Source organism: Mesorhizobium sp. WSM4887 (assembly GCF_029625865.1).
Classification (GTDB): domain Bacteria; phylum Pseudomonadota; class Alphaproteobacteria; order Rhizobiales; family Rhizobiaceae; genus Mesorhizobium.
On sequence record NZ_JARTVP010000003.1, the window covers coordinates 212,512 to 409,313 of the forward strand.

The following is a 196,802-nucleotide window of genomic DNA, read 5'->3' on the forward strand; positions in this document are numbered from 1 at the left end:
TACCGACTCCGGGGTCCCGGAAAGGGATGCTCATGTCTACGCCGAAGGTGTGCGCCGCGGCGGGACGTTGGTCACGGCCAAGGTTAGCGACGCGTTGGCCGGCGAAGCCGAGAGCATCCTCGGTCAATCAAGATCGGTGAACTTGGAAGATCGCCGCAGTGCCTACGAAGCGGACGGTTGGACGAGTTTTGACGCTGGCGCCGAAAACTACACCGCCGACGAGATCGAACGCGATCGGGCGCGCTACGCAAATCGCGTTTGACCATATCGCCCCCACGCGAAGGGCTTGGGGGCTTCACGCTCTGGCGCGTAGACAGCGCCTCCATGCCCGGAGCAACTATCCGCTCAATAAAGTTCTCTGCGGCCTCGACGCGCGAGCCAGCTGTGATGCGGGGAGTGAAAAGTGATTTTGCGGCGCGCAACGCGCGGGTTACGCTATGTCACTTGCCAAAAGGAGGATGATGATGAAAGCCTTCCTCGGAACGATCTTAGCGCTGGGCCTGTCCGTCTCTGCAGCATCAGCCAATTGCCCGGCACACGCGAAGGATCAAGCCTCAGTCGACGCGCAGCAGACGGCGAGTGTTGACAAGTCCGACACGTCAACATCGACGGAAATCAAGAAACAAACCCCGGCGAAGTCGGAGTAGTGCTTCTTCTTCGAAGGTAGATTGAGAGAGTGTCCGCGCTGCGGGTAGTAACACCCGAGAGCGGGCTACCATGAGGAGCCATGCGGCGCGAGGACGGCGTGAGTGTCGCCGCTATCGCTGAGAAGCTTCGCTGATCGGCGACGTGAAAGCGTAGCGGTGGCGCCATTTCGGGCGCCCTCAAGGACGGTCCACAAATAAGGCTTCCGCAGGCTGCCGACACTGAACCAAGCGGCCAAGTCTAAAATGCCGGCTCGGGTCCGTTCACGAGACGCCCTCTCCAACAACAGCGACAGCTGATTCAGGTGGATCGATTGGGCGTCTTCAAGCAACTGCAGAAAGCTGGACGCCTTGCCTCGCGGCCACCGACGGCGCTTTAGCGCAGCGATGCGCGCGCGCTGGCGCTTGATGTGCTGCTCGGCCTGCAGAGCATGGCGTTCCGCCATTTGGATGTCGTCGGCCAAGGCCATGGTTGTAAACGGCGGTGTCGGGCAGGCGGTTCCGCTGGCCCGGCCGGCCCTCGATCATGGTGCAGCAGAGCCTTGCGCATCCTCCTTGCGGCCGGCGATGACGTGCTGGTGCGATGCTGCGCGCCGCTTCTGGCGCAACGCCTCGGATTGAATTAGCATCCGATAATCAAAGTTTCGGCCGCGATCCAGCAGGATGCGGATTGCGGAACCAAGGGGAAGCCGTGCGGCGGTCGCCTGCCGGGCGCCGATTTAAAGGCTGCCTGACCACATCGTCCGGCGGCAGGCGCGGCGGCGCCGGGAGGAGCCGATGCAAAAACTGCAGTCGCAAGGCGTCCATCACATCACGCTGGTCGGCGCCGATCGCCAGACCTCCATCGATTTCTGGGAAGGCGTGCTCGGCATGCCATTCATCTTCGAGCAGCCCAATCTCGACAAAGCGAGCGAAAGCCACCTCTATTTCGACCCGGGCGATGGCCGGCTGATCACGGTCTTCACCGACGAGAGCCGCAGCCCGGTCAAGCGGCGCACGCCGACCGATACCGGCTGTGTCCACCACATCGCGTTCTCGGTGTCGCGCGTGACGTTCCTGCAGGCAGTCGGCCGGCTCGACGAGCGCGCCATCAAGCACAGCGGCGTCAAGGATCGCGGCTTCATGGATTCGATCTATTTCGAGGATCCGCTTGGGCTGCTGATCGAGCTTGCCTCCTACCGGTTCGAGCCGCCCGCGGGCTTCAGCCATGCCGACGTGCTGATGGCGGCGCACAAGATCCGCGTTGCGCGCGGCGACTACAATATCGCCGAGGCGCACCTTGCCGACGCCATCCAGGCGCTGGTCGAGCGATCGCGCGAAACATTGTCCGAGAACCGGGCGGCGAAAAATCCATACTGAACAGGTCAGAGGGAGGACCAGATGGCAAAGGCTGCAACGAAGGGAACGAAGAAAGCCGCCGCCAAGCCGGCAGCGAAGATGGCAAAGCCGGCGGCAAAGGTGACTGCCGCCAAGATGTCGGCCAAAGCAGTCAGGCCGGCCGCAAAAGCCGCGCCTAAAGCGACGGCAAAAGCCGCGCCTAAAGCAACAGCAAAGGCAGCGCTTAAAGCCAAGGCGCAGCCGGCGAAGAAGCCCGCGGTCAAGCTCAGCATGCTAAGGCCCAGCGTCAACAACATGACGGTCCGGGTGTTCACGCGAGCGGCCGGGCTCGACCATGCCGAGACCGACGCCTGGGGCCTGACGCGCACGCCGGAATTCCTGGCGCGGAACCCGGCGCATCTGACTCCGATGATCGAGGACAAAGGACTTCCCAGAGGCGTGCTTTGGGAAAGCTGCGCAATCATGCAGTACCTCGCCAACAAGCACGGGCTGGACAAGTTCTATCCGAAGGCGCCGGCCAAGCGGGCGATGGTCGACAGCGCCATGTTCTACCTGGTCGGAACGCTCTATCCCTATGTGGCCAGGGCCACTTATCCGGCACTTGGCTTTCCGCAATATGCCGGCGAGGTCGGCCACAGCGATGCCCATCCCGACAAGAAATCGGAGGCGCAAAAGGCTGCCATCGCCGCAATCGCCGAGCCGCTGGAGGTCTTTCATAGCTTCTTCAGGGACGGCAAGCCTTTCATCGGCGGCAACAACCCGTCGATCGCCGACATCCGTCTGGCGGCGACACTGGAGTTCCTGGCGGTCATCGACTATGCGCTGCCGAGCTGGGCGAAGGACTATATGGCTGCGATCGAGAAGAAGCTCGGCAAGGCCTATGCTGAGCCGGCCGGCGACGTGCGCGGCTACATCGCCCATGTGAAGGCCCAGGCCACGGCTTAAGAAATGCGCGAGGTTTAGGGTTTCGTTAACCAAACCCTTGTCTAGTGTCTCGGTCCTCGCTGCGACCACGGATGTACTGGCGCGATTGCCGAGGAGAAGGAAAGGTCGGCTCAGCGCCGGCCTTTTTGCTTTTCCGCCGGCGCGCCAGCGTCACGGCAGCATGATTTTATCGGGTGCCGGCGCGGTTGAAATTCTATTGTCATCCGCGTCGTTGATCGTACCATGCGAACGGGCGAAAGCGGCGAGGACAAAGCCATGAGAAGCACGGCTAGACTTTCAGCGATCGCAGGCGCGCTGCTGGCGATGCCTTTTCCGGCAGATGCCGCATCGCTCAACACGATGAACGAGGTCGGCGCGGCGCTGCAGGCGTGCTGGACGCCGCCGGCCGAAGCCGGAACTGCCTCGGTCACCTTGAGCTTCAGCTTCAAGCGCGACGGCACGCTGATCGGCCCGCCGAAGCCAACGGCCATCAAGGTCAACGGGGATGACAAGGCGCGTCAGGCCTATGTCGACGCGGCGACCGCCGCCCTGCGAAATTGCCTGCCGCTCAGCTTTTCGCCGGACCTCGCAAAAGGAATTCCCGGGAAGATCTTTACGCTTCAATTCAATTCGCCGAAGGACAACGCCAAAGCAATACAGCAGTAGAACTGCCAAGTTGCTCAGTTTCGCCTTCGCCGATTTCCAACAGAAAACGGCTATGCTTTCTAGGTGGCGCTTTGTTGCTGGACAGCGCTACGCCGGATTGCGCCTGCGGCGGGCATTGGCGTGTTTTTCCAGTTGCGGCATTTCGAAGACGTAGTCGCTCCAGGCCGATTCCGGAATTTGGCCGGCCAGATAGCATTCCAACAATAGATTTTGCTCGGGTGTCAGACGCCTCGGGGCCCGCTCGTGATCCAGTCCAAGCGAATGGATCAGGTTTCTGGTCAGGCCTGAGACGGTGAAATGAACAGACATCTTCGCTCCCCTTCGTGCTGCGCCGATAACGCCAGACGCCACACAAAGGTTTCACGCGCAGTGAGGAAACACGCGATCTTATCGTAGCTGCTACGCTACTCGCAGACGACGCGATAGCGCTTGCCGGGTTCGCTGACATTCCGGCAGGCGAGCGCCTTCTGTGGCTGGGAGGACGCATCAGCCAAATCCGGCTGAAAGGAAGGGGCCGTCGAAACACGTCTTCGACTGGGGGAACTCACCGGGGCGATCGGCGGCTGAGGAAACACGTCCGTCGCGATCTGCCTCGAGGCTGTTGTTCCTGGCGGGGCCTTGTCCCAAATGCGCCTGACGTCCATCCGGCTTGGAATGATGACGGTTCCGTCGTCGCTGCGCGTGCAGCCGCTTGCCGCGAGCAGCGCCGGACAGAGAACAAAAGTCAGCATTCGACCAAGCATCAGCTATACCCCCACCGATTTTATAGCCCGGCAGCGGTGGGTTCGCCAACGGACGGATTACCGCAGCGAGGTCGGACCGGCGTCCGCCTAAAACCCGTTAACGGCAACGGGCGTGTTCGGTTGCGAATCGTTAAGGTTAGCCGATCGTTAATGCTTGTCGGGCACATTCCGCCGACGAACCGGGAGGGTTCGGCCTGGGGGTAGGGATGGCGGATAGGGACGGTACTTTCGAGATGGGCGCCGCCCGTTCTTTCGAAGGCGCGGTCGAGCGCGGCGAGGCGGCGGTCCCCCGCGCCCCCGATCAGCATGCGGCCGCGACCTCGGAAGCGCTTGCCAATCTTCGCCTGATGGTCGATTCGATGCCGATCGGCGTCATTGTCCTCGATGCCGACCTCAGGGCGGAGATCATCAACCGCGCCTTCTACGACTTCTGGAAGATCGATCCGCTTCGCGCCACTGCCGGCTGCGGCTTCCGCGAGCTGATGGAGGCCAGCCGCGACGCCGACCCCTATGGTGCCGACGAGGTGGGCTGGCAACGCCACATCGCCGAGCGCGAGGCCGAAATCCGGGCAGGCGTTGCCGGTTCCAGGCAGTTGCCGCGCAATGACGGCCGCGTGCTGATCGCCTCGCTGGCACCGCTTGCCGGCGGCAAGCGTCTGATCTCCTATGTCGACATCACCGACATGAAGCATCGCGAGACCGAGGCAGAGGATGCGCGCAAGAATCTCGCCACGGTGCTGGAGTCGCTGCCGGCCGGCGTCATCATCTATGACCGCCACGATGAATTCGTCTTCGCCAACCGCAAGCTGCATGACAGTTTGCCGGCGCTGAAGCCGGCCTGGCAGCCGGGCCGCACCTTACGCGAGGCGCTCGCTCTCGGTCATTCCGCCGGCTATTTCCGGTCGAGCGGCGACGTCGAGATCGACAATCTCTATGGTGTCGACAAAGAACGCTGGCTCGACGCCATGCTGAAGCGTTACCACCTGCCCAATTCGTCCTATGAACGGCTCAATCCCGACGGTCGTTGGTTCCAGGTCTACGACATGAGAGCGGACGACGGCACGTTCATAGGGGTGCGCGTCGACATTTCCGACATCAAGGCCCGCGAGAAGGCGCTGCGCGACTCGATGCGGCAGATCGACCTTTACCGGCATGTCATGGACGAATTGCCGGTGGCGGCGTTCATCAAGGCCGAGGATCTTACAATCGAGTTCGTCAACAAGGCCTGGTGCGCGCTGACCGGCATTGCCAAGGAAGACGTCATCGGCAAGACGGACCGGCAGCTTTTCGGCGCCGAGGACGCCGAAAGCTACAGCCATGACGATGCCGAGGTCATCGCGACCGGCAAGGGGCGCGAAGTCGAGGAGCCTGTCACCCATCGCGACGGCACGGTGCGGCAGCTGATGACGCGCAAGAGCCGCCTCATCGCGACCGACGGATCGGTGCATCTGGTCGGTTCCAGCACCGACATCACCGAGGTCAAGGCGCGCGAGCGGGCGCTCAAGGAAAGCATGAGCGAGAACGAGGTGTTCCGCAACCTGATCGACAACGTGCCGGTGTCGATCTACGCGAAGCGTTCGGATCTAAGGCAATTCTACGTCAACAAGGGCTGGTGCGATCTCACCGGCTTCAGCAAGGAAGAGGCGATCGGCAAGACCGACGTCGAGATCTTCGGCGCGGACGGCGAAGCTTTCGTCGCCGGCGACCTGGCGGTGCTGCGCACCGGCGAGACGCAGGAGATCGAAGAACAGGTGACGCTGCCGGACGGCAGCGTGCGTCACCAGTTCGCGCGCAAGGGCGCGATGATCGCGTCCGACGGTTCGCTCTATCTGATCGGGTCGACCACGGACATTACGGAACTGAAACAGCGCGAGGCCGAGCTCAGCGAGGCGCGCCGGCGTGCCGTGCTTGCCGACCGCGCCAAGTCGGAGTTCCTCGCCAATATGAGCCACGAGATCCGTACGCCGATGAACGGCGTGCTCGGCATGGCCGAGTTGCTCGCAAAGTCGGACCTCGACCCAAAGCAGAGGACGTTCACCGACATCATCGTCAAATCGGGCAACGCGTTGCTCACCATCATCAACGACATCCTCGACTTCTCCAAGATCGACGCCGGCCAGCTCGTGCTCGACCCGGCGCCCTTCAACCTTGCCGAAGCGATCGAGGATGTGGCGACGCTGGTGTCGACCCGCGCCAAGGAAAAGGACCTCGAGCTCATCGTTCGCGTCCAGCCCGGGCTCGACGGGCAGTTCGTCGGCGACGTCGGCCGGATCCGGCAGATCGTCACCAACCTGCTCGGCAATGCGGTGAAGTTCACCGACAAGGGCCATGTGCTGGTCGACGTGACCGGCGAGCGGGTTCCGTCGGGGACGAAGCTCGCCATTTCGGTCACCGATACCGGCATCGGCATTCCCGAAGACAAGCTGAAGCTGGTGTTCGAGAAATTCAGCCAGGTCGACACCTCCTCGACAAGACGGCACGAGGGCACCGGGCTCGGCCTTGCCATCACCTCGCGGCTGGTCGAGCTGATGGGCGGCGAGATCGGCGTCGACAGCGCCGAGGGCAAGGGCTCGACCTTCTGGTTCACCGTCACGCTGCCGCGGGCCGAGCGAGGCGGGCAGCGGATCATGCCGGTCGACGTGACCGGCGCGCGCGTGCTGATCGTCGACGACAATGCCGTCAACCGCGCGATCCTCAGCGAGCAGATGGCTTCGTGGACCTTCGATTCCTGCGCGGCCGAAAGCGGCGCCGAGGGACTGAAGGTGCTGATTGCGGCTGCCGCCTACGGCGTGCCTGTCGACTGCGTCGTGCTCGACTACCAGATGCCGGGCATGACCGGCGCCGAAATGGCGCGCATCGTGCGCAACACCGCTGGCCTCGCGCACACGCCGATCATCATGCTGACCTCGGTCGACCAGTCGCTAGCCAGCGCCGCCTACCGCGATCTCGGCATCGATGCGCAGCTGATCAAGCCGGCGCGCTCCTCGATCTTGCTGGAGACGGTGGTCGCCACCATCCAGCGTCATCGCCACAGCACGGCGGCCATCCATCCGGCCTTGACCGGCGACGTCGAGACCGGGGCCGGCGCGCCGCAGGCGTCCACGGCGCAGGCGACCGCGGCGGATCGCGTCCTGCTGCAGCCGCCGCCGGCGCGTGCCCGTGCACGCCTGGCCGGCGCGGAGGCCGGGCTCGACATTCTCGTCGCCGAGGACAACGAGGTGAACCAGATGGTGTTCACGCAAATCCTGGGCGAGACCGGATACCAGTTCGAAATCGTCGGCAACGGCCGCAAGGCGCTGGACGCCTTCGGCAGGCTTAACCCGCGCATGATCCTGATGGATGTGTCGATGCCCGAGATGAGCGGCCTGGAGGCGACCGCGGCCATCCGCCGGCTCGAAGCCGAGATGGGCACGCATGTGCCGATCGTCGGCGTCACCGCGCATGCACTGAAGGGCGACCGCGAGCGCTGCCTGGAAGCCGGCATGGACGATTACCTGCCGAAGCCGATCAGCCCGAAGGCGCTGCTCGAGAAGCTTGAAAGATGGCTCGGGTCGGACGCGGAAGTCCGCCGCAGCGCCGGATAACAGCCTTTCTGCGCGGCCGTTCACGGCGTCATCGACGAGGTCCGTCATCTGCGTCCAACGCAGACGTATGGTGTGATCGCACCATACAAAATGAAGGCCAGGTCAGGACAATGGCTGCTGTCGATTCCGCCCTTCGGTTACGGGCGGGAGCAGCGACCGCCGGCAAGGAACAGCGTCGACTCTACCCCAACGGACCTGTTTTCGGCGATGGCCAGGCCATGATCCGCTCTGGCGCACAGGCAACGCGCTCTCGTCCGGATTTTATTTCCCGGCGGCCGGAGATCCGGCCGCCGGGATAATTTTTGATTCAAAAGTCGGACAAGCTACTGATTCCCGCGGCAAACTTCGGCTGGGTCCGCAAATGGCGGCCGCAGGCCCCCCCAAGGCATCCCCGTTCAGGCGTTACCGGGCTGACACGAAACTGTCATGCGACTGTAATAATCGACGTCTATTGCGCTCGTCAGGCGCCGACAGAAAAGGGTTGCCGAAAGACCATATTCCGAACAGGAGCAGGCCACATGAGACATTTCATCCGCTCGGCGGCCGTTGCGATTGCAATGGCTGCGGCATCCACGCTTTCCCTCTCCGCCGCTATGGCGGCCGACATCTCCGGTGCCGGCGCTACCTTCCCCTATCCGATCTACGCCAAGTGGGCCGACGTCTACAAAAAGGAGACCGGCATCGGTCTCAACTATCAGTCGATCGGCTCCGGTGGCGGCATCAAGCAGATCAAGGCCAAGACCGTGACCTTCGGCGCCTCGGACGCGCCGCTCAAGGGCGAGGATCTCAAGTCGACCGGGCTCGCGCAGTTCCCGATGGTGATGGGCGGCATCGTTCCGGTCGTCAACCTCGAAGGTGTCAAGCCGGGCGAACTGGTGCTCGACGGCCCGACGCTGGCCGACATCTTCGTCGGCAAGATCACCAACTGGAATGACGAGGCGATCAAGAAGCTCAACCCCGACGTCAAGCTGCCCGACCAGGCGATCGCGGTCGTGCACCGTTCCGACGGCTCGGGCACCACGTTCAACTTCAGCTACTATCTGGCCGAAGTCAGCGCCGACTGGAAGTCGAAGGTCGGCGTCAATACCGCGCTCGAGTGGCCGGTGGGCATCGGCGCCAAGGGCAACGAGGGCGTCGCCAACAACGTCGCGCAGACCGGTGGCGCGATCGGTTATGTCGAGTATGCCTATGCTAAGCAGAACAAGCTCACCTATACCGACCTGATCAATAAGGATGGCAAGAAGGTAGAGCCGACCGCTGCCGCGTTCTCGGCCGCTGCAGCCAATGCCGACTGGAGCTCCAAGCCTGGCTACGGCGTCATCCTGGCCAACCAGGCTGGTGCTGAAAGCTGGCCGATGACCTCCGCGACCTGGATCCTCGTCTACCAGAAGCCCGACGATGCGTCGGCCACCACCGAAGCGCTCAAGTTCTTCGCCTGGTCCTACGCCAAGGGCGACGACATGGCCGCCGAGCTGGACTATGTTCCGATGCCCGACGCGGTCGTGAAGAGCGTCGAGGAAATGTGGAGCAAGGACATCGTCGACAGCAACGGCAAGCCGCTCTACTCCGGCATGTAATTCCTCCGGAATAAGGAGGGCGCCTCGGGCGCCCTCCTGTCTCTTTCGAAATGCGAGGGCAAATGACAGCCGTTTCCGAAGCCGTGACATCGTCCGCCATACGGACCAGGGAAGCGACGGTGCGCCGCTTCGCCCTGACCGACACGATCTTCCGAACGGTCACGCGCCTCTCCGCCATACTCGTGCTGCTTCTTCTCGGCGGCGTCGCGGTCTCGCTGATCGCCGGCTCGTGGGAGGCGCTGTCGAAGTTCGGCTTCTCCTTCCTGACGACTGAATCCTGGAATCCGGTCACCGAGAATTTCGGCGCGCTCGCGCCCATCTACGGCACCGTCGTCACCTCGGCCATCGCCATCCTCCTTGCCGTGCCGATCGGCATCGGCATCGCCGTCTTCCTGACCGAGCTCTGCCCGCGCCCGCTCAGGCGCCCGATCGGCATCGCGGTCGAGCTGCTCGCCGGCATTCCCTCGATCATTTACGGCATCTGGGGCCTGTTCGTCTTCGCGCCATTCCTGCAGACGACGGTACAGCCATTCATCATCAATCTTTTCCACGGCATACCGGGTCTCGCCAGCCTGTTTGCCGGTCCGCCCTACGGCATCGGCCTCCTGACGTCGTCGCTGATCCTCGCCATCATGGTGCTGCCCTTCATCACCTCGATCACCAAGGACGTGTTCGACACGGTGCCAGCGGTGCTGAAGGAATCGGCCTACGGCATCGGCTGCACGACCTGGGAAGTGACCCGGCGTGTGGTCATCCCCTATACGCGGGTCGGCATCATGGGCGGCGTCATGCTCGGTCTTGGCCGCGCGCTCGGCGAGACGATGGCCGTCACCTTCGTCATCGGCAATGCGCACCGCATCAGCGCCTCGCTGTTTGCGCCCGGTACGACGATCTCGGCGACCATCGCCAACGAATTCACCGAAGCCGACGGCGAGCTTTACACGTCCTCACTGGTGGCGCTCGGACTGATCCTGTTCATCATCACCTTCATCATCCTCGCGCTCGCACGCTACATGCTGTTGCGCATCGATAGCCGCACGGGAGCCTGACCGATGTCGACAGCCGCATCGCTCCACCGAAGCCGGAAGCGCAAGAACGCCGTGATGATGGCACTGTGCACCATAGCGGCGGGCATCGGCCTCGTCTGGCTGGCGCTGATCCTCGGCGCCCTTCTCTATAAGGGGCTCTCGGGTGTCTCGCTTTCGGTGTTCACGGAAATGACACCGCCGCCCGGCGACGCCGGCGGCCTGCTCAACGCCATCTACGGCAGCATCGTGATGACCGTGATCGGCATCGTCGTCGGCACGCCGATCGGCGTGCTCGCCGGCACCTATATGGCCGAGTACGGGCGCTTCTCGCGCCTCACGACGGTGGTGCGCTTCATCAACGACATCCTGTTGTCGGCGCCATCGATCATTGTCGGCCTGTTCGTCTACGAGCTGATGGTGCGGCCGATGGGTCATTTCTCGGCGATCGCCGGCGCGGTGGCGCTGTCGATCCTGGTGATCCCCGTCGTCGTGCGCACCACCGAGGACATGCTGAACCTTGTGCCCAACGCGCTGCGCGAGGCCGGCACCGCCATCGGCGCGCCGCGCTGGGTGGTGATCCGCTCGGTCGCCTATCGCGCCGCACTGTCCGGCATCGTCACCGGTATATTGCTGGCGATCGCCCGGATTTCGGGCGAGACGGCGCCGCTGCTCTTCACCGCGCTCAACAACCAGTTCTGGTCGAGCAATCTCAACGCGCCGATGGCCAGCCTGCCGGTGACCATCTTCCAGTTTGCGCTGAGCCCTTATGAGGAATGGCAGCAACTGGCCTGGACGGGCGCACTGATAATCACCCTGACGGTTCTCGGGCTGAGCATCTTCGCCCGCAGCCTTACCGGACGCAGAGAGGACAGATGAAACCGATGTTGTCCACCGACCTGAACGTAGGCGAGACGACCGCCGAGAAGGCCAAGATCGAGGTCAAGAACCTCAACTTCTACTATGGCCAGTCGAAGGCGCTGAAGGACATCAACCTGTCGCTGCCCGAGCGCAGCGTCACCGCCTTCATCGGACCTTCGGGCTGCGGAAAGTCGACGCTGCTGCGCGTGCTCAACCGCATCTACGAGCTCTACCCGAAGCAGAGCGCCGAAGGCCAGGTGCTGCTCGACGGCAAGAACATCCTCGACCGCTCGCAGGACCTCAACCTGCTCAGGACCAAGATCGGCATGGTGTTCCAGAAGCCGACGCCGTTCCCGATGTCGATCTACGAGAACATTGCCTTCGGCGTCAGGTTATATGAGAAGATCAGCAAGGCCGAGATGGACAATCGCGTCGAACAGGCGCTGAAGCGCGCCGCGCTGTGGAACGAGGTCAAGGACAAGCTCAACGCCAGCGGCCAGAGCCTTTCGGGCGGCCAGCAGCAGCGGCTCTGCATCGCCCGCACGGTGGCGGTGAAGCCGGAGGTCATCCTGCTGGACGAGCCGGCATCGGCGCTCGATCCGCTCTCGACCGCCAAGATCGAGGAGTTGATCGACGAGCTGCAGGCCGACTACACGATCGTGATCGTCACCCACAACATGCAGCAGGCGGCGCGCGTCTCGCGGCAGACGGCGTTCATGTATCTCGGCGAGCTGATCGAATTCGACCGGACCGAAAAGATTTTCACCTCGCCCCGCGAGAAGCGCACGCAGGACTACATCACCGGCCGCTTCGGCTGAGTTCATACGAGGACATAACCATGGCCCATACGGTCGCTTCCTTCGACGAGGATCTGAGGCAGATCAGCCAGCTCATCCGCGACATGGGCGATCTTGCCGGCTCGATGGTCGGCGCGTCGACCAAGGCTCTGCTGAATTCCGACAACGCGCTGGCGCAGCGCGTGGTCTCCGACGATGCCATCATGGACGCGCGCCAACGCGAGCTCGACCATCGCGCCATCACGCTGATTGCCAAACGCCAGCCGATGGCCGACGACCTGCGCAGCGTCGTTGGCGCCATCCGGATGGCCGGCGATCTCGAGCGCATCGGCGACCTTGCCAAGAACATCGCTAAGCGCGTCGGCTCGGTCGGCATCAGCGCCGCGCCGCGCGACCTTTCGCACTCCATCGATTCGATGGCGCAGCTGGTGCTGATCCAAGTGCAGGGCGTGATCGAGGAATACACGGCCGGCGACGCCACGGCGCTCGCCAAGCTCCGCAACGACGACGAGCGCATCGACGTCAAATACACCTCCGTCTTCCGCGAGCTCCTGACCTACATGATGGAGGATCCGCGCAACATCACGGCTTGCACGCATCTGTTGTTCTGCGCCAAGAATCTGGAGCGCATCGGCGACCACGTCACCAACATCGCCGAGAACGCCTACTATGTGCTGACCGGCACGCAATTGCCCGCGAATCGTCCTAAGCAGGACGAGACGACGATGTCGGCGCCGGCGGCCTGACAGCGAAGGTGCCTGCTATATGATCGCGCCACGCATCATGGTGGTGGAGGACGAGGAACCGCTGGGGGTGCTGCTCCGCTACAACCTCGAATCCGAGGGCTATCAGGTCGAGGTGGTGACCCGCGGCGACGAGGCCGAGATCCGCCTGCAGGAGAATGTGCCCGACCTTCTGGTGCTCGACTGGATGGTGCCGGCGGTGTCCGGCATCGAGCTTTGCCGGCGCCTCAGGATGCGGCCCGAGACCGAACGCCTGCCGATCATCATGCTGACCGCGCGCGGCGAGGAAAGCGACAGGGTGCGCGGCCTCTCGACCGGCGCCGACGACTATCTGGTCAAGCCGTTCTCGACGCCGGAATTCATGGCCAGGGTCAAGGCGCTGCTGCGCCGCGCCAAGCCGGAGGTGCTGTCCAGCGTGCTCAAGGTCGGCGACATCGTGCTCGATCGCGAATCGCATCGCGTCTACCGCAAGAAGAGCGAGATCCGGCTCGGCCCGACCGAGTTCAGGCTGCTGGAATTCATGATGCGGCATCCCGGCCGGGTGTTCTCGCGCAGCCAGCTGCTCGACAATGTATGGGGCGAGACGATCTATATCGACGAGCGCACCGTGGACGTGCATGTCGGACGCCTGCGCAAGGCGGTCAACAACGGCCGGATGCCGGACGTCATACGTACCATCCGTGGGGCGGGCTACGCGATCAGGGAAGATTAGATCCAGGGCACCGAAGGTCTGACGGGTTCTATCTGCGCTGGCGGGTTATCGAGACGCTGGTGCTTCGCCGTCCACGGGCGGAGCACGAAGCGTCGCGACGCGGCGCAGACCCGACGATCCACGCGACTTCCACGCGCCGCGGCGGTGCAGAAATTCTGCTCCGCTCATCCGACGATTGAGGTAATGGCATGGATTCCAGGGTCTCCGCGACGGAGCTTCGCTCCTGCTCCGCCCTGGAATGACGAAGCTGCGGGGCCTTCGCTAATCTCCGGCGTCTGCAGGACGCACAGAAGCCAACGATCGCTATCGAAGCTGCTCAGGCCACGTTCTTGCCCGCTCTTGCCTGCACGCCCGGGGCGAAAATCTCCTGGTCGACGAAGGTCAGCGCGCGCACGGCGCAGCCTTCGCGGATCAGCGGCAATTCGTTCGGCTCGGTATCGAAGGAGATCGAGTTTGAATGCTGGCCTCCGGCGGTCTGGCCGATCGCCTCGCGCAGCGCCGGCTCGATCAGGTCAAAGGCGGCGGCGCTGACGCCGACCATGGCGACCGGCGCCGGGTCGATCAGCGCGAACAGGCTGCCAAGGCCGAAGCCCAGCGCCTCGCCGGCCCGGCGATAGGCCTCGCGCTCCGGGCCATCCGTCTCGCGCGCCTTGGCGGCGAGCGCCCGCATGTCGGCGTCGCCGACATCGACCGGCTCGGCGTCCTCGCTCATCTTCATGGCGCTGCGCCAGATGGCGTAGTTGCCGGCATAGGCCTCGACGCAGCCGCGGCGTCCGCAACGGCAGAGCGCGCCGCCCGGACGATGGATCATGTGGCCGAACTCGCCGCCGGAAGAATGCGTGCCGGTGAACAGCTCGCCCTTCAGCACCAGGCCCATGCCGATGCCGTGCGAGAGCAGGATGGCGATGAAATTGTCGCGATAGCGGTGGGGATCGCGCCACTGCAGCGCCACCGCCATCATGTTGCAGTCGTTTTCCATGGTGGCCGGAATGCCGAATTCCTTTTCCAGGATGTCGGCGAAGGGAATGTCGGTCAGCGGCGTGATCGGCGACCATAGCATGGCGCGGGCATGGGAATCGGTGATGCCCTGGATGCCCATGGCGATGCGGGCGACGCTGCCGACGTCGAGGTCCGGATCGTCCAACCGGCGCCGCACGATCGCCAAGCATTCGCCGATCAGCTCGTTGCGCGGCATGGTGAGGGTATCGAGGCGGCGCTGCTCCTCGGCGATGACCTGGCCCGCATAATCGATAACGGCGACCGAGAGGAAATTGAGCGACAGCACCACCGTCACCACCGCCGCCGCCTCAGGCTTGAGCGCGAGGCCCACCTGTGGCCGGCCGCGCTTCAGAGACGCGGTCTCGCTCGGCTTGCTCTCGGCCAAGACGCCTTCCTGGATCAGGTCGGAAGAGATCGCCGAAATGGTCGAATGGCTGAGCCCGGTGGTCGCGGCGATTTCCGTGCGCGACGGCTGGCCGGCCCGGCGCACGGCCGAGAGCACCATGGCGCGGTTGCGCCGGCGCAGATCGTCGTGGCGGATTCCGACCGACATTTTTGTCTCCTCCCAGTCAGCGCGGCCTCTCGATCATGCACAGGACTCGGCGACGCGCCAGATCGGTTCAGTCCCGCACGCCGGCACCCGAACCGTCCTGGTCTTACAAGTTTCGGTGGACCGGGCTGCGCCTCCTCCCGAACTGTTCCGCGATAGTGGCAGAAGCGGTCGGCACTGTCATTATTTATTGCGGGTCTCGAAAAAAGTACGTGACCACCTCAAAAACCGTCAGAATTGCAGTTGACAGCGCCTTAGCCTTGGATCAGTATTTTTTCGAGGCTCGAAAAAAAGCCTCATCGCCTTCGGGCCAGTCTGGGTCGCGCCGCGAGGGGCGCAGGGAGGATATCATGAAGAGATTCGCAGCCGCCATTCTGGCGGGCGTCGCCATGTCGTTGACGTTGGCGTCGGTCGCGCAGGCGAAGGACAAGGTGATCGGCGTTTCGTGGTCCAATTTCCAGGAAGAGCGCTGGAAGACCGACGAAGCGGCGATGAAGAAGGCGATCGAGGCCGCCGGCGACAAGTACATATCCGCCGACGCACAGTCCAATCCAGGCAAGCAGCTGACCGACGTCGAAAGCCTGATCTCGCAGGGCGCCAATGCGTTGATCATCCTGGCGCAGGACGCCTCGGCGATCGGGCCGGCGGTGCAGAAGGCACTCGACGAAGGCATTCCGGTCGTCGGCTACGACCGCCTGATTGAGAACAAGGACGTGTTTTATCTGACCTTCGACAACAAGGAAGTCGGCCGCATGCAGGCCCGCGAGGTGTTCAAGGCCAAGCCCGAGGGCAATTACGTCTTCATCAAGGGCTCGGGCGCCGACCCGAACGCCGATTTCCTGTTCTCCGGCTCGATGGAAGTGCTGAAGGAAGCCATCGACAGCGGCAAGATCAAGAATGTCGGCGAGGCCTATACCGATGGCTGGCTTCCCGCCAATGCGCAGAAGAACATGGAGCAGTTCCTGACCGCCAACGACAACAAGGTCGACGCGGTGGTGGCGGCCAATGACGGCACCGCCGGCGGCGTCGTCGCGGCTCTGACGGCGCAAGGGCTGGCCGGCACCGTTCCGGTCTCGGGCCAGGACGGCGACCATGCCGCGCTCAACCGCATCGCGCTCGGCACCCAGACGGTGTCGGTGTGGAAGGACGCGCGCGAGCTCGGCAAGCACGCCGCCGAGATCGCCTCGCAGCTCGCCGACGGCAAGAAGATGACCGACATCGCGGGCGCCAAGGACTTCACGACGCCTGGCGGCAACACCGTCAAGTCGCTGTTCCTGACCCCGGTCGCAATCACCAAGGATAATCTCAACCTCGTCATCGACGCGGGTTGGATCAAGAAGGATGAAGTCTGCGCGGGCGTTGCCGCCGGCAGCGTCGCGGTCTGCAACTAAGCTGGCCGTCAGGTTCAAACGCAGCGCCGCGGCCCGACAGCCGCGGCGTTTCTCCAAAGGCTTTCGGGCGTACTGAAGCCGGAGACCATTGGGGCAGTTCACTGTCCGGCAGGATCGCCGAACTGCTCCAGCCGTTTGTTTCCGCGCAATTCCAGGCGGCCACGCACTTTTCCTGGAATTGCTCTAGCATCGTGGTCCGGCATCGCGCCAGACGGCAAGCCGGTGGGAGGAGATCATGACCGATACGACCTCTGATACGCCGGCCAACCCGGCGGCGGATCGCGCGCGGGCTTCCGAACTCAGCGCCGTCGGGCGCTTCCTCAAGGCGACCGAGCTCGACACCCGCATGCTCGGCATGGTCGGCGCGCTGCTGATCATCTGGATTGGCCTGCATGTCATCTCGAGCCTGCGGCTCGGCGTCAATCCGCTCGATTTCGATAGCCGAACGTTCCTGACGCCGCGCAACCTGTGGAACCTGTCGGTGCAGACCTCGGCCGTGGCCATCATGGCTTCCGGCATGGTGCTGGTCATCGTCATGCGCAACATCGACCTCTCCGTCGGATCCGCCGAGGGTTTGATCGGCATGGTCATGGGCTTTGCCCAAGTGCATTTCCTGGTGCGAATGGTTGGGCTCGAGCTTGGCAATCCCTGGATCTGGGTGCTGGCGCTGTTGATCGGCCTGGCGCTCGGCCTGCTGATCGGCGCCTTCCAGGGCTTCGTCATCGCCTATCTCGAAGTGCCGGCCTTCATCGTGACGCTTGGCGGGCTGCTGGTCTGGCGCGGTGCTGCCTGGTGGGTCACCAGCGGCCAGACGGTGGCGCCGCTCGACGCCACCTTCCAGCTGATGGGCGGCGGACCGGCCGGCTCGATCGGCGCCAGATGGAGCTGGATCGTCGGCGCCGTCGCCTGTGTTGCCGTGGTGTTTGCGCTGTTCAACGGCAGGGTGCAGCGCAAGCGATTCCGTTTCCCGCTGCGTCCGATCTGGGCCGAGACGCTGCTCGGCGCGGTCACCTGCGCCGTCATCATGGGCGCGGTGTGGCTGGCCAATTCCTATCCCTGGCCGGTCGGCATCGTGAACCGCTACGCCGCCGCCAACAACATCACGGTCCCCCAAGGCGGCCTGTTCATCGCCCACGGCATCGCCATTCCGGTGCTGATGGCGATCGCCGTCGGCCTCGTCATGACCTTCATCACCAAGCGCACTCGCTTCGGCCGCTATGTCTTTGCCATCGGCGGCAATCCGGAAGCGGCCAACCTTGCCGGCATCAACACGCGCTGGATCACCATGAAGGTGTTCATGATCATGGGCGTGCTGGCGACGATGGCCGCGGCGATATCGTCGGCGCGGCAGAATTCATCGACCAATGCGCTCGGCACGCTGGACGAGCTCCTGGTCATCGCCGCGGCGGTCATCGGAGGCACCTCGCTCGCCGGCGGCTCGGGAACCGTGCTCGGCGCTATGCTTGGGGCGCTGCTGATGCAGTCACTGCAGTCCGGCATGGTGCTCCTCGGCGTCGATTCGCCGCTGCAAAGCATCGTCGTCGGCGCCGTGCTAGTCATCGCGGTCTGGCTCGACACCATCTACCGCAAGCGGGTGTGAAGGAGGCAGCATCATGGCAGACAAGAACGCTCCCGCCGGCGCCCCGCTGGTCGACATGCGCAACATCTCGATCGCCTTCGGCGGCATTCGCGCCGTCGACGATGCCTCCATCGATCTCTTCCCCGGCGAAGTGGTGGCGCTGCTCGGCCACAACGGCGCCGGCAAGTCGACGCTGATCAAGATACTGTCCGGCGCCTACAAGCGCGATGCCGGGCAGATCTTCGTCAACGGCGAGGAGGCAGCAATCTCCAACCCGCGCGACGCCAAGAAATACGGCATCGAGACGATCTATCAGACGCTGGCGCTTGCCGACAATGTCGACGCCGCCGCCAATCTTTTCCTCGGCCGCGAGCTGATGACCGCCTGGGGCACGCTGGACGACGTCGCCATGGAGGCCGAAGCGCGCAAGGTGATGGGCCGGCTCAATCCGCGCTTCCAGCGCTTCAAGGAGCCGGTGATCAAGCTGTCCGGCGGACAGAGGCAGTCGGTGGCGATCGCGCGCGCGATCCTGTTCAACGCGCGAATCCTGATCATGGACGAGCCGACGGCAGCGCTCGGCCCCCAGGAGACGGCCCAGGTCGGCGAACTGGTGCGGCAACTCAAGGCCGACGGCATCGGCATCTTCCTGATCAGCCACGACATCCATGACGTGTTCGAGCTGGCGGACAGGGTCTGCGTCATGAAGAACGGCCAGGTCGTCGGTACGGCGCGCACCAGCGACGTGACCCAGGACGAGGTGCTCGGCATGATCATTCTGGGCAAGTGCCCGCCAGGCGCCATGCCAGGCCCGGGAGCGCTGAAAATCGCGGCCTAAGACTATAAATTGGTTGGCTAATTTGCGACTTGTTTGATGAGCCAATCGCGGCGTTAGGTTGGCCTTGCCATTGTATTGGCGCGGAGACTTGCCCATAAAGGTGGCCAACCATCCATGGGCCGCACCCTGCATTGAAAAAGCTTTTCCCGATCGTCGCCTTCATCGCCGTCGCGCTGATCAGCCTGACGATGGCGGGGTTCGCCTATTTCGCGACCCAGGAGGCGGCACGCATCAAGTTCGAGGGAACCGCCGACGATGCGCTCAACCGCATCGAGAGCCGCATCGACCTGCATCTGTCGCTGCTGCGCTCGACCCAGGCGCTGTTCGATGCTCGTAACGGCGATATTACGCGCGGCGAGTTCAAGGCCTTCCTCACCGCGCTCGACATCGACGACAATTTCGCCGGACTGCGCGGCATCGGCTTCCTGAGGCTGGCCAAGGCCGGCGACGAGGCCACGCTCGAGCGCGACATCCTGCGCGCTCGCGGTTCGGCCCACCCGGTCTATCCGGCCATCACGCAGCAGCAATGGCGCACGCCCATCGTGCTTTTCGAGCCGCTCGATACCTCCAACCAGTCGATCATCGGCTTCGACATGTTCAGCGACCCGGCACGGCGGGCGGCAATCGAGAAGGCCATGGCCGACGACCAGCAGCATGCCAGCGGGCTCGTTCAACTTGGCCAGGGACAAGGGCTGGAGCAGACATTCCCCGGATTCCTGGTCTTCGTGCGGCTGAACGTGGAAACGGCTCCGGATGTCATTAATGCCAGCCGCTCCTCGACCGCCGGGTTCCTCTACGCCTCCTTCCGCGCACGCGATCTGTTCCAGGTGGCGCTCAGCAAGGCTCCGCTGCTGCCGGTCAACGTCGAAATCTTCGACGGCCAGCCGGGAGCCGACAATCTCCTGTTCCGGTCGGAGGCGCCGCCGGCCGAATCGCTCGGCGGAAAGCTGCTGGCGCGCCGGGATATCGTCGTGGCCGGCCGACCCTGGACTGTCCTGTTTCGGCCGACGAGCGCTTTCGCGCTGCCTTCCTCGCGCGCCATCCCGGTGATGCTCGGGCTGTTCGGTCTGCTGCTCGCCGGGGCGATTGCCTTGGTGGCCCGCTATCAGGAGCGCGCCTACGAGGCGAAGTCGCTGCTGCATGAGGCGACGGAGAAGAGCCTGCTGGAAAAGGAGTTGATCCTGCAGGAGATGAAGCACCGCATCAAGAACTCGATCACCAGGGTGCTGGCGATCGCGCGGCAGACTGCTTCGCAGGCCACGGACGTGAAGGAGTTCTCGGCATCATTCTCGGCGCGGTTGCAGGCGATGGCCGCGTCGCAGGACATGCTGACACGCTCGCGCTGGCAGAAAGCGGACCTCGGCGACCTGCTGCGCACCGAGCTTGGGCAGGTGTTCGGCAAAGAGCTTTCCGAAGGCATATTGTCGGGGCCGGAAGTGCTGCTTGACGAGACGACGACGCAGGCGCTTGGCCTGACCTTCCACGAGCTTGCCACCAACGCGCTGAAATATGGCGAGGCCGGCAACTCGGTGGGCGCCCTGAAGGTCGATTGGCGGGTCGAAGGACGTGGCCGGGAGCGGACGCTGGTGCTCGATTGGCGCGAGGCCGGGCAAAAGAAACTGGAGCCGCCGGCAAAGACCGGTTTCGGCACCAAGCTGATCGATCTCAATGTCACGCGCGAATTGCGCGGTAGGATCAAGCGCGACTACCGGGCCGACGGGCTTAAGGTGGAAATCCGAATACCCCTGCCAGGCTGAGCGCCTGTCAGTCAGGGTCTAACAAGGATCTACCCGGGGACCGCTGGTCGGCCCCCGGGTAGATGACTGTGTCTCGCGGAAAATCAGTTGCAGCGGGCCTTGTATCTCGTGCCGTCAGCGTGGCGATATATGCAATAGCCATTGCGCAGGTTGCGAACCAACAGGCCGGACCCGGCGCCCACAGCCGCGCCGATCAGCGCGCCCCTGCCGCCGCCGACCAGGCCGCCGACGCCGGCGCCGATCAAGCCGCCCCCGACGACATCCTGCTCGGTCGTGGTGCAGCCGCTGACGGCGACCACGGCAACCATGGCAATGATCATTTTCCGCATAAATAGCTCCTCGCTTTTGTCCTCACTTTTGGCAGTGCCAACCGCCGTTTAGCACGAAAAAACGGGCTTTGCCTGCCCGATCTTGTTATTGCTGAAGAGAGTGTCTTACGGGCGTGCGCCGTTTGACGCGACAAGCGCGCCGGAAGTTTCCAGCGACGCGACGAGCCTGCCGTCGGGACGCACGGTCCACAGCAGTTGATCGTAGTCGTCTTCAAGTGCCGGATCGGCGGCAAGGCACTCGCCCATGACACGCGGCGTGCGCCCCTGCAGGTCGCCCAGCGCAAACGGCCGTTCGGCGATGCAGGCCTCGAAAGTCTCGAAGACGCTGACCGGCACCGACAATTCGCGGCAATCGGTCATGGTGTCCGAGCAGCCAATGACGAGGAGCAAGGCGGCGATGTGTTCCACGGGTCGAATCCTCCCGCCGCAAAGAACGATTGTTGCCGCTCAAAAGTTCCTGCTCGGCGGAGTCGGCGCGCAATGGCGCGTGCCCTTGGCGCCGGCCGGCTGCTCGATTGGAAAGATCAGGCCAGTTGCCAGGCCACCGCCAGCACGAGAGCAGCAACAAGCGCGACGGCGCCGAGGCGAAGCGATGGATGGGAGGAACGGGGCGAGGGCCGTGCTTCGGTCCTGGAAGCCGCTCATCGAGACGCGGGCGGCCCGCTCCAGCCTGTCCATATCGGCAATCATCATTCGCTTCCTCCCAAATCGCGGTGTGATTGCGCGGCTGGGTTTGATGCGTCGCGAGCGGTTCAGCGCCTCACGGGATCGCCGATCCACTCCACGGTTTTACGCAACTCGGAAGGGCATTGCGCGCTATCCTGGAGTTGCTTCTGCCGGGGAAAAACAATCGGATTTTATGGTGAATGGCAGGTTAACGCCTCTCCGGCGGCTGTCTGTTGCCCAAGACGTGGTTGTTCATTCTATCTCGAAATTGCCGCGCGGGATGGTCAGGCGATATTCGAGACGATCGTCGTCGATATCGAGACTGGCGGAGCCATTCAGCGACGTCGGCACGACGCGTTCGAGGGCGACGCTGCCAAAACGATTTTCGGTGCGCCGACCGGCGCCGATCCTTTCTGTCCAAATCAGCAAAAGGCCAGGCGAAGTCTCGCTGCCGGCCGCGATCCTGGCGCTTACCCTGATCCGCCCGTCAGGCTGCGACAGGGCGCCGTAGCTTACCGAATTCACGGCCAGCTCGTGCATGGCCAGTCCGATATGAAGGGCAGCGTTCGGATTGAGGTAAGGGTTCTCCCCATCGAAACGCAGGCTGCGACTTGGATCGGCGCTATAGCGGCCGACCTGGCCGGACACGAGCTCACGAAGCGCCGCTCCCCGCCAGTTGGAGGATGTCACCAGATCCTGAGACGAGGCGAGCGACTGGATACGGCCGCGAAAGCGCGTCAGAAAATCGCCGAGCGTCTCCGAGTAGCGTCCGGTCTGGGTGGCTATGCTCTGGATGATGGCCAGAAGATTCTTCGAGCGATGGCTGACCTCTCGCAGCAGCGTTTTCAGCGTCTGCTCGCGGCGCTTCTGCTCCGTCGTCTCGACCATGGTGGTGACGACGCCCTGAACCTCGCCGGAGTCGCTGCGATCGGCATCGATCCAGACATGGAACCAGCGCACGCCGTCACTGTCGGAAATGCCGAGCTCGAGGCGATCCGGGTTGCCGGTTTCAATCACCTTGCGCTTGGCTGCGCCTATGCGCTCGGACTGCGCGGGGGAAAGCGCATCCTTGCCCTCGGCCGTCTCGCAGGCCCACGGGGCGCGCATGTTGCGCGCCCAGACGGTCTTCATTTCACGATCCTGGTAGAGGACCGAAATTCCAGCATTGTGGAGCGCGTGGAGTAGCGCGCGACCCACCTGCATCCCGCTTTCCGCCGGATGCATCGCGATCACTTCGTCGCTGCGCTCTTGCGTATAGTCCTTCTCTGAGGCCTTGGAACGCATTCGATACTTCCCGCATCCAGGCGCGAACGGCTTACGAGGATTGCTGCCCCGGTCTTGACCTACTGATGCTTATGCTGCCCAAAAGCGGTCCGCCGGACGACATCCTTTTGGGGACATCGCCCGGCGGTGGCTGGAAACCGTTTGAGGGGTGCGGCTTCCAGTGTTCGGCACTCCCCCTGGTCAGGTTCTCCTGACGAGGCCGGCGATGAGTGAGATCACCAGGAAAGCAAGGAAGACGAAGAACAATATCTGCGCGATGCCAGCCGACGTGCCGGCGATGCCGCCGAACCCAAGCGCGCCGGCGATGATCGCGACCACAAGAAAAACGAGCGCCCAGTACAGCATGATATCTCTCCTTCTAACGTCCTGGAAAAAACGTGGCTGGATGGCGTTTGTTCCACCATTTCCGGAAAAAGACGATCCCCTGAAAACGCTTCACGGATGGGACTCCGCGCCGCATCGTGCGAGGCGCGGGCGCCTCGCATGAGACCTCAATGATCGGACATGCGGTCAGGCCGCGGCTTTCGCCTGCCGGTCGAAGAAAAGCGCCTGACTGATCAGGGCCTTCACCATGTCTGGATTGAAGGGCTTGGTCACCAGAAACGCCGGTTCGGGACGCTCGCCGGTCAACAGGCGCTCAGGGAAAGCGGTGATGAAGATCACCGGCACCGGCGTCGAGGACAAGATCTCGTTGACCGCCTCTATGCCCGAGCTGCCATCGGCGAGCTGGATGTCGGCCAGCACCATTTTCGGACGCGTCTTGCCGAAAACGGCGACCGCCTCGGCGTGCGTGCGGGCGGTGCCGACAACGCGATGGCCGAGGCTTTCGACCATCTCCTCGATGTCCATGGCGATCAGCGGCTCGTCCTCGATGATCAGCACGTCGGTGGCGACCTGGCGGGAAATCTCGCTGCTTGCCTGGGCAAGCAATTCGGAGAACTCCTGTTCGTCCGCATCGAGGATTTCCGCCGCTTCATCCTCGCTGAAACCCTCTACGGCGACCAGCAGGAAAGCTTGCCTCGGCCGCGGCGCGATTGCGTTCAGATTGGCGGCCGCCCGCTGCTCCCAAGCTGTCTGCGCATGCTCTTGCGGCACGCGGATCGCAATCGAAGTGAAAAGCCTGGCAAAGACCTTGTACAGCGCAATGCGATCGCTCGATGCCTTGGGGAAAACTTCGGTGTCGGCGATGATGGCCTCCAGCATCGCAGCAACCAGGGCGTCGCCGCTTTCCTGCGATCCCGACACGGCGCGCGAGAAACGGCGGAGGAAAGGCAGGTGAGGAGCGATGGTTGCGGACAGGCTCATATTTGACGTCTCCCTCAGATGACGTTGTTGCAAAGGCTAGACTCACTGGAAGTCCCGGCAAAACCAACGTCGGCTTTCTGAAAAAGTTCCGCCGGGCAGGGAACTAAATTAGGAAGCGGGCGTTTCCGGCTTTGGGATGGGCAACCAGACAAGGGTGCCGCTTGCGTCGTGATCTATGGTTTTAAAGCGGTTTCAGGTGCTGGGACTTAGGGCAAACATGAAAGAAATGTCAAAGAATGCAGTAACTGGCGCCCCGAGCAGGCACCGGAACGGGGGTAGCAGTCCGCTCGGACCGAACTCCGAAATCGCCCGCAAACTCAAGCAATATTACGACGAGCTGGTCTCCGATCAGGTGCCGGATCGATTCGCTCAGTTGCTCAGCCAGCTGGAAAAGGCCGAACCCGCCGAGAAAAAGGACTGAGACATGGCGGCGGTCTCCCAGAGCTTCAAGACCGAGCTGCTCGGCGCGATCCCAAGCCTGCGCGCCTTTGCGGTGTCGCTGACGCAGAATGCCGACAAGGCGGACGACCTCGTCCAGGAAACCTTGGTCAAGGCGTGGGACAAACATGAGAGTTTCCAGCCGGGCACCAACCTCAAGGCCTGGCTGTTCACCATCCTGCGCAACGAATTCTATTCGCAGATGCGCAAGCGCGGCCGCGAGGTGCAGGACAGCGACGGCATCATGACCGCCAGGCTCGCCGTCCACCCGGCCCAGCATGGCCAGCTCGATCTCAAGGATTTTCGCGGCGCGCTGGAGCAGCTGCCGGAGGATCAGCGCGAAGCGATCATCCTGATCGGCGCGTCCGGCTTTTCCTACGAAGAGGCGGCGGAGATCTGCGGCTGCGCGGTGGGCACGATCAAGAGCCGGGTCAGCCGCGCGCGCGCCCGGCTGCAGGACATCCTGAAGATTTCTGGCGAGGACGAATACGGCCCCGACGCGATCTCGGCGCAGGTGACAGGATCAAACGCCGCCTGACACCGACCTCCGGCTCTTCGACGCTACGTCGTCACGCCGCTTTCGCGCGCCTGCAGGCGAGCGCCAGGGCCTGGATCAGATCGTCTCCCGAGTAGGGCTTGGTGACCAGCTTAATCTCGGGAAAAGAGCCTTCGAGATCCTCGGCGTCGGAGTAGCCGGACGCGAAGACGAATGGAATGCCTGCGCTGCGCAGCCGCCCGGCGAAGTCGAGTGTCGAGGTGCCGCCGAGCATCAGGTCGACGATAGCGGCGTCGAACCAGGAAAACCCATCCCGCAGGTCGATTTCAGCCAGGTCGCCAACAATCGTGACCTCGGCGGCCCCTTGGTCGCGGCATAGTTGCTCGACATCCATCGCTATCAGGAATTCGTCTTCCAAGACCAGGATACGCAATCCGTCTAGCAATGGGGGCACGTGGCGGCGACTCCTATAAGGCTGCAGTCATGCGCGGTATTCGACGCTCTGTCATTTAAAAAAGACATGACCGGCGATGCATTGCGTGAGCGGCGGAACCTCGGTCCGGGTGAAGCGTTTGTATTCGCCCGATCGGGGCAGGGGTTTCGAAGAGGGGTCGAAATGTCCGGCCAGAGCGCATATTCCCTTGCCACCCGCCAATATCCTTGCGGCAAATGCCCGCTGCGGCCGCTGCCAGTCTTTCGCGAATTCGAGAGCCAGGAGCTGTTGTTCGTCAGCGGCTTCAAGAAAGGAGAGCTTGCGGTCGACAAGGGGGCGACCGTGCTGGTCGAAGGCAGCCACAGCGCGCATCTCTACACCATACTTTCAGGCTGGGCATTCCGCTACAAGCTGTTGCCCGACGGGCGGCGGCAAATCCTCAACTATTCCATGCCCGGCGATCTCATCGGCCTGCAAGGCAGCCTAATGGGCGAGATGCAGCATTCCGTCGAGGCCTTGTCGCCGATGCTGCTGTGCGTCTTCGAGCGCGACCAATTGCACGAGCTTTACCGTAACTACCCGGGCCTGGCCTATGACATCACCTGGATGGCGTCGCGCGAGGAGCGCATGCTCGATGAAAACCTGCTGAGCATCGGTCGCCGTTCCGCGCTGGAGCGCACCGCCTATCTTGTCGCCTTCATCTCCAGCCGTGCCCGGGGCGCGGGCCTGAACGGCAAGCGGCCGGTGCAGATCCCGATCACGCAGCAGCATATCGCCGATACGCTCGGCCTTTCGCTGGTGCATACCAACAAGACGATCCGCAAGCTGATGGACCGTAAGCTGATCATTTGGCGTGACGGTGGTTGCGAGGTTCTCAGCCATGAGGGGCTGACGGAGCTGGCCGGCTGGCAAGGTTTGGGTGAGGAGCGCAGACCGCTCATCTGACGACGAGCCGGACCGGCAGAACGGAACCCCGGTCTCGGCCAAGCGTTGAAATGGAAGCAAACTTAAGGAGTTACGCAATGGCGACCGCCGCAGGCAGATCCGCAACAGATACTCCCCCCAGCGCCGACCTCGAAGCCGACATCCGGCAGTTGAAGGCCGATATCGAAGAGCTCACCAGGCAATTGGCCAAGACCCGGGACGACAGTTACGGGGCAGCGCGCCGCGCGGCCGCCGAAGGCGTCGAGCAGCTGCGCGCGCACGGCGAGGCAGCGTTCGAAAGCATGCGCGGAAGTGCTCAGGATTTGGAAGCGCAGTTGATAGCCAGCGTTCGCGAAAAGCCGGTGACGTCGCTGGCGATTGCGGCGGGAGTAGGCTTCCTGTTCGCGCTGCTGTCGCGCCGCTAGCAGCCCTCATATGGGGACGCTGGTTTCGCTTATTTCCGGCCTTGCTTCCGGCGAGGCGGTGGCGGCCTTGCAAAGAGCGCGGCTGACCGCAATCCTCTACGGGCTTGCCGGTGTTTTTGCCCTGTGCGGCGTCGGTTTCCTCATCGGCGCGGCGTATATCTGGCTGGCGGCGCGCTACGGGCCGTTAGCGACCAGCCTCGGCTTCGGCATCGGCTTCCTGGTGATCGCCGGGCTGATTGTCGTGATCCACAAGTTGACAACCAGCATGCGGGCGCGGCGGCGCGCGCGAAGGCGAAAGGCCGACATGACGGCGGTTGGCGTAACCGCGGCGCTCGCGTTGCTCCCGGCGCTCGCGAAAAGCAAGGGCGGCCTGGGCACGCTTCTCGCGCCCGCGATCGCGCTCGCCGCCTTCGCCATCTACCGCGAGAACGTGAAGGCTGGGCCTCGAGAAAAGGATCGCAGCGAAACGCCATAGGCGCGGCAAGCCGGTCGGGGCGGCCGACCGTGCCGGATATAGCTGTCGGATTGGGAACTTTCGCGGAAAGGGTCCGTTACCCGACCATCCCGTGCTCGGCGTGCGCGCCCCCACACCTGGAGACCGACAATGCCCAAGACCGTTCCTGAAAACGAAGCCCGCCAGGGGCACTGGGGCTGGCATGCGCTCAGGATTCTCGTCGCCGGGCTGCTGCTGGTATTCATCGCCTGGGGCGTAGCCGAGATTTATGGCGTGCTGATCAAAGAGCCGAGCACCGAACAGCAGCACGTCCCACAACCTCCAGGGACCGAGCAGGCGCCTGCTCCCAGCGGTCAAACACAGTAGTTTTGAGTCTTGGCTCCATTCAGGCTGCCTTTGCCTGCGCGCTGCTTCTAGGGACCAGCACGTTAAGGGTCGCTGGATGGATCTCGACCGTGGTTTCGCGTTCCAGCTTGACCAACTCTCCGTCCATCACCGCCTTGAACTTTGTCGGCGAGGAATGAATTTTCAGCACGGCCTTGTCAGCCTGGTGGATCTCGACATGTTCGCTTTGGCGCCACCGGCCGCGCAGCATGGCAAGCAGCAATTTTACCAAGTCACGGCGCCGGCGCGCAACGCTGACATAGATGCCAAGCACGCCGCCGGCCGGATTGTCCGCATAAGGCAGATGACCCTCGCCGAACAGGTTGTTGCTGATGCCAATTCCGGTCGCGCGGGTGATGATGTCGGTCTTGCCGATGGTCAAGGTCACCTTCAGGGTGCGCGGGTTCTTGATCGTTGCCCATGCGGCGCGAACCGACGCCCGCATCTTTCCCAGCCGCGAGCCAAAATCCATCTTCTCGCGGAGCTGGACCATTCTGGCATGCATGCCGATTGAAAATTGATGCACGAAGGGACGGCCATTCGCGGTCGCCATATCGACCGCCTTGACCTCGCCGTCGGTAAAGGCCTTCAAGGCGGCTTCCAGTGTCTGGGGGATGCCAAGGCTGCGCGCGAAAAGGTTCATCGTACCAGCCGGCAATATGGCCAACGCCTTCTTCTTGTTCATCAGAAGCGAGGCGGCGGTGGACACCGTTCCGTCGCCGCCTCCGGCCAGCACGACATCGACGGTGCGCCTGGCTATGGCCTTTTCCAAAGCCGTGGCGATTTCGCCGCCCGCAACGATGTCGATCTGAACCGAATGGCCGGCCGCTTCCAGAAGCTCGCGGACCCGGTCGGCAAAGGCTGCAACATCGGTCGTGCGCAGGGTGCCCCCGTCCTTGTTCAGCACCGCAGCAAACCGCATGCCCCTCTCCGTCCTGCTATTGTTAGGCCAAAAACGAGTTCTCAGCCGCAGGCTGAAACGGAAAGGGGCCGCCGAAGGTTCCGCGTCAGCGAGCAAGTCAAGCGCCGTGGACGGGCGCCGTTTGGAACAAGGCTCCCCTCACGACGTTGTGAAATTGTGGAATATTGCCGCGCTCGCCCTTGCCTTGTGCGAGGCCGCGAACGCGGCGCGTAGGAAATCAGGCACGAGGAGAGACGATCATGATCCGCACTCTTTTTGCAACGACCGCGCTTGCAACCCTCCTAGCAACCGGGGCCTTTGCGCAGAACACAACGCCTGCACCGGCGCAGGCGCCCGCCACCGAAACCCCCGCGCCCGCCGCCGAGACCCAAGCTCCAGTAGTACGTGCAGACGGGGCGCTGATGACCAATATCATCGGTGAATCGGTCTATAATGGGACCGGCGACGATGCCGAAGACATCGGCAAGGTCGACGACGTCGTTTTCGATGCAAGCGGCAACGTAAAATCCGTCATCATCGGCGTCGGCGGATTTCTTGGCGTCGGCACCAAGGATGTCGCCTTCGATTACAACAAGCTGGAATGGGCCGAGAAGAACGGCGACCGCTGGCTCGTAGCGAAGACGACCAAAGACGAGCTGAACGCACAGGCGGCCTTCGATCGCAAGGCCTATGATCCGGCCCCGGCGCAAACGACCGATGCCACGCAGCCTGCGACCACCGACACCGGAACGGCGCAAGCGCCCGCGCAGCCGGCCCAGCCGGTAGAGAAGGCTGAAGGCAATCTCGCCACCAACATCATGGGCGAGTCGGTCTATAACGGAACCGCCGACGACGCCCAAAAGATCGGTGACGTCAACGACATCGTTCTTGCCAAGGACGGCAAGGCCGAATCCCTCGTGATCGGCGTCGGCGGCTTCCTGGGCATTGGCGAGAAGAACGTTACCTTCGACTTCGCCAAGGCCAAATGGGCAGAGAAGAATGGCGATCGCTGGTTGATCGCCGAGACGACGAAGGAAGAGCTGGAGGCTCAGCCGGACTTCAACCGCAAGGCCTATGATCCGGCGCCGGCCGCAGCCACCACGGCTTCGAACACTGCTCCGGCAACGACCACCCCTGCCGTGACCTCGTCCGACACCACGGCCGACAAGGAGGCCAAACCGGCTCAGCCGGCCCAGACGACGGCTGAGACCAAGCCCGCGGCGCCGGCTGCGAATACGACGGCTGAGAACAAGCCGGCCGATACCGGCACAGCCGCCACCGACACGACCAAGACAGCCTCGATCGACAAATCGACGTTGAACGAAATGCCGATGGGCAACATCAGAGTCGACGATCTGAAGGGCACCACGGTATACGGCGCCAACGATGTCGAGATCGGCGAGATTGGCGACGTCGTGCTGACGCCCGACAACAAGCCGGATGCGGTGGTTATCGATGTCGGCGGTTTCCTCGGCATCGGCGAGAAGGAAGTCGCCCTCGGCATGGATAAGCTGAAGTTCATGACCGACAAGGACGGCAACAAGTATCTCTACACCAACTTCACCAAGGAGCAGTTGGAGGCGCAGGCAGCCTACGACAAGAGCTCCTATGCCGCAAACCGCGACAAGCAGAGGATGGTCCTGCAGTAAGGGACCAGGCAGCAGCAGCAGGCAGCAGGGAATACGCGTTTCGCTATTCCCTGCTGCCTGCTGTCTTGCTCACGTGGCCGACCACTCCGTCCTTTGTCAGCTCCGCCAGCGCGAGTGATTGGTCGAGATGGTTGGCGCGCCAGGTGAGCATCTTCTCGGCGAGTTCCACGCGCACCGGCAGATAGGCGGGGTCGTGCGCGACGTTGCTCAACTCGTCCGGATCCTTAGACAGGTCGAAGAGAAGCGGCGGCAGGCCGCCGCCGAAATGGACATATTTGAAAGCCTCGGTGCGAAGGACGGCAAGGTTGCAGTCGCGTGAGCCGATGCCGAAATGCCGCTCGGCTTCGCCGTCGGCGACCGAGCGGAAATCGAATTCCCAGTGCGCCGCGTCGCGCCAGTCGGCCGGCTCCTCGCCGTCGAGCCAGGACGCCAGCGACCTGCCGTCGAGGTGCGGTTCGGGTGCTGCGCCGATCAGGTCGAGCAAGGTCGGGAAGACGTCCACCGCCTCGGTGAAACGATCGATGGAAGCGCCGGCCGCTTCTGTCCGGCGCGGATCGCGCACGATCAGCGGAATGTGGTAGCTGGCGTCGAAGAAGCCGCCTTTGCCAAGCATGAAGTGGTCGCCCATCATCTCGGCATGGTCGGAGGTGAGCACAACCACAGTGTCATCCCAACTGCCGGCCGCCTTCAGCGCTTCCCAGATGCGGCCGAGCTGCGCGTCGAGCTCGGAGATCATGCCGTAGTAAAGCACACGGATCCGGCGGAAATTCTCCTCGCTCCAATCCCGCACCTTGCCCTCGGCGCCGGGAACGAACTTCGTCCGCTTCTGCAGGCCAAGATCGTATGCGAGGTAGGGGTGGCTTTGCGCCTCGGCCTGCCAGTTCGCCGCGCGCCGGAAAGCGGGGCCGTCGGCCGGGTCGTACATGGTGTTGTAGGGCTGCGGCACGATGAAAGGCGGGTGCGGGCTGATGAAGGAGATGTGCCCGAACCACGGCGCCGCCTGCTCCTGTTCGCCAAGCCAGCGGATGAATTCGCCGGCCAGGAAAGCCGCCGGCGTCTGGTCCTTCGAATAGACCGGCGGCGCGTTGCTTACATCATCGCCGACCTTGCCCTGCTTGCCAGCCGGACGATGGATGCCCGGTATCCCGGTGCTCGTGTCGATGCCTTGCGTCCGCAGCCAGGACAGCCACTGCTTCTGATGTTCGGGCAGCAACTGCCGGACGCTGAAGCCGGGCAGCACGCCTTCATAACTCCTCAGCCGCGGATCGCCGGCCGCAAGCCGGCGCGGATCCGGCGCAACATCGGTATAACCGAACAGCGTGGGGTCATAACCCACCGCGCGTGCGGAAAGCGCGATGTTACCGTGGCGGGCGTCGAGCGGCGAGCCGTTGCGGCAGACCCGGTTGTTCATCTGATAGAGGCCGGTGTAGAGGCAGGCGCGCGCCGGCGAGCAGGGCGCCGCTCCACCGTAGTGGCGCTGGAACAGCACGCCCTCGGCCGCGAGCGCATCCACATGCGGCGTTTTCACCACCGGATGTCCCGCCGCCGACAGACAATCGCCGCGCCACTGGTCGCAGGTGATGAGAAGAACATTCGGGCGGCTCACTCGGTTGTCCAAACTCTTCTCCTCAAGACGGTGCGCCCGCTCATGGAGCCGAAATTTCCCGATCGGCGCAAGGAGGCAGTTTCATCAATTGGTGAACATAGGTCTTATGGCCGTTCACTTTTGTGATACAGTCCATTCTGAGTTTGGTCGCTTTGCCGGGCCCGGCGCTATCCTCATATTGCGTGGACAGCGGCAAGGGCCGCAGCAAGGATAGGGAAGGAGCAAGACCATGCTCAATCAGATCAAGGGCCTGCATCACGTTACCTCGATGGCAAGCGATGCGCGCCGCAACAACGAATTCTTTACCAAGAAGCTCGGCCTGCGCCGGGTGAAGAAGACCGTCAATTTCGACGCACCGGACGTCTATCACCTCTACTATGCCGACGAGTTCGGCACGCCGGGCTCGGTGATGACCTATTTCCCGTTCCCCGACATCGGCAAGGGCCGGCATGGGGTGGGTGAGGTCGGCACCACCGTCTTCTCGGTGCCGGAAGGCACGCTCGGCTATTGGGAAAAGCGCTTCGCCGACGAGGGCGTCAGCGGTGTTGGCCGCAGCGAAAGCTTCGGCGAGAAGCGGCTTGCCTTCACCGGCCCCGACGGCGACAGTTTTGCGCTGGTCGAAGACAAGGCCGACGGCAGAGCGCCCTGGGTGAAGGGCGGCGTCCCCGCCGATGAGGCGATTCGCGGCTTCCACTCGGTCGCGCTGAGACTGAAGGACGGCGGCGCCACCGAGGAGCTGCTGAAGTTCATGGGCTATGAAGAGGTCGACAAGTCCGGCAACATCCGCCGGATGGCGATCAAGAACGGCAACGGCGCCGACGTCGTCGACATCGAATCGCTGCCGGGCGCAGGCTTTGCCAATCTCGGCGCCGGCTCGGTGCACCATGTCGCCTTCGCGGTCGAGGATCGCGCTAGGCAGCTCGAAGTGCGCAAGGCGCTTGTCGACACGGGCTACGGCGTGACGCCGGTCATTGATCGGGACTATTTCTGGGCGATCTATTTCCGCACGCCGGGCGGCGTGCTGTTCGAGGTGTCGACCAACGAGCCGGGCTTCAACCGCGACGAGGACACCGCGCATCTCGGCGAGGCGCTGAAGCTGCCGACGCAGCATCAGCATCTGAGACCCTATCTCGAACAGCATCTGCAGAAGCTGGAAGACTGACGCCATGAGCAAGAACGCCTACATCCACAAAGTGCTGCCCGGTTCGCCGGGCAGCGCGCTGCTGTTCGTCTTCCACGGCACCGGAGCCGACGAGAACCAGCTTCTGTCCTTCGGTCGCGAGCTCGCGCCTTCGGCGACGATAGTCTCGCCGCGCGGCGATGTGTCGGAGCAAGGTGCCGCCCGTTTCTTCCGCCGCACCGGCGAAGGCGTCTACGACATGGACGACCTCGCGCGGGCGACGGCCAAGATGGCCGGCTTCGTCAAGGCGCATGTCGAGGCGGCAAAGCCCTCGGCGGTGTTCGGCCTCGGCTATTCCAACGGCGCCAACATCCTGGCCTCGGCGGTGTTCGCCGAGCCAGGACTGTTCGATGCCGCGGCGCTGATGCATCCGCTGATCCCGTTCGAGCCGCAGGTGCAGGGCAGCCTTGCCGGGCGCCGCATCCTGATCACGGCCGGCAGGCGCGACCCGATCTGCCCGCCGAACCTGACAACGCGGCTGGAGGCCTATTTGCGCGCCGACGGGGCCGATGTCACAGTGGAATGGCACGACGGCGGGCACGAGGTGCGGCCGAATGAAATCGAAGCGGCGCGGCGGCTCTTTGCCCTCTCGCTCGTCGGCGCAGGAGGCAAGAAAAATGGCTGACCAGCTGCCTGAGATCGAACTGGAAGATCGCGGCTCCAAGGGTCGCTACCTGCTGCGCGGACCAGGCGGCGCCGAGGCCGAAATGACCTTCACCAAGGTCGGCGAGCACCAGCTCATCATCGATCACACCGAGGTGCCGGATGTCTTTCGCGGCCAGGGCGCCGGGGTTCGCCTGGTAGCCCGCGCCGTCGAGGACGCGCGCGCGGCGGGCAAGAAGATAATCCCGCTCTGCCCCTTCGCCAACGCCCAGTTCCGCCGCCATCCGGAATGGGCCGACGTGCTGAAATAGTAGCACTTGTCTTCCCCTTCTCCCCCGGGGAGAAGGGGGCCGCGAAGCGGCCGGCTGAGGGGAGTTCCAGGGAAAACCGACGTCTCACTCCGCTGCAGCGCCCCGAACCGTCTCGGCGCTGCGCGCCGATCCATCGCCGCCAGGGGCGAGCGACGCGTCTCGCCCAGCCATAAATGCGAACACGCGTCTGGCATTTGCGCAGTTCGGCCATCTTGCCTAATTAGACAGATCACCTGGGATTCTCCCGCCCCGATCCGCCACCTCAAAAAAGCGAATGGCCTGATGACCGAATCCGACCTCATTCCCGTTTTCGATGGCCACAACGACACGCTGCTCAGGCTCTACCAGTCGAACGAAGCCGATGTCGAAAAGCTGTTCATCGAGGGCACGCCGGGCGGTCACATCGACAAGCCGCGCGCCAAAAAGGGCGGTTTTGCCGGCGGCATGTTCGCCATCTTTCCGCCGCCGATCGAAAAGACCAAGCGCAGCGCCGTGCCGCCGGCGCCGAGCGACAACGAACCACTGCCGCCGGAACTGCCGCGCGCCGAGGCGGTCACGTCGACCATCGGCATGGCCTCGATCCTGTTCAGGCTCGAGCGCGCCGGCGCGCTCACCGTCTGCCGCAGCGCCGGCGATGTGCGCGAGGCGATGGCGAATGGCTCGATCGCCGCGGTGTTCCATATCGAAGGCGTCGAGGCGATCGATCCCGAGCTTGCCATGCTCGACGTGCTCCATGCCGCCGGGCTCCGCTCGCTGGGGATCGTCTGGAGCCGGCCGAACGCCTTCGGCAGCGGCGTCCCGTTCCGCTTTCCCTCATCGCCCGATACCGGGCCGGGCCTGACCGACGCCGGCAAGGCGCTGGTCAAGGCGTGCAACCGGCTCAGGATCATGATCGACCTCTCGCATCTCAACGAGAAGGGTTTTCGCGATGTCGCCGCGCTCAGCGATGCGCCGCTGGTCGCGACCCACTCCAACGTGCATGCGATCTGCGGCCATTCGCGCAACCTCACCGACTGGCAGCTCGGCGCGATCCGCGAAACGGGCGGCATGGTGGGCCTGAACTTCGCCACCGGCTTCCTGCGCGTGGACGGCCGCATGAATGCCGACACCAGCCTCGACATCATGCTGCGCCACATCGAGTCGCTGTTGCAGGCGCTGGGCGAGGACGGTGTGGGTCTCGGATCCGATTTCGACGGTGCCATGATCCCGGCGGTGATCGGCGACGTGGCAGGCCTGCCGAAGCTCCTCGACGCGCTCGCCGCTCGCGGCTTCGGGCGCGCGCTGATCGAGAAGATCGCTTTTCGGAACTGGCTGCGTGTCCTTGAAAGGACGATCGGATAAAGTGACAATCTTGGACGTTCGGAATTGGGCCAGAACGCTCCCCCAACGTCGTCATCTTAGGGCGAAGCAGGAGCGCAGCTCCGTCGCGCTGCGGGCTTACGCACCCAAGCGCTTTAGCCATTCCTTGCCGACACCGCGGTCGCGGATGATCGGCAAGGGGTCTTCATGGTCGAGCCGGGCGCAGATGCGGTAGACTTCCAGCGTCTCGGCATCCATCTCGCCGCGCTTGAAGAAGAACATCGCCGCCGCATAGCGGGTGCGGCCGGACCACATCTCGCCGAGCGGCGTGTTGACCAGCTGCCACTGCTCGGCCGCTTCCGCCTCCGCGTCCAGCCTGTCCGCATCCCCTTCCACGTCAAAAGTCCGCCGGCGGGTTGGCGGTGCGGCGATCGAGCTTGATGAACGGCCGCGGCACTACTTTCGCCCGCTTCATCAGCTTCTGGTATCGCAGCTCGCGCAAGGCGTAGATCTCGACCCAGAGGTCGTCGACGACCGTATCACCATAAGGCCGTTGCAAGGAGGCGATGGCGATGTTGCGCTTGGCCATGGGCGACCACATCGCCGCGCTGACGAGCCCGACCTCCCGGCTCTTCTTCCAGTAGACGATGGCGTGCACGGCCGGGATGTTGCCTTCGATCTCCAGCCCGACCAGCACATGGCGCAGCTGCTTCTTCGCCCGCGCTTCGAAGATGGGGCGGCGGCCGTTGAAGTGGCCTTTGTCCGGATCGACCATGAAGCCGAGGCCGATCTCGTCCGGCATGCGCAGGCGGTCGGCACGGATGGCGTGCTGGGCAGTGGTGAAGTCGGCATTGGCGACGATCAGCCCGGCTTCTAGCCGGGCGCGATTGAGCGCCGTGTAGCCGATGGCGCGGATGCCGCGCAGCCCGCCCGCCGCCATCAGCCGGTCCCATAGGCTCAACGCCTTGTCCGCCGGCACGAACAGCTCGTAGCCGAGATCGCCGGTGAAGCCGGTGCGCGAGATGGTGATGGCAGCGCCGTCATGCGCGAAGTCGGCGAGGTCGAAAACCTTCAGCCGCTCGATGCCGGCAAAGCCGGCGTCGCGCAGGATGGCGAAGGAGGTTGGGCCTTGCAGCGCGAGCCCGGCGATCGCTTCGGTTTCTTCCTCGACGCTGACCTCGTAGCCGATGGCGCTGTCAAGCAGCCAGGGCAGATGCCGCTCCTGCGAGCACAGCCGAAAGCGCGTCGGCGACAGCCGGAACAGCGTGCCGTCATCGAGGACGAAACCTTCGTCGTCGCACCAGGCGGTGTAGTGGACGCGGCCCGGCTTCAACCTAGTCACGTCGCGCAGCGTGACACGGTCGAGATAGGCTTCAGCGTCCGGACCCTCGATCCGGTATTTCGTCATCGGCGAGATGTCGAGGAGTGCCGCCTGGCTGCGAATGGCAAAATATTCCAGCTCCTCGTCCCAGAGCGAATGCGGCGCGCGGTAGCCGGCCCAATTGTACCAGTCGTTTGTCAGCGCCAGCGCGTCGATGCGCGGCTGGAAAGGTGTGCCGAGCCGAAGCGTGCGGAAGTGGGATTGCGCAAGGGTGCGGGCGGAATTGATTTTCACATGACGATTCATGTTGGCGTCGTAGAGCGCTGCGTTTGTGAATGGCGAAATCATCTCATGCCCTTATCGCGATGATGCGGCGTGCGGCGTTGAGGCCGGGGGCGCCGGAGATGCCGCCGCCGGGATGCGAACCGGCGCCGGCAAGGAACAGCCCTTCGAGCGGCGTGTCGTAGCCCGACCAACCGGAGACCGGCCGCGACATCAGCATCTGGTCGGCCTGCAACTCGCCGTGGTGCCAGTGACCGCCGGGCATGCGGTAGCGCCCCTCGATGTCGGCCGGAGTCAGCAACTCGGCATGACGCACCGTGGCGCCGATGCCAGGCGCATAGGCTTCGAGCTGCGCCATGATCGCCTTGAGGAATTGCGGCTTGCCGGCGGTCCAGCCCTGTTTCAATGCATAAGGTGCGTATTGCACCACCGCGGAGAGCACGCAGGCGCCGGAGGGTGCCAGCGAAGGATCGACCAGGCTGGGCAGCGTGATCTCCATCACCGGCTCGGGCGAGAACTCGCCATATTTCGACGGGTTGAAGGCGCCCTCGACATGGTCCGGCGAAGGCGCGATGACGAGTCGGCCCTTGTGGCCAGCGGCGTCGACGCCGGCAAATTGCGGCGGCCGGTCGAGCGCGAGATGAAGCTTCGCCGCATCGCCCTTCATGCGGATGTTCTTCATCTTGCGCACGAAACCGGTGTCGACCTCGCGCGGCCCGGCCAGATCGAGGATCGTGGTTGCGGGATTGATTGCCGAGACGACGGCTTTTGCGCGCAGCGCTTCGCCGCCCTGCGTGACGACACCGACGGCGCGGCCCTTCTCGACGACGACCTTGGCGACCGGCGAAGCCAGACGGATCGAAACCCCCGCTTGCTCGGCCGCCGAGCGGATAGCGGCAACGACCGCGCCCATGCCACCCTTGGGCTGTATCTGCGCGCCGGCGAGCCCGCCGATCTCGCCAGCGAGCCGATAGTAGAGGCCGAGCAGCGATGTCGGCGAGCGCGGACCGAGATGGCTGCCCAGTGTCGCGTCGAAAGCGAGCAGGCCTTTCAGCCTGTCGTCGGAAAGCTGCTCGTCGAGCAAGTCGTAGACGTTCATCAAGAGCACGCGCAGGAAGTCGCGCATGTCCTCCTTGCCGAGCTTCTTCAGCGCCAGCGCCGTCTGGCCGAGCCCGGTCATTTCGGCGAGCGACATGCCGGCAAGGTCCGGCGGACGGCGCGACAGGAAGGGTTTCAGCACGCCGGCGTAGCGCAACAGCTGCGCGCGCAGGTCGCGCCAAGCCGACTGCTCCGACGGGCTGGCGCCCGTCAGCGCCTCGCCATAGGCGCCGTGCAGCACCAGCGGGCCGTCTTTCGACAATGCGATCGACGGCACCAAATCGCCGCGCTCGATCTTCAGCCCGTGGCGCTCGAGCTCCAGCGTCTTCACCACATCGGGATGCAGGCGGTTGAGCAGATGAGCGACCGAGGAGACGCGAAACCCCGGCGCGAATTCCTCGGTGCGCGCCGCGCCGCCGACCTCCTTGCCGGCCTCGAGCAGCAGCACCTTGCGTCCCGATTTCGCCAGCGTGGCGGCGGCGACCAGGCCGTTGTGCCCGCCGCCGATGACGATCGCGTCCCAATTCGTTTCAGATGACGTCATGGGCCGGGCTCATATGCAGGGTTGGTTTGGCGAGATCGCGCAGGATCTCGGCGGCGGCGTTGCGTCCGGGCGCGCCCATGACGCCGCCGCCCGGATGCGTGGAGGAACCGCACATATAGAGCCCGCCGACCGGCGAACGGTATTGCGCATAGCCCGGCACCGGGCGATTGAACAGCAGCTGGTCGAAGGTCAGTTCGCCTTGGAAGATGTTGCCTTCGGTGAGGCCGACCTCGGCCTCGATCTCGCGCGGCGTGCGCACCTCCATATGGACGATGCGGTCGCGGAAGCCGGGCGAATATTCGGCGATCTGCGCAACCACGCTCTCGGCGAAGCCGTCGCGGTCGGCGTCCGTCCAGTCTCGGCCGCCAATTTTGGGCGGCGCGTATTGCACGAAGCAGCTCATGAAATGTTTTCCCGGCGGCGCCATGGTCGGGTCGAGTGTGGTCGGGATCACCATGTCGAGGAAGGGATCGGCCGACCAGCGCCCGGCCTTCCAGTCGTCATAGGCGCGCTCCATGCGCTCGATTGAATCGGTGAAGTGCATGTCGGCGTGATAGACCGGCGAATCCTTCGGCAGAGCCGGGAATTGGGGAAGTGAATCCAGCGCGATGTTGACCTTGCCGGACGAGCCGCGGATCTTGAAGTTCCTGACCCGCCGAAGGAAGATGTCGGGCAGCTCCTTCTCCTCGACCAGCTTCAGGAAGGTGCGCTTCACGTCGGCGTTTGAGACGACGAGCTTGCCATAGACCTCTTCGCCGCCGGCCAGTACGACGCCCTTGGCCCTGCCGTTCCTAATCAGCACGCGCTCGACCTCGGCGCCGGTGCGGATCGTGCCGCCGGAGGCCTTGAACGAGGCGGCGAGCGCCTTGGTCACGGCACCCATACCGCCACGCGCATAGCCCCAGGCGCCCACCGAGCCATCGACCTCACCCATATAGTGGTGGAGCAGGACATAGGCCGTGCCGGGCGACATGGGCCCAAGCGCCGTGCCTATGATGCCGGAGAGCGCAAAGTTCGCCTTGATGACGTCGGTCTCGAAATACTCGTCGAGGAAGTCGGAGATCGACATCGTCCAGAAGCGCAAGGTCAGCGCCATTTCCTCAGCGGTGAGACCGGCGAATTTCTTGCCGAGATAGAGCAGCTCGCCAAGATCGCGCGGCTTGAAGCTGGTGGGATCGGGCGCGGTGCGCATCAACAGCGGCTGGATGAAGCGGCACTGCCTTGTGACGTCGCGCGAATAGCGGTCGTAGGCCTCGGCGTCGCGCTTGGAGAAGCGGGCGAATTCGCGGCGATGCGCATCGTGGTCGCGGTAGTTGGCGAGATAGTCGCCGTCGCGCGTGAACACCGCGCCGCCTTCATAGGAGATCACCTGCAGGCCGAAGCGCGGCAGCTCCAGATCGCGCATGATCTCGGGCCGGAACAGCGAGCAGACATAGGAGCAGTTGGAGTAGAGAAAGCCCGGCGTCAGCTCGCGGCTGGTGGCCGCACCGCCGACCCAGTCGTTCTTCTCGACCACCAGCACGTCGAGCCCGGCGCGCTGCAGATAGCCGGCGTTGACCAGCCCGTTGTGGCCGCCGCCGATGACGATCGCGTCCCATGCCTTCATGTGCGCTCAACCTCCGGCCGCCCGTTTTTGGGTGCGATTTGTTCCCCGATCAGCCGAATTTGGCACGGGTCACGGTTTTTTGTCCAGCCATTTTGAATGAATGTTCAACAAATGGTGTTGCGTTTCTGCGTTGATGCGCTAGGCTTTGCCCCGCATTTCTGGTGTCCACTAGCGCGAAGGCGACTTCGGCATTTGAGGCCTCAGTCCGATGATCGAAACGGCTAACGCCAAGCCGGAATATGACGACGCGGCCATTCGCTTCCTCGAGGCGCTCTGGGGCGATGGCTACCTCTCCCCGGGCGGCCCGGACGAAGTGGACCGCGTGGTCGAAGGCCTCTCGCTCAAGGGCAAGACGATCCTCGATCTCGGCTGCGGCGCCGGCGGCGTCACGCTGGATCTGGTCGCGCGCCATGGTGCGGCGCATGCGACCGGTTTCGATGTCGAGAGGCCGGTGATCGAGACGGCAAAGCGAAACGCGGCTGCGCAGGGTCTCCAGCACCGCGTCAGCTTCGTCCAGGCGCCGCCGGGACTGCTGCCTTTCACCGATGCTTCCTTCGACGTCGTCTTCTCGAAGGACGCACTGTTGCATGTCCGGGACAAGGATGCCCTGTTCGCCGAGATCTTCCGCGTGCTGAAGCCCGGCGGCGTCTTCGCCGCGTCGAACTGGATGATCTCGCACGACGGCGAGCCGTCTGCGGACATGAAGGCCTATCTCGCGGCGGAAGGCTTGTCCTTTGCCATGGCTTCGCCGGCGCGCTACGCCGAGGCGATGCGTCGTGCTGGCTTCCGCGACATCAGCGTCCGCGACCGCAACGCATGGTACAGCGAGGTGGCGCGGGAGGAACTGGCGCGCCTGAAGGGGCCACTCTATCAAGCGCTCGCCGCCGCGGTCGGCGGGGCCTATGTCGACAAGAACATCCGGACCTGGGAGGCGATGCAGAAGGTGCTTGACAGTGGTGAGCACCGCCCCACTCATCTGCGCGGTTGGAAGCCGGTCGGATAGCCGGCAATGCTGGAGACCGTCACGCTCATGAAGAATGCAGAGGCCAGGGATGCCTTGCCCGAACCGGCACGAAAAGGAGACGCCGAGAAGCGCGGCCGCAAGGCTTCGAAAGAAGTCAGGCAACTCCAGTTGATCGAGGCGACGATCGATTCACTGGCCAAGCGCGGCTATGCGGAAACGACGATGGCCGATGTGGCCGACGGCGCGGGCCTGTCCCGCGGCATCGTCAACTTCCATTTCGAAAGCAAGGAGAAGCTGCTCGTCGCCACGCTGCAATATATGTATGACGAGTATTCGGCGCATTGGCGCGCGGCCTTGCAGAAGGCAGGCGACGATCCGGCGCGGCAGCTGCAGGCGCTGGTGTGGGCCGACTTCGATCGCTCGATCTGCAACAAGCGCAAGCTCGCCGCCTGGTGCGCCTTCTGGGGCGAGGCCAAATCGCGGCCGACCTACCAGGCGCTGAGCAGCTCGCGCGACGCTTACTACCAGCAGGTGTTCATCGATCTCTGCGCGACGCTCAAGCAAAGCGGCGGCTATGCCTATGAGCCGCAGGTCATGGCGCTGGCGCTATCGGCCATGCTCGAGGGCCTGTGGCTGCGGTTGATGATGGGCACCCAGGACACCACGCGCGAGACCGCGCTGCAGGCGGCCAACGCGTTCCTGGCCGCCGCCTTTCCGAAACACTACGATTAACGTCAGCCCGGGGTTAGCAACAGCCGGCCAGCAAGACCGGCAAGACCAAAGAGGATGGAACAGCATGAAGAAACTCAGCCGACGCCTGACACTTACTTTGGCGCTCGCCGGTGCGCTGGCGTCTTCGGCGGCAGCGTTCGCCGTTGCCGCCGACAAGGACCTCATCGTGTTCGACTGGTCCGGCTATGAGGACCCCAGCTTCCACGGCAAATATGTCGAGAAGGACGGCGACTCGCCGACCTTCGCCTTCTTCGGCGATGAGGACGAGGCATTTGAGAAGATCCGCTCCGGCTTCAAGGCCGACCTCGGCCATCCGTGTTCGCAAAGCGTGGTGAAGTGGCGCGAGGCGGGGCTGTTGCAGCCGCTCGACACTTCCAAGATCGCCGGCTGGAAGGATCTCAACCCCGGCATCATGGCGATGAAGGACCTTGCCACCACCCCCGACGGCAAAGCCTGGTTCATGCCTTGGGACTGGGGTGACACGCAGCTCACCTTCAACTCCGACAAGATCGCCGAGAAGGACGTGCAGTCGCTGAAGGCCTTCGCCGATCCCAAGTATAAGGGACGCGTCTCGATCGGCGACAATGTCGACGACGCCTATGCGCTGGCCAGCCTCGCCATCGGGCTGAAGGACTGGACAAAGATGACGGACGAGCAGTTCAAGCAGGCGTCCGATTTCCTGCGCCAGGTGCACAAGAACGTGCGCTCCTACTGGACCGACACCACCGACATCGTGCAGCTGCTCTCAGGCGGCGAGGTCGATCTCGCCTGGGCCTGGAACGACGCGGCGGTGCAATCACAGGCCGCCGGCGTGCCGATCAAGTCCAAGAAGGATACCGACGAGGGCATCTCGACCTGGGTGTGCGGCTATGTGCTGTTCAAGGACGCGCCCGGCAACATTGACAAGGCCTATGACTATCTCAATGCCGTCAACGATCCGGAAGTCGCCAAGGTGCTGGTCAAGGACTGGGGCTACGGCCAAGCCAACGCCAAGGGCATGGCCGGTGTCGACCAGGCGGTGCTCAAGGAAAAGGGCTACGACAACGTGGAAAAATGGGTCGACAAGACGCTGTTCCAGCAGCCGCTGCCTTCCGAGCTCAAGCTGAAGATGATCGCCGAGTTCGAGAAGATCAAGGCCGGCTATTGAACAGCAAGACCGAAAGCACCGACGTTGCAATCGTCGGCGCCGGCTTCACCGGCCTGTCGGCCGCGCTCGAATTGAAGCGCGCCGGCATCGATTTCCTTGTCCTGGAAGCGCGCGGCCGCGTCGGCGGTCGTGTGGAAGGTGTGCGAAACGGGCTCGGCGAGCTGATCGACAGCGGCGGCCAGTTCCTGTGCGAAGACATGCCGGAGCTGATGGCGCTGGCCAGGGCGCGCGGCAAGACCTTCGTCAAAACCTTTGTCGATGGCGATTTCATCACCCATCCACCGATGTCGGTCGACCAGGCCGGACAGACCTATGTGACCGCGATGGCGATCCGCGACCGCATGAACTGGATCGAGCCTGACGATCCCGCGATCGTCGGGCTGACCGTCGCCTCCTGGCTCGAACGCCAGACCGATCCGGTAGATGCCAAAGCCGCCTTCCGCTCGATGATCGAAGGACTGTGGTGCCTGGCGCTGGAAAAGGTGCCGCTCTGGTACCTGATCGACAATGATCGCCGCATCACCAACGAAGTGCCGGAACTGCAATATTCTCTGCGCGAGACCATGCAGTCGCTGGCCGCGGACCTGGCGGGCGATCTCGGTGACCGGCTGCGGCTGAACGAGCCGGTCATTCGCGTCGAGCGCGGGCCGTCCGGCGTTCGTGTCGTTGCAGGCGGCGGCGCCGTCGAGGCGCGCGAGGTCCTGCTCGCCCTGCCGCCTGCGACGGCCAACAGGCTCGACTTTCGGCCTGCCTTGTCGACGGCCTTAAAGAAGGCGCTCGGCGTCTGGGAAAGTGGCGCGGTGGTCAAGATCCTCGTCCGCTATGCCAAGCCGTTCTGGCGCGAGCGCGATCTAAGCGGAATGGTGATGTGGCGCGACATGCCGGGCCTGTTTGCCTGCGATGCCAGCAAGGATGCCGAGCATGCAGCGCTCGTCGTCTTCATCGGTGGACCGCTGGCGCTGCGCTGCCGCAAGCTGGGTGCTGCGGCGTTGCGCGCCGAGGTCATTGCGAAGCTCGCGGATGCGCTCGGTCCGGACGCGGCCGATATTCTCGATTTCAGCCAGCGCGACTGGACGGATGACCGCTGGAGCGGCGGCGCCTATAGCGATCTCATCGTCGACGTGACGGCAACGGATGCCGAGCGCACGATCCTTGCCGGCGCGCCGCCGATCCACTTTGCGTCGTCGGAAGTGTCGCCGTCCTTCCCCGCCTATGTCGAGGGCGCGATCTTGGCCGGACGCATCGCCGCCGGGAAGATTTTGGCGCGGCTTCAGTCCGCCATCGCCACCAGGGCCTCTGGGTCGTAGGCGAGACGGATCGGCGCGCCGACCGGAATGTCGTCGGCGCCGAAATCATTGGTCTCGGTCACCGAGAGCGGCTTTTCCAGCCCCGGGATCTCGACGATCAGATGCGTGATCTCGCCGAAATAGTGGCGCTCGACCACCTTGCCGGCGAGCTCGAACTTGGCCGTCGAATTGTCCCAGAGCACGCGCAGCCGCTCCGGCCGGATACCGAGCGTCGCCGCGCCGCCGTTGCGGACGAAGGCCTTCGGCTTGTCGGTCCTCACACGCCCGAAGCCAAGCGTGTCGACAACCAAGGACGCGCCGTTCTCCTCGACGATCTCGGCCTTGACGAAATTCATGCCGCCGAGGAAGTCGGCGACCTGGCGGTTGACCGGGCGCTGGTAGATTTCCTTGGGCGAGGCGACCTGCGCGATACGGCCGCCGAACATGACGGCGATGCGGTCCGACATGGCCAAAGCCTCGTACTGGTCGTGCGTGACCAGCACGAAGGTGATGCCGACCGCCTGCTGCAGCCGGCGCAACTCGACCTGCATCTGCTCGCGCAGCTTCTTGTCGAGAGCCGATAGCGGCTCGTCGAGCAGCAGCACCTTGGGACGCATGACCAGCGCGCGGGCCAGCGCCACGCGCTGACGCTGGCCGCCGGAGAGTTCGGTGGCGCGGCGCTTGCCAAGGCCGGTCAGCGACACCTGCGCCAGCGCCTCCTCGACGCGGCGCTTTTCTTCGCCGCCCTGCAGTTTCAGCCGCTTCAGCCCGTAGGCGACGTTCTGCTCGACATTGAGATGCGGAAAGATCGCGTAGCTCTGGAAGACCATGTTGGTCGGACGCCGGTTGGCGGGAATGCCGTCCATCGGCTGGCCGTCGACCGCGATCGAGCCGCTGGTCGGCGTGTCGAAGCCGGCGATCATGCGCAAGAGCGTGGTCTTGCCGCAGCCGGACGGCCCGAGCAGCGAGAAGAACTCGCCCTCCCTGATCGCGAGCGATGCATTATTCAACGCCTTGAACGCGCCGTAGCTGCGCGTGACGTCGCGGATCTCGATCATGGTGCGATCGGACATCGTTCGCTCGGATTGGACCCGCTCAAGCATAGAGGCCTCCCTCGTTCTGGGTGCGTCTCGCCGCGCGGCGGCGCAGGATCTCGGCAACGGTCATCAGCACGAAGGACGCCGCCAACAACAAGGTACCGAGCGCCAGCACGCCGGGGAGCTTGGCCGCGAAGCGCAGCTGTCCCCAGATGTAGATCGGCAGCGTCGCCTCGGTGCCGGTGAGGAAGAAGGCGATGATGAACTCGTCGAGCGAGATGGTGAAGCAGACCAGCAGGCTGGAGATGATCGCCGGCGCCACCATCGGCAGCGTCACGCGCCGGAAGGTGCCGAAGGCGCTTTCGCCGAGATCGGCGGAGGCTTCCTCGAGGCTGCGGTCGAAGCCTTCGAAGCCGGAGGTCAGCACCGTCATCGAATAGGGAATGCAGACCAGCACATGCCCAAGCACGACCGTGAACAGCGACAGGCTCAAGCCCAGTTGCAGCATCACCAGCAGCATCGAGATGGCAACGATGACCTCGGGCAGCACCAGCGGGGCCATGATCAGCCCGTTGACGGTGCGTCGGCCGGGATAGCGGTAGCGGGTGATCGAACGGGCGGCGAGAATGCCGAACACGGTCGACAGGATAGCGGCCGAGGCGCCGACAACCAAGCTGTTCCAGGTGGCGTCGATCAGTGCCGGCGTGCGCGGCAGGTCCTGGTACCAATGCAGCGTGACGCCTGAGAGCGGGAATTTCGGCGTCGCCGCGGTGTTGATCGAGAAGATCGGCAGGAAGATCACCGGCAGATAGAGGAAGAGAATGTAGAGCGCGGCGTAGCTCGACAGCCAGCTTGGCAGGTAACGCCTGATCGCCGTCATCGCGCCAGCCTCTGCAGCGCGCGGATGACCAGCACCGCGGCGCCTGCCATCAGCGAGACGATGACCATGGTGGTGACGGAGAGTGCGGCGCCGAGCGGCCAGTTCGACGCCTTGCCGAATTGCGCCTGGATGGCGTTGGCAATCATCACGCCGTCTTTGCCGCCGACCAGCTTCGGCGTGACGTAGTCGCCGACGGTCGGGATCATGACGATCAGCGCCGCCGAGATGACGCCTGGCGCCGACAGCGGCAAGGTCACGCGCAGAAAGGAGCGCAGCGGCCCGTCGCCGAGATCGGTCGCCGCTTCGACCAGGGTGCGGTCGACCTTCTCCAGCGAAACGAAGATCGGCAGGATGGCGAAGGTCGCCCAGGCGTGGGTCAGCGTGATGATGACGGCGCTGGAATTATAGAGCAGCGCAGTCGACGGCTCGTCGATGAGCCCGAGGCCCATCAGGCCGGAATTGAGCACGCCGTTGTAGCCGAGGATCACCTTCCACGACATCACGCGCAGCAGGTAGCTGGTCCAGAACGGGATGGTGATGAGGAACAGCCAGAGGCTCTTCTGGCGGCCGCCATGGAAGGAAATGAAATAGGCGATCGGATAGGCGAGCAGCACGGTGAGCAGGCTAACCGTCAGCGAGATGTAGAGCGAGCGCCAGAGCAGGTCGCGGTAGATCGGCTCGGTCAGCGCGATCCGATAATTCTCCAGCGTGAATGTGTGGTCGATGGTCAGGTAGTCCTGCGTCCAGAAGGAATGGGCTATAACAACCAGGATCGGCAGGACGAGAAGGATGAGCGCGTAAACGAAGGTCGGGCTGATCAGCGCAATGCCCTGGACGGCTTCCGACTGCAGAAGGGGACTTCGTCTGGCTCTCGCCATGCGCAGCGGGGGCGACCCTTCCGCGGCGGCCGTCATTGCAGCGCTCCGGGCGTGATTGCAGTTGCCGGCTCGGACTGTCCCGCCATACGGCCTTCCCATTGATCAGCGCCGACTGCCTGGTCCCAATTTATGTGCCCGGAGCGATCACTCCAGACTTGCCGGCTTTCTTTCATCATGAGCGCATCCGCCGATTGAAATCAAGCGCTATTTCTGCAATATTGATTGAATGGACATTCAAAATGAAGTGACGAAAAGCCGAATTTCCATGGCTTCCCGCTTCGTTTCATGTCTCTGGAAATCACCGCAACGGACCATGCGAGGCTAAGATGGCGGCTGCACGAGAGATCAAGGCGAGGGAAGTTGTCGAGCCCGGGGACGACGATGCGGTCGAGCTGGCCAAGCGCCATCTGGTCCAGCCCTGGCCCTATGCCGGTTCGGTCGGCGCCGAGGCACGGGCGCTGATCGGCGAGGGCGAGGGCATCTACATCACCGACGCATCCGGCAAGCGGCTGATCGACGGTCCGGCCGGCATGTGGTGCATCAATGTCGGGCATCGCCGCGAGGAACTGGCAAGGGTGATGTACGACCAGGCGATGGCGCTGTCCTACAACACGCCTTGGTATACGATGAATGCGCCCTCAGCCGAGCTTGCGAGACGCATCGCCGATGCCGCTCCCGGCGATCTCAGTCACACCTTCTTCACCACCGGCGGCTCGTCGGCGGTGGAGACGGCGCTGCGCTTCATGCAGTTCTACAACAATGTGCGCGGCAGGCCGGAGAAGAAGCTGATCCTCAGCCGCGGCGGCGCCTATCACGGCTCGACCTACCTGTCGGCCTCGCTCAACGGCCGCCCGCGCGACCGGCACTGGATGGATGGTGCCGACGAGCTGGTAATCAAGCTCTCCTCGCCCGATCCGTTCCGACGGCCGAAGGAGATGAGCATCGACGCCTTCACCGATTTCCTCGTCGACCAGTTCCGCGACACGGTCGCGCGCGTCGGCGCCGGTCGCATTGGCGCCTTTGTCGGCGAACCGGTGCAAGCTTCGGGCGGCGTCGTCGTGCCGCCGGACGGATACCTGAAGCGCATCCGTGAGATCTGCCGCGAGAACGAGATACTCTATGTCTCGGACGAGGTGGTGACCGGCTTCGGACGGCTCGGCCATCTTTTTGCCTCAGGCGACGTGTTCGGCCTCGATCCGGACATGATCACCTTCGCCAAGGGGGTGACCTCGGGCTATTTCCCGCTTGGCGGCGTGATCATCTCGGAGCGGCTGCTGGAGGAACTGCGCCGCTCCAACCATCCCGATGCGCTGTTTGGCCATGGCCTCACCTACACCAGCCATCCGATCGGCTGCGCCGTCGCGCTGAAGAACCTCGATCTTTTGGAAGAGGGCGTGCTTCAGCATGCGCGCGAGATCGCGCCCTATTTCCAGGCGCGCCTGAAAACGCTCGAGGAACTGCCGCTGGTCGGCGAGGTACGCGGCGCCGGCCTGATGGCTTGCGTCGAATGCGTCGCCGACCGCGAGAGCAAGGATCCGCTGCAGCTCGACAAGGATGTGGGAAAGCGTATCGACGCGCATTGCCATGAGCTCGGTCTCTTGGTGCGGCCGCTGATCAACATGTGCGTGATGTCGCCGCCGCTCATCATCAGCCGCGAGCAGATCGACGACATGGTCGCGATCCTGCGCGAAGGCATCTCGCGCACGATGGATGATCTGAGGAAGGAAGGCGTCTGGCGGGGGTGAGAGAGCGCCCCTCTCCCCGTTCTACGGGGAGTGTAGCCGGCGGGTGAGGGGCAGCGCCAGCTTGCGAGATTTAGTTCAGACGCTCCCTGAGGTTCGGGAGCCAGAGCCAATTGTGAGGCGCTTGCCCTGCCCCGCCCTTCGGGCACCTTCTCCCCGTGTAACAGGGAGAAGGGAAGACGCTCACCCCTTCGACCGCAGCGCGTCGTTCAATCCCCACATGTCCTTTTCCTCCGGTGCGGTCTCCAAGTTCAGCACCGGCACCTGCCTGCGCAGATGGTCGTGGTGGGTGCGCACGCCATATTCGAGGTCGGAGAGGTAGAAGCCCCCGAACGCCTCGGAGAGCATGGATTCGTTCGACCAGACGGAGAGCTGGACATCCTCGTTCATGGTGTCGCGGTCGATGCGGTAGGCAAGGTAGCGCGCCGCCGCCTGCTCCCGCGTCTCGTCCTTGTAGCGATAGATCGCGCCGCGCAGCAGCGTCTCGCCGGTGGACAGCGGGAACTCCTGATAGAACTGCACCGATTCCGGCATGATCGACAGCGCGTTGTTGGGGAAGATGCCGTAATAGATCCAGGCTTTGCGCAGATGCTCCGGCAGGTGCGTCGGCTCGGGCGCTATTTTGATGTACTGGTTGACGCTCCAGCGCCGCCCGGCATGCGGGTTGTAGGTGGCGAAGGACCGCGACACGCCGTTGACGAAGGGTTCGTCGAAATAGGTCGCGCCGTAGAGGTCCTGCAGCGCCGGATGCGCCATGGCGACGTGATAGCCCTCATTGTCGACGTCGCGCACCGATTTCCAGTTGACCGGTGATTTCTGGGTCCAGATGCCCAAGCACGGCACCATGTCGGCAACATTGTAATGGGCGATCTCCGCCTCGATCGGCTTCAAGAGTTCAGCCACGGAAGGCTGCGGGCCACCGTTGCGGAAGCGGATGAAGATGAAGCCCATCCAGACTTCGAGATCGAGCGGCATCAGCCCGAACTCGGTCTTGTCGAGTTCCGGGAAGGAGCGCGGACGGGCAGCCCCCCGCAGCGTGCCGTCGAGATTGTAGACCCAGCCGTGGAACGGGCAGATCAGCGCGTTCTTGCAGGTGCCCTGGCTGTCGGCGACGACGCGGCTGCCCCGATGACGGCACATGTTGTTGAAGGCACGCACGACGCCGTCCTTGCCGCGCACGATCAGCGCCCGCTCGCCGATGACGTCCATCGTCAGATAGTCGCCCGGATTTGGCACGTCGGAGACATGGCCGGCGATCTGCCAGTGATTGCGGAAGACGTATTCCTTCTCAAGCTCGAGAAGGGCGTTGGAGTGGTAACTCCACCCCGGCAAACCCCGCCGGTCCCAATCGTTGGGGATCGCCACGTCACGCAGGTGCGGGTTCATGAAAATGCTCTCGTTTTGTTGAATGCTCGTTCAATAAAAACACATTTTCCGTTAAAATGCAATGGCTTGTGAAAGTATGGAAATTTCATGCCGACCGGCTTGCAGTCACCCGAGCCGAGAAAATCCCGGAAAATCCGAGCCTTAACCAGGAGTGCAAAACGGCGGTTCCAGCTTCGGATCCGCAGTTTGTGAGGGCACCGTTTCGACGCGCTTCGCGCATCGGACGATCGCGACAGCCATGCCAATTCTGCGCCTGTGTGAGGTCGCTTACAGTCCGCCGCATCCGACAGGAGCAAAAGGAACAGAAGCGATCCCCGTTTCAGTCCTGTTACATGGGCCATCCCGCCCTATCATCCGGCTGTTACGTGGTGCGGTTAAGTTCGTTTCAAGGAAAAAAGAAAGATAACGAAGGGAACAGCCGATGTTTGCCAAAGTCCGGATCGCCGATGCCAGCCGCCGCTCTTACGGTCCCGAGCGCAATGATCGCCGTCCGAAGCTGGCGTTGCGCCAGCGCGCCAGCGACCATCCGATGACGATGTTCATGCTGCTGAGCGTTGCCGCCTTCGCCAGCATGGTGCTTGCGCCAGCCGCGGGTCCCGCTTTCGCCTCGATCAATCCTCCGGCCAATGTCGTGGAGGGCGCGCCGACGACGCTCAAAACCGCGCGCCTGCCGCAGTCGCAAGTCGAATTCGCCTGCAAAGGGCAGAGCTGGGGCGCCGAGAACGCCGAATGCCTGCGTGCCATTGCCGAGCAGTCCGGTCAGCACCGGGCCCGAGCTGTCCGTATGATCGCCAATGCCGCGCCGCTGACCGACACCCCGAACGTGTTTTAAGGCTCCCCTGAGCGCACCCTCCGCGCTCCAGTCAGGCTCCCGCCGCAAAGTCGTCGGGAGCCTCTTTTTTCGACTCCGACGATATCCAGGTGAAGCCGCAGAGGGAGCAATTTCAGATGTCGGCGCCGTTGTCGGCCGCCGGGACATCGGCAACGGTCGCAAGGATGCCGCGGACGTCGAGCGTCGAGAAGGGCTTCTCCAGGATCTGCGGCCGCTGCTGCGGCGGCAGTGCCTCAATCTCGGCCTTGGCGCCGATGAGGTCGCCGGTGACCAGCACGAAACGCTGCGCCAGCCCCGGCCGTTCGGCCAGCAATTCACGGTAGATCAATATGCCGCTGGTGCCCGGCATGCGCAGGTCGGAAAACACGATGTCCGGCGGCATGTGCCCGCTCAGAACCTCGCCGGCGGACGTCCAGCTTGGCACGAGACGCGACTTGAGCCCCATGAGCTCCAATATGTCGGACAGCGAAGCGGCGACGTCGGGCTCGTCGTCGATGATCAGCGCATGGCGCAACCCGCTCGACCGCGCCGGACCCTCGCCGGCCTTTGCCGCATTGCCGGCAATCGCCGGCAACTGGACGACGAAGCGCGCGCCGTGCGGCTGCACCTCTTCGAACCAGATGTTGCCGTTGTGGCGCTCGACGATCGATTTCGAGATCGACAGGCCGATGCCGGTACCGACGCCGACCGGCTTGGTGGTGAAGTAGGATTCGAAGATGCGTGAGCGGATCGCATCGGGAATGCCGGGTCCGTTGTCCTCGACCGAGAAGCCCGGATTGCCGCGCTCGCTGCGAAAGGTCCGCACCTTGATGCGCCGCTCGCCGGTGAAGCCGGCAAGCGCATGCTGGCTGTTGATGAGGAAGTTGGCCGCGACCTGCGTGACATGGTCGGCGTCGGCCATGGCGAGCAGCGGGCCGTTGGCGAAGTCGGTGTCGATGATGATGCCGCTGGAGCGCGCACCATAGGCGGTCACTTCGAGCGCCGAGCGCATCACCTGGTTGAGGTCGGTTTCGGCCTGCTCGGTCGGATGCAGGCGCACCATCGACAGGAAGCTCTTGACGATGCGCCCGCAGCGTTCGGCGGCCGCGCGCACCTTTTCGGCGCGCACCTTGGTCTGCGGGTCGGCCGCGAATTCATGCAGCAGCGTCGATTGTGCGACCACAACCGCCAGCGGGTTGTTGAGCTCATGCGAGACGCCGGCGAGCAGCGAGCCCATTGCCGCCATCTTCTCATTCTGGTGCAGCTTCTCGCGCTGGCGGTTGATCTCTTCTTCGGCGTGCAGCTTCTCGCGCAGGTCGCGGATCGAGCCGAAGATGAGCCGGCGGTCGGCAACCCTCATCTCCGTCGCGGTCAGCTCGATCGGAAAGATCTCGCCGGCCGCGTTCTGGGTCACTGTCTCCAGCCGCTGGCCAACCATCGGCGCGCCCCGTCCGGCCATGTACTCGGCGCCCGACGAATAACCCTTGCGGTAATAATGCGGCACGATAGTGTCGATCAGATCCTTGCCGAGGATGTCGCTGCGCTTGAAGCCGAACATCTTCTCGGCGGCCGGATTGAATTCGATGATGGAGCCGGCCTCGTCGATGACGATGATGGCGTCGAGCGAAGCCTGCAGCATGGTGCGGCGGATAACCTCGCTGGCATGCGCCTCTGAGGGCGAGCGCTCGATGGCGTCGCCGATGGCGAGCGCGATGATGTGAAGCGTCGCCTCCTCTTCATCCGTCCATTCGCGTTCGGCCGCGCAGTCATTGACCGCCAGAGTGCCCCAGAGATGGCCGTGGGCGAAGACCGACACCGAAATGAAGGATTTTATGTTCTGCTTCTCGAAGTCGGCCCGCAGGAAACCATCGAGGTCGCGCGTGTGGCCGGCGAAGACCTTGCCCTGGCGCTCATCCTCCTGCAACTGCTCCAGGAGCGGATCGGAGTTGATGATCGACTGCATGATCACGGTAGGCGATGCGAGCTCGCCGCCAAAAGCAGGGTCGATCCAATAGGAGGCCACGGACTGGGCGAAGCCCTCGCCCGGCAACTCGCGCAAACGGAAGAGAATGCCGCGCTGGCAGTCCAACGAACGGCACAGTGCCTCCAGTATGCTGTCCATCTCGCGCTGCCAGTCGCCTGCTTCGCGCAAGCGGCGAACGACATGGACGGCCGCCATCGCGGCGCCCTGGCGGGAGCCGTGCATCTCTGTCCGTGCGGCCTCAGCTGTCATCGTCGAACGTCATCTCCGGGCCATACCGGTAAACCATGAAATCCAGCACACAAGCCCGAAAATCGACAACGGTTTTCTGGGGGCATGCCGCCGGACCGGAATGCTACAGCGTCGATTGCGTATCCGGAAGGTGCGCGGCGCCGGAGTCAGTTGCCGTCGCCAGCCGGCAGCGAGAAGATGTAGCCTTCCCCGCGCACCGTGCGCAGGAATTTCGGATTGGCGGGGTCCGCCTCGATCTTCTTCCTCAGACGCATGATGCGGATGTCGACAGCGCGCGACGATTCCGGGTCTTCCACGAAGCCGATCGCCTCCGAGATCGCCGCCCGCGTCAGAAGCCGGTTGGCGCGGGTGAGGAAAACTTCCAGCACGTCGAACTCGCTCTTGGCCATCTCGATGACCGCGCCATTGGCGCCGGTCACCAGCCTGCCGTCGAAATCGGCCTGGAAGCTGCCGAAATTCATGAAGCGGCGCGTGCCGGCCTCGGTCTTCGCGGCCTGCGGGGCGACCGGCTGCGGCACGCGGCGCAGCACACTGCGGACCCTCGCCAGCACTTCGCGCAACTCATAGGGCTTCACGATGTAGTCGTCGGCGCCGAGCTCCAGGCCGACGATGCGGTCGAGCGCGGTGCCGGCGGCGGTGGCGTAGATGATGCCGATCTGCGTCTTGGAACGCAGCCAGCGGCCGAGCGACAGGCCGTCCTCGCCGGGCATGGCGATGTCGAGGATGGCGAGGTGGAAGGGTTGCGCCTCGAGCAGGCTGCGCGCCGCCGCGGCATTCTCGGCCGTGGCAACGTCATAGCCGCTGGCGCCGAGATACTCGGCGACCGCTTCCCTCAGATCCGGCTCGTCCTCGACGACAATGATGCGCGCCTTCACAATGGTCTCGCTCCCGCTTTCAGCGGAAAGTAGATTGGGTATAAACATGATGTCCAGCGCTCATCTCGAGTTGTCCGTGGCGGAGTGGAGAAAATGGCAGCACGATCCGTCGTCGCGCTTGTGTCCGTTGCCGAAGTGGTGGCCGGCGACCTGGCCGACCATCTCGAGCGGCGCGGGCACGATGTGCGTCAGGCGCGCCAGCCCTGGGAGGCGGAGTCGCTGCTTTCGGCAGGCGGCATCGACGTCGTGGTCGTCGGTGACGACGTGACCCAGGCGGAGGGGCGCGAACTGCTCAAGCGCTATAGTAGCCAAGGCGGGGGCGGCGAGGGTGGCTGCGACTTCATCCTGATCTGCCGGCCCGCCGATCTCGTCGACAAGGTGCTGGCGCTGGAACTCGGCGCTGCCGACGTGATCGAAAGCCCGCTCAATGTGCGCGAGCTGGCGGCGCGCATCGGCCGCCTGCTGACGCGGCGCGGCCGCAACCCCCAGGAACTGATCGTGCTGGAGAATGCGACCGTCGACTTGAGGTCGGCCATGGTCATGCATCGTTCCGGCGCCGAGGATCAGCTGTCGCCGGGGCAGGTGGCGCTGTTGAGATTGTTTCTGGCGAGCCCGCGAAAGGTGCTGACGCGCGACGACATCATTGCCGCCGCGCCCGCCGAGAATGCCGACGCTTTCGACCGCTCGATCGATTCGCGCATCGTGAGGCTGCGCCGTAAGCTCGATACGGAGACCATCACCACGATCAGGGGTGCCGGTTACCGGTTCGATCCGCCGACGCCGCGCACCGACTGAGGCGAGGGCCGCCAGGTCTTTTGCTCGATCTTGCATCGGATTTCCAAAACCGCTTCGCACTTTTGGATCCGACGCCGGCGCCTAGCGCACCACCAGGACCGAGGGGCCGGACGGCAATTCGGCGCTGGCGGCGATCTCGGCGTGGGCGCGCTCCTTGAGCAGTACCGTTGCAAGCGCGGCAAAGCCAAGCAGCCCTTGGGCATAAAGCAGTGCGGATAGCACCGAAGCGGCAAATTTCGTCTTCATAACTCAATCCCCAATTCGATAGTCGTCGATGCTTCAGGAAACTCCCGAAGCGCCCGCGCCGCTTACGGAGCCCCCCGCTGCGGCGCGGGCCTTCGGTCCTCTCGGCAGCAAGTAGCCGGAGGGGCCGCGCATCCCTATCAGCCGAAGACCGACCCGCCAGAGGGCCCTCAGCCGGTTGACGCGCAGGCTGGAGATGATCCAGACCGTGGCGATGAACAGTGCAGTGTGCAGTGTCGAAACCTCGCCGGAATTCATGGCGCCAAGCGCCGTCACAGGGTTGCCGGCGACAGAGCCGACAGCACCGAGGATGACTGCCGAGACGCCGATCCTGAGAAACCAAGTGCGAACTTTCGATTTCCTGCCCATTTTCGTTTGCTGATGTCTGTTCCCGTGACCTCGACATTGCTGCGGGCCTGTATCCGCATCATGCCGCGCAAGTCGCGCTTTGTTGCAATTCGGTTTCGAGATTAGGAGAAAGGCTTTCATATCAGAGCCATATACGCTTTGTCCGCCGGTTTCGGCCTGCTTGGTATTTGCCGGCAGCCGGTCTAAGGGAGCGTGTTCTCTGGAATTAGGCCGTTAACTTAGAGAAACGAATTCGAAACACTAACGCATATTAAGCGAAATAGGCCTGAAACAGGCGATCCCGATAAGACGATCCATCGAAATTGCAGCCGGCCCGACCGGCATAAGAGAGAGGGATCGTCATGCATACCGCCATTTCAGCCAAGCTCATCCACGTCACCGCCGCCGCGCTCACCGGCGCGGCTTTGCTCTTCGGCAGCAACGCCGCTCATGCCAACCAGCTCGTCGCCCGGGTTTCGCTATCGCAGCAGATCATGGAAGTCACGGTCGACGGCCGGCCGACGTTCACCTGGAAAGTGTCGACGGGCGACAGGGGGCACATCACGCCGACAGGGTCATTCAAGCCGACCCGCATGCATGAGATGTGGTATTCGAAGAAATACGACAATGCGCCGATGCCGCATTCGGTCTTCTTCAGCGGCGGCTATGCGGTGCATGCGACCTATGCCATCAAGCATCTTGGCCGGCCAGCCTCGCATGGCTGCGTGCGTTTGCATCCCGATGCCGCGGCCGACTTCTATCAGCTCGTCGAGGCCTTCGGCCCGGGCAACACCAGCATCCTCATCGTAAAGTAACGGGTCAAGTAGCGGGCGGATTGCCGCCTTCAAGCCAGGTTCGACGCAATTCCGGATGGAAGGCCACGGCGAAGTCGCCGAACAACCGTTCCACACTTTTCCTGGAATTGCTCTGGCGCCGAAGCCGTGGGGCGACCGCCTAAAAAAGAGGCCGGGATTTTCCGGCCTCTTTTTGTTTTTGGAGCAGTCCTGGATTGCTTCAGGTGGGCAGCGCCGGCATCAGCTTCGGATCGGGCTTCTCGGCGAGATGCGGCAGATCCTTGCTGGCGATGAAGGTGTAGAACATGGGCACGACGAACAGCGTGAACATCGTGCCGACCAGAATGCCGGTGAAGATGACGAGGCCCATCGAGTAGCGCGCCGCGGCGCCGGCGCCGCTGGAGATGATCAGCGGCACGACGCCGAGCGCCATCGCGGCCGTCGTCATCAGGATCGGCCGCAGGCGCACCTTGGCCGAGGCGATGATGGCATCGCGGCGCCGCATGCCATGGATTTCGCGCTGCTGGTTGGCGAATTCCACCAAAAGGATGCCGTGCTTGGTGATGAGGCCGATCAGGGTGATCAGTCCGACCTGCGTGTAGATGTTGAGCGTTCCGAGGCCGATATTGAGCGGCACGATGGCACCGAAGATCGAAAGCGGCACCGCCATCATGATGATCAGCGGATCGCGGAAGCTCTCGAACTGAGCGGCCAGAACCAAGTAGATCACGATCACGGCGGCCGCGAAGGCGATCAGGATGGTGTTGCCCTGCTCCTTTTCCTGCCGCGATTGGCCGGAATAGTCGATGAAGAAGGTGTCGGGCAGCGTTTCCCTGGCGAGATCCTCCAGCACTTTCAATCCGTCGCCGGTGGTCACGCCGGGCAAGGGCAGGGCGGAGATCGTGGCCGAGTTCAGCTGGTTGAACTGCTCGATCGCTGCCGGCGAGGCGTTGGTCGAGATATGCACAACCGCCGACAGCGGCACCATCTTGCCGTCGACGCTGCGCACGAAATACTCGCCGAGCTTCGCCGGATTGTCGCGGAACTCCTGCGGCACCTGTGGGATGATGTCATAGCTGTTGGAGTCGCGATCGAACTGCGCCACTTCGGCGCCGCCGACCAGCAGCGTCAGCGTGTTGCCGATGTCGGCGATGGGCAGGTTCAGCGCCGCTGCGCGCTCGCGGTCGATGGTGACGGTGACCTGCGGGGCGTCATAGGACATCGAGTTCTGCACGACGATGAAGCGGCCTGAAGCCTGCGCCTTGTTCTTGATCTTCTCGGCCTGGTCGAAGACTTCCGAGGGATCGCCGGTCGAGCGAACCACCATCGAGATCGGCAGGCCGCCGCCCGAGCCGGGCAGCGTCGGCGGCGCGAAGACGAAAGCCTCGACGCCGGCGACCTTGGCCAAGCGACCGGTGATGTCGGCCTGGATCTCCTTCGAGCTGCGCTGCCGTTCGGCCCAGTCCTTGAAGGCAAAGCCGACAAAGGCGCCGTTGGTGGCGCCGCCGAAGGCGACCGCCGAGAACTGCGCCCGCGTTTCCGGAATGTCCTTAACAAGACCGAGGATCTGGTTGACGTAGGTCTCGGTGTAGTCCGAGGTCGCGTAGCGCGGGGCGGTTACGATGGAAAGCAGGAAGCCCTGGTCTTCCTCCGGCGCCAGTTCGGTCGAGGTCTTGGTGAACATGAAGCCGGTGAGCGCGACCAGCGCGACGACGATGATAAAGGTAACCGGCCTGTTTCTGAGCGAAGCGGTCACGGCCCGCTCGTAGACGCGCTCGACACGGCTGAAGGTGCCGTCGACGATGCGCTGGAAGCGGCCGTGCGCGCCGGCCTTCAAGAGGCGAGCCGACATCATCGGCGTGATGGTCACCGCAATCAGGCCGGACAGCACCACGGAGCCGGCCAACGTGACCGCGAACTCGCGGAACAGCGCGCCGGTCAGACCGCCGGTGAAGGCAAGCGGCGCAAACACGGCGGCCAGCGTAATGGTCATGGCGACGATTGCCGAGAAGATCTCGCGCATGCCGTTGAAAGCCGCCTGCATCGGCGACATGCCGTCTTCCTCCATATGGCGGTGGATGTTCTCCACCACGACAATGGCGTCGTCGACGACAAGGCCGATCGCCAGCACCATGGCAAGCAGCGACAGAAGGTTGATCGAATAGCCTACCGCAAACAGAATGAAACAGACGCCGATCAGCGACAGAGGGATGGTCACGATCGGCATCATCACCGAGCGGAAGGATCCGAGGAAGAGCAGGATGACGAGAATGACGATGGCGACAGCCTCACCGATGGTCTTGAACACCTCCTCGATCGAGGCGCTGATCTGCTCGGTGGAATCGTAGACGATCTCGATCGTCATGCCCTTCGGCAACGTATCCTGGATCACCGGCACGATCTTGTGGATCGCCTCGGCAGTCGTCAGCGGATTGGCGGCAGGCGTCGGGAAGATGGCCAGGAAGGTGCCCGGCTTGCCGTTGAAGCTCACCCTTGTGTCGGTGCTGGCGGCGCCAAGCTCGACCCGCGCCACATCGCGCAGCCGCACCACCTGGCCGTCGGTCGAGCGGATGGGGAGCTGCGCGAAGGCTTCCGGCGTCTGCAGGGTCGAGTGAACCGCGATCGAGGAAACCACATACTCGTTCTGTGTGTTGCCGGGCGCGGACAGGAAATTGGAATTGTTGATCGCAGTCAGCACGTCGGCGGCCGTGGCGCCGCGGGCGGCGAGCCTGACCGGGTCGATCCAGACCCGCATCGAATATTCCTCGGCGCCGAAGATCTGGACGTCGGCGACGCCTTCCACCGTCGAGATGCGCGGCCGCACGACGCGCTCGATGTACTCGGTCAACTGCTCCTTGGTCATGTTCGGATTCTGCATCGAGATATACATCATCGCGAACTGCTGGCCGGTGCCCTTGACGATCACCGGATCCTTGGCGGCATCCGGCAAGGTGCCGCGCACGCCTTGAACCTTGGACAGCACCTCGGTCAACGCAACATCGGGGTTGGAGCCGAGCTTCATCTGCACGGTCACCGTGCTCGAAGACGGGCGGCTCGACGAGGTGACGTAGTCGATGTTCTCCGTCGAGGCGACGGCGCGCGCGATCGGCGCAGAGATGAAGCCCTGAATCAGGTCGGCGCTGGCTCCGGGATAGGCCGTGGTGATGGTGATCGCCGTCTCGTCAACCTTCGGATACTGGCGGATCGACAGGTTGAAGATGGCCTGGAAACCCAGGAGCAGGATCATGCAGGCCAGCACCGTCGAGAGGACGGGGCGGCGAATGAAGATATCGGAAAAGCTCATTGCTGAACCTGCTTGTTTGCCGATTTGCTGGGATCAACGGTGTTGTCGACCGCAACGGACATGCCGTTGAAGAGCCGGTTCTGACCGGCGGTCACGACCTGGTCGCCGGCCTTCAGGCCTTCGACGATCTCGACCATGCCGTTGTTGCGGCGGCCGAGCTTGACGAAGACCTGCGATAGAACGAGCGCCGGTTGCTGCCCGGTTTCGGCCGGCTTTTGAGCGTTCTCAGGCGGCTTCGCGGCGCTGTCGGCGGCGTTTGCCGTATCGGAGGCCGGCTTCGAGGCATCGGCTTGCGGCTTGGCTGCATCGCCGGCAGGCTTCTCCGCCCCGGCCTTCTGGTCTTCCGGTTTTGCTGGCGCGGCAGCGCCGGCCTCAGCGGGCTTGGGCGGCACCACCACGAAGACATAGTCGCCGTAGAGGCTCGAGGTCACCGCCGTCTGCGGCACCGAGATGACGTTGCTTTCCTCTGGCAACTCGACGCGGATCTGCACGAACTGGCCCGGGGTCAGCTTGCCCTCCGGGTTGGCGACCTCGCCGCGGATCGACACCAGCCGGCTTGCCGGGTCGATCTTGGGATCGATGCCGCGGATCGAGCCGGCAAAGGACATGTCGGCAGCATTGCTGCCGATCCGCACCGTCTGGCCGATCTTCAGCAGCGGCAGCTGCTGTTCGGGCACGGTGAAGTCGACCCGCATCGTGTCCAGATCCTGGATCGTGACGACTGAGTTGCCGGGCGCCAGATACTGGCCAATGTCGATCTTTGGAATGCCGACCGTCCCGGTGAAGGGAGCTGCGAGTTGCTTTTGGTCGAGCACGGCTTGCAGCTTGTTCACTTGCGCGGCCGATGCGGTCGCCGCCGCGCGCGCGGCATCAAGCGTAGCGTCGGTGCCGACGCCACGCCGCTGCAATTCCAGCGCGCGGGTCAGCGCCGCCTGGTCGGATGCGGCCTGAGCCTTCTGCGCCACCAGATCGGCCTTCTCGACGGCATCGTCGAGCTGCAGAAGCACAGCGTCGGCCGCGACCTTCTGGTTGGCGTGGAAGAGAATGTCCTTGACGATGCCGGCCGTCTCGACGGTCAGGTCGACACCGCGCACGGCGTTGACGGTGCCGATCGCCTCGACGCCGGGCGTCCAGTTCGAAGGCTTCGCCACGATGGTCGACACTGTCGCCGCCGGCGGTTTCATGGTGGCGAAAAACTGCTTGATCGCATTGTCGCGAAACAGGTTGAAGCCGACGATGCCGGCGCACACCACGGCGAGCAGCAGCAGAATTCCGGTGATGATGAAGAAGCGCTTCACGGATAGTTCCCCTCGAGCCGGCAACCGGCAACGTCAATTGCCGGGACACATATCGACGATAAATCCCGATTTCAAATTGCGGGCGCCTTACTGTACCGTCTGGACGGTCTTGTCAATTCCACAAGGCCTAATGTAAGGGAAGGCGTGATGAAAGCTCGCAGGGCAAACTCGCGCGACAGGATACTTGCAGCGGCAGCCGACGTGGCGCGCGAGGCGGGCCCGGGAAGCCTGTCGCTCGACGCCATCGCGAATCGGGCCGGCGTGTCGAAGGGCGGTCTGCTCTACAATTTCCCGACCAAGGCCAAGCTGATGCAGGGGCTGGTCGAGAATTACCTCAATGCTTTCGAGCAGGCGCTCGAAGAACGCACGGCCGAGGCAAGCGATGAAAGCGCGCTCGCGGCCTACATACGGCTCTCGGCCGATGATTGCGAGAAGCCGAAACCTTCGGCCTCCTGGATGTTCTCCGCGATCGCCGAGGATCCGGAATTCCTGACGCCGATCAAAGCCTTCAAGCGGCAGCTGTTCGAACGGCTGAAGGGGGAAACGGACGACCTCGGCTCGCTGCTGGTTTGTTTCCTCGCCATCGAGGGGCTGCGCAGCATGAATCTTTTCGATTCAGACGTGCTGTCGCAGCAGGAGCACAAGCTCCTCGTTTCCTCGCTGCTCAAGATAGCCGGATAGGTCGCAGGCCTCACATCAGCGGCGGCAAAGACCGCCCTAGGACCGCCAGCTTCCTGTCGCTGCGAACTGCATCACAACATTGTATCGCACCGAAATACGGGCATGGCATTGTTATGTTGCGACGCACAAACTATGTGCTTCAACAGTCCCTCCCTCCACGTGCGAGATCTGCCATGGGTTCCCTGTCTTCCAAGAATGCGCTCGTCACTGGCTCGACCAGCGGCATCGGCCTTGCAATCGCCCGCGCCTTTGCCGCCGAGGGCGCCAACGTCACCATCAACGGCCTGGGCGATGCCGCGGCGATCGAAAGGGAGCGCGCCGGCATCGAGAGGGATTTCGGCGTCAAGTGCCGCTACTCCGGCGCCAACATGATGGACGGCGCGGCGGTCACCGCCATGATCCGCGAGGCCGAGGAGGCGTTCGGCAGCCTCGACATCCTGGTCAACAATGCCGGTATCCAGCATGTCGCGCCGATCGACGAGTTCCCCGACGACAAGTGGGAGGCGATCATCCGCATCAACCTGCTTGCCGCCTTCTATGCCATCAAGGCGGCGCTGCCGGGCATGAAAAGCCGCAAATGGGGCCGCATCATCAACACGGCTTCGGCCCATGCGTTGGTCGCCTCGCCGTTCAAGTCGGCCTATGTCTCTGCCAAGCACGGGATTGCAGGTCTGACCAAGACGGTGGCGCTGGAAGTCGCGCAGGATGGCATCACCGTCAATGCGATCGCGCCCGGTTATGTCTGGACGCCGCTGGTCGAGAAGCAGATCCCCGACACGATGAAGGCGCGTGGCATGACCGAGGAACAGGTCAAGCACGATGTGCTGCTTGCCGCGCAGCCGACCAAAGAGTTCGTCAGCGTTGAGGAATTGGCGGCACTGGCGCTGTTCCTGTGCTCGGATGCGGCCAAGCAGATGACCGGCACAACCCTGCCGATGGATGGCGGTTGGACGGCGCAGTAAGTGCAGCCTCCAAAGAAGGTGCGGGCCGCGCCTTCCTCGACAAGAATTCTTGACAATCGCAGGGGAGCGTTCCAGCATCCTGGCTAAGGGGTTCCCCGCGACGACCCCGTGAGGCGTCAGCCCAACGATCGCGTCCAAACTCTCTTCGTTCAGGAGGTGGACGCCATGCCGTCAACAACTCAGATCACAGTGCCGCAGCTTGCCCGACTGGTCGGCCTGCCGGATGCACCTCGTCTCGTCGACGTACGCATCGACGACGACTTTCAAGCCGATCCGCAGCTGCTGCCGGCTTCTTACCGACGCGACTTCAGAACCGTCTCGACCTGGGCGGCCGACTTCTCCGGATCCAAGGTCGTGGTCATCTGCCAGCGCGGAGAGAAGCTCTCGCAAGGCGTTGCCGCGTGGCTGCGCCACGAGGGCATTCCGGCGGAATCGTTGGAAGGCGGTTTCGCGGCCTGGGCCGCCGTCAAGGCGCCGTTAGTCGCGGCCGACGCAATTCCGCCTCGCGATGGGAAGGGTCGCACCGTATGGGTCACGCGTTCCCGGCCGAAGGTCGATCGCATCGCCTGCCCCTGGCTGATCCGACGATTTGTCGATCCTGGCGCCGTGTTCCTGTTCGTCGACCCGGCCGAGGTGCCCCTGGTGGCGGATCGCTTCGCCGCGGTGCCCTTCGACATCGAAGGCGTGTTCTGGAGCCATCGCGGCGATCATTGCACCTTCGACACGATGATTGAGGAGTTCGGCCTGCGCACCGAGGCGCTCGATCGTCTGGCGCTGATCGTGCGCGGCGCGGATACAGCGCGTCTCGACCTGGTGCCGCAGGCTGCCGGGTTCCTCGCCGCGTCGCTCGGCCTGTCGCGCATGTTCCGCGACGACCTGGAACAGCTCGAAGCCGGCATGCTGCTCTATGACGCTTTCTTCCGCTGGTGCCGCGACGCCACGGACGAGACGCATAACTGGCCGGCCGGGGGTAAGCAACAATGACCGTGCTTGCCAAGGACAGCGCCGAGCAGCCGGCCGATGTCCCGGCTGTGCCGACCTTCAGTGATGCGACGCGGCTGTGGGCCAAGATCGGCCTGCTCTCTTTCGGCGGGCCGGCTGGGCAGATCGCCCTGATGCACAAGGAACTGGTCGAGGAGCGCCGCTGGATCGGCGAGGAGCGGTTCCTGCATGCTCTGAACTACTGCATGCTTCTTCCGGGTCCCGAGGCGCAGCAGCTTGCCGTCTATATCGGCTGGCTGCTGCACCGGACGGCCGGCGGCCTTGTCGCCGGGACATTGTTCGTGCTCCCGGGCGCACTGGTCATGCTTGCCCTGAGCAGTTTCTACATGCTCTACAACGACGCGCCGGTCATCGAGGCGCTGTTCTTCGGCATCAAGGCGGCGGTGCTGGCGGTCGTCGTCGAAGCGGTGATCCGCATCGGCAAGAGGGCGCTGAAGAACCGGGTCATGGTGGCCATCGCGGTGGCGGCCTTTCTTGCCATCTATGTCCTCAAGCTGCCGTTTCCACTGATCGTGCTTGCGGCGGGACTCATTGGCTGGGTCGGCAATCACTTTGCACCCGGGCTGTTTTCGGGTTCGGCGCATGGCAAGGGCAACGCCGCCGCCGACAGAGGCGGCGTGGTCGACCTGATGTTCGAGCGCGGCGAGCTCGGCCACACCGTGCCGACCAAATGGCACGCAGCCCGGACCATCGCCATCTGGCTGCCGATCTGGCTCGGACCGGTGGCGCTGATCGCCGTGCTGGCAGGGCCGGGGAGCGTATGGGCGCAGATCGGCGGCTTCTTCAGCCTGATGGCGGTCGTCACCTTTGGCGGCGCCTATGCGGTTCTTGCCTATGTCGCGCAAGCCGCGGTGACCTCGTTCGGCTGGCTTTCGCCCGGAGAAATGGTCGACGGGCTCGGACTTGCCGAGACGACGCCCGGACCGCTGATCCTGGTGCTGCAATTCGTCGGCTTCGCCGCCGCCTATCGCCATGCGGGTACGCTCAGCCCTCTGCTTGCAGGGTCGCTGGGGGCGGCGCTGACGCTCTGGGCTACCTTTGCGCCCTGCTTCTTCTGGATATTCCTCGGCGCGCCCTACATCGAGCAGCTGCGGCAGAACAAGGCGTTGTCGGCGGCGCTCGGTGCGATAACGGCAGCGGTCGTCGGCGTGGTGATGAACCTTGCGCTGTGGTTCGCGCTGCATGTCGTCTTCGGCAAAGTCGAGAGCGTCGGCTGGGGCGTCGAGGTTCCGGTCGTTTCCTCGCTCGACTGGCGCGCGGCGCTGCTGTCGGCGGCGGCGATGGTCGCCATGCTCAGGCTGAAGGCCGGCATGCTGCCGACGCTCGCGGCATCCGCGCTGGCGGGACTGGCTCTACAGGCATTGTGAATTGTTTCCAGCCGCAGCCAAGCGTGATCGGAGCTATGTTTACAACTAACATGTCAGTATGCTACGCCTGCTCGCGGATTGATGAATGGAGAATTGCAGGTGGGTTCGCGCTTTGGTCTGTCGGTTGCGCTCACAACGCCCTTTGATGCAGCCGGGCGGATCGCCGTTCCGCTGATGACCGAGCATGCTAAGGCCTGTCTCGATGCTGGCTGCAGCAGCGTAACGCTGTTCGGCACCACCGGCGAAGGCGCTTCCGTCGGTACGGCGGAGCGGCAGGCGGTCATCGATGCCATGCTTGCGGCGGGCATATCCGCCGACCAACTTGTTGCAGGCGTGCTGGTCGATGCGGCGGAGGACGCTGCCGAGCAGTGCCGCCAGGCGTTGCAGCGCGGCGCCCGCAACATCCTTCTGGCGCCGCCGAGCTATTTCAAGAATGTCGGTGACGACGGGTTGTTCGGCTGGTTCGGCGCCGTGTTCGCCGCGCTCGGTCCGCTGGCCCGCGGCATGCTGCTCTACAACATCCCCTCGGTCACGACGGTGCAGCTGTCGCTCGACCTGATCGGCCGGCTTCGCAAGGCGTATCCGGGCGTGGTCGCCGGGGTCAAGGATTCCGGTGGAGACTGGGGCTACAGCGAAGCGCTGCTCAAGACGCATGGCGACCTGATCATCCTCATCGGCGACGAACGGCATCTGGCGCCGGCGGTGCGGATCGGCGGCCAGGGCGCGATTTCCGGCATGGCCAATTTCGTCGCCGGCGAACTGCGCGCCATGATCGAGAGCAGACGCGACGACTCCCGCGTGGAAAGCTTCGTCCTCGAACTGCTCCGGCATCCGGTCATCCCGGCGGTGAAGGCCATGGTGGCGCGCCAGACCGGCGACGAACGCTGGCTGACGGTTCGGCCGCCGCTCGAGCCGGTAGCCTTGCATGAACGGCAGCAGCTTGGCGCCGCTTACGACAGGCTGTTTGCGACACAGGCAGCCTGAACCGGGGAGGGCGCTGATCGGCATGGACGACACGAGCGAACCGGCAACCCTCAGGGAGAAGGCCTATGCCAGCTTCACGCGGCATCTGCTGGCCCGCGACCTCAGGCCCGGCCAGTTCGTTTCGCAGCGCGAGCTGGTCGCCTTCACCGGCCTGCCGCTCGGAGCCATCCGCGAGATCGTGCCGCGGCTCGAGGCCGAGGGACTGCTGACCACCATACCGCAACGCGGCATGCAGATCGCGCATATCGACATCAGCCTGATCCGAGAGGCTTTCCAGTTCCGCCTGTTCATGGAGCGCGAGGCGGTCGCGCTGTTTGCCGTCAACGCGCCCGACGCCGAGATTGCGGGTCTGAGGCGCGAGCACGAGGACATGCTCGCCCAAGCGCTGGCGCAGACCCCGACCCCCGAAATGGAAGCCAAGGCCCAGAACATCGACTGGGCTATGCATGACACCTTCATCAGCGCGTTGGGCAACGAGATCATCGCCAAGGCCTATCTGGTAAATTCGGTGAAGATCCGGCTCATCCATCAGGAGCGGTTCCGCATCGACGGTCGCGTCGTGCCGGTCATGCGCGAGCATCTTGCGGTGATCGAGGCCCTGGAGAAACGCGATCCGCAGATGGCGGTCGAGGCGATCAGCCAGCACATCGACAATGCGCGCCGGCTGGCGCTGCAGATTTGAGGAAGCAGAACCGCGCCGCAATCGTCGTGGCGTAATCGACAACGACAACCGGGAGGAAGAAATGTCGTCCAATCCATTCAGTCCAACTAGAAGGCAGCTGCTCCAGGGAACCGCGGCTCTCGCCGCCACCGGCCTCGTCGGTCTTCGTCCGAGCTTCGCCGCGGGCGTCGACTGGAAGCGCTTTGCCGGCACGACGCTCGACGTCAACCTAGTCAAGAGCCCGCGCAGCGACACCATCCTGAAGAATCTCGCGGAGTTCGAGGAGCTGACCGGCATCAAGGTCAATGCCGAGGCGACACCCGAACAGCAGCAGCGCCAGAAGACGGTGATCGAGCTCAGCTCCGGCAAGCCGAGCTTCGACGTCGTGCATCTGAGCTACCATGTGCAGAAGCGCCAGTTCGAGAAGGGCGGCTGGCTGGCCGACATTTCCGGCTTCGTTGCCGATCCGGGCCTCACCGATCCCGGGCTGACCGAAAGCGACTTCGCCGAGGCGGGCATCCAGTTCGCCAAGGACGGCCAGGGTGTGCTGCGCTCGCTGCCGTTCTCGGTCGACTACTGGATCCTCTACTGGAACAAGGAGCTGTTCGACGCCAAAGGTATAAAATATCCCGAGAGCTTCGAGCAGCTGGTGGCCGCCGCTGAAGCGCTGACGGATCCCTCAAGCAACACCTTCGGTTTCGTCGCACGCGGTCTCAAGAACGCCAACACGCCGGTGTGGACGTCTCTGATGCTCGGCTACGACATGACGCCGCTCGGCAGCGACGGCAAGCTGCGCACCACCTCGCCGGAGGCGATCGAGGCTGCCGCCCTCTACCAGCGGCTGATGACCAAGGCCGCGCCTACCGGCGTCACCGGCTTCAACTGGGCCGAGGCGCAATCCGCCTTCCTGCAGGGCAAGATCGGCATGTGGTTCGATGGCGTGGGCTTCGCACCGCCGATGGAAAATCCGGAGAAGTCGCGGGTGGTCGGCAAGGTCGGCTATGGCGTCATGCCGAAGGGACCCAAGGCGCATGCCGCAGGCACGTTCGGCGACGGCATCGGTGTCACGTCCGCCAGCGCGAAGAAGGAAGCGGCCTATCTGTTCTGCCAGTGGGCGGTCTCTCCGGCCATGGGCGCGCGCCTGCTGCAGGCCGGCGCCGGCGTGCCGTTCCGCAAGTCGGTGCTGGAAGACCCCAAGGTGCGCGAAGGCGTCACCATGCCGCCGAGCTGGCTGGATGCCGTGGTCGGCTCAGGCAATATCAGCCGGCTGGCGCTGCCGGTCATCATCCCGGTCACCGAGTTCCGGGACATCTATGGCGTGGCGCTGACCAACATGATCGCCGGCGCCGATCCCGCCGACGAACTGAAGAAGGCCACCGATCAGTTCCAGCCGGTTCTCGACAGGAGCGAGCAAGGCTGATGTCCGCCATCGCCCCGGAACGCGCAGGGGTGACGACGCAAGCCGTCGAAGAGAGCCAGCCGATCCGGCTGGCTCCAAACTACTGGCCTTTCGTCATTCCTGCGCTCGTCGTCGTCGGCGCCGTGATCGTCTTTCCCTGGGCCTTCACGTTGTGGATGAGCGTCAACAGCTGGACGCTCGGCCAGTCGCGAAGCTTTGCCAGGATGGAAAATTATCTGCGCCTGGCGAGCGATCCGCGGTTCTGGGAATCGCTTTGGCATACCTTGATCTATACTTTCCTGTCGGTGGTCGCGCCGATGTTTTTCGGTACCGTCGCCGCGCTCATCTTCGACGCCAGGTTTGCCTTGCGCGGTCTGCTGCGCGGCGTCTTCGTGATGCCGATGATGGCCACACCCGTCGCCGTGGCATTGGTCTGGACCATGATGTTCCATCCGCAGCTCGGCGTGCTCAACTATCTCCTGTCGCTGGTCGGCATTCCGGCGCAGGAGTGGATCTTCAACGCCAACACCGTCATTCCTTCGCTGGTCGCGGTGGAGACCTGGCAGTGGACGCCGCTGGTGATGCTGATCGTGCTGGGTGGGCTGGCATCCGTGCCGCGCGAGCCGTTCGAAAGCGCCGAGATCGACGGCGCCAATGCCTGGCAGCAGTTCCGCTACCTCACCTTGCCGATGATCGCGCCGTTTCTGATGATCGCGGTCATCATCCGCACGATCGATGCGCTCAAGAGCTTCGATATCATCTACGCGATGACCCAAGGTGGGCCGGGCACGGCATCGGAAACAATCAACATCTATCTCTACAACACCGCCTTCTCCTATTACGACATGGGCTACGGCTCGGCCATGGCGGTGGTGTTCTTCATCGTCATCGTGGCCCTGTCCTTCATCCTCCTGATGCTGCGCCAGCGCTCGCAATGGGTCGACACGGAGGGCAAATAGGTGAGCTCGCGGCTGCTCAACAAGATAGGCCTGTTCTTCGCGGCGCTGGTGCTGGTCTCGCCGGCGATCCTGTTCTTCCTCTGGATGATCTCGCTGTCGCTGAAGTTCGAGATCGACAACGGCGCTTATCCGCCGATCCTGATCCCGGAGCGCTTCGCTTGGTCGAACTACGCAAAGGTGTTCGAGGAGAACAATTTCCTGCTCTATCTGTGGAACTCGGTGCTGGTGACCGGCACGGCGACGCTGCTGGCGCTGCTGATCGGAGTGCCGGCCGGCTATGGCATCGCCAGGCTCAAGGCGGAACGCTCGGCGATCGTCATCATGATCGCCCGCATGACGCCCGGGCTTTCCTATCTCATCCCGCTGTTCCTCCTGTTTCAGTGGCTGGGCATCCTCGGCACGCTCTGGCCGCAGATCATCATCCATCTGGTGGTGACGGTGCCGATCGTGGTCTGGGTGATGATCGGCTATTTCGAGACGACGCCGATGGAATTGGAGGAGGCCGCCAACATCGACGGCGCCAGTTCGTGGCAGGTGTTTCGCCTGGTCGCGCTGCCGATCGCCAAGCCCGGCATCGTCGTCGCCTTCATCCTGTCGATCATCTTCTCGTGGAACAACTTCGTCTTCGGCGTGGTGCTCGCCAGCCGCGAGACGCGGACATTGCCGGTCGCGGTCTACAACATGCTGTCCTACGAGCAGGTGAGCTGGGGGCCGCTCGCCGCCGCCGCGCTGGTGGTGACGCTGCCGGTGCTGGTGCTGACCATGTTCGCGCAACGGCAGATCGTCGCCGGGCTGACCGCCGGCGCGGTCAAGGGTGGCTGAGCGCCTGATCCGCCCTCATTCTTTCGGAGATACGCAATGGCATCGGTAAGCATCAACAACGTGCAGAAGGCTTTCGGAGCCACTCGGATCATCCACGATGTCAGCGTCGATATCGCCGATGGCGAGTTCGTCATCCTGGTCGGACCGTCGGGCTGCGGAAAGTCGACGCTGCTGCGCATGATCGCGGGGCTGGAAACGATCTCGGCCGGAAAGATCGCAATCGGCGAGCGCACCGTGAACAACCTCAGGGCACGGGACCGCAACATCGCGATGGTGTTCCAGAACTACGCGCTCTACCCGCACATGACGGTGGCGGACAATATGGGCTTCGCGCTCAAGATCAAGAAAGCCGATCCGGCCGATACCGCGAGCCGGGTGAAGCGGGCAGCCGGCATTCTCGGCCTGGAAAAGCTGCTCGACCGCTATCCGCGCCAGCTTTCCGGCGGCCAGCGCCAGCGCGTCGCCATGGGCCGCGCCATCGTGCGCGACCCGCAGGTGTTTCTGTTCGACGAGCCGCTCTCCAATCTCGACGCCAAATTGCGCGTGCAGATGCGCGGCGAGATCAAGGCGCTGCATCAGCGGCTCGGCACCACCACCATCTATGTCACGCACGACCAGATCGAGGCGATGACCATGGCCGACAAGATCGTCGTGCTGCACGACGGTCTGGTCGAGCAAATCGGCGCGCCGCTCGATCTCTACGACCGGCCGGCCAATCTGTTCGTTGCCGGCTTCATCGGCTCGCCGGCCATGAACTTCATCCACGGCCACATCGAGGAGGGCATCTTCCGCAGTGCCGGTGGGCTGACGTTGCCGCTACCGCAAGGCATCCGGCCGAGCGAAGCCGCGGGAAGGGAACTGGTCTACGGCATTCGTCCCGAGCATATCCGGGCGACCGGCCAGGGTCTCTCCGGCACAGTCACGCTCATGGAGGCGACCGGCTCGGAAATCTTCGCCACGGTCGACTGCGGCGGAGAGGTGATCTCCTGCCTTTTCCGCGAGCGGCTAGCGCTGAAGCAAGGCGAGAGCGTGCGGATCGAGATCGACCGCGCCTCGGCGCACCTGTTCGACGCCAAAACCGGCCGGCGCATCTGATTGCCCTGCCCGCGCTCTCACCGCGGCGGCCAGGGAGTGCTTGAGATTCGAGCGAACGGAAAGCAACGGGAGCCCAGTTGCAAGAAAATGCAACATGGGAGCATTGCAAAAGTCAGCCAACCCTTTGATTTAGTTGGTGATCCCGACAGGAATCGAACCTGTGACCTACAGATTAGGAATCTGCCGCTCTATCCTACTGAGCTACGGGACCACGCGGCCCGACACATAAACGCTTCGGGCCGGTTCGCCAAGAGGCGTTACCGGCCGATCGGCGGCAATCGGCCGGGAAGGTCGCCTCCGTGCAAAGCGGTCAGGCGGCCAGCGCCGTCTCCACCAACCTCACCCAATAGCTCATGCCGTGCGGGATGACCTCGTCGTTGAAGTCATAGGCCGGATGGTGAAGGCCGGCGGTGTCGCCGTTGCCGATGAAGATGAAGGCGCCGGGGCGCGCTTCCAGCATGTAGGAAAAATCCTCACCGCCCATCACCGGCTGGATGGCGCGGTGGACATTCGCGTCGCCGGCGACGCCGGCGGCAATATCGCTGGCGAAGGCCGTCTCTTCCGGATGGTTGAAAGTGACGGGATAGTTGGGGTCGTAGTCGACCTCGATCGTCGCGCCGAAGGCTGATGCCAGGCCAGCGCAAATGGCGCGGATTTTCTCCTCCGCTTTCCTGGCCACTTCCTTTTTCAGCGTGCGCACCGTGCCCGCGATCTCGGCTTTTTCCGGTATGACGTTGTAGGCATCGCCGGCATGGAATTTGGTCACCGACACGACGACGGCCTCGACCGGATCGGTGCTGCGTGAAGCAATGGTTTGCAAAGCGCTCACCAAGTGGCTGGTAATTACGATCGGGTCGATCGTGGCATGCGGCATCGCCGCATGGCCGCCATGCCCCTTGACGGTGATGGTGAATTCGGCGGTCGCCGCCATGATCGGGCCGGGCTTGATGGCGAACTCGCCGACGGGCAGGCCGGGCATGTTATGCATGCCGAACACCTTCGAGATGCCGAAGCGTTCCATCATGCCGTCCTTGACCATTTCGTTGCCGCCGCCGCCGCCTTCCTCGGCGGGCTGGAAGATCACCGCCACGGAGCCGACGAAATTGCGCGTTTCGGCGAGGTATTTGGCTGCGCCGAGCAGCATGGCGGTGTGGCCGTCATGGCCGCAGGCATGCATTTTGCCGGGAACGCTCGACGCGTAAGGCTTGCCGGTGATCTCGTTGATCGGCAAAGCGTCCATGTCGGCGCGCAGGCCGATGGCCGGACCCTCGCCCTTACGGCCGCGGATGATGCCGACGACGCCGGTTTTGCCGAGGCCGGTCACAACCTCGTCGCAACCGAAAGCCTGCAGCTTGTCGGTGACGAAGGCGGCGGTCTGGAAAACGTCGAAGTTCAGTTCCGGCGTCTGGTGCAGATGGCGCCGCCAGCCCGCGACTTCTTCCTGCATTTCCGCGGCACGGTTGAGAATTGGCATAATCGTTCCATTTCTTTGTTGGGGCAGGCAATTCAGGGCCGCTGCCCGGCAAGTGTGATCGTCTGGCGCTTTGCCATTTTGACGTCACATAGGGTAAATAGCACCGCATAATGCGGCCCGGAGTCGAGGGTCGGTCCGCAGTATGCTGGCCATCGCGCAGCGAAATCTTACGGAGCCAGCGGCAACTACGGCAAGAGGCGATTTCGGAATTGATCATGCGGCAAAGGCATTTCCTCAACCTATTGCTTGCGGGGGCGCTGGCGCTGCCGATGCTTTCCGGCACTGCGCGCGCCAATCCGGTGGTGCTGTTCGACCTGAAGAGCGGCAAGGTGCTGGAGCATCAGGACGCCTTCAAGCGCTGGTACCCGGCCTCGCTGAGCAAGCTGATGACGGCCTATGTGACGTTCCGGGCGATCGCCGCCGGCGAGGTGGCGCTCGATTCGCCGATCAAGGTGACGAAACATTCGGCCGGCGAGCCGCCGAGCAAGATGGGCTTCAAGCCCGGATCGGTCATGCGGCTCGACAATGCGCTGAAGATGATGCTGGTCAAGTCGGCCAACGACATCGCCATGGCCGTCGGCGAGAACATCGGCGGATCGCAGGCCGCCTTCGCCGACCGCATGAATGCCGAGGCCGCCAGGCTCGGCATGGTCGGAACGCATTTCGTCAACCCGAATGGGCTGTTCTCGCCGGACCAGTACACGACCGCGCGCGACCTTGCCGTCCTGGTGACGGCGCTTCGCAACGACTTCCCGCAATATGCGCCGTGGTTCTCCATCGAGGGCCTTGCCGTCGGTAAGAAGGCGATCCCGAACTACAATCTGCTGATCGGGCGCTATCCCGGCGCCGACGGGATGAAAACCGGCTTCGTCTGCTCCTCGGGCTTCAACATGATCGGCTCGGCGACGCGCGATGGCCGCACACTGGTTGCCGTGGTGCTCGGCGAAAAATCCGCCATCAGCCGCGCCGAAGCGGCGGCGAAGCTGCTCGACCAGGGTTTTGACGCTCCGGCGGCCGGGTCGACGACGCTCGCGGCGCTCAAGCCCTATGGCGACACGCTGTCGCCCAACGACCTGCAGGACGACATCTGCAAGAAGAAGCCGAAGGAACAGCAGTCGGAGGCAGCGCCTGCCGTCGCCGCCAAGGACAAGGCCAAATCGCCCTATCAGGTGAAACTCGATCACCCGACGCTGATCGCGGTCGGCCTTGGCGGGGCCACCGGGCCGGCGCCCAAGGCTTTCGTCGACCAGACCGATCAGAACTATGCCGATGTGCCGCTGCCCAGTTGGCGGCCCGACAAGCCTCTGCCGGCCGGCGCCACACCCGCCGCAACCGCTGCCGCTGCAGCGCAGGGGGATCAGCCGGCCAAGGCGGCAAACTCGCCGTGACCGGGCGCAGCGGCTTTCCCATACCCGTCTCGGTGCTCACCGGCTTTCTCGGGGCCGGCAAGACGACGCTGCTCAACCGGTTGCTCAAGGATCCGGCGCTTGCCGACACTGCCGTCATCATCAACGAGTTCGGCGAGGTGGCGATCGACCATCTGCTCGTCGAGCAAGCCTCAGACGGCATCATCCAGCTTTCCGACGGCTGCCTTTGCTGCACGGTGCGCGGCGAACTCGTCGATACGCTGGCCGACCTCGTCGACCGGCTGCAGACCGGACGCATCGCCAGGCTGGCGCGCGTCGTGGTCGAAACCACCGGCCTTGCCGATCCTGCACCGGTGCTGCAGTCGATCATGGCGCATCCGGCGCTGGTGCAGGCTTTCCGGCTCGACGGCGTCATCACGCTGGTCGACGGCGTCAACGGGGCGGCCACGCTCGATAACCATGTCGAAGCGGTGAAGCAGGCGGCCGTCGCCGACCGCATCGTGCTGACCAAGACCGATCTCGCCGAGGCAAGCGACGTCGAGGCCCTGCGGGCGCGACTTCATCAGATAAATCCGAGCGCGGTCCTGCTCGACCTCAATGGTCCCGCTACCGGGGCAGCGTCGCTTTTCGATTGCGGCCTCTACAATCCCGAGACCAAGAGCGCCGACGTGCGGCGCTGGCTCGGAGAGGAGGCGGCGCATCATCATCATCACCATGATGACGGTCATGAACACGGCTCCCATCATCATGATCACCGCCACGACGGCCGCGTGCGCTCCCACTCGCTCGTCCATGACGGGCCGGTGCCGTTCTCGGCGATCGAGATGTTCCTCGATTTGTTGCGCTCGACGCATGGCGAGAAACTGCTGCGCATGAAGGGCGTCATCGAACTTCAGGAGGATCCGTCGCGGCCGCTGGTGATCCACGGCGTGCAGAAGATCCTGCATCCGCCGGCCAGGCTGCCGTCGTGGCCCGACGGACAGCGCGGCACGCGGCTGGTGCTGATCACGCTCGACATGCCGGAAGATTATCTCCAGCGGCTGTTTTCCGCCTTCACCAACAAGCCGTCGATCGACACGCCCGACCGGGCGGCGCTCGAGGCCAATCCGCTGGCGATCGCCGGGCTGTAGCTGCAGAGGTCCGATTGGCCTATGCCGCGCCGCCGCGCTCAACCAGGAAGCGATGGCCGCCGTCGATCGCCGCCGTCTCGATCAATTGGTGGCCGGCATCGGCGCAGAAGGCCGGAATGTCGATCACGGCCAGCGGGTCGGTGGTTTCCAGCCACAGACGGCTGCCAGGCCGCATCGCGGCCAGACGCTTGCGCGCCTTCAGCACCGGCAGCGGGCAGTTCAGCCCCTTCAGATCGTAGGTAGCGGCGGATCCGGCCAAGATCGAGAAATCTCAGCCGCCGAACATGCCGAGCAGTTTCTTCTTCAGCTTCGAGACCGTGCCTTCGTCGGCACTTGCCGCCTGCTGCGTTTCCGGCGCCGGTTGCGCGGAAGCCGCCTCGACGCCCGCGGTGACCACCGGCTGCTGAGCCGCCTGCTTGGCGGCTTCCTTTTCGGCCAGAGCCTGCGCCTTGGCGGCTGCCTTTTCAGCCTGCGCTTGCGCCTTCGCGGCCTTGGCCGCCTCGATCGCCGCAAGCCGCTGCTCCTCGGCCTTGCGCTTGGCCTCCTTCTCCGCGTCGAGCGCGGCCATCTTGCGGCCGAGCGGGGAATCGATGCGGCCCATGCGCGTCGTCTCGGTTACCGAGCCGTCGGCATTCATCGACGGCGGGTCGATCGGCACGCGCTCGCCGCGGGCGCGGCGCTTGGACCAGTCGGAAACGATGCTGGCTTCCTTGATGCCGGCGATGGCCGGCTTAGGCGGTAGTATGCTTCCCTTGACCGCGGCGTTGAACGCGGCGTCGTAGCGCTTTTCGTAGTCGGCGTAGGCCGTTTTCAACGAATCAGGCTGCGTCATTGCCGGGCAGGGGCCTGTCGGGTCGAAAGTGGCGCCTTCGGGCGCTGCCTGATTGAAGACGTAGCGCTTCTCGCAGACGTCGACTTTCGGCGGCACCTTGGTGATCTCGAAATTGTCGTAGCCGACCTTCAGCATCTTCCAGAACTCGTAGTTCGGGTCGTTGCGGTAGCGCGCCATGTTGGCGGCGGTCATGCGGAACGGGAAGGCCTGGATCTGGAACTCGGTCTGGCCGCCCTGGAAGGCATCGCGGCCGAAAGCATAGATCTGCTCGATCTGGGCATCGGTCATCGAATAGCAGCCGGACGAGGAGCAGGCGCCGTGCACCATCAAATTGGAGCCGGTGCGGCCGTTGGCCCTGTCATAGGCGTTGGGATAGCCGATGTTGAAGGACAGATGGTAGTTCGAGCGCGGGTTCATCTGCGACGGACGCACCGTGTAGAAGCCTTCCGGCGCCTGGCGGTCGCCCTCGGTGTATTTGGGGCCGAGCTTGCCCGACCATTTGCAGATGTCGTAGCTGGCGACGAGATCGTAGCGGCCGTTGGTCTTGGCCTTCCAGATCTCCAGCTTGCCTTCTTCCTTGAAGATGCGCGCCATCACCGAGGAGGTGCGCACCATACCCTTGGCCTTCATGTCGGCGAGGATCTTATCCGGCAGGGGCTTGTTGGCCTCCGGCGCAAAATCCTTCATCGACGAATCATTGCAGCCGGCGATGCCTATCGCGGCGACAAGGACTCCGGTGCGGGCAAGCTTGGCAAACATCGATACGGCTTTGTCTTTTCTCTCAGGCCAACGGCCTCGGCATGGCCGGCCCGCAGGCTCAACACCAATGGACCGTAAGCCCGTTAACCTTGAAAATTCCTTACCGCAAGCAATAGCCAACCCCTCGCGGATATTTTCATTGAGCCGAATGCGGCGGCATTTTTGTGGCGAAATTGTTAATCGCCGCCATAGTTGCGGCGAACGGCCGAATTAAACGGGTGGCGCTGGGGCAGACTCACGTGCTTTGTTTTCATGCATGTCGTTTTCGCAAAACCACTGCACAGTTTTGCGCGACATGCATCAAAGGCTGCGGCCCATCGCTAAATATTTCTCGCGGCGCTGCTCGCGGAAATCGGTGTTGGCGCCGGCGAAGTCCTTCATCGTCTTGGCGATCAGATCGCCGGTGGCGGCAATCACCGTTTCCGGCGCACGCTGGGCGCCGCCCATCGGCTCGGGAACGATGGCATCGATGATCTTCATTTCGAGAAGATCCTGGGCGGTGATCTTCATGTTGGTCGCCGCGTCCTTGGAACGGGTGGTGTCGCGCCAAAGAATAGAGGCCGCGCCCTCGGGCGAGATCACCGAATAGATGGCATGCTCAAGCATGTAGACGCGGTTGGCGGTGGCGATCGCGATGGCGCCGCCGGAGCCGCCTTCGCCGATGACCACCGAGATCGACGGCACTTTGAGCGCTAGGCAGGCTGAGGTCGAGCGCGCAATGGCCTCGGCCTGACCGCGTTCCTCGGCGCCGACGCCGGGATAGGCGCCGGCGGTGTCGACCAGCGTCAAAAGCGGGATCTTGAAGCGGTCGGCAAGCTCCATCAGCCGAACCGCCTTGCGGTATCCCTCGGGCCGTACCGAACCAAAATTGTGCTTGATGCGGCTTGCCGTGTCGGAGCCCTTCTCCTGGCCGATCACCGCCACCGGCTCGCCGCGGAAACGGGCAAAACCGCCGACGATCGCCTGGTCGTCGCCGAAATTGCGGTCACCGGCCAACGGCGTGAAATCGCTGAACAAGCCCTTGATGTAGTCGAGGCAGTGCGGCCGGTCCGGATGGCGGGCCACCTGGACCTTCTGCCAAGGGGTGAGCGCCTTGTAGAGATCGCGCAGCGCATCGCGCGAACGCTTCTCCAGCCTGCCGATCTCGTCGGCGACATCGACCGCCTCGCCGTTCTCCGCGAGCTTCTTCAGCTCAAGGATCTTGAGTTCCAGATCCTGCACCGGCTTTTCGAAATCGAGGTAATTATACATGCTGGGGCGGACCGATCCGTCGGAAGGCAATGGCTGGCGGAACCCTGGAAATGCTGGCTCCGGGCGGTGGAACGTCGCCCTCACATAGCGGTATGAAGCCTAGTCGGCAAGCGGATGATGATCGTTGACCAGCCGCACCAGCCGCTCCTCCAGCACATGAGTGTAGATCTGCGTGGTGGAGATATCGGCGTGGCCAAGCAGTTGCTGCACGGCCCTGAGATCCGCACCGTTCTGCAGGAGGTGGCTGGCGAAGGCGTGGCGCAGGACATGCGGCGAGATCTTGGTCGAGGCGATGCCGGCCCGCGCCGCCAAGCCTTTGAGATCGCGTGCGAAAACCTGCCGGGAGAGATGACCGCTGTCGGAAGAGGCTGGGAACAGGAACGGGCTGTCGGCGTAGGCCGGCACCCCCGCCCTGGCGGCAAGCCACGCCCGCATCGCGGCGCGCGCCTTGGCCGACAGCGGCACCATGCGCTCCTTGTCGCCCTTGCCGCGCACCATGAAGAAACGGTCGTCGCGCAGCGCCACCGTCACCGGCAGACCGACAAGCTCGGAAACGCGCAGGCCCGTGGCATAGAGCACCTCGACCAGCGCGTGCAGGCGCAGCGCCGCCAACCGGTCGCCGTCGGGCGCGGCCCCGCCCGCCTCCTCGGCCGCGCGGTCGACCAGGCGGCCCGTCTCAGCCTCGGTCATGGTCTTCGGCAGCGGCCGGCCCTTCTTCGGGCTGTCCAGCGTGCCGGTCGGGTCGTCGCCGCGCAGGCCCTCGGCATAGAGGAATTTGAAGAATTGGCGGATCGCCGACAATTTGCGCGCCTGCGAGGTCGGCGCGAAGCCACGCGCCGCGATGTCGTCCAGATAGGCGCGGATGTCGGCGGCTGCCGCTCCGGCCAGGCCGCCACCGATAGCTTCGGAGGCGTCTTCGAGGTCGCGTCGGTAGGAGGAAAGCGTGTTCTCGGCCGCACCCCGCTCGGCGCTCATCATCTCCAGAAAGGCTTCGATGCGGGCCGCGCTGTTCATTTGGCCGGGTCAGTTCTTCTTCGGATTGAGCTTTTCCGCGGGAATGCGCACGCTCATTTCGGCCTTTTTCGGCTCCACGAACATCGCCAGCGCGAACATCGCGCCATAAGCGACGCCTGCAAGAACCGCCAGCGTCACGACAAAGCGAAACAATGTCGGCATTCAGTCTTCGCCCGTCTTCTTGTTCTGCGATTCCAAACCCTGTGCCCTTATGGGACGCCATTCCGGCCAATTCAAGGACGAAGGGCTCGGGCAGAGGATTTGTCGAGGAAGCTTCTCGACGGAAGAGGGGCGATCTGGCCCGCCTGCGGCGGCCTGCTTGACGCAAACGGGCTTTTGATGTCGATACGGCGCAAAGAGGGTTCCGCATGAACGCGCTGCCAGCAAATCCGCCGGACGAAGGCCGTGTCGCGCTGCTCGAGCGGCTCGGCAGCCGCTCGATCGTCTTCGTCGGCCTGATGGGCGCCGGCAAGACCGCAATCGGCCGCAAGGTGGCGACAATGCTTTCCCTGCCCTTCATCGACAGCGACCAGGAGATCGAGAGCGTATCGCGCATGACCGTGCCGGAGCTGTTCGAGCGTTACGGCGAACCTGAGTTCCGGGCGCTGGAGCAGCGGGTCATCTTGCGTCTGCTCGAAAACGGCCCGCAGGTGCTTTCGACCGGCGGCGGCGCCTTCATGAACGCGCAGACGCGCGAGGCGATCGATGCGCATGGCGTCTCGGTCTGGCTGAAGGCCGATCTCGATCTCCTGATGGAGCGGGTTTCGAAGAAGCAGAACCGGCCGCTGTTGAAGAATCCGGATCCGCGCGGCGTGCTGGAGAAGCTGATGGGCGAGCGCTACCCGGTCTATGCCACCGCCGACCTCACGGTTTCGACCCGCGACGACCGCAAGGAAGTCATCGCCAGCGAGGTGGTATGCGCGCTTTGCGCTTACCTTGGGATCGCGCCAATCGCCACCAGTGACGACGAGGTGGAGCCTTGAGCCATAGCGAACCGGTGAAGGTCGAGGTCGGACTCGGCGACCGTGCCTATGACATACTTATCGGGCCCGGCCTGCTTTCCGGCTCAGGAACCGAAATCGCAGGCCGCCTTCCCGGCACGCGTGCGGCCATCGTCACCGACGAGAACGTCGCCGCAGCGCATCTCGAAACGCTGCAGGCCGGCCTGGAAAAAGGCGGCATCGAGGCCGCCGTCATCACCCTGCCGGCCGGTGAAAAGACCAAGAGCTTCACCCACCTCGAAGAGGTCGTCGACGGCGTGCTCGCCGCCAAGCTCGAACGGCGCGATGTCGTCGTGGCACTTGGCGGCGGCGTCATCGGCGATCTTGCCGGCTTCGCCGCCGGCATCGTGCGGCGCGGGATGAACTTCGTGCAGGTGCCGACATCGCTGCTGGCGCAGGTCGATTCTTCCGTCGGCGGCAAGACGGGCATCAACAGCGCGCGCGGCAAGAACCTGGTCGGGGTCTTCAACCAGCCAAAACTGGTGCTTGCCGACACCGGTGTGCTCGACACTTTGCCGATCCGCGAATTCCGCGCCGGCTATGCCGAACTCGCCAAATACGGGCTAATCGACCGTCCCGGCTTCTTCGCCTGGCTGGAGGAGAACTGGCAAAAGGTGTTCGCCGGCGGCCCGGAGCGGACCGAAGCCATCGCCGAGGCTTGCCGCGCCAAGGCCGATGTGGTCGCCCGCGACGAGTTCGAGACCGGCGACCGCGCGCTGCTCAATCTCGGCCACACATTCGGCCATGCGCTCGAAGCCGCCACGAATTATGACGGTGCCCGTCTCGTCCATGGGGAGGGGGTCGCCATCGGCATGGCGCTGGCGCACCGCTTCTCGGCGCGTCTCAATCTAGCGAGCCCGGACGACGCGGAGCGCGTCGAGGCGCACCTTCGCGCCGTCGGCCTGCCCTGGCGGATGGCCGACATAGCGGGCCAACTGCCGGATGCCGAGACGCTGCTTGGCTTCATCACCCAGGACAAGAAGGTGTCGCGCGGCGCGCTTACCTTCATCCTGACGCGCGGCGTCGGCCAGGCCTTTATCGCCAAGGACGTGCCGCCCTCCGAAGTGCTGTCCTTCCTCAAGGCGAGCCATCCCGGATGATCGACTTCGGCTGGATCGCCGCAGCCGTCCTTGCCGCCGTGATCGTGCTGGCGTTTCTCTTGCGCACGCGGCTCTTCGCGGCGCTCGGCTACAGTCTGCGGCCGATCGAACCGACGGAGCCCGAGCAGGATGAGCCGGACGAGAACGGCGACGAGACCCGCCGCAGCGGGCAGGCGCGCGAGGATCGCAACCGGCTGGGCGCGCTTTTCGAACTCGAGGAGCTCGAGGTTTCGGACGTGATGGTCCACCGCACCAACATGCGCTCGGTCAACGCCGACGATCCGCCGGAAATGGTGGTGCGCGAGATTCTGCAGAGCCCGCATACCCGCATGCCGCTCTGGAAAGGCTCGCTCGACAACATCGTCGGCGTGCTGCATGCCAAGGATCTGCTGCGGGCGCTCAACGAGGTCGGCAACGACTTTTCCAAGATCGACGTAACAAAGATCGCGTCGAAGCCATGGTTCGTGCCCGACACCACCACCTTGCAGGATCAGCTCAACGCCTTCCTGCGGCGCAAGGCGCATTTCGCCATCGTCGTCGACGAGTATGGCGAGATGGAAGGGCTGGTGACGCTGGAAGACATCATCGAGGAGATCGTCGGCGAGATCGCGGACGAGCACGATGTCGACATGCAAGGCGTCAAGCAGGAGGCCGACGGCTCGGTCGTCGTCGACGGCACGGTGGCGATTCGCGACCTCAATCGGGCGCTCGACTGGGATCTGCCGGACGAGGAGGCGACGACGATCGCCGGCCTAGTCATCCACGAGACGCAGACGATCCCAGATGAGAAGCAGGCCTTCACCTTCCACGGCAAGCGTTTCGTGGTGATGAAGCGCGACAAGAACCGCATAGCAAGGTTGAGGATCCGGCCCGCCGGCGAAGGTTAGGGTGTGCCGATCTTCAGGTGAGACCGGCCTGCAAAGGGCGGCTTCCTGCGTCTCCGGTGCTCAAAGTTCCTTGGTCGAGCGCTCGCTGAGCACGGCGCCGGTTTCGGCATCCATTGCCGCCAGGCTGACGTCATAACCCCAAAGGCTCCGGATGTGGCGCAAGGTCGCGTCGCGGCTTTCGTCCTCTAGCTGGATGCCGTCCTTGACCTTGTGCTGCAGTCGCAAATGCCGGTCTCCCAGAAGATCCACGTCGACCACCTGGATGTCGGGCCGGCTCGCCCCCACATCGTAGCTTCGGGCCAGCGCGGACCGTATCTTGCTGTAGCCGCGCTCATTATGGATCGAGGCGACCTCGTAATGCGGCTCGTCGGCGCCGTCGGCCAGCACGAAGAGCCGCCATTTCCGGATCAAAGCGGGGCTCAGATACTGGCGGATGAAGGATTCGTCACGGTGATTGGCCCAGGCATCGAGCAAGGTGTCGCGCCAGTCGCCACGGCCGGCGATGTCCGGAAACCAGTCGCGGTCCTCCGCGGTCGGCTCGGTCGAGATGCGCTGGATGTCCTGCATCATGCCGAGGCCCAGCGCATAGGGATTGATCCCGGAATAACGCGGATCGTCATAGGCCGGCTGGAAAACCACGTTCGAATGGTTTCGCAATATCTCGAGCATGGCGCCTTCGCTAATGCGGCCGCGATCGAAAAGCATGTTCATCAGGGTGTAGTGGACGAAGGTGGCACAGCCTTCGTTCATCACCTGGGTTTGCCGCTGCGGGTAAAAATATTGCGCAATCACCCGCACGATCCTGATGATCTCGCGCTGCCAGGGCTCAAGCACCAGGCTGTTCTTCTCGAGGAAGTAGAGCAGGTTTTCCTCGGGCAGATTGAGCGACTTCTTCCGCTCGGCCAAGCTTTCGTCCCCTACTTCCGGCTTGTTCTTGTCCTGCGCGGTCGGCAGCGTGCGCCACAGATCATTGTAGGAACGCTCCTCATATTCGAGGCGCTCGCGAAGGCCTTCGCGCTGCTGTTCCGACGACAGCTTCGGCGGCCGATGGTAGCGGAACACGCCTTGCTCCATCAGCGCGTGGGCGGCATCGAGCACCGCCTCGACGGCCTGCAGTCCGTGCCGTTCCTCGCATCGGGCGATGTAGCCCTTGGCGAAGTCCAGATAGCTCAGGATGCCTCCGGCGTCCGTCCATTGCCGGAAGAGATGATTGTTTTTGAAGAAATGGTTGTGGCCAAGCGCGGCATGGGCGGTCACCAGGGCCTGCAAGGCCATGGTGTTTTCTTCCATGAGGTAGACGATGCAAGGGTTGGAGTTGATGACCAGTTCATAGGCCAGACCGCGCGCGCCCTTGCGGTAGAGAAGCTCGTTGTAGAGGAAATGCTTGCCGAACGACCAATGCCGATACATCAGCGGCATGCCGACCGAGGAATAAGCGTCGAGCATCTGCTCGGAGGAAATGACCTCCATCTGCACCGGATAGATGTCGAGGTGAAGCTCTTCGACCCCGATCGCCTCGATCTCGTCGTAAACCCGAGAGAGTTTCGCAAAATCCCAGTCCGACCCGGAAAATAACAGTTCGGATTTGCGCGCCTGATTGACCATCGGCCTATGTCCCATCCGCCCGCGTTCTCACGCGCTCTTGCGCAGACTAGGCTGCCTTGCGAAGAGCTCGCGAAAGACCGGATAGATATCGGCGGGAGCCGCGATGCGCCTCATCTGGAAATTCGGCCACTTTCCGTCGACCGCGTTGTAGGCGCGCCAGAGCGACGTTCCGTTCTCGGTGGAGCCGAAAATGTGGCTTTCGCGTTCGTCGATGATTTCCACATAGGCGAAATACTGGCAGAGGCGCATGAGCTTGCGGTCGAGGAGTTCTATGCAGCGCTCGGAATCGGTGGCGAAGTTGTCACCGTCGGAAGCCTGAGCGGCATAGATATTCCATTCCGCGACCGGATAGCGCTGCTCTATGATGCGATGCATTTCCTCGAGCGCCGTCGAGACGACGGTACCGCCGCTCTCGGTGTGGTAGAAGAAGGTGTGCTCATCCACCTCCTTGGCCTCATGGGTGTGGCGGATGAAAACGATGTCCGTCCTTTCGTAGCGCCGCGTCAGGAACAGATGCAGCAGCACGAAAAACCGTTTGGCCAGATCCTTCTCGCGCTCTCCCATCGATCCCGACACGTCCATCAGGCAAAACATGACGGCGCTGGCATTCGGCACCGGCTGGGGGTCGAAGCGGTTGAACCGAATGTCGACCGGATCGACATAGGCGATCCGCCTGCGCCGGCGTTCAAGCCGATCAACTTCCTCGCGCAGAGCAGCGATGCGTTCGCGCGTTGCCTCGGTTGGCGGCTTCGCTTCCAACTCGGCGATCTGCGTTGAGATGGCGTCCAGCTCCGCCTGCTTGGGACGCCTGAGCGCGATGCGGCGGCCGTGGCTGTTTCGCATGGTGCGTCCGACATTGACGTTGGTCGGCGCCCCGCTTGCCGTGAAGCCCGCCCGTCTTGGCTTGAAGCTCAGTATCTGCTTGAGATTGAGCTTGACCAGATCGGGCAGTTCGAGATCTTCGAAGAAGAGGTCGAGCACTTCCTCGCGCGACAGCACGAAGCGAAAGTCGTCCTCGGATTGCTTGGTTCCCGGCGCCGAAGAGCCAGTGCCGCCGCCGCCAGGCTTGGGTATCAGATCACCGGGACTGAACGATTTGTTGCCGGGCAGTATGTGCTGGCGCTGCCCACTGTCCCTGGCGTCGCTGAAGGTCGGTTCGCTGGTGCCTTTCCGGGGCATCGGCACGGCATGCTCGCGGTCGACCTCGGCGATACGGCCTGTCCGGACATGGTCGCGGATGCTGCGCTTGAGCTCTTCCCGAGCGCGCTTGAGGAAGCGCTGGCGATTGCTCAGGCTCTTGTCCTTCGGATTCAGGCGGCGGTCGATGAAGATCGGCATGCGAACCCTTCGGGCTTTGCTCAGCCAGCCTTGTTCACGCGCATGTACCAGTCGACCAGCCGGCGCACCTGCCGCTGAGTGTAGCCGCGCTCCACCATCCGCTGCACGAATTCGTTGTGCCGCTTCTCGGTGACGCTGTCCTGCTTGGAGCCGAAGCTGATCACCGGCAGCAAATCCTCGACCTGACCGAACATGCGCTTCTCGATCACTTCGCGAAGCTTTTCATAGCTCGTCCAGGACGGATTGCGGCCATGGTTGCGCGCCCGGGCGCGCAAGGTGAACTTGACCACCTCGTTGCGGAAGTCCTTGGGATTGGCGATGCCGGCCGGCTTTTCGACCTGCGACAATTCCTTGTCCAGGACCTCGCGATTGAGGATCTGGCCGGTATCGGGATCCTTGTAGTCCTGATCCTCGATCCAGGCATCGGCATAGGCGATGTAGCGATCGAAAAGGTTCTGGCCGTACTCGCTATACGATTCCAGGTAAGCCTTCTGGATCTCGTGGCCGATGAACTCGGCGTAGCGCGCTGCAAGTTCCGATTTGATGAACTCAAGGTACGCGGCTTCGGTTTCCTTCGGGAATTGCTCGCGTTTGATCGCCTCCTCGAGGATGTACATCAAGTGCACGGGATCGGCTGCGACCTCCTTGGTGTCGTAGTTGAAAGTCTGCGACAGAATCTTGAAGGCGAAGCGCGTGCTGACCCCGGTCATGCCTTCGTCGACGCCGGCGGCATCGCGATATTCCTGGACCGACTTCGCCTTCGGGTCGATCTCCTTGAGGTTCTCGCCGTCATAGGCGCGCATCTTGGTGTAGAGCGGCGAGTTCTCGTGCTCGGCAAGCCGGGTCGAGACGGTGAAACGGCTGAGGATGTCCAGCACTTCGGGCGCGCAGGGACTGTTCGCCAGATCGCTCTCGCGCAAAAGTTTCTCGTAAATCTGTCTCTCTTCGGTGATGCGAAGGCAATACGGAACCTTGACCACAAGGATGCGGTCGAGGAAGGCCTCATTGTTCTTGTTGTTCTTGAATTGCTGCCATTCCGATTCGTTGGAATGGGCAACGACGATGCCCTGATAGGGGAAGGAGCCGAAATTCTCGGTGCCGTTGTAGCTGCCTTCCTGGGTTGCCGTCAGCAACGGGTGCAGGACCTTGATGGGCGCCTTGAACATCTCGACGAACTCGAGCAGGCCCTGCGTCGTCCGGTTCAAGCCGCCGCTGTAGGAGTAGGCATCCGGATCGGATTGGCTGAAATGTTCCAACTGCCTGATGTCGACCTTGCCGACCAGAGCCGAGACATCCTGGTTGTTCTCGTCGCCGGGCTCGGTCTTGGCGATGGCGATCTGACGCAGACGCGATGGCGACAGCTTGACCACGCTGAATTTGGAAATGTCGCCGGACAGTTCGTCGAGCCGTTTGGCAGCCCAAGGCGAGATGAGCCCATTCAGGCGGCGGCGGGCTATCCCGTATTTGTCTTCCAGCAGATCGCCCATCCGATCGGGATGGAAAAGGCCAAGCGGCGATTCGAATATAGGGCTGATCTGGTTGCCGACCTTCAGCGTGTAGATCGGGCGCTGTTCCATAAGCTTCTTCAGCCGTTCGGCAAGCGAGGACTTGCCGCCGCCGACCGGCCCGAGCAGGTAAAGGATCTGCTTGCGCTCCTCGAGACCCTGCGAGGCATAACGGAAATATCCGGCGATGCGCTCGATCGTATCCTCCATTCCGTAGAAATCGGAGAAGGAGGGGTACACCTTGATGGTCCGGTTCGAGAAGATGCGCCCGAGCCGCTCATCCTTGCTGGTGTCGACCAGATTGGGCTCGCCGATGGCCTCGACCATTCGTTCGGGCGCCGAGGCATACATGGATTTGTCTTCGCGGCAGCCAAGCAGATACTGCTGGAGGCTCATCTCTTCCTGGGCCGCGTTGGAATATATCTCCGAAAACAGATCGAAGACGTCGGATTGGTTCTCTCGCATGATATTCTGCCCTCAGAGCCGCTCTGGTTGCCAGTCGGCCAGTCGGCTCGTCTCGTATTCAACTGCCGGAAAGCATTGTGGTTCCCTCATATGAGAGAGAGCGCCTGCAATCGGGCATTGACGACTCACAGCACCCGATGCGGACGGAATGCTCACCCATGATGATTAGGTGGTGATGGCCGGGAGAGCTTCAAGGAAAATCTTAGGTTTTCCACTCACATGTCGTGGTCGGGAACGTAGAGGCAGAAGGAATGCTGAGAATTCGCGTCGCCTCCGGGCTTACACTCGTGAAAGAACTCGTCACGCGAACGCCTGATCCGACGATCGGAGTAGGGAATGAGCTCTCCGGTGGAGAGCTGGTACCCATATTTCGTTTCCTTCACGTCGGCCGCGGGTGCTTGGTAGCAGTCCATTCCCGAGCAGCATGAGCTGTCATACTGCCAGCCCGTGGGCGCCTGATGGGCAGCCGCCGGAGCCGAAAGGAGTACCGCCAGCGCAATTGCCGGAAACAGGCGCAGAGGTTCCGAACGGCTTGTGCGCCGATTGGGCGGCGCGGATGGAGGTCGATACGTCTTCCTCATTGGTGGTCACCGTTCGGAAGCGTCGGCCGAGGGCATCGGTCCTTCGGTCCGACTAGCAATCCGCCCAGCATGGACGAGGCCAGGGCCGGGCCTGCATCAAACCGCCAGATCAGGCAAATGTTCCATGGTGCTTCCCCGGGCGGCGGAGCGCGCCGGCCCATGCAACCGCGGCCCACGATCGCGCGGCCCGGCTACGGGCAGGGGAACCAAAGTCGCCCTATTCGACGGCGGCGCCTATTGGCATATGGCGATTCAACCACCGCTTCGGGGAGAACGGCGATGCGCTGACTGCCGCCGTCATGGCTTTCCTGAAGGCGAGGGTCGCCTGAACGCGCCGGCACTCCTGAAACTGGATCACTTCAAAGTCGTTGACCGGACATTGCGGCATGAACACTTGTCGGCTCAATTGTCCGGGGACAATCGGACGAGAGGGAACGCGATGAATGGCGCCGATGTGCTTTGCGATGTGCTGCTGGCGAATGGCGTGAATGTCTGCTTTGCCAATCCCGGTACCTCGGAAATGCACTTCGTCGCCGCGCTCGACCGCAAGCCGGAGATGCGCTGCGTGCTCGGTCTTGCCGAGGGTGTGGTGACGGGTGCCGCCGACGGCTACGCCAGGATGACCGACCGCCCGGCCGCGACGCTGCTCCACACCGGCCCCGGATTGGCCAATGGCCTGGCCAACATCCACAATGCCCGGCGCGCCCGCGTGCCGATGATCAACATCGTCGGCGACCATGCCTCCTATCACCTGCCGCTCGACGCGCCGCTCACCAGCGACATTGAAGGTCTCGCCGCGCCGATGTCGAACTGGGTCCGCCGCATCGCCGGTCCGGCCGACGTCGCGCCGGCCGCGCAGGCGGCTTTTCGCGCTTCGCTGACGCCTCCCGGCATCGCTACGCTGATCCTGCCGGCGGATGCGGCGTGGGGAGAGGCCAGTCCGCTCCTGTCGGCCAAGGTAGAGCTTGCGGCGCCGCCTTCGGTCGATGCAGCTATCGTGCGCAAGATTGCCGGAGCCATTCGCGTCGCGCCCGGTCGCGTCGGCATGATCCTGCGTGGGCCGGCCGCGCGTGAGGATGCCTTGGAAATCGCCGGACAGATATCGGCGGTTTCGGATGTCCGGCTGTTCAGCGACGTTCTGATCGCCCGGATGCAGCGCGGCCGGGGCCGCGTTGCGCCTACCCGCGTTCCATATCCGATCGACGCCGCGCGCACCCTCCTTGCCGACATCGATCTCCTGATCCTCGTCGGAGCCAGGGAACCGGTGGCGTTCTTTGCCTATCCCGGAAAGCCGGGCCGGCTTGTGAGCGAAGACTGTGAAGTGATGTCGTTGGCCGAGCATGGCGAGAATTTGAAGGCGGCACTCGCTGCGCTTCGCGACGAACTGGGCATCAAACCGTCGCAGCCGGTGCCCGTCGCCACGGCCTTTCCCAATGAGCCGGCCCCGCGCGGCAAGCTGACGGACGACGCGGTTGCACTTTCGGTAGCCCGGAAGCTGCCGGAGAATGCGATCGTCTGCGACGAGGCCGTCACCTCGGCGCGGCGCTATTTTGTGCTCTCGGCCTTTGCCGCCCCGCACGATTACATGATGGGCACAGGCGGATCGATCGGCGGCGGCATTCCAATGGCGACTGGCGCGGCCATCGCCTGTCCTGGCCGCAAGGTGCTGAATCTGGAGGCGGACGGCAGCGGCATGTACACGGTGCAGGGATTATGGACCCAGTCGCGGGAAAAGCTCGACGTGGTGACGATCGTCTTTTCCAACCGGACCTACGCCATCCTGCACGGCGAGATGCGCAATGTCGGGGTGAACGCGATCGGCGAGAATGCCAGGCGAATGCTCGACCTTGATCAGCCGGCTCTGGACTGGGTTTCGCTGGCAGCCGGCATGGGGGTGGAAGCAGCCCGCGCTGACACATGCGAGCGCTTCGACGCGCTGCTCGACAGCGCGCTGTCGCGTCCGGGGCCGTTCCTCATCGAAGCGGTGATCTGAGCGGCCCCCCGGCCCGCCGAGCTTACCAGCGTGTCTTCTCACCAGGTGCTGCAGGCTCAATCGCCAGCGCGTGCACGCCGGCCTTCAATTCGTCGGCAAGGAGGCGATTGACGGCGCGGTGGCGCTCGATGCGGTTCATGCCGGCAAAATCCTGCGAGACGATACGGACGCGGAAATGGGTCTCGCCGGTGCCGTCGAAGACGGCCTCGTGGCCGTGCTTGACGTGGTGATGGCCGGCGTGAAGATGGCTTTCGTTGATGACGGTGAGCCTTTCCGGCGAAAATGCCGCCTTCAGCTTGTTTTCCATCGTCGACTGTATGGACATCGGGGCTTCCCTTCACCACATCTGCGGTACCGCCGCAAAATCTGTGCTTTCGACCGCTTTAGGCCGCGATTCAGCGGTTAGGGCGATCATCGGCGAAATGTCAATTCTTGTTTCGCGGTAGCGAACAGCCCATAAATGGGTGAGGATGAAACCGTATCCCAAATATTTCGAGAAAATTCGCATCCGGCCGGAAAAGGACGCGGAGCTGAAGTCGCGCGCGCCGATCTGCCAGTGGGACGGTTGCAGCGAGGCCGGTACGCATCGCGCGCCGGTCGGGCGCCTGAAGGAGGGCGAGTATTTCCGCTTCTGCTTTGAGCATGTGCGCGAATACAACAAGAGCTTCAACTACTTCTCGGGCGTGTCGGACAGCGAGATCGCCCGCTTCCAGAAAGAGGCGCTGACCGGACACCGGCCGACCTGGCGCATGGGCGCCAATGGCGGCGGCATGCGTTCGGCACCCGACTTCGCGCAGCAGCGCTCCGGGCGTGCAGGCTACTACAACCGCATGCGCGATCCCTTCAATCTGTTCGGCGGCGGAACGCGCGAAGTGCGCGAGCGCAAGGCAAAGCCGCTTGAGGCCAAGGCGCTGGAAACGCTTGGCCTTGATACAAAGGCGACTGGCAAGGATATCAAGGCGCGCTATAAGGAACTCGTGAAGCGCCACCATCCGGATGCGAATGGCGGCGACAGAGGTTCGGAAGACCGGTTCCGCGATGTGCTGCAGGCCTATCGCGTGCTCAAGCAAGCAGGATTGTGCTGAGCGACCCTACGGTCCATGTCGTTTTCCAACTTTCATAAGGTTGGAAAAGGCTCTAAGACCGCCCCCGAACAAAATCGATTGCCGGCGAAACGCGGCGTTTCGCCCGTGGAGACGTTGATAGAGATGAACAAGGTCGATCGCGACATCGCCAACCTGCCCGATACGACGGTGCCGGTGAAGGAGAAATTCGGCTTCGACTCCAAGATGGTGGTTCCGGCCTATTCGGCGGCGACCGAGCACGTGCCCGACATCGACCCGGACTATCTGTTCGACAAGGCAACGACCTTGGCGATCCTCGCCGGCTTCGCCTACAACCGCCGCGTCATGGTGTCGGGCTATCACGGCACCGGCAAGTCCACCCATGTCGAGCAGGTCGCCGCGCGCCTGAACTGGCCCTGCGTGCGCGTCAATCTCGACAGCCATGTCAGCCGCATCGATCTCGTCGGCAAGGACGCCATCGTCGTCAAGGAAGGCCTGCAGGTCACGGAATTTCGCGACGGCATCCTGCCCTGGGCCTATCAGCACAACGTCGCGCTCTGCTTCGACGAGTACGATGCCGGACGCCCGGACGTGATGTTCGTCATCCAGCGCGTGCTGGAATCGTCGGGCCGGCTGACGCTGCTCGACCAGAGCCGCGTCATACGCCCGCATCCGGCCTTCCGGCTGTTCGCCACCGCCAACACGGTGGGTCTCGGCGACACCACCGGCCTCTATCACGGCACGCAGCAGATCAACCAGGCGCAGATGGACCGCTGGTCGATCGTCACCACGCTCAACTACCTGCCGCACGACAACGAGGTGTCGATCGTGCTGGCCAAGGCCAAGCACTATCGCGACAGCAAGGGCAAAGAGATCGTCAACAAGATGGTGCGCGTCGCCGACATGACGCGCTCGGCCTTCATCAATGGCGACCTGTCGACGGTGATGAGCCCGCGCACGGTCATCACCTGGGCCGAGAACGCCGAGATCTTCGGCGATATCGGCATGGCGTTTCGGCTCACCTTCCTGAACAAATGCGACGAGCTGGAGCGTTCGGTGGTCGCCGAATTCTACCAGCGCGCCTTCGGCGAGGATCTGCCGGAGAGCGCCGCCAACGTGGTGCTGGGGTAAGGCGCGTGCCGGAAGGCTTGGCCTTTCGGACCACAACGCGCAGGGAATGATCGATGGCGGGTCCGGGCGACAACACGCGCAACAAGGCGAAGAACGGGTCTGAAGCGGACAGCTTCAAGCGCGCCGTCACCGTCTGCATGCGCGCCGTCGCCGGCGACAAGGATCTCGAGGTCGGCTTCGCCAAGGACCGGCCGGCGCTGGCCGGCAACCGCGCCAGGCTGCCCGAGCTGCCGAAGAAGGCCTCCCGCACCGACATCGCGATCACCCGCGGCATCGGCGATTCCATGGCGCTGAAGCGCGCCTGCCACGATCAGCGTATCCACAGCAAGCTGGCGCCGGAAGGCAAGCTCGCGCGGGCTATTTTCGATGCCGTCGAGCAGGCCCGCGTCGAGGCGATCGGCAGCCGCGCCATGCAGGGCGTGGCCGACAATATCGGCTCGATGCTCGAGGACAAATACGCCAGGGCAAACCTCGTCGACGTCAAGGACAAGGCCGACGCCCCGCTCGAGGAGGCGGTGGCGCTGATGGTGCGCGAAAAGCTTACCGGCCGCACCGTGCCGAAGAGCGGCGAGCGACTGGTCGATCTCTGGCGGCCCTGGGTCGAGGAAAAGGCCAGCAGCGACCTCGACGGCCTGTCGTCCAGGCTCGATGACCAGCAAGCCTTCGCCCGCATCGTGCGCGACATGCTCGTCTCCATGGAGATGGCCGAGGAACTCGGCGACGACCAGGAGACGGAAGACTCGGAGGACAACGAGGAAAACGAGCAGCAGGGCGAGGAGCAGAGCGAGGAAGGCGGCGAGGACGATTCCGGCTCCGAACAGTCGCAGTCCGAGGACGCGGAGGCTTCGGCCGACGAGGAAGAGTCGGCCGAAACGGAGGCGACCGACGCCACATCGGACGATCTTTCCGACGAGGATGATTCCGACGCCGAGACGCCAGGCGAGGCGCGCCGCAACGACAATCCCTTCCTCAACCTGCCTAAGGAAATCGACTACAAGGTCTTCACCACCGCCTTCGACGAGACGGTCGGGGCCGAGGACCTTTGCGAGGAAGAGGAGCTCGACCGGCTGCGCGCCTTCCTCGACAAGCAGCTCGCCAATCTCTCCGGCGTCGTCGGCCGCCTGGCAAACCGGCTGCAGCGGCGGCTGATGGCGCAGCAGAACCGCTCCTGGGATTTCGATCTGGAGGAGGGTTATCTCGATCCATCCAGGCTGGTGCGCGTCGTTATCGATCCGATGCAGCCGCTGTCCTTCAAGCAGGAGCGCGACACCAAGTTCCGCGACACGGTGGTGTCGCTGGTGCTCGACAATTCGGGCTCGATGCGCGGGCGGCCGATCACGGTTGCCGCGACTTGCGCCGACATCCTGGCGCGCACCCTGGAGCGCTGCGGGGTTTCGGTGGAAATCCTCGGCTTCACCACACGCGCGTGGAAAGGCGGGCAGGCACGCGAGAAGTGGCTGAAGGACGGCAAGCCGTCGAATCCGGGCCGGCTCAACGATCTGCGCCACATCATCTACAAGTCCGCCGACCATCCGTGGCGGCGCGCGCGCCGCAATCTCGGCCTGATGATGCGCGAGGGCCTGCTCAAGGAAAACATCGACGGCGAGGCGCTGCTTTGGGCGCACAACCGGCTGATCGGCCGGCCGGAACAGCGCAAGATCCTGATGATGATCTCGGACGGCGCGCCGGTCGACGATTCCACGCTCTCGGTCAACCCCGGCAACTATCTGGAGCGCCATTTGCGCGCGGTGATCGATCTCATCGAGACGCGCTCGCCGGTGGAGCTTCTAGCCATCGGCATCGGCCACGACGTCACGCGCTACTATCGCCGCGCCGTCACCATCGTCGATGCCGAAGAGCTGGCCGGCGCCATGACGGAGCAATTGGCATCGCTGTTCGGCGAGGAGAGCGCGCGCGACACGCGGCGCGGTGGTTTGAGGCGCGCCGGATGATCCTTTCGCGGGGCGGATTCCGGCGGACGGCTTTTGTTTGCGCGCTGGTCTGTTCGGCCGCCTCTCCGGTCTTCGCCGAGGGAGGCGCTGCGGTCGAGACGATCGAAGTTTCAGCGCGGCCGATCACCGAGTTCCATATCGGCCGCGACCGGAAACAGTTCGGGTCGCTCGAGTTCGTCGGCGGGCTGGAGATGACCTCGCCGTCGCGCGATTTCGGCGCACTTTCGGCTTTCCGCTTCCTCAAATCAGGCAGCGATTTCATTGGCGTCACCGATACCGGCTTGTGGTTCTTCGGCACCATCACCCACGATGCCGACAAGCGCCCCTCGGGCGTGTCGAATTTCCGCATGCAGCAGATGGTCGACGCCTCGGGCCAGCCGATCGAGAAGAAGTGGGAGGTCGACGCCGAAGGCCTCGCGGTCAAGGACGGTATCGCCACCGTCGGTTTCGAGCGCGACCAGCGCGTCGTCCAGTTCAAGGTCGAGCCGGACAATATGAAGGCGCCGTTCAAGACGCTCGACTATCTGGTCCCGGCGCGGGAGCTGCGCCAGAACCGCGGCTTCGAGACGGTCACACACGCCAACCCTTACGGCCAGCACGAGGGCGGCCTGGTCGTGGTGTCGGAAAAGAGCCTCGACAAGGCCGGCAACATCTATGCCGCCATCATAGAGGGACCGAGGAAGGGCGTCTTCACCGTCAAGCGCAACGGCAATTTCGACATCACCGACGGCGCCTTCCTGCCCGATGGCGACCTGCTGCTACTCGAACGCAGCTTCTCGATGACGCGCGGGGTGAAGATGCGGCTGAGGCGTATCTATGGCGAGAGCATCGAGAAGGGCGCGGTCGCCGACGGCCCGGTGCTGATCGACGCCGATATGGGTTACCAGATCGACAATATGGAAGGGCTCGACGTCTGGACCCGCGACGACGGCGCGCTGATGGTGTCGCTGGTGTCGGACGACAATCAATCGATCCTGCAGCGGAACCTCTACCTGGAATTCATCCTGCACCAGGACTGAGCGGCGCTTGGTTTCGTTCAATTCGCAACGGAAATCCGCTGCGCATTTGTCCCGAAGTTGCCCACCCTCAGCGGACTCTGTAGATCTCGACCGGCTTGCTCGCCGTCGCGTCGTCCAGTTCCAGCCAATCGGGAACGTCCCGCTTCAGCAGCCGCGCGGCCAGGCCCGTGGGAGCTTGGGCGGCGAGCGAAAGCTCTTCCGAATTGCCGCGGCATATGGCGACCAGCCCGACATGCTCGCGCTCAACGATGGCGCGGGCGGCATCCGGCGCTCCCATGAAGGCGTCGAGCATGGCGAGATTGCCGCCGACATTGCGATGATAGGGGCCGGCCAACGCCCTATGGCCGGTAAACATCAAGATGGGGGAGCCGAGATTGGAGGACGCAAGCACCGTCGTTGCCGGCATGCCGGCCAGGTCGCCGAAGTCCGAGGCCTTGCCGCAGGTCAGCGCATGATCGGCATCGGAATTGATCTTTGCGGGTGCCTTTTGGACCACGGACTGCGCGGCGACGGCGACGCCGGCCCAGGTCGCATTGAGCGACACCAGCCATGCCGCCGCGATGCGGATGGAGACGCGCCACGAGTGCGCGGCGCTTGCCTGCAGGCGAACCCCGGCGATCCAGGTCGAGAGCGGCAGCACCGCGAAGGCAACCGAGAAGGTCGAGCCGCGCACCTGCCATAGGCTGACGGCGAAAGCGACGATCAGCAGCACGGCGGTAAGGGCTTCCTCGCGGCGCAGGCGGCGGCTGCGCAGCTGAAGGCCAATCAACAGGATTGCGATGAAGGGCGTCACATAACGCGCCGCCATCAGCTTCGGCTCGTTGACGGCTACGCTGAGGAAGGGCTGCGCCTCAACGACGTCGTTCAGCCAATAGGTGCGAATGCGCTCATCCATGCCGGCATAGGGCGATGCCAGGCATTGCGGGAAGAACAGGAGCGCAACGGCCGCAATTGCAACGGCCAACGCGGACATTGAGAGGAACCGCCTCTTAGCCGTCGACTGTCCGGGTAGACCCGCAATCGCCGCGAGTCCAAAGCCCGACAGCGCCGCGATGACGAATTGGAAAGCCGAGAAGGCGTCGCACTCGGCCACGCCCCAGGCCGACGGCGGTATGGTGGCAACGAGAACCACCAAAGCTATCGCGGCAAATCCGATGCCGAAGCCGCGCGCGGTCTGGCGCTCCCTTTCATCAACGATGAAGAGCACGGCGGCGCAGGCGCCAAGTGTGGCCACATAAGGCGCCGTCTCCATGCCGACGGCAAGGGTGAGGCCTGCGCACAGGCCGGACAGAAGGGCGGCTGACCGCCGGAAGGGAGCCTCCGTCAGAAGCCAGAGACTGGCTGCCGTCAGCAGGAGCTGGACGTTGTGGTGGTCAAGCGTGCCAGGGTGGAAAATGCCGATAAAGAACAGCGCCGCAGTGGACAGCACCAGCGCAGGCATCGCCACGTCCGTACCGGCGAAACGCCGGGAAGCGCGCAGGATGACGAATATGGTGAGCCCATATAGGGAAAGCGGCCAGATTATCTGCGCTGCCTTTTCAGCGGCAGCCGTGCTGGCGCCCAGGGCCTGGAAGGTGAAGATGATCAGCGCGATCGGGGTGTCGACCAGCCGCGACCAGTGCATGACGAAGCCGCCGGTCAGGCCCATCCTGTATTGATGAAGATCGAACCAGCCCTGTCCAGCCAAGAGGTCGCGAACTTCGACCAGCCTCAGCATGCTGTCATTGTCGGCGCCAAGGTCCGCGATCGTTGGGAAGCCGGAGATCGCATTGATCCCCAGCACGAGCAGCGTCGCGCAGAGCGCAAGCAGAAGGTCATGTTTCCAACCGGTGCCCTGGATGGTCATGTTGATGGCAATGTCCTGGATCGTTTTGGCGATCCTGCACCAATGGCCGTAACAAAGCGTAAAGCCGCGAAGGGCCGCTTCAAGGGTCAGGCGATGGCCGGCTGGCTCCAGCGGGCGGCAAGCAGCCGGTAGGGGATCAGCGCCACCACCGCGATGATCAGTTTGACCGAGAGATCGCCCAGCGCCCAGGACACCCAGCGCATGGTTTCGACAGGCATCACGCCCATCAGCGGTGCCGTCTCCAGCGCGAAGCCGTCGTTCGGCCCGACAAAGGCGAAGGCGGCGGAGAAGCCGACGCCGAAGAACACCACCGTGTCGAAGACAGAGCCGACCAGCGTGCCGACGATCGGCGCGCGCCACCAGCTTTGCCGGCGCAGACGATTGAACACCGTTACGTCGAGCAGTTGTGCGGCGAGGAAGGCGGCGCCGGACGCGGCCGCGATTCGCACCAGCCGGTCAGCGGCGGTCTCGAACGCGATCAGACCGTGGCGGAACAGGAAGGGCGGAACAAGGATCGAGCAGACGACCGCCGTCATGAAGCCGACGAAGACCACTTTGCGCGCCACCGCGGGGCCGTAGCGACGATTGGCAAGATCGGTGACCAGGAAGGAGAAAGGATAGGTGAAGGCGCCCCAGGTGAGCAGGTCGGCCAGCGACAGGCCGCCGATCTGGCCCTGCATCGGGAACTGGACAAGGATGTTGGACGCCACGACGACAAGCGCCATGGCGGCCACGAAAGGCAGGTATCGTGAAAGGAAGTTCATTTTTTTATCCTGGGTAATGGAACCAGCCGAGCGTCATGACGGCGCTCAGGTCCGAGCACCAGTTTGGAGCCGGTGCTCGAGGCGGTCGTCCCCCGCCTGAAAAGAGCTTTAGGCGGCCGACTGCTCGGCGAGCTTTTTCGCGATCTGCTTCTTCAGCAGGCGAGCGCGCTGCGACAGCTCCTTGGCGTCGGCCTTGGCCAGGAACGCGTCGAGGCCGCCGCGATGCTCGACCGAACGCAGCGCGTTGGCCGAAATGCGCAGGCGAACGTTTTGGTTCAGCACTTCGGAAATCAGCGTCACATTGACCAAGTTGGGCAGGAAGCGACGCTTGGTCTTGTTGTTGGCATGGCTCACATTGTGGCCGGTCTGGACTGCCTTGGCAGTGAGCTCGCAGGTGCGGGACATCTTGTCTAACCTTCAGTTCTAAACCTGCCAAACCATTCTGCCCGCGCCAGGCGGCGCGCGGTCTCGGTCAGGCGGCCTTTGGAAAAGTTGGCGTTCCATAGTTGCATTTCGCCACTACGTCAAGCTCCGGCACCTACGCGGCGGCCAAGCTCGCTCCATATAAAGGCCGGAATTCGTCGTATAAGCCCTGCGCGAAGGGATTGCCAGGTTGGAACCGTTGCGTTTCCGCCAGTATCAAGGACCTGCCGCCGCCATGCTTCGCCCATCCCACGCCCTTGCCGCGCTGCTCGCCGTCGCTGTGCCTTCAACCGCCTTCGCTGCTGCCTCGCCGCAGTCCTTCAAGGGCGAATACACCGTGTCGTTCCTGGGCCTTTCGGTCGCCAGGGCGACATTTTCCAGCCGTTACGACGGCGACACCTATGCCATCAACGGCACCGTCTCGGCCGCCGGCATCGCCAAGCTGTTCGACGATACGAAAGGCACGATCTCGTCGAAGGGTACGATTTCGGGCCAGCAGATGCGGCCGCGGGCCTTCCGGGCCGACTATACTTCCGGCAAGAAGGCATCGGTGGTCGACATACGCTTCGCCGATGGCGACGTCTCCTCGACGAAGGTCGTTCCGGAGCCCGGCAAGCGCGATCCCAAGAATTGGGTGCCGGTCGGCTCCGGCGACCTGAAATCGGTGGTCGATCCGATGGCCGCGACCGTCGTCCATGCCGACAGCCTGGACAAGGTCTGCGGGCGGACCGTCAAATTCTACGATGGCGAGATGCGCGCCAACCTGTCGCTGACCTATGCCTCGAAAGGCTCGATCTCGGTGCCGGGCTACAAGGGCGACACCGTGACCTGCAAGATGGGCTTCGAGCCGGTGGCGGGCTATCGCAAGGGCCGCAAGGCGCTGGACTTCCTGAAGAACAAAAGCCGCATGATGGTGACATTTGCACCCGTCGGCCAATCCGGCGTATATGCGCCGATCCGCGCCACGGTCGGGACCCAGATCGGCCCGCTGACCATCAGCGCAAGACGGTTCGAAGCAGCCGAATAGTTAGGCGCCACGGCGCGCCGCCGGGGATGGGGCATGGGGCGCGCAACACTGATCGGTTTCTCGGCGGACGCCCTGTGGGCGCTGTTTGCACTGCTCACCAAAGCCTCGGGGCTGCGCAAGCCGGCGACCGGCGGAGCGCGCGCATGATGCCGTTTCCGGGCGGCATCGACGCCAATCCCAATGCGACGCTTTTGTTCTCGATCGCCGCCGCCGCGATTTACGTCCTTGCGCTCGAGCTGCCGCCACGCCTCGCCCGTTCCGCCGCCAAGACGCTGGCCGTGGCCTTGTTGGCGGCGCTCGCCGTCATGCAGGGCAGTCCGCCGCTGCTCGTCGCAGCGCTGGCGCTCAGCGCCGCCGGCGACGCGTTCCTCTCCCAAGACGGTGAAAAAGCCTTTCTTGCAGGGCTGGCGAGCTTTCTTGCCGCACATGTCGCCTATGTCGCCTTGTTCCTGAACGCCGGTGGCGGAATCGGCCTGCTCACCGCCGAGTCCTGGCGCGGCGCCATTGCGCTGGCGCTGGCGGTTTTCGTTATCACGATGCTCGCCGCGCTTTGGCGGCGCGTCGGAGCTGCCCTGCGCGTTCCGGTCGCCGTCTATGCCGGGGCGATCCTCGCCATGGGTGTTTCGGCGCTCACGACCTTTCATCCCTGGGTCATCGCCGGAGCCGTGCTGTTCATCATATCGGACGGGCTGCTGGCGGCAGAGCGCTTCCTGCTGGCCGCGAGCTCGCCGCATCGCGTCTGGATGCGCTACGCGGTCTGGGTGCTCTATTATGCGGCCCAGTTGGCGATCACGCTTGGTTTCCTGCTGGCCTAGGCTGTTTTCGGCTGCCAGTCCGGCTCGGCCAGCTCGAAGGCGGCGAAATCGAAGCCCGGTGCCACCGTGCAGCCGACCAGCGTCCATCCGCCGAGGCTGCGCGCCGACTGCCAACAGCCGGCCGGGACCACGATCTGCGGCCGCTCGCCGGCGGAAAGTGCCGCGCCCAATAGATGTTCGACGACGGTGCCGGAGCCTTCTTCGTGCGTGGCGAGAGCCAGCGGCGCGCCGGCATAGAAATGCCAGACCTCGGCCGCGTCCTTGACCCGGTGCCAGGCCGAACGCTGGCCTTGCTCCAAAAGGAAATAGATCGCGGTCGAATGGCCGCGCGTGCCACCCTCCGCGTCGCGAAACGTCTCGGCATACCAGCCGCCCTCGGGGTGCGGCTCGAGGCCGAGCGCGGCGATGATTTCGGCGGCGCTGGTCATGCAGGAGCGCTCAGAAATTATCCTTGCGCTTGCGGATCTCGGCGAACACGTCCGTATCGCTCGCCCTCTCCATGCCGAGATGTTTGCGGATCGCCGGGTCGTGCCAGCGCAGGAACGGATTGGTCGACAGTTCCTCGCCGATCGTCGTCGGCAGGGTCGGCTTGTTTTCGGCGCGCAGCTTCTCGATCCTGGCGGCGCGCTCTTTCAAAGCTGAATTGCTGGGGTCGACGGTCAGCGCGAAACGCGCGTTGGCCAATGTGTATTCGTGGCCGCAATAGATGACGGTCTCGGCCGGAAGGGCGGCAAGCTTCTTCAGCGATTCGTGCATAACCGGCGGCTTGCATTCGAAGAGCCGGCCGCAGCCCAGCGCAAACAGCGTGTCGGCGGTGAAGGCCACCTTCGAGGCCGGCAAATGGTAAGAGACATGGCCGGCGGTATGGCCGGGCGTCTCGATGACCTCGATCTCTTCCTCGCCGAGGCGGATGACGGAACCCTGGCTGACCGTTTCGTCGATGCCGGGGATCTTCGCCTGTTCCGCTTCCGGTCCGACGATGGTGAGCTTGAAGCGCTCCTTCAGGGCCAGGTTGGCCTCGACATGGTCGCCATGATGATGCGTGGTCAGGATCATCGTCGGGGTCCAGCCGGTGCGCTTGATCGCGGCGAGGATCGGCGCTTCTTCCGGGGCATCGATGATCGCCGTCTGCCCGCTTCTGGGGTCATGCACCAGAACGCCGAAATTGTCGGTACGGCACATGAACTGTTCGATTTCGACCGGCATCACGTCGCTCTCCGTTATGGCCGCAGACATAGGGCGCCCGGCCGCCGATGTCATCCGCCTTTGTTGAACTCGCCGGATATCGCGGCTACCGTCCGGCGCATGCATTCCGATATCGTCGATCTCCGGTCCTTCTATTCGACCACGCTCGGGCGCCTCGCCGAGCGCGCGATCACCATGTCGCTGTCGTCGATATGGGCGCCCGTTCCGAACGAGCGCCTGGTCGGTCTCGGCTACACGCTGCCGTGGCTGGAGCGGTTCGGCGCCGATGCCGAGCGCGTCTTTGCCTTCATGCCGGCGACGCAAGGGGCGGTGGTCTGGCCGGCGACGGGGCCGACGGCGACGGCGCTGGTCTTCGACGAGGAGCTGCCGCTGGTCGATTCCTGCATCGACCGCATGCTGCTCGTCCACTCGCTCGAACATGTCGAAAATCCGCGCGAGACGCTGAACGAGATCTGGCGCGTGCTGTCGCCGGCGGGCAGGGTCGTCATCGTCGTGCCCAACCGGCGCGGCGTCTGGGCGCGTTTCGAGCACACGCCCTTCGGCAACGGCCGGCCGTTCTCGCGCGGCCAGCTCACCGAATTGCTGCGCGAGGCCAATTTCACGCCGGCCGCATGGTCGGACGCGCTGTTCTTTCCGCCATCGCCGCGGCGCTCCATGATGCAGTTCCACAACGTGCTGGAGCGCGCCGGCCGGCGGCTCTGGCCGATCTTTTCCGGGGTCATCGTCGTCGAGGCACAGAAGCGGCTCTACCAGGGCGTGCCTGTCGCGCAGCGCGCGTCGCGCCGCGTCTTCGTGCCGGTGTTCTCGCCGCAGGGCGCAACGACGCTCGGGCGTCGGGCCGGCGGCCCGGTGCCGCGGGCAGGCGGATGACGCGTTCGTGATCGGGACCAAGCCTTGCGTCATACGGCAATCGTCACCCTATCTCAGAGGCGGGTTCGGGGTGCGGCATCGCCGCCAATGACCGTTCCTGGCAGCAGGGATCTCGCATATGGACGACACGCCCAGTATCGAACAGGCCGCGTTCTCAGTCGAGACGAGCCGCCTCTCAGACCAGCTGGCGGCGATCAGGCTGGCGCTGAAGGCATCGCCGGTGCGCAGGCGGCTCCTGTGGGCCTCGATCGGCATTGTCGGCGTCATCGTCGCGACCTCGATCGGGCAAGTGCTGCTCAACCGCTGGAACCAGCCTTTCTACGATGCCCTGGCGCGGCGCGACCTGCCGGGCTTCCTGCATCAGCTGATGGTGTTTGCCGCAATCGCCGGCAGCCTCCTGGTGCTCAATGTCGGCCAGACCTGGCTTAACCAGACGATCCGGCTGAAGTTGCGAGAGGCGCTGACGCTCGACCTGATCGATGAATGGATGCGGCCGGCGCGTGCGTTCCGGCTCACCCATGCGGGCGCGATCGGCGTCAATCCCGATCAGCGCATGCAGCAGGACGCGGGGCATCTCTCCGACCTGTCGACCGATCTTGGCGTCGGCCTGCTGCAATCCTTCATCCTGCTTGTATCCTTCATCGGCGTGCTGTGGGAGCTCTCTTCCGGCTTCGTCTTCCATGTCGGCGGCCATTCGCTGGAAATACCGGGCTACATGGTCTGGGCGGCGATCCTTTATGCCGGCATCGCTTCCTGGCTGAGCTGGCTGGTAGGCCGGCCGCTGATCCGCTTCAACAGCGATCGCTACACGCGCGAGGCCGTGCTGCGCTCCTCCGTGGTCCGCGTCAACGAGAATGTCGACGCCATCGCGCTCGCCCATGGCGAGGCGGACGCCAGGCGGCAGCTCGAGCTCGACCTCGGCGGCGTGCTCGACGCCATGCGGCGCATCTACAGCGCCCAGATCAACCTGTCCTGGGTTACCGACGCCTATGGCTGGATCACCGTGGTGGCGCCGATTCTGGTCGCCGCACCGGTCTATTTCGCGGGCGACATCAGCTTCGGCGGTTTGATGATGGCCGTCGGCGCCTTCAACCAGGTGAATTCCTCGCTGCGCTGGTTCATCAACAACATCGGCGCCATCGCCGATTGGCGGGCAACGCTGATGCGCGTTGCCGACTTTCGCATCGCGCTCGGCGAAACGGACATCCTGCATGCCAAGCAAAAGCGCATCGCGTTCGGCGAAAACGCAAATGGCACGCTGACATTCGACAGGCTCGAAGTCGCCTCGCCCGACGGCTGCACCAGGCTTGCGGAGACGGAGGTCGAGATAAAGGCCGGCGAGCGCGTCATGATCACCGGCGATCCGCGCGCCGGCAAGACGCTGTTCTTCCGCGCGATCGCCGGCCTCTGGCCCTGGGGCGGCGGCCGCATCGGTATGCCGGCCGGAGAGACACCGTTCTTCGTGCCGCGCGCGCCCTATTTCCCGCTCGGCACGCTGCGCGACGTGCTCAACCATGCCGAAGGCGCCAAGATCGACGACGCCGAGATTTCCGCTGTGCTCGGTGAAGTCGGCCTGGAGCGCCTCTCGTTCCAGCTCGACCGCTCGGCGCGCTGGGAGCATGAGCTGGCCGACGATGAGCAGCGGCTACTCGCCTTCGCCCGGCTGGCGCTGAGGAAGCCGAAATGGGTGATCATCGACGAAGCGCTGGATACGTTCGACGGCGCCACGCTTCGGCGCGTGCTGACGATGCTGCAGGCCAGACTGCCGCACGCCGCTATCCTCAATATCGGGCGCGGTCTGCACAACAACCAGTTCTTCCCGCGCGCGCTCACCATCGTCAAGGACAGCAGCGGATCGGCGCTGAAGCCGGCCCGTCTCCGCGCCGGGGCGATCGAACCCCCGCCTGTTGCCGCGCGCGCCAAGAAATAGCTTTATTTCGCCGCGATCGCCGGGAAGAATCCCGGCGTGGTGGAGCCTGCCATGCTCAAGCTGTTCAGCCTGCTTGCATGCCTTGCCTGCGCCGAGGCAGCCCCAATGCCTGCCATCGGAGGCACTGCCGTCGATGTGGAACTCGTGCTGGCCGTCGACATCTCGCAATCTATGGACGAAGAAGAGTTCGCCCTGCAGCGCGCCGGCTATGTCGAGGCGCTGCGCCATCCCGACTTCATCAGCGCCGCGCGCTCGGGCCCGAGGGGCCGCATCGCGCTCGCCTATTTCGAATGGGCGGGCGTCGTGCGCGACGACGGCGTGATCGGCTGGCAAGTGATCGACGGCGCGGACAGCGCCAACGCCTTCGCCGACACCATCGCGGGTCGTCCGTTCCGGAGCTTTCGCGGCACGTCGATTTCAGGCGCTCTCGGATTCGGCGCCGGACTTCTGGAGAAAAACAGCTACTCGGCGCCGCGCCGGGTCATCGACATATCGGGGGACGGGCCCAACAATGCCGGGCTGCCCGTCGCGATGATCCGTGATGCGGCTTTGGCCAAAGGCATCGTGGTCAACGGCCTGCCGATCCTGATCAATCCGTCGCCGAGCGTCATTCGTCTCGACCGCTACTATGCCGATTGCGTCACCGGCGGCCCCGGTTCGTTCGTGTTGCCGATCTATGCGGCGTCGGAATTCTCGACGGCTATCCGCCGCAAGCTGATCCAGGAGGTGAGCGGGATCGGCGACGCCGGAAGCATCCGCGTCGACGCGGAGGCGCCGACCGACTGCCTGCTTGGCGAACGGCTGCGGCAGCGGTTTTCCGATCCGTATTTTCCGGAGCTGGATCGGTGAGGTCCCAATTTGCACTGTTTCGGCCAGAGCGCCGCGCTGTGCCTCAGGCCGCTCTGGCGCCGTATTTGGCGCGGAACTCGTCATAGCAATCGCGGCGCCAGCGCCGGCCGACGACATAGCCGCGCAGCAGTTCGGTCGGCGAGTAGCCGAGCGCCTTTGACGACCGATTGGCGAGATAGCCCGAAAAGGCCTGTGGCAGCCTCCCCTTCAATATGTCGGCGATGATCTGCCGCGCGATCATATAGGGCGGCACGTCGGGATAGCGGTCGGCAATATAAGGATGTTTGCCGATCAGGTTGGCGTAGGCCTCGACATAGCCGTCGCGCCGGCCGGAGATCGAATTTTCCGAATTGTATTTCTTCCAGTCGATATCATCCGACAGCAAGGCGCCGCTGCGGTTGGCAAAACGCAGCAGCAATTCGCGGTCCTGCATGCGCGTGATATCGCTGTCAAAGCCGCCGATCGCAAGCAGCGATTCGTGCCGGGCGGTGATCGCCGAGCCAGCGATGAAGATCGTCTGCGAGACCAGGGCGCGCTGCAGCCTGCTCTTGTCGAGCAAGGCCTGACGATTGATGCATTTGGTGCTGCGGCCGCCCTTGACCGAGATGAAGGAACTGATCAGCACTTCGAGCGAGGGGTTCCTGTCGAAGTGCGACAGCGTCCGGTCGAGGCGGTCCGGCAGATAGACATCGTCCGAATCAAGAAAGGTCACGATCGGCGCCCGCGCGCGCTCGATGCCCGCGTTGCGCGCGGCATTGGCGCCGCGCCATTTCGCGCCGACATAGATCAGTCTGGGATCGCGAATCTCGGCCAGCGCCAAGGCCGTTCCGTCGGTCGAACCGTCGTCGACAACAATGTGCTCGAAGCGGGTAAGTGTCTGGGCAAGAACACTTTCCACCGCGCGCACGACCTGGCTTCGCCGGTTGTGCGTCGGCGTGATCACGGTGATCAGCGGAGCTGGGTCGAAGGCAGTCGGCATCTAACTTTCGTTATGGGCAGATAAACGATGACCGTAAGATACTCGCACAACCTGCCTCCATATCCGCCCCCGGATGGATTCGGCAAACGCTACAGAAAAGAGCCGCCTATGTCACCTGAGGTGTCGCATCGGGGTCAAGTTCAGAGCGTGTTTCCTCAAAGTTATGCGGTTTGAAAGCAACACTTCGCGGCGGTTTATCCTTCAACTATGCCCGACATAGTCAGGCACGGTTTCGATTTCGTCGCTTACGAGACCGGCAGCGAGGCTGAAATGACCAAGAAATGCCAGGGTATAAAAAGCCAGGCCTACCACCAGTGAAAACGGGATCTGCCAAAGAGGCATACCCGTTTGCGGCGCGTGGCTGAGCACGCGTCGCGTCGTGCGCCACGACATGGTCCACCAGCGACTGAACGACTTGACGATCCGCTGGCTGCGACTGGGGGCATGAAGCGCGACGAACTTGCGGTCGGCGTCCCTGCCGGTCACCAACGCGCGCCAATAGAAGAACCGCCAGCCACGCGGAGAGTAGTGGTAAACGCGCGCATCGACGTTAACGATCTTGTGGCCCTCGCGCCGAAGCTGGTGCATCAGCAGCGTGCAGGACACCTTGAAGCCGTTATGTGCCGGGAAAGGGTGGTTGACGATCCAATGGCGCCGGAAGGCGACATTGTTGGCATTGATCGCCCGCTTGGAGGCGAATCTTTCATCTCCGCGGGCCATCGGGAAGAACCAGATCAAGGCGAAGGTTCTCGAGAAGAAGTCGTCATAGGACAGATAGGTATGGCCGTTCACGCAGACGGTTTGCGGCTGTTGAAACGGCTGCAGCAGATTTGAAAGCCAACCTGACTGAGGGACCGTGTCCGAATCCAGGAAAACGACGATGTCTCCTTCGGTCAAAAGCACGCCGTTGTTCTTGAGTTCGTAATACCGACCGTCGGGGCAAGCTGTGATTGTCAGGTCGGCAACCTGCATCAATTCAGGCGCTTCAGCTTCAATGCTCGCTTGCAGCAAGCTGCCGTCCGAATCGGGCCCGCCATACGACACGACAACTTTTGGCCTTGCAAAACCCGTAGCGGAAACAGCCGCGATTTCGCGCGCCAGTGACTTCAGCCCCAGGCCGATCTCGTTCCAGTCGATGGATTTGGCGTTCTCCATCTCCATGACGATCGAATAGATCGGGTGTTCAGCCATAGATAATCACCACCAGTTTTGCCGGTACAGTCGCTATAGCCCTGCGGGGTATGCCGTCAAACGATTCTCGGTGCCATTCTATTTGCAAGTTTGCGCTTCAATCGCATGATTCTTTGTAGATCTTCAGGAACCCGCGCTTTTTTCTGTGCGGGAAGCTCGACGGGTCGGCATATTCAGACAGGAAACGTTTTCTCCATTCGTCATTGGTCGCGTCGCGCTGGATTTCGAGACCTGATCCGAGATTCGTTCCCCAGACAGGCTCGACCCCGGCCAACTGGGCAATTTTCTCGAGGCTTCCTCTCGGGTTTTGCTGGACCTGCTCGTAAGTTAGCGCAAGAAAGGACAGCCCGTTTTTCGCGAACCACCCGTCCCAGGCTAGATTTTCCATCAGAATCTTTTCGAGCGATTCGGCGATAGCCTCGCCGTCATAGCGTGGGGATGCGCGATTGACCTCGCTAGAGCGGAATCTGCGGGTTTGGCGCGCACGCGCCCATGAGATCGCCTGACCCAGCAAATCGCTGCGCGTCAGGCGCACATAGTGAAGGTTGGGAAGACTGGCGGGGAGGTTCACCTTCTTGGCAACTTGAGCGAATTGACTCGCAAAAAGCTTGATCGCGTAGATTCCGGAAGAGGACCGTCCTTCCGTCAGCGCCCTCAGAAGCTGCCCTCTGGCATCGCGCGGATAGCCTGGCTGTTCGAGCAGCCGGCGCCCGCCAAACCACTCCAGTGGATTGCCCAGCCCGGCGAAAGCCATCAGTCCTGCAAGATGATTGCTGCCGGTACGCGGCGAAGTGCACACAAGAATCCCTGTGCTTATCTCCGACAGAATTTCCGACGGGATTTGAACCACGGCCGGCCGGCGTCGAAAGAGATCGAGCGAGATCATCGTTTCAGCAAGAACACCGCCTGCTGGCCGAAGAAGTTCCAGAACCACCAGGGCATCGACAGGCCGATCTTCTGGCCGTTGGCGTCGAGCGCGGTCGCCTTCTCGACCGTCGCGCCGAGCTCTTCGCACAGATTGACGAAGTCGCGAATGGTGCAGAAGTGGATGTTCGGCGTGTCGTACCAGGAATAGGGCAGGTCCTTGGTGACCGGCATCCTGCCCTTGATCAGCAGCGAGAAGCGCACGCGCCAATGGCCGAAATTGGGGAAGGAGACGATCGCGCGGTTGCCGATCCGAAGCAGCTCGTCGAGCACAAGTTTCGGGTTGCGGGTCGCCTGCAGCGTTTGCGACAGGACGACGAAATCAAAACCTTTGTCGGGGTAGAATTCGAGGTCCTTGTCGGCATCGCCCTGGACGACGGAAAGGCCGCGCGCCACACATTCGTTGACGCCGCGCTGCGACAGCTCCAGGCCGCGGCCATCGACCCGCTTGGTCGCCTGCAGAACCTCCAGAAGCACGCCGTCGCCGGAGCCGACATCGAGCACGCGCGAATGCGGCGGGATGAGATCGGTGACGACTTCGAGGTCGACACGCTGGGCGCGATTGACGCTCATGGGCACACCTCCGGCCTTTGAGCATTTCCAGCCAGTCGGAATCTCGGCGCCTCAGAAATGCGCCCAGGACACAGAGATCGCGCGCCACTCATAGGCTGAGCCCCCTTGCGCGCGCGGCCGAGGCTATGAAGCCGTTGATGGCCGCGAACAATTCCGGTTCGTCGAGCAGGAAAGCGTCATGGCCGCGATCGGTCTCGATCTCGACGAAGGAGACGGACGCGCCGGCGGCGTTCAGCGCATGCACGATCGAGCGGCTTTCCTCGGTCGGGAACAGCCAGTCGCTTGTGAACGACACGAGGCAGAAGCGTGTCTTGGTGCCGGCGAAGGCATCCGCCAGCCGTCCGCCGTGGTCGGCGGCGAGGTCGAAATAGTCCATAGCGCGGGTCAGATAGAGGTAGGAGTTGGCGTCGAAGCGGTCGACGAAGGTCATGCCTTGATGGCGCAGATAGCTTTCGATCTGGAAATCGGCGTCGAAGCCGAAGGTCAGCGCCTCGCGATCCTGCAGGTTGCGGCCGAACTTGCGGTGCAGCGCTGCTTCCGAGAGGTAAGTGATGTGCGCGGCCATGCGCGCCACGGCGAGGCCCTTTTCCGGCCGCCTGCCGAAATCGAGATATTTGCCGCCGTGCCAGTCCGGATCGGCCATGACGGCCTGCCGCCCGACCTCGTGGAAGGCGATGTTCTGCGAGGAATGGCGGGCGCCGGTGGCGATTGGCAACGCGGAGAAGACGCGTTCCGGGTAGCTTGCGGCCCATTGCAGCACCTGCATGCCGCCCATCGAGCCGCCGAGCACGCAGAACAGCTTCTCGATGCCGAAATGATCGACCAGCATCAGCTGCGCCCGCACCATGTCGCGGATGGTGATGATCGGCAGGTCGAGCCCATAGGGCCTGCCTGTCGCCGGATCGGTCGAGGCCGGGCCGGTGGAGCCGAGGCAGCCGCCGATGACGTTGGCGCAAATGACAAAAAAGCGGCTGGTGTCGATGATCCTGCCGGGGCCGATCAGCACCTCCCACCAGCCCGGCTTGCCGGTCACGGGATTGGTGCTGGCGACATGCTGGTCGCCGGTCAGCGCGTGGCAGACGAGGATGGCGTTGGAGCGGGCGTCGTTGAGGGCGCCGTAGGTCTGGTAAGCGACCTGGAACGGCGACAGCACGGTGCCCGCATCGAGTTTTAGCGGCTTGTCGGGACCGAACTGCAACACCGGGCTCGACGGTTGGTCGGCCTCGTGGTTGGTCCTTGGAGCGCGCTGAGCGGCCATTGCATTCCCCATCCAGTCGCATCGATCTCGCGATACGGCGTCCGGCCGGCAACGGACAACAAAAAACCGGCCTGCCTTCGCAAAGCCGGTTACAGGTTGCAAACGGCCCTTTAGCGAATTGTTTAACGTGGCTGCAAGCCGACCGGCCAAATCACCACGGGAGATCCGGCTGTTCTTCTAGGGCCAGCGCCGCGCTTCGTCAACGGTCTGCCTACGAGCGAGCGCGCCGGCACTCGACATTCGGGGCCACGGCCTGTATTTCCGCTGCGGCCTCGAACCAAGGCCTCTCGACGGATTTGTGACATGAAGCAGGATCAGCCACGTCCGACGCCCCGCGCGGGCATCATGGACATCGAGGCCTATGTGCCGGGAAAAAGTACCGCGCCGGCCGGCGTGACGAAGGTCTACAAGCTGTCGTCCAATGAGAATCCGCTCGGGCCCTCGCCGAAGGCGATCGAGGCCGCCCGGGAGGTGGCTGCCAAATTGGACGTTTATCCCGACGGCTCCGCCCGCCGGCTGCGCGAGGCGATCGCCGATGTGCACGGCCTCAATCCGGCAAACATCGTCTGCTCCAATGGCTCCGACGAGATCCTGGGGCTGCTGGCGCAGACCTATCTCGCGCCGGGAGACGAGGCCGTGTTCACCGAACACGCCTTCATGGTTTACAAGATCTATATCCAAGCCGCCGGCGCCAAGCCGGTGGCGGTCAAGGAGACGGACGAGCGCGCCGACATCGACGCAATCCTCGCCGCGGTGACGCCGGCGACGCGGATCGTGTTCCTCGCCAACCCCAACAATCCGACCGGCACTTATGTGCCGTTCCAGGAGGTGCGCCGGCTGCATGCCGGACTGCCCAAGAGCGTGCTCCTGGTGCTCGACGCGGCCTATGCCGAATATGTGCGGCGCAACGACTATGAAGCCGGCATCGAGCTGGCCGGGAGCTCGGAGAACGTGGTCATGACCCGCACCTTCTCCAAGCTCGGCCTCGGCGGCGCACGCATCGGCTGGATGTACGGACCGGCGCATATCGTCGATGCCATCAACCGGGTGCGCGGGCCCTTCAACGTCAATGCAACCGCGATCGAGGCTGGCATCGCGGCCATCCGCGACCGCGCCCATGTCGAGCGCAGCGTTGCGCATAACGAGAAGTGGCTTGCCTGGGTCAGCGAGGAGCTGACCGGGCTCGGGCTGCGCGTGACGCCCAGCGTCGGCAATTTCCTGCTGATCCACTTCCCCGACAACAAAAAGCATTCGGCAGCGGCCGCGGACGACTATCTCAGCGCGCGCGGCTACATCCTGCGGCGCGTCACCGGCTACGGCTTTCCCAACGCGCTGCGCATGAGCATCGGCATCGAGGAGGCCAATAGCGGCGTCGTCGAGGCGCTCAAGACATTTCTGAAAAGCTGAAGCACCATGACAGCACCGATGTTCGGAAGAATAGCGCTGGTCGGCATCGGCCTGATCGGTTCGTCGCTGGCCCGCGTCATCCGCCGGGAAGGCCTGGCGCGCCACATCGCTGTCGCGACGCGCAGCCAATCGACGCTCAAGCGCGCCGAGGAACTGGGTCTCGGCGATTCCTACACGACCGAGGCCGAAGACGCGGTGCGCGACGCGGATCTCGTCATCGTCTCGGTTCCGGTCGGCTCGTCCGGCGAGGTCGCGGCCGAGATCGCGCCGGCGCTGAAGAAAGGCGCGATCCTCACCGATGTCGGCTCAACCAAAGCTTCGGTGATCGCGCAAATGCAGCCGCATGTGCCCGTCGGTGTGCATTTCATCCCCGGGCACCCGCTGGCGGGCACGGAAAAGTCCGGGCCGGATGCCGGCTTCGCCGATCTCTTCGACAACCGCTGGTGCATCTTCACGCCGCTGCCGGGCACGGATCCGGAGGCGCTGGAAAAGCTCTCCGAATTCTGGCGGCGCTGCGGCTCCAACATCGACACGATGGACCCGCAGCATCACGACATGACCTTGGCCATCGTCTCGCATCTGCCGCATATCATCGCCTACAACATCGTCGGCACCGCCGACGACCTGGAATCGGTGACCAAGACGGAAGTCATCAAATACTCCGCTTCCGGTTTTCGCGACTTTACCCGACTGGCCGCTTCCGACCCGACCATGTGGCGGGACGTGTGCCTGCACAACAAGGACGCGATCCTGGAAATGCTGGCGCGCTTCTCGGAGGATCTGGCCTCGTTGCAGCGAGCGATCCGCTGGGGCGACGGCGAAAAGCTGTTCGACCTGTTCACGCGCACGCGCGCCATCCGCCGCTCGATCATTGAGGCCGGCCAGGATATCGATGTGCCGGATTTCGGCCGTCAGGCCGTGGAGCACCCGGGGGCCAAGCCCTAGGCCTTCTGCTCGATCTGTCCCGATGGGGGCCAGTGCGCCGCCATCATGGCCATTGTCTCGGCTCTGTCCGGAGCGCCGAGCCGGCCGCCGAAGCGCAGGCATTTAAGCGCGGCGGCGGCGCTGGCAAAGCGCAGCGCCTGCTCGGGCGGCATGGCTTCGGCAAGGCCGACGGCGAAGGCGCCGTGGAAGACGTCGCCGGCGGCGAGCGTGTCGACCGCCTTGACCTTCGGCGCCTCGACATGCCGGACGCGACCGGTTCCCCGATCATGCCACCAGGTTCCGGCAGCGCCGCCCGTCACCGCGACGAAGGCGTCGGTGCGCGAGGCGAGATCGGCGCATGCGCTTTCCGGATCGAGCGCATGGCCGCAGACGATCCGCGCCGCCGGCTCCGAGGCGACGATGTGCGAGGCCAACGGCAAAAGCCGCTCGAGCACGTCGATCGGCGCGGTGTCGGCGTCGAGGATCGCCGGACGGCCGGCGTCCCGCGCGGCCGCCAAGGCAAGTGCCGCGGCGCCCGGCCAGCGGACGTCCACCAGCACGGCGTCGAAGGCGGAAAGTTCGGCAAGCGGCAGCGTGTCGGGATCGGCTTGCGCCCTGCTGTCATAGAAGGGCACGATGATGCGCTCGCCATGGGCATCCACCAGGATCGCGGCCAGCGCGGAGCGCGCGCCGGCGACGCGGCGGACCAGGCTGCAATCGACGCCTTCCGCCTCGATCTCGGCAATCAGCCGGTCGCCGACCGCATCGTCTCCCGCGCTCGCCCAAAGCGACACATCGGCGCCGAGGCGATGCGCGGCGCACGCCGCACTCGTCGCCATGCCGGAGGCGATCTGGACACCGTCGCTGGCGATGAACTTGCCCTGATGCGCGGGCAGCGTCTCGACACGCAGGATCGTGTCGAGGGTGAACGCGCCGACGCTGAGCAGTTTGATCGGTCCGGCCATCGCAGTCTCAATCGACCGGCTTGATCTTGCCGAGCGGGATGAAGCCAAGCGAAGCTTTACCCTTCACGATCTTGAGCGGCATGGACGGTTGGTTGCCGAGCATGGCAATGCCGGCAAAACCCTGCTCGATCTCGCTCTTGTGCTCGGGAATGGCGCCGGCGAGGATCGCCGCTACGGCCTTTGGGTCCTTTAGCTTGATCGACAGATTTGCATCGATCAGGCCGTCGGCGTCGATCGAGATCGGCCCGGACACAGTTACGCGCGCCGTGCCTGATGACACGTCGAGGCTGGCAATCTCGACCGACTGGCCGCGCAGGCTTTTCGGCGGCGCCTTAATCAGCGCGACGCCGTTCTTCACTGTCGCTTCGCCGGCGCCGTCGAGTTCCGGCAGCACGCGTCCGCCGACAGCTTCCGCGTCGATCTTCAGGTCGCCAAAGCTGCCGGTATAGACGAGGTCCTGGCCGTTCGGCTGCAGCTGGCCGGCCGCCTGGCCGGCGCTGAACAGCTGCACGGGATCGGTGTCGTCGGCCGGATCGGTCTGTCCAGACAAGCCTTCCGCCTGAAGCGAAATGCGGCGCGGAAGCGGCCATGACAGCTTGACCGTGGCGTGCAGCTTGTCCCAGTCGAGCCAAAGCGGCGGCATGCCCGGCGCCACAGTCCGCAACGGTCCGCGCAGGTTCGCCACGGGCGACAGAGGCTGGGTGATGCGAGCGACGACGTTCATATCGCCGGTCGAGGCCGCTACATTCCTGGCATCGTCCTGATAGGCCAGGCTGTCGCAGGCGACCGTGAAGTCCAGTGGATAACCGCTGACCGTGAGATTGGCGCAGTCGGCCTTGATGCCCTTGCCTCCAAGCTCGGCCACGGCCCGCTCGGCCTCGGTCTTGACCTTGCCGGCGAGATAGAACCATCCGCCGCTGTAGAGCGCGAACAGCACCAAGATGAACGCCGCAAGCCAGAACAGCCGGCGGCGAGGTTTGCGCGATCGCTCGTCACTTGACGTCATGCTGCGGCTCTCGTTAACCCGCTCATGCGGCGAGCGGGTGGTTGTTCTTACGCACGACAAGCGGGGACAGAAGAAGCACCTTACCGGTGTGGTGTCGTCACTCGAATGCAATCAGGCTTGGCGATATGGGCGATTTTTGGGTTTTTGGCTACGGGTCGCTGATCTGGCGGCCCGGTTTCGCACATGTCGAGACGCGGCGCGCCCGTCTTTACGGCTTCCGCCGGTCGCTCTGCGTCTATTCCTTCGTCCATCGCGGTACGCGTGAGCGGCCGGGCCTGGTGCTCGGCCTCGACCGCGGCGGCTCCTGCGTCGGGCTCGCCTTCCGCGTGCCCGGCGATTTGCGAGACGAAGTGCTTTCCTATCTGCGCGAGCGCGAGCTGGTGACCAGCGTCTATCTCGAACGCACTCTCGATGTCCGGCTGGATGGGGCGGGACAAGGCGGAACGGTCGAAGCGGTCGCCTACATCGTCGACCGCGCGCATGAGCAATATGCCGGCGGGCTCGACGCCGACCATGCGGCAAAAGTCGTGCGCGGCGCCGTGGGCCAATCGGGCAGGAACGAAGACTATGTCCTGAGCACGGTGGAGCATCTGAGGGCGCTCGGCATCCGCGACCACTGGCTGGAAGAGGTGGGGCGGCAGGTCGCGCCTTCGTGAAGATCTGGCCCGATCAAAAAGCAAAACCATGCCTTTGACCTGGGCAAGGCACGACCTAGCTTAGCCGCAATCCATCCTCTGGGCACCCAGGCCCTTCCCAGCATCACGGAGATCAGTCTTGCAGAAACGCCGTCTCGGTCGCACCGACCTTTTCATCGCGCCGCTGGTCCTTGGAGGCAACGTCTTCGGCTGGACCGCCGACGAGAAGACCTCGTTCGACCTGCTCGACCGCTTTGCCGAGGCCGGCTTCAACGCAGTCGACACGGCGGACGCCTATTCGCGCTGGGCGCCGGGCAACAAAGGCGGCGAATCCGAAACCATCATCGGCAACTGGATGAAGAGCCGCGGCAACCGGGACAGCATCGTCGTCATCACCAAGGTCGGCTCCGACATGGGACAGGGCAGGCGGGACCTCTCCGCAGCCTATATCGAAAAGGCGGTCGACCAATCGCTCAAGCGGCTGCAGACCGACGTCCTCGACCTCTATCTGTCGCACTGGCCGGACCCGGCCACGCCTTACGAGGAAACGCTCGGCGCCTATCAGCGCCTGCTCGAGAAGGGCAAGATCCGCTATCCGGGCTGCTCCAATCTCGATGCGGGGCAATTGCGCGCGGCCCTGGATGTCGCCAGCCTGCGGGGCCTGCCGCGTTACGAGGTTCTGCAGCCCGAATACAATCTGTACGATCGCTCTTCGCTGGACGGCCCGCTGCTCGACCTGTGCAAGGCGGAAAGCCTCGGCGTCATCACCTATTTCGGCCTGGCCAAGGGGTTCCTCAGCGGGAAATACCGCAGCAAGGCCGACCTTGGCCGGAGCGAGCGTGGCGAAGACGTGGCCAAGTATCTCAACGAACGCGGCATGCGCATTCTCTCCGCGCTCGATGCCGCGGCCGGGCGCCATTCGGCCAAGCAGGCCGAAGTGGCGCTCGCCTGGATCATGGCGCGGCCGGGCATCACCGCGCCGATTGCCAGCGCCACGACGCCCGCACAGATGGAAAGCCTGATCCGCGCCGCATCGCTCAAGCTTTCCGCCGACGACATCGCAGCGCTCGATCGGGCCAGCGCTTAAGGCGTGTCGATATTCAGGCCGATGCCGGCCTGACCTGGATCCAAGATGCGTTAGTGCAGCAGGTCCCCCGCACGATCGTCCAAGACCTTGCAGATAGCCTCGCGATAATTCCTACCCGATCGCGGCAGGAATTGAGGTTCGGCATGGTCGGAGACGTTTTGTCCGAAGCGCAGCCCTGGCAGCAGGTGCTGGCGCTGGTCATGGCGGCGACCGTTGTCATGGGTAGCCCAGGTCCGGCGACGATCAGCGTCACCGCCGTCGGCGCCGCTTTCGGGCTGCGGCCTTCGCTGGGTTATACGTCCGGCATCGTGCTTGGAACGACGGCCGTGCTCCTGGTTGTGGCCGCCGGGATATTCGGCATGCTCGCCTCGGTGCCGGGGCTGGCACCGTTGCTGACGGTCGCTTCGGCCCTCTATATCCTCTACCTTGCCTTCAGGATTGCGACAGCGCCGCCGCTTGCCCAAGGCGGCAATGCGGCGGCGCGTCCCACCTTCTCCGGCGGCTTCATGCTCGCCGTCGCCAACCCGAAAGCCTATGTGGCGATCGGCGCGGTCTTCGCGGGAGCTTCATCGACGGTCGACGGGCTCGGGATTTCGGCCAAACTTTTGGTGCTCGCAGCAATGATCGTTGCCATTCATGTGCTCTGGCTTCTCGCTGGGACGATTTTCGCGAGGCTGCTGCGCGATCCATTGGCGTCGCGGATCATCAATCTTGTCTTCGCGGCGACGCTGGTGCTGACGACTGCACTGGCGGGGCTGCCGTAAGGGGAGCTCAGGCCTTCGCCGCAGCGCCGAGCTCCGCCAGCCGCTTCACCGCCGTCGGCGGCATCGGCGGCGGGTTCGGCGCGCGCGAGGCCTCGACCAGCAGCTCGTCGCAGGCGGTCTCGGTCTCGCCGATCAGCCGCTGCATGAACTCCTCCTTGTCGAGCCCCGGAGGAATCGGCGGCAGGAAACGGGCCTTTATGGTGCCCGGATAACGCATGAACTTGCGGCGCGGCCAGTAGAGGCCGGCGACATGGGCGACCGGCACCACGGGAACGCCCAGCTGGGTATAGAGCTCGACGATGCCGTATTTGTAGGACGGCTCGGCGCCCGGTGGGCGACGAGTGCCTTCCGGGTAGATGATAAGCTGACGCGGGTTGCGCGCCATCTCCTGCCTTGTCGCGGCAACGACCGCTTTCAGCGCCTTGGAGCGGCTGCCGCGGTCGACCGGGATCATGCGCATCTTCATGATGTACCAGCCGAAGAAGGGGATCCAGGTCAGTTCCCGCTTCAGGATATACAAGGCGTCGTCGAGATAAGGAAAAAAGGCGATCGCGTCCCAGAAGGACTGATGCTTCGGCGCCAGGATGAAGGACCCCTCAGGCAGGTTCTCGGCGCCCGTGATTTCGCTCCTGGTGCCGGCGATCTTGTCGTAAAGCCACATCGAGGTGCGCGACCAGAATTTCGGCACGAACCAGGCGCGGTGGCGGGGCGACAGGAAATAGAAGGGCGTCCAGAAGATCATCTGAACGACCAGGCTGAGATAGAAGGCTAGGTTGAACGCCAGCGAGCGGATGATGAGCATGCGGGAAAGGGCCCGGTGTGGAAGTGAGCGTTGGTTACACCAAGCGCGGGCAAAAAGGAAACGGCGCGACGGTGGGGCGCATCACAGCGAGCGCGCCAGCCGCTCCTTCAGGCGGGGCGCCGCGAAATCGAGGAAGGCGCGCAGCTTCACCGGCAGCAGGCCCTGACCGGCATGCAGGAGATTGACCGGCCATGGCGGCGGCTCCAACGGCTCGAGCACGACATGAAGCTCGCCGGCGCGCACCGCGGCGTCCGCCTGATAGGAGAGCACTCTCGTCAGGCCGAGGCCGGCGATCGCCGCATCGATTGCTGCCTCGGCGGTGTTGAGCTGCAGCCGCGAGCGGACCGGAACCACGGTTTCGCTCTTGTCGGTGCCGAAGCTCCACGTCGCGGGAGAGGCAAGCCCTTCGAAGGTGATGCAGTTGTGGCCTGAAAGGTCGCGCGGTTCGAACGGCGTGCCATGCTTCGCAAGATATGCCGGGCTGGCGCAGACGATGCGGCGGATCTGGCCGACGCGCGTTGCGACCATGGCCGAATCCGGCAGCTCGCCGATGCGCACGGCAAGATCGATATGCTCCTCGATCAGATGCGTGATCCGATCGGACAGCGTCAGGCGGATGTCGACGTCGGGATAGGCGGCCAGAAAATCTGTAACAATCGGCAGCACATGCAGGCGGCCGAAGACGACCGGCGCAGTGATCACCAGCTCGCCGGTCGGGCTCAAGTATTCGCCAGCGGCGGCGCGCTCGGCTTCGCCCACCTCATCGAGGATACGGCGGCAGGCGGCGAGATAGGAACGACCAGCGTCCGTCAAGGTGAGGCGCCGCGTCGAGCGGTTGAGCAGACGCGTCTTGAGGTGCCTCTCCAGTTCGGAGAGCTTGCGGCTGACGGTGGCGAGCGGTACGCCGGCGTGTCGCGCGACGGCGGAAAGGCTGCCGGCCTCCACGGTGGCTACGAACAAGGACATGGCGTCGAGGCGGTCCATTTATTCTTCCGAAATGTGGAAGGATGGATTGCAAATATGCCTTCTACCTCCGGATTTCGGAAGAGGCTACATGTCCTTCCACTTTGGCAGAGGACCGCCGCCATGGACGCCTTCACCAGCGATGTCGCCTTTACCCCTACGGTCAAGGCCATCCAGTCCCGCAAGGGCTCGCGCGCATCTTATGCTCGGGTCGAGGAGCGCGGCGGCTGGCGGGCGACGATCACGCCCGACCTCGCCGCCTTCATCGAGGCGCAGACCAGCGTGTTCCTGGCGACGGCCAATGGCGGAGGTCAACCCTATGTCCAGCATCGCGGCGGGCCAGCCGGCTTCCTGAAGGTGCTGGACGGGCATACGATCGGCTTTGCCGATTTCTCGGGGAACCGGCAGTTCATCACCCAGGGCAATCTTGCGGACAATGCCCAGGCTTTCCTGTTCCTGATCGACTACGTGCTTCGGCAGCGCATCAAGATCTGGGGCACGGCGCGCGTCGTCGAGGACGATGCGGAGCTGACGGCGAGGCTGATGCCGGCCAACTACAAGGCGCGGCCGGAGCAGGCGATCCTGTTCAGCGTCACGGCCTGGGATGCAAATTGCCCGCAGCATATTCCGCAGCGCTTCGAGGCGGCGGATGTGGCCGCGGCGCTTGCCGAGCGGGATAGACGCATTGCCGGTCTGGAGCAGGAGATCGCACGCCTGCGCAACAGCGCGTCTGGCGAAGCTTAGTTCTTGCTCACCGTAGAGGCTTCGGCGAGCGTGACGCCCTCGGTGGTCGGCCGAAGCGGGACGATGCCGCGCGCCAGCGCCAACACATATTTGCTGTATTCGGTGAGCAGCACGCGCAGCGCTTCCGGCTTGGTCAGCCAGCTGCCATTGCCCAGCTTGTTGTTGACCACCGGATAGGGCTCAAGCCGCGCGCCATGCAGCAGCCGGCCCATCTCGAGCAGGCTGCGCGGCATGTGGTAGTTGTTGGTGACGACGATGATGCTGCCATAGGCGTGGCTTTCCACCCATTTGGCGCTCTCCTCGGCATTGCCGATCGTGTCGAGCGCGGCGCGGTCGATGTCGACGCAGCATGAGAACAACTGCTTGTCGCCGCCCATTGCCGCTTGCAATTGGCGGCGGCTCGCCGTGGGGTGAACACCGCTGATCAAGAGCCGCTCGCCCTTGCCTGATGCCAGCAGATCCATGGCGGCGTCGAGCCTCGACTGACCACCGGTGAGCACGATGATTGCGTCGGCCCTGGCCGGATTGACCGGCGTCGTCATGTTGCTGACCTTGTCGGCAAACCATCCGAAGCCGCCGGCGAAAAGCGCCAGCAGGGCAAGCACGAAGAAACCGCAGAGACGAAGCGCAAATCTGAGACGACCGGTTCTTTCAGACGCAGCGCCGCGCGTAAGCGCCGCTGGCATCCGTCCAGCCGTTCCGATCGAGTCCCGCGCGTCCATCATCCCCAGGTTAATCCTGAAAACATCCAATGGTTAACTCTGAAACGTCGCCTTTCATAGATAGCACGGCGCACATTGCGTTACGGCAGTTTCCCTTGCGTGATCATGCACTTGTGGAGTCCGGATCGCATTGGAAACCCAACTTGCCAACTCTTGCATTCGCGCCACCCTTGGTTTCGCGTCATGATCAGCTTGCCTCCGGCTGCCGGATGTCGATCTCGCTGAGATAGGCGACGACCGTGGCATGTGAGGTCGCCGCGGTCAGCGCGCCGATCACCAGCACCATCAGGGCGACGCCGAGATAGCCGGTCGAGCCGATCGCGAAATTGCCGAACAGCGCGGTCGCCTGGTCGGCCTCAGGCGTCGCCATGTTGCGCGACGACCACCAGGAAAAGACGATGAAGACCATGATAGCGGCGGCACCTCCGGCGGCGGCGCCTTTCATGCCGGTGACCAGGAAATGCCAACGGAATTCGCGCGCGATGAAGCGGGCCTCGGCGCCGACAAAATGCAGGACCTCGATGATGTGGCCGTTGCCGGCCATGGCGCCGCGCGTGGCGAACACCACCGTCAGCACCGTCGCCGATAATATCAGCGCCAAAACGGCAAAGCCGATCGTCACTGTCGTATGCGCCATGGCGACCAGCCGGTCGACCCAGGTGCGATGGTCGTCGAGCGCGGCGCTCGGCAGCTTGGGCGTGATCGCGGCGCGCATGGCCGCGAAGTCGGGCGGATTGGCCTCGTCGATGGTGACGACGATGAGGCGCGGCACCGGCAGTTCATCAATGTTGAGGCCGGTGCCCAGCCACGGCTCCAAAAGGCGCGCCGTCGCATCGCGGTCGACGATCCTCGTACCCTTCACACCCGGGAACTCGCTGGCGATCTCAGAGGCCTGCGCGAGGGCTGCTTCCATGTCGAGGCCCTCGACGGGCTTGATCTGGATCGTCGCCTCGCGCGAGATCTGGTTCTCCCACACCGAGGCGGTGTCGCGCACCAGCGTCACGGCGCCGAAGGTCAGGCAGGACAGGAAGGTCATGATGGCGATGACCAGCACCAGCGCCCGGCCGGCGATGTTGTGCGCCGGCACGATCGGCGCCATCTTGCGCTGGACACGGCGAACGGCAGCCGGCGTCTCGGCGGCTTCCTCGTGCAGGTGATCGGCCGGAAGTTCAGTCATAGACGTCCAGCCTTCCGCCGGCCAGAATCATGCGCCGCGCATCGACCTGCTCCATCAGGCCGAGGTCGTGGGTTGCGATCACCACGGCGGTGCCGAGCCGGTTGAGCTCGATGAAGAGCCTCAGCAGCCGGCGCGCGAGCGGCGGATCGACGTTGCCGGTCGGCTCGTCGGCAAGCAGGATCTCCGGCTGCTCGATCAGCGCGCGCGCGATCGCAGCACGCTGCTTCTCGCCGCCCGACAGCACCGGCGGCAGCACATGCATGCGCTCCCCGAGGCCAACCCATTTCAGGAGTTCGGTGACGTCGGTGCGATAGCTCGCCTCCTCGCGCCCGCGCACGCGCAACGGCAGCGCCACGTTCTCGTAAGTGGTCATGTGGTCAAGCAGGCGGAAATCCTGGAACACCACGCCGATGCGGCGCCTGAGCAGCGGCAACTCGCCGCGCGAGATGCGCGAACGATCCTTGCCGAAAATGGTGATCAGGCCGCGCGTCGGCTTCAGCGACATGAAAAGCAGGCGCAGCAAGGTGGTCTTGCCGGCGCCCGAGGGGCCGCTCAGGAACTGAAAGGAGCGCTCCGGAATGTGCAGGGAAATGTCGCGGAGGATCTCCGGACCCATGCCATAGCGGAGGCCGACATTTTCGAAGCGGATCACGTTCGGCGACCTGAAACCTTAGGCGGCATCCCGCCAGCCTGTTCTCTGCCAAGACCATCGGCCGGCATGGTTAATCGTTGGTTAATTTCTGCGCGCTTTCGACGTTTCACAGCAGTTCCGGTGGGGAAGCGTTAACCATTTGCGTTTACCCAAAAGCAACGAAGATTGCACTGGGGCCGTAATGGCTGAGGATAGAACCGCGCGCTCTGTTTCCGGCGAAATCATGACCGGCACGGCGACAAAGGCCGCGCCGGAGCGCGTCATCCTCGACACCGATGTCGTCGATGCCGACTATGTGGTGCTGCCGCGATTCGCCGCCCGTTCGGAACCGATTGCGGCGCCGTTGCCGCCGCAAGCGCCCTCGACGCCATCCATCGCTGGCATGGGCATGCTGCGCAAACCGGAGGCTGCGCCGGCGCGGCCGGCCTCGCGTGGCGGTCCAATCTTCTGGGCCGCCGGAGTGGGCGCCGCACTCGTGGCTTTCTGGGTGTCGGGCGGACATGCCCTGGTGCGTCAGAGCCCCTTCTGGGCGGCTGCGCAGCCGGCAAGCGCGCTCAGCATTTCCGGTGTGACGTCGCGAATCGATGCCTCGGGGCTGAAGCCCATCCTGTTCATCGACGGCGAGGCCGCCAATGACGGCGTACGGGCGGAGTCGCTGCCGCCGCTCGAGATCCGCGTCACCGACAATGCCAGCAATGTCATCCGCTACAGGTTGGGGACATCCAACCGCTCGCTGGCGCCCGGCGAAAGATTCGGCTTTTCCAGCCGGTTCGATGTCCCTAGAAACGGCGTGAAGGCCGTATCGGTCACCTTCGCCGGGTAGGTGCATCGATATTCAGGTGATGCCGGCCTGCAATTAGTGGTTTCCTGCGCTTAGGTGCTCACGTGCTTGAGTACGCTCTGCACCGGTTCTCGGAACCCGCTATTTTGGGTTCGGCCTGACCTGAATATTGATGAACCTAGCCCTTCCGGCGTTGCAGGCGATTCTGAAGGAAAAAGCTATGCCAGTTGTACGCGGCAAGGACATCGAGGTCCTGTTTTCGGCGTCGGCGATCGCCCGGCGCAATCTCGAGCTCGCCAAGGAAATCGCCGGGCGCGACTATCACGACCTGCTTGTGATATCGATCCTGAAAGGCTCGTTCGTCTTTGCCGCCGATCTTATCCGCGCCATGCACGACGTCGGCCTGTCGCCCGAGGTCGAATTCATCTTCATCTCCAGCTACGGCGCCGGCACCACAAGCGGCGAGGTCAAGGTGCTGCGCGACATCGACAACGAGGTCGCCGGCCGCGACGTTCTTTTGATCGACGACATCCTCGAATCCGGCAAGACGCTTTCCTTCACCCGCGACCTGATGCTGTCGCGCGGCGCCAGGAGCTGCGCCATCGCGGTGCTGCTCGACAAGCGCATGCGCCGCCAGACCACGCTCAACGCCGATTATGTCGGCTTCGACTGCCCCGATTATTTCGTCGTCGGCTACGGCATGGACGTCGCGCATGCTTTCCGGGAATTGCCGTTTGTCGGGGTCGTGAAAGGCGACAAGTAAGGTCGCGCCGAAAGAGGCCGCATAGACGTTTCAAATTTTCAGAAAACGTCAACGTTTCGGCGGCATCTATCTCGGCATGGCAAAGCTTTTGATCGTCGAGGACGATGAATCCGTCCGCACCCTCGCTGCCCGCGCGCTGGAGCGTGATGGGCACAGTGTCACCATCGCCGCCGATGGCGCGAAGGGGCTCACCCTGATCCGCCAGCAGCGCGGCAGCTACGATCTCGTGGTATCCGATATCCGCATGCCGGAGATGGACGGCATCGAGATGGCGACCGCGGCGGCAAAACAGTTTCCGGCCATGAAGATCATGCTGATGACCGGCTATGCCGACCAGCGCGAGCGCGCCGAGGAATTGAACGGCATCATCCTCGACGTCGTGCAGAAGCCGTTCACGCTTGCCGAAATACGCGCCCGCGTCGGACGGGCATTAAGCTGCTTCGCTTGATCGTTTAGACGGCATCGCCGGTCGCTGCGATTGCAGGTGCTGCGCCGCGTCGGCGCTCACCGTTCAGTGCAACCAGACCGGCGCCGATGATCAGCGCCGCGCCCAGCACCGTCGTTGACCGCGGGACCTCGGCGAAGAACAGGAAGCCCCACAGCGGCGACCAGAGGATGCCCGTGTATTCGAAGGTTGCGACCCGGTTGGCGGGCGCCATCCGGTAGGCCTGCGACAGCAAGATCATGCCGGCGGAGGCAACGAAGCCGCAGGCCGCCATCTTCAGGAAGTCCGGCAGCGCCGGCCAGACCCAGGGCCGCACCAGGAAGTCGAGGCTCGGGTGGCCCGCATGGGTGATGCCGGCAAGATGAAACACCGCGGCGACCGCCACAGCGCCGGTGAGATAGGCGCCGTTCTGGTAGAAGGCCATCACCGTCGAGGATTCGGTCTCGCCGATCCGGCGCGCCATCAGCTGCGAGAACCCGTAGAGGAATGCCGAGCCGAGCGACAGCAGTGCCGCCCAGTCGAACAATCCGGCGCCCGGACGCAACATCACGACCACGCCCACGAGGCCGATCAGCACCGTCGTCAGCGTCCGCCCGGAGACGTGCTCGCCGAGATAAGGCCCGGCCAGCAACATGATAAAGAGCGGCGCCATGAAATAGAGCGCTATCGCGTCGGCCAGCGAGAGGGCGGCAATCGCCAGATAGTAGACGGTGTAGGAGCTGAATTGGATGAAGCCGCGCAGCGTCAGCATGCCCGCTCGTTTCGACAGCAAGGCTGTCAGGCCGACATCGGCCTGGACGATAACGACCAGGATCGGCAGCGCCACCAGGGCGCGGATCGCCATCACTTCCGTCACCGGATAGCTGCCCGATACCGCCTTCACCAGCGGGTCCTGCAACGAAAAGACGAGAACGCCGAGGCAGAGGCTCAAAATGCCAAGCACCATCCGGTTCTGCATGTTCGTTCCAGTGAAAAAGAGCCCGCCACCGTTTCGGGCAGCGGGCACGAGTGAGGACTCTTCGAATTGGTCCGCGGCCGAATCTCACGGCCGCATATCCAATGGGTAGAGCAACTATCCTGCGGCGTTTGACATGTTGCAAACGAATTGGAATGATACCAGCAATCAAAATTTCTTATGGCGGCATCGATGAAGCCCACCCTCGACAGCGACCTCCTGCGCACCTTCGTGGCGGTGGCCGAGACCGGCAATTTCACCAAGGCGGCGGAAAAGGCCGGACGCACCCAGTCGGCGGTGTCCATGCAGATGAAAAAGCTGGAAGACATGGTGGGCGACAGCCTGTTCGAGCGCGGCTCTCGCGGGGTGGCGCTGACACGCCGCGGCGGCGAGCTCATCACCAACGCCCGCCGCATCGTCTCGCTGCTCGACGAGACGGCGGCATCGCTGGTGGCGCCGCCGCTCGGCGGGCTGGTGCGCATCGGCATTCCTGCCGAATACGGGCGGTCAATCTTGTCGCGGGCACTTGGCGAATTCGCCAAACGCCACCCGCGCGTGGAGGTCACGGTGCGTTACGCGCATTCCGACTCGCAGGTGAGGGCGCTTGCGGCCGGCGAACTCGACCTTGCGGTGGTGTTCGAGTGGGAAGGTTTTTCCGGCGGCGATGTGCTGATGCACGATCCCACGGTATGGGTGACGTCAACGCTGCATCACATGCATGAGGAACGGCCGGTGCCGATCGCGCTTTACAGCCGCAATGGCTGGTGTCGGGACTTCGCGATCAAGTCGCTGCAGCAGCGCGGCCTCGACTACCGCGTCGCCTACACCAGCGACACCAATGGCGGCCTGACGCTGGCGGTCACTTCTGGCCTGGCGATCGCACCGATCTCGCGCAGCAACATCCCGCCCGATTGCCGCGAACTGACCGCCGCCGACGGCTTCGGCGACATCGATTCCTCGAATGTGGTGCTTCACCGCAATCCGCTGGCGACGGGCGAAGCGATCGACGGGATGGAAAACGCGATCCGCGAGGCTTTCATGCTGACCAGGCAGGCACAGGCAACAGCCAGTCTTTGACGTACGAAACGGTCCGCTCAATCCGGCGGTCCGCTCTCCATCTGCTTGAGCCATCGCATGGCATCCTCAAGGCGATCGTCGCCCCAGAACAATTCGCCGTCGAAGACGAAGCTCGGCGAGCCGAAGATGCCGAGCGCCTTGGCCTGCTCCGTCGCGGCCGCGAGCTCGGCCTTGGCGTCATCGCTGTCGGCCCGCCGAAGAACCGGCTCTGCTTTCTGTCCGGCTTTCTCGATGCTAGCCGAAATGTTTGGCTCGCTGCCAGCCGGCTCACCCATTTCAAACCAGCGCCGGTACGTTTCCCGGGCATAGGCTTCGCACCAGCCCTCGCGCGCCGCGATGAGAGCCACGCGATTGGCGCGTTCGAGCTCGGCCAGCGGGTAGGGGGCCGGCAGTTTCGGCACCATCCTGTACATCGCCGCTCGGCGCTCGATGTCGCGCCACATATAAGCGGCCTTCGCCGGCTTCTTGGCAAAGGGAATGTTGTCCATCTCGATCATGATGGCGCGCACATTGAAGGGTCGCCAGTGGAACTCGATGCCGGTCTCAGCCGCAACCTCGGCGAGACGCATCACCGAAAGATAGGTGTAGGTGCTGCCGATGGAGAACCAGAAGTCGATCATCGCCAGTCTCCCTTGACGATGACGATACCGGCAGGCAGCGCGGCCTGCAATGCGTGTGGCGAGAGCGACCTGCGGCTGCCCGCTACCTCAGTCTCTTTCGAAAAAGGTCAGGCGATTGCCGAACGGATCGATCACCGTGACCTCCTTCGTCTGCCAAGGCGTCGTCTCGAGGCTCGGCCTGTTGAAGCGGTAGTTCTTGGCCTTGAACTCGCGATGCAGCTCAATGATGCCGGTCGCTTCGATGCGTATATTGGCACCGGGCGAGCCGTCGCCATGATGCTCGCTCAAATGCAGCTCGCAGCCGTCGCGGGCGACGCCCATATAGAGCGGCGCGTTGTCGTCGAAGCGATGCTCGAAGCGGACCTCGAAACCGAGGAAGTTGAGATAGAACTCTCGCGCCTTGACGGTATCGAACATGCGCAGGATCGGCGTGACGGTTCCAAGCTTCGGCATGTCGGCGGTGACCGGTGTGGGCGCTATTTCAGTTCGAGCAGGCGTTCGAGGTAGCTGCGCTCGATGTCCGGGCTGAGCGCGTTGCCGAGGCGCTTGCGGATCGCTTCGAGGATCTGGCGGGCGCGCTGCACGTCGATCTCGTCGGGCACCTTGACGGAGTTGCCGTCGTCGGGGCCCTTCGTGGCGCGCGGCCGGCCAAGCGGGTCGCGGTCGGCGTCCTGCTGACGTCCGCCCTGTTCGCTGCCGCCCTGGTCGCCCTGCATGGCCTGCATCTGCTTCATCATCTCCTTGGCGCCGCGGCGCAGCGCCTCCAGCGCGCGGCCCTGGTGGCCGACCGCCTGGTCGCCTTCGCCTTCGCCCAGCGCCTGCTCGGCATCGCCCATGGATTTGCCGGCCTCGCCAAAGCCCTCATTGGGCTGCATGCCCATGCCTTCGAGGCCCTTCTTCAGCTTGTCGAGCTCGCTCTGCAACTGGCCCTGACCTTCCTGCAGCTGCTTCAGCGCATCCGCGAATTCCTGCGGCGTCATTTGCTTCGGCCGGCCGAGCGGGTCGCGGTCATCACCGGGCTTCTGCCCATCCTGCGACTGCTCGCCATCCTCGCCCAGCTGCTCGTCGCGATTTGCACCGCGCTGCCGATCGCCGCGCTGCATCTGGTCGAGGCGGAAGGTATCGTTCATCATCTCCTGCTGGCGCCGCATGATCTCGCCCAGCTTGTCCATCTGCTGGCGCATCTCGCTGTCCTGCTCGCCGGCCTGCTGCTGGCGCCCGGCCTGCAGGTTGTTCATCATGTCCTGCAGTTCCGACAACAACTGCTGGGCCCGGTCTCGGTCGCCGGATTTGGCGAGATTCTCGATCTCGTCCATCATCCGGTTGATGTCGCTCTGGCGCAGTTCCCGACCGTTCTGCTGCATCTGCGGCGCGTTCGGGTTCTGCTGGGCGCGCTGGGCGAATTCCTGCAGGAACTGGTTCATCGCCTCGCGAAGTTCCTTCATCGCCTTTTCGAGCTCTTCGTCGCTGGCGCCGTTCTTGATGGCGTCCTGTAGCGCCTGCTGCGCCTGGCGCAGCCGACGCTCGGCGGCCGACAGATTGCCTTCCTCGATGCCGAGAGCGATCTCCCACAGATAAGCCACCTCGTTGCGCAGCTGGTCGTCGTTCTCGGCAAGCTTCAGCCGGCTCCTGGCGCTCATGATCGCGAGGTAATGCGACATGTTGTCGAAAGTATCCTCCGGGCGCAGGGTGATCGCGTCCATCAGGTCGAGCACGCGCGGCTTGGCGTTGGCGTCGAGCGCCAACAGGCGGCGCTGCTCGATCACAGCGCGGGCGAGCGGATTGGAGAAGGGCCGCTCCGGCATCACCAGCGTCCTGGTCTCGCTGGTGGCGGTATGGCCAGCATCGTCGGTGGCGGTCAGCGTCAGCTTGATGGTGCTGCCGGCCCAGACATGCTCGGTCAGATCCTTGGTCGTCTTGGCGGCGTTGGCCTTGCCGCCGCGGCGCGGCAGCGTCAGCGGCATGTCGGGCGGGCCATAGAGCGAATGTGCACTGGCCGGCGGCGGCTCAGACAGCTCGAAGACGGCCTTGGCGGAGGCCGCGCCATAGTCGTCGTCGATCTGGTAGTTGAGCTCGACGGCGCCATTGACGGCACGCTTGGGCTCGCCGACGAAACGGATCGTCGGCGGTTTGTCTGGGATGATGGCGAAGGCCCAGTGGCCGAGATCGTCCTCGCCGGACTTGAGCCGCAGCGTGCCGTTGGTGTTCAGCTTGCCGGAGAACTGGCGCACTTTGAGCCCGGCTGGGGACCCCGGCTGCGCCGCGGCTGGCGTGGCGCCCTTCGGCGCAACCGGCTCTATGGCGCGATCATTGCCGTTCGCGTCGGCATAGCTCAGCGTTTCTTCGCCGGTTCCGCCAGTGACGCGCAGCGAGACGTCGCTGCCCTCAGGGACGCTGAAGACCTGCGCGGCCTGGTTGACGTCAGCGGTCAAGAACAGCGGCGGCTTGCCGGTATAGGAAGGCGGCGTCACCCAGGCATCGATGCGCGGCGGCACGCTATCGCGCGCGGCGCTGGCGACGAAGCCGTCGCTGATCCTGCCGCCGAAAGGTCCGAACGAGAAGGCAAAAGCGGTGACGAACAGCAGCCCCACCACAGCCCGCAGGCCCCAGCGGTCGTAATCCGGCACGCTTGTGCGCGGCCTGTCGGCGCCCAGATCGGAGAGCCGCTCGGCCATGCGCTTCTGGTGCTCGCGCCACAGCGCCTGCGAGAAGAGGCTGTCCGCGCCGCTCGGCCGGTCGGTCTGCACCTGCACGGGGCTGTGCAGCAGCTCGTTCGCTGCCTCGATGCGCCGGTCGACCTCGGCGGCGGAAGGAATGCGGAAGAAGCGCAGCGCAAAGAGCGCGGCTAGCGCCGAGATGGAGAAGAGGATCAGGAGGCCGATCCGCGCCAGATCCGGCAGGCGCTGGAACAAGCCCAGCCACGAGACACTGAGGAACAGGCCGGCGACCACCGCCAGCGGCAACAGCAACGGCCAGCCGCGCTCGAAGATCATCGAGGCCCGCGTCGCCAGCCGGCTCAAGGCAAGGCGCCCGGCCAGACCGCGCTCGGCACTGGAAATGGGTCGTTCCGTCATCGGCCCTTCCTGCCCGGGCAGGATCGCCCGGACCTCATGAGCAGAGGATAACACCAAACACGGCGAAGGCGAGGCGGGTTCCAAAATCTGTGACGGGTTCGCCGCCTTTACGATCAGAAATTCGCGGGATTCGTGTTGGAACCACAGACCAGGACGGCCACGCGCTCGCCGGGAGCTGGCGCGTAGCGGCCGGAAAGCATCGCGGCAAAGGCAGCGGCCCCGCCCGGCTCGGCGATGATTCGCGCCCGGTCCCAGAGCGTCTTCTGCGCCGCCACGATGTCGTCGTCGCTGACCAGGATCGAGCGCTCGACGAAAGCTTTCGCGATCGGGAACATCATTTCGCCGACGCGCTTCGGCGCCAGCGAATCGGCGGCGATGCCCTCGGCCGGTGCATCGACCGGCTTGCCGGCTTCGAAGGCGCGGTGAAGCGTCGGCGCGCCCTCGGGCTCGATGGCGATGATGCGGATGCGGCCAGCGAACCAGGCGGCGATGCCGCCGATCAGGCCGCCGCCCCCGACCGCGACAAGCAGCGTCTCGATCTCCGGCAGATCGGCTTCGATCTCGAGCCCGAGAGTGCCTTGGCCGATGAGCGTCTCTTCCTGGTTGAAGGCGTGGATCTGCAGGGCGCCGGTTCGTTCGGCAAAATCCTCGCTGGCGGCCAGCGCCTCGGCATAGCGCGCACCGCCGACCACCAGCTCGGCGCCGTAGCTGCGGATGCGCTCGAGCTTTGCCGGCGGGCTGACCTCGGGCACGAAGACGGTGGCCTTGTGCCCCAGCTTCATGGCGGCATAGGCGACGGCGGCGCCATGATTGCCGCCGGAGGCGGCGACCACACCCGCTGCGGGCACCTGCCGCTCGAGCAGGTTGGTGAAGGCGCCGCGCGCCTTGAACGAACCGGAATGCTGCAGACATTCGAGCTTCAGATCGACCGGAAAGGCCGGCCGGCCGAAGTCGGCCATGTCGACGCGCATTACCGGCGTGTGGCGGACGAACGGGCGGATGTGCGGTTCCACCGCGGCGATGCGATCCCGCGTGATAGCTCCAGTCTCCAGCATGGCTTGCTCCTTTGAGCGCGGGACCCTCGTGCTTCTATTTCAGCCACTCGGGCAATGAATCCAGCCCGATCAGTTCCTCATGGGTCGGGCGCGGCCGCACGACGTGAAAACGGTCGCCGTCGACCAGCACTTCCGGCACCAGCAGCCTTGTGTTGTAGGTGCCGGCCTGCACGGCGCCGTAAGCTCCAGCGGTGGCGACGGCGATGAGGTCGCCAGGATTCAGCCTGGGGAGGTCGCGGTCGAGGCCGAGGAAATCGCCTGTCTCGCAGACCGGCCCGACGATATCGACCGTCATGCGCGGCGTGGCGGCCGGCGGCTGCACCACCGGCTTGATATCATGGAAGGCGTCGTAGAGCGTCGGCCGGACCAGGTCGTTCATGGCGGCGTCGACGACGAGGAAGTTCTTGGCGTCGCCTTCCTTCACATAGATCACTTCCGAGACCAGGATGCCGGCATTGCCGACGATCAGCCGGCCAGGCTCGAACATCACCTTCAGGCCGAGCCGGGTGACATGCTTCCTGACGATCTCGGCATAGGCGTCGGGCAAGGGCGGCGGGCTGTTGTCGACGCGGTACGGAATGCCGAGGCCGCCGCCGAGATCGACATGCTCGATGGCGTGTCCGTCAGCGCGCAGCACGCCGACCAGTTCCACCAGCAGCGCGAAAGCGTCGTCGAAAGGCTGCAGTTCGGTGATCTGGCTGCCGATATGGGTGTCGATGCCGGTGACCTTGATGCCCGGCAGCTCCGCCGCGCGGGCATAGACCTGGCGCGCCCGCTGCCACGGGATGCCGAACTTGTTCTCGGCCTTGCCGGTGGAGATCTTCTTGTGGGTCCTGGCGTCGACGTCCGGGTTGATGCGCAGCGAGACGGGTGCCACCTTGCCGAGCGCTGTGGCGCGCGCCGACAGCAGTTCGAGTTCGGGTTCGGACTCGACGTTGAAGCAGAGGATGCCGGCATTGAGGGCGAAGTCCATTTCCCGCGCGGTCTTGCCGACGCCGGAAAACAGGATCTTGCTCGCGGGGATGCCGGCGGCTAAGGCGCGCCGCAGTTCACCTTCCGACACCACGTCGGCGCCGGCGCCTTGTCTTGCCAAGGTCTTCAGCACGGCCTGGTTGGAATTCGCCTTCATGGCGTAGCAGACCAGCGCGTCGAGACCGGCAAAAGCTTCCTTGAAGACCCGGAAATGCCTGGTCAGGGTCGCGGTCGAATAGCAGTAAAACGGCGTGCCGACGCTGGCGGCGATGCCGGGGATTGCCACATCCTCGGCGTAGAGAACGCCGTCGCGGTAGTCGAAATGGTTCACGGGGAGAGGTCCGAAAATTGGAGCGCGATGAGATCGGATGATCTCCTCGGCTCTAGAGCAAGGGGTCGAGAATGAACTTCTTGTCCTTGACCGGTTTCTCAGGCTCGGGCGGCAGCGGCTGTTTGGCTCGCTCCGCATCCTTGCGCGCCTGCACGGCAGCCTCGTAAGGCGTATCGAGGCCGCCTCTCCTGCCGCAGGCCGTGACGGTGACAACCGCCGCCAGCAGCGCGAGCGTCATCAAAATCCTGCCTCGGGTCATCGATCCATCCGTTCGAAACTGTTTTGTCCAGCCGCGCTTTTAGCCGAGTTTTCGGCGCATTGCATCCCGGCATCACGCCTTGGCGAGCCGCTTTTTCCAGTAGCGGATCTGCTTCTTCACCTCCGACGGCGCGGTGCCGCCGAAGCTGGTCCGGCTCTTCACCGAATTCTGCACGGCAAGCACGGAGAAGATGCCGTCGGTGATACCGGAATGGATCGAGCGGAGGTCCTCCAGCGAGAGCTTTTCCAGGCCGACCTTCTTCTCCTCGGCGAGCGCGACGGCGCGGCCGGTGACGTGATGGGCCTCTCGGAAAGGAAGGCCCAGATTACGCACCAGCCAGTCGGCGAGGTCGGTGGCAGTGGCATGGCCGGCACCGGCGGCCTTTTTCATGGAGATGGCGTTGACGGTCATGTCGCGGACCATCCCGGCGGTCGCCGCCAGCATCAGGTCGAGCGTTTCGGCTACGTCGAAAACCGATTCCTTGTCCTCCTGCATGTCCTTGCCATAGGTCAGCGGCATGCCCTTCATCACCGTCAGCAAGCCGACCAAATGGCCGTTGATGCGGCCGGTCTTGCCGCGCACCAATTCGGCGGCGTCGGGGTTCTTCTTCTGCGGCATGATCGAGGAGCCGGTGGAGAATGAATCCGATAGCCGAATGAAGCCGAATTGCGGCGTCGACCAGATGATGATCTCTTCGGCCAGCCGCGACAGATGCGTGCCGCAGATCGCGGCGATCGAGAGGAATTCGAGCGCGAAGTCGCGGTCCGACACGCTGTCGAGGGAATTGCGCATCGGCTCGCGGAAGCCGAGCGCCTTCGCCGACATATGGCGGTCGATGGAAAAGCTCGTGCCGGCCAGCGCGGCGGCGCCCAGCGGGCTTTCGTCCATGCGCTCGATGGCGTCGCGGACACGTGACAGATCGCGGCCGAACATCTCGACATAAGCCATGCAATGATGACCGAAGGTCACCGGCTGCGCGGCCTGCATATGGGTAAAGCCGGGCATTACCGTCGCGGCGTGCTCCTCGGCGCGCTCGAGAAAGGCGCCGATGAGGTCCTTCAGCGCCTGGGCGACGCGCTGGCATTCCTCCTTGACCCAGAGTTTCAGATCGACCGCCACCTGATCGTTGCGCGAGCGGGCGGTATGCAGGCGGCCGGCAGCCGACCCGATCAGATCGGCCAGACGCGCCTCGACATTCATATGGATGTCTTCGAGCTTGGTCGAGAATTCGAATTTCCCGGCCTCGATCTCTTTCAGGATCGTGTTCAGGCCGTGAGCGATTTTTTCTTGATCGGCGGCCGAAATAATGCCCGTTTCAGCCAACATCTCGCTGTGGGCGATCGAGCCGCGGATGTCCTGCGCGTAGAGTTTGCGGTCGAAGGCGATCGATGCGTTGATCGCTTCCATGATCGCGGCCGGACCCGAGGCAAAACGTCCGCCCCACATCTGGTTGCTAGCCTTCTTGTCGCTCATCGCTATAACCCGTGCTCCGGAGCAGTTTTTAAGAAAATGGCAGACGGCAATAAATTCTTCCCGGCCCCGCGCCTCATCCTCGCCGCGCTTGTAGCGGGCGTGCTGGCCGGCGCGGTCGCGGTATATGTCAGCGAGAGCGGTTCTGGCAACAACGCGCCGGATCAGGTTGCCGCGGCCAGCACCGGCAAGGACGACGTCGCTTGCAAGGCGAAGGCCGAACGGGCCAAGCAGGTTGCGGCAAAGGCCGTCGGTCAGGTCGCGGCACTGCAGCCGGCGGATCCGCCGCAATCGCTGAAGGGACTCGCCTTCAACGGACCCGACGGCAAGCCGACGACGATCGCCGGCCATGCCGGCAAGACGGTGCTGCTCAATCTGTGGGCGACATGGTGCGCGCCCTGCCGCGCCGAAATGCCGGCGCTCGATGCGTTGCAGAAGGAAAAAGGCGGCAACACTTTCGAGGTCGTCGCGGTCAATGTCGACACCGGCGATGACGCCAAGCCGAAAAAGTTCCTGAAGGAGATCGGCATCGAGACGCTCGGCTATTACCGGGATGCGACAATGGGCCTGTTCAACGAGGCCAAGACGCGCGGGCTGGCGCTTGGCCTGCCGGTGACGATGCTGATCGACGGCGAAGGCTGCCTGATCGCACATATGAACGGACCGGCGGAATGGTCGAGTCCCGACGCCAAGCGACTGGTGGAAGCCGCGCTCGGTCCGTCAAGCTGAGCGCGCGGCGGCGGGCTCGAGCATGAGGATGCGGCCGCCGCGGGCCTCGACAGCATCCATGGCCGCCGGCACGCCGGTCAGCTCGCTGAAGGTTTCGATCGGGCCTGGCCTGCCGAGATAGTATCCTTGGCCGATCTCGCAGTCCTCGGCATCGAGGAAGCGCAATTCGTCCAGCGTTTCGACGCCTTCGGCCAGAACAGGCAGGCCCAGGCCGCGCCCCAGCCCCAGCACGGCGCGCACGATGGCCGCGACCTGACCATTCCTGTCGACCGACTTGATGAAGGAGCCGTCGATCTTGATCTTGTCGAAAGGGAAAGCGCGGAGATTGGAAAGCGATGAATAGCCGGTTCCAAAATCGTCCATCGCGACGCGAATACCAAGCGCCTTGACCTGCCGCAGGGTCGCCAGCGCCCGGGGCATATCCTTGATAAGGGCCGTCTCGGTCACTTCAAGCTCCAGCCGTCCGGCCGGAAGTCCCGAACGCAGCAGGATCTCGTGCACTTTGCGGCTGAAATTCGGGTTGTGGAGTTGCACCGCGGAGACATTGACGGCGATGGTCAGCGGAGTTTTCCAGCGCACGGCTTCCTCGAAGGCCGTCGCCAGCACCCATTCGCCGATCTGGGCGATGGCGCCGCTGTCTTCGGCGACCGGGATGAAGACCGACGGCGGGATGTTGCCGCGCTCCGGATGATGCCAGCGGATCAAGGCTTCGAAGCCGATCATCTTGCCGCTGCTGATCTCCTTTTGCGGCTGATAGACCAGCCGGAACTCGCCGCGCGCAACCGCCTGGCGCAGATCGTGCTCCATGGCGCGCCTGTCGCGCGTCTCGGCACCCATCGAAGCCTCGAAATAGCGATAAGTGTCCTTGCCCTCGGCCTTGGCGCGGTAGAGCGCAGTGTCGGCATGGCTGACGAGCGCCGCCTGGTCGTCGGCATCCAGCGGGTAAAGAGCAATGCCGATGCTTGCCGACACCAGCTCGCCGCCGGGCGACAGTTGGCTTTCCTGGCGTAGCTTGGAAAGCACCGCCTCGGCGATACGGCCGGCGGCCTGCGGGTCGGGAAGGTTCGGCGCGATGATGGCGAATTCGTCGCCGCCGAGACGGGCGAGCATCTGCCCATGGCGGAGCACGCTGGACGCGCATTGCGCCACCCTTTGCAGCACGGCGTCGCCGGCGGCATGACCGAAGAGGTCGTTGACTTCCTTGAAGCGGTCGAGATCGAGAAGCATCAGCGCGAGCTGCCCGCCCTTGCCGCTCGCCGTGGCGATCTCGGCCTCGAGCCGGCTGGTGAAGCTGCGGCGATTGGCAAGCCCGGTCAGCGGATCGAAATGCGCCAGGCGAAGGATCTCCTGCTCGGCCTTCTTGCGCTCGCGCATGTCGCGGACGGCGACGACGTCGTGAGGCTTGCCGCAATAGTCGATGCTGCGGGCGATCAGCTCGACCGGAATGCGGGTGCCGTCCTGGCTGCGCAGCTCGGCTTCCTGCGCCTGACCGCTGCCGCCGGCGATGGCTGAGGCAACGCGTTCGCCGAAGAGGTCGCCGAGCGTCATCACGTTCAGCGTGCCGGGCGCGATGCCGCTCAGCGCCGCGATGCTGTCGTTGGCGCTGACGATGCGGCTGCCGTCGCAAACGATCAGCCCCTCGACCGCCGCGTTGGCCAGGCCGTGCATGCGCTGCGCTTCCGCCTGATGCCGGCGGAACCGCAGGTCGATGCGGAGCGCCACGGCCGAGAGCATCAGAATGACCAGGCTTGCCGCCGCAGCGGCAAAGGCTTGCGACATCGGCGCGATGGTGAATTTTGAGATCTCTATCGAGGAGTCCGGATAGATCGAGACCGCCGCCATGGCGATAAAATGCAGTGTGCAGATGGCCAGTGTGAGCAAGACGGCGGCAGCGATCGTCGTAAGCGTCGACGGGCGGCGAAGCACGACGAGCAGCGAAAGCGCGGCAAGCGTGACGCCCGCCGCCAGCGAAAGAGCGACGAGCAGCTCGTTCCAGACGATCCTGCCCTGGACCTCGAACGCCGCCATGCCGGTATAGTGCATCACGGCGATGCCGACGCCGAGCACGGCGCCGCCGACAAGATAGTGATCAATGCCGCCGCGGATGGTGGCGATCCACATTCCGGCCGCTGTCAGAACTACGGAGGCGGCCAGCGAAAGCGCGGAAAGCTCCGCGTTATAGGCGTTGGGTATTCCCGGCGTGAAGGCGATCATGGCGACGAAATGCGTCGCCCAGATACCGAATCCGGTCGCCGTGGCTGCAATCAACAGCCATGCGTAGCGATTTCGACTGGTCGATTGCTCGACATGGCGAAGAAGATTGACCGCCGAGAAAGAGGAAATTCCGCAGATGAGCGCCGCAAGTGCGACCAACCTCAGATCGTGCTCGTGCACGATGCAATTATAGACGGTCAACATTAGGCCCCACCTGATCTTCCCGCATCAATCAAGTTAAGATTGCTTAAGGCCCGACGGCTGAAGAATCGATTAGTGGACCTGCAACCGACGCGTGTGCCTTAGGTTGTAAAGGACGGATAAGGTTGGGCCGGCTGTCGCAATACGATGGTTGGAGTCGCTCAAATCCTAAGCCGGCAAGCAATCTGCCCGGCCGTGACCGATGCACGTTAATTTAGGATCAGATGATGTTCATCGACGCATAACAAAACCGTTGTCCGATTGTCATGCGCAACACATACTGGTTCTGCGGAAGCCCCCCTTTCGCCAATCACAACGGGAGATGAAACATGAAGCTCTTCGGCTTCGCGGCAGGTGTTGCCGCTACCTTGACCCTGCTTTCCACCACGTCCGCTTTCGCTGTCACACAGATCAGCTGGTGGCATGCGATGACGGGCGCCAATGCGGAAGTCGTCGACAAGATCTCGAAGGACTTCAACGCCAGCCAAAGCGACTACCAGATCGTTCCGGTCTTCAAGGGCACCTATCCCGAGACGCTGAATGCAGGCATCGCCGCGTTCCGCGCCGGCCAGGCGCCGGACATCATCCAGGTGTTCGATGTCGGCACCGGCGTCATGATGGCGGCCGAGAGCGCGATCAAACCCGTGGCCGAAGTTTTGACGGGCGCGGGGATGACGTTCGATAAGAGCCAGTATCTGCCCGGCATTGTCGGCTACTATTCGAAGCCGGACGGCACCATGTTGTCTTTCCCTTACAATTCCTCCTCGCCGATCCTCTACTACAACAAGGGCATCTTTCAGAAGGCCGGCCTCGACGTGAACAACCCGCCTAAGACCTGGAACGAGGTCTGGGAAGCGGCGAAGAAGATCAAGGCGAGCGGCGCGGCCCCTTGCGGCTACACTTCGACCTGGCTGACCTGGATCCATCTGGAAAATTTTGCCGCCTGGAATAATGTTTCCTGGGCGACCCAGCAGAACGGACTGGCCGGCGGCGACGTCGAGCTCAAGATCAATGCGCCGATTTTCGTCAACCACTTTCAGGCGCTGGCTGACCTCGCCAAGGATGGCACTTTCAAATATGGCGGGCGAACCTCCGAAGCCAAGCAGATCTTCCTCGCCGGAGAATGCGGCATCTTTACCGAGTCGTCGGGCGGGCTCGGCGATATCGTCAAGTCGGGTATGAACTACGGCATCGGCCAACTGCCGTATGACAGCGATGCCAAGGGTGCGCCGCAGAACACGACCCCCGGCGGCGCAAGCCTCTGGGTTTTCAGCGGCAAATCCGATGCGGAGTACAAGGGCGTCGCGGCCTTCTTCGCCTATCTCTCCAAGACCGAGGTGCAGGAATATCTGCACCAGAAGTCGGGCTACTTGCCGGTGACGCTGGCAGCCTATGAGGCGACCAAGAAGTCCGGCTTCTACGACAAGAACCCGGGCCGCGAGACACCGATCCTGCAGATGACCGGCAAGGCGCCGACCGAAAATTCGAAGGGTGTGCGCCTGCCCAACCTGCCTCAGGTGCGCGATATCCAGAACGAGGAGTTCGAGAAGATGCTGGCCGGCCAGGAAACGGCCCAGCAGGCGCTCGACAATGCCGTCTCGCGCGGCAACGCGGCGATCAAGGACGCGTTGGGCAACTAAACCTGGCCGAGGATGAAACGTCGCCCGCGCGGATCGGCGCGGGCGATCCTTGCTTGACGAGGAAACCAAGCTGACCCCGCGCGTCGTTTTCCCCAACAAAGTCCTGCCTTACCTGCTTGTGGCGCCGCAACTCGCCATAACACTGGTTTTCTTCTACTGGCCGGCCGGGCAGGCGCTCTACCAGTCCATGCTCAGGCAGGACCCATTCGGGCTGAAGAGCAAGTTCGTCTGGTTAGCCAATTTCCGCAAAGTGCTTGCCGACCCGGCCTATCTCAACTCGATCAAGGTAACGGTGGTATTTTCGCTTGCCACCGCAATCGTGGCGATGGCAGTGGCGTTGCTGCTTGCCGTAATGGCGGAAAAAGTGGTGCGCGGGAAAGCGCTCTACCGCACACTGATGATCTGGCCCTATGCGGTGGCGCCGGCGATCGCCGGCATGTTGTGGCTGTTCCTGTTCAACCCTTCGATCGGCTCGCTATCCTACGTGCTGAGAAGTCTCGGCATAGCCTGGGACCCGTTGCTCAACGGCAGTCACGCCATGATCCTTTTGGTTTCCGCCGCAGCATGGAAGCAGATCAGCTACAATTTCCTGTTCTTCGTCGCCGGGCTGCAGGCGGTGCCGAAGACGCTGATCGAGGCGGCGGCGATCGACGGCGCTCGCGAGACCAAGCGTTTCTGGACCATCATCTTCCCGCTGCTCGCGCCGACGACCTTCTTCCTGCTGGTCGTCAACACTGTCTATGCCCTGTTCGACACGTTCGGCATCGTCCATGCCGTCACCGGCGGCGGACCGGGCAAGACCACCGAGACGTTGGTCTACAAGGTCTACAATGACGGCTTCGTCAACCTGATCCTCGGCGACTCGGCGGCGCAGTCGGTGATCCTGATGGTCATCGTCATCGCGCTCACCGCCATCCAGTTCCGCTATGTGGAACGCAAGGTCCACTACGGCTGAGGCAAGCGATGATCGGCCAGTCCCCGTTGCGTGTCCTGATCGCCCATGCCGCTCTCATTCTCGGCATTTTGATCGTTGCATTTCCCATCTACTACACATTCGTGGCCTCGACACAGACGCTGCAGACGATCCTCAAGCCGCCCCTGCCGCTGCTGCCCGGTGACCAACTCTGGAACAATTACAGCGAGGCCCTGTTCGGCGGTGTCGGGCGCATCGGCGGCGTCAGCGTCGGCAGGCTGCTTCTCAACACGACGGTCATGGCGCTCGGCGTCGCGGTCGGAAAGATCTTCATCTCGATCCTGTCGGCTTATGCCATCGTGTTCTTTCGTTTCCCGCTGCGCATGACCTTCTTCTGGCTGATCTTCATCACTCTGATGCTGCCCGTCGAGGTCCGCATCCTGCCGACCTACAAGGTGATGGTCGATCTCGGCATGATCGACACCTATGCCGGTCTGATCATTCCGCTGATCGCCTCGGCCACGGCCACGCTATTGTTCAGACAGTTCTTCATGACCATCCCGGGCGAGCTCGTCGAGGCGGCGCGCGTCGATGGTGCCGGGCCGTGGCGCTTCTTCTTCGACATCCTCCTGCCGCTGTCGCGCACCAACATCGCGGCGCTGTTCGTCATCCTCTTCATCTATGGCTGGACGCAATATCTGTGGCCGCTGCTGGTCACCAACAGCAACGACATGAACACCATCGTCATTGCGCTGAAAAAGATGGTTTCCTTCGCCGACGCCGATACCCAGTGGCACCTTGTGATGGTCACTGCGATGCTGGCCATCGTGCCGCCGATCCTTGTCGTGGTGCTGATGCAGCGCTGGTTCGTGCGCGGCCTGGTCGAATCCGAGAAGTGAGGGGCGATGGCGACGGTTGATCTCAATGATGTGAGGAAGCTCTATGCCGGCGGCGTCGAGGCCGTGAAAGGCGTTTCCATCGCCATTCCGGACAAGCAGCTTTGCGTGCTGGTCGGTCCCTCCGGCTGCGGCAAATCGACGTTGCTCAGGATGATCGCCGGACTCGAGACCATCTCGTCCGGAACGGTTGCGATCGACGGCAAGATCGTCAATGCCGTCGGTCCGACCGAACGCGACATTGCCATGGTCTTCCAGAATTACGCGCTCTACCCGCATATGAAGGTCTACGACAACATGGCCTATGGCCTGCGTAATCGCGGCACGCCGAAAGCCGAGATCGACAGCAGAGTGCGTTCAACTGCCAAGGTGCTGGAATTGTCGGGACTGCTCGACCGGCGCCCTCGCGAGCTTTCCGGCGGCCAGCGACAGCGCGTCGCCATGGGCCGGGCGATCGTGCGCAATCCGAAAGTCTTCCTGTTCGACGAACCGCTCTCCAACCTCGACGCCAAGCTGCGCGGCCAGATGCGGGTCGAGATCAAGAGCCTGCAGCGCAGGCTCGGCGTCACTTCGGTCTATGTCACCCACGACCAGCTCGAGGCGATGACGCTAGCCGACATGCTTGTCGTCATGAATGCGGGGCTGGTCGAGCAGATCGGCGCTCCCCTCGACATTTACGAGAAGCCGGCCTCGACATTCGTCGCGTCCTTCATTGGCGCGCCGCCGATGAACCTGCTCTCACTGAGCACAGAAAGTTCTGCAACTGAGCTGGAAGGAAAGTTGCTTGTTCTTGCCCCGCCCGGCGGGCAGGCGGCAATGCTAGGCTTCAGGCCCGAGGACGCCGAACTCGTCGCCGATGCCGAGGACCGATCCGGGGCGCTGATGCTGCCCGCAACGGTCGAGGCCGTGGAGCCGGTCGGCGCGGAAACCTTCCTGCACTGCTCGGCTGCCGGCAATAATATCGTGGTACGGGTCGGCGGCCGCACGGCGGCAAAGCCCGGCGACAAGTTGCGCATCACCGCCACAGCCGAGAAGTTGCACTGGTTCGATCGGGGCGGCAGGCGCCTCGGCAGCGTAAGCCCCTCCTCTTGACTCAGCTTCAGGCAAACACATGCGCGTTGCCGGTCACCGTGAGGCGCACGATCTCGCCGACCTCCGGCACGTCCATGCCGGTCTTGCGCAGGACGAGCGGTGTGTTGCCGATCGCGGCCGCATCCGGCGGATCCGGGCTATTGAGCAGCCGCACGGCGATGGTGCAGACCGAGCCGGCGAATTCGGAGTCCGTCACCTCGCCGAACAGCATGTCCGGCGTCCCCGACATGCCTTCGCGGGAGGTTCGTTTAAGCACCACCTGCTCGGGCCTGAGCATGATACGGGCGACGTCGCGCCGCTCGGTGATGTCGACCGCGATGCGGCCGAGCGGCGATATGGCAAAGCCGTCGGCGATCTTGGCCGGCACGATGATGGCGTCGCCGAGGAACTCGGCAACCATCCTGTCCCTGGGCTGGAAGTAGAGCTCGCGCGGCGTGCCGACCTGCGAGAACAGGCCGTCGCGCATGACGGCCACCTGGCTGGCGAAGGACAGCGCCTCGGCCTGATCGTGGGTGACCAGGATGGTTGTGATGCCCGCATCCTCCAGAAGCTCGGCCACCGCCTTGCGCATCGAGGCCCGGAGGCCGGTGTCGAGCGCCGAGAACGGCTCGTCGAGCAGCATCAGGCGGGGTTTCATCGCCATGGCACGGGCAAGCGCGACACGCTGCTGCTGGCCGCCGGAAAGCTCGTGCGGACGGCGCTTCAGGATCGCCTTGTCAAGCCCGACGATATAGGCGAGCTCGACAATGTGCTCGGCGCGCTTCTCGGCGCTTCGGGGCATGCCGAAGCCGATATTGTCGGCGATGGTGAGATGCGGGAAGAGGGCGCCGTCCTGCGCCACCACGCCGATGCCGCGGCGATGCGCCGGTACCGCCGCCCCGCCATTGGCGAGCAGCTTGCCGTCGAGCGCGATGCGGCCGCGGTCTGGCGCCTCGAAGCCGGCGATCAGCCTCAGCAAGGTGGTCTTGCCGCAGCCGGAGGGTCCGACGATCGCGGTGCGGCTGCCGCTTTCGACGGTGAGGTCGACGCCGGCAAGTGCTGCCACCGGGCCATAATGTTTTGCTACGTCGCGGAGCTCGAGGAAGCTCATCGGCCGGCCATCCGCTTTGACTGGACGTAGAGCACCCAGGTCATGGGGAGCGACATCGCCACCATGATCAAGGCGTAAGGGGCGGCCGAGGCGTAGTCGATCTCGCCGCTGTAGGACCAGAACGCCATCGCAAGGGTGCGGGTGCCGTTCGGCGCCAGCATCTGCGTGGCGGTCAATTCATTGGTGATGCCGAGTGCCACCATCGCCATCCCGGCCGCCGCGCCCGGCGCCGACAGCCGGATCGTGGTCGACCATAGCGCCCTGAGCGGCGGGCGGCCGAGGCTCGAAGCCGCGCGTTCGAGTTCCACCGGCGCCTGGGCGATCGAGGCGCGCAGGCTGACCAGCGCGCGCGGCAGGAACATCAGCGCATAGCCGAAAAGGATGGTGAAGAGCGTCTGATAGAGCGGCAAGGCGATGCGTACGGTGATGGTCACCAGCGCCAGCGCGACGACCACACCCGGCAGCGAGCCGACGATGTAGTTGCAGCTCTCGAGCAGGCGCTGCAAGCGGCCGGGCGCACGGATCGAGATCCAGGCCATGGGCATTGCGGCGACCGTGGCAAGCAGCGCGCCGGTGACGGCGAGGACCAGCGTCTGGCCGAGCGCCAGGCTGATCTCGTCCCAACGCCAGACGTCGGCGCCACCGGCAAGCAGCCAGCGGCCGACGGTCACAAAGGGCACGCCGAGCGTGAGCAGCGCAGTCCCGGCGGGCAGCAGCAAGCAAGGCAGCGTGGCGCGGCCGAGGGCGACACGCTGCTGCTGGCGCGCCGCCCCGGAGCCGACGCGGGCATAACGCTCCTCACCACGCACGATCACCTCCACGCCAAGCAGCACGAAGCAGCAGGCGACCAGCACGGCGGCGAGCATGTTCGCCGCCGCGCCGTTGAAGGTCGACTGGAACTGGTCGACGATCGCGGTGGTGAAGGTATCGAAGCGGATGAAGACATAAAGCCCGTATTCGGCAAGCAGGTGCAGGCCAACCAGCAGCGAACCGCCGCAGATGGCCAGCCTCAACTGCGGCAGCACGACACGCGCGAAGACGCGCCAGGGTCCGAGGCCCAGCGCTGCGGCGGCATCTTCCAGCGCAGGGTCAAGCCGGCGCAGCGCCGCTGCGATCGGCAGATAGAGGAACGGGAAATAGGCGATGACGGAGACGAGCACGCCGGCCCAGAGCCCGTGCAGGCCGGGGATCAGGCTGATCCAGGCGTAACTGTGGACGAAGGCGGGAATTGCCAAGGGCGCCACCGACAGCCACGACCACCAACGGTTTCCGGGAAGGTCGCTGCGCTCGGTCAGCCAGGCAAGCGCCACCGACAGCGCGATGGCGATCGGGACGGCCAGGACGACAAGCAGGATGGTGTTGACCAGGAGCGCGCCGACGCGAGGCCGAAAGATCAGCGCCACCACCGTGTCCCATCCCGTCTGGATGCCCACCCAGACGATGAAGGCAAGCGGCAGGAGAGCGATCAGCGAGACGATGGCGGCCGCAAGCGTAATCCACGACGTGGACCGCCGGCTCTGCCTTGCGGCAGCCGGCGGCCCCGAATGCGTGAGGTCGATCGCGGACATCAGCCGGAATGCACCGCCTGGAGACGATCTGATGAACCGCGAACGCGGTCGGAAACGCAGATGATCGTCATCGACGAGGCCATCTCCAAAACAAAAGCGCTCCCGCGGAAAGCGAATTCCGGCGGGAGCACGGTCGGTTGTCCTTTTAGGACGAACGCGGACTAAAGCAAGCCGGCTTGCGTCATCAGGTCGATGACCTTCTTCGAGTTCAGGTGCGTCGGATCGATCTTGGGCGCCTGCAGATCGGCCAGCGGCACGAGCTTCGGGTTCGACATGGCATCCTTGCCGACCGCGTATTCATAAGAGGTCCCGGTTTTCAAAACCTCCTGGCCGGCCTTGCCGGTGACCCACTTCAAGAAAGCCTGGGCTTCCTTCGGATGCTTGCTCGAGGCCAGCACGCCGCCGCCAGAGATCGACACGAACGCGCCCGGGTCCTGGTTCTTGAAATAATGCAGGCCGACATTCTTGCTGTTCTCGCCGGTCTTCGCCTGGTCGCCGAAATAGTAGTAGTGGTAGATCACGCCGCCATCGATCTCCCCGGCATTGACCGCCTTCATCACCGTATTGTTGCCCTTGTAGGCGGTGAAGTTCTCCTTCATGGCCTTCAGCCAGTCGGAAGTCGCGGCTTCACCTTTGAGCTCGAGCATCGCGCTGACGATGGCCTGGAAATCGGCGCCGGACGGCGAGGCGGCCCACCGGCCCTTCCAGCTCGGATCGGCAAGGTCGAGCAGCGACTTGGGCAGCTGGCCTTCCTTGAGCTTGTCCTTGTTGTAGGCAAAGACGGTGCTGCGCGCGGCGACGCCCACCCATTTGCCGCTCGAAGGCTGGTATTCCTGCGGAACCTGAGCGAGGGTGTCGGCATCCACCGGCGCGAACAGGCCGGCCGCCTCGACCAGCGCCATTGCAGGCGAATTCTCTGTCAGGAACACGTCGGCCGGCGAGGCAGCACCCTCGGCGACGATCTGGTTGGAGAAATCGCTGTCGCCGCCGTTGCGCAGCGTGACCTTGATGCCGGTTTCCTTGGTGAAGCCTTTCGCCCATTCCTTGGCCAGGCTCTCATGCTGGGCATTGTAGACGACGATGCCCGCATCCTCCGCCATGGCCGGTCCGGCGATCAGGCCGAGCGCCAGCGCGGCGGCGCCGGCAAGAGTGGAAAAGGCAGTTTTCATGGGCATCGTCCTCAAATCTGGAGACAGGGGTTCGGGCTCAGACGCACCTATCAATACCTGATTAGGATAGTCAACATTCCGACCCTGCTTCAATCGGTCGCCGTGCCGCAAACTTTCGTGATTTTCCGGTACTTTGGCTTGGACATTATTTCGCCGGACACGTAACAAACCAGGGCCGAGACGCGAACATCGGGGGTAAACTCTTGTGACCGGCAAGGACGAGGCCGAGCTTTCCCGGCTGCTCAGGGCCGCGATCGCGGGAGACGAAAGGGCTTACGCCGACTTTCTTCACCGGATAGCCGCTCTCGTTCGTGGCTTCGTCCGGCGCAAGATCGTCCAGGGCGGGGTCGACCCCGAGGATGTCGTGCAGGAAACCTTGCTGGCCATTCACGTCAAAAGGCACACGTGGCGAGAAGACGCGCCGGTGCTGCCATGGGTCTATGCGATCGCCCGCTTCAAGCTGATCGATGCATTCCGCAGGCGCGGCCGTCGCATCGAGGTCGAGATCGACGAGATCGCAGAGACGTTCGCCGAGCCGGAAGCGGAGACGGTGAGCGAGCGCGACATAAACCGGGCCCTGGACGGCTTGCCGCCCTCGCAGCGTTCCGTGGTTTCCTCGATCTCGGTCGACGGCCATTCGATCGGCGAAACGGCGGTCAAGCTCGGCATCAGCGAGACGGCGGTGCGCGTGTCGCTGCATCGCGGCCTTGCCGCGATCGCCAAAAGGTTCGGACGACGGTGACATGAGAACCGAGGACCTCATAAAGGCGCTCGACGCCGATGCCCGCAACAAGGCGATGCCGCTTGGCCTCGCCTGGTGGCTGGCCGTCGGCGTGGCGGTTGTGGTCGCGGCGGTGGTCTTTTTCATGACCATCGGTCCGCGCCCGGACATCATGCCGGCCATGCATACGATGCGCTTCATGTCGAAGTTCGTCTTCACCTTGGCGCTCACGACCAGCGCATTCGCTCTGATCCGAGCCCTGTCGACGCCCGGTGCGGCGAGCAGGCGAGCGAAACTATGGACGCTCGCCGCGCCTGCGCTCGTCGTGATCGCGGTCATCCTGGAGCTTTTCGTCGTGCCGGAGGCGGACTGGGGCAGGCGGCTCGTGGGTTCCAACATGATGATCTGCATGAGCTTTATCCCGTTGATCGGCATCGGTCCCCTGGCTATCTTCCTCGGCATGCTGCGCTATGGCGCGCCGACGCGGCCGGTGCTGGCCGGCGCGGTCGCGGGCCTGCTCGCGGGCGGCTTGGCGGCGACCTTCTATGCCGCGCATTGCTTCGACGATTCGCCGCTGTTCGTCGCCACCTGGTACACGATCGCGATCGCGTTCCTCACCGCGCTCGGCGCGCTTGGCGGACGGTTTTTCGTCCGCTGGTAGGATTACACACTGATCCTTAATCATGCCGGCATTGCTTTGTCGGTTAGCGGCGTGGCCGCCGCAGCTTACAACCATTCCTTAAAATCGATCCGCCAGGGTTGTGGCAGTTGCGCATGGGGTGGGATCGCATTGTGGCGTGGTTGAGTTGGAAAGGTCCGCGGGCCGGCAAGCGCGCTGTGCTCGCCTTGATGGCGGCAGGGCTTATCACCCTGATGGCATCGGTCCTGTTGCCGGCGCTGGAGCTCGGTGCGGACGCGCTGAAGTTCTGCCTACAGATATCGGTCGCCGTCACCGCCGTGACGCTCTTTGTCTCGGCGCTGTTCATCCGCAGGATCATCGACGACCGCCGGCAGATTGCCGAGAGCGAGCAGCGCTTTCGCCGCGCGATGGAAGATTCGGCGATCGGCGTCGCCATCGTCGGCCTCGACGGCCGCATCCTTCAGACCAATCCCGCCTTCGCGGCGATGCTCGGCTACAGCCGGGCGGAAATCGAGGCGCTGACCTTCTTCCAGATCACGCATCCCGACGATCTGCAGATCGGCCGTGAGACGATGATCGCGCTGAAAGAGGGAAAGATCGATTCCTTTCATTTCGAGAAGCGCTACCTCAAGAAGGACGGCACTCCGGTCTGGGCGCAGCTCGCGGGCTCGGTCATTCGCGAAGACGAGACCGGCAAGCCGCTCTATCTTGTGTCGCAGATCGAGGACATCGATGCGCGCAAGCAGGCCGAAGCGCGCATCGCCGAAGCCGAGACGCGTTGGAATTTCGCGCTGACCAGCGCCGGACAAGGCGTCTGGAGCCTCGACATGCGCAAGGGCGGCACGACTTACTCCGAAACCTGGGTCAGAATGCTGGGCTATGACGATGGCGAGCTGGACGGCGACCCCGACCGCTGGCTGACGATGATCCACCCGGACGACCGCCAAATCGTCGCCGAGGCGGACCGGGCGCATCTTGACGGCGAGACGGCCTTCTTCGAGGCCGAGTTCCGGATGCGCCACAAGGACGGCCATTGGGTCTGGATCCTCGACCGCGGCAAGGCGATCGAACGCGACGGCGAGGGCCGGCTGATCCGGGCGATCGGCAGCTTGACCGATATCACGGAGCGCAAGGAGGCCGAAGAACGGCGCAAGGTCTCGGCGGCGATGCTCGCCGACGAAAAGGAGCGGCTCAGGGTGACGCTGCAGTCGATCGGCGACGCGGTGATCTGCACCGATGCCGCGAACCGCGTCACCTTCATGAATCCGGTCGCCGAAAAGCTGACCGGCATTGCCAGCGGCGAGGCGCTTGGCAAGGTGCTCGGCGATGTCTACTGGGCGGTCGACGAGGAAACCGGGCAGAGGATCGGCCTGACGCGACCTTCGGCCGCCGGCCGCCATCATTGCGATCAGAACGCCCGCGCCGTGCTCATCAGGCGCGACGACACGCGCTGCAGCATCCGCCAAATGGTGTCGCCGATCATGAACGACCACGACGAGTTCTGCGGGTTGGTCATCGTCTTCCAGGATTTCACCGACGCGCGCGCCCTGCAGCGCCAGCTCGCTTATGCCGCGGCCCATGACGCGCTGACCGGGCTCGCCAACCGCCCAAGCTTCATCCGCACGATGGAGGAGCTGGTCGATCGGTGCCGGTTGAATGGCGGCGAGCATCAGTTCATGTTCGTCGACCTCGACCACTTCAAGGCGGTCAACGACACTGGCGGCCACGCGGCGGGCGATGCGCTGCTGAAGCGCGTCGCCGACGCCATCCGCAACGTGCTCGGTCCGGAAGATATCGTCGCCCGTCTCGGCGGCGACGAGTTCGCGGTCATACTGAAATCGGGCGCGCCGGCGCGAGCGACGGTCGCGGCGCGTTGCATCATCGAAGCCATCCGCAACCTGGGCTTCAGCTGGGACGGCCGTCCGCATTCGATCGCCGCCAGCATCGGGCTTGCGCCGATCCGCGCCGGCTGCGGCGAGGTGGACGAGATCATCGCCCGCGCCGATGCCGCCTGCTATGCCGCCAAGGCGGCCGGCCGCGGCTGCGTTTCGGCAGCACCCGATGAAGTTTCGAAGGACGAGGCGGCGCCCCTGCCGCTTGCCGCGGCATCCTGAACGCCGCGCAGTGAGCGTTCAGTCGCGGGGCTCAGCGCGTCGGCACCGGATGGTCGCCGCGATAGTCGTAGAAGCCGCGGCCGGTCTTGCGGCCGAGCCAGCCGGCCTCGACATATTTCACCAGCAGCGGGCAGGGGCGATACTTGGAGTCCGACAGGCCCTCATGCAGCACCTGCATGATCGACAGGCAGGTGTCGAGACCGATGAAGTCGGCCAGTTGTAGCGGCCCCATCGGATGGTTGGCGCCGAGCCGCATGGCGGTGTCGATGGCGTCCACCGTGCCGACGCCCTCATAGAGCGTGTAGATCGCCTCGTTGATCATGGGCAACAGGATGCGGTTGACGATGAAGGCCGGGAAATCCTCCGAAACGGTGATCGTCTTGTCGAGCCTGTTCACGAAGGTCTTGGCGGCCTCGAACGTCTGGTCCTCGGTGGCGATGCCGCGCACCAGCTCGACCAGCTTCATCACCGGCACCGGGTTCATGAAATGTATGCCGATGAAGCGCTCAGGCCGGTCGGTCTGCGCGGCGAGCCGGGTGATCGAGATCGAGGAGGTGTTGGTCGCGAGAATCGCCTCCGGATTGAGCTGCGGGCAGAGTTGGGCGTAGATCTTGCGCTTGACCGTCTCATCCTCGGTCGCCGCCTCGATGACGAGGTCGGCGGCGGCAAGATCGGCCATGGCGGACGCCGATGAGATGCGGGCCATCGCCTCGTTGCGCGCCTTCTCCTCGAGCTTTCCCGAACCGACCTGACGGGCCATGTTGCCGCTGATCGTGGCGATGCCCTTCTCGACCCGGTCGGGCGAGATGTCGTGGATCAGGACCTTGTAGCCGGCCAGCGCCGAGACGTGGGCGATACCGCCCCCCATTTGACCTGCGCCGACAATGCCGATCGTCTCGATCTTGCTCATTACCCCAATCCCGTCTGGAGCATTTCCGCTTCTGCGAGGCACGGAAGCGCTCCCTTCTCTTTGTTTCCCGCAATTCCGGACGCAAAGTGGCTCGGCACTTTCCTGGAATTGCCTTTTTTGTTTATCGCAATTCCGGAGGGAAAACCGTACGGACTTTTCCTGGAATTGCGCAAGCCTTTACCGGCCTGCTTTTTGTGCAGTGCAAACTAAAAGGGCGGGGCGACTTCGTCTACCCCACCCTTCCGATTTTAATATGCCAGAGCAGAAAGCGTCAAAGCGCCTTTTGCAGCTCCGGCAGGATGACGAAGAGATCGCCGACGAGACCGTAGTCGGCAACCTGGAAGATCGGCGCTTCCTCGTCCTTGTTGATGGCGACGATGACCTTGGAATCCTTCATGCCGGCAAGATGCTGGATGGCGCCCGAGATGCCGACGGCAATGTAGAGATCGGGGGCGACCACCTTGCCGGTCTGGCCGACCTGCCAGTCATTGGGGGCATAGCCCGCATCGACCGCTGCGCGAGAGGCACCGACAGCGGCGCCGAGCTTGTCGGCGACCGGCAGGATGACTTCCTGGAACTTCTCCGACGAGCCGAGAGCACGGCCACCCGAAATGATGATCTTGGCCGAGGTCAACTCGGGACGGTCGTTTTCGGAGAGCTTGTTCTCGACGAAGGAGGAGAGGCCGGGATTGGCGGCGGCGTTCACCGTCTCGACCGGGGCCGAGCCGCCCTCGGGCGCCCCTTGGAAGGAGGCGGTGCGCACCGTGATCACCTTCTTGGCGTCGGTCGACTGCACGGTCTGGATGGCGTTGCCGGCATAGATCGGCCGCTTGAAGGTGTCGGGCGTGACCACCTCGATGATCTCGGAGACCTGCGCGACGTCGAGCAGGGCCGCCACGCGCGGCGCGACGTTCTTGCCCGCTGAGGTCGCGGGGGCGACGATCGCGTCATAGGAGCCGGCGAGCGAGACGACGAGTGCGGCCAGCGGCTCCGCCAGGCGTTCGGAGAGCTCGTCGGCCTCGGCCAGCAGGACTTTGCGAACACCCTTCAGCTTGGCGGCCGCGTCGCTTGCCGCCTTGGCGCCTTTGCCGGCGACCAGCACATCGACATCCGAGCCGATCTGCAGGGCCGCCGCGAGCGCCTTGGCGGTCTGGTCGGAAAGGCTTGCGTTGTCGTGTTCGGCGATGAGGAGAATTGCCATTTTCCTGTTCCTTCCTGACCGCTTTAGAGCACGCCGGCTTCGTTCTTGAGCTTCTCGACCAGCTCGGCGACGCTGTTGACCTTGACGCCCGCCTTGCGGCCGCCGGGCTCCTCGGTCTTGATCACCTTCAGGCGCGGCTTGACGTCGGCGCCGTAGTCGGCCGGGCTCTTCTCGTCGAGCGGCTTCTTCTTGGCCTTCATGATGTTGGGCAGCGATGCATAGCGCGGCTGGTTCAAGCGAAGGTCGGCGGTCACGATCGCCGGCATTTTCAGCTCAACCGTCTGCAGGCCGCCGTCAACTTCGCGCGTCACCTTGGCATGATCGCCGGCGAGCTCGATCCTGGAGGCGAAGGTGCCTTGCGCCCAGCCGAGCAGCGCCGCCAGCATCTGGCCGGTCTGATTGCTGTCGTCGTCGATCGCCTGCTTGCCGAGGATGACGAGGCCGGGCTTCTCGGCCTCGACGACGCCCTTCAACACCTTGGCGACACCCAGCGGCTCGGTCTGCTCGTCGGTCTTGACCAGGATAGCGCGATCAGCGCCCATGGCGAGCGCGGTGCGCAGCGTTTCCTGCGCCTGCTGCGGGCCGATCGAGACGACGATGATCTCCTCGGCCTTGCCGGCTTCCTTGATCCGGATCGCTTCCTCGACCGCGATCTCGTCGAACGGGTTCATCGCCATCTTGACGTTGGCAAGCTCGACGCCCAGTCCGTCGGCCTTGACCCGGACCTTGACGTTCGCGTCCACAACCCGCTTCACGGGCACAAGGATCTTCATTTTCCTGTCACCTCTCCTGAGATAGTCGGGCGCGCTATAGCAGTGTGCGCCTTGTCAGAGTTGTCGAAAGCCGACATTCCGGGCGGAATTCTGGTCTCCAACGGCCAAGAAGCAGTTCCACCCCGATGTTTCGGTTGAGCATGATCGTTCCGAAAAGCGGTTCCCACTTTTCGGGATCATGCTCTGTGGTGGCGTTCCGTAGTGGCGGCAATCCGGCGCGTCAATATGCACGTCGCACTCAAATCGGTTCAGTCTGGCGGCGACGCCGCGCCGCGGCCCCATCGAGGCGTCGGCTGTGCCGGCGCCTCGGGCGCTGGTCCGGGCTCGATCGGGAGAGGGACGTTCTGGACCTTCGGCGTCGGGTCCGGCTCGCCGTCTGCGCCGGCAAGCAGCGGCACGCCGCGGCTGCGCAACACCAGGACGAGAACAGCGCCGGCAATGATGCCGCCGATGTGGCAGGCCCAGGAAATCTGATCCTCTCCGCCGGCGGCAAACATCACGATCTGGAACAGGATCCAAAGGACGAGCGGGATGAAGGCGGGGATGCGCAGAGGAATGCGCGCAAAGACCAATACCCACACCTTAACCCTCGGATAGAGGATCAGATAGGCCGCAACCACGCCGGCGATGGCGCCGGAAGCGCCGATCAGCGGCACCTGGGAATCCCAGCCGACCAAGCCTTGAAAGAAAGCGCCCGCGGCCGCGCAGGCGAGGTAGAAGATCAGGTAGCGGATATGGCCGAGCGCGTCCTCGACATTGTCGCCGAACACCCACAGGAACAGCATGTTGCCGCCGAGATGGAAGATGTCGGCATGCAGGAAGGAATAGGTGAGATAGCTGAGGCTTTCGGGAATGACGACGAATTCGGGCGACAGCTCCACCTTGTCATGGACGACAGAGGGGATGAAGCCGAGGCCAAGCACTGCGGCATTGGTGAAGCTCTCGCCGCCAAGCGTGGTCGCGAGATAGACCAAGGCATTCGCGGCGATCAGGCCGATCGTCACATATTGTAGGCGGATGTGGCGGAGCCTGTTGGTGTCGTAGAGCGGGATGAACATCGGACCCTCCCGCCATACCCGGTTGTCAGCGGTTCTTGCCGGGAACCCATAGCACGTCGGCATTTCCGTTGTCATTGACCGCCCGGGCGGCGACGAACAGGAAGTCGGAGACGCGGTTGATGTATTTCAGCGCTTCGCGGTTGACGTGCTCGGCCGGGTCCTGCGCCAGCGCCACCATGAGGCGTTCGGCGCGCCGTGTTACGGTGCGCGCAAGATGCAGGGCTGCCGCGGCAGGCGTGCCGCCGTTCAGCACGAAGGATTTCAGCGGCTGCAGGTCCTTGTTGAGAGCATCGATGTCCTTTTCGACGCGCCCGGTCTGCGCGGCGACGATGCGCAGCGGCTCGTAGCCGAGCGGTTTGCCGTCGTCCGGGACCGCAAGGTCGGCGCCGAGGTCGAAAAGATCGTTCTGGATGCGGGAGAGCATGGCGTCGAGCGCCGGATGATCGGTTGCGGTGTGGACGCGCGCCATGCCGACGCAGGCATTTGCTTCGTCCACCGTGCCGTAGGCTTCGACGCGCAGATCTGACTTCAGGCGCCGCTCGCCGCTGCCCAGACCGGTAGTGCCGTCGTCGCCGGTACGGGTATAGATCTTGTTGAGCTTGACCACCTTCTCCTCCCCGGCCCGTTACTTGCGGGTGAAGTAGACGGTCAGCATGATCAGCACCAGAGCTATGAACTGCAGCAGTACGCGGGCCTGCATCAGCTTGTTGGAGGTGAAGCCTGAGCCGCCGCGCATCATGTTGACGAGGCCGCGGATCAGCACGACCACGACGGCAGCCATGACGACAATGGCGAGGATGTTGAAGACGGTTGCCATGGTGCTGGCTCCAGTTGGGTTTCGGTCAGGCCCGCCTGGCGAGCACGCGGTAGAGCATCGAGGCCGGCAGGATGCGCTTGAGCGCCACGCCGATTCTGGCCGGCACCGTTACCACATAATGCGGGTGCGGGCGCTGTGACAGAAGCGCGTGGCGCAAGGCGGCATGGACCACCTCAGGTCCGGGCTTCAGACGCGAGACGCTGCCGCCGGCCTTGAGCCGCGCGAGCTGCGCCTGGTAGTCGGCGCGGTGAACGGAGTTCTCGACGTCGATGTTCTTCAAGAACCATACCAGGCCGTTGCTGGCGATCTTCGAGGTCACCGGCCCCGGCTCGATCAACGAGACATGAATGCCGCTGCCTTCGAGCTCCTGGCGCAGGCAAAGCATCAGGCCTTCGACGGCATGTTTCGACGCCGAATAGGCGCCGCGAAAACGGACCGGGGCGAGCCCCAGGATCGAGGAGCAGTGGACGAGGCGACCGTGCCCCTGGCGGCGCATGACCGGCACGACGCGGCGGGTCAGGTCGTGCCAGCCGAAGAAATTGGCTTCGAACTGCTCGCGCAGCGCTTCGACCGGCAGGTCCTCGACGGCACCGGGTTGCGCGTAGGCGCCATTGTTGAACAGCGCGTCGAGCGTGCCGCCCGTGCGCTCCAGCACGGCCTCGGCCAGGGCGGCGATGGACTCGGGCTCGCGATAGTCGAGATAGAAGGCTTCGATGCCCTCCGCCTCGAGCGCGGCGATGTCGGCCGGTGCGCGAGCCGTGGCGAACACGCGCCAGCCTTCCGCCTTCAATGCCCGCGCGCAATAGGCGCCTATGCCGGAGGAGGTGCCGGTGACGATGATGCTGCGCAACTGTTCAGCGGTGGGCAACGTTGTGGGACCTGGGGTTGCCATTTGCCGCAATCCCTTCCCATATTCGCGGCGTCGACACAATCGAGCGGAGCGCGGGTCCTTGCTCAGGAATATCGTCGCGGTCAAGCGCGTGCTCTACGATGCGATCGGCCATTTCACCACCGACGACGGCTGGGCAATGGCCAGCCATCTGGCGATCACCTCGCTGATGGCGCTGTTTCCGTTCCTGATCTTCGCAACGACGCTGGCCAGCTTTCTCGGCGCGCGCGCCTTCGCCGACACGGCCGTGCATCTGGTCTTCGACACCTGGCCGGAGCAGATTGCCAAGCCGATCGCGCGCGAGGTGCAGAATGTGCTTACCGTGCGGCGCAGCGACCTCCTGACCTACGGCGTGCTCTTAGCCGCCTACTTCGCCTCGAACGGCATCGAGGCGCTAAGGACCTCGCTCAACCGCGCCTATCGCGTTACCGAGACGCGCGGCATCATCCACCGCCGGGTGCAGAGCATCGTCTTCGTGCTGATCGCGACGGCCTGCTTTCTCGCCGTCAGCGTGCTTCTGGTGCTCGCGCCCCTGCTCGCGCGGCTGGCCGAGGCGCATCTGGAATGGATCAAGCCCTATATGGGCACGATCACCATATGGCGTTACGTGATCGCCTCGACGGTCATCGTCATCGGCCTGTTCGCGGTGCATATCTGGCTGCCGGCCGGCAAGCGCCGCTTCGTCTCCATCGTTCCGGGCATCGTCTTCACGCTGGTCGCGTGGCTGGCCGGCTCGACCATCTTCGCCACCTATCTCGACCATTTCTCGTCCTATGTGACGACCTATGCGGGGTTGGCCTCGATCATGATCGCGGTGGTGTTCCTCTACATCATCTCGGCCATTTTCATCCTTGGCGGCGAGCTCAATGCCGCGATCAGCCGCTATCTCGAGGCGCGCGCCCGCGTGGGTTGAGCTCTGTCCTGACGGGCGGTCGCGAGCCCGACGCCCAAAGTGGCGATCGCCATGCCGGCGATCTGCAGCAGAGTGAGCTCTTCGCCGAACAGAGCCCACGCGATGACGGCGGTGACGGCGGGCACAAGATAGAACAGCGATGCGACCTTCGACATCTCGCCGTCCCTGATCATCACCATCAACAGGAAGATGGCGCCGAGAGACAGCACCAGGACCAGCCATGCCATGGCAAAGATGAGCTCGCCGTTGACGGTGATGGTGCGCGTCTCGAAGGCGAGCGACCCCAGGATCGTGACGACCGAGCCGCCGACATACTGCCACATGGTCGCCGAGACGAGGTCGCCGCCGGAGGCGAAGCGCTTTTGCCAGATCGTACCAGCGGCCATGCCGAGCACCGAGACCAGCGAGGCCGTCAGCGTTGCCGCGGTAACACCGCCGCCAATCATGCCGAGCTTTGGCCAGAGCACGATGACGACGCCCAGAAGCCCGACGGCAAGGCCCGCCCAATGGCGCGGCAGGATCGCCTCGCCGAGAAATTTGCCGGCGAGCACCGCCGTGATCAGCGGCTGCAGGCCGACGATCAGCGCCGAAAGCCCGGCCGGCATGCCTCGGTGGATCGCCCAGAAGACGCCGCCCAGATAGACGCCGTGCATGAGGACGCCGGCCACCGTCGCATGAAGCGCCTCCTCGCGGGTGGCCCGTCGCGAGCCGATAAGGACGGTCAGTCCCGCAAACAGGATCGCCGCCAGCACGAAGCGGATGGCAAGGAAGGTGAACGGCTCCGCCCATGGCATTGCATAGCGCGCGCCGATGAAGCCGGTCGCCCACAGAACGACGAAAGAGGCGGGGATGAACCGCTTGATACTGTGCATTGGAAGGAGGGCTCTGGCTGCGCGTGAAAAGTTGATGTCGGCAATTGCTCTAATGCCGATCAATTCGGCAAGCAAAACGAAACGGTTGATCCATAAGCTCATCCGAATTCAACAAACGGTGCCAAGAGGGGCATGGCGTTAAGGCACGCCATGAGCAGGCATGCTTTTGCATCTCGGGACGACATGGCTGCTGTTCGCGGTCGCCACCGTCGCGGTTTTCGGATTCTTCTTCGGCACCGCGCTCGATGCCATCATGAAGGACGACGGCTTCGGCTCGACCGGCAACACGCTGCTCTTCACGCTAGGCTTCTTCGTCGCGGTGATGATCGCCAACGAGCACGGCATCACCTTCCGGGATATCAAGCTAGCTGTGGCATGGGGATTGAGCGGCGCCTTCGTCTTCATCAGCGTGATGGCGCTGATCAAGGCCGGCCTGGCTCGTTTGTAGTCAAAGCCCAATCAGCCGCACGACATCCTGCGGCGACACGCCTGCCTGCCTGAGTGCGGCAAGGCCGGTGTCCTTGAAACTCTTCGACAGCTTCCGCCCGTCCGAGCCGAGGATCAGCCGATGGTGGAGGTAGCGCGGCGCGGGGCGGCCGAGCAGGTCCTGCAACAAGCGCTGCACGCTGGTCGCCGCGTAAAGGTCCTGACCACGCACGACATGGCTGACGCCCTGCAGCGCGTCGTCGACGACGACCGCGAGATGGTAGCTGGTCGGGATATCGCGGCGCGCCACGATGACGTCGCCCCAGGCCTGCGGCGTTGCGTCGACCGTGTGCGTCGCGGCCATAGTCTCGTCAGTGAACTCGACCCATGACAAGGCGCCCGGCACGCGCGCCATGGCTGCCTCGATGTCGAGGCGCCAGGCAAAAGGCTTGTTCTCGGCGATGCGCCGCCTGCGCTCCTTAGTCGGAAGTGCCTTGTCGAGCGGCGGATAACGCGGCACGCCGTCGGGGTCGCGCGGCCAGTCGCGGCCGCGTTTCTCGGTCTCGGCAATGAAGGCGCGGATCTCGCCGCGGCTCATGAAGGCGGGATAGACGAGTTCCTCGGCTATCAGCCGGTCGAGCACGGCCCTGTATTCGGAAAAATGTTCGGACTGGCGCCGCACGGGCTCTTCCCATTCGAACCCCAGCCATTCCAGGTCGCGGAATATGCCGGCCTCGAATTCCGGGGTGCAGCGGGTGATGTCGATGTCCTCGATGCGCAGCAACAGCCGTCCTCCCGCCCGCGCCGCCATTTGCCGGTTCAGCAGCGCCGAATAGGCGTGGCCGAGATGCAGCTCGCCATTGGGGCTCGGCGCGAAGCGGAATGTCAGGAGCGTCATGTCTCGGACGGCATTCGGGTTGAAAGGCGCTTCCGCCGGTTGATAGTTAGCCATCAATTGCCACTTCATGAGCGCCCTGGGAACAAGCAAACGTGCAACGCATCGCCTCGCTCGACGACATTGCGGCAGGACTCGACGCGCTCTGCCTGCTCGATCCACGGCTGGAGAAGGTACGCGGCATGGCCGGCGAGGTGCCGCTGAGGCTCTCCGAGCCCGGATTCGGCAGCCTCGCGTCGATCATCGTCTCGCAGCAGGTGTCCCGCGCTAGCGCCGATGCCATCTTCGGCCGGCTGATCAGGCTGGTCGATCCGCTGACGCCGGAAGGCATCCTTTGCGCCGGCGAGGATATTTTTCGCGAGGCCGGCCTGTCGCGGCCGAAGCAGCGCGGGCTGATCGCCATCGCGCGAGCCGTGGCCGGCGGGCTTGACCTCCACCATCTCTGCTCGCTCGACGCCGACGAGGCGATCGCGGCGATGACGGCGGTGCCGGGCATCGGACCGTGGACGGCGGAGTGCTACCTGCTGTTCGCCGCCGGCCACCCCGATGTGTTTCCCGCGCGCGACGTCGCGCTGCAGACGGCGGTCGGCCATGCCCTGGGCATCGACCCTCGTCCGCCGGAGAAAACTCTGATTCGACTGGCCGAATCATGGAGCCCGTGGCGAGGGGTCGCGTCGCGGCTTTTCTGGGCCTACTATCGGGAATTGAAGGGCAGGGACGCGGCGCCACCTGTCGAGATGGCCGAAAAAGCATGAAAATCATGCGTTTTTGAACGTTTCCCCGAACGACAATCCGCTTCACATCCCTGTCATGTCGGGCTTACAGTATCCGTGGCGTTCGGTTTGGAACGAAGGAGGCCAACTACGTGACGGTTGCCGTATCTCCGGATGGGCTTCCCGCGCTGGTGCTGAATGCGGATTACCGTCCGCTCAGCTATTACCCCCTGTCGCTCTGGTCGTGGCAGGACGCCATCAAGGCTGTCTTCCTCGACCGGGTCAATATCGTCGCCGAATACGAACACGCCGTCTCCTCGCCGACCTTCTCGATGAAGCTGCCGAGCGTGGTCAGTCTGAAGGCCTATGTGAGGCCGTCGCGGCATCCCGCCTTCACCCGCTTCAACGTCTTTCTGCGCGACCGCTTCCAGTGCCAGTATTGCGGCACGACCGACGATCTCACCTTCGACCATGTCATCCCGCGCCATCGCGGCGGGGCGACGACCTGGGAGAACGTCGTGGCCGCCTGCTCGCCCTGCAATCTCAGGAAAGGCGGCATGATGCCGGCGCAGGCCAAGATGTGGCCGCTGCAAAAACCCTATCAGCCGACCGTGCACGATCTGCACAATAACGGCCGCCTGTTCCCGCCCAACCATCTGCATGAAAGCTGGATGGATTATCTCTACTGGGATGTCGAATTGGAGCCTTGAGATCGTTCGATAATTCGGGAGGCTGGCTGCCTGAAGCAAGCGTCTGCGCTTCCGGTGCTCACGTGCTTTTTGTAGCTGCCGCATGTCCTTTCGGAAAACCGAAACCACTTTTCCGGCACATGCGGGAGTCCGCTCCGCTCCGGTTCTCGACGCTCACTTCATTCGACTCAGCGTGCCGAATTCTTTGAACGATCTCGCGTTGGCGCTTTCGTGGCAGCTCAGTCGCGCGCGAGCGCGCAGCGTAAGGCGACGGCGGCCAGGATGAGGCTGGCGATGGCATTCCAGCCGGCGAGCGACAGGCCGAGGATGCGAAGCGCGGCCTTGTCGCAGGAGGGCGGCACGAACTTGTCCAGCGCATCGAGCACGCCCTTGCCGCCGGTGTCGACCGGAACGGCGCCGGCCGTGCAGTCGGCGGGGCCAGGCCACCAGGCCCATTCGACGCCGGAATGGTAGACGCCGAGATAGAAGCCATAGAGCATCAACAGGCCGCCGATCCCCAGCAGGCCGCGCGTCAGCCAGGCCGGTGCGCGCAGCATCGAGGCAACGGCCGCGACCAGCATCAGCGGCGCGCCGATGTAATAGGGCGTGCGCTGCTCCAGGCAGAGATGGCAGGGGATGTAGCCGCCGATATACTGGAAGGCGAGCGCCGAGCCGACCGTCGCTGCCATGGCGACGGCCAGGAACAGCGCGGCACGCGTCCGCTGGCGTCCAGTGTCGGCGGTCATGGTCGCTGTCATCGGTCGTCATCCGTTCGCTTGGCGCCTAAAGCGCCGCGCAGAAATGAATTCAGGCGCCGCGCTTGAGTCTTGTTTCGATGCATGTCGTTCTCCAAAACCGCTGCGCACTTTTGGGCGACATGCATTATCCGTGGGCGTATCTGACCGCGATATAGAGCAAAATAAGGGCAGCGGCGCCGGCGCTGACGATCATGCCCAGCCGTTTCTCGATGAACTCTCTGATCGACTCGCCGTAGCGGCGCAGCAGCCAGGCAAGCAGCAGAAAACGGGCGCCGCGCGCAACGATCGCCAGCACGATGAACAGCAGGAGGTTGACGCCGATGACGCCCGACAGGATCGTCACGACCTTGATCGGCGGCAAATGCGCCGCGCCCGAGGTGATCAGCATCAGGACGATGAAGCCGACGCCGGATGAGGTGCGCAGCTGCTCGAACTCGTCATACTTGCCGTAGAATTCCAGAATCGGCTTGGCGACTGCCTCGTAGGCGTAGTGGCCGATGAACCAGCCGGCGACGCCGCCGAGCACCGAGGCCACCGTTGCCACCAGCGCGTAGCGATAGGCGCGCTCCGGCTTGGACAGCGCCATGGGCAGATAGAGCACGTCGGCCGGCACCAGAAAGACGGAGCTTTCGACGAAGGCGATGAAGGCCAGCCACCATTCGGCCGATTTCCTTGCCGCCAGGGACATGGTCCAGTCGTAAAGTCCGCGAAGCATCGGCTCTCCTGAAAAGCGCGCAGTGGTTTTGGACACCGGGTGGCAGGAAGACAAGGTCCCAAAGCGCCGCATCCACCCTTTGGGATCCGAGGCGCTTCAACGCATCCCCTGTCTAGAAAGATTTTCCGCGCCGCACAATGGCGGCACCTTCACGAGACTGAAAGGCATGGCCGGGTGCAGAGCGCCTGCAAATCGGCAACAGGCCAGTTGACGAAAGCCTGTCCGCCCGTATAGTCCGCGCCCATCCAGGCTGCCCGGCCTGAGCCCCTATGGCGGAATTGGTAGACGCGCTCGACTCAAAATCGAGTTCCGCAAGGAGTGCTGGTTCGATCCCGGCTAGGGGCACCAATTGGTCTCTTTGATCTTCAACCAGGCAGTTGCCGAAGTGACGGAGCTTCATAGGCTGGCCAACCACTTCACAGGGCTACCGGCCGGTTACAAAGCATCACTGCGCCTGTACCTCTAAGGTTCGACGACGGAAGATCAGCCAGCCAAGGCTACACGCCAGTCCGACGTTCAGCAGCGCCAAGCCAGCGAGAGCTGCTAGAGTGCCGTGAGCGCCCACATGCTCCAACAATAGCGCTCCGACAGACGGCGCTGCTGCTTGAGCGATCAAGCTGGGCATGGCAAGTCGCCCCATCAGTCTCGCATATCCCGACGGACCGAACAGAGCGAGCGGCAGCGTGCCTCGCGCTATCGTTTCGAGGCCGATGCCTGCACCGTAGAACGCCAGCGCCACAGGTACCACCGGAACCCCGACGCAGAGCGCACCAATGCCAATGGCGACGAAGCTCACCGACGCGAACTTGGTCCAGATGGGATGATGGTAGCGGGCGATGATCATCTCGACGGCACGCGCCGACACCTGAGCGGGGCCGACCAGTGCCCCGAGCCCAACGGCAGCGGCGAGCGCCATGCCGCTGGCCTGCAAGATGGTGAGGAGATGAACTGACACCGTCGACGAAATGACCGCCGCCAAGGTCAGCGTGGCAGCCAGGACGACCATGATCGGCACTGCGGCCGGCTGAACTGGGGTGCCCACCTGCTCCTTTCCCGGCCGATCTGTGACGCTCGGCAGCGGCACCCGACGCGGCAACATTCCGAGATAGAGGGGCAGGGCGAAGAACAACTGCACCGAAGCATAGACGAGGCATGTGCCGCGCCAGCCCGTCTCGCCCATCAGGAAGGCCGAGATCGGCCAACAGAACGTGCTGGCGAAGCCGCCGAACAGCGAAAGGGTTGTGATGGCCGAGCGCGCGCTATGTCCGTAGAGCCGGCCGAGGGTCGCGAAAGCGGCATCGTACAAGCCCGCCCCCATTCCAAGGCCAACAACGAGCCACGCTGCGATGTAGGCGGCAAGGTTCGGCGAGGCAGCGAGTCCGATCTGGCCGATGCCGATGCAGCCGGCGCTGAACGCAAGAACGTTCCGGCCGCCGTGGCGCTCAATGGACGAGCCGACGCGAGGTGAGATCAGTCCGGCGACGAGCAGGCCAAGCGACAATCCACCCACGACCCAAGGCAGCGGCCAGCCGGTGTCGGCGGCGACCTTTGGTGCAATCACCGCCGGCAGGTAATAGGTGGACCCCCAGGCCATGATTTGGGTCAGGCCGAGGACGGTGATGATCGTTCGGCGACTGCGTTCCATCGGGCGTGATGCGATTAGGCTGCCACCCCGCACCCGCAGCCACCCTTGCCAGCGGCCTTCGCTTCAGCATCGGCGACACAACAGGCGTCAGCCTCGGAAGAAGCGGGACCACCACAGCATCCGCCAGCGGTCGCGCGTATGGTCGACTGGGGAACCGTGCAGACGCCGGTTTCGGGTAGCACCAGTTGCACCGCATCCGCGGCCGCCATGTCGCCAGCGAGGGCTGCCGCGACCGACCGCACCTGTTCATACCCGGTCAGCAGCAAGAAGGTCGGGGCGCGGCCGTAGCTCTTGATGCCGACAGTGTAGAAGTCGGGCTCGGGGTGGCTCAGTTCGCGATGACCGTGCGGGGGGACGTCGCCGCAGGAGTGCTCGTTGGGGTCGATGAGAGGCCCCAGCGCCTTTACGCCCTCAAGCCATGGGTCGAGATCAAGCCTAAGCTCGCGCGTAAGGGACAGATCGGGCCGCTGGCCGGTCGCCGCGATGATGCAGTCGAAAGGCCCGAGAGTTTGTAGGCCATCCTTCGTTTGACCTTCGACTGCCAGGCGGCCGTTTGAGCTGCGGATGGCCAGCGTTGCGAACCCAGTGACGAGCTTTGTGCGCCCGCTCTCCGCAAGTTCGCGAACGTCAGAACCAAGCTCGCCACGGGCAGGCAGTTGATCCAAGTCTCCGCCGCTGTAAATGCGAACCAGATCGGTCCCGCGTGTCGCCCAGACAAAAGTGGTTCCCGGCTCAACCGCAGCCAGCCTATCGAGATCGAGCAGGGCATTGGCGGCCGAATGACCCGAACCGACAACAAGCGTGGCGCGGCCGGCATAAAGGGTGCGGTCGCGGCCGAGAATGTCGGGAATGCCATAGGCAATCTTGTCTGCGAACTCCGCTTCGTCCTCCGCCGGGACACCACCGGCCCCAAGTGGATTTGGCGTCTGCCACGTGCCTGAGGCGTCAATGACGGCTCGTGCACTGTCGCGCCTGATGCCTTCCCTGGTTTCGACCACCAGCATGAACGGTCGCGCCTTTCGATCTTTGCTCAAGACCTTGTCTGCGCCCCAGCGCGAAACAGCAATCACGCGTGCACTGGTTTCGATGGACGAGGAGAGTTCAGGGAGCCTTGCTAGCGGCTCGAGGTAGCGGGCAATCAGTTCATCAGCGGTGGGGAACGCCTCGGGCTTGGGCATCGTCCAGCCGCTCTCCTCAAGACGCTTTCGGGACGCCTGATCAACACAATAGCGCCAAGGCGTGAACACCCGGACATGGCCCCAGTCCTTGAGATTTGTGCCGATGCCAACGCCGGCCTCATAGACCTTCACCGGGAGCCCCCTTTGGATGAGCTGGACGGCAGCCGCCAAGCCGACCGGGCCGGCTCCGATGACGGCGACAGGGAGGGCGTCAGGGTCATTCATCGACATTTTTCCATCCTTCCGGGATCATCGAAATATGATGCAAAAAAGAGGCTATGCCGCCGCGTCGCTCTCCGTCGCGCCGCAAGCTGCGTCAGCACAGCACTCGTCAGCCAGGAAGCCGATCAAGTCGCGCATGATAGGATAGTTGGCCCGGCAGATGAGGGTCGTCGCCTGACGCTCCTGCGTCACGAGGCCGGTCAGAATGAGGCGATGCAGGTGATGGGACAGCGTCGAGGCCGCGATGCCAAGGGTGTCCTGCAAGTACCCCACCGGCCGGCCAGCTTCGCCGGCTCTGACCAGTGTGCGATAGAGCTTGAGCCGTGTCGGGTTGCCGATGGCTTCGAGCTGTTTTGCGGCTTGTTCGAGTTTCATGGAAATAGACTGCACCCTCCGCCGCCGCCGGTCAACTCCTATTTCGAAAATGATCGAAATAAGGTCTGATGAATTCCAAGTGCATCGGCAGCGAGCCGTCGCGGAGGTCAGCGGACATGGTGACAAGGCTCCATTGAGATTGAGGTCGTCAGCATTTGCAGGTCACCGACACCCTACCGCATATTCCCCGTATGCCCCAGGGAGTAGCGCCCCGGCTGCGGCCACACTGTCAGGCCGTGCGGCTCGACGCCGACGCGGATCTTCATCACGGCGCCCGACGTCGTGTCGATCATATAGACCTCGCTGTCGAAGCGGCCGGAGAGCCAGAGCTGCTTGCCGTCGGCGCTGACATTGCCCATGTCGGGGCTGCCGCCGCCGGGGATCGGCCATTGGGCGACGACCGAGCGGGTCGCGAAGTCGATCACCGTCACGCTGCCAGGCCCGTCGGCGCGGCCCTGTTCCATTTTGTGCGAGCCGCGGTTCGAGACATAGAGGCGCTTGCCGTCGCGGCTGACGACGAAGCCATGCGCGCCAATGCCCGTCGGAATGAAGCCGATCTCCTTGAAGCTGTCGCCTTCGATCAGAAAGACGCCGTCATTCATCATATCGGCGACGTAGAAGACCTTGCCGTCGGGCGAGAGCCTTATGTCCTGCGGCATGCCCATCTTCGACAGGTCGAGATGGCCGAGCACCTTGCGGTTCTTCAGGTCGATCTTGGCCAGTCCGCCGTCGCCATACTCGCAAGTGAAGATCGCATAGGAATTGTCGGCCGCGAAATCGGCATGGTTGATGCCGGGGCAGGCCGGCGTCGGGATGACGGCTTGCAGCGCCATGGTCCGCCGATCGCGCAGATCGAGCCGCCTCAGGGCCTCGTCGACGATGATGGCGGCGCTGCCGTCCGGCATGAAATACATGTTGTAAGGGTCGTAGACCGGCACCTGCTTGCCGGGCTTTCCGGTCGTCGGGTCGATCGGCGTCAGGCTGCCGTTCTTGCCGGTGCCGTTATTGGCCACCCAAAGCGTCTTCAGGTCCCAGGAAGGAACGACGTGCTGCGGCTTGCTGCCGACCGCAAACCTGTCGACCTCCTTCAGCGTCGCCGGGTCGATGACGGAAACGCTGTTCGAGGAACGGTTGGGCACATAGACGCGCGGCAACGCAGCTGCCGCGGCTGGAGCCATATGGCCGGCGGTGGTGTGGCTGTAGATGTCGACGGGCGCAGGCTCGGAGCAATCCTCGGGGCAGGACTCGGCGAAGGCTCGCGCCGGGAGCATGGCGAGCAGGACAAGCGGCGCACAGAGGCGGGCGAAGCGCAGGAAGGTTTCGAACATCTGGATTGCTTTGTGAAGAGGCAGGCCGGATCCGGCCGCCGGATGCCATAGCCGGTGTGCGGCCTTTCAGCTAGCGCCTTTTCAAGAGGCTCCGCATGCGATTGCGCAGGAGCCGCGCCATGTTGCGGGTCTCGCGGTAGAGATGGAGCTGCGAGGCCGCCTGGCGGGCCGGCCGGTCGGCATCGGGCGTCAGGCCGACCACCAGCGTGCCCATCGGCTTGCGCTCCGTCCACAGGCGACTCATCACCGGATGGTCGGGCACCGCGCAGGAATCGGTCATGGCGACATTAGGATCATCGAGATGCTGCTTGGTCACCTCGATCATCAGCAGTGTGCCCGGCGAATAGGCCGAGAGCGTCTCGTCATAGGCCGTCTTCCAGGTGTAGGCGACGCCCGCTTCGACGAAGACGACGAGAGAAGCGATCGTGCGGCCGTCGAGCGTCAGTGTGTGGATGCGGCACATGTCGTGCTCGGCGAGCCTGTGCACCGCCTCGCGGGCGAAGGCGGCGCGGTAGCGGTCGATCGCCATGGCCGTGCGCTCGCGGCCCTTCCAGCCGGCCGCCTCCAGTGTCAGGAAGCTTTCGATGGCGTGGCGGATCTCGTCCGGTCCGCGCGCCACCACATGGTCCAGCTTGCCAAGGCCGGCGAGGCGCCGCTTCAGCCGGCGGAATTCGCGATAGTGATGCGCGCGCAGCGAGGCCTTGAGGTAGTCGTCGCCGTCGGCATCGCTTTCCAGCACCGGGCGCTCGGCCTTGCCGGTGACGACCAGGGTCAGGCCGCGGCTGTCGGCAAAGGAGGTGAGCAGGCTCGCCACCGGGCCGTCCAGCTTGATGTCGGGCAGCACGAAGACCTTCGGCAATTTGAGATGCGGCCTGGACAGCATCGAGAAGAAATCCTCGATGACGCCGACCGGATCGTCACGATCGACCAGCGGCGTGCCGAGCGGGCCGAACGGGCTCGACCATGTGCGCATGACCGGGACGCCGAGCGGAATTGCGGGGCGCTCGACCGAGAACGGCACAAGGAGGCGCAGCCGGTTGCGGAACTCGTCGCCGTCGCGGATCACCGCCAGCCGCACTTCGCGGTCCTCGAGCCTCGGCATGGCCGGCGCCAGGAAGCGCGGGTTGAAGAAGACGTTGGGCTCGATCGTGCGTGCGCTAAGATAGTCGAGCTCCTCGACCAGGTCGAAGCCGGCCGAGGCGGGATAGATCGCGAGCTTGCGCTCCGGCCGGTTGTTGGCGAACAGCTCGATATGGGCGGGATCGGCCTCCCTGACGAGGCCGGCAAGGCCCGACACCATGGCGCCGGCGGGCCCGCCGCTGGTCTCTTCAAGCAGCGGAATGGCGGCCATCAGGCGACTTCCTTGTTTGCGGGCACGAAAATCGCCATGACGATGCCGAGCTTGCGCCAGACGGTGAAGGACAGCGCGCCGGCCTCGAAGACCATGGCGAGGCTGGTGGCGATCGCCGCGCCCCAGAGGCCGAAGAGCGGGATCAGAACCACATTGAGAGCGATATTCAGCGCGAGCGTCATGGCATAGACGGCGGCGCAGATGTTCTGGTTGCCGCTCATGGTGAGCAGGCTTTCGCAGGGGCCGACGGCGCCGCGCGCGACGACGCCGAACACCAGCAGGAAAAGCAGCGGATAGCCGGCGGTGAATTCAGGGCCGAACAGCACCAGCATCGGCTCGCCGAGCGCCAGCACCAGCAGCGCCATCGCGAGCGAGGGCCAGAAGGTCCAGGAGACGGTCTCTCGGGCGAAGGCGGCGAGCCTTTCCGGCTCGCCATGGGTGAATTGCGCATAGCGCTGGGCGACGCCCGCCTTGACGGCGAAATAGACGAAATGCACCAGAGCCAGCGTTTTCACGGTGGCGAAATAGACGGCGACGTCATTGGGCTCGAGATAGGCGCCGACCATCAGCACGTCGGCATTGGTGAGCAGGAAGAAAAAACTCTCGACCAGGAAGATCGGCAGCGAGACCAGGAACCACCGGCCGAAATGCACGGTCATCGGCCCGGCCGGGATCTGCTTGTCCATGCGCGAGGTGACGCCCATCAGCTGGCCGAGCGTCGTGGCATAGGTGGCGGCGATCGAGGCGAAGATCGCGGTCTTGGCATCCGGCACGTAGTGCATGGCGAGCATAAGCGCCATGAACACCAGGATCAGCACCGGCCGCACCAGATAGGTCGGCGACAGCGCGAACAGCGCCCATGAGTTCGCCCGCGCCAGTCCCTGCAGGAGGTCGCCCATCGCGATCATCGGCAGGCAGATGACACCGAGGATGAAGGGAATGACGTAGTAGTTCTCGATCCAGGGCGAGGCGAGCCAGACGCCGAGCGCGCCCAGCCCCGCGATCACCGTCGAGGCGACCAGCACGAACAGCCGGCTCGCCAGCACGATGCCGCGCAGCTCGGCGAGCATGCCGCGCTCGCGATATTCGGGAATGAAACGGATGACCGAGGTGTGGAAGCCGAGGCAGGCGAGGTTGCCGACGATGACCATCGTCACCCAGACCAGCACGAAGATGCCGTATTCGAACGAGCCCATCCAGCGTGCCATCAGCACCTGGCTGACGAAGGCGATGACCGCGCTGACGATGCGGATGGTGAATGCGATCAGCGACATGCGGCCGGCTTCGCCGCGTTCGTCGGCGCTGAACAGCACGGCGTCGATGCGGCCAAGCAGCGGCCCCATGCGTAGCGCCCAGCGCTGCGGCAAGAACCGCCCGGCAGTCGTCGCCGCGGAAAAGCGCACCCCGAATACTCTCCGTTTCCCGCCTGTTTCCAAGGTTTCGGTGTATGCGAAACACATTAAGAAACGGTTGGGTGGAGGGCTTCCTTCTCCCCGTCATATCCGGGAAGAAGAAGTGAAGGGGATCAGGCGAAGGCGCCGTGGCAGTGCTTGTATTTCTTGCCGGAGCCGCAGGGGCAGGCCTCGTTGCGGCCGACCTTGCCCCAAGTCGCGGGATTCTTCGGATCGCGATTTTCGGGTGCCACCATGGCATGGGATTCCTGGCGGACCAACAACGCCGTCTCGCCGCCCTGGAAGTCGTCCTCACCTGTTGTGCCGTCGATATGGCTGCCGAACATATCCGGCGCCGACGGCGGCGGCGCTTCAGCCGCCTGGCGGACCAGCTCGACGCGCATCAGCTGCGCGGTCACGGCCTGGCGCAGATTGCCGAGCATGCCCTGGAACAGCTCGAAGGCCTCGCCCTTGTATTCCTGCAACGGATCGCGCTGGGCATAGCCGCGGAAGCCCACGACCGAACGCAGATGGTCGAGGTTGACGATGTGCTCGCGCCACAGATGGTCGAGCGTCTGCAGCACGACCGAACGCTCGACATAGCTCATGACGTCGGGGCCGAAGCGCTCGGCGCGTTCCTTGGCGGCTGCCTCGGCGGCGGCCGAGATGCGCTCGCGGATGTCGTCCTCGGCGATGCCCTCCTCCTTGACCCAGTCGTCAATCGGCAGGTCGAGATTGAGGTACTGCGCCACTTCCTCCTTCAGGCCGGCGACGTTCCACTGCTCGGCATAGGCGTTTTCCGGGATGTTCTTGGCGACGATTTCCTCGATGACGCCCTCGCGCATTTCGGCCACCGTCTCCGACAGGCCTTCGCCATCCATCAGCTCGATGCGCTGCTCGAAAACCACCTTGCGCTGGTCGTTGGAGACGTCATCGTATTTCAGCAGGTTCTTGCGAATGTCGAAGTTGCGCGCCTCGACCTTCTTCTGCGCCTTCTCCAGCGCCTTGTTGATCCACGGGTGGATGATGGCCTCGTCTTCCTTGAGGCCGAGCTTCTGCAGCATGCCGTCCATGCGCTCGGAGCCGAAGATGCGCATCAGATCGTCCTGCAGCGACAGGAAGAATTTCGAACGGCCAGGATCGCCCTGGCGGCCGGAACGTCCGCGCAGCTGGTTGTCGATGCGGCGCGATTCATGGCGCTCGGTGGCCAAGACGTAGAGTCCGCCGGCGGCCAGCGCCTTTTCCTTCAGCTGCGCGACGTCATCGCGGATCTGCTGTTCGCGCGCCTCGCGCTCCGGGCCGGCGGGCATATCCGCCAGTTCTTCGGCAATGCGCATCTCGGCATTGCCGCCGAGCTGGATGTCGGTACCGCGTCCAGCCATGTTCGTGGCGATGGTGATGGCGCCGGGCTTGCCGGCCTGGGCGACGATAGCCGCCTCGCGCTCGTGGTGGCGGGCGTTGAGCACCTCGAAATTCTTGACGCCTTCCTTGCGCAGGCGCTCGGCCAGCTGCTCGGATTTCTCGATCGAGGTGGTGCCGACCAGGATCGGCTGGCCGCGCTCTCGGGCGTCGCGGATCTCCTTGACGATGGCCTTGTACTTCTCTTCCACCGTCCGGTAGACCTCGTCGTCCTCGTCCCTGCGGGCGACCGGCAGGTTGGTCGGGATCTCGGTGACTTCGAGATTGTAGATGTTGGCGAATTCCTCCGCCTCGGTCAGCGCCGTGCCGGTCATGCCGGCGAGCTTCTTGTAAAGGCGGAAATAGTTCTGGAAGGTGACGGAGGCCAGCGTCTGGTTCTCCGGCTGAATCTGCACATGCTCCTTGGCCTCGAGGGCCTGGTGCAGGCCTTCCGAATAGCGGCGGCCGGGCATCATGCGGCCGGTGAACTCGTCGATGATGACGATCTCGCCGTTGCGCACGATGTAGTCCCTGTCCTTCTGGAACAGCAGGTGCGCCTTCAGCGCATTGTTGACGTGGTGGACGATCGCGACGTTCTCGACGTCGTAGAGCGACTCGCCCTTCAACAGGCCGGCATCGCGCAGCATGTTTTCCAGCTTCTCGGTGCCGTCCTCGGTGAAGATCGTGGTTTTCTGTTTTTCATCGACCTCGTAGTCGGCCGGGCCGAGCTTCAGCATGAAGGCGTCGATGGTGTTGTACATTTCCGAGCGGTCCTCGAGCGGACCGGAAATGATCAGCGGCGTGCGCGCCTCGTCGACAAGGATCGAGTCGACTTCGTCGACGATGGCGTAGGCATGGCCGCGCTGGACCATCTGCGAGCGCTCATACTTCATGTTGTCGCGCAGATAGTCGAAGCCGAGCTCGTTGTTGGTGGCGTAGGTAACGTCGGCGGCGTAGGCCTCGCGGCGCTCGTCGTCGGAGAGGCCGTGTACGATGATGCCGACGGTGAGGCCGAGGAACTTGTAGACGCGGCCCATCCATTCGGCGTCGCGCTTGGCAAGATAGTCGTTGACCGTGACGACATGGACGCCCTTGCCGGCGAGCGCGTTGAGATAGACCGGCAAGGTGGCGACCAGCGTCTTGCCCTCACCGGTGCGCATCTCGGCGATGCCGCCATTGTGCAGCACCATGCCGCCGATCAATTGGACATCGAAGGGACGCATGCCGAGAACGCGGCGGGCCGCCTCTCGCACTGTTGCGAAGGCCGGTATCAGCAGGTCGTCGAGCGAGGCGCCATTGGCGAAGTCCTGGCGGAATTTCTCGGTGCGGCCGGCAAGCTCGGCATCGGAGAGCGCCCGCATCTCGTTTTCCAACCCATTGATGGCCTCGACCCGGGGCCTTGTCGCCTTGACTCGGCGGTCGTTGGAAGAGCCGAAAACCTTACGCGCGAGAGCGCCGAGACTGACCATCCAATGGTCCTTTCGATAGCAATTTTAGCCGTTTGCGACAGGCGCCTGGCGGGCCCATCAAATCCGCGTGAATGCGGACAAACGCAAAAAGCGCCCGGAAAACGGTTCTGGACGCCAAGTCGTTGGACAGATAAGAGGGGGCTCAACTGATGTCAACGCCGCGTTAGCCCTATGGGCAGCGCCAAATTCCGCCACAATCGGACTGATCTGGAACCTTCCCGTTCAAGCGATCCTTATCGGCAATCCCCATTGGAGTTATCTTGATGTCCCTGTCGTTCCGCCGCGCGTCGCTCGCCAGCCTTGGCTTGGCCTTCGGGCTCTCGGCTCTTTCGCTGTCGCCGCTGATGGCGCAGGAAACCAAGCCCGCCCAGCCGGGCGCGGCGGCTCCCGCAGCCGCTCCCGTGGATCCCAACGCCGTGGTCGCCACCATCAACGGCGAGAAGCTGACCGAGGCCGATCTCGCGCTGGCCGAAGGCGAGCTGTCGCAGCAGTTCGCGCAGCTGCCGCCGGAACAGCGCCGCGCCGCTGCTCTTTCGGCGGCCATTGAAATCCGCGTCATGGCCAAGAAAGCGGTCGACAGCGGCCTCGACAAGGATGCCGATTTCCTGCGTCGGATGGCCTTCCTGCAGCAGCGCGCCCTGCACGGCGAGGTCGTCGAGAAGGAAGTCGTCGACAAGGTGACGGATGCAGATATCCGCGCCCGCTACGACCAGGAAATTGCCAACACGCCGCCGGTCAATGAGATTCACGCCCGTCACATCCTCGTGAAGACGAAGGAAGAAGCCGAGGCGATCATCAAGCAGCTCGACGGCGGCGCCGATTTCCAGAAGCTCGCCAACGAGCACACGAGCGACCCGAGCGGCAAGTCGAATGGCGGCGACCTCGGCTGGTTCGGTCCCGGGCAGATGGTGCCGGAGTTCGACAAGGCCGCGTTTGCGCTTGATGTCGGCAAGTACAGCAAGGAGCCGGTGCAGTCGCAGTTCGGCTGGCATGTCATCAAGGTCGAGGACAAGCGCGCCAAGCAGCCGCCGGCCTTCGACGACGTCAAGGACCAGGCCAAGCAGGCCGTCATCCGCGACAAGTATTTCGCCATGGTCAAGGAATTGCGCGGCGCCGCCAAGATCGAGATCCCGGACGCGAAGCTGAAGTCGGCGGTCGACACGCTGGAGAGCGGCAAGTAAGCCGGCCAGCCTGAAAGATGCTGCTAAGGGCGCCTTCGGGCGCCCTTTCGCATTTCAGGCGCGCGCTATGCCGCGCACCCCGAGAGAGCCCATCAAGCGCGGCCAGAACGCTCTTGCGCCAGCGCGCGCTATCGGGCAAACCGGCCTCCTATTTGCGTTCTGCCGCTCCGGGGTCACATGTCCGCAACGATTTCGCCGCTCGCACCGAAGAAATATCCCAAGATGCCGGTCATCGAGGGCGTGCGCATCGCTACCGCCGAGGCCGGGATCAAATATCGCAATCGCACCGATCTGCTTGCCATGGTCTTCGATCCCGGAACGGCGGTCGCCGGTGTCTTCACCAAGTCGAAATGCCCCTCGGCGCCGGTCGACTACTGCCGCCAGAACCTGTCCGCCGGCAAGGCGCGTGTGCTGGTGGTGAATTCCGGCAATGCCAACGCCTTCACCGGCAAGAAGGGCCGCGCTTCGACGGCTTTGACCGGCGAGGCGGCGGCGAAGGCCGCCGGATGCTCCGAGAGCGAAGTGTTTCTGGCCTCGACCGGCGTTATCGGCGAGCCGCTCGACACCAACAAATTCAGCCATCTGCTCGCCGGCCTGGTGAAGGACGGCAAGCCGGACCTGTGGACCGAGGCGGCAAAGGCCATCATGACCACGGACACCTATCCGAAGGTGGCGTCCCAGACGGTGAAGCTCGGCGACGCCGATGTCACCATAAACGGCATCGCAAAGGGCGCCGGCATGATCGCGCCCGATATGGCCACGATGCTCTCCTTCATCGCCACCGACGCGCCGATCGCAGCCCCGGTGCTGCAGGATCTGTTGTCGCGCGGCACGGCAAAGACCTTCAACGCGGTCACTGTCGACAGCGATACCTCGACCAGCGACACGCTGCTCTTCTTCGCCACCGGCAAGGCTGGTTCGCGTGGCGCGCCCAAGATCAGCGACCCGAAAGATGCGCGGCTCGGCGCCTTCCGCCGCGCACTCGGCAAGGTGCTGAAGTCGCTGGCGCTGCAGGTGGTGCGCGACGGCGAAGGCGCGCGCAAGCAGGTCGAGGTCACCGTCACCGGCGCCAAATCCGCGCGCTCGGCCAAGCGCGTCGCGCTTTCGATCGCCAACTCGCCGCTGGTCAAGACGGCGGTCGCCGGCGAGGACGCCAATTGGGGCCGCGTCGTCATGGCCGTCGGCAAGGCCGGCGAGCCTGCCGACCGCGACCGGCTGTCGATCTGGTTCGGCGACAACCGGCTGGCGCATGAGGGCGAGCGCGATCCGGCTTACTCGGAAGAAGCGACCTCGGCCTATATGAAGCGCGACGACATCCGCATCCGCGCCGACCTTGGCATCGGCCGCGGCAAGGCGACGGTGTGGACCTGCGACCTCACCAAGGAATATGTCGCCATCAATGGCGACTACCGGAGCTGATGGCACCGGTGTCGACGCATCCGGCAAGCGTGCTCGCGATCGTGCGCCGCTACGAGGCGGCGGGCTTTCGCGCCTGGCCGGCGGCGGCCGTTCATTATGACGGGACATGGTTGGTGCGGCTGACGGCGGGCCATCCGGCGAAGCGCCTGAATTCGGTCAATCCGCTCGATCCCGGCGACACGCATGCCATTGCCGAACGCATCGTGCGCGCCAGCCGTCGCTTCGAGGCTTACGGCCGGCCGCTGACCTTTCGTATGTCGCCGCTTTCGGGGCAGGTGCTGTCGACGCATCTCGACGATGCAGGCTGGAGCCGGTTCGACGAATCGGTGGTGATGCGTCTGCCGCTCAAGGAGGCGCAACTCGACGCCGCGATGGACCAGATTCCGCTGAAAGACATCAGCCGCTTCATCGGCGCCGCGATCAGGACGAACGGCTCGGACGCCTCGCTGCGAGCCGGCCTCTCGGAAGTCATCGGCGCCATCCAGCCTGAGGCGGGGCTGTTTGCGCTCGAGGACGGCAATGAGCCGCTGGCAACGCTGATCTGCGTCCACGACGGCGATCTCGCCGGCCTGTTCGAGGTCGCCACCGAAAAATCCGCGCGCAAAAAGGGCCATGGCCGCAACCTCATCCTGTCGGCGCTGAAATGGGCCAGGCTGCGCGGCGCGCGCGAAGCCTGGCTGCAGGTAGAAGCCGGCAATGTTGCGGCGCTGTCGCTCTACCGGTCGCTCGGCTTCGAGGAAGTCTATCGCTACCATTATCGCCGGCGGCCGGACGCATGAGCGAGATCACGCCAGCCGGAAAGCGCCTGCTTCTTGTCGCGGCCTGCGCGCTGGTGGACACCGACCGACGCGTGCTTCTGGCGCAGCGTCCCGAGGGCAAGCAACTCGCCGGCCTTTGGGAGTTTCCGGGCGGCAAGGTCGAGCCAGGCGAGACGCCCGAGGAATGCCTGGTGCGCGAGCTGCATGAGGAGCTCGGCATCGAGACCGAGATCCCCTGCCTTGCGCCGCTCACCTTCGCCAGCCACAGCTATGACCATTTCCACCTGCTGATGCCGCTCTACATCTGCCGGCGCTTCCGCGGCATCGCGCAGCCGAGGGAAGGGCAGGGGCTGAAATGGGTCAGGCCGCGCCAGATGCGCGACTACCCGATGCCGCCGGCGGACGCGCCGCTGATCCAGTTCCTCATCGATCTCTTGTGATCGTCACAGCCGCTTCAGCGTTTCCACCAAAATGCTGATTTGGCGACCTCCGGCCGGAATTGCTCCAAGCTGCCGTTTGCTCCGTCTGCTTTAGGCAGCGTTAATGGAAGATTTATCTCGACATGGAAAATTGAGGCAAATCGTTCGCGCGGCGGCATGCCGATTTTGATCGGAGCCAATCCATGAGCCTCGACAGAGAATGGGACTCGATCCGGCCCGACCGCACTTTCCGCGCCGCCGATGCCGGCATGGGTATCTTGCGGATCACCCTGCTTTTCGGGTCGGCCGCGGTGGCGCTGGCTCTGATCGCGCCGCCTTTCCTGGACAGCCAGCTGCGTCCGCAGGGCGCGCGCGAGAGCTTGACCGGCGGACTCGACCTAAGCAGCACCGGTTCGATCGGTCGCCGCGATACCTACACCCTGCGGCGAAGCGTGCTGCAGCCGCTGCCAAGTTCCGTTTGCGTAATCCGCAACGATGGCAGCCGCTACGGCGAGTGCTAATTGGTTAATAAATTCAGCAAGAAACCGCTATTTCACCGCCCGTTAAGCTTTTGCCGTTAACCTTTCTTAACGGGTAGGCGCTATGGTTCCCGCCAAGAGGGATCGATGACCATGAAAAACCTGCTGCAGCAATTCATAGAAGATGAATCAGGCGCCACGGCCATCGAATATGGCCTGATCGTTGCCGTGCTGTCGCTTGTAATCGTCGGCGGCGTCGGCAAGGCCGCCGACGCGATCCAGTGGCTGTTCTCCGACAACAACAGCAGGCTTGCCAACGCCTTTGCCCAGCACTGACCGCATCGGTCAAAGCGCGGCGCGCATCGGTCAGTGCCCCGTCGGCTTCTCGAGGATCGTCTTCAGCGAGACCTTGGCCGAGCCAGGCTTCAGCGGTTTCTGCTGTGAGGGGTCGGGCGCCCAGCCGGACATCCACACAATCGAAAAGCTTGCCCGGATGCGGCCGTCCGGGTCAGAAAACCGATCGGCATAAATTTCGGCGGCGCGGGCGAACAGCCGCCGGGTGGCGGGACGCCGGCTGCGGTCCAAAAGCGGGCTGGTCTCGCCCATGGCGCGCAGGTCGGCGGCAAGCCCGAACAACGAATCGTAGCGCACCGTGACCGTCTCCACGTCGGCGACCGGCAGCGCCAGGCCGGCACGCTGCAGCAGCGCGCCGGCGTCGCGCACATCGGTGAACGGCAGGATGCGAGGGCTCGCGCCACCGTAAAGCTCGGTCTCGGCGGCAAGCAGGCTCTCGCGCAACTCGGAAAGCGTGCCGGCACCGGCCAAAGCGCCGAGGAACAGTCCGTCGGGCTTCAGCGCGCGGCGGATCTGCGCCAGCACGCCGGGGATGTCGTTCATCGCCTGCAGCGACAGCAGCGAGACGACAAGATCGAGGCTCTCTGCTTCGAACGGCACGGTCTCCGCCGGGGCGACGATGCCGGCTTCTCCGGCAAGGAAGGCACCGTCTGTTTCCACGCGCACTGTGTCGGCCACCTTGCCGCTGCCGGCGAGCAGCCTGGTCGCGGCCGATGTCTGGCAAAACAGCGCCGCCGCCTTGCCGAATTTGCGCTCGACGGCGCCCAGCCGGTCGGCAAGGTCCTCAGCTGCCCGCCGCATCAGGAAATCGGCTCCGTCGACCGGGTGCATCAGCGCCCGGCGTTTGTGCGCAAGCCAGAGCTCCGTGTCGATCAAAGGCTGCAAAGGGGCTATTCCTGTTGTCGGCGCATGCCGGACCGATGCTATGGTGGCGCGGGGTTTCGCTTCACGTGGCCGATCCGGTGCGCAAGATCAAGACCATTGCGATGAAGGACATGGCGCGGCAGGCTCTGGGCTGGCCGGCGCGCCTGTTGTTTCCGCCGGTCTGTGCCGGCTGCCGCCGCCACGTCTCGCAGCCTGGCGTGCTGTGCGGCGCCTGCTGGCCGAAGCTTCGGCTGCTGGAGAAGCCTTGGTGTCCGGTTATGGGCACGCCGTTCACGCATGACATGGGCGACGGTTTTCTTTCCGCCGAAGCGATCGCCGATCCGCCGCCTTTCGAGCGGGCGCGGGCGGCGGTCGTCTATTCAGGGGTCGCGCGCCAGATGGTGCGAGGGCTGAAATACCAGGATCGCACCGATCTCGCGCCCTGGATGGCGCGCTGGATGATGCGCGCCGGCGCCGAACTGATCGCTGAAGCCGATGTTGTGGTGCCGGTGCCGCTGCATTGGCGGCGCTTCTTCCGGCGGCAGTTCAACCAGTCGGCGGAGCTGGCACGGGCGGTTTCGAAGCTGAGCGGCCTGCCTTTCGCGCCGGCTGCGGTGAGGCGCGTAAAACTCACCCGCCAGCAGGTCGGGCTGGAGCGGCACGAACGCGAGGAGAATGTACGCGCCGCCTTCCGCGTCCCGCCCGAGGCCGAAATCGAGATCGCCGGCCGAAGGGTGCTCGTCATCGACGACGTCTTCACCACCGGCGCCACCGCGCGGTCGGTGGCCAAGGCGCTGAAGAAAGGCGGCGCCGGAGCGGTCGACGTGCTGACCTTTGCCCGCGTCCTGCCGGGGGACTTCCGGGCCGATGAGTCTGCAACTATATAGGGCTTAAGTTGTTGTTTTGGTGCATGTCGCTTTCGCATAACCGCTGGGCGATGGGCGCAGGCAGGATTGCTGATCGATGGTTGATGTGACGATCTATACCCGGATGATGTGCGGCTATTGCACCGCAGCCAAGCGGTTGCTCGAGCGCAAGGGTGTAGCCTATACCGAGCATGACGCGTCGTTCTCGCCGGAATTGCGCCAGGAAATGATTTCGCGGGCGCATGGGCGCACCACTTTTCCGCAGATTTTCATCGGCGACACGCATGTCGGCGGCTGCGACGACCTCCATGAATTGGAGTCCGAGGGCCGGCTGGACGTGTTGCTTGCCAACGGGGCGAGGGTTTGATCATGAGCGTTTTCAAGGCGGCGGCGGTGCAGATGCGTTCGGGCACCAGCCCGGAGCGCAACGCGGCCGACATGGAAAAGCTGGTCCGCGAGGCCGCACAGCAGGGCGCCACCTACGTGCAGACGCCGGAAATGACCGGCGCGCTCATCCGCGACAAACAGGCTGGTGCCGCCGCTTTCACCAGCGAAGACAAGGACGTCGTCGTTTCGACGGCGCGGAAACTTGCGCAGGAACTCGGCATTTTCCTGCATGTCGGCTCGACGGCCATCCTGCGCGCCGACGGCAAGCTCGCCAATCGGGCGTTCCTGTTCGCGCCCGACGGCGCCATGATCACCAACTACGACAAGATCCACATGTTCGATGTCGACCTCGACAACGGCGAGAGCTGGCGCGAATCCGCCTCTTACGAGCCGGGAACAGAGGGCGTCGTCACCGAGATCAACGGCGTGAAGCTGGGCTTCGCCGTCTGCTACGACCTGCGCTTCCCGCAGCTATTCCGTGCCGAAGCGCTGGCGGGGGCTCAGGTGCTTTCGGTGCCTGCGGCCTTCACCCGCCAGACCGGCGAGGCGCACTGGCACGTGCTGCTCAGGGCACGCGCGATCGAGAACGGCGCCTATCTCATCGCGGCCGCGCAGGGCGGCCTGCACGAGGACGGCCGCGAGACTTACGGCCATTCGCTGATCGTCGATCCGTGGGGACGCATCATCGCCGAGGCCGCGCATGATGAGCCCGCAGTGATCGTCGCCGAGATCGACCCGGCGCAGTCGGCTGCGGCGCGTCGCAAGATTCCCAATCTCAAGAACGCGCGGGATTTCACCGTCAATGCCGGCGAGGCGCCGCGTCTCAGGGGTGCAGCCTCTTGATCCGCTTTTCGCTCATCTGTGAACACGAGCACGAATTCGAAGCCTGGTTCCGCAGCAATGACGACTTCGGCACGCAGAAGAAACGCGGCTTCATCGATTGCCCGATCTGCGGCTCGCACAAGGTCGAGAAGGCGCTGATGGCGCCGGCGGTCTCCACCTCACGCAAGCAGGAGAAGATGGCGCTGGCCATGGGCGACGCGCAGAAACAGGCGCTCGCACAGCTCAAGGCGCTCGCCGACAAGGTGCGGGAGAATGCCGACTATGTCGGCGACAAGTTCGCCGAGGAAGCGCGCAAGATCCATTTCGGCGAGACCGATCCGCGCGGCATTTATGGCGAGGCTACGCCGGACGAGGCGAAAAGCCTCGCCGAGGACGGCGTCGAATTCATGCCGATCCCGAGCTTTCCGGAGGACCGGAACTAAGATTTCCGATCAGCTTTTTCAGCAGTGTGGCGAGCATTTTCCGGTCCTCTGGCGCTAACCCGGCGAGGATTTCATGCTCATTCGCGACGTGGGCGGTAAGGGCCTCATCGATGAGTTCGAGGCCTTTCGAGGTGAGTTGCACCACAACGCCGCGGCGATCGCTGGGATGCGGCGCGCGCTGGATCAGGCCCGCCTTTTCCAGCCGGTCGAGCCGGGCGGTCATTGCTCCGGAGGTCACCATCGTCGCCTCGTAGAGTTCGGTCGGCGTCAGCGCGTGAGGCGCGCCGGAGCGGCGAAGCGTGGCCAACACGTCGAATTCGCCCTGCTGCAGGCCGAAACGGGCAAAGAGCGGCGCGAGCCGGTCGCGCGCGATCAGCGCGGACGCTTCGTTCAGTCGCCCGATCACTCCCATCGGCGAGACGTCGAGGTCCGGCCGTTCCTTGCGCCATTGCTCCATCGCTCTTGCCGCACGGTCCATGTGCCTCACCGTAAAGTATCTTGACATTGAGAATCTTTACGCTATATTATCCTAAGTTGGAGCGGCCGCCAAGCTTGGCCGTGAAGCCACAGGATCACGCAGATGAAATTGCTCTGGGACTCCGCACTGGGTCTTCTGATCGTCACCGGCGGATTGCTCGGCATGACGCTCCCCTTCGGCAAGCTGGCAACGGCGGCCGGTGCCCCGGCAATGGTCTGGGCTTTCGTGATCTCGTTCGGCGCCGGCGGCGTGTTGCTCACAACGCTTCTGCTGCTCGGTCAGCGCATCCGGCTCACGGCGCACAAGCTGCGTTATTTCTTCATCACCGCAGCCATCTCCTACGCTCTTCCTAACTTGCTGATGTTCTCGGCCATCCCGCATCTCGGCGCGGGTTACACGGGCATTATGTTCACGCTGTCGCCGGTCATCACGCTGGTGTTCTCGATCCTGCTTGGGGTGCGGCGACCCAACCTGCTCGGCGTCATCGGCATTATCGTTGGTTTTATCGGCGCGGTCATGGTCGCGCTTACGCGTGGGGAGGCCGGCCAGCCGGCCGAATATTTCTGGGTGGCGGTCGGCCTTCTCATCCCCGTCAGCCTCGCCGCCGGCAACATCTACCGCACCATCGACTGGCCCGAGGACACCGGTCCGATCGAGCTCGCCGTCGGCAGCCATCTGGCGTCGGCAACCTTGCTTCTCATCGGCATCCTGACGCTGCTCGGCTGGCAGGCATTTGCTCCGCTCGGCGGCGCGCCGCTGGTGGTGGCCGCACAGGTAGCATCGGCATCGGCGATGTTTGCCTTCTTCTTCCGGCTGCAGGCGATCGGCGGGCCGGTCTATCTCAGCCAGATCGGCTATGTGGCGGCGGCGGTCGGGCTCTTTGCCGGCACGATCTTCCTCGGCGAGCATTATCAGCTGCTGACCTGGCTGGGCGCGGCCATCATCACCGCCGGCGTGCTCATCACCACCAAGGCGCAGAGCCAGCCAAGCCCGAAGCTGCAAAGCCAGGCGGCGTAAACGCTTCGTTGGCCCTCAGACCGAGGCTTTTTCGGCCAGCACCATGTAGTTGACGTCCATGTCCCTGGATTTCTGCCAGCGGTCGGCCAAGGGATGATAGATCACGCCGGTCCGGTCGACGATGGTCAGCCCCGCCGCGCCAAGCGCCTTTGCCAACTCCTCCGGCCGCACCAGCTTGCCGAACTGATGCGTGCCGCGCGGCAGCCAGCGCAGAACATATTCGGCGCCGATGATGGCAAGACCAAGCGCCTTCAGCGTGCGGTTGATGGTGGCGACGAACATGATGCCGCCGGGCCGGACCATCTCACTGCATTTGGCGACGAAGAGATCGACATCGGCGACATGCTCGACCACCTCCATGTTGAGGATGACGTCGAATGTCTCGCCGGCGTCGGCCAGCGCCTCGGCCGTGGTGGCGCGATAGTCGACATTTACGCCGGCTTCGGCCGCGTGCAGCTTAGCGACCTCGATGTTGGTGGCCGAGGCGTCGGCACCGACCACTTCCGCGCCAAGCCGCGCCATCGGTTCGCATAAGAGCCCGCCGCCGCAGCCGATGTCGAGGAAGCGCAGTCCCTCGAATGGCCTTGCCGCGCGCGGATCGCGGCCGAAGCGCGCCGCCACCTGGTCGCGGATATAGGCAAGCCGCACAGGGTTGAACTTGTGCAGCGGCCGGAACTTGCCGTTCGGGTTCCACCATTCGGCGGCAAGGGCGGAGAAGCGTTCGACTTCTCCGGCATCTATGGTCGATCGGCGGGGCTCAGGCATGGGGCGGGTCTCCTCGAACGCCAGCAAGTCGGGGAACGCTAGGAAGTCGGGTCCCCGGCAGCGAAAGTCAAGGCAGGTTTTTTCCGTTGCCGCCAACCAGCCGCAGCGGGACGAGGGACAGTCGAGCCTAGGCCGACAGCGCGACCGCGGCATGACTCATGGCGACGCTGGCCGGCTCGATCGCCCGCATGGCCTCGCAATCGCCGATCTCGGCCATGATGCGCTGTGCCGCCGCCTGGGCCTGCTCGAGGCTCTGCCAGCGCACGACGTCGACCCAGCTTCCGTCGTCGCGCTCGCCGAGATGGCGGCTGAGAAAACCGGGCTGGTGCGCCAGCCAGTCGGTGACGACGCCATTTTGGGCAACAAAACCAGCCGCAGCATCCGGCTTGAGGCGGAAGGTCACGATCTCCAGCGTCTCGGTCATGAATTCCTCCATCCGATTTTCCAAGTTTATCGCATTGCGCGGCAGGAATCCGCCAGGAGACTTCAAAATCGCGCCAAGGCCGCTTCTCCTGCGCCCTCGCTTGCGAAGCCTTGCTGTTTTAGCTAAGGAGGCCGCGCATTTCCGCGGCTCGGCTGGTCCGGGCGCATTTTCCGTTTTCCGGCCCCAAGCCGGCTTTAGTCAAAGGCATCTCGCTTCCATGGCGCGCATTGTGATGAAATTCGGCGGAACTTCGGTCGCCGACATCGCCCGCATCCGCAATGTGGCGCGCCATGTCAAACGCGAGGTCGATGCCGGCCATGAGGTCGCCGTGGTGGTTTCGGCCATGGCCGGCAAGACCAACGAGCTGGTCGGCTGGACGCGCGAGGCCTCGCCCATGCACGACGCGCGCGAATATGACGCCGTTGTCGCCTCCGGTGAGCAGGTCACGGCCGGCCTGTTGGCGATAACCCTGCAGAACATGGGTGTCCATGCCCGTTCCTGGCAGGGCTGGCAGATCCCGATCAAGACCGACAACGCCCATGGCGCGGCGCGCATCCTCGACATCGACGGCGCGTTCCTGATCAAGCGCTTCGGCGAGAGGCAGGTGGCGGTCATCGCCGGTTTCCAGGGCATCGGCCCGGACAACCGCATCTCGACCCTCGGCCGCGGCGGCTCCGACACCAGCGCCGTGGCGATCGCGGCAGCGGTCAAGGCCGACCGTTGCGACATCTACACCGATGTCGACGGCGTCTACACGACTGATCCGCGCATCGAGCCGAAAGCCCGGCGGTTGGCCAAGATTTCGTTCGAGGAAATGCTCGAAATGGCCTCGCTCGGCGCCAAGGTGCTGCAGGTGCGGTCGGTGGAGCTTGCCATGGTGCACAGGGTGCGTACCTTTGTGCGGTCGTCCTTCGACGATCCCGACGCGCCCGGAATGGGGGATTTGCTCAATCCGCCCGGAACGCTTATTTGCGACGAGGAAGAGATCGTGGAACAGCAGGTCGTCACCGGAATTGCCTATGCCAAGGACGAAGCGCAGATCTCGCTGCGCCGCGTCGGCGACCGCCCAGGCGTCGCCGCCGGCATCTTTGGCCCGCTGGCCGAGGCCAACATCAATGTCGATATGATCGTCCAGAACATCTCCGAGGACGGCAAATTCACCGACATGACCTTCACGGTACCGTCGGGCGACATCGACAAGGCGCTGGCAGTGCTCGAGCGGCTGAAGGCCGATGTTGGCTACGACGTCGTGCAGTCGGAAGCCGGCATGTCGAAGGTCTCGGTCATCGGTATCGGCATGCGAAGCCATGCCGGCGTCGCGGCCACCGCCTTCAAGGCGCTGGCCGATAAAGCGATCAATATCCGGGCGATCACCACCTCCGAGATCAAAATCTCGATACTGATCGACGGTCCCTATACGGAACTTGCAGTTCGTACTTTGCATTCCGTCTACGGGCTCGATAAGCAATAGCAAGAACTGAGTCCGTTATTGCGTGAGCGCCGGCCGTGGCGGAAGCTACGGCGGGCAACGTGCCCATTGGAGAAGAAGCCGCGATGCGTGACATGGCCGGTGGCCCGCGCGTTCTGCTGAGACGGCTCCGCGAGCTCATGCAGGAGCCGCTGGAGCCGCAGGAGCGGCTCGACCGTATCGTGCGCGACATCGCCTCCAACATGGTCGCCGAGGTATGCTCGCTCTATGTGCTGCGCGCCGATTCGGTGCTGGAGCTCTACGCCACCGAAGGTCTGAACCCCACCGCCGTCCATTTGGCGCAGTTGAGGCTCGGGCAAGGCCTGGTCGGCACCATCGCCGCCAGCGCGCGGCCGCTCAATCTCTCCAACGCGCAGGAGCATCCGGCCTTCGCCTACCTGCCGGAGACGGGCGAAGAGATCTACAATTCCTTCCTCGGCGTGCCGGTGCTGCGGGCAGGGCGCACGCTGGGCGTCCTGGTGGTGCAGAACAAGACCATGCGCCACTATCGCGACGACGAGGTCGAGGCGCTGGAAACGACGGCGATGGTGATCGCCGAGATGGTCGCCACCGGCGATCTTGCCCGCCTCACCCGGCCGGGGCTCGAACTTGACCTGCGCCGTCCGGCAAGCTTCACCGGTCTTGCCTTCAACGAAGGCGTCGGGCTTGGCCATGTCGTGCTGCACGAGCCGCGCATCGTCGTCACCAACCTATTCAACGAGGACAGCGAGGAGGAGGTGCGTCGCCTGGACCGTTCGCTCGGCTCGCTGAGGCTGTCGATCGACGACATGCTCGAGCGCCGGGACGTCGCTTTCGAGGGTGAGCATCGAGAGGTGCTCGAGGCGTATCGCATGTTCGCCAACGACCGCGGCTGGGTACGCCGGCTGGAAGAGGCGATCCGCAACGGCCTGACTGCGGAAGCGGCCGTCGAGAAGGTGCAGAGCGACATGCGCGCACGCATGCTGCACATGACGGACCCCTATCTGCGCGAGCGCATGAGCGATTTCGATGATCTCGCCAACCGGCTCTTGCGCCAGCTGATGGGGCGCGGTCCGGAGGATGTCGCGGCCTCGCTGCCAAAGGATGCCATCATCGTCGCCCGCTCGATGGGTGCGGCCGAACTGCTCGACTATCCCAGGGACAAGCTGCGCGGCCTGGTGCTGGAGGACGGCGCGGCCACCAGCCATGTCGTCATTGTCGCGCGCGCGATGGGCATTCCGGTCGCAGGCCAGGTCAAGGGCGCCGTCTCCATGGCGGAAAACGGCGATGCCATCATCGTCGACGGCGAGGAAGGCACCATTCACCTGCGGCCGCAGTCCGACCTCGAGGCCGCCTATGCCGAAAAGGTCCGCTTCCGAGCTCGGCGGCAGGAAATCTATCGCGAACTGCGCAAGAAGCCGTCGCTGACCAAGGACGGCGTCCCGGTCGATCTCCTGATGAATGCCGGCCTTGCGGTCGACCTGCCGCAGCTTTCAGAATCGGGAGCGGCCGGCATCGGCCTGTTCCGCACCGAATTGCAGTTCATGGTCGCCTCGACTTTTCCGCGCGCCGAGGCGCAGGAGCGGCTCTATCGCGATGTACTCGAGGCGGCTCGCGGCAAGCCGGTCACCTTCCGTACCATCGACATCGGCGGCGACAAGGTGCTGCCCTATTTCAAGGGCGCGGTGCAAGAGGAAAACCCGGCACTCGGCTGGCGGGCGATCCGCCTCACTCTCGACCGCCCCGGCCTCCTCAGGACACAGATCCGCGCGCTGCTCAAGGCTTGTGGCGGGCGTGAGCTGAAGCTGATGCTGCCAATGGTGACGGAACTGTCGGAAATCGCGCAGGCGCGCGAGATCATCGACCGCGAAGTCCGGCACCTGTCGCGTTTTGCGCATCATTTGCCGACGAGCCTCAAGCTCGGCGCGATGCTGGAGGTGCCGTCGCTGCTGTTCCAGCTCGACGAGTTGATGAAGGCGGTCGACTTCGTCTCGGTCGGCTCCAACGACCTCTTCCAGTTCGTCATGGCGGTGGACCGCGGCAACACGCAGCTTGCCGACCGTTTCGACACGCTGTCGGCGCCGTTCCTGCGCGTGCTGAAGCAGATCGCCGACGCCGGCGCGCGCAACCATACGCCGGTGACGCTGTGCGGCGAGTTGGCGGGCAAGCCGATCTCGGCGATGGCGCTGATCGGCGTCGGCTTCCGCTCGATCTCGATGTCGCCGGCCTCGATCGGCCCGGTCAAGGCGATGCTGACCGAATTGCCGCTGCAGGAGCTGGAAGCCTTCTTCAACGACAATCTGATGGCCCCCGTCCAAGGGACGCCAATGCGGGCGCTGCTGCAAGCCTTTGCCGACGACCGCTCCATTCCGCTCTAGATTCACGTGAGGGCGGTCTGCAAATGTCGATTTTCTGCGCTTCCGGTGCTCATGGACCTAAATGTACATTCCGCTCCGGTTCTCGAAATTCGCCAGTTTCGACTCGTCCTGACGTGAATTCCATCGAAGTCCCGAGCCCATGATCAACTTGCCCCGCGACCGCATGGACCAAGTCGTCAAGCGTTTCGACATGCTCGAAGCGCAGATGTCGGCAGGGCCGACGGCCGATGCCTACGTCAAAATGGCTTCCGAATATGCCGATATCCAGGAGATGGTGGGCAAGATCCGGGCGCTGCGCGCCGCCGAGCAGGAACAGGCCGACCTCGAAGCGATGCTCGCCGACAAGAACATCGACGCCGAGATGCGGGCGCTGGCCGAGGCCGACCTGCCGGAGGTTAAGGAGCGCATCGAGGTGCTGCAGAAGGATATCCAGATTCTGCTCCTCCCCAAGGATGCCGCCGACGACAGGAACGCCATCCTCGAAATCCGCGCCGGCACCGGCGGCGACGAGGCGGCCCTGTTCGCCGGCGATCTGTTTCGCATGTATGAGCGCTACGCCGCCTCGCGCGGCTGGCGTTTCGAGGTCGTTTCGGCGAGCGAAGGCGAAGTCGGCGGCTACAAGGAAATCATCGCCTCGGTGTCGGGCAAGGGCGTGTTCGCGCAGCTGAAATTCGAATCCGGCGTGCATCGCGTGCAGCGCGTGCCGGAAACCGAGGCCGGCGGGCGGATCCATACCTCGGCGGCGACGGTCGCCGTACTGCCCGAGGCCGAGGAGGTCGATATCGATATCCGGGCAGAGGACATCCGCATCGACACGATGCGCGCGTCCGGCTCCGGCGGGCAGCACGTCAACACCACCGATTCGGCGGTGCGCATCACGCATCTGCCGACGGGCATCATGGTGGTGCAGGCGGAAAAGTCGCAGCACCAGAACCGGGCGCGGGCCATGCAGATTTTACGGGCGCGGCTCTATGACCTGGAACGCAGCCGCGCGGACGAGGAGCGCTCGTCGTCGCGAAAATCGCAGGTCGGCTCGGGCGATCGCTCGGAGCGCATCCGCACCTACAATTTCCCGCAGGGACGCGTCACCGACCACCGCATCAACCTCACCCTTTACAAGCTCGACCGGGTGATGATGGGCGAGCTCGACGAGGTGATCGACGCGCTGATCGCCGACCATCAGTCGAAGCTGCTCGCCGACATGGGTATTGATGGCTGATCCTTTGCCCTCGGCACTTCGACCGCTGCTGCACGCGGCGAGGGAGCGGCTCGCTGCCGCCGGCATTGCCGATCCGGCGCTCGATTCCAGGCTGATCGTCGAGCATTTTTCCGAAACCACGCGCACCCAGACTATCGCGGAGCCGGGCCGAACGGTGGATTCTGCGGCTCTTGCGGCAATCGAGGCGGCCCTGAGGCGTCGCGTCGCAGGTGAGCCGGTGCATCGCATTCTCGGCTATCGCGAGTTCTATGGGCTGCGGCTGTCGCTGTCGCCGGACACGCTGGAGCCGCGCCCCGATACCGAGACGCTGGTCGACGCGATCCTGCCCTTCGCCAAGTCGACGGCCGAAAGGCTTGGCCAGTGCCGTATCCTCGATCTCGGCACCGGAACCGGCGCAATCGCGCTGGCGCTGCTCAGCGCGATTCCGGCGGCGACCGCGACCGGCGTCGATATTTCACCCGGCGCGCTGGCGACCGCTACGCGAAACGCCGCGGATCTGGGGCTCGGCGGGCGCTTCAAGGCCTTGCATTCCAACTGGTTCGAAAAAGTTTCGGGCCGATACCATTTAATTGCCGCGAATCCACCCTATATACCCAGTCGAGACATTGGAAATCTGCAGGACGAGGTCCGCGATTTCGATCCACGCCAGGCCCTCGATGGCGGTGTGGACGGGCTGATCCCCTACAGGATCATCGCCGGAGAGGCGGAAGGATTTCTGGAAGCGCAGGGCAAGGTAGCGGTCGAGATCGGCCATACGCAGCAAAGCGAGGTGACCGCAATCTTCGCGGCAGCCGGCTACAGGCTGTCGGAGGCGCGACGCGATCTTGGCGGAAACGACAGGGTTCTGGTGTTTGAGCGTTGAAAGCCCTGATGCAGTGCGAAAAAACGCTTGGCAATATTAGGGAATGCAGCTAGGTTCCGGCTTAACCGGATGAGACGAAGCAGGCAGTGCTCTTAGCGATTCGGTTTTCCTTGGAAATAGCTGCCTCCTTGCGCAAACGACGCCCATGCTTCGTGCGGGAATCGTCCGGCAAGTGATGTAACCGGAACAGGATGGCACGTGGCGCCAACGCAATCGATGCGGGCGAACGCCGGTGAAAAAACGAAACGGTCGGCTGCATGAGCGCCACCGTTCGCGACGAGTTTTAGAAAATTCACATGAAGAGAGTCGAATGAGGCCACAACAGCAGAACAGGCGCATGCGCGGTCGCAACAACAATGGCGGCGGTGGCAACAACAACCGCAAGGGGCCCAATCCCCTGACGCGCAACTATGAGAGCAACGGTCCGGACGTGAAGATCCGCGGATCGGCTCAGCAGATCGCCGAAAAATATGCCGCACTCGCCCGTGACGCGCAAAGCTCCGGCGACCGGGTGATGGCGGAGAACTATCTCCAGCACGCCGAGCACTACAATCGCATCATCGCGGCCGCGCAGGCGCAGATGCCCATCCAGAACGCCCAGCAGAACCGCGACGACTTCGATGACGACGTCGATGAGGATCGCGACGAGTTCGACACGGTCGGCAACGCAAATGCCGGCGAGTCGCAGGCCGCCGCGAACGGTTCCGGGCCGCAGCCGGTGATCGAAGGCACGCCGGCGGAACTCGCCTACAACCAGGAAAACGGCCGCGACAACAACCGGCGCGACAATAATGGTCGTGACAGGCACCGCGACCGCCGCAATGGCGGCTATGGCCAGTACGGTCAGAATGGTCAGCGCGGCGACAATGGTCAGCGAGAGCGCAGCGAACATGGCGGCCAGCAGATCGATCAGAGCCGCCGCAATGAGGCGCAGGCCAAGCCGGAGGGCTCCGCCGAAGACGGCGTTGCGGCCGAGCAGGCTCCGCTGTTCGACAGCTTCTCGCCTGCGGGCCTTGCTGCCCAGGCCGAGCGCAACGAAGCCGGCACGGACAATGGCGGTGGGCGTCGGCAGAGACGTCCACGTCGCGGTCGCGGCAATGCCGAGCAGGGCCATAGCGCCGAGCAGGGCAATGGCGATGAAAGCAATGCCGGCCGGGCGGACAGCGCCGCCGATGGCGGCAACGTCGCGGACAGCGGCAGCGCGACTGCCGCCAAAGAGGCAAATGCAGCGCCGAGCGAGAACGGCGCCGGTGAGCCGGCAGGCGGCGCCGGCGAGCCGGCAGTCGCCGACGCAGATAGCTGACCGCAGGTCTATTTCCAGGCAATTCGAACGGCGGAGAGGTTTCTCCGCCGTTTCTCGTTGTGCGTGCCTAAAGCACGTCGCCTGAATCCGTTTCAGCGCGACGCGCTTTCGTTTCCTTGCATGGCGGTAATTTGTGCGCTAATACTGAACCATATGGTTCAGTATATCAAGACCCGCCTCGATGCTTCATTCGCCGCGCTCTCGGATGCGACCCGACGCGGCGTGCTGGAGCAGCTCGGCCGTGCGGACGCTTCGATCACGGAACTGGCCGAGCAGTTCCACATGACCCTTACGGGCATGAAGAAACACGTCGGTGTCTTGGAGCAAGCGGGGCTCGTCAGCACGGAAAAGGTCGGGCGTGTGCGGACCTGCAAGCTCGGCCTGCGCGGGCTGGAGCAAGAGGCGGCATGGATCGAGAGGTACAGCCAGCTCTGGGACGCACGCTTCGACGGGTTGGACAAGGTGGTCGAGGAACTGAAACGAAAGGAGAAGGTCGATGGACGCAAGCAAAGCGAGTGAGGCCACACCGATGCAGAACCGCACGACTGTGGAACGGACGTCGGACCGCGAGCTCGTCGTCACGCGAACCTTCAACGCTCCGGCGCGCATCGTGTTCGAGGCGTGGACCAAGCCTGAGCTGTTCAAGCAGTGGTGGGCGCCGAAGTCGATGGGAATGGTGCTGCGTTCCTGCGAGATGGATGTCCGTGTCGGGGGCAGGTACCGTTTGGCGTTCGGCCACGATGGCTCAAACCTTGACGAGTTCTTCGGCAGGTACATCGAAGTGACACCGCAGTCGCGCCTCGTCTGGACCAATGAGGAAGGCGGTGAGGGTGGACCCGTCACGACGGTGACCTTCGAGGAAAAAGGTGGCAAGACGCTGCTGGTCCTGCACGAGCTCTATCCCTCGAAGGAGGCTCTCGACGCTGCCGGCACCGGTGCGGCGGAGGCGATGGGCGAGACGTTCGGGCAACTGGACGAGCTTCTCGTCACCCTGGGCGCGAGCGGTGGACGATCATGAAGCCGTCGATGTCGCGCGTCACGCAGCCGCAGCATTTAAGCCCTTGTTTTAATGCCTAATATTCGCCCAAAACCGCTGCGCGCTTCGGGCGACCAGGCCCTAGAATATTCTGCGCTGACCGAGATCAGGGCGTCTTGAGAGACCTGAGCTGATACACCATATCTCGGCTGAACAGGACTCGGCTCGAATGAGCGGGTCCGTCACCGCAATCTGATCCGGTGCCGCAAAGCGGGCCGGTGATGGAAGGAGACATACATGAATACGGAGAAATATTCCGAGCGCGTGCGCGGTTTCATCCAGTCCGCGCAGACCATGGCGCTCTCGCGCAACCACCAGCAATTCACTCCCGAACATATGCTCAAGGTGCTCGTCGATGATGACGAGGGCCTTGCCGCGTCTCTGATCGAGCGCGCCGGCGGCAGCATTCGCGACGTGAAGCTCGGCGTCGAGGCGGCGTTGGAGGCTATGCCCAAGGTCGAAGGCGGCAACGGCCAGCTCTATCTCGCCCAGCCGCTTGCCAAGGTGTTTTCGACCGCAGAGGAACTGGCCAAGAAGGCCGGCGACAGCTTCGTTACCGTGGAGCGGCTGCTGCAGGCGCTCGCCATGGAGAAGTCGGCGAAGACCGCCGACATCCTGGCCAAGGCCGGTGTCACCGCGCAGGCGCTGAACCAGGTTATCAACGATGTCCGCAAGGGCCGCACCGCCGATTCGGCCAGTGCCGAGCAGGGCTACGACGCGCTGAAGAAATACGCCCGCGACCTGACCGCGGATGCGCGGGCGGGCAAGCTCGACCCGGTCATCGGCCGCGACGACGAGATCCGCCGCACCATCCAGGTGCTGTCGCGCCGCACCAAGAACAATCCCGTGCTGATCGGCGAGCCCGGCGTCGGCAAGACGGCGATCGCCGAAGGCCTGGCGCTGCGCATCGTCAATGGCGACGTGCCGGAATCGCTGAAGGACAAGCGGCTGATGGCGCTCGACATGGGCGCGCTGATTGCCGGCGCCAAGTATCGCGGCGAGTTCGAGGAGCGGCTGAAGGCCGTGCTGTCGGAAGTCACTTCCGCCGCAGGCGGCATCATTCTGTTCATCGACGAGATGCACACACTGGTCGGTGCCGGCAAGGCCGATGGCGCGATGGACGCCTCGAACCTTTTGAAGCCTGCGCTGGCGCGCGGCGAGCTGCACTGCGTCGGTGCGACTACGCTCGACGAATACCGCAAGCATGTCGAGAAGGACGCGGCGCTCGCCCGCCGCTTCCAGCCCGTTTTCGTCGACGAGCCGACGGTCGAGGACACTGTCTCGATCCTGCGCGGCTTGAAGGAGAAATACGAGCAGCACCACAAGGTGCGCATCTCCGATTCGGCGCTGGTTTCGGCCGCGACGCTTTCCAACCGCTACATCGCTGACCGTTTCCTGCCGGACAAGGCGATCGACCTGGTGGACGAAGCCGCATCGCGGTTGAGGATGCAGGTCGATTCCAAGCCCGAGGCGCTGGATGAGATCGACCGCCGCATCATGCAGCTCAAGATCGAACGCGAGGCGCTGAAGGTCGAGAAGGATGACGCCTCTAAGGACCGGCTGACCAAGCTGGAGAAGGATCTGGCCGACCTCGAGGAGCAGTCGACCGAGCTGACCGCCAAGTGGCAGGCCGAAAAGCACAAGCTCGGCCTTGCCGCCGACCTGAAGAAGCAGCTCGACGAGATGCGCAACGAGCTGGCGATTGCCCAGCGCAAGGGCGAGTTCCAGCGCGCCGGCGAGCTTGCCTACGGCAAGATCCCGGAGCTGGAGAAGAAGCTCAAGGAAGCCGAAGCCCAGGACGGTAAGGCCGGCATGGTGGAAGAGGTGGTCACGCCTGACCACGTCGCCCATGTCGTGTCACGCTGGACCGGCATTCCGGTCGACAAGATGCTTGAGGGACAGCGCGAGAAGCTGTTGCGTATGGAGGACGAGATCGGCAAGCGCGTCGTCGGCCAGGGCGAGGCGGTGCAGGTGGTCTCCAAGGCCGTGCGGCGCGCCCGTGCGGGTCTGCAGGATCCGAACCGGCCGATCGGCTCGTTCATGTTCCTGGGTCCGACCGGCGTCGGCAAGACGGAGCTCACCAAGGCGCTCGCCGCCTTCCTGTTTGACGACGAGAGCGCCATGGTGCGCATCGACATGTCGGAGTTCATGGAGAAGCACTCGGTGGCCCGGCTGATCGGCGCGCCTCCCGGCTATGTCGGCTATGAGGAGGGCGGCGCGCTCACCGAAGCGGTGCGGCGCCGGCCCTACCAGGTCGTGCTGTTCGACGAGATCGAGAAGGCGCATCCGGACGTGTTCAACGTGCTGCTCCAGGTGCTCGACGATGGCCGGTTGACCGATGGTCAGGGCCGCACGGTCGACTTCCGCAACACGCTGATCATCATGACCTCCAATCTCGGCGCCGAATATCTGGTCAATCTCCGCGATGACCAGGACGTCGATGCCGTGCGCGACGAGGTGATGGGCGTGGTGAGAGCCTCGTTCCGTCCGGAATTCCTCAACCGCGTCGACGAGGTGATCCTGTTCCACCGGCTGCGACGCGAGGATATGGATCGCATCGTCGAGATTCAGCTCAAGCGGCTGGAGAACCTGCTTGTCGATCGCAAGATCACGCTGTCGCTCGATCACGATGCGATCGAGTGGCTGGCCGGCAAGGGCTACGATCCGGCCTATGGCGCCAGGCCGCTGAAGCGGGTGATGCAGAAGGAACTGCAGGATCCGCTGGCGGAGAAGATCCTGCTCGGCGAAATCCTCGACGGCTCGACCGTCAAGGTCACCGCCGGTTCCGATCGCCTGAACTTCCGTTCGAAGCCGACGGTGGTGGCGGCTGAAGCCGCCGCCTGAGTCGAGCCGGGCATGTGACCGGAGCCATTCCAGGAAAAGCGCTTGGTGGTTTTCCGTCCGAATTGCGCAAACAAGGATACAGGAGCGCGTCGCATCCGGCAGGGCGGCGCGCTCTTGCTTTTCGACAGGGCCCTGCGGCAAAACCGAGCTTGATCGCGGGTCCCGGAGGGCCGATTCCAATGAAGCTCGAGGACTATAACGGCTTCTGCGCCACATTGCCCGCCACGACCCACGTCGTGCAGTGGGGCGGGGCTCACGTCTGGAAGGTCGGCGGCAAGGTGTTCGCGATCGGCGGCCATGACCGGGAGGGCGAGGTCTTCGTTACCTTCAAATGCTCCGACATGGCGTTTGACGTGCTGAAGGAACAGCCGGGCTGCCGGCCCGCGCCCTATCTCGCGTCGCGCGGCATGAAATGGATCCAGCGCCAGACAAGCCAAAGCGTGGATGATGCCGCGCTGAAGGACTACCTGCGCGAAAGCCACCGCCTGGTCGTGCTGAAGCTGACGAAACTGGCGCGCAGCGAATTGGGGCTGCACTGACATTCGGTTGGGGACCATGGTGAAACGCCGGAAATCCGCCATCTTCATGCCCGGTTCATATTGGAACCTTAGTTTTGGTAACTGGTTTGCTGGCGAAGGGTTCGCCCAGCAAGACCGAGCCGACCGGAGAGCCTGACCCACATGCTGCGCACGATCTTTTCCCTTTCGGCACTCGCGGCCGGGCTGGCGGCTTCTGGCGCGCTCGCAGCGCCCAGTCTGGAAGGCGCGCAGAAGACGGTTCGGCACGCTCAGCACGGCGCGCTCCTGCTCGCCCAGGACGGCAATATCGACATCTACTACGATGCCAGGGGCAACCGGGTGCTTGTCGATGCCGATACCGGAAAGGTTATCGCCATCCAGCCGCCGCAGACCAGGCTCGATCGCCGGGCGCTGCGCCGTCAGCTGCGGATGCAGGAGCTCGGGCGTGCGCCCGTCGAGGACGACGACCGTTATTATCTCGACGATCCCGACGACATGGCCCGCTTCCGTCGCAGGCAGCTGGACGAGAACGGCCGGTATATCCCGCCGCCGGTCGACGACTACGATTCCAACAGCGGCAATTCCGTCGAGGCCTATCCGCCGGCGCCGAGCGACGAAGGGTATGCCACAACCTATCCGGAGGCGCCAAGGTCGGACACCATCAAGCGCGAGCCGCTGAACGAAGCATCGATCGAACCGCACCCTGGGCAGGGGGACGTGCTGCAAGTCAATCCGGAGACCCAGGCCGCGCTGCCGCCGGACACGGGCGGCAAGGCGACCGTCGATCCGTCGCTTTCGCTCGGCGTGCGCCAGGACGTGGCCGAACTCCAAGTGCTGCTCGACCGCGCCGGCGCCTCGCCGGGAGTCATCGACGGCCGCTTCGGCTCGAATGTCGACAAGGCCCTGGCCGCCTACAACCAGATCACCGGCAGCAATCTGAAATCGACCGACTCGGCCGCCATCAAGGCGGCGCTCGCCCAGTCGGGGGGCGACGCCTTCGCCTCCTACACGATCACGCCCGAGGACGTTGCCGGACCCTATGTCGCCTCGATTCCGGAAGATTACAGCCAGAAGGCCAAGCTCGACCGCATGGGTTACACCTCGGTCACCGAGGCGCTCGCCGAGCGCTTCCACATGGACGAAGGCTATCTGAAGTCGATCAACAAAGGCCTTGACTTCAACCGTCCCGGGACCATCGTCAAGGTCGCCAATTTCGGCCAGCTTGTGTCGACGCCGGTTGCCCGCATCGTCGCCGACAAGGACCAGAAGGAAGTTTTCGCTTATGACGCGGCCGGCAAGCTGGTCGCGGCCTATCCGGCCACCATCGGTTCGGCCGACACACCGTCGCCCACCGGCATCCACACCGTGTCGCGCATCGCGCTCGATCCCAATTACACCTATAATCCCAGCATCAATTTCAAGCAGGGCCAGAACGACAAGATCCTGACCATCCCGCCGGGGCCGAACGGTCCGGTCGGCTCGGTCTGGATCGCGCTGGACAAGCCGACCTACGGCATCCACGGCACGCCCGATCCTTCCAAGATCGGCAAGACCGAAAGCCACGGTTGCGTGCGCCTGACCAACTGGGATGCGCGAGAGCTCGCCAAGCTGGTGTCGCCGGGCGTGACCGTCGAGTTCGTCGGCGGGTCTTCAGTCGATGATTTTGCGCAGCAATGAGCCGCGCATGGCGGTTGCATAGATCAGCTGCATCGCCAGGATGAACCCGCGCTGAGCAGCGGGTGATGAGGCATAGGCTGGCTCTCCCCCTTCTGGAATGACCCGCCGGAACCTAGCACGCGACGGCTCGTTTGCATTTACGATGGCTACCTCCCTGGCCATGCCGTCAGACCAAACTGGTTTCAGAACTGCAATCTTCTGGCTCGTTGTTACCGATACGCCGGAGAGCTAAGCAGGTTTTCATGCCTTCCTCGAGTGAAGCCACAGCCGATTCGCTTTCGACCGCGACGCGCGCGAACGGCACCTTTTGCCCGCAGACACAGCGCAAGTTCGTGCTGGTCGCGGCAATCCTGGCCTCGGCGCTCGGCTTCATCGACGGTTCGATCCTGGCGATCGCCACGCCGGCCTTGCGCGTCGATCTCGGCGCCAGCCTGGCGCAAGCGCAATGGATCTCCAACGCCTATGCGCTGACGCTTTCGGCGCTGATTCTGGCCGGTGGTGCCGCCGGCGACCGATTCGGCCTCAGGCGCGCATTCGTGACCGGCATCGCGCTCTTCATCTCAGCATCGCTCGCCTGCGCGCTGGCGCCCAATCCGGCAATTCTGATCGCGTTCCGCGCCATCCAGGGCATTGGCGCCGCCATCATGGTGCCGGGCAGCCTCGCCATCATCGCCAAGGCCTATCCGAAAAAGGAGCGTGGCCGGGCGATCGGCATCTGGGCCGCGGCCTCGGCGCTGACGACGGCGCTCGGGCCGGTGCTCGGCGGGTTCGCGTTGTCGACTTTCGGCAACGGCGTCTGGCGCGCGATCTTTGCCGTCAACCTGCCGCTCGGACTGGTTTCGATCTATCTGCTGCTCGCCAAGATACCGGCGGACCAGCCGACCGAAAAGCGCAGCCTCGACCTCGGGGGCGCCGCGCTCGCCACGCTCGCCTTCGGGGCGCTGGCCTATGGGCTGACGGCGATGAACGCCGAGGGCGGCGGGATAATGGCCGGGCCGGCGATCGTCGCCGGCGTCGTCCTGCTTTTCATTTTCATTCTCTACGAGCGCTGGCAGCGCGAGCCGATGATCGATCTCGGCCTGTTTCGCATCGGGGCCTTCGCCGGCGCCAATCTCGCGACCTTCTTCCTCTATTTCGCGCTGTCGGCGAACCTGTTCTACCTGCCCATGGTTCTGATCGCGGGCTGGGGCCTGAGTTCGGCCGAGGTCGGCTTCATCTTCCTGCCGCTGTCGGCATTGATCGCGCTGCTGTCGGGGCCGGTCGGCCAGTGGTCCGACAAGATCGGCCCGCGCCTGCCGATCGCCGCCGGCAGCTTGGTCGTCGCCATCGCCTTTGCCGGCATGGCCCTGCTCGCCCATGCCGGGATCCACAATTTCTGGACCGGGACCTTTCCGCTGATGGCGGTGATGGGGCTCGGCATGGCGCTCGTCGTGTCGCCGCTGTCGACGGCGATCATGACCTCCGTCGAGGACAAGGACACGGGCGCGGCATCCGGCATCAACAATGCCGTCTCGCGCATCGGCGGCCTGATCGCGGTGGCGGCGATGGGCTCGCTCGCGGCTTTCGTCTATGCGCGATCGACCGGCAGCCCTGCCGGCATGCCCGGTTTCGGCGAACCGCCGGCGTCCGGGCTCGCGGCCAATCTCGACGCGTTGAGGATTGCGGCAAGCGATTCGGCCTTTGCCGCGGTCGCCGCCGTCACGACGCTGCTTTGCCTGCTATCGTCGATCCTCGCCTGGCTCACCGTGCCCGGACAGGCGCTGCCCTGGCCACGGCAGACGGGCGATTCGCCGGATTAGTTGGGAAGTTGCGAATCGGTCTTGGCGCTGGCGACCTTCAGCGAATTTCCGTCTTCCTGCTTGAGCAGGTCGTCGATACGCTCGCGCTCGCGCTTGAAGGCAACGAGATCGTCGCCCTTCAGCACCTTGCCGACCGGCAGGCGGACGCGCATCGGGTCGACCTTGGTGCCGTTGACGATCAGCTCGTAGTGGAGGTGCGGGCCGGTGGCGAGGCCGGTCTGGCCGAGATAGCCGATGACCTGGCCCTGACGCACGCGCACGCCCGGCTCGATCCCTTTGGCGAAAGCGCTCTGGTGATTATAGGAGGTCTCGTAGCCATTGGCGTGGCGGATGATGATCTGCTTGCCGTAGCCGCCGGCCCAGCCGACCTTTTCGACAACACCGTTGCCGGCGGCGATGATAGGCGTGCCGATGGGCGCGGCCCAATCGACGCCGGTGTGCATGCGCACATATCCCAGAATCGGGTGCCGGCGCGCGCCGAAACCGGAGCGGAACTTGCCGGCGGGCAGCGGATTGCGCAGCAGGAATTGCTCGGCGCTCGACCCGTTCTCGTCGAAATAGTCGGTGCCGCCGTCCTGCATCTGGAAGCGGTAGAAATTGCGCGTCTGGCCGCCGAAGGTGGCTGAGACGTAGAGAAGCTCAGAACTGTCGGAGGTCTGGTCGTCGCCGTCGGGCTGCGAAAACAGGACCTCGAGACGGTCCGACGGCGAAAGCCGCGACTGGAAGTCGACGTCCGAGGCAAGAAGCTTGATCAGCTTCTGGGTCATCGATTTCGACATGCCATAGGAAAAGGCGGCTCGATAGATGCCGTCATAGACGTTGGGCAGGTTGCCGCGCACCACCACCGGCTGCGAATCATCGAACGCCGTCAGCAATTCGGGATTGGGCTCCGGCTCCTGCGCCGGCACGAACTGTCCGCGATCGTCGAGCGCGATGGTCACGATATGCGTGGTGCGGTCGTAAACGCTGGTGCGGACTACCTTGGCGACGTCGCCGCGCACCTCCAGGCCTACGCGCAGCACCGTTCCGGCCTTGAGCGCCGTCGCGTTCAAGAGCTTGCCGATCGCTTCCGACATGCCGGTGGCGTCATCGCCGGTGTAGCCCGAATCAGCGAAGGCGTCGGTGATATCGGTGTCCTCGGTGAAAGGGATGATTTCCTCGGCGAAGGCCGGCGTCTGGTCGTCCGGCGTGGCGCGCGGCGCCACCGAGACGTTCTCCGGCGTGATCTTGACGTCGTAGGAACCCGCCATGCTCTCGGCGAAGGCGTCGCCGAAGCGCTGCGGGTCGACATAATGAAGCGCCGCAACCTGGACGGCGCCGTCGCTCAGGCCGTTGCCGGCTTCGCGCAC

General features: G+C 64.0%; 192 protein-coding genes, 2 tRNA genes and 1 riboswitch (2 of these 195 only partly in view). Of the genes, 105 read left to right on the forward strand and 89 right to left on the reverse strand.

What is annotated here, in order from left to right:
- Both P9230_RS14635 and P9230_RS14640 read left to right on the forward strand, forming a co-directional pair.
- Positions 1–262 carry the end of a hypothetical protein gene (locus tag P9230_RS14635; protein WP_067002074.1) on the forward strand. It extends 341 nt beyond the left edge of the window, so the window shows 262 of its 603 coding nt (coding positions 342–603); its start codon lies off the left edge, out of view; it ends in the stop codon at positions 260–262.
- Between the two features lie 202 nt (positions 263–464).
- A complete protein-coding gene (locus tag P9230_RS14640) occupies positions 465–647 on the forward strand; it encodes a hypothetical protein (protein ID WP_127247169.1) in 183 nt (60 codons plus the stop codon).
- Between the two features lie 65 nt (positions 648–712).
- Here P9230_RS14640 and P9230_RS14645 read toward each other — a convergent pair whose 3' ends face one another.
- Entirely contained in the window at positions 713–1,108 is a 396-nt protein-coding gene (locus tag P9230_RS14645; protein WP_278119653.1) for a hypothetical protein, read from the reverse strand.
- Between the two features lie 313 nt (positions 1,109–1,421).
- Here P9230_RS14645 and P9230_RS14650 point away from each other — a divergent pair, with 313 nt between their 5' ends.
- The 3 genes from P9230_RS14650 to P9230_RS14660 all read left to right on the forward strand — a co-directional run bounded on the left by P9230_RS14650 (position 1,422) and on the right by P9230_RS14660 (position 3,572).
- Positions 1,422–2,003 carry a VOC family protein gene (locus P9230_RS14650; protein ID WP_067319302.1) on the forward strand — a complete coding sequence of 194 codons (582 nt, stop codon included), beginning with the start codon at positions 1,422–1,424 and terminating at the stop codon, positions 2,001–2,003.
- A gap of 21 nt (positions 2,004–2,024) precedes the next feature.
- Positions 2,025–2,927 (forward strand): glutathione S-transferase family protein, encoded by a 903-nt coding sequence (locus P9230_RS14655; RefSeq protein ID WP_127247167.1) that lies wholly within the window; start codon positions 2,025–2,027, stop codon positions 2,925–2,927.
- A gap of 255 nt (positions 2,928–3,182) precedes the next feature.
- Positions 3,183–3,572: a hypothetical protein gene (locus P9230_RS14660; RefSeq protein WP_067002225.1), complete on the forward strand. Its 390-nt coding sequence runs from the start codon at positions 3,183–3,185 to the stop codon at positions 3,570–3,572.
- Positions 3,573–3,659: 87 nt separating this feature from the next.
- Here P9230_RS14660 and P9230_RS14665 read toward each other — a convergent pair whose 3' ends face one another.
- The gene (locus tag P9230_RS14665) at positions 3,660–3,881 is read right to left on the reverse strand and encodes a hypothetical protein (RefSeq protein WP_067319298.1); all 222 of its coding nucleotides are present in this window, start codon (positions 3,879–3,881) and stop codon (positions 3,660–3,662) included.
- A 640-nt stretch (positions 3,882–4,521) separates the two neighbouring features.
- Between P9230_RS14665 and P9230_RS14670 the strand changes: the two genes are divergently transcribed.
- From P9230_RS14670 to phoB, 7 genes are all read left to right on the forward strand, one after another.
- Positions 4,522–7,899: a response regulator gene (locus P9230_RS14670; RefSeq protein ID WP_278119657.1), complete on the forward strand. Its 3,378-nt coding sequence runs from the start codon at positions 4,522–4,524 to the stop codon at positions 7,897–7,899.
- Between the two features lie 518 nt (positions 7,900–8,417).
- Positions 8,418–9,476, forward strand: a complete 1,059-nt coding sequence (gene pstS, locus P9230_RS14675; protein WP_095799836.1) for a phosphate ABC transporter substrate-binding protein PstS — start codon at positions 8,418–8,420, stop codon at positions 9,474–9,476.
- Positions 9,477–9,538: 62 nt separating this feature from the next.
- Positions 9,539–10,525 carry a phosphate ABC transporter permease subunit PstC gene (gene pstC, locus P9230_RS14680; RefSeq protein WP_278119660.1) on the forward strand — a complete coding sequence of 329 codons (987 nt, stop codon included), beginning with the start codon at positions 9,539–9,541 and terminating at the stop codon, positions 10,523–10,525.
- Positions 10,526–10,528: 3 nt separating this feature from the next.
- Entirely contained in the window at positions 10,529–11,380 is an 852-nt protein-coding gene (gene pstA, locus P9230_RS14685) for a phosphate ABC transporter permease PstA (protein ID WP_095824034.1), read from the forward strand.
- Positions 11,377–12,180 carry a phosphate ABC transporter ATP-binding protein PstB gene (pstB, locus tag P9230_RS14690; RefSeq protein WP_278119662.1) on the forward strand — a complete coding sequence of 268 codons (804 nt, stop codon included), beginning with the start codon at positions 11,377–11,379 and terminating at the stop codon, positions 12,178–12,180. The genes pstA and pstB overlap by 4 nt, the downstream gene beginning before the upstream one ends.
- 20 nt (positions 12,181–12,200) lie before the next feature.
- Entirely contained in the window at positions 12,201–12,905 is a 705-nt protein-coding gene (phoU, locus tag P9230_RS14695; RefSeq protein WP_278119664.1) for a phosphate signaling complex protein PhoU, read from the forward strand.
- A gap of 19 nt (positions 12,906–12,924) precedes the next feature.
- Entirely contained in the window at positions 12,925–13,614 is a 690-nt protein-coding gene (phoB, locus tag P9230_RS14700) for a phosphate regulon transcriptional regulator PhoB (RefSeq protein WP_010911896.1), read from the forward strand.
- Between the two features lie 316 nt (positions 13,615–13,930).
- Here the strand turns inward: phoB and P9230_RS14705 are convergent, their stop codons facing one another.
- Positions 13,931–15,166 (reverse strand): ROK family transcriptional regulator, encoded by a 1,236-nt coding sequence (locus P9230_RS14705; RefSeq protein ID WP_278119666.1) that lies wholly within the window; start codon positions 15,164–15,166, stop codon positions 13,931–13,933.
- A gap of 347 nt (positions 15,167–15,513) precedes the next feature.
- On the opposite strand from P9230_RS14705, the gene xylF reads away from it, so the two are divergent.
- From xylF to P9230_RS14725, 4 genes are all read left to right on the forward strand, one after another.
- Positions 15,514–16,554, forward strand: coding sequence for a D-xylose ABC transporter substrate-binding protein (gene xylF / locus P9230_RS14710; protein WP_127324922.1), 1,041 nt, complete (start codon positions 15,514–15,516; stop codon positions 16,552–16,554).
- A gap of 235 nt (positions 16,555–16,789) precedes the next feature.
- The gene (locus tag P9230_RS14715; protein WP_278119668.1) at positions 16,790–18,154 is read left to right on the forward strand and encodes a sugar ABC transporter permease; all 1,365 of its coding nucleotides are present in this window, start codon (positions 16,790–16,792) and stop codon (positions 18,152–18,154) included.
- A 13-nt stretch (positions 18,155–18,167) separates the two neighbouring features.
- Positions 18,168–18,968, forward strand: a complete 801-nt coding sequence (locus P9230_RS14720) for an ATP-binding cassette domain-containing protein (protein WP_067002105.1) — start codon at positions 18,168–18,170, stop codon at positions 18,966–18,968.
- Positions 18,969–19,099: 131 nt separating this feature from the next.
- Positions 19,100–20,725 (forward strand): CHASE domain-containing protein, encoded by a 1,626-nt coding sequence (locus P9230_RS14725; protein ID WP_127324924.1) that lies wholly within the window; start codon positions 19,100–19,102, stop codon positions 20,723–20,725.
- 83 nt (positions 20,726–20,808) lie between these two features.
- On the opposite strand, the gene P9230_RS14730 is transcribed toward P9230_RS14725, so the two are convergent.
- The 5 genes from P9230_RS14730 to P9230_RS14750 form a co-directional block, all read right to left on the reverse strand.
- Complete coding sequence (locus P9230_RS14730) at positions 20,809–21,054, reverse strand: YMGG-like glycine zipper-containing protein (protein ID WP_067002111.1); 246 nt, start codon at positions 21,052–21,054, stop codon at positions 20,809–20,811.
- Between the two features lie 105 nt (positions 21,055–21,159).
- Positions 21,160–21,462, reverse strand: coding sequence for a hypothetical protein (locus tag P9230_RS14735; protein ID WP_127324925.1), 303 nt, complete (start codon positions 21,460–21,462; stop codon positions 21,160–21,162).
- Between the two features lie 510 nt (positions 21,463–21,972).
- Positions 21,973–23,004, reverse strand: a complete 1,032-nt coding sequence (locus tag P9230_RS14740) for a sensor histidine kinase (RefSeq protein ID WP_278119672.1) — start codon at positions 23,002–23,004, stop codon at positions 21,973–21,975.
- 180 nt (positions 23,005–23,184) lie between these two features.
- Complete coding sequence (locus tag P9230_RS14745; protein ID WP_067002119.1) at positions 23,185–23,349, reverse strand: DUF1328 domain-containing protein; 165 nt, start codon at positions 23,347–23,349, stop codon at positions 23,185–23,187.
- A gap of 165 nt (positions 23,350–23,514) precedes the next feature.
- Positions 23,515–24,309 carry a response regulator gene (locus P9230_RS14750; RefSeq protein ID WP_067002122.1) on the reverse strand — a complete coding sequence of 265 codons (795 nt, stop codon included), beginning with the start codon at positions 24,307–24,309 and terminating at the stop codon, positions 23,515–23,517.
- A 217-nt stretch (positions 24,310–24,526) separates the two neighbouring features.
- Here P9230_RS14750 and P9230_RS14755 point away from each other — a divergent pair, with 217 nt between their 5' ends.
- Together P9230_RS14755 and P9230_RS14760 are read left to right on the forward strand one after the other, a co-directional pair.
- Entirely contained in the window at positions 24,527–24,730 is a 204-nt protein-coding gene (locus tag P9230_RS14755) for a NepR family anti-sigma factor (protein WP_067319677.1), read from the forward strand.
- A gap of 3 nt (positions 24,731–24,733) precedes the next feature.
- Positions 24,734–25,285 carry an RNA polymerase sigma factor gene (locus tag P9230_RS14760; RefSeq protein WP_040973662.1) on the forward strand — a complete coding sequence of 184 codons (552 nt, stop codon included), beginning with the start codon at positions 24,734–24,736 and terminating at the stop codon, positions 25,283–25,285.
- Between the two features lie 31 nt (positions 25,286–25,316).
- On the opposite strand, the gene P9230_RS14765 is transcribed toward P9230_RS14760, so the two are convergent.
- Positions 25,317–25,661, reverse strand: a complete 345-nt coding sequence (locus tag P9230_RS14765; RefSeq protein WP_347403999.1) for a response regulator — start codon at positions 25,659–25,661, stop codon at positions 25,317–25,319.
- Positions 25,662–25,859: 198 nt separating this feature from the next.
- Here P9230_RS14765 and P9230_RS14770 point away from each other — a divergent pair, with 198 nt between their 5' ends.
- The 4 genes from P9230_RS14770 to P9230_RS14785 all read left to right on the forward strand — a co-directional run bounded on the left by P9230_RS14770 (position 25,860) and on the right by P9230_RS14785 (position 27,845).
- Positions 25,860–26,621: a Crp/Fnr family transcriptional regulator gene (locus tag P9230_RS14770; RefSeq protein ID WP_095799844.1), complete on the forward strand. Its 762-nt coding sequence runs from the start codon at positions 25,860–25,862 to the stop codon at positions 26,619–26,621.
- Between the two features lie 77 nt (positions 26,622–26,698).
- Positions 26,699–27,025: a DUF883 family protein gene (locus P9230_RS14775; RefSeq protein WP_095778215.1), complete on the forward strand. Its 327-nt coding sequence runs from the start codon at positions 26,699–26,701 to the stop codon at positions 27,023–27,025.
- A gap of 10 nt (positions 27,026–27,035) precedes the next feature.
- On the forward strand, positions 27,036–27,500 hold the full coding sequence (locus P9230_RS14780; protein ID WP_127325586.1) for a phage holin family protein: 465 nt from the start codon (positions 27,036–27,038) through the stop codon (positions 27,498–27,500).
- 129 nt (positions 27,501–27,629) lie between these two features.
- On the forward strand, positions 27,630–27,845 hold the full coding sequence (locus P9230_RS14785) for a hypothetical protein (RefSeq protein WP_067002134.1): 216 nt from the start codon (positions 27,630–27,632) through the stop codon (positions 27,843–27,845).
- A gap of 19 nt (positions 27,846–27,864) precedes the next feature.
- Here the strand turns inward: P9230_RS14785 and P9230_RS14790 are convergent, their stop codons facing one another.
- Positions 27,865–28,785, reverse strand: coding sequence for a diacylglycerol kinase family protein (locus P9230_RS14790; RefSeq protein WP_067002137.1), 921 nt, complete (start codon positions 28,783–28,785; stop codon positions 27,865–27,867).
- 239 nt (positions 28,786–29,024) lie between these two features.
- On the opposite strand from P9230_RS14790, the gene P9230_RS14795 reads away from it, so the two are divergent.
- A complete protein-coding gene (locus tag P9230_RS14795; protein ID WP_095824026.1) occupies positions 29,025–30,413 on the forward strand; it encodes a PRC-barrel domain-containing protein in 1,389 nt (462 codons plus the stop codon).
- Positions 30,414–30,456: 43 nt separating this feature from the next.
- Here P9230_RS14795 and P9230_RS14800 read toward each other — a convergent pair whose 3' ends face one another.
- Entirely contained in the window at positions 30,457–32,019 is a 1,563-nt protein-coding gene (locus P9230_RS14800) for an alkaline phosphatase family protein (RefSeq protein ID WP_245322319.1), read from the reverse strand.
- Positions 32,020–32,248: 229 nt separating this feature from the next.
- Between P9230_RS14800 and P9230_RS14805 the strand changes: the two genes are divergently transcribed.
- The 4 genes from P9230_RS14805 (at position 32,249) to P9230_RS14820 (ending at position 35,454) form a co-directional block, all read left to right on the forward strand.
- Complete coding sequence (locus P9230_RS14805) at positions 32,249–33,181, forward strand: VOC family protein (RefSeq protein WP_067319265.1); 933 nt, start codon at positions 32,249–32,251, stop codon at positions 33,179–33,181.
- 4 nt (positions 33,182–33,185) lie between these two features.
- Positions 33,186–33,824 carry an alpha/beta hydrolase gene (locus P9230_RS14810; protein ID WP_067319263.1) on the forward strand — a complete coding sequence of 213 codons (639 nt, stop codon included), beginning with the start codon at positions 33,186–33,188 and terminating at the stop codon, positions 33,822–33,824.
- Positions 33,817–34,113 (forward strand): GNAT family N-acetyltransferase, encoded by a 297-nt coding sequence (locus tag P9230_RS14815; RefSeq protein WP_127325621.1) that lies wholly within the window; start codon positions 33,817–33,819, stop codon positions 34,111–34,113. The genes P9230_RS14810 and P9230_RS14815 overlap by 8 nt, the downstream gene beginning before the upstream one ends.
- A gap of 282 nt (positions 34,114–34,395) precedes the next feature.
- Positions 34,396–35,454, forward strand: a complete 1,059-nt coding sequence (locus P9230_RS14820; RefSeq protein ID WP_278119679.1) for a dipeptidase — start codon at positions 34,396–34,398, stop codon at positions 35,452–35,454.
- Positions 35,455–35,550: 96 nt separating this feature from the next.
- Here P9230_RS14820 and P9230_RS14825 read toward each other — a convergent pair whose 3' ends face one another.
- The 4 genes from P9230_RS14825 to P9230_RS14840 are packed head-to-tail and all read right to left on the reverse strand — an operon-like array spanning position 35,551 to position 40,263.
- The gene (locus tag P9230_RS14825) at positions 35,551–35,808 is read right to left on the reverse strand and encodes a hypothetical protein (RefSeq protein WP_082980657.1); all 258 of its coding nucleotides are present in this window, start codon (positions 35,806–35,808) and stop codon (positions 35,551–35,553) included.
- Position 35,809: 1 nt separating this feature from the next.
- The gene (locus tag P9230_RS14830) at positions 35,810–37,039 is read right to left on the reverse strand and encodes an aminomethyltransferase family protein (RefSeq protein WP_278120024.1); all 1,230 of its coding nucleotides are present in this window, start codon (positions 37,037–37,039) and stop codon (positions 35,810–35,812) included.
- Positions 37,040–37,082: 43 nt separating this feature from the next.
- Positions 37,083–38,657 (reverse strand): NAD(P)/FAD-dependent oxidoreductase, encoded by a 1,575-nt coding sequence (locus P9230_RS14835; RefSeq protein WP_278119682.1) that lies wholly within the window; start codon positions 38,655–38,657, stop codon positions 37,083–37,085.
- Positions 38,644–40,263 carry an NAD(P)/FAD-dependent oxidoreductase gene (locus P9230_RS14840; protein WP_278119684.1) on the reverse strand — a complete coding sequence of 540 codons (1,620 nt, stop codon included), beginning with the start codon at positions 40,261–40,263 and terminating at the stop codon, positions 38,644–38,646. Before P9230_RS14840 ends, P9230_RS14835 begins: the two co-directional genes overlap by 14 nt.
- Positions 40,264–40,471: 208 nt before the next feature.
- Here P9230_RS14840 and P9230_RS14845 point away from each other — a divergent pair, with 208 nt between their 5' ends.
- The 4 genes from P9230_RS14845 to P9230_RS14860 all read left to right on the forward strand — a co-directional run bounded on the left by P9230_RS14845 (position 40,472) and on the right by P9230_RS14860 (position 44,413).
- The gene (locus P9230_RS14845) at positions 40,472–41,266 is read left to right on the forward strand and encodes a class I SAM-dependent methyltransferase (RefSeq protein ID WP_278119686.1); all 795 of its coding nucleotides are present in this window, start codon (positions 40,472–40,474) and stop codon (positions 41,264–41,266) included.
- A 6-nt stretch (positions 41,267–41,272) separates the two neighbouring features.
- Positions 41,273–41,959 carry a transcriptional regulator BetI gene (gene betI / locus P9230_RS14850; RefSeq protein ID WP_067319249.1) on the forward strand — a complete coding sequence of 229 codons (687 nt, stop codon included), beginning with the start codon at positions 41,273–41,275 and terminating at the stop codon, positions 41,957–41,959.
- A 64-nt stretch (positions 41,960–42,023) separates the two neighbouring features.
- The gene (locus P9230_RS14855) at positions 42,024–43,106 is read left to right on the forward strand and encodes an ABC transporter substrate-binding protein (protein WP_067001264.1); all 1,083 of its coding nucleotides are present in this window, start codon (positions 42,024–42,026) and stop codon (positions 43,104–43,106) included.
- Positions 43,103–44,413, forward strand: coding sequence for a flavin monoamine oxidase family protein (locus P9230_RS14860; protein WP_278119687.1), 1,311 nt, complete (start codon positions 43,103–43,105; stop codon positions 44,411–44,413). Before P9230_RS14855 ends, P9230_RS14860 begins: the two co-directional genes overlap by 4 nt.
- Here the strand turns inward: P9230_RS14860 and P9230_RS14865 are convergent.
- Genes P9230_RS14865 through P9230_RS14875 form a run of 3 tightly spaced genes read right to left on the reverse strand, consistent with a single transcriptional unit; the run spans position 44,377 to position 47,223 of the window.
- Positions 44,377–45,450, reverse strand: a complete 1,074-nt coding sequence (locus P9230_RS14865) for an ABC transporter ATP-binding protein (protein ID WP_278120026.1) — start codon at positions 45,448–45,450, stop codon at positions 44,377–44,379. The genes P9230_RS14860 and P9230_RS14865 overlap by 37 nt on opposite strands.
- Before the next feature lie 37 nt (positions 45,451–45,487).
- Positions 45,488–46,309 carry an ABC transporter permease gene (locus P9230_RS14870; RefSeq protein ID WP_095799857.1) on the reverse strand — a complete coding sequence of 274 codons (822 nt, stop codon included), beginning with the start codon at positions 46,307–46,309 and terminating at the stop codon, positions 45,488–45,490.
- Positions 46,306–47,223: an ABC transporter permease gene (locus P9230_RS14875; RefSeq protein ID WP_127240701.1), complete on the reverse strand. Its 918-nt coding sequence runs from the start codon at positions 47,221–47,223 to the stop codon at positions 46,306–46,308. The genes P9230_RS14870 and P9230_RS14875 overlap by 4 nt, the downstream gene beginning before the upstream one ends.
- A gap of 290 nt (positions 47,224–47,513) precedes the next feature.
- Between P9230_RS14875 and P9230_RS14880 the strand changes: the two genes are divergently transcribed.
- Entirely contained in the window at positions 47,514–48,932 is a 1,419-nt protein-coding gene (locus P9230_RS14880) for an aminotransferase (RefSeq protein WP_127240700.1), read from the forward strand.
- A gap of 180 nt (positions 48,933–49,112) precedes the next feature.
- Here the strand turns inward: P9230_RS14880 and P9230_RS14885 are convergent, their stop codons facing one another.
- Entirely contained in the window at positions 49,113–50,315 is a 1,203-nt protein-coding gene (locus P9230_RS14885; RefSeq protein ID WP_066990508.1) for an aromatic ring-hydroxylating dioxygenase subunit alpha, read from the reverse strand.
- Positions 50,316–50,736: 421 nt separating this feature from the next.
- Here P9230_RS14885 and P9230_RS14890 point away from each other — a divergent pair, with 421 nt between their 5' ends.
- The gene (locus P9230_RS14890) at positions 50,737–51,147 is read left to right on the forward strand and encodes a hypothetical protein (RefSeq protein WP_127216702.1); all 411 of its coding nucleotides are present in this window, start codon (positions 50,737–50,739) and stop codon (positions 51,145–51,147) included.
- Positions 51,148–51,259: 112 nt separating this feature from the next.
- On the opposite strand, the gene P9230_RS14895 is transcribed toward P9230_RS14890, so the two are convergent.
- Complete coding sequence (locus P9230_RS14895) at positions 51,260–53,359, reverse strand: hybrid sensor histidine kinase/response regulator (RefSeq protein ID WP_278119691.1); 2,100 nt, start codon at positions 53,357–53,359, stop codon at positions 51,260–51,262.
- 146 nt (positions 53,360–53,505) lie between these two features.
- Complete coding sequence (locus P9230_RS14900; protein WP_067319230.1) at positions 53,506–54,234, reverse strand: response regulator transcription factor; 729 nt, start codon at positions 54,232–54,234, stop codon at positions 53,506–53,508.
- A 93-nt stretch (positions 54,235–54,327) separates the two neighbouring features.
- Between P9230_RS14900 and P9230_RS14905 the strand changes: the two genes are divergently transcribed.
- Positions 54,328–55,029, forward strand: a complete 702-nt coding sequence (locus tag P9230_RS14905) for a response regulator transcription factor (protein WP_066990432.1) — start codon at positions 54,328–54,330, stop codon at positions 55,027–55,029.
- Between the two features lie 81 nt (positions 55,030–55,110).
- Here the strand turns inward: P9230_RS14905 and P9230_RS14910 are convergent, their stop codons facing one another.
- Positions 55,111–55,275: a hypothetical protein gene (locus tag P9230_RS14910; RefSeq protein ID WP_278119693.1), complete on the reverse strand. Its 165-nt coding sequence runs from the start codon at positions 55,273–55,275 to the stop codon at positions 55,111–55,113.
- A 33-nt stretch (positions 55,276–55,308) separates the two neighbouring features.
- Entirely contained in the window at positions 55,309–55,641 is a 333-nt protein-coding gene (locus P9230_RS14915) for a hypothetical protein (protein ID WP_095779311.1), read from the reverse strand.
- A gap of 341 nt (positions 55,642–55,982) precedes the next feature.
- Between P9230_RS14915 and P9230_RS14920 the strand changes: the two genes are divergently transcribed.
- Positions 55,983–56,435 (forward strand): L,D-transpeptidase, encoded by a 453-nt coding sequence (locus tag P9230_RS14920; RefSeq protein WP_066990426.1) that lies wholly within the window; start codon positions 55,983–55,985, stop codon positions 56,433–56,435.
- A 199-nt stretch (positions 56,436–56,634) separates the two neighbouring features.
- Here P9230_RS14920 and P9230_RS14925 read toward each other — a convergent pair whose 3' ends face one another.
- Together P9230_RS14925 and P9230_RS14930 are read right to left on the reverse strand one after the other, a co-directional pair.
- Positions 56,635–59,718: an efflux RND transporter permease subunit gene (locus tag P9230_RS14925; RefSeq protein ID WP_066990424.1), complete on the reverse strand. Its 3,084-nt coding sequence runs from the start codon at positions 59,716–59,718 to the stop codon at positions 56,635–56,637.
- On the reverse strand, positions 59,715–61,016 hold the full coding sequence (locus P9230_RS14930; RefSeq protein WP_095824013.1) for an efflux RND transporter periplasmic adaptor subunit: 1,302 nt from the start codon (positions 61,014–61,016) through the stop codon (positions 59,715–59,717). The genes P9230_RS14925 and P9230_RS14930 overlap by 4 nt, the downstream gene beginning before the upstream one ends.
- 147 nt (positions 61,017–61,163) lie before the next feature.
- On the opposite strand from P9230_RS14930, the gene P9230_RS14935 reads away from it, so the two are divergent.
- From P9230_RS14935 to ugpC, 10 genes are all read left to right on the forward strand, one after another.
- Positions 61,164–61,697 carry a TetR/AcrR family transcriptional regulator gene (locus tag P9230_RS14935; protein ID WP_066990416.1) on the forward strand — a complete coding sequence of 178 codons (534 nt, stop codon included), beginning with the start codon at positions 61,164–61,166 and terminating at the stop codon, positions 61,695–61,697.
- 173 nt (positions 61,698–61,870) lie between these two features.
- The gene (locus P9230_RS14940) at positions 61,871–62,659 is read left to right on the forward strand and encodes a 3-hydroxybutyrate dehydrogenase (protein WP_278119697.1); all 789 of its coding nucleotides are present in this window, start codon (positions 61,871–61,873) and stop codon (positions 62,657–62,659) included.
- Between the two features lie 165 nt (positions 62,660–62,824).
- Positions 62,825–63,643 carry a sulfurtransferase/chromate resistance protein gene (locus tag P9230_RS14945; protein WP_278119699.1) on the forward strand — a complete coding sequence of 273 codons (819 nt, stop codon included), beginning with the start codon at positions 62,825–62,827 and terminating at the stop codon, positions 63,641–63,643.
- Positions 63,640–65,028, forward strand: a complete 1,389-nt coding sequence (gene chrA / locus P9230_RS14950; RefSeq protein ID WP_127247144.1) for a chromate efflux transporter — start codon at positions 63,640–63,642, stop codon at positions 65,026–65,028. Before P9230_RS14945 ends, chrA begins: the two co-directional genes overlap by 4 nt.
- Positions 65,029–65,127: 99 nt before the next feature.
- Positions 65,128–66,012 carry a dihydrodipicolinate synthase family protein gene (locus P9230_RS14955; RefSeq protein WP_278119702.1) on the forward strand — a complete coding sequence of 295 codons (885 nt, stop codon included), beginning with the start codon at positions 65,128–65,130 and terminating at the stop codon, positions 66,010–66,012.
- Positions 66,013–66,034: 22 nt separating this feature from the next.
- Positions 66,035–66,694, forward strand: a complete 660-nt coding sequence (locus tag P9230_RS14960; RefSeq protein WP_067319209.1) for a GntR family transcriptional regulator — start codon at positions 66,035–66,037, stop codon at positions 66,692–66,694.
- 61 nt (positions 66,695–66,755) lie between these two features.
- Positions 66,756–68,093, forward strand: coding sequence for a sugar ABC transporter substrate-binding protein (locus P9230_RS14965; RefSeq protein WP_278119705.1), 1,338 nt, complete (start codon positions 66,756–66,758; stop codon positions 68,091–68,093).
- The gene (locus tag P9230_RS14970) at positions 68,093–69,031 is read left to right on the forward strand and encodes a sugar ABC transporter permease (protein WP_278119707.1); all 939 of its coding nucleotides are present in this window, start codon (positions 68,093–68,095) and stop codon (positions 69,029–69,031) included. Before P9230_RS14965 ends, P9230_RS14970 begins: the two co-directional genes overlap by 1 nt.
- On the forward strand, positions 69,032–69,853 hold the full coding sequence (locus P9230_RS14975) for a carbohydrate ABC transporter permease (RefSeq protein ID WP_082953638.1): 822 nt from the start codon (positions 69,032–69,034) through the stop codon (positions 69,851–69,853).
- A gap of 36 nt (positions 69,854–69,889) precedes the next feature.
- Positions 69,890–70,948: a sn-glycerol-3-phosphate ABC transporter ATP-binding protein UgpC gene (ugpC, locus tag P9230_RS14980; RefSeq protein WP_066990385.1), complete on the forward strand. Its 1,059-nt coding sequence runs from the start codon at positions 69,890–69,892 to the stop codon at positions 70,946–70,948.
- Between the two features lie 134 nt (positions 70,949–71,082).
- Here the strand turns inward: ugpC and P9230_RS14985 are convergent.
- Both P9230_RS14985 and P9230_RS14990 read right to left on the reverse strand, forming a co-directional pair.
- Positions 71,083–71,159 (reverse strand) — tRNA-Arg (locus P9230_RS14985).
- Positions 71,160–71,258: 99 nt separating this feature from the next.
- Positions 71,259–72,422 (reverse strand): M20 aminoacylase family protein, encoded by a 1,164-nt coding sequence (locus P9230_RS14990; RefSeq protein ID WP_278087980.1) that lies wholly within the window; start codon positions 72,420–72,422, stop codon positions 71,259–71,261.
- A gap of 215 nt (positions 72,423–72,637) precedes the next feature.
- Here P9230_RS14990 and P9230_RS14995 point away from each other — a divergent pair, with 215 nt between their 5' ends.
- Both P9230_RS14995 and P9230_RS15000 read left to right on the forward strand, forming a co-directional pair.
- Entirely contained in the window at positions 72,638–73,810 is a 1,173-nt protein-coding gene (locus tag P9230_RS14995) for a D-alanyl-D-alanine carboxypeptidase family protein (protein ID WP_278087981.1), read from the forward strand.
- The gene (locus P9230_RS15000; protein WP_278119710.1) at positions 73,807–74,919 is read left to right on the forward strand and encodes a GTP-binding protein; all 1,113 of its coding nucleotides are present in this window, start codon (positions 73,807–73,809) and stop codon (positions 74,917–74,919) included. Before P9230_RS14995 ends, P9230_RS15000 begins: the two co-directional genes overlap by 4 nt.
- 19 nt (positions 74,920–74,938) lie before the next feature.
- Here P9230_RS15000 and P9230_RS15005 read toward each other — a convergent pair whose 3' ends face one another.
- The 5 genes from P9230_RS15005 to P9230_RS15025 form a co-directional block, all read right to left on the reverse strand.
- Positions 74,939–75,178, reverse strand: coding sequence for a sulfurtransferase TusA family protein (locus P9230_RS15005; protein ID WP_278119712.1), 240 nt, complete (start codon positions 75,176–75,178; stop codon positions 74,939–74,941).
- Positions 75,179–75,190: 12 nt separating this feature from the next.
- Positions 75,191–76,510, reverse strand: coding sequence for a murein L,D-transpeptidase family protein (locus P9230_RS15010; RefSeq protein WP_127215955.1), 1,320 nt, complete (start codon positions 76,508–76,510; stop codon positions 75,191–75,193).
- A gap of 300 nt (positions 76,511–76,810) precedes the next feature.
- Complete coding sequence (locus tag P9230_RS15015) at positions 76,811–77,761, reverse strand: acetyl-CoA carboxylase carboxyltransferase subunit alpha (RefSeq protein ID WP_067319192.1); 951 nt, start codon at positions 77,759–77,761, stop codon at positions 76,811–76,813.
- Between the two features lie 99 nt (positions 77,762–77,860).
- Positions 77,861–78,775: a site-specific tyrosine recombinase XerD gene (locus P9230_RS15020; RefSeq protein WP_127403979.1), complete on the reverse strand. Its 915-nt coding sequence runs from the start codon at positions 78,773–78,775 to the stop codon at positions 77,861–77,863.
- A 9-nt stretch (positions 78,776–78,784) separates the two neighbouring features.
- Complete coding sequence (locus tag P9230_RS15025) at positions 78,785–78,937, reverse strand: histidine kinase (protein ID WP_066990358.1); 153 nt, start codon at positions 78,935–78,937, stop codon at positions 78,785–78,787.
- A 206-nt stretch (positions 78,938–79,143) separates the two neighbouring features.
- Between P9230_RS15025 and P9230_RS15030 the strand changes: the two genes are divergently transcribed.
- The 3 genes from P9230_RS15030 to P9230_RS15040 are packed head-to-tail and all read left to right on the forward strand — an operon-like array spanning position 79,144 to position 81,763.
- Positions 79,144–79,758 carry a shikimate kinase gene (locus tag P9230_RS15030; protein WP_127217381.1) on the forward strand — a complete coding sequence of 205 codons (615 nt, stop codon included), beginning with the start codon at positions 79,144–79,146 and terminating at the stop codon, positions 79,756–79,758.
- Entirely contained in the window at positions 79,755–80,876 is a 1,122-nt protein-coding gene (gene aroB / locus P9230_RS15035; protein ID WP_067319186.1) for a 3-dehydroquinate synthase, read from the forward strand. Before P9230_RS15030 ends, aroB begins: the two co-directional genes overlap by 4 nt.
- Positions 80,873–81,763 (forward strand): transporter associated domain-containing protein, encoded by an 891-nt coding sequence (locus P9230_RS15040; protein WP_067319184.1) that lies wholly within the window; start codon positions 80,873–80,875, stop codon positions 81,761–81,763. The genes aroB and P9230_RS15040 overlap by 4 nt, the downstream gene beginning before the upstream one ends.
- A 60-nt stretch (positions 81,764–81,823) precedes the next feature.
- Here the strand turns inward: P9230_RS15040 and P9230_RS15045 are convergent, their stop codons facing one another.
- From P9230_RS15045 to P9230_RS15055, 3 genes are read right to left on the reverse strand one after another with little or no spacing between them, the layout of a single operon-like run.
- Positions 81,824–83,368: a SpoVR family protein gene (locus P9230_RS15045; protein WP_278087984.1), complete on the reverse strand. Its 1,545-nt coding sequence runs from the start codon at positions 83,366–83,368 to the stop codon at positions 81,824–81,826.
- A gap of 27 nt (positions 83,369–83,395) precedes the next feature.
- Positions 83,396–84,706 carry a YeaH/YhbH family protein gene (locus P9230_RS15050; RefSeq protein ID WP_066990345.1) on the reverse strand — a complete coding sequence of 437 codons (1,311 nt, stop codon included), beginning with the start codon at positions 84,704–84,706 and terminating at the stop codon, positions 83,396–83,398.
- Positions 84,707–84,726: 20 nt separating this feature from the next.
- Entirely contained in the window at positions 84,727–86,676 is a 1,950-nt protein-coding gene (locus tag P9230_RS15055) for a PrkA family serine protein kinase (RefSeq protein WP_066990342.1), read from the reverse strand.
- Between the two features lie 1,020 nt (positions 86,677–87,696).
- Between P9230_RS15055 and P9230_RS15060 the strand changes: the two genes are divergently transcribed.
- Complete coding sequence (locus P9230_RS15060; protein ID WP_278119714.1) at positions 87,697–89,250, forward strand: acetolactate synthase large subunit; 1,554 nt, start codon at positions 87,697–87,699, stop codon at positions 89,248–89,250.
- 22 nt (positions 89,251–89,272) lie between these two features.
- On the opposite strand, the gene P9230_RS15065 is transcribed toward P9230_RS15060, so the two are convergent.
- The gene (locus P9230_RS15065) at positions 89,273–89,575 is read right to left on the reverse strand and encodes a BolA family protein (RefSeq protein WP_278119716.1); all 303 of its coding nucleotides are present in this window, start codon (positions 89,573–89,575) and stop codon (positions 89,273–89,275) included.
- Between the two features lie 145 nt (positions 89,576–89,720).
- Here P9230_RS15065 and P9230_RS15070 point away from each other — a divergent pair, with 145 nt between their 5' ends.
- The 4 genes from P9230_RS15070 (at position 89,721) to P9230_RS15085 (ending at position 94,416) form a co-directional block, all read left to right on the forward strand.
- A complete protein-coding gene (locus tag P9230_RS15070) occupies positions 89,721–90,335 on the forward strand; it encodes a J domain-containing protein (RefSeq protein ID WP_066990335.1) in 615 nt (204 codons plus the stop codon).
- Positions 90,336–90,458: 123 nt separating this feature from the next.
- Positions 90,459–91,445 (forward strand): cobaltochelatase subunit CobS, encoded by a 987-nt coding sequence (gene cobS, locus P9230_RS15075; RefSeq protein ID WP_278119718.1) that lies wholly within the window; start codon positions 90,459–90,461, stop codon positions 91,443–91,445.
- A 53-nt stretch (positions 91,446–91,498) separates the two neighbouring features.
- The gene (gene cobT, locus P9230_RS15080) at positions 91,499–93,397 is read left to right on the forward strand and encodes a cobaltochelatase subunit CobT (RefSeq protein ID WP_067319178.1); all 1,899 of its coding nucleotides are present in this window, start codon (positions 91,499–91,501) and stop codon (positions 93,395–93,397) included.
- Entirely contained in the window at positions 93,394–94,416 is a 1,023-nt protein-coding gene (locus tag P9230_RS15085) for an esterase-like activity of phytase family protein (RefSeq protein WP_278119721.1), read from the forward strand. The genes cobT and P9230_RS15085 overlap by 4 nt, the downstream gene beginning before the upstream one ends.
- A 67-nt stretch (positions 94,417–94,483) precedes the next feature.
- On the opposite strand, the gene P9230_RS15090 is transcribed toward P9230_RS15085, so the two are convergent.
- The 3 genes from P9230_RS15090 to rpmB all read right to left on the reverse strand — a co-directional run bounded on the left by P9230_RS15090 (position 94,484) and on the right by rpmB (position 97,431).
- Complete coding sequence (locus P9230_RS15090; protein WP_278119724.1) at positions 94,484–96,262, reverse strand: GtrA family protein; 1,779 nt, start codon at positions 96,260–96,262, stop codon at positions 94,484–94,486.
- Between the two features lie 86 nt (positions 96,263–96,348).
- Positions 96,349–97,026, reverse strand: a complete 678-nt coding sequence (locus P9230_RS15095) for a queuosine precursor transporter (RefSeq protein WP_095782450.1) — start codon at positions 97,024–97,026, stop codon at positions 96,349–96,351.
- Positions 97,027–97,134: 108 nt separating this feature from the next.
- Positions 97,135–97,431: a 50S ribosomal protein L28 gene (gene rpmB, locus P9230_RS15100; protein ID WP_066990317.1), complete on the reverse strand. Its 297-nt coding sequence runs from the start codon at positions 97,429–97,431 to the stop codon at positions 97,135–97,137.
- A gap of 253 nt (positions 97,432–97,684) precedes the next feature.
- Here rpmB and P9230_RS15105 point away from each other — a divergent pair, with 253 nt between their 5' ends.
- Positions 97,685–98,476 (forward strand): DUF3108 domain-containing protein, encoded by a 792-nt coding sequence (locus P9230_RS15105; RefSeq protein ID WP_066990314.1) that lies wholly within the window; start codon positions 97,685–97,687, stop codon positions 98,474–98,476.
- 143 nt (positions 98,477–98,619) lie between these two features.
- Entirely contained in the window at positions 98,620–99,291 is a 672-nt protein-coding gene (locus P9230_RS15110; RefSeq protein WP_095799884.1) for a lysoplasmalogenase, read from the forward strand.
- On the opposite strand, the gene P9230_RS15115 is transcribed toward P9230_RS15110, so the two are convergent.
- Together P9230_RS15115 and gloB are read right to left on the reverse strand one after the other, a co-directional pair.
- Complete coding sequence (locus P9230_RS15115) at positions 99,288–99,719, reverse strand: cupin domain-containing protein (RefSeq protein ID WP_067319166.1); 432 nt, start codon at positions 99,717–99,719, stop codon at positions 99,288–99,290. The two genes, P9230_RS15110 and P9230_RS15115, sit on opposite strands and share 4 nt — an antisense overlap.
- A 10-nt stretch (positions 99,720–99,729) precedes the next feature.
- Positions 99,730–100,497: a hydroxyacylglutathione hydrolase gene (gene gloB, locus P9230_RS15120; RefSeq protein ID WP_278120028.1), complete on the reverse strand. Its 768-nt coding sequence runs from the start codon at positions 100,495–100,497 to the stop codon at positions 99,730–99,732.
- Between the two features lie 99 nt (positions 100,498–100,596).
- Between gloB and P9230_RS15125 the strand changes: the two genes are divergently transcribed.
- The 3 genes from P9230_RS15125 (at position 100,597) to P9230_RS15135 (ending at position 104,146) form a co-directional block, all read left to right on the forward strand.
- A complete protein-coding gene (locus P9230_RS15125) occupies positions 100,597–101,367 on the forward strand; it encodes a methyltransferase domain-containing protein (protein WP_066990301.1) in 771 nt (256 codons plus the stop codon).
- Between the two features lie 118 nt (positions 101,368–101,485).
- Positions 101,486–103,297, forward strand: coding sequence for an ABC transporter ATP-binding protein/permease (locus P9230_RS15130; RefSeq protein ID WP_278119728.1), 1,812 nt, complete (start codon positions 101,486–101,488; stop codon positions 103,295–103,297).
- Positions 103,298–103,348: 51 nt separating this feature from the next.
- Positions 103,349–104,146, forward strand: coding sequence for a DUF1194 domain-containing protein (locus tag P9230_RS15135; protein ID WP_095799886.1), 798 nt, complete (start codon positions 103,349–103,351; stop codon positions 104,144–104,146).
- Between the two features lie 43 nt (positions 104,147–104,189).
- Here P9230_RS15135 and P9230_RS15140 read toward each other — a convergent pair whose 3' ends face one another.
- The 5 genes from P9230_RS15140 to P9230_RS15160 all read right to left on the reverse strand — a co-directional run bounded on the left by P9230_RS15140 (position 104,190) and on the right by P9230_RS15160 (position 109,071).
- Positions 104,190–105,125 (reverse strand): glycosyltransferase family A protein, encoded by a 936-nt coding sequence (locus P9230_RS15140; RefSeq protein WP_278119731.1) that lies wholly within the window; start codon positions 105,123–105,125, stop codon positions 104,190–104,192.
- Positions 105,126–105,326: 201 nt separating this feature from the next.
- Complete coding sequence (locus P9230_RS15145; RefSeq protein ID WP_278119733.1) at positions 105,327–106,316, reverse strand: glycosyltransferase; 990 nt, start codon at positions 106,314–106,316, stop codon at positions 105,327–105,329.
- Positions 106,317–106,413: 97 nt separating this feature from the next.
- Positions 106,414–107,250: a Stf0 family sulfotransferase gene (locus tag P9230_RS15150; protein WP_278119735.1), complete on the reverse strand. Its 837-nt coding sequence runs from the start codon at positions 107,248–107,250 to the stop codon at positions 106,414–106,416.
- On the reverse strand, positions 107,199–107,813 hold the full coding sequence (gene metW / locus P9230_RS15155; protein WP_095823990.1) for a methionine biosynthesis protein MetW: 615 nt from the start codon (positions 107,811–107,813) through the stop codon (positions 107,199–107,201). The genes P9230_RS15150 and metW overlap by 52 nt, the downstream gene beginning before the upstream one ends.
- 88 nt (positions 107,814–107,901) lie before the next feature.
- Positions 107,902–109,071: a homoserine O-acetyltransferase gene (locus P9230_RS15160; protein ID WP_095782441.1), complete on the reverse strand. Its 1,170-nt coding sequence runs from the start codon at positions 109,069–109,071 to the stop codon at positions 107,902–107,904.
- A 90-nt stretch (positions 109,072–109,161) separates the two neighbouring features.
- Positions 109,162–109,239: riboswitch (SAM riboswitch) on the reverse strand.
- A gap of 135 nt (positions 109,240–109,374) precedes the next feature.
- On the opposite strand from P9230_RS15160, the gene hisC reads away from it, so the two are divergent.
- On the forward strand, positions 109,375–110,478 hold the full coding sequence (gene hisC, locus P9230_RS15165) for a histidinol-phosphate transaminase (protein WP_278119738.1): 1,104 nt from the start codon (positions 109,375–109,377) through the stop codon (positions 110,476–110,478).
- Between the two features lie 6 nt (positions 110,479–110,484).
- Entirely contained in the window at positions 110,485–111,423 is a 939-nt protein-coding gene (locus P9230_RS15170; protein WP_176477584.1) for a prephenate/arogenate dehydrogenase family protein, read from the forward strand.
- Here the strand turns inward: P9230_RS15170 and P9230_RS15175 are convergent.
- Both P9230_RS15175 and P9230_RS15180 read right to left on the reverse strand, forming a co-directional pair.
- On the reverse strand, positions 111,420–112,367 hold the full coding sequence (locus P9230_RS15175) for a sugar kinase (RefSeq protein ID WP_278119739.1): 948 nt from the start codon (positions 112,365–112,367) through the stop codon (positions 111,420–111,422). The two genes, P9230_RS15170 and P9230_RS15175, sit on opposite strands and share 4 nt — an antisense overlap.
- 7 nt (positions 112,368–112,374) lie before the next feature.
- Positions 112,375–113,373, reverse strand: coding sequence for a DUF2125 domain-containing protein (locus tag P9230_RS15180; protein ID WP_066990272.1), 999 nt, complete (start codon positions 113,371–113,373; stop codon positions 112,375–112,377).
- 125 nt (positions 113,374–113,498) lie between these two features.
- Here P9230_RS15180 and P9230_RS15185 point away from each other — a divergent pair, with 125 nt between their 5' ends.
- The 3 genes from P9230_RS15185 (at position 113,499) to P9230_RS15195 (ending at position 115,859) form a co-directional block, all read left to right on the forward strand.
- Positions 113,499–114,029 (forward strand): gamma-glutamylcyclotransferase, encoded by a 531-nt coding sequence (locus P9230_RS15185; protein ID WP_066990269.1) that lies wholly within the window; start codon positions 113,499–113,501, stop codon positions 114,027–114,029.
- A 118-nt stretch (positions 114,030–114,147) separates the two neighbouring features.
- Entirely contained in the window at positions 114,148–115,095 is a 948-nt protein-coding gene (locus P9230_RS15190) for an aldo/keto reductase (protein WP_278119742.1), read from the forward strand.
- Positions 115,096–115,238: 143 nt separating this feature from the next.
- Complete coding sequence (locus tag P9230_RS15195; protein ID WP_095799896.1) at positions 115,239–115,859, forward strand: LysE family translocator; 621 nt, start codon at positions 115,239–115,241, stop codon at positions 115,857–115,859.
- Between the two features lie 7 nt (positions 115,860–115,866).
- On the opposite strand, the gene P9230_RS15200 is transcribed toward P9230_RS15195, so the two are convergent.
- Together P9230_RS15200 and P9230_RS15205 are read right to left on the reverse strand one after the other, a co-directional pair.
- Positions 115,867–116,661, reverse strand: a complete 795-nt coding sequence (locus P9230_RS15200; RefSeq protein ID WP_095779346.1) for a 1-acyl-sn-glycerol-3-phosphate acyltransferase — start codon at positions 116,659–116,661, stop codon at positions 115,867–115,869.
- 81 nt (positions 116,662–116,742) lie between these two features.
- Positions 116,743–117,645 (reverse strand): LysR family transcriptional regulator, encoded by a 903-nt coding sequence (locus tag P9230_RS15205; RefSeq protein WP_278119746.1) that lies wholly within the window; start codon positions 117,643–117,645, stop codon positions 116,743–116,745.
- A gap of 102 nt (positions 117,646–117,747) precedes the next feature.
- Between P9230_RS15205 and P9230_RS15210 the strand changes: the two genes are divergently transcribed.
- Positions 117,748–118,368 carry a pyridoxamine 5'-phosphate oxidase family protein gene (locus P9230_RS15210; RefSeq protein WP_278119748.1) on the forward strand — a complete coding sequence of 207 codons (621 nt, stop codon included), beginning with the start codon at positions 117,748–117,750 and terminating at the stop codon, positions 118,366–118,368.
- On the opposite strand, the gene P9230_RS15215 is transcribed toward P9230_RS15210, so the two are convergent.
- The 3 genes from P9230_RS15215 to ftsE all read right to left on the reverse strand — a co-directional run bounded on the left by P9230_RS15215 (position 118,365) and on the right by ftsE (position 120,919).
- Positions 118,365–119,054: a YdcF family protein gene (locus tag P9230_RS15215; protein WP_278119751.1), complete on the reverse strand. Its 690-nt coding sequence runs from the start codon at positions 119,052–119,054 to the stop codon at positions 118,365–118,367. The genes P9230_RS15210 and P9230_RS15215 overlap by 4 nt on opposite strands.
- A 223-nt stretch (positions 119,055–119,277) precedes the next feature.
- On the reverse strand, positions 119,278–120,267 hold the full coding sequence (locus P9230_RS15220) for an ABC transporter permease (protein WP_278119753.1): 990 nt from the start codon (positions 120,265–120,267) through the stop codon (positions 119,278–119,280).
- A complete protein-coding gene (gene ftsE / locus P9230_RS15225; protein WP_066990245.1) occupies positions 120,260–120,919 on the reverse strand; it encodes a cell division ATP-binding protein FtsE in 660 nt (219 codons plus the stop codon). Before ftsE ends, P9230_RS15220 begins: the two co-directional genes overlap by 8 nt.
- Positions 120,920–121,100: 181 nt before the next feature.
- Here ftsE and P9230_RS15230 point away from each other — a divergent pair, with 181 nt between their 5' ends.
- From P9230_RS15230 to P9230_RS15240, 3 genes are all read left to right on the forward strand, one after another.
- Positions 121,101–121,742 (forward strand): hypothetical protein, encoded by a 642-nt coding sequence (locus tag P9230_RS15230; protein ID WP_067319128.1) that lies wholly within the window; start codon positions 121,101–121,103, stop codon positions 121,740–121,742.
- Between the two features lie 178 nt (positions 121,743–121,920).
- Entirely contained in the window at positions 121,921–122,463 is a 543-nt protein-coding gene (gene hpt, locus P9230_RS15235) for a hypoxanthine phosphoribosyltransferase (RefSeq protein WP_067319657.1), read from the forward strand.
- Between the two features lie 76 nt (positions 122,464–122,539).
- On the forward strand, positions 122,540–122,911 hold the full coding sequence (locus P9230_RS15240; protein ID WP_095799901.1) for a response regulator: 372 nt from the start codon (positions 122,540–122,542) through the stop codon (positions 122,909–122,911).
- 4 nt (positions 122,912–122,915) lie between these two features.
- Here the strand turns inward: P9230_RS15240 and P9230_RS15245 are convergent, their stop codons facing one another.
- On the reverse strand, positions 122,916–123,866 hold the full coding sequence (locus tag P9230_RS15245) for a DMT family transporter (RefSeq protein WP_066990236.1): 951 nt from the start codon (positions 123,864–123,866) through the stop codon (positions 122,916–122,918).
- Between the two features lie 189 nt (positions 123,867–124,055).
- On the opposite strand from P9230_RS15245, the gene P9230_RS15250 reads away from it, so the two are divergent.
- The gene (locus P9230_RS15250; RefSeq protein WP_127215624.1) at positions 124,056–124,940 is read left to right on the forward strand and encodes a LysR substrate-binding domain-containing protein; all 885 of its coding nucleotides are present in this window, start codon (positions 124,056–124,058) and stop codon (positions 124,938–124,940) included.
- A gap of 17 nt (positions 124,941–124,957) precedes the next feature.
- Here P9230_RS15250 and P9230_RS15255 read toward each other — a convergent pair whose 3' ends face one another.
- From P9230_RS15255 to argH, 7 genes are all read right to left on the reverse strand, one after another.
- Positions 124,958–125,560, reverse strand: a complete 603-nt coding sequence (locus P9230_RS15255; RefSeq protein WP_127325186.1) for a 2-hydroxychromene-2-carboxylate isomerase — start codon at positions 125,558–125,560, stop codon at positions 124,958–124,960.
- Between the two features lie 87 nt (positions 125,561–125,647).
- Entirely contained in the window at positions 125,648–126,013 is a 366-nt protein-coding gene (locus P9230_RS15260; protein ID WP_127215622.1) for a glyoxalase superfamily protein, read from the reverse strand.
- A 23-nt stretch (positions 126,014–126,036) separates the two neighbouring features.
- Positions 126,037–128,634 (reverse strand): TIGR02302 family protein, encoded by a 2,598-nt coding sequence (locus tag P9230_RS15265; RefSeq protein ID WP_278119757.1) that lies wholly within the window; start codon positions 128,632–128,634, stop codon positions 126,037–126,039.
- A gap of 113 nt (positions 128,635–128,747) precedes the next feature.
- A complete protein-coding gene (locus P9230_RS15270; RefSeq protein ID WP_278119759.1) occupies positions 128,748–129,689 on the reverse strand; it encodes a threonine/serine dehydratase in 942 nt (313 codons plus the stop codon).
- A 34-nt stretch (positions 129,690–129,723) separates the two neighbouring features.
- A complete protein-coding gene (gene lysA, locus P9230_RS15275; RefSeq protein ID WP_278119761.1) occupies positions 129,724–130,992 on the reverse strand; it encodes a diaminopimelate decarboxylase in 1,269 nt (422 codons plus the stop codon).
- A gap of 52 nt (positions 130,993–131,044) precedes the next feature.
- The gene (locus P9230_RS15280; RefSeq protein ID WP_067319112.1) at positions 131,045–131,251 is read right to left on the reverse strand and encodes a lipoprotein; all 207 of its coding nucleotides are present in this window, start codon (positions 131,249–131,251) and stop codon (positions 131,045–131,047) included.
- A 72-nt stretch (positions 131,252–131,323) separates the two neighbouring features.
- Entirely contained in the window at positions 131,324–132,724 is a 1,401-nt protein-coding gene (gene argH, locus P9230_RS15285; protein WP_127215753.1) for an argininosuccinate lyase, read from the reverse strand.
- Positions 132,725–132,760: 36 nt separating this feature from the next.
- On the opposite strand from argH, the gene P9230_RS15290 reads away from it, so the two are divergent.
- Complete coding sequence (locus P9230_RS15290) at positions 132,761–133,450, forward strand: TlpA disulfide reductase family protein (RefSeq protein ID WP_067319108.1); 690 nt, start codon at positions 132,761–132,763, stop codon at positions 133,448–133,450.
- Here P9230_RS15290 and P9230_RS15295 read toward each other — a convergent pair.
- The gene (locus P9230_RS15295) at positions 133,442–135,868 is read right to left on the reverse strand and encodes an EAL domain-containing protein (RefSeq protein ID WP_278119764.1); all 2,427 of its coding nucleotides are present in this window, start codon (positions 135,866–135,868) and stop codon (positions 133,442–133,444) included. The two genes, P9230_RS15290 and P9230_RS15295, sit on opposite strands and share 9 nt — an antisense overlap.
- Positions 135,869–136,194: 326 nt before the next feature.
- Here P9230_RS15295 and ugpB point away from each other — a divergent pair, with 326 nt between their 5' ends.
- From ugpB to P9230_RS15315, 4 genes are all read left to right on the forward strand, one after another.
- Positions 136,195–137,505, forward strand: coding sequence for a sn-glycerol-3-phosphate ABC transporter substrate-binding protein UgpB (gene ugpB, locus P9230_RS15300; RefSeq protein WP_278114581.1), 1,311 nt, complete (start codon positions 136,195–136,197; stop codon positions 137,503–137,505).
- A 70-nt stretch (positions 137,506–137,575) separates the two neighbouring features.
- A complete protein-coding gene (gene ugpA / locus P9230_RS15305; protein ID WP_278088028.1) occupies positions 137,576–138,460 on the forward strand; it encodes a sn-glycerol-3-phosphate ABC transporter permease UgpA in 885 nt (294 codons plus the stop codon).
- Between the two features lie 8 nt (positions 138,461–138,468).
- The gene (gene ugpE / locus P9230_RS15310; RefSeq protein ID WP_066990208.1) at positions 138,469–139,317 is read left to right on the forward strand and encodes a sn-glycerol-3-phosphate ABC transporter permease UgpE; all 849 of its coding nucleotides are present in this window, start codon (positions 138,469–138,471) and stop codon (positions 139,315–139,317) included.
- Between the two features lie 6 nt (positions 139,318–139,323).
- On the forward strand, positions 139,324–140,406 hold the full coding sequence (locus tag P9230_RS15315; RefSeq protein WP_278055930.1) for a sn-glycerol-3-phosphate import ATP-binding protein UgpC: 1,083 nt from the start codon (positions 139,324–139,326) through the stop codon (positions 140,404–140,406).
- Positions 140,407–140,413: 7 nt separating this feature from the next.
- Here the strand turns inward: P9230_RS15315 and P9230_RS15320 are convergent, their stop codons facing one another.
- The 3 genes from P9230_RS15320 to P9230_RS15330 all read right to left on the reverse strand — a co-directional run bounded on the left by P9230_RS15320 (position 140,414) and on the right by P9230_RS15330 (position 144,233).
- Entirely contained in the window at positions 140,414–141,496 is a 1,083-nt protein-coding gene (locus P9230_RS15320) for an ABC transporter ATP-binding protein (protein WP_278119766.1), read from the reverse strand.
- Positions 141,493–143,064: an iron ABC transporter permease gene (locus P9230_RS15325; RefSeq protein WP_278119768.1), complete on the reverse strand. Its 1,572-nt coding sequence runs from the start codon at positions 143,062–143,064 to the stop codon at positions 141,493–141,495. Before P9230_RS15325 ends, P9230_RS15320 begins: the two co-directional genes overlap by 4 nt.
- Before the next feature lie 161 nt (positions 143,065–143,225).
- Complete coding sequence (locus P9230_RS15330) at positions 143,226–144,233, reverse strand: iron ABC transporter substrate-binding protein (protein ID WP_278119770.1); 1,008 nt, start codon at positions 144,231–144,233, stop codon at positions 143,226–143,228.
- A 205-nt stretch (positions 144,234–144,438) separates the two neighbouring features.
- Here P9230_RS15330 and P9230_RS15335 point away from each other — a divergent pair, with 205 nt between their 5' ends.
- From P9230_RS15335 to P9230_RS15345, 3 genes are all read left to right on the forward strand, one after another.
- On the forward strand, positions 144,439–144,975 hold the full coding sequence (locus tag P9230_RS15335; protein WP_066990192.1) for a sigma-70 family RNA polymerase sigma factor: 537 nt from the start codon (positions 144,439–144,441) through the stop codon (positions 144,973–144,975).
- Between the two features lies 1 nt (position 144,976).
- Positions 144,977–145,615 (forward strand): NrsF family protein, encoded by a 639-nt coding sequence (locus P9230_RS15340; protein WP_066990189.1) that lies wholly within the window; start codon positions 144,977–144,979, stop codon positions 145,613–145,615.
- Between the two features lie 131 nt (positions 145,616–145,746).
- Positions 145,747–147,708 carry a PAS domain S-box protein gene (locus tag P9230_RS15345; protein WP_278119772.1) on the forward strand — a complete coding sequence of 654 codons (1,962 nt, stop codon included), beginning with the start codon at positions 145,747–145,749 and terminating at the stop codon, positions 147,706–147,708.
- 31 nt (positions 147,709–147,739) lie between these two features.
- Here P9230_RS15345 and P9230_RS15350 read toward each other — a convergent pair whose 3' ends face one another.
- The 7 genes from P9230_RS15350 to P9230_RS15380 all read right to left on the reverse strand — a co-directional run bounded on the left by P9230_RS15350 (position 147,740) and on the right by P9230_RS15380 (position 153,359).
- The gene (locus P9230_RS15350; RefSeq protein WP_066990182.1) at positions 147,740–148,618 is read right to left on the reverse strand and encodes a 3-hydroxybutyryl-CoA dehydrogenase; all 879 of its coding nucleotides are present in this window, start codon (positions 148,616–148,618) and stop codon (positions 147,740–147,742) included.
- 271 nt (positions 148,619–148,889) lie between these two features.
- The gene (locus P9230_RS15355) at positions 148,890–149,819 is read right to left on the reverse strand and encodes an electron transfer flavoprotein subunit alpha/FixB family protein (RefSeq protein ID WP_095799913.1); all 930 of its coding nucleotides are present in this window, start codon (positions 149,817–149,819) and stop codon (positions 148,890–148,892) included.
- A gap of 23 nt (positions 149,820–149,842) precedes the next feature.
- Positions 149,843–150,592: an electron transfer flavoprotein subunit beta/FixA family protein gene (locus P9230_RS15360; protein WP_127216820.1), complete on the reverse strand. Its 750-nt coding sequence runs from the start codon at positions 150,590–150,592 to the stop codon at positions 149,843–149,845.
- A 248-nt stretch (positions 150,593–150,840) separates the two neighbouring features.
- Positions 150,841–151,650, reverse strand: coding sequence for a rhomboid family intramembrane serine protease (locus P9230_RS15365; protein ID WP_278119774.1), 810 nt, complete (start codon positions 151,648–151,650; stop codon positions 150,841–150,843).
- Positions 151,651–151,675: 25 nt separating this feature from the next.
- Entirely contained in the window at positions 151,676–152,257 is a 582-nt protein-coding gene (locus tag P9230_RS15370; protein WP_095782417.1) for a cob(I)yrinic acid a,c-diamide adenosyltransferase, read from the reverse strand.
- A gap of 18 nt (positions 152,258–152,275) precedes the next feature.
- A complete protein-coding gene (locus tag P9230_RS15375; protein ID WP_066990167.1) occupies positions 152,276–152,467 on the reverse strand; it encodes a twin transmembrane helix small protein in 192 nt (63 codons plus the stop codon).
- Between the two features lie 25 nt (positions 152,468–152,492).
- On the reverse strand, positions 152,493–153,359 hold the full coding sequence (locus P9230_RS15380; RefSeq protein ID WP_095779364.1) for an SDR family oxidoreductase: 867 nt from the start codon (positions 153,357–153,359) through the stop codon (positions 152,493–152,495).
- Positions 153,360–153,417: 58 nt separating this feature from the next.
- On the opposite strand from P9230_RS15380, the gene P9230_RS15385 reads away from it, so the two are divergent.
- Positions 153,418–154,269 (forward strand): YihY/virulence factor BrkB family protein, encoded by an 852-nt coding sequence (locus P9230_RS15385; RefSeq protein ID WP_066990164.1) that lies wholly within the window; start codon positions 153,418–153,420, stop codon positions 154,267–154,269.
- On the opposite strand, the gene P9230_RS15390 is transcribed toward P9230_RS15385, so the two are convergent.
- Complete coding sequence (locus P9230_RS15390) at positions 154,239–155,141, reverse strand: DMT family transporter (RefSeq protein WP_067319647.1); 903 nt, start codon at positions 155,139–155,141, stop codon at positions 154,239–154,241. The two genes, P9230_RS15385 and P9230_RS15390, sit on opposite strands and share 31 nt — an antisense overlap.
- Positions 155,142–155,301: 160 nt before the next feature.
- Here P9230_RS15390 and P9230_RS15395 point away from each other — a divergent pair, with 160 nt between their 5' ends.
- Positions 155,302–155,589 (forward strand): hypothetical protein, encoded by a 288-nt coding sequence (locus P9230_RS15395; RefSeq protein WP_066990158.1) that lies wholly within the window; start codon positions 155,302–155,304, stop codon positions 155,587–155,589.
- Here P9230_RS15395 and gluQRS read toward each other — a convergent pair whose 3' ends face one another.
- Positions 155,590–156,465, reverse strand: coding sequence for a tRNA glutamyl-Q(34) synthetase GluQRS (gene gluQRS / locus P9230_RS15400; RefSeq protein WP_278120029.1), 876 nt, complete (start codon positions 156,463–156,465; stop codon positions 155,590–155,592).
- Positions 156,466–156,557: 92 nt separating this feature from the next.
- Here gluQRS and P9230_RS15405 point away from each other — a divergent pair, with 92 nt between their 5' ends.
- The gene (locus P9230_RS15405; protein ID WP_095779366.1) at positions 156,558–157,217 is read left to right on the forward strand and encodes a DNA-3-methyladenine glycosylase; all 660 of its coding nucleotides are present in this window, start codon (positions 156,558–156,560) and stop codon (positions 157,215–157,217) included.
- A 110-nt stretch (positions 157,218–157,327) separates the two neighbouring features.
- Positions 157,328–157,885, forward strand: a complete 558-nt coding sequence (locus P9230_RS15410; RefSeq protein ID WP_066990153.1) for an HNH endonuclease — start codon at positions 157,328–157,330, stop codon at positions 157,883–157,885.
- Positions 157,886–158,103: 218 nt separating this feature from the next.
- Here P9230_RS15410 and P9230_RS15415 read toward each other — a convergent pair whose 3' ends face one another.
- Both P9230_RS15415 and P9230_RS15420 read right to left on the reverse strand, forming a co-directional pair.
- Positions 158,104–158,622: a disulfide bond formation protein B gene (locus P9230_RS15415; RefSeq protein WP_278119777.1), complete on the reverse strand. Its 519-nt coding sequence runs from the start codon at positions 158,620–158,622 to the stop codon at positions 158,104–158,106.
- Between the two features lie 124 nt (positions 158,623–158,746).
- Positions 158,747–159,337, reverse strand: a complete 591-nt coding sequence (locus P9230_RS15420; RefSeq protein WP_095831101.1) for a YqaA family protein — start codon at positions 159,335–159,337, stop codon at positions 158,747–158,749.
- 263 nt (positions 159,338–159,600) lie between these two features.
- Here P9230_RS15420 and P9230_RS15425 point away from each other — a divergent pair.
- Positions 159,601–159,685, forward strand: a tRNA-Leu gene (locus P9230_RS15425).
- A 97-nt stretch (positions 159,686–159,782) separates the two neighbouring features.
- Here the strand turns inward: P9230_RS15425 and P9230_RS15430 are convergent.
- The 7 genes from P9230_RS15430 to secA form a co-directional block, all read right to left on the reverse strand.
- Positions 159,783–160,982 carry an MFS transporter gene (locus P9230_RS15430; RefSeq protein ID WP_127247257.1) on the reverse strand — a complete coding sequence of 400 codons (1,200 nt, stop codon included), beginning with the start codon at positions 160,980–160,982 and terminating at the stop codon, positions 159,783–159,785.
- Between the two features lie 14 nt (positions 160,983–160,996).
- Entirely contained in the window at positions 160,997–162,385 is a 1,389-nt protein-coding gene (locus P9230_RS15435) for an NAD(P)-binding protein (protein WP_278120032.1), read from the reverse strand.
- A 51-nt stretch (positions 162,386–162,436) separates the two neighbouring features.
- A complete protein-coding gene (locus P9230_RS15440) occupies positions 162,437–162,757 on the reverse strand; it encodes a metalloregulator ArsR/SmtB family transcription factor (RefSeq protein WP_066990141.1) in 321 nt (106 codons plus the stop codon).
- 173 nt (positions 162,758–162,930) lie between these two features.
- Positions 162,931–164,085 carry a YncE family protein gene (locus P9230_RS15445; RefSeq protein WP_127217166.1) on the reverse strand — a complete coding sequence of 385 codons (1,155 nt, stop codon included), beginning with the start codon at positions 164,083–164,085 and terminating at the stop codon, positions 162,931–162,933.
- 70 nt (positions 164,086–164,155) lie between these two features.
- Positions 164,156–165,436, reverse strand: a complete 1,281-nt coding sequence (locus P9230_RS15450) for a GNAT family N-acetyltransferase (protein ID WP_127241532.1) — start codon at positions 165,434–165,436, stop codon at positions 164,156–164,158.
- The gene (locus tag P9230_RS15455; protein ID WP_278119782.1) at positions 165,436–166,839 is read right to left on the reverse strand and encodes a lipopolysaccharide biosynthesis protein; all 1,404 of its coding nucleotides are present in this window, start codon (positions 166,837–166,839) and stop codon (positions 165,436–165,438) included. Before P9230_RS15455 ends, P9230_RS15450 begins: the two co-directional genes overlap by 1 nt.
- Before the next feature lie 122 nt (positions 166,840–166,961).
- On the reverse strand, positions 166,962–169,694 hold the full coding sequence (gene secA, locus P9230_RS15460) for a preprotein translocase subunit SecA (RefSeq protein WP_278119784.1): 2,733 nt from the start codon (positions 169,692–169,694) through the stop codon (positions 166,962–166,964).
- Between the two features lie 263 nt (positions 169,695–169,957).
- On the opposite strand from secA, the gene P9230_RS15465 reads away from it, so the two are divergent.
- The 4 genes from P9230_RS15465 (at position 169,958) to P9230_RS15480 (ending at position 173,492) form a co-directional block, all read left to right on the forward strand.
- Positions 169,958–170,875 (forward strand): peptidylprolyl isomerase, encoded by a 918-nt coding sequence (locus P9230_RS15465; protein WP_095823957.1) that lies wholly within the window; start codon positions 169,958–169,960, stop codon positions 170,873–170,875.
- Positions 170,876–171,052: 177 nt separating this feature from the next.
- The gene (argJ, locus tag P9230_RS15470; protein ID WP_067319074.1) at positions 171,053–172,294 is read left to right on the forward strand and encodes a bifunctional glutamate N-acetyltransferase/amino-acid acetyltransferase ArgJ; all 1,242 of its coding nucleotides are present in this window, start codon (positions 171,053–171,055) and stop codon (positions 172,292–172,294) included.
- Positions 172,294–173,073, forward strand: a complete 780-nt coding sequence (locus P9230_RS15475; RefSeq protein WP_176477585.1) for a GNAT family N-acetyltransferase — start codon at positions 172,294–172,296, stop codon at positions 173,071–173,073. Before argJ ends, P9230_RS15475 begins: the two co-directional genes overlap by 1 nt.
- Complete coding sequence (locus P9230_RS15480) at positions 173,070–173,492, forward strand: (deoxy)nucleoside triphosphate pyrophosphohydrolase (protein WP_278119786.1); 423 nt, start codon at positions 173,070–173,072, stop codon at positions 173,490–173,492. Before P9230_RS15475 ends, P9230_RS15480 begins: the two co-directional genes overlap by 4 nt.
- A gap of 14 nt (positions 173,493–173,506) precedes the next feature.
- Here P9230_RS15480 and P9230_RS15485 read toward each other — a convergent pair whose 3' ends face one another.
- The gene (locus P9230_RS15485) at positions 173,507–173,671 is read right to left on the reverse strand and encodes a hypothetical protein (protein WP_278119788.1); all 165 of its coding nucleotides are present in this window, start codon (positions 173,669–173,671) and stop codon (positions 173,507–173,509) included.
- Between the two features lie 3 nt (positions 173,672–173,674).
- On the opposite strand from P9230_RS15485, the gene P9230_RS15490 reads away from it, so the two are divergent.
- Both P9230_RS15490 and P9230_RS15495 read left to right on the forward strand, forming a co-directional pair.
- A complete protein-coding gene (locus P9230_RS15490; RefSeq protein WP_278119790.1) occupies positions 173,675–173,992 on the forward strand; it encodes a hypothetical protein in 318 nt (105 codons plus the stop codon).
- Positions 173,993–174,097: 105 nt separating this feature from the next.
- Complete coding sequence (locus P9230_RS15495; RefSeq protein ID WP_082953632.1) at positions 174,098–174,286, forward strand: Flp family type IVb pilin; 189 nt, start codon at positions 174,098–174,100, stop codon at positions 174,284–174,286.
- Positions 174,287–174,316: 30 nt separating this feature from the next.
- Here the strand turns inward: P9230_RS15495 and P9230_RS15500 are convergent, their stop codons facing one another.
- Positions 174,317–175,189, reverse strand: a complete 873-nt coding sequence (locus P9230_RS15500) for a methyltransferase domain-containing protein (protein ID WP_278119792.1) — start codon at positions 175,187–175,189, stop codon at positions 174,317–174,319.
- Positions 175,190–175,254: 65 nt separating this feature from the next.
- Between P9230_RS15500 and P9230_RS15505 the strand changes: the two genes are divergently transcribed.
- The 4 genes from P9230_RS15505 (at position 175,255) to P9230_RS15520 (ending at position 177,686) form a co-directional block, all read left to right on the forward strand.
- Positions 175,255–176,055 carry a ComF family protein gene (locus tag P9230_RS15505; protein WP_127403773.1) on the forward strand — a complete coding sequence of 267 codons (801 nt, stop codon included), beginning with the start codon at positions 175,255–175,257 and terminating at the stop codon, positions 176,053–176,055.
- A gap of 76 nt (positions 176,056–176,131) precedes the next feature.
- Positions 176,132–176,401, forward strand: a complete 270-nt coding sequence (gene grxC / locus P9230_RS15510; RefSeq protein WP_066990112.1) for a glutaredoxin 3 — start codon at positions 176,132–176,134, stop codon at positions 176,399–176,401.
- 2 nt (positions 176,402–176,403) lie between these two features.
- Positions 176,404–177,264: a carbon-nitrogen hydrolase family protein gene (locus P9230_RS15515; protein ID WP_278119794.1), complete on the forward strand. Its 861-nt coding sequence runs from the start codon at positions 176,404–176,406 to the stop codon at positions 177,262–177,264.
- On the forward strand, positions 177,261–177,686 hold the full coding sequence (locus tag P9230_RS15520; protein ID WP_067319064.1) for a DUF1178 family protein: 426 nt from the start codon (positions 177,261–177,263) through the stop codon (positions 177,684–177,686). Before P9230_RS15515 ends, P9230_RS15520 begins: the two co-directional genes overlap by 4 nt.
- Here the strand turns inward: P9230_RS15520 and P9230_RS15525 are convergent.
- Positions 177,649–178,164, reverse strand: coding sequence for a MarR family transcriptional regulator (locus P9230_RS15525; protein ID WP_127326086.1), 516 nt, complete (start codon positions 178,162–178,164; stop codon positions 177,649–177,651). The genes P9230_RS15520 and P9230_RS15525 overlap by 38 nt on opposite strands.
- Positions 178,165–178,266: 102 nt before the next feature.
- Between P9230_RS15525 and P9230_RS15530 the strand changes: the two genes are divergently transcribed.
- Positions 178,267–179,181, forward strand: a complete 915-nt coding sequence (locus tag P9230_RS15530; protein WP_095823953.1) for a DMT family transporter — start codon at positions 178,267–178,269, stop codon at positions 179,179–179,181.
- A 15-nt stretch (positions 179,182–179,196) separates the two neighbouring features.
- Here the strand turns inward: P9230_RS15530 and ubiG are convergent, their stop codons facing one another.
- Both ubiG and P9230_RS15540 read right to left on the reverse strand, forming a co-directional pair.
- Positions 179,197–179,946, reverse strand: a complete 750-nt coding sequence (ubiG, locus tag P9230_RS15535; RefSeq protein WP_095824176.1) for a bifunctional 2-polyprenyl-6-hydroxyphenol methylase/3-demethylubiquinol 3-O-methyltransferase UbiG — start codon at positions 179,944–179,946, stop codon at positions 179,197–179,199.
- A 127-nt stretch (positions 179,947–180,073) separates the two neighbouring features.
- A complete protein-coding gene (locus P9230_RS15540; protein ID WP_164757328.1) occupies positions 180,074–180,370 on the reverse strand; it encodes an antibiotic biosynthesis monooxygenase in 297 nt (98 codons plus the stop codon).
- 217 nt (positions 180,371–180,587) lie between these two features.
- Between P9230_RS15540 and P9230_RS15545 the strand changes: the two genes are divergently transcribed.
- The 11 genes from P9230_RS15545 (at position 180,588) to P9230_RS15595 (ending at position 195,453) form a co-directional block, all read left to right on the forward strand.
- Positions 180,588–181,841, forward strand: coding sequence for an aspartate kinase (locus tag P9230_RS15545; protein ID WP_278119800.1), 1,254 nt, complete (start codon positions 180,588–180,590; stop codon positions 181,839–181,841).
- An 83-nt stretch (positions 181,842–181,924) separates the two neighbouring features.
- Positions 181,925–184,195: a phosphoenolpyruvate--protein phosphotransferase gene (gene ptsP, locus P9230_RS15550; protein WP_066990090.1), complete on the forward strand. Its 2,271-nt coding sequence runs from the start codon at positions 181,925–181,927 to the stop codon at positions 184,193–184,195.
- Between the two features lie 139 nt (positions 184,196–184,334).
- Positions 184,335–185,414 (forward strand): peptide chain release factor 1, encoded by a 1,080-nt coding sequence (gene prfA / locus P9230_RS15555; protein WP_127216785.1) that lies wholly within the window; start codon positions 184,335–184,337, stop codon positions 185,412–185,414.
- Positions 185,407–186,276 (forward strand): peptide chain release factor N(5)-glutamine methyltransferase, encoded by an 870-nt coding sequence (gene prmC, locus P9230_RS15560; protein ID WP_278055899.1) that lies wholly within the window; start codon positions 185,407–185,409, stop codon positions 186,274–186,276. Before prfA ends, prmC begins: the two co-directional genes overlap by 8 nt.
- Before the next feature lie 310 nt (positions 186,277–186,586).
- The gene (locus P9230_RS15565) at positions 186,587–187,579 is read left to right on the forward strand and encodes a DUF4167 domain-containing protein (protein WP_067319051.1); all 993 of its coding nucleotides are present in this window, start codon (positions 186,587–186,589) and stop codon (positions 187,577–187,579) included.
- A 153-nt stretch (positions 187,580–187,732) separates the two neighbouring features.
- Positions 187,733–188,098 (forward strand): metalloregulator ArsR/SmtB family transcription factor, encoded by a 366-nt coding sequence (locus P9230_RS15570; protein ID WP_067319638.1) that lies wholly within the window; start codon positions 187,733–187,735, stop codon positions 188,096–188,098.
- Entirely contained in the window at positions 188,076–188,597 is a 522-nt protein-coding gene (locus P9230_RS15575) for an SRPBCC family protein (protein ID WP_245307350.1), read from the forward strand. The genes P9230_RS15570 and P9230_RS15575 overlap by 23 nt, the downstream gene beginning before the upstream one ends.
- A 255-nt stretch (positions 188,598–188,852) precedes the next feature.
- Positions 188,853–191,459 carry an ATP-dependent chaperone ClpB gene (gene clpB, locus P9230_RS15580; protein ID WP_278119805.1) on the forward strand — a complete coding sequence of 869 codons (2,607 nt, stop codon included), beginning with the start codon at positions 188,853–188,855 and terminating at the stop codon, positions 191,457–191,459.
- A gap of 179 nt (positions 191,460–191,638) precedes the next feature.
- Positions 191,639–191,998, forward strand: a complete 360-nt coding sequence (locus P9230_RS15585; protein ID WP_066990072.1) for an MmcQ/YjbR family DNA-binding protein — start codon at positions 191,639–191,641, stop codon at positions 191,996–191,998.
- Between the two features lie 141 nt (positions 191,999–192,139).
- Positions 192,140–193,654, forward strand: a complete 1,515-nt coding sequence (locus tag P9230_RS15590; protein WP_278114637.1) for a L,D-transpeptidase family protein — start codon at positions 192,140–192,142, stop codon at positions 193,652–193,654.
- Between the two features lie 242 nt (positions 193,655–193,896).
- Positions 193,897–195,453, forward strand: coding sequence for an MFS transporter (locus P9230_RS15595; RefSeq protein ID WP_127247086.1), 1,557 nt, complete (start codon positions 193,897–193,899; stop codon positions 195,451–195,453).
- Here the strand turns inward: P9230_RS15595 and P9230_RS15600 are convergent.
- Positions 195,450–196,802: the 3' portion of a M23 family metallopeptidase gene (locus P9230_RS15600; RefSeq protein WP_095824175.1), read on the reverse strand. It continues 627 nt past the right edge of the window; the window shows 1,353 of its 1,980 coding nt (coding positions 628–1,980); its start codon lies beyond the right edge, outside the window — the gene reads right to left on this strand; its stop codon occupies positions 195,450–195,452. The two genes, P9230_RS15595 and P9230_RS15600, sit on opposite strands and share 4 nt — an antisense overlap.

Excerpts from the sequence above, each read along its gene's own strand:
- P9230_RS14965 (WP_278119705.1), top strand. The coding sequence starts at position 66,756 with ATGTCGTCCAATCCATTCAGTCCAACTAGAAGGCAGCTGCTCCAGGGA.
- P9230_RS14895 (WP_278119691.1), bottom strand. The coding sequence starts at position 53,359 with ATGACAGCTGAGGCCGCACGGACAGAGATGCACGGCTCCCGCCAGGGC.
- P9230_RS14865 (WP_278120026.1), bottom strand. The coding sequence starts at position 45,450 with ATGATCGAGATCCGCGACGTCACGCGCAGCTACGGCGCGTTCAAGGCG.
- P9230_RS14940 (WP_278119697.1), top strand. The coding sequence starts at position 61,871 with ATGGGTTCCCTGTCTTCCAAGAATGCGCTCGTCACTGGCTCGACCAGC.
- P9230_RS15270 (WP_278119759.1), bottom strand. The coding sequence starts at position 129,689 with ATGCTGGAGACTGGAGCTATCACGCGGGATCGCATCGCCGCGGTGGAA.
- P9230_RS15350 (WP_066990182.1), bottom strand. The coding sequence starts at position 148,618 with ATGAGCAAGATCGAGACGATCGGCATTGTCGGCGCAGGTCAAATGGGG.
- P9230_RS14740 (WP_278119672.1), bottom strand. The coding sequence starts at position 23,004 with ATGCGTTCCAAGGCCTCAGAGAAGGACTATACGCAAGAGCGCAGCGAC.
- P9230_RS14640 (WP_127247169.1), top strand. The coding sequence starts at position 465 with ATGAAAGCCTTCCTCGGAACGATCTTAGCGCTGGGCCTGTCCGTCTCT.
- P9230_RS15065 (WP_278119716.1), bottom strand. The coding sequence starts at position 89,575 with ATGTCCATACAGTCGACGATGGAAAACAAGCTGAAGGCGGCATTTTCG.
- P9230_RS15395 (WP_066990158.1), top strand. The coding sequence starts at position 155,302 with ATGCTTTTGCATCTCGGGACGACATGGCTGCTGTTCGCGGTCGCCACC.
- P9230_RS15085 (WP_278119721.1), top strand. The coding sequence starts at position 93,394 with ATGATCCTTTCGCGGGGCGGATTCCGGCGGACGGCTTTTGTTTGCGCG.
- P9230_RS15330 (WP_278119770.1), bottom strand. The coding sequence starts at position 144,233 with ATGAAAACTGCCTTTTCCACTCTTGCCGGCGCCGCCGCGCTGGCGCTC.
- P9230_RS14665 (WP_067319298.1), bottom strand. The coding sequence starts at position 3,881 with ATGTCTGTTCATTTCACCGTCTCAGGCCTGACCAGAAACCTGATCCAT.
- P9230_RS15070 (WP_066990335.1), top strand. The coding sequence starts at position 89,721 with ATGAAACCGTATCCCAAATATTTCGAGAAAATTCGCATCCGGCCGGAA.
- P9230_RS15260 (WP_127215622.1), bottom strand. The coding sequence starts at position 126,013 with ATGCCGAAGCTTGGAACCGTCACGCCGATCCTGCGCATGTTCGATACC.
- gloB (WP_278120028.1), bottom strand. The coding sequence starts at position 100,497 with ATGCCGGTCGAAATCGAACAGTTCATGTGCCGTACCGACAATTTCGGC.
- chrA (WP_127247144.1), top strand. The coding sequence starts at position 63,640 with ATGACCGTGCTTGCCAAGGACAGCGCCGAGCAGCCGGCCGATGTCCCG.
- ptsP (WP_066990090.1), top strand. The coding sequence starts at position 181,925 with ATGCGTGACATGGCCGGTGGCCCGCGCGTTCTGCTGAGACGGCTCCGC.
- P9230_RS15215 (WP_278119751.1), bottom strand. The coding sequence starts at position 119,054 with ATGCCAGCGGCGCTTACGCGCGGCGCTGCGTCTGAAAGAACCGGTCGT.
- P9230_RS15380 (WP_095779364.1), bottom strand. The coding sequence starts at position 153,359 with ATGGCAACCCCAGGTCCCACAACGTTGCCCACCGCTGAACAGTTGCGC.
- phoU (WP_278119664.1), top strand. The coding sequence starts at position 12,201 with ATGGCCCATACGGTCGCTTCCTTCGACGAGGATCTGAGGCAGATCAGC.
- metW (WP_095823990.1), bottom strand. The coding sequence starts at position 107,813 with ATGAGCGTCAATCGCGCCCAGCGTGTCGACCTCGAAGTCGTCACCGAT.
- secA (WP_278119784.1), bottom strand. The coding sequence starts at position 169,694 with ATGGTCAGTCTCGGCGCTCTCGCGCGTAAGGTTTTCGGCTCTTCCAAC.
- P9230_RS14730 (WP_067002111.1), bottom strand. The coding sequence starts at position 21,054 with ATGCGGAAAATGATCATTGCCATGGTTGCCGTGGTCGCCGTCAGCGGC.
- P9230_RS15295 (WP_278119764.1), bottom strand. The coding sequence starts at position 135,868 with ATGTTGACCGTCTATAATTGCATCGTGCACGAGCACGATCTGAGGTTG.
- P9230_RS15280 (WP_067319112.1), bottom strand. The coding sequence starts at position 131,251 with ATGACCCGAGGCAGGATTTTGATGACGCTCGCGCTGCTGGCGGCGGTT.
- P9230_RS14830 (WP_278120024.1), bottom strand. The coding sequence starts at position 37,039 with ATGAATCGTCATGTGAAAATCAATTCCGCCCGCACCCTTGCGCAATCC.
- P9230_RS14805 (WP_067319265.1), top strand. The coding sequence starts at position 32,249 with ATGCTCAATCAGATCAAGGGCCTGCATCACGTTACCTCGATGGCAAGC.
- P9230_RS15245 (WP_066990236.1), bottom strand. The coding sequence starts at position 123,866 with ATGCAGAACCGGATGGTGCTTGGCATTTTGAGCCTCTGCCTCGGCGTT.
- P9230_RS15030 (WP_127217381.1), top strand. The coding sequence starts at position 79,144 with ATGAACGCGCTGCCAGCAAATCCGCCGGACGAAGGCCGTGTCGCGCTG.
- P9230_RS14650 (WP_067319302.1), top strand. The coding sequence starts at position 1,422 with ATGCAAAAACTGCAGTCGCAAGGCGTCCATCACATCACGCTGGTCGGC.
- hpt (WP_067319657.1), top strand. The coding sequence starts at position 121,921 with ATGCCAGTTGTACGCGGCAAGGACATCGAGGTCCTGTTTTCGGCGTCG.
- P9230_RS15325 (WP_278119768.1), bottom strand. The coding sequence starts at position 143,064 with ATGTCCGCGATCGACCTCACGCATTCGGGGCCGCCGGCTGCCGCAAGG.
- gluQRS (WP_278120029.1), bottom strand. The coding sequence starts at position 156,465 with ATGACGCTCCTGACATTCCGCTTCGCGCCGAGCCCCAATGGCGAGCTG.
- P9230_RS14785 (WP_067002134.1), top strand. The coding sequence starts at position 27,630 with ATGCCCAAGACCGTTCCTGAAAACGAAGCCCGCCAGGGGCACTGGGGC.
- xylF (WP_127324922.1), top strand. The coding sequence starts at position 15,514 with ATGAAGAGATTCGCAGCCGCCATTCTGGCGGGCGTCGCCATGTCGTTG.
- P9230_RS15445 (WP_127217166.1), bottom strand. The coding sequence starts at position 164,085 with ATGTTCGAAACCTTCCTGCGCTTCGCCCGCCTCTGTGCGCCGCTTGTC.
- P9230_RS14815 (WP_127325621.1), top strand. The coding sequence starts at position 33,817 with ATGGCTGACCAGCTGCCTGAGATCGAACTGGAAGATCGCGGCTCCAAG.
- P9230_RS14705 (WP_278119666.1), bottom strand. The coding sequence starts at position 15,166 with ATGTCGGTCGGAATCCGCCACGACGATCTGCGCCGGCGCAACCGCGCC.
- P9230_RS14875 (WP_127240701.1), bottom strand. The coding sequence starts at position 47,223 with ATGACGGCCGCCGCGGAAGGGTCGCCCCCGCTGCGCATGGCGAGAGCC.
- P9230_RS15020 (WP_127403979.1), bottom strand. The coding sequence starts at position 78,775 with ATGAACAGCGCGGCCCGCATCGAAGCCTTTCTGGAGATGATGAGCGCC.
- P9230_RS15145 (WP_278119733.1), bottom strand. The coding sequence starts at position 106,316 with ATGGCTGAACACCCGATCTATTCGATCGTCATGGAGATGGAGAACGCC.
- P9230_RS14890 (WP_127216702.1), top strand. The coding sequence starts at position 50,737 with ATGTTTGCCAAAGTCCGGATCGCCGATGCCAGCCGCCGCTCTTACGGT.
- P9230_RS15105 (WP_066990314.1), top strand. The coding sequence starts at position 97,685 with ATGCTTCGCCCATCCCACGCCCTTGCCGCGCTGCTCGCCGTCGCTGTG.
- ugpE (WP_066990208.1), top strand. The coding sequence starts at position 138,469 with ATGATCGGCCAGTCCCCGTTGCGTGTCCTGATCGCCCATGCCGCTCTC.
- P9230_RS15025 (WP_066990358.1), bottom strand. The coding sequence starts at position 78,937 with ATGCCGACATTGTTTCGCTTTGTCGTGACGCTGGCGGTTCTTGCAGGC.
- P9230_RS14750 (WP_067002122.1), bottom strand. The coding sequence starts at position 24,309 with ATGAGCCTGTCCGCAACCATCGCTCCTCACCTGCCTTTCCTCCGCCGT.
- P9230_RS15160 (WP_095782441.1), bottom strand. The coding sequence starts at position 109,071 with ATGGCCGCTCAGCGCGCTCCAAGGACCAACCACGAGGCCGACCAACCG.
- P9230_RS15465 (WP_095823957.1), top strand. The coding sequence starts at position 169,958 with ATGTCCCTGTCGTTCCGCCGCGCGTCGCTCGCCAGCCTTGGCTTGGCC.
- P9230_RS14795 (WP_095824026.1), top strand. The coding sequence starts at position 29,025 with ATGATCCGCACTCTTTTTGCAACGACCGCGCTTGCAACCCTCCTAGCA.
- P9230_RS15540 (WP_164757328.1), bottom strand. The coding sequence starts at position 180,370 with ATGACCGAGACGCTGGAGATCGTGACCTTCCGCCTCAAGCCGGATGCT.
- P9230_RS15265 (WP_278119757.1), bottom strand. The coding sequence starts at position 128,634 with ATGACGGAACGACCCATTTCCAGTGCCGAGCGCGGTCTGGCCGGGCGC.
- P9230_RS14945 (WP_278119699.1), top strand. The coding sequence starts at position 62,825 with ATGCCGTCAACAACTCAGATCACAGTGCCGCAGCTTGCCCGACTGGTC.
- P9230_RS14905 (WP_066990432.1), top strand. The coding sequence starts at position 54,328 with ATGGCAGCACGATCCGTCGTCGCGCTTGTGTCCGTTGCCGAAGTGGTG.
- P9230_RS15180 (WP_066990272.1), bottom strand. The coding sequence starts at position 113,373 with ATGACGTCAAGTGACGAGCGATCGCGCAAACCTCGCCGCCGGCTGTTC.
- P9230_RS15125 (WP_066990301.1), top strand. The coding sequence starts at position 100,597 with ATGCATTCCGATATCGTCGATCTCCGGTCCTTCTATTCGACCACGCTC.
- P9230_RS14990 (WP_278087980.1), bottom strand. The coding sequence starts at position 72,422 with ATGCCAATTCTCAACCGTGCCGCGGAAATGCAGGAAGAAGTCGCGGGC.
- P9230_RS14855 (WP_067001264.1), top strand. The coding sequence starts at position 42,024 with ATGAAGAAACTCAGCCGACGCCTGACACTTACTTTGGCGCTCGCCGGT.
- P9230_RS15585 (WP_066990072.1), top strand. The coding sequence starts at position 191,639 with ATGAAGCTCGAGGACTATAACGGCTTCTGCGCCACATTGCCCGCCACG.
- P9230_RS15175 (WP_278119739.1), bottom strand. The coding sequence starts at position 112,367 with ATGGCCGGACCGATCAAACTGCTCAGCGTCGGCGCGTTCACCCTCGAC.
- P9230_RS15015 (WP_067319192.1), bottom strand. The coding sequence starts at position 77,761 with ATGTATAATTACCTCGATTTCGAAAAGCCGGTGCAGGATCTGGAACTC.
- P9230_RS15060 (WP_278119714.1), top strand. The coding sequence starts at position 87,697 with ATGAATGGCGCCGATGTGCTTTGCGATGTGCTGCTGGCGAATGGCGTG.
- P9230_RS15130 (WP_278119728.1), top strand. The coding sequence starts at position 101,486 with ATGGACGACACGCCCAGTATCGAACAGGCCGCGTTCTCAGTCGAGACG.
- grxC (WP_066990112.1), top strand. The coding sequence starts at position 176,132 with ATGGTTGATGTGACGATCTATACCCGGATGATGTGCGGCTATTGCACC.
- P9230_RS15525 (WP_127326086.1), bottom strand. The coding sequence starts at position 178,164 with ATGGACCGTGCGGCAAGAGCGATGGAGCAATGGCGCAAGGAACGGCCG.
- P9230_RS14745 (WP_067002119.1), bottom strand. The coding sequence starts at position 23,349 with ATGCTGTACTGGGCGCTCGTTTTTCTTGTGGTCGCGATCATCGCCGGC.
- rpmB (WP_066990317.1), bottom strand. The coding sequence starts at position 97,431 with ATGTCCCGCACCTGCGAGCTCACTGCCAAGGCAGTCCAGACCGGCCAC.
- P9230_RS14755 (WP_067319677.1), top strand. The coding sequence starts at position 24,527 with ATGAAAGAAATGTCAAAGAATGCAGTAACTGGCGCCCCGAGCAGGCAC.
- P9230_RS15055 (WP_066990342.1), bottom strand. The coding sequence starts at position 86,676 with ATGCGAGAGAACCAATCCGACGTCTTCGATCTGTTTTCGGAGATATAT.
- P9230_RS14790 (WP_067002137.1), bottom strand. The coding sequence starts at position 28,785 with ATGCGGTTTGCTGCGGTGCTGAACAAGGACGGGGGCACCCTGCGCACG.
- P9230_RS14995 (WP_278087981.1), top strand. The coding sequence starts at position 72,638 with ATGCGGCAAAGGCATTTCCTCAACCTATTGCTTGCGGGGGCGCTGGCG.
- P9230_RS14915 (WP_095779311.1), bottom strand. The coding sequence starts at position 55,641 with ATGGGCAGGAAATCGAAAGTTCGCACTTGGTTTCTCAGGATCGGCGTC.
- P9230_RS14780 (WP_127325586.1), top strand. The coding sequence starts at position 27,036 with ATGGGGACGCTGGTTTCGCTTATTTCCGGCCTTGCTTCCGGCGAGGCG.
- P9230_RS15565 (WP_067319051.1), top strand. The coding sequence starts at position 186,587 with ATGAGGCCACAACAGCAGAACAGGCGCATGCGCGGTCGCAACAACAAT.
- ugpC (WP_066990385.1), top strand. The coding sequence starts at position 69,890 with ATGGCATCGGTAAGCATCAACAACGTGCAGAAGGCTTTCGGAGCCACT.
- argH (WP_127215753.1), bottom strand. The coding sequence starts at position 132,724 with ATGAGCGACAAGAAGGCTAGCAACCAGATGTGGGGCGGACGTTTTGCC.
- betI (WP_067319249.1), top strand. The coding sequence starts at position 41,273 with ATGCTGGAGACCGTCACGCTCATGAAGAATGCAGAGGCCAGGGATGCC.
- P9230_RS14870 (WP_095799857.1), bottom strand. The coding sequence starts at position 46,309 with ATGACGGCGATCAGGCGTTACCTGCCAAGCTGGCTGTCGAGCTACGCC.
- P9230_RS14835 (WP_278119682.1), bottom strand. The coding sequence starts at position 38,657 with ATGACGTCATCTGAAACGAATTGGGACGCGATCGTCATCGGCGGCGGG.
- P9230_RS15110 (WP_095799884.1), top strand. The coding sequence starts at position 98,620 with ATGATGCCGTTTCCGGGCGGCATCGACGCCAATCCCAATGCGACGCTT.
- P9230_RS14775 (WP_095778215.1), top strand. The coding sequence starts at position 26,699 with ATGGCGACCGCCGCAGGCAGATCCGCAACAGATACTCCCCCCAGCGCC.
- P9230_RS15375 (WP_066990167.1), bottom strand. The coding sequence starts at position 152,467 with ATGGCAACCGTCTTCAACATCCTCGCCATTGTCGTCATGGCTGCCGTC.
- P9230_RS14970 (WP_278119707.1), top strand. The coding sequence starts at position 68,093 with ATGTCCGCCATCGCCCCGGAACGCGCAGGGGTGACGACGCAAGCCGTC.
- P9230_RS15475 (WP_176477585.1), top strand. The coding sequence starts at position 172,294 with ATGGCACCGGTGTCGACGCATCCGGCAAGCGTGCTCGCGATCGTGCGC.
- P9230_RS15050 (WP_066990345.1), bottom strand. The coding sequence starts at position 84,706 with ATGCCGATCTTCATCGACCGCCGCCTGAATCCGAAGGACAAGAGCCTG.
- clpB (WP_278119805.1), top strand. The coding sequence starts at position 188,853 with ATGAATACGGAGAAATATTCCGAGCGCGTGCGCGGTTTCATCCAGTCC.
- P9230_RS15140 (WP_278119731.1), bottom strand. The coding sequence starts at position 105,125 with ATGCCGACTGCCTTCGACCCAGCTCCGCTGATCACCGTGATCACGCCG.
- cobS (WP_278119718.1), top strand. The coding sequence starts at position 90,459 with ATGAACAAGGTCGATCGCGACATCGCCAACCTGCCCGATACGACGGTG.
- P9230_RS14920 (WP_066990426.1), top strand. The coding sequence starts at position 55,983 with ATGCATACCGCCATTTCAGCCAAGCTCATCCACGTCACCGCCGCCGCG.
- P9230_RS14770 (WP_095799844.1), top strand. The coding sequence starts at position 25,860 with ATGTCCGGCCAGAGCGCATATTCCCTTGCCACCCGCCAATATCCTTGC.
- P9230_RS15230 (WP_067319128.1), top strand. The coding sequence starts at position 121,101 with ATGGCTGAGGATAGAACCGCGCGCTCTGTTTCCGGCGAAATCATGACC.
- P9230_RS14655 (WP_127247167.1), top strand. The coding sequence starts at position 2,025 with ATGGCAAAGGCTGCAACGAAGGGAACGAAGAAAGCCGCCGCCAAGCCG.
- P9230_RS15200 (WP_095779346.1), bottom strand. The coding sequence starts at position 116,661 with ATGCTCATCATCCGCTCGCTGGCGTTCAACCTAGCCTTCTATCTCAGC.
- P9230_RS15415 (WP_278119777.1), bottom strand. The coding sequence starts at position 158,622 with ATGACAGCGACCATGACCGCCGACACTGGACGCCAGCGGACGCGTGCC.
- P9230_RS15430 (WP_127247257.1), bottom strand. The coding sequence starts at position 160,982 with ATGGAACGCAGTCGCCGAACGATCATCACCGTCCTCGGCCTGACCCAA.
- P9230_RS15040 (WP_067319184.1), top strand. The coding sequence starts at position 80,873 with ATGATCGACTTCGGCTGGATCGCCGCAGCCGTCCTTGCCGCCGTGATC.
- P9230_RS15255 (WP_127325186.1), bottom strand. The coding sequence starts at position 125,560 with ATGATCGACTTCTGGTTCTCCATCGGCAGCACCTACACCTATCTTTCG.
- P9230_RS15355 (WP_095799913.1), bottom strand. The coding sequence starts at position 149,819 with ATGGCAATTCTCCTCATCGCCGAACACGACAACGCAAGCCTTTCCGAC.
- prmC (WP_278055899.1), top strand. The coding sequence starts at position 185,407 with ATGGCTGATCCTTTGCCCTCGGCACTTCGACCGCTGCTGCACGCGGCG.
- P9230_RS15115 (WP_067319166.1), bottom strand. The coding sequence starts at position 99,719 with ATGACCAGCGCCGCCGAAATCATCGCCGCGCTCGGCCTCGAGCCGCAC.
- pstB (WP_278119662.1), top strand. The coding sequence starts at position 11,377 with ATGAAACCGATGTTGTCCACCGACCTGAACGTAGGCGAGACGACCGCC.
- P9230_RS15435 (WP_278120032.1), bottom strand. The coding sequence starts at position 162,385 with ATGAATGACCCTGACGCCCTCCCTGTCGCCGTCATCGGAGCCGGCCCG.
- P9230_RS15590 (WP_278114637.1), top strand. The coding sequence starts at position 192,140 with ATGCTGCGCACGATCTTTTCCCTTTCGGCACTCGCGGCCGGGCTGGCG.
- P9230_RS15135 (WP_095799886.1), top strand. The coding sequence starts at position 103,349 with ATGCTCAAGCTGTTCAGCCTGCTTGCATGCCTTGCCTGCGCCGAGGCA.
- P9230_RS15290 (WP_067319108.1), top strand. The coding sequence starts at position 132,761 with ATGGCAGACGGCAATAAATTCTTCCCGGCCCCGCGCCTCATCCTCGCC.
- P9230_RS15390 (WP_067319647.1), bottom strand. The coding sequence starts at position 155,141 with ATGCACAGTATCAAGCGGTTCATCCCCGCCTCTTTCGTCGTTCTGTGG.
- P9230_RS14885 (WP_066990508.1), bottom strand. The coding sequence starts at position 50,315 with ATGAACCCGCACCTGCGTGACGTGGCGATCCCCAACGATTGGGACCGG.
- P9230_RS14960 (WP_067319209.1), top strand. The coding sequence starts at position 66,035 with ATGGACGACACGAGCGAACCGGCAACCCTCAGGGAGAAGGCCTATGCC.
- P9230_RS14820 (WP_278119679.1), top strand. The coding sequence starts at position 34,396 with ATGACCGAATCCGACCTCATTCCCGTTTTCGATGGCCACAACGACACG.
- pstS (WP_095799836.1), top strand. The coding sequence starts at position 8,418 with ATGAGACATTTCATCCGCTCGGCGGCCGTTGCGATTGCAATGGCTGCG.
- P9230_RS14760 (WP_040973662.1), top strand. The coding sequence starts at position 24,734 with ATGGCGGCGGTCTCCCAGAGCTTCAAGACCGAGCTGCTCGGCGCGATC.
- cobT (WP_067319178.1), top strand. The coding sequence starts at position 91,499 with ATGGCGGGTCCGGGCGACAACACGCGCAACAAGGCGAAGAACGGGTCT.
- pstC (WP_278119660.1), top strand. The coding sequence starts at position 9,539 with ATGACAGCCGTTTCCGAAGCCGTGACATCGTCCGCCATACGGACCAGG.
- P9230_RS15090 (WP_278119724.1), bottom strand. The coding sequence starts at position 96,262 with ATGACCATCCAGGGCACCGGTTGGAAACATGACCTTCTGCTTGCGCTC.
- P9230_RS15545 (WP_278119800.1), top strand. The coding sequence starts at position 180,588 with ATGGCGCGCATTGTGATGAAATTCGGCGGAACTTCGGTCGCCGACATC.
- phoB (WP_010911896.1), top strand. The coding sequence starts at position 12,925 with ATGATCGCGCCACGCATCATGGTGGTGGAGGACGAGGAACCGCTGGGG.
- hisC (WP_278119738.1), top strand. The coding sequence starts at position 109,375 with ATGAAGCAGGATCAGCCACGTCCGACGCCCCGCGCGGGCATCATGGAC.
- P9230_RS15220 (WP_278119753.1), bottom strand. The coding sequence starts at position 120,267 with ATGACTGAACTTCCGGCCGATCACCTGCACGAGGAAGCCGCCGAGACG.
- P9230_RS15515 (WP_278119794.1), top strand. The coding sequence starts at position 176,404 with ATGAGCGTTTTCAAGGCGGCGGCGGTGCAGATGCGTTCGGGCACCAGC.
- P9230_RS15320 (WP_278119766.1), bottom strand. The coding sequence starts at position 141,496 with ATGAGCTTCCTCGAGCTCCGCGACGTAGCAAAACATTATGGCCCGGTG.
- P9230_RS15530 (WP_095823953.1), top strand. The coding sequence starts at position 178,267 with ATGAAATTGCTCTGGGACTCCGCACTGGGTCTTCTGATCGTCACCGGC.
- P9230_RS15315 (WP_278055930.1), top strand. The coding sequence starts at position 139,324 with ATGGCGACGGTTGATCTCAATGATGTGAGGAAGCTCTATGCCGGCGGC.
- P9230_RS14845 (WP_278119686.1), top strand. The coding sequence starts at position 40,472 with ATGATCGAAACGGCTAACGCCAAGCCGGAATATGACGACGCGGCCATT.
- P9230_RS14720 (WP_067002105.1), top strand. The coding sequence starts at position 18,168 with ATGGCAGACAAGAACGCTCCCGCCGGCGCCCCGCTGGTCGACATGCGC.
- P9230_RS15575 (WP_245307350.1), top strand. The coding sequence starts at position 188,076 with ATGGACGCAAGCAAAGCGAGTGAGGCCACACCGATGCAGAACCGCACG.
- P9230_RS15250 (WP_127215624.1), top strand. The coding sequence starts at position 124,056 with ATGAAGCCCACCCTCGACAGCGACCTCCTGCGCACCTTCGTGGCGGTG.
- P9230_RS15495 (WP_082953632.1), top strand. The coding sequence starts at position 174,098 with ATGACCATGAAAAACCTGCTGCAGCAATTCATAGAAGATGAATCAGGC.
- ugpB (WP_278114581.1), top strand. The coding sequence starts at position 136,195 with ATGAAGCTCTTCGGCTTCGCGGCAGGTGTTGCCGCTACCTTGACCCTG.
- P9230_RS15360 (WP_127216820.1), bottom strand. The coding sequence starts at position 150,592 with ATGAAGATCCTTGTGCCCGTGAAGCGGGTTGTGGACGCGAACGTCAAG.
- pstA (WP_095824034.1), top strand. The coding sequence starts at position 10,529 with ATGTCGACAGCCGCATCGCTCCACCGAAGCCGGAAGCGCAAGAACGCC.
- P9230_RS15195 (WP_095799896.1), top strand. The coding sequence starts at position 115,239 with ATGGTCGGAGACGTTTTGTCCGAAGCGCAGCCCTGGCAGCAGGTGCTG.
- P9230_RS15205 (WP_278119746.1), bottom strand. The coding sequence starts at position 117,645 with ATGGACCGCCTCGACGCCATGTCCTTGTTCGTAGCCACCGTGGAGGCC.
- P9230_RS15045 (WP_278087984.1), bottom strand. The coding sequence starts at position 83,368 with ATGGTCAATCAGGCGCGCAAATCCGAACTGTTATTTTCCGGGTCGGAC.
- P9230_RS15420 (WP_095831101.1), bottom strand. The coding sequence starts at position 159,337 with ATGCTTCGCGGACTTTACGACTGGACCATGTCCCTGGCGGCAAGGAAA.
- P9230_RS15170 (WP_176477584.1), top strand. The coding sequence starts at position 110,485 with ATGACAGCACCGATGTTCGGAAGAATAGCGCTGGTCGGCATCGGCCTG.
- P9230_RS15210 (WP_278119748.1), top strand. The coding sequence starts at position 117,748 with ATGGACGCCTTCACCAGCGATGTCGCCTTTACCCCTACGGTCAAGGCC.
- argJ (WP_067319074.1), top strand. The coding sequence starts at position 171,053 with ATGTCCGCAACGATTTCGCCGCTCGCACCGAAGAAATATCCCAAGATG.
- P9230_RS14660 (WP_067002225.1), top strand. The coding sequence starts at position 3,183 with ATGAGAAGCACGGCTAGACTTTCAGCGATCGCAGGCGCGCTGCTGGCG.
- P9230_RS14670 (WP_278119657.1), top strand. The coding sequence starts at position 4,522 with ATGGCGGATAGGGACGGTACTTTCGAGATGGGCGCCGCCCGTTCTTTC.
- P9230_RS15340 (WP_066990189.1), top strand. The coding sequence starts at position 144,977 with ATGAGAACCGAGGACCTCATAAAGGCGCTCGACGCCGATGCCCGCAAC.
- P9230_RS15095 (WP_095782450.1), bottom strand. The coding sequence starts at position 97,026 with ATGAACTTCCTTTCACGATACCTGCCTTTCGTGGCCGCCATGGCGCTT.
- P9230_RS15570 (WP_067319638.1), top strand. The coding sequence starts at position 187,733 with ATGGTTCAGTATATCAAGACCCGCCTCGATGCTTCATTCGCCGCGCTC.
- P9230_RS14925 (WP_066990424.1), bottom strand. The coding sequence starts at position 59,718 with ATGAGCTTTTCCGATATCTTCATTCGCCGCCCCGTCCTCTCGACGGTG.
- P9230_RS15010 (WP_127215955.1), bottom strand. The coding sequence starts at position 76,510 with ATGTTTGCCAAGCTTGCCCGCACCGGAGTCCTTGTCGCCGCGATAGGC.
- P9230_RS15240 (WP_095799901.1), top strand. The coding sequence starts at position 122,540 with ATGGCAAAGCTTTTGATCGTCGAGGACGATGAATCCGTCCGCACCCTC.
- P9230_RS14910 (WP_278119693.1), bottom strand. The coding sequence starts at position 55,275 with ATGAAGACGAAATTTGCCGCTTCGGTGCTATCCGCACTGCTTTATGCC.
- P9230_RS15450 (WP_127241532.1), bottom strand. The coding sequence starts at position 165,436 with ATGGCCGCCATTCCGCTGCTTGAAGAGACCAGCGGCGGGCCCGCCGGC.
- prfA (WP_127216785.1), top strand. The coding sequence starts at position 184,335 with ATGATCAACTTGCCCCGCGACCGCATGGACCAAGTCGTCAAGCGTTTC.
- P9230_RS15490 (WP_278119790.1), top strand. The coding sequence starts at position 173,675 with ATGAGCCTCGACAGAGAATGGGACTCGATCCGGCCCGACCGCACTTTC.
- P9230_RS15365 (WP_278119774.1), bottom strand. The coding sequence starts at position 151,650 with ATGTTCATCCCGCTCTACGACACCAACAGGCTCCGCCACATCCGCCTA.
- P9230_RS14840 (WP_278119684.1), bottom strand. The coding sequence starts at position 40,263 with ATGAAGGCATGGGACGCGATCGTCATCGGCGGCGGCCACAACGGGCTG.
- P9230_RS15480 (WP_278119786.1), top strand. The coding sequence starts at position 173,070 with ATGAGCGAGATCACGCCAGCCGGAAAGCGCCTGCTTCTTGTCGCGGCC.
- P9230_RS14880 (WP_127240700.1), top strand. The coding sequence starts at position 47,514 with ATGGCGGCTGCACGAGAGATCAAGGCGAGGGAAGTTGTCGAGCCCGGG.
- P9230_RS15595 (WP_127247086.1), top strand. The coding sequence starts at position 193,897 with ATGCCTTCCTCGAGTGAAGCCACAGCCGATTCGCTTTCGACCGCGACG.
- P9230_RS15185 (WP_066990269.1), top strand. The coding sequence starts at position 113,499 with ATGGGCGATTTTTGGGTTTTTGGCTACGGGTCGCTGATCTGGCGGCCC.
- P9230_RS14935 (WP_066990416.1), top strand. The coding sequence starts at position 61,164 with ATGAAAGCTCGCAGGGCAAACTCGCGCGACAGGATACTTGCAGCGGCA.
- P9230_RS15440 (WP_066990141.1), bottom strand. The coding sequence starts at position 162,757 with ATGAAACTCGAACAAGCCGCAAAACAGCTCGAAGCCATCGGCAACCCG.
- P9230_RS14715 (WP_278119668.1), top strand. The coding sequence starts at position 16,790 with ATGACCGATACGACCTCTGATACGCCGGCCAACCCGGCGGCGGATCGC.
- P9230_RS14810 (WP_067319263.1), top strand. The coding sequence starts at position 33,186 with ATGAGCAAGAACGCCTACATCCACAAAGTGCTGCCCGGTTCGCCGGGC.
- ubiG (WP_095824176.1), bottom strand. The coding sequence starts at position 179,946 with ATGCCTGAGCCCCGCCGATCGACCATAGATGCCGGAGAAGTCGAACGC.